Source organism: Natrinema sp. DC36, from assembly GCF_020405225.1.
GTDB lineage: Archaea > Halobacteriota > Halobacteria > Halobacteriales > Natrialbaceae > Natrinema.
Genome location: NZ_CP084472.1, coordinates 2,133,371 through 2,357,840, shown reverse-complemented (window position 1 = coordinate 2,357,840; position 224,470 = coordinate 2,133,371). Strand labels below are relative to the sequence as shown.

223 protein-coding genes, 1 tRNA gene and 2 pseudogenes (2 of these 226 cut by a window edge) are annotated in these 224,470 nt (G+C 64.6%); 103 read left to right on the top strand and 123 right to left on the bottom strand.

Annotated elements, in window-relative coordinates:
• The 5 genes from LDH74_RS12235 to LDH74_RS12215 all read right to left on the bottom strand — a co-directional run.
• Positions 1–49 carry the start of a PaaI family thioesterase gene (locus tag LDH74_RS12235; protein WP_226039008.1) on the bottom strand. It extends 392 nt beyond the left edge of the window, so only the first 49 of its 441 coding nucleotides appear in the window; the start codon lies at positions 47–49; the stop codon falls past the left edge of the window.
• 1 nt (position 50) lies between these two features.
• Positions 51–2,003 carry a 3-hydroxyacyl-CoA dehydrogenase NAD-binding domain-containing protein gene (locus LDH74_RS12230; RefSeq protein ID WP_226039007.1) on the bottom strand — a complete coding sequence of 651 codons (1,953 nt, stop codon included), beginning with the start codon at positions 2,001–2,003 and terminating at the stop codon, positions 51–53.
• A gap of 669 nt (positions 2,004–2,672) precedes the next feature.
• Entirely contained in the window at positions 2,673–3,734 is a 1,062-nt protein-coding gene (locus tag LDH74_RS12225; protein WP_226039006.1) for a phosphotransferase family protein, read from the bottom strand.
• A gap of 258 nt (positions 3,735–3,992) precedes the next feature.
• Positions 3,993–4,772 (bottom strand): HAD family hydrolase, encoded by a 780-nt coding sequence (locus LDH74_RS12220; protein WP_226039005.1) that lies wholly within the window; start codon positions 4,770–4,772, stop codon positions 3,993–3,995.
• Positions 4,769–5,971, bottom strand: coding sequence for a lactate 2-monooxygenase (locus tag LDH74_RS12215; protein WP_226039004.1), 1,203 nt, complete (start codon positions 5,969–5,971; stop codon positions 4,769–4,771). The genes LDH74_RS12220 and LDH74_RS12215 overlap by 4 nt, the downstream gene beginning before the upstream one ends.
• A gap of 179 nt (positions 5,972–6,150) precedes the next feature.
• On the opposite strand from LDH74_RS12215, the gene LDH74_RS12210 reads away from it, so the two are divergent.
• Positions 6,151–6,927, top strand: a complete 777-nt coding sequence (locus tag LDH74_RS12210) for a glucose 1-dehydrogenase (RefSeq protein ID WP_226039003.1) — start codon at positions 6,151–6,153, stop codon at positions 6,925–6,927.
• A gap of 337 nt (positions 6,928–7,264) precedes the next feature.
• Here LDH74_RS12210 and LDH74_RS12205 read toward each other — a convergent pair whose 3' ends face one another.
• On the bottom strand, positions 7,265–7,669 hold the full coding sequence (locus tag LDH74_RS12205) for a carboxymuconolactone decarboxylase family protein (protein WP_226039002.1): 405 nt from the start codon (positions 7,667–7,669) through the stop codon (positions 7,265–7,267).
• A gap of 243 nt (positions 7,670–7,912) precedes the next feature.
• A complete protein-coding gene (locus LDH74_RS12200) occupies positions 7,913–9,070 on the bottom strand; it encodes an MFS transporter (protein ID WP_226039001.1) in 1,158 nt (385 codons plus the stop codon).
• Between the two features lie 196 nt (positions 9,071–9,266).
• Between LDH74_RS12200 and LDH74_RS12195 the strand changes: the two genes are divergently transcribed.
• Complete coding sequence (locus tag LDH74_RS12195) at positions 9,267–10,268, top strand: TIGR04024 family LLM class F420-dependent oxidoreductase (RefSeq protein ID WP_226039000.1); 1,002 nt, start codon at positions 9,267–9,269, stop codon at positions 10,266–10,268.
• Positions 10,269–10,302: 34 nt separating this feature from the next.
• Here LDH74_RS12195 and LDH74_RS12190 read toward each other — a convergent pair whose 3' ends face one another.
• On the bottom strand, positions 10,303–11,112 hold the full coding sequence (locus tag LDH74_RS12190; protein ID WP_226038999.1) for an alpha/beta hydrolase: 810 nt from the start codon (positions 11,110–11,112) through the stop codon (positions 10,303–10,305).
• 204 nt (positions 11,113–11,316) lie between these two features.
• Here LDH74_RS12190 and LDH74_RS12185 point away from each other — a divergent pair, with 204 nt between their 5' ends.
• Entirely contained in the window at positions 11,317–12,003 is a 687-nt protein-coding gene (locus LDH74_RS12185; protein ID WP_226038998.1) for a helix-turn-helix domain-containing protein, read from the top strand.
• Positions 12,004–12,094: 91 nt separating this feature from the next.
• On the top strand, positions 12,095–13,096 hold the full coding sequence (locus LDH74_RS12180; protein WP_226038997.1) for an AIR synthase family protein: 1,002 nt from the start codon (positions 12,095–12,097) through the stop codon (positions 13,094–13,096).
• On the opposite strand, the gene LDH74_RS12175 is transcribed toward LDH74_RS12180, so the two are convergent.
• A complete protein-coding gene (locus LDH74_RS12175; protein WP_226038996.1) occupies positions 13,060–14,226 on the bottom strand; it encodes an ion channel in 1,167 nt (388 codons plus the stop codon). The two genes, LDH74_RS12180 and LDH74_RS12175, sit on opposite strands and share 37 nt — an antisense overlap.
• Before the next feature lie 124 nt (positions 14,227–14,350).
• On the opposite strand from LDH74_RS12175, the gene LDH74_RS12170 reads away from it, so the two are divergent.
• Positions 14,351–14,548 (top strand): hypothetical protein, encoded by a 198-nt coding sequence (locus LDH74_RS12170; protein ID WP_226038995.1) that lies wholly within the window; start codon positions 14,351–14,353, stop codon positions 14,546–14,548.
• Positions 14,549–14,627: 79 nt separating this feature from the next.
• Here the strand turns inward: LDH74_RS12170 and LDH74_RS12165 are convergent, their stop codons facing one another.
• Both LDH74_RS12165 and LDH74_RS12160 read right to left on the bottom strand, forming a co-directional pair.
• Positions 14,628–15,797, bottom strand: a complete 1,170-nt coding sequence (locus LDH74_RS12165) for a zinc-dependent alcohol dehydrogenase (RefSeq protein ID WP_226038994.1) — start codon at positions 15,795–15,797, stop codon at positions 14,628–14,630.
• 175 nt (positions 15,798–15,972) lie between these two features.
• Positions 15,973–16,815, bottom strand: a complete 843-nt coding sequence (locus tag LDH74_RS12160; protein ID WP_226038993.1) for a phosphatase PAP2 family protein — start codon at positions 16,813–16,815, stop codon at positions 15,973–15,975.
• 185 nt (positions 16,816–17,000) lie between these two features.
• Between LDH74_RS12160 and LDH74_RS12155 the strand changes: the two genes are divergently transcribed.
• Complete coding sequence (locus LDH74_RS12155; RefSeq protein ID WP_226038992.1) at positions 17,001–17,696, top strand: bacterio-opsin activator domain-containing protein; 696 nt, start codon at positions 17,001–17,003, stop codon at positions 17,694–17,696.
• 87 nt (positions 17,697–17,783) lie between these two features.
• Here LDH74_RS12155 and LDH74_RS12150 read toward each other — a convergent pair whose 3' ends face one another.
• Both LDH74_RS12150 and LDH74_RS12145 read right to left on the bottom strand, forming a co-directional pair.
• Positions 17,784–18,098 (bottom strand): HalOD1 output domain-containing protein, encoded by a 315-nt coding sequence (locus tag LDH74_RS12150; protein WP_226038991.1) that lies wholly within the window; start codon positions 18,096–18,098, stop codon positions 17,784–17,786.
• A gap of 226 nt (positions 18,099–18,324) precedes the next feature.
• Positions 18,325–21,072 (bottom strand): AAA domain-containing protein, encoded by a 2,748-nt coding sequence (locus LDH74_RS12145; protein WP_226038990.1) that lies wholly within the window; start codon positions 21,070–21,072, stop codon positions 18,325–18,327.
• A 228-nt stretch (positions 21,073–21,300) separates the two neighbouring features.
• Between LDH74_RS12145 and LDH74_RS12140 the strand changes: the two genes are divergently transcribed.
• Positions 21,301–21,879: a hypothetical protein gene (locus LDH74_RS12140; RefSeq protein WP_226038989.1), complete on the top strand. Its 579-nt coding sequence runs from the start codon at positions 21,301–21,303 to the stop codon at positions 21,877–21,879.
• On the opposite strand, the gene LDH74_RS12135 is transcribed toward LDH74_RS12140, so the two are convergent.
• The gene (locus LDH74_RS12135) at positions 21,876–22,136 is read right to left on the bottom strand and encodes a hypothetical protein (protein ID WP_226038988.1); all 261 of its coding nucleotides are present in this window, start codon (positions 22,134–22,136) and stop codon (positions 21,876–21,878) included. The two genes, LDH74_RS12140 and LDH74_RS12135, sit on opposite strands and share 4 nt — an antisense overlap.
• Positions 22,137–22,282: 146 nt before the next feature.
• Here LDH74_RS12135 and LDH74_RS12130 point away from each other — a divergent pair, with 146 nt between their 5' ends.
• The 3 genes from LDH74_RS12130 to LDH74_RS12120 all read left to right on the top strand — a co-directional run bounded on the left by LDH74_RS12130 (position 22,283) and on the right by LDH74_RS12120 (position 23,544).
• Positions 22,283–22,834: a hypothetical protein gene (locus LDH74_RS12130; RefSeq protein ID WP_226038987.1), complete on the top strand. Its 552-nt coding sequence runs from the start codon at positions 22,283–22,285 to the stop codon at positions 22,832–22,834.
• 90 nt (positions 22,835–22,924) lie between these two features.
• Positions 22,925–23,329 carry a nuclear transport factor 2 family protein gene (locus LDH74_RS12125; RefSeq protein ID WP_226038986.1) on the top strand — a complete coding sequence of 135 codons (405 nt, stop codon included), beginning with the start codon at positions 22,925–22,927 and terminating at the stop codon, positions 23,327–23,329.
• Positions 23,326–23,544: a hypothetical protein gene (locus LDH74_RS12120; protein WP_226038985.1), complete on the top strand. Its 219-nt coding sequence runs from the start codon at positions 23,326–23,328 to the stop codon at positions 23,542–23,544. Before LDH74_RS12125 ends, LDH74_RS12120 begins: the two co-directional genes overlap by 4 nt.
• Positions 23,545–23,798: 254 nt before the next feature.
• Here LDH74_RS12120 and LDH74_RS12115 read toward each other — a convergent pair whose 3' ends face one another.
• Positions 23,799–24,755 carry a zinc-dependent metalloprotease gene (locus LDH74_RS12115; protein WP_226038984.1) on the bottom strand — a complete coding sequence of 319 codons (957 nt, stop codon included), beginning with the start codon at positions 24,753–24,755 and terminating at the stop codon, positions 23,799–23,801.
• Between the two features lie 151 nt (positions 24,756–24,906).
• Positions 24,907–25,212, bottom strand: a complete 306-nt coding sequence (locus LDH74_RS12110) for a hypothetical protein (protein ID WP_226038983.1) — start codon at positions 25,210–25,212, stop codon at positions 24,907–24,909.
• A gap of 318 nt (positions 25,213–25,530) precedes the next feature.
• Here LDH74_RS12110 and LDH74_RS12105 point away from each other — a divergent pair, with 318 nt between their 5' ends.
• The 6 genes from LDH74_RS12105 (at position 25,531) to LDH74_RS12080 (ending at position 29,393) form a co-directional block, all read left to right on the top strand.
• Entirely contained in the window at positions 25,531–25,758 is a 228-nt protein-coding gene (locus tag LDH74_RS12105) for an LSM domain-containing protein (protein WP_226038982.1), read from the top strand.
• The gene (locus LDH74_RS12100; protein WP_006179941.1) at positions 25,755–25,931 is read left to right on the top strand and encodes a 50S ribosomal protein L37e; all 177 of its coding nucleotides are present in this window, start codon (positions 25,755–25,757) and stop codon (positions 25,929–25,931) included. Before LDH74_RS12105 ends, LDH74_RS12100 begins: the two co-directional genes overlap by 4 nt.
• A 184-nt stretch (positions 25,932–26,115) precedes the next feature.
• On the top strand, positions 26,116–27,306 hold the full coding sequence (locus LDH74_RS12095; RefSeq protein ID WP_226038981.1) for a threonine synthase: 1,191 nt from the start codon (positions 26,116–26,118) through the stop codon (positions 27,304–27,306).
• Between the two features lie 244 nt (positions 27,307–27,550).
• On the top strand, positions 27,551–27,724 hold the full coding sequence (locus LDH74_RS12090; protein ID WP_226038980.1) for a hypothetical protein: 174 nt from the start codon (positions 27,551–27,553) through the stop codon (positions 27,722–27,724).
• Between the two features lie 248 nt (positions 27,725–27,972).
• Entirely contained in the window at positions 27,973–28,674 is a 702-nt protein-coding gene (locus LDH74_RS12085) for a phosphoglycerol geranylgeranyltransferase (protein ID WP_226038979.1), read from the top strand.
• Between the two features lie 65 nt (positions 28,675–28,739).
• Positions 28,740–29,393 carry a helix-turn-helix domain-containing protein gene (locus LDH74_RS12080; protein ID WP_226038978.1) on the top strand — a complete coding sequence of 218 codons (654 nt, stop codon included), beginning with the start codon at positions 28,740–28,742 and terminating at the stop codon, positions 29,391–29,393.
• Between the two features lie 21 nt (positions 29,394–29,414).
• Here LDH74_RS12080 and LDH74_RS12075 read toward each other — a convergent pair whose 3' ends face one another.
• On the bottom strand, positions 29,415–30,188 hold the full coding sequence (locus LDH74_RS12075) for a Sir2 family NAD-dependent protein deacetylase (RefSeq protein ID WP_226038977.1): 774 nt from the start codon (positions 30,186–30,188) through the stop codon (positions 29,415–29,417).
• A gap of 168 nt (positions 30,189–30,356) precedes the next feature.
• Here LDH74_RS12075 and LDH74_RS12070 point away from each other — a divergent pair, with 168 nt between their 5' ends.
• Together LDH74_RS12070 and aspS are read left to right on the top strand one after the other, a co-directional pair.
• Positions 30,357–31,037 carry a methyltransferase domain-containing protein gene (locus LDH74_RS12070; protein ID WP_226038976.1) on the top strand — a complete coding sequence of 227 codons (681 nt, stop codon included), beginning with the start codon at positions 30,357–30,359 and terminating at the stop codon, positions 31,035–31,037.
• A 153-nt stretch (positions 31,038–31,190) separates the two neighbouring features.
• Positions 31,191–32,495, top strand: coding sequence for an aspartate--tRNA(Asn) ligase (gene aspS / locus LDH74_RS12065; RefSeq protein WP_226038975.1), 1,305 nt, complete (start codon positions 31,191–31,193; stop codon positions 32,493–32,495).
• Between the two features lie 54 nt (positions 32,496–32,549).
• Here the strand turns inward: aspS and LDH74_RS12060 are convergent, their stop codons facing one another.
• Both LDH74_RS12060 and LDH74_RS12055 read right to left on the bottom strand, forming a co-directional pair.
• Positions 32,550–33,671, bottom strand: a complete 1,122-nt coding sequence (locus LDH74_RS12060; protein WP_226038974.1) for an alpha/beta hydrolase — start codon at positions 33,669–33,671, stop codon at positions 32,550–32,552.
• Positions 33,672–34,139: 468 nt separating this feature from the next.
• Positions 34,140–35,024, bottom strand: a complete 885-nt coding sequence (locus tag LDH74_RS12055) for an alpha/beta fold hydrolase (RefSeq protein ID WP_226038973.1) — start codon at positions 35,022–35,024, stop codon at positions 34,140–34,142.
• A 334-nt stretch (positions 35,025–35,358) separates the two neighbouring features.
• Between LDH74_RS12055 and LDH74_RS12050 the strand changes: the two genes are divergently transcribed.
• The 3 genes from LDH74_RS12050 to LDH74_RS12040 all read left to right on the top strand — a co-directional run bounded on the left by LDH74_RS12050 (position 35,359) and on the right by LDH74_RS12040 (position 40,189).
• Positions 35,359–36,186 (top strand): pantoate kinase, encoded by an 828-nt coding sequence (locus LDH74_RS12050; protein ID WP_226038972.1) that lies wholly within the window; start codon positions 35,359–35,361, stop codon positions 36,184–36,186.
• Between the two features lie 277 nt (positions 36,187–36,463).
• Complete coding sequence (locus LDH74_RS12045) at positions 36,464–39,370, top strand: DUF1508 domain-containing protein (protein WP_226038971.1); 2,907 nt, start codon at positions 36,464–36,466, stop codon at positions 39,368–39,370.
• A 171-nt stretch (positions 39,371–39,541) separates the two neighbouring features.
• Positions 39,542–40,189, top strand: a complete 648-nt coding sequence (locus tag LDH74_RS12040) for a helix-turn-helix domain-containing protein (protein WP_226038970.1) — start codon at positions 39,542–39,544, stop codon at positions 40,187–40,189.
• A gap of 104 nt (positions 40,190–40,293) precedes the next feature.
• On the opposite strand, the gene LDH74_RS12035 is transcribed toward LDH74_RS12040, so the two are convergent.
• A complete protein-coding gene (locus LDH74_RS12035; protein ID WP_226038969.1) occupies positions 40,294–40,989 on the bottom strand; it encodes a methyltransferase domain-containing protein in 696 nt (231 codons plus the stop codon).
• Positions 40,990–41,210: 221 nt separating this feature from the next.
• On the opposite strand from LDH74_RS12035, the gene LDH74_RS12030 reads away from it, so the two are divergent.
• From LDH74_RS12030 to LDH74_RS12015, 4 genes are all read left to right on the top strand, one after another.
• Positions 41,211–41,990: a 4-phosphopantoate--beta-alanine ligase gene (locus LDH74_RS12030; RefSeq protein WP_226038968.1), complete on the top strand. Its 780-nt coding sequence runs from the start codon at positions 41,211–41,213 to the stop codon at positions 41,988–41,990.
• A 209-nt stretch (positions 41,991–42,199) separates the two neighbouring features.
• A complete protein-coding gene (locus LDH74_RS12025) occupies positions 42,200–42,487 on the top strand; it encodes a HalOD1 output domain-containing protein (RefSeq protein ID WP_226038967.1) in 288 nt (95 codons plus the stop codon).
• A gap of 126 nt (positions 42,488–42,613) precedes the next feature.
• Positions 42,614–43,594: a tyrosine--tRNA ligase gene (locus LDH74_RS12020; RefSeq protein ID WP_226038966.1), complete on the top strand. Its 981-nt coding sequence runs from the start codon at positions 42,614–42,616 to the stop codon at positions 43,592–43,594.
• A 103-nt stretch (positions 43,595–43,697) separates the two neighbouring features.
• The gene (locus LDH74_RS12015; RefSeq protein ID WP_226038965.1) at positions 43,698–44,636 is read left to right on the top strand and encodes a biotin--[acetyl-CoA-carboxylase] ligase; all 939 of its coding nucleotides are present in this window, start codon (positions 43,698–43,700) and stop codon (positions 44,634–44,636) included.
• A 122-nt stretch (positions 44,637–44,758) separates the two neighbouring features.
• Here LDH74_RS12015 and LDH74_RS12010 read toward each other — a convergent pair whose 3' ends face one another.
• The 5 genes from LDH74_RS12010 to LDH74_RS11990 all read right to left on the bottom strand — a co-directional run bounded on the left by LDH74_RS12010 (position 44,759) and on the right by LDH74_RS11990 (position 51,952).
• The gene (locus tag LDH74_RS12010; RefSeq protein ID WP_226038964.1) at positions 44,759–45,139 is read right to left on the bottom strand and encodes a hypothetical protein; all 381 of its coding nucleotides are present in this window, start codon (positions 45,137–45,139) and stop codon (positions 44,759–44,761) included.
• Positions 45,126–46,043, bottom strand: a complete 918-nt coding sequence (locus LDH74_RS12005; protein WP_226038963.1) for an ABC transporter permease — start codon at positions 46,041–46,043, stop codon at positions 45,126–45,128. The genes LDH74_RS12010 and LDH74_RS12005 overlap by 14 nt, the downstream gene beginning before the upstream one ends.
• Positions 46,040–47,053 (bottom strand): ABC transporter permease, encoded by a 1,014-nt coding sequence (locus LDH74_RS12000; RefSeq protein ID WP_226038962.1) that lies wholly within the window; start codon positions 47,051–47,053, stop codon positions 46,040–46,042. Before LDH74_RS12000 ends, LDH74_RS12005 begins: the two co-directional genes overlap by 4 nt.
• 50 nt (positions 47,054–47,103) lie before the next feature.
• Positions 47,104–48,744, bottom strand: coding sequence for an ABC transporter substrate-binding protein (locus tag LDH74_RS11995; protein ID WP_226038961.1), 1,641 nt, complete (start codon positions 48,742–48,744; stop codon positions 47,104–47,106).
• Between the two features lie 214 nt (positions 48,745–48,958).
• On the bottom strand, positions 48,959–51,952 hold the full coding sequence (locus LDH74_RS11990) for an ABC transporter ATP-binding protein (RefSeq protein WP_226038960.1): 2,994 nt from the start codon (positions 51,950–51,952) through the stop codon (positions 48,959–48,961).
• A gap of 81 nt (positions 51,953–52,033) precedes the next feature.
• Here LDH74_RS11990 and LDH74_RS11985 point away from each other — a divergent pair, with 81 nt between their 5' ends.
• A complete protein-coding gene (locus LDH74_RS11985) occupies positions 52,034–52,525 on the top strand; it encodes a hypothetical protein (RefSeq protein ID WP_226038959.1) in 492 nt (163 codons plus the stop codon).
• Between the two features lie 180 nt (positions 52,526–52,705).
• On the opposite strand, the gene LDH74_RS11980 is transcribed toward LDH74_RS11985, so the two are convergent.
• Positions 52,706–53,182, bottom strand: coding sequence for a universal stress protein (locus tag LDH74_RS11980; RefSeq protein ID WP_226038958.1), 477 nt, complete (start codon positions 53,180–53,182; stop codon positions 52,706–52,708).
• A gap of 170 nt (positions 53,183–53,352) precedes the next feature.
• Here LDH74_RS11980 and LDH74_RS11975 point away from each other — a divergent pair, with 170 nt between their 5' ends.
• Together LDH74_RS11975 and LDH74_RS11970 are read left to right on the top strand one after the other, a co-directional pair.
• The gene (locus LDH74_RS11975; protein WP_226038957.1) at positions 53,353–53,820 is read left to right on the top strand and encodes a DUF5799 family protein; all 468 of its coding nucleotides are present in this window, start codon (positions 53,353–53,355) and stop codon (positions 53,818–53,820) included.
• A 322-nt stretch (positions 53,821–54,142) separates the two neighbouring features.
• Positions 54,143–54,433, top strand: a complete 291-nt coding sequence (locus LDH74_RS11970) for a hypothetical protein (RefSeq protein ID WP_098725910.1) — start codon at positions 54,143–54,145, stop codon at positions 54,431–54,433.
• Between the two features lie 90 nt (positions 54,434–54,523).
• Here LDH74_RS11970 and LDH74_RS11965 read toward each other — a convergent pair whose 3' ends face one another.
• Positions 54,524–58,813 carry a hypothetical protein gene (locus LDH74_RS11965; RefSeq protein WP_226038956.1) on the bottom strand — a complete coding sequence of 1,430 codons (4,290 nt, stop codon included), beginning with the start codon at positions 58,811–58,813 and terminating at the stop codon, positions 54,524–54,526.
• 526 nt (positions 58,814–59,339) lie between these two features.
• Between LDH74_RS11965 and LDH74_RS11960 the strand changes: the two genes are divergently transcribed.
• From LDH74_RS11960 to LDH74_RS11940, 5 genes are all read left to right on the top strand, one after another.
• Positions 59,340–59,927, top strand: a complete 588-nt coding sequence (locus LDH74_RS11960) for a biotin transporter BioY (protein WP_226038955.1) — start codon at positions 59,340–59,342, stop codon at positions 59,925–59,927.
• Between the two features lie 10 nt (positions 59,928–59,937).
• On the top strand, positions 59,938–60,642 hold the full coding sequence (locus tag LDH74_RS11955) for an ABC transporter ATP-binding protein (RefSeq protein ID WP_226038954.1): 705 nt from the start codon (positions 59,938–59,940) through the stop codon (positions 60,640–60,642).
• 58 nt (positions 60,643–60,700) lie between these two features.
• Positions 60,701–61,405 carry an energy-coupling factor transporter transmembrane component T gene (locus LDH74_RS11950; RefSeq protein WP_226038953.1) on the top strand — a complete coding sequence of 235 codons (705 nt, stop codon included), beginning with the start codon at positions 60,701–60,703 and terminating at the stop codon, positions 61,403–61,405.
• A gap of 620 nt (positions 61,406–62,025) precedes the next feature.
• Entirely contained in the window at positions 62,026–62,388 is a 363-nt protein-coding gene (gene trxA / locus LDH74_RS11945) for a thioredoxin (RefSeq protein ID WP_226038952.1), read from the top strand.
• Positions 62,385–63,425: an FAD-dependent oxidoreductase gene (locus LDH74_RS11940; RefSeq protein WP_226038951.1), complete on the top strand. Its 1,041-nt coding sequence runs from the start codon at positions 62,385–62,387 to the stop codon at positions 63,423–63,425. The genes trxA and LDH74_RS11940 overlap by 4 nt, the downstream gene beginning before the upstream one ends.
• Before the next feature lie 598 nt (positions 63,426–64,023).
• Here LDH74_RS11940 and LDH74_RS11935 read toward each other — a convergent pair.
• From LDH74_RS11935 to LDH74_RS11925, 3 genes are all read right to left on the bottom strand, one after another.
• Positions 64,024–64,097 (bottom strand) — tRNA-Thr (locus tag LDH74_RS11935).
• A gap of 160 nt (positions 64,098–64,257) precedes the next feature.
• Positions 64,258–65,247 carry a class I SAM-dependent methyltransferase family protein gene (locus LDH74_RS11930; protein WP_226038950.1) on the bottom strand — a complete coding sequence of 330 codons (990 nt, stop codon included), beginning with the start codon at positions 65,245–65,247 and terminating at the stop codon, positions 64,258–64,260.
• 209 nt (positions 65,248–65,456) lie between these two features.
• Positions 65,457–66,086, bottom strand: coding sequence for a phosphoribosyltransferase family protein (locus tag LDH74_RS11925; protein ID WP_226038949.1), 630 nt, complete (start codon positions 66,084–66,086; stop codon positions 65,457–65,459).
• A 135-nt stretch (positions 66,087–66,221) separates the two neighbouring features.
• Here LDH74_RS11925 and LDH74_RS11920 point away from each other — a divergent pair.
• Positions 66,222–66,363 (top strand): annotated as a pseudogene (locus tag LDH74_RS11920) (NAD(P)H-hydrate dehydratase); the annotation flags it as partial.
• A 20-nt stretch (positions 66,364–66,383) separates the two neighbouring features.
• On the opposite strand, the gene LDH74_RS11915 reads toward LDH74_RS11920, so the two are convergent.
• From LDH74_RS11915 to LDH74_RS11875, 9 genes are all read right to left on the bottom strand, one after another.
• Positions 66,384–66,815: a universal stress protein gene (locus LDH74_RS11915; protein ID WP_226038948.1), complete on the bottom strand. Its 432-nt coding sequence runs from the start codon at positions 66,813–66,815 to the stop codon at positions 66,384–66,386.
• Between the two features lie 70 nt (positions 66,816–66,885).
• Positions 66,886–67,542 (bottom strand): class I SAM-dependent methyltransferase, encoded by a 657-nt coding sequence (locus LDH74_RS11910; RefSeq protein WP_226038947.1) that lies wholly within the window; start codon positions 67,540–67,542, stop codon positions 66,886–66,888.
• A 451-nt stretch (positions 67,543–67,993) separates the two neighbouring features.
• Positions 67,994–69,319 (bottom strand): glutamate dehydrogenase GdhB, encoded by a 1,326-nt coding sequence (gene gdhB, locus LDH74_RS11905; protein ID WP_226038946.1) that lies wholly within the window; start codon positions 69,317–69,319, stop codon positions 67,994–67,996.
• A 2-nt stretch (positions 69,320–69,321) separates the two neighbouring features.
• Positions 69,322–69,468 (bottom strand): rubrerythrin-like domain-containing protein, encoded by a 147-nt coding sequence (locus LDH74_RS11900; RefSeq protein WP_226038945.1) that lies wholly within the window; start codon positions 69,466–69,468, stop codon positions 69,322–69,324.
• A gap of 111 nt (positions 69,469–69,579) precedes the next feature.
• Entirely contained in the window at positions 69,580–72,633 is a 3,054-nt protein-coding gene (locus LDH74_RS11895) for a GAF domain-containing protein (protein WP_226038944.1), read from the bottom strand.
• A 190-nt stretch (positions 72,634–72,823) separates the two neighbouring features.
• On the bottom strand, positions 72,824–72,997 hold the full coding sequence (locus LDH74_RS11890) for a hypothetical protein (RefSeq protein ID WP_226038943.1): 174 nt from the start codon (positions 72,995–72,997) through the stop codon (positions 72,824–72,826).
• Positions 72,998–73,144: 147 nt separating this feature from the next.
• Positions 73,145–73,351 (bottom strand): DUF2196 domain-containing protein, encoded by a 207-nt coding sequence (locus tag LDH74_RS11885; RefSeq protein ID WP_226038942.1) that lies wholly within the window; start codon positions 73,349–73,351, stop codon positions 73,145–73,147.
• A gap of 114 nt (positions 73,352–73,465) precedes the next feature.
• Positions 73,466–73,867, bottom strand: coding sequence for a peptide-methionine (R)-S-oxide reductase MsrB (msrB, locus tag LDH74_RS11880; RefSeq protein ID WP_226038941.1), 402 nt, complete (start codon positions 73,865–73,867; stop codon positions 73,466–73,468).
• A 103-nt stretch (positions 73,868–73,970) separates the two neighbouring features.
• Positions 73,971–74,132: a hypothetical protein gene (locus LDH74_RS11875; protein WP_226038940.1), complete on the bottom strand. Its 162-nt coding sequence runs from the start codon at positions 74,130–74,132 to the stop codon at positions 73,971–73,973.
• Between the two features lie 783 nt (positions 74,133–74,915).
• Here LDH74_RS11875 and LDH74_RS11870 point away from each other — a divergent pair.
• Positions 74,916–75,866 (top strand): phytoene/squalene synthase family protein, encoded by a 951-nt coding sequence (locus tag LDH74_RS11870; protein WP_226038939.1) that lies wholly within the window; start codon positions 74,916–74,918, stop codon positions 75,864–75,866.
• Between the two features lie 92 nt (positions 75,867–75,958).
• On the opposite strand, the gene LDH74_RS11865 is transcribed toward LDH74_RS11870, so the two are convergent.
• From LDH74_RS11865 to LDH74_RS11845, 5 genes are all read right to left on the bottom strand, one after another.
• Entirely contained in the window at positions 75,959–76,120 is a 162-nt protein-coding gene (locus tag LDH74_RS11865; RefSeq protein WP_226038938.1) for a hypothetical protein, read from the bottom strand.
• 95 nt (positions 76,121–76,215) lie between these two features.
• A complete protein-coding gene (cruF, locus tag LDH74_RS11860) occupies positions 76,216–77,058 on the bottom strand; it encodes a bisanhydrobacterioruberin hydratase (protein ID WP_226042525.1) in 843 nt (280 codons plus the stop codon).
• A 145-nt stretch (positions 77,059–77,203) separates the two neighbouring features.
• Complete coding sequence (locus tag LDH74_RS11855; protein ID WP_226038937.1) at positions 77,204–78,076, bottom strand: prenyltransferase; 873 nt, start codon at positions 78,074–78,076, stop codon at positions 77,204–77,206.
• Positions 78,077–78,116: 40 nt separating this feature from the next.
• Positions 78,117–79,598 (bottom strand): phytoene desaturase family protein, encoded by a 1,482-nt coding sequence (crtI, locus tag LDH74_RS11850; RefSeq protein ID WP_226038936.1) that lies wholly within the window; start codon positions 79,596–79,598, stop codon positions 78,117–78,119.
• Between the two features lie 154 nt (positions 79,599–79,752).
• Positions 79,753–80,829 (bottom strand): sulfite exporter TauE/SafE family protein, encoded by a 1,077-nt coding sequence (locus tag LDH74_RS11845; RefSeq protein WP_226038935.1) that lies wholly within the window; start codon positions 80,827–80,829, stop codon positions 79,753–79,755.
• Between the two features lie 185 nt (positions 80,830–81,014).
• On the opposite strand from LDH74_RS11845, the gene LDH74_RS11840 reads away from it, so the two are divergent.
• The gene (locus LDH74_RS11840) at positions 81,015–81,206 is read left to right on the top strand and encodes a hypothetical protein (RefSeq protein WP_226038934.1); all 192 of its coding nucleotides are present in this window, start codon (positions 81,015–81,017) and stop codon (positions 81,204–81,206) included.
• Positions 81,207–81,418: 212 nt separating this feature from the next.
• Here LDH74_RS11840 and LDH74_RS11835 read toward each other — a convergent pair whose 3' ends face one another.
• From LDH74_RS11835 to LDH74_RS11770, 14 genes are all read right to left on the bottom strand, one after another.
• Positions 81,419–81,703 carry a translation initiation factor eIF-1A gene (locus LDH74_RS11835; protein WP_083902798.1) on the bottom strand — a complete coding sequence of 95 codons (285 nt, stop codon included), beginning with the start codon at positions 81,701–81,703 and terminating at the stop codon, positions 81,419–81,421.
• A 142-nt stretch (positions 81,704–81,845) separates the two neighbouring features.
• Positions 81,846–82,358, bottom strand: coding sequence for a YkgJ family cysteine cluster protein (locus LDH74_RS11830; protein WP_226038933.1), 513 nt, complete (start codon positions 82,356–82,358; stop codon positions 81,846–81,848).
• Between the two features lie 160 nt (positions 82,359–82,518).
• On the bottom strand, positions 82,519–83,262 hold the full coding sequence (locus LDH74_RS11825) for a fumarylacetoacetate hydrolase family protein (protein WP_226038932.1): 744 nt from the start codon (positions 83,260–83,262) through the stop codon (positions 82,519–82,521).
• 123 nt (positions 83,263–83,385) lie between these two features.
• Positions 83,386–83,622, bottom strand: a complete 237-nt coding sequence (locus tag LDH74_RS11820; protein ID WP_226038931.1) for a hypothetical protein — start codon at positions 83,620–83,622, stop codon at positions 83,386–83,388.
• Positions 83,623–83,767: 145 nt separating this feature from the next.
• Positions 83,768–84,259 (bottom strand): hypothetical protein, encoded by a 492-nt coding sequence (locus LDH74_RS11815; protein ID WP_226038930.1) that lies wholly within the window; start codon positions 84,257–84,259, stop codon positions 83,768–83,770.
• A 368-nt stretch (positions 84,260–84,627) separates the two neighbouring features.
• On the bottom strand, positions 84,628–85,431 hold the full coding sequence (locus LDH74_RS11810; RefSeq protein WP_226038929.1) for an adenosylcobinamide amidohydrolase: 804 nt from the start codon (positions 85,429–85,431) through the stop codon (positions 84,628–84,630).
• The gene (locus LDH74_RS11805; RefSeq protein ID WP_226038928.1) at positions 85,428–86,486 is read right to left on the bottom strand and encodes a threonine-phosphate decarboxylase; all 1,059 of its coding nucleotides are present in this window, start codon (positions 86,484–86,486) and stop codon (positions 85,428–85,430) included. The genes LDH74_RS11810 and LDH74_RS11805 overlap by 4 nt, the downstream gene beginning before the upstream one ends.
• Positions 86,476–87,531, bottom strand: coding sequence for a nicotinate mononucleotide-dependent phosphoribosyltransferase CobT (gene cobT, locus LDH74_RS11800; protein WP_226038927.1), 1,056 nt, complete (start codon positions 87,529–87,531; stop codon positions 86,476–86,478). Before cobT ends, LDH74_RS11805 begins: the two co-directional genes overlap by 11 nt.
• A gap of 2 nt (positions 87,532–87,533) precedes the next feature.
• On the bottom strand, positions 87,534–88,127 hold the full coding sequence (locus tag LDH74_RS11795; RefSeq protein WP_226038926.1) for an NTP transferase domain-containing protein: 594 nt from the start codon (positions 88,125–88,127) through the stop codon (positions 87,534–87,536).
• On the bottom strand, positions 88,127–88,906 hold the full coding sequence (cobS, locus tag LDH74_RS11790) for an adenosylcobinamide-GDP ribazoletransferase (RefSeq protein WP_226038925.1): 780 nt from the start codon (positions 88,904–88,906) through the stop codon (positions 88,127–88,129). The genes LDH74_RS11795 and cobS overlap by 1 nt, the downstream gene beginning before the upstream one ends.
• Positions 88,897–89,934 (bottom strand): adenosylcobinamide-phosphate synthase CbiB, encoded by a 1,038-nt coding sequence (gene cbiB / locus LDH74_RS11785; RefSeq protein WP_226038924.1) that lies wholly within the window; start codon positions 89,932–89,934, stop codon positions 88,897–88,899. Before cbiB ends, cobS begins: the two co-directional genes overlap by 10 nt.
• Before the next feature lie 39 nt (positions 89,935–89,973).
• Complete coding sequence (locus tag LDH74_RS11780; protein WP_226038923.1) at positions 89,974–90,615, bottom strand: HAD family hydrolase; 642 nt, start codon at positions 90,613–90,615, stop codon at positions 89,974–89,976.
• A gap of 108 nt (positions 90,616–90,723) precedes the next feature.
• Positions 90,724–91,335, bottom strand: coding sequence for a translation initiation factor IF-2 subunit beta (locus LDH74_RS11775; protein WP_226038922.1), 612 nt, complete (start codon positions 91,333–91,335; stop codon positions 90,724–90,726).
• A 213-nt stretch (positions 91,336–91,548) separates the two neighbouring features.
• Positions 91,549–91,905: a hypothetical protein gene (locus tag LDH74_RS11770; protein WP_226038921.1), complete on the bottom strand. Its 357-nt coding sequence runs from the start codon at positions 91,903–91,905 to the stop codon at positions 91,549–91,551.
• 233 nt (positions 91,906–92,138) lie between these two features.
• On the opposite strand from LDH74_RS11770, the gene LDH74_RS11765 reads away from it, so the two are divergent.
• Positions 92,139–92,333 carry a hypothetical protein gene (locus LDH74_RS11765; RefSeq protein WP_226038920.1) on the top strand — a complete coding sequence of 65 codons (195 nt, stop codon included), beginning with the start codon at positions 92,139–92,141 and terminating at the stop codon, positions 92,331–92,333.
• 105 nt (positions 92,334–92,438) lie between these two features.
• Here LDH74_RS11765 and LDH74_RS11760 read toward each other — a convergent pair whose 3' ends face one another.
• The gene (locus tag LDH74_RS11760) at positions 92,439–93,773 is read right to left on the bottom strand and encodes an aspartate aminotransferase family protein (protein WP_345778525.1); all 1,335 of its coding nucleotides are present in this window, start codon (positions 93,771–93,773) and stop codon (positions 92,439–92,441) included.
• A gap of 212 nt (positions 93,774–93,985) precedes the next feature.
• Here LDH74_RS11760 and LDH74_RS11755 point away from each other — a divergent pair, with 212 nt between their 5' ends.
• Entirely contained in the window at positions 93,986–94,477 is a 492-nt protein-coding gene (locus LDH74_RS11755) for an Lrp/AsnC family transcriptional regulator (protein ID WP_226038918.1), read from the top strand.
• Between the two features lie 12 nt (positions 94,478–94,489).
• Here the strand turns inward: LDH74_RS11755 and LDH74_RS11750 are convergent, their stop codons facing one another.
• Positions 94,490–95,887 carry an APC family permease gene (locus LDH74_RS11750; RefSeq protein WP_226038917.1) on the bottom strand — a complete coding sequence of 466 codons (1,398 nt, stop codon included), beginning with the start codon at positions 95,885–95,887 and terminating at the stop codon, positions 94,490–94,492.
• Between the two features lie 400 nt (positions 95,888–96,287).
• Here LDH74_RS11750 and LDH74_RS11745 point away from each other — a divergent pair, with 400 nt between their 5' ends.
• The 4 genes from LDH74_RS11745 (at position 96,288) to LDH74_RS11730 (ending at position 99,122) form a co-directional block, all read left to right on the top strand.
• Positions 96,288–97,250 carry a PGF-CTERM sorting domain-containing protein gene (locus tag LDH74_RS11745; protein ID WP_226038916.1) on the top strand — a complete coding sequence of 321 codons (963 nt, stop codon included), beginning with the start codon at positions 96,288–96,290 and terminating at the stop codon, positions 97,248–97,250.
• Between the two features lie 450 nt (positions 97,251–97,700).
• A complete protein-coding gene (locus tag LDH74_RS11740) occupies positions 97,701–97,925 on the top strand; it encodes a hypothetical protein (protein WP_226038915.1) in 225 nt (74 codons plus the stop codon).
• 255 nt (positions 97,926–98,180) lie between these two features.
• Entirely contained in the window at positions 98,181–98,609 is a 429-nt protein-coding gene (locus tag LDH74_RS11735) for a hypothetical protein (RefSeq protein ID WP_226038914.1), read from the top strand.
• 159 nt (positions 98,610–98,768) lie between these two features.
• Complete coding sequence (locus LDH74_RS11730; protein WP_226038913.1) at positions 98,769–99,122, top strand: hypothetical protein; 354 nt, start codon at positions 98,769–98,771, stop codon at positions 99,120–99,122.
• Between the two features lie 50 nt (positions 99,123–99,172).
• Here LDH74_RS11730 and LDH74_RS11725 read toward each other — a convergent pair whose 3' ends face one another.
• The 3 genes from LDH74_RS11725 to LDH74_RS11715 form a co-directional block, all read right to left on the bottom strand.
• Positions 99,173–101,767 (bottom strand): DEAD/DEAH box helicase, encoded by a 2,595-nt coding sequence (locus LDH74_RS11725; protein ID WP_226038912.1) that lies wholly within the window; start codon positions 101,765–101,767, stop codon positions 99,173–99,175.
• A gap of 2 nt (positions 101,768–101,769) precedes the next feature.
• On the bottom strand, positions 101,770–103,335 hold the full coding sequence (locus LDH74_RS11720) for a ribonuclease H-like domain-containing protein (RefSeq protein ID WP_226038911.1): 1,566 nt from the start codon (positions 103,333–103,335) through the stop codon (positions 101,770–101,772).
• A gap of 76 nt (positions 103,336–103,411) precedes the next feature.
• Entirely contained in the window at positions 103,412–103,762 is a 351-nt protein-coding gene (locus LDH74_RS11715; protein WP_226038910.1) for a thioredoxin family protein, read from the bottom strand.
• A gap of 208 nt (positions 103,763–103,970) precedes the next feature.
• Here LDH74_RS11715 and LDH74_RS11710 point away from each other — a divergent pair, with 208 nt between their 5' ends.
• Together LDH74_RS11710 and glnA are read left to right on the top strand one after the other, a co-directional pair.
• A complete protein-coding gene (locus tag LDH74_RS11710; protein ID WP_226038909.1) occupies positions 103,971–104,321 on the top strand; it encodes a hypothetical protein in 351 nt (116 codons plus the stop codon).
• A 283-nt stretch (positions 104,322–104,604) separates the two neighbouring features.
• On the top strand, positions 104,605–105,957 hold the full coding sequence (gene glnA / locus LDH74_RS11705) for a type I glutamate--ammonia ligase (RefSeq protein ID WP_226038908.1): 1,353 nt from the start codon (positions 104,605–104,607) through the stop codon (positions 105,955–105,957).
• Positions 105,958–106,082: 125 nt separating this feature from the next.
• Here glnA and LDH74_RS11700 read toward each other — a convergent pair whose 3' ends face one another.
• Complete coding sequence (locus LDH74_RS11700; protein ID WP_226042524.1) at positions 106,083–106,316, bottom strand: MarR family transcriptional regulator; 234 nt, start codon at positions 106,314–106,316, stop codon at positions 106,083–106,085.
• A gap of 168 nt (positions 106,317–106,484) precedes the next feature.
• Between LDH74_RS11700 and LDH74_RS11695 the strand changes: the two genes are divergently transcribed.
• Complete coding sequence (locus LDH74_RS11695) at positions 106,485–106,799, top strand: hypothetical protein (RefSeq protein WP_226038907.1); 315 nt, start codon at positions 106,485–106,487, stop codon at positions 106,797–106,799.
• Positions 106,800–106,846: 47 nt separating this feature from the next.
• Here LDH74_RS11695 and LDH74_RS11690 read toward each other — a convergent pair whose 3' ends face one another.
• From LDH74_RS11690 to LDH74_RS11675, 4 genes are all read right to left on the bottom strand, one after another.
• Positions 106,847–107,668 carry a hypothetical protein gene (locus tag LDH74_RS11690; RefSeq protein WP_226038906.1) on the bottom strand — a complete coding sequence of 274 codons (822 nt, stop codon included), beginning with the start codon at positions 107,666–107,668 and terminating at the stop codon, positions 106,847–106,849.
• A gap of 121 nt (positions 107,669–107,789) precedes the next feature.
• Positions 107,790–108,623, bottom strand: coding sequence for a metallophosphoesterase (locus LDH74_RS11685; protein WP_226038905.1), 834 nt, complete (start codon positions 108,621–108,623; stop codon positions 107,790–107,792).
• 9 nt (positions 108,624–108,632) lie between these two features.
• The gene (locus tag LDH74_RS11680; RefSeq protein WP_226038904.1) at positions 108,633–110,441 is read right to left on the bottom strand and encodes a hypothetical protein; all 1,809 of its coding nucleotides are present in this window, start codon (positions 110,439–110,441) and stop codon (positions 108,633–108,635) included.
• The gene (locus LDH74_RS11675; RefSeq protein WP_226038903.1) at positions 110,438–111,712 is read right to left on the bottom strand and encodes a Single-stranded DNA binding protein; all 1,275 of its coding nucleotides are present in this window, start codon (positions 111,710–111,712) and stop codon (positions 110,438–110,440) included. Before LDH74_RS11675 ends, LDH74_RS11680 begins: the two co-directional genes overlap by 4 nt.
• A 210-nt stretch (positions 111,713–111,922) precedes the next feature.
• On the opposite strand from LDH74_RS11675, the gene LDH74_RS11670 reads away from it, so the two are divergent.
• Positions 111,923–112,261, top strand: a complete 339-nt coding sequence (locus LDH74_RS11670; protein WP_226038902.1) for a hypothetical protein — start codon at positions 111,923–111,925, stop codon at positions 112,259–112,261.
• Positions 112,262–112,332: 71 nt separating this feature from the next.
• Here LDH74_RS11670 and LDH74_RS11665 read toward each other — a convergent pair whose 3' ends face one another.
• Together LDH74_RS11665 and LDH74_RS11660 are read right to left on the bottom strand one after the other, a co-directional pair.
• The gene (locus LDH74_RS11665) at positions 112,333–113,730 is read right to left on the bottom strand and encodes an arylsulfotransferase family protein (protein ID WP_226038901.1); all 1,398 of its coding nucleotides are present in this window, start codon (positions 113,728–113,730) and stop codon (positions 112,333–112,335) included.
• A 147-nt stretch (positions 113,731–113,877) separates the two neighbouring features.
• Positions 113,878–114,873, bottom strand: coding sequence for a phosphate uptake regulator PhoU (locus tag LDH74_RS11660; protein WP_226038900.1), 996 nt, complete (start codon positions 114,871–114,873; stop codon positions 113,878–113,880).
• Positions 114,874–115,150: 277 nt separating this feature from the next.
• Between LDH74_RS11660 and LDH74_RS11655 the strand changes: the two genes are divergently transcribed.
• Together LDH74_RS11655 and LDH74_RS11650 are read left to right on the top strand one after the other, a co-directional pair.
• Positions 115,151–115,513, top strand: a complete 363-nt coding sequence (locus tag LDH74_RS11655) for a hypothetical protein (RefSeq protein ID WP_226038899.1) — start codon at positions 115,151–115,153, stop codon at positions 115,511–115,513.
• Positions 115,514–115,653: 140 nt separating this feature from the next.
• Positions 115,654–116,721, top strand: a complete 1,068-nt coding sequence (locus tag LDH74_RS11650; RefSeq protein WP_226038898.1) for a hypothetical protein — start codon at positions 115,654–115,656, stop codon at positions 116,719–116,721.
• A 33-nt stretch (positions 116,722–116,754) separates the two neighbouring features.
• Here the strand turns inward: LDH74_RS11650 and LDH74_RS11645 are convergent, their stop codons facing one another.
• The 4 genes from LDH74_RS11645 to glpK all read right to left on the bottom strand — a co-directional run bounded on the left by LDH74_RS11645 (position 116,755) and on the right by glpK (position 121,764).
• Positions 116,755–117,438 carry an HAD-IIB family hydrolase gene (locus LDH74_RS11645; protein WP_226038897.1) on the bottom strand — a complete coding sequence of 228 codons (684 nt, stop codon included), beginning with the start codon at positions 117,436–117,438 and terminating at the stop codon, positions 116,755–116,757.
• Between the two features lie 94 nt (positions 117,439–117,532).
• Positions 117,533–118,759 (bottom strand): cyclase family protein, encoded by a 1,227-nt coding sequence (locus LDH74_RS11640; protein WP_226038896.1) that lies wholly within the window; start codon positions 118,757–118,759, stop codon positions 117,533–117,535.
• Positions 118,760–119,145: 386 nt separating this feature from the next.
• The gene (locus LDH74_RS11635; protein ID WP_226038895.1) at positions 119,146–120,219 is read right to left on the bottom strand and encodes a hypothetical protein; all 1,074 of its coding nucleotides are present in this window, start codon (positions 120,217–120,219) and stop codon (positions 119,146–119,148) included.
• Between the two features lie 3 nt (positions 120,220–120,222).
• Positions 120,223–121,764 (bottom strand): glycerol kinase GlpK, encoded by a 1,542-nt coding sequence (glpK, locus tag LDH74_RS11630; RefSeq protein WP_226038894.1) that lies wholly within the window; start codon positions 121,762–121,764, stop codon positions 120,223–120,225.
• Between the two features lie 305 nt (positions 121,765–122,069).
• Here glpK and glpA point away from each other — a divergent pair, with 305 nt between their 5' ends.
• From glpA to LDH74_RS11600, 6 genes are all read left to right on the top strand, one after another.
• Positions 122,070–123,788 (top strand): anaerobic glycerol-3-phosphate dehydrogenase subunit GlpA, encoded by a 1,719-nt coding sequence (glpA, locus tag LDH74_RS11625; protein WP_226042523.1) that lies wholly within the window; start codon positions 122,070–122,072, stop codon positions 123,786–123,788.
• A complete protein-coding gene (glpB, locus tag LDH74_RS11620; protein WP_226038893.1) occupies positions 123,789–125,102 on the top strand; it encodes a glycerol-3-phosphate dehydrogenase subunit GlpB in 1,314 nt (437 codons plus the stop codon).
• Complete coding sequence (locus LDH74_RS11615; protein ID WP_226038892.1) at positions 125,099–125,254, top strand: hypothetical protein; 156 nt, start codon at positions 125,099–125,101, stop codon at positions 125,252–125,254. The genes glpB and LDH74_RS11615 overlap by 4 nt, the downstream gene beginning before the upstream one ends.
• Positions 125,254–126,594 carry an anaerobic glycerol-3-phosphate dehydrogenase subunit C gene (locus tag LDH74_RS11610; protein WP_226038891.1) on the top strand — a complete coding sequence of 447 codons (1,341 nt, stop codon included), beginning with the start codon at positions 125,254–125,256 and terminating at the stop codon, positions 126,592–126,594. The genes LDH74_RS11615 and LDH74_RS11610 overlap by 1 nt, the downstream gene beginning before the upstream one ends.
• Entirely contained in the window at positions 126,594–127,760 is a 1,167-nt protein-coding gene (locus LDH74_RS11605) for an AAA family ATPase (protein WP_226038890.1), read from the top strand. The genes LDH74_RS11610 and LDH74_RS11605 overlap by 1 nt, the downstream gene beginning before the upstream one ends.
• Positions 127,761–127,823: 63 nt before the next feature.
• The gene (locus tag LDH74_RS11600; protein WP_226038889.1) at positions 127,824–129,899 is read left to right on the top strand and encodes a hypothetical protein; all 2,076 of its coding nucleotides are present in this window, start codon (positions 127,824–127,826) and stop codon (positions 129,897–129,899) included.
• Between the two features lie 629 nt (positions 129,900–130,528).
• Here LDH74_RS11600 and LDH74_RS11595 read toward each other — a convergent pair.
• The 9 genes from LDH74_RS11595 to LDH74_RS11555 all read right to left on the bottom strand — a co-directional run bounded on the left by LDH74_RS11595 (position 130,529) and on the right by LDH74_RS11555 (position 140,825).
• The gene (locus tag LDH74_RS11595; protein ID WP_226038888.1) at positions 130,529–133,456 is read right to left on the bottom strand and encodes an oligosaccharyl transferase, archaeosortase A system-associated; all 2,928 of its coding nucleotides are present in this window, start codon (positions 133,454–133,456) and stop codon (positions 130,529–130,531) included.
• 192 nt (positions 133,457–133,648) lie between these two features.
• Positions 133,649–135,088: an oligosaccharide flippase family protein gene (locus LDH74_RS11590; protein WP_226038887.1), complete on the bottom strand. Its 1,440-nt coding sequence runs from the start codon at positions 135,086–135,088 to the stop codon at positions 133,649–133,651.
• Positions 135,085–135,984: an alkaline phosphatase family protein gene (locus LDH74_RS11585; RefSeq protein ID WP_226038886.1), complete on the bottom strand. Its 900-nt coding sequence runs from the start codon at positions 135,982–135,984 to the stop codon at positions 135,085–135,087. Before LDH74_RS11585 ends, LDH74_RS11590 begins: the two co-directional genes overlap by 4 nt.
• Positions 135,985–135,986: 2 nt before the next feature.
• The gene (locus LDH74_RS11580) at positions 135,987–136,433 is read right to left on the bottom strand and encodes a hypothetical protein (RefSeq protein WP_226038885.1); all 447 of its coding nucleotides are present in this window, start codon (positions 136,431–136,433) and stop codon (positions 135,987–135,989) included.
• A 51-nt stretch (positions 136,434–136,484) separates the two neighbouring features.
• Entirely contained in the window at positions 136,485–137,531 is a 1,047-nt protein-coding gene (locus tag LDH74_RS11575; protein WP_345778524.1) for a glycosyltransferase family 4 protein, read from the bottom strand.
• A gap of 230 nt (positions 137,532–137,761) precedes the next feature.
• The gene (locus LDH74_RS11570) at positions 137,762–138,178 is read right to left on the bottom strand and encodes a hypothetical protein (protein ID WP_226038883.1); all 417 of its coding nucleotides are present in this window, start codon (positions 138,176–138,178) and stop codon (positions 137,762–137,764) included.
• Positions 138,179–138,337: 159 nt separating this feature from the next.
• A complete protein-coding gene (locus LDH74_RS11565) occupies positions 138,338–138,691 on the bottom strand; it encodes a hypothetical protein (protein WP_226038882.1) in 354 nt (117 codons plus the stop codon).
• Positions 138,692–138,807: 116 nt separating this feature from the next.
• Positions 138,808–140,121, bottom strand: a complete 1,314-nt coding sequence (locus tag LDH74_RS11560) for a sulfatase-like hydrolase/transferase (RefSeq protein ID WP_226038881.1) — start codon at positions 140,119–140,121, stop codon at positions 138,808–138,810.
• Positions 140,122–140,150: 29 nt separating this feature from the next.
• Positions 140,151–140,825, bottom strand: coding sequence for a hypothetical protein (locus LDH74_RS11555; RefSeq protein WP_226038880.1), 675 nt, complete (start codon positions 140,823–140,825; stop codon positions 140,151–140,153).
• 119 nt (positions 140,826–140,944) lie between these two features.
• Between LDH74_RS11555 and LDH74_RS11550 the strand changes: the two genes are divergently transcribed.
• Positions 140,945–142,003, top strand: coding sequence for a glycosyltransferase family 4 protein (locus LDH74_RS11550; RefSeq protein ID WP_226038879.1), 1,059 nt, complete (start codon positions 140,945–140,947; stop codon positions 142,001–142,003).
• Between the two features lie 27 nt (positions 142,004–142,030).
• On the opposite strand, the gene LDH74_RS11545 is transcribed toward LDH74_RS11550, so the two are convergent.
• Genes LDH74_RS11545 through LDH74_RS11530 form a run of 4 tightly spaced genes read right to left on the bottom strand, consistent with a single transcriptional unit; the run spans position 142,031 to position 145,927 of the window.
• On the bottom strand, positions 142,031–143,083 hold the full coding sequence (locus LDH74_RS11545; protein WP_226038878.1) for a glycosyltransferase family 4 protein: 1,053 nt from the start codon (positions 143,081–143,083) through the stop codon (positions 142,031–142,033).
• Positions 143,083–143,655 (bottom strand): glycosyltransferase, encoded by a 573-nt coding sequence (locus LDH74_RS11540; RefSeq protein WP_226038877.1) that lies wholly within the window; start codon positions 143,653–143,655, stop codon positions 143,083–143,085. Before LDH74_RS11540 ends, LDH74_RS11545 begins: the two co-directional genes overlap by 1 nt.
• Before the next feature lie 53 nt (positions 143,656–143,708).
• A complete protein-coding gene (locus LDH74_RS11535; RefSeq protein ID WP_226038876.1) occupies positions 143,709–144,788 on the bottom strand; it encodes a glycosyltransferase family 4 protein in 1,080 nt (359 codons plus the stop codon).
• Complete coding sequence (locus LDH74_RS11530; RefSeq protein WP_226038875.1) at positions 144,785–145,927, bottom strand: glycosyltransferase; 1,143 nt, start codon at positions 145,925–145,927, stop codon at positions 144,785–144,787. Before LDH74_RS11530 ends, LDH74_RS11535 begins: the two co-directional genes overlap by 4 nt.
• Positions 145,928–146,103: 176 nt before the next feature.
• Between LDH74_RS11530 and LDH74_RS26625 the strand changes: the two genes are divergently transcribed.
• Entirely contained in the window at positions 146,104–146,280 is a 177-nt protein-coding gene (locus LDH74_RS26625; protein WP_305082468.1) for an HVO_A0556 family zinc finger protein, read from the top strand.
• A 46-nt stretch (positions 146,281–146,326) separates the two neighbouring features.
• Here the strand turns inward: LDH74_RS26625 and LDH74_RS11525 are convergent, their stop codons facing one another.
• Both LDH74_RS11525 and LDH74_RS11520 read right to left on the bottom strand, forming a co-directional pair.
• Complete coding sequence (locus LDH74_RS11525) at positions 146,327–146,854, bottom strand: metal-dependent hydrolase (RefSeq protein WP_226038874.1); 528 nt, start codon at positions 146,852–146,854, stop codon at positions 146,327–146,329.
• Positions 146,838–147,401, bottom strand: coding sequence for a hypothetical protein (locus tag LDH74_RS11520; protein WP_226038873.1), 564 nt, complete (start codon positions 147,399–147,401; stop codon positions 146,838–146,840). The genes LDH74_RS11525 and LDH74_RS11520 overlap by 17 nt, the downstream gene beginning before the upstream one ends.
• Positions 147,402–147,586: 185 nt before the next feature.
• Between LDH74_RS11520 and aglM the strand changes: the two genes are divergently transcribed.
• Positions 147,587–148,876 (top strand): UDP-glucose 6-dehydrogenase AglM, encoded by a 1,290-nt coding sequence (gene aglM, locus LDH74_RS11515; RefSeq protein WP_226038872.1) that lies wholly within the window; start codon positions 147,587–147,589, stop codon positions 148,874–148,876.
• 95 nt (positions 148,877–148,971) lie between these two features.
• Positions 148,972–149,979: an S-layer glycoprotein N-glycosyltransferase AglJ gene (aglJ, locus tag LDH74_RS11510; RefSeq protein WP_226038871.1), complete on the top strand. Its 1,008-nt coding sequence runs from the start codon at positions 148,972–148,974 to the stop codon at positions 149,977–149,979.
• Positions 149,980–150,353: 374 nt separating this feature from the next.
• On the opposite strand, the gene LDH74_RS11505 is transcribed toward aglJ, so the two are convergent.
• Positions 150,354–150,683, bottom strand: a complete 330-nt coding sequence (locus LDH74_RS11505) for a hypothetical protein (protein ID WP_226038870.1) — start codon at positions 150,681–150,683, stop codon at positions 150,354–150,356.
• A gap of 295 nt (positions 150,684–150,978) precedes the next feature.
• On the opposite strand from LDH74_RS11505, the gene LDH74_RS11500 reads away from it, so the two are divergent.
• On the top strand, positions 150,979–151,188 hold the full coding sequence (locus LDH74_RS11500) for a ribbon-helix-helix domain-containing protein (RefSeq protein ID WP_226038869.1): 210 nt from the start codon (positions 150,979–150,981) through the stop codon (positions 151,186–151,188).
• An 81-nt stretch (positions 151,189–151,269) separates the two neighbouring features.
• On the opposite strand, the gene LDH74_RS11495 is transcribed toward LDH74_RS11500, so the two are convergent.
• Together LDH74_RS11495 and LDH74_RS11490 are read right to left on the bottom strand one after the other, a co-directional pair.
• Positions 151,270–151,692, bottom strand: a complete 423-nt coding sequence (locus tag LDH74_RS11495; RefSeq protein WP_226038868.1) for a hypothetical protein — start codon at positions 151,690–151,692, stop codon at positions 151,270–151,272.
• Between the two features lie 99 nt (positions 151,693–151,791).
• Complete coding sequence (locus tag LDH74_RS11490) at positions 151,792–152,475, bottom strand: hypothetical protein (RefSeq protein WP_226038867.1); 684 nt, start codon at positions 152,473–152,475, stop codon at positions 151,792–151,794.
• Between the two features lie 102 nt (positions 152,476–152,577).
• On the opposite strand from LDH74_RS11490, the gene LDH74_RS11485 reads away from it, so the two are divergent.
• Positions 152,578–153,264, top strand: a complete 687-nt coding sequence (locus LDH74_RS11485; RefSeq protein WP_226038866.1) for a VOC family protein — start codon at positions 152,578–152,580, stop codon at positions 153,262–153,264.
• A 223-nt stretch (positions 153,265–153,487) separates the two neighbouring features.
• Here the strand turns inward: LDH74_RS11485 and LDH74_RS11480 are convergent, their stop codons facing one another.
• Positions 153,488–153,778, bottom strand: a complete 291-nt coding sequence (locus LDH74_RS11480) for a DUF5779 family protein (RefSeq protein ID WP_226038865.1) — start codon at positions 153,776–153,778, stop codon at positions 153,488–153,490.
• Between the two features lie 205 nt (positions 153,779–153,983).
• Positions 153,984–154,439 carry a ferritin-like domain-containing protein gene (locus LDH74_RS11475; RefSeq protein ID WP_226038864.1) on the bottom strand — a complete coding sequence of 152 codons (456 nt, stop codon included), beginning with the start codon at positions 154,437–154,439 and terminating at the stop codon, positions 153,984–153,986.
• Between the two features lie 490 nt (positions 154,440–154,929).
• On the opposite strand from LDH74_RS11475, the gene LDH74_RS11470 reads away from it, so the two are divergent.
• The 12 genes from LDH74_RS11470 to LDH74_RS11415 all read left to right on the top strand — a co-directional run bounded on the left by LDH74_RS11470 (position 154,930) and on the right by LDH74_RS11415 (position 168,358).
• On the top strand, positions 154,930–156,168 hold the full coding sequence (locus tag LDH74_RS11470; RefSeq protein WP_345778558.1) for a 2-isopropylmalate synthase: 1,239 nt from the start codon (positions 154,930–154,932) through the stop codon (positions 156,166–156,168).
• A gap of 323 nt (positions 156,169–156,491) precedes the next feature.
• Positions 156,492–158,312 (top strand): biosynthetic-type acetolactate synthase large subunit, encoded by a 1,821-nt coding sequence (ilvB, locus tag LDH74_RS11465; RefSeq protein WP_226038863.1) that lies wholly within the window; start codon positions 156,492–156,494, stop codon positions 158,310–158,312.
• Between the two features lie 100 nt (positions 158,313–158,412).
• Entirely contained in the window at positions 158,413–159,078 is a 666-nt protein-coding gene (gene ilvN, locus LDH74_RS11460; protein ID WP_226038862.1) for an acetolactate synthase small subunit, read from the top strand.
• Positions 159,071–160,123 (top strand): ketol-acid reductoisomerase, encoded by a 1,053-nt coding sequence (gene ilvC, locus LDH74_RS11455; RefSeq protein ID WP_226038861.1) that lies wholly within the window; start codon positions 159,071–159,073, stop codon positions 160,121–160,123. Before ilvN ends, ilvC begins: the two co-directional genes overlap by 8 nt.
• 19 nt (positions 160,124–160,142) lie before the next feature.
• Positions 160,143–160,433, top strand: a complete 291-nt coding sequence (locus LDH74_RS11450) for a hypothetical protein (protein ID WP_226038860.1) — start codon at positions 160,143–160,145, stop codon at positions 160,431–160,433.
• Entirely contained in the window at positions 160,430–161,851 is a 1,422-nt protein-coding gene (gene leuC, locus LDH74_RS11445; RefSeq protein ID WP_226038859.1) for a 3-isopropylmalate dehydratase large subunit, read from the top strand. Before LDH74_RS11450 ends, leuC begins: the two co-directional genes overlap by 4 nt.
• A complete protein-coding gene (gene leuD / locus LDH74_RS11440) occupies positions 161,848–162,483 on the top strand; it encodes a 3-isopropylmalate dehydratase small subunit (protein ID WP_226038858.1) in 636 nt (211 codons plus the stop codon). Before leuC ends, leuD begins: the two co-directional genes overlap by 4 nt.
• A gap of 181 nt (positions 162,484–162,664) precedes the next feature.
• Complete coding sequence (locus LDH74_RS11435) at positions 162,665–163,579, top strand: EamA family transporter (RefSeq protein WP_226038857.1); 915 nt, start codon at positions 162,665–162,667, stop codon at positions 163,577–163,579.
• Between the two features lie 88 nt (positions 163,580–163,667).
• Positions 163,668–164,729, top strand: a complete 1,062-nt coding sequence (locus LDH74_RS11430; protein WP_226038856.1) for a carboxypeptidase regulatory-like domain-containing protein — start codon at positions 163,668–163,670, stop codon at positions 164,727–164,729.
• Between the two features lie 172 nt (positions 164,730–164,901).
• Entirely contained in the window at positions 164,902–165,882 is a 981-nt protein-coding gene (gene leuB, locus LDH74_RS11425) for a 3-isopropylmalate dehydrogenase (protein WP_226038855.1), read from the top strand.
• A gap of 47 nt (positions 165,883–165,929) precedes the next feature.
• Positions 165,930–167,189, top strand: coding sequence for an MFS transporter (locus tag LDH74_RS11420; RefSeq protein ID WP_226038854.1), 1,260 nt, complete (start codon positions 165,930–165,932; stop codon positions 167,187–167,189).
• 89 nt (positions 167,190–167,278) lie between these two features.
• Entirely contained in the window at positions 167,279–168,358 is a 1,080-nt protein-coding gene (locus tag LDH74_RS11415; RefSeq protein WP_226038853.1) for an alpha/beta hydrolase, read from the top strand.
• Between the two features lie 27 nt (positions 168,359–168,385).
• Here LDH74_RS11415 and LDH74_RS11410 read toward each other — a convergent pair whose 3' ends face one another.
• The 4 genes from LDH74_RS11410 to LDH74_RS11395 form a co-directional block, all read right to left on the bottom strand.
• Entirely contained in the window at positions 168,386–169,219 is an 834-nt protein-coding gene (locus tag LDH74_RS11410; protein ID WP_226038852.1) for a hypothetical protein, read from the bottom strand.
• A gap of 121 nt (positions 169,220–169,340) precedes the next feature.
• Positions 169,341–170,165: a diphthine synthase gene (gene dph5, locus LDH74_RS11405; RefSeq protein ID WP_226038851.1), complete on the bottom strand. Its 825-nt coding sequence runs from the start codon at positions 170,163–170,165 to the stop codon at positions 169,341–169,343.
• Between the two features lie 128 nt (positions 170,166–170,293).
• A complete protein-coding gene (locus LDH74_RS11400) occupies positions 170,294–170,683 on the bottom strand; it encodes a RidA family protein (RefSeq protein ID WP_226038850.1) in 390 nt (129 codons plus the stop codon).
• 81 nt (positions 170,684–170,764) lie between these two features.
• Positions 170,765–171,193: a Rieske 2Fe-2S domain-containing protein gene (locus LDH74_RS11395; protein ID WP_226038849.1), complete on the bottom strand. Its 429-nt coding sequence runs from the start codon at positions 171,191–171,193 to the stop codon at positions 170,765–170,767.
• A 102-nt stretch (positions 171,194–171,295) separates the two neighbouring features.
• On the opposite strand from LDH74_RS11395, the gene LDH74_RS11390 reads away from it, so the two are divergent.
• Together LDH74_RS11390 and LDH74_RS11385 are read left to right on the top strand one after the other, a co-directional pair.
• A complete protein-coding gene (locus tag LDH74_RS11390; protein ID WP_226038848.1) occupies positions 171,296–172,363 on the top strand; it encodes an alanine--glyoxylate aminotransferase family protein in 1,068 nt (355 codons plus the stop codon).
• 332 nt (positions 172,364–172,695) lie between these two features.
• Complete coding sequence (locus LDH74_RS11385) at positions 172,696–174,531, top strand: carbon starvation CstA family protein (protein WP_226038847.1); 1,836 nt, start codon at positions 172,696–172,698, stop codon at positions 174,529–174,531.
• Between the two features lie 72 nt (positions 174,532–174,603).
• On the opposite strand, the gene LDH74_RS11380 is transcribed toward LDH74_RS11385, so the two are convergent.
• Entirely contained in the window at positions 174,604–175,212 is a 609-nt protein-coding gene (locus LDH74_RS11380; protein ID WP_226038846.1) for a hypothetical protein, read from the bottom strand.
• A 215-nt stretch (positions 175,213–175,427) separates the two neighbouring features.
• Between LDH74_RS11380 and LDH74_RS11375 the strand changes: the two genes are divergently transcribed.
• Positions 175,428–175,661, top strand: coding sequence for a hypothetical protein (locus LDH74_RS11375; RefSeq protein ID WP_226038845.1), 234 nt, complete (start codon positions 175,428–175,430; stop codon positions 175,659–175,661).
• Between the two features lie 19 nt (positions 175,662–175,680).
• On the opposite strand, the gene LDH74_RS11370 is transcribed toward LDH74_RS11375, so the two are convergent.
• On the bottom strand, positions 175,681–175,905 hold the full coding sequence (locus LDH74_RS11370; RefSeq protein ID WP_226038844.1) for a hypothetical protein: 225 nt from the start codon (positions 175,903–175,905) through the stop codon (positions 175,681–175,683).
• A 216-nt stretch (positions 175,906–176,121) separates the two neighbouring features.
• Between LDH74_RS11370 and LDH74_RS11365 the strand changes: the two genes are divergently transcribed.
• Together LDH74_RS11365 and LDH74_RS11360 are read left to right on the top strand one after the other, a co-directional pair.
• Positions 176,122–176,442 (top strand): hypothetical protein, encoded by a 321-nt coding sequence (locus LDH74_RS11365; protein ID WP_226038843.1) that lies wholly within the window; start codon positions 176,122–176,124, stop codon positions 176,440–176,442.
• Between the two features lie 100 nt (positions 176,443–176,542).
• The gene (locus tag LDH74_RS11360) at positions 176,543–176,746 is read left to right on the top strand and encodes a hypothetical protein (protein WP_226038842.1); all 204 of its coding nucleotides are present in this window, start codon (positions 176,543–176,545) and stop codon (positions 176,744–176,746) included.
• On the opposite strand, the gene LDH74_RS11355 is transcribed toward LDH74_RS11360, so the two are convergent.
• Entirely contained in the window at positions 176,747–177,997 is a 1,251-nt protein-coding gene (locus LDH74_RS11355) for a GTP-binding protein (RefSeq protein ID WP_226038841.1), read from the bottom strand.
• Positions 177,998–178,071: 74 nt separating this feature from the next.
• Here LDH74_RS11355 and LDH74_RS11350 point away from each other — a divergent pair, with 74 nt between their 5' ends.
• From LDH74_RS11350 to LDH74_RS11335, 4 genes are all read left to right on the top strand, one after another.
• A complete protein-coding gene (locus LDH74_RS11350; protein WP_090611616.1) occupies positions 178,072–178,368 on the top strand; it encodes a hypothetical protein in 297 nt (98 codons plus the stop codon).
• Positions 178,368–179,342, top strand: coding sequence for a TRC40/GET3/ArsA family transport-energizing ATPase (locus LDH74_RS11345; RefSeq protein ID WP_226038840.1), 975 nt, complete (start codon positions 178,368–178,370; stop codon positions 179,340–179,342). Before LDH74_RS11350 ends, LDH74_RS11345 begins: the two co-directional genes overlap by 1 nt.
• Before the next feature lie 389 nt (positions 179,343–179,731).
• Positions 179,732–180,931 carry a redox-regulated ATPase YchF gene (locus tag LDH74_RS11340; RefSeq protein ID WP_226038839.1) on the top strand — a complete coding sequence of 400 codons (1,200 nt, stop codon included), beginning with the start codon at positions 179,732–179,734 and terminating at the stop codon, positions 180,929–180,931.
• Between the two features lie 162 nt (positions 180,932–181,093).
• On the top strand, positions 181,094–182,764 hold the full coding sequence (locus tag LDH74_RS11335; protein WP_226038838.1) for a fused MFS/spermidine synthase: 1,671 nt from the start codon (positions 181,094–181,096) through the stop codon (positions 182,762–182,764).
• A 36-nt stretch (positions 182,765–182,800) separates the two neighbouring features.
• Here the strand turns inward: LDH74_RS11335 and LDH74_RS11330 are convergent, their stop codons facing one another.
• On the bottom strand, positions 182,801–183,595 hold the full coding sequence (locus LDH74_RS11330) for an ArsR family transcriptional regulator (protein WP_226038837.1): 795 nt from the start codon (positions 183,593–183,595) through the stop codon (positions 182,801–182,803).
• A 238-nt stretch (positions 183,596–183,833) separates the two neighbouring features.
• On the opposite strand from LDH74_RS11330, the gene LDH74_RS11325 reads away from it, so the two are divergent.
• Positions 183,834–184,841, top strand: a complete 1,008-nt coding sequence (locus LDH74_RS11325) for a DMT family transporter (protein ID WP_226038836.1) — start codon at positions 183,834–183,836, stop codon at positions 184,839–184,841.
• Here LDH74_RS11325 and pth2 read toward each other — a convergent pair.
• Positions 184,838–185,176, bottom strand: a complete 339-nt coding sequence (pth2, locus tag LDH74_RS11320) for a peptidyl-tRNA hydrolase Pth2 (protein WP_226038835.1) — start codon at positions 185,174–185,176, stop codon at positions 184,838–184,840. The genes LDH74_RS11325 and pth2 overlap by 4 nt on opposite strands.
• Positions 185,177–185,345: 169 nt before the next feature.
• On the opposite strand from pth2, the gene LDH74_RS11315 reads away from it, so the two are divergent.
• Entirely contained in the window at positions 185,346–185,624 is a 279-nt protein-coding gene (locus LDH74_RS11315) for a hypothetical protein (RefSeq protein WP_226038834.1), read from the top strand.
• Positions 185,625–185,682: 58 nt separating this feature from the next.
• Here the strand turns inward: LDH74_RS11315 and LDH74_RS11310 are convergent, their stop codons facing one another.
• Positions 185,683–186,498 carry a hypothetical protein gene (locus LDH74_RS11310; RefSeq protein ID WP_226038833.1) on the bottom strand — a complete coding sequence of 272 codons (816 nt, stop codon included), beginning with the start codon at positions 186,496–186,498 and terminating at the stop codon, positions 185,683–185,685.
• Positions 186,499–186,656: 158 nt separating this feature from the next.
• Between LDH74_RS11310 and dcd the strand changes: the two genes are divergently transcribed.
• The 4 genes and pseudogenes from dcd to LDH74_RS11290 all read left to right on the top strand — a co-directional run bounded on the left by dcd (position 186,657) and on the right by LDH74_RS11290 (position 189,154).
• Positions 186,657–187,259, top strand: coding sequence for a dCTP deaminase (gene dcd / locus LDH74_RS11305; RefSeq protein ID WP_226038832.1), 603 nt, complete (start codon positions 186,657–186,659; stop codon positions 187,257–187,259).
• Positions 187,260–187,369: 110 nt separating this feature from the next.
• Positions 187,370–187,570 (top strand): annotated as a pseudogene (locus tag LDH74_RS11300) (single-stranded DNA-binding protein); the annotation flags it as partial.
• A gap of 126 nt (positions 187,571–187,696) precedes the next feature.
• Positions 187,697–188,251: a hypothetical protein gene (locus LDH74_RS11295; protein ID WP_226038831.1), complete on the top strand. Its 555-nt coding sequence runs from the start codon at positions 187,697–187,699 to the stop codon at positions 188,249–188,251.
• A gap of 105 nt (positions 188,252–188,356) precedes the next feature.
• Positions 188,357–189,154: an alpha/beta hydrolase gene (locus LDH74_RS11290; RefSeq protein WP_226038830.1), complete on the top strand. Its 798-nt coding sequence runs from the start codon at positions 188,357–188,359 to the stop codon at positions 189,152–189,154.
• A gap of 162 nt (positions 189,155–189,316) precedes the next feature.
• Here the strand turns inward: LDH74_RS11290 and LDH74_RS11285 are convergent, their stop codons facing one another.
• Positions 189,317–190,621, bottom strand: coding sequence for a YihY/virulence factor BrkB family protein (locus tag LDH74_RS11285; protein ID WP_226038829.1), 1,305 nt, complete (start codon positions 190,619–190,621; stop codon positions 189,317–189,319).
• 316 nt (positions 190,622–190,937) lie between these two features.
• Here LDH74_RS11285 and LDH74_RS11280 point away from each other — a divergent pair, with 316 nt between their 5' ends.
• Positions 190,938–191,138, top strand: coding sequence for a hypothetical protein (locus tag LDH74_RS11280; protein WP_226038828.1), 201 nt, complete (start codon positions 190,938–190,940; stop codon positions 191,136–191,138).
• Between the two features lie 5 nt (positions 191,139–191,143).
• On the opposite strand, the gene LDH74_RS11275 is transcribed toward LDH74_RS11280, so the two are convergent.
• Positions 191,144–192,265, bottom strand: a complete 1,122-nt coding sequence (locus tag LDH74_RS11275; RefSeq protein WP_226038827.1) for a tRNA (guanine(26)-N(2))-dimethyltransferase — start codon at positions 192,263–192,265, stop codon at positions 191,144–191,146.
• A gap of 140 nt (positions 192,266–192,405) precedes the next feature.
• Between LDH74_RS11275 and LDH74_RS11270 the strand changes: the two genes are divergently transcribed.
• Entirely contained in the window at positions 192,406–192,762 is a 357-nt protein-coding gene (locus LDH74_RS11270) for a hypothetical protein (RefSeq protein ID WP_098726071.1), read from the top strand.
• 73 nt (positions 192,763–192,835) lie between these two features.
• On the opposite strand, the gene LDH74_RS11265 is transcribed toward LDH74_RS11270, so the two are convergent.
• The 5 genes from LDH74_RS11265 to LDH74_RS11245 form a co-directional block, all read right to left on the bottom strand.
• Complete coding sequence (locus LDH74_RS11265; protein WP_226038826.1) at positions 192,836–194,035, bottom strand: orc1/cdc6 family replication initiation protein; 1,200 nt, start codon at positions 194,033–194,035, stop codon at positions 192,836–192,838.
• 965 nt (positions 194,036–195,000) lie between these two features.
• Positions 195,001–195,663, bottom strand: coding sequence for an imidazole glycerol phosphate synthase subunit HisH (gene hisH / locus LDH74_RS11260; RefSeq protein WP_226038825.1), 663 nt, complete (start codon positions 195,661–195,663; stop codon positions 195,001–195,003).
• Positions 195,664–195,755: 92 nt separating this feature from the next.
• Positions 195,756–196,352: a uracil-DNA glycosylase gene (locus tag LDH74_RS11255; RefSeq protein ID WP_226038824.1), complete on the bottom strand. Its 597-nt coding sequence runs from the start codon at positions 196,350–196,352 to the stop codon at positions 195,756–195,758.
• A 418-nt stretch (positions 196,353–196,770) separates the two neighbouring features.
• Positions 196,771–197,349: a DUF99 family protein gene (locus LDH74_RS11250; protein ID WP_226038823.1), complete on the bottom strand. Its 579-nt coding sequence runs from the start codon at positions 197,347–197,349 to the stop codon at positions 196,771–196,773.
• The gene (locus tag LDH74_RS11245) at positions 197,349–197,555 is read right to left on the bottom strand and encodes a DUF5786 family protein (protein ID WP_226038822.1); all 207 of its coding nucleotides are present in this window, start codon (positions 197,553–197,555) and stop codon (positions 197,349–197,351) included. Before LDH74_RS11245 ends, LDH74_RS11250 begins: the two co-directional genes overlap by 1 nt.
• Positions 197,556–197,787: 232 nt before the next feature.
• Between LDH74_RS11245 and LDH74_RS11240 the strand changes: the two genes are divergently transcribed.
• Positions 197,788–198,414, top strand: coding sequence for an MBL fold metallo-hydrolase (locus LDH74_RS11240; RefSeq protein WP_226038821.1), 627 nt, complete (start codon positions 197,788–197,790; stop codon positions 198,412–198,414).
• A 116-nt stretch (positions 198,415–198,530) separates the two neighbouring features.
• Here LDH74_RS11240 and LDH74_RS11235 read toward each other — a convergent pair whose 3' ends face one another.
• The gene (locus tag LDH74_RS11235; RefSeq protein WP_098727401.1) at positions 198,531–198,680 is read right to left on the bottom strand and encodes a 50S ribosomal protein L40e; all 150 of its coding nucleotides are present in this window, start codon (positions 198,678–198,680) and stop codon (positions 198,531–198,533) included.
• Between the two features lie 115 nt (positions 198,681–198,795).
• Here LDH74_RS11235 and LDH74_RS11230 point away from each other — a divergent pair, with 115 nt between their 5' ends.
• Positions 198,796–199,734 carry a hypothetical protein gene (locus LDH74_RS11230; protein ID WP_226038820.1) on the top strand — a complete coding sequence of 313 codons (939 nt, stop codon included), beginning with the start codon at positions 198,796–198,798 and terminating at the stop codon, positions 199,732–199,734.
• A gap of 21 nt (positions 199,735–199,755) precedes the next feature.
• Here LDH74_RS11230 and LDH74_RS11225 read toward each other — a convergent pair whose 3' ends face one another.
• Entirely contained in the window at positions 199,756–200,259 is a 504-nt protein-coding gene (locus LDH74_RS11225; protein ID WP_226038819.1) for a DUF367 family protein, read from the bottom strand.
• Positions 200,260–200,346: 87 nt separating this feature from the next.
• Between LDH74_RS11225 and LDH74_RS11220 the strand changes: the two genes are divergently transcribed.
• A complete protein-coding gene (locus LDH74_RS11220) occupies positions 200,347–200,706 on the top strand; it encodes a nuclear transport factor 2 family protein (RefSeq protein ID WP_226038818.1) in 360 nt (119 codons plus the stop codon).
• Between the two features lie 10 nt (positions 200,707–200,716).
• Here LDH74_RS11220 and LDH74_RS11215 read toward each other — a convergent pair whose 3' ends face one another.
• Positions 200,717–201,859 carry a rhodanese-like domain-containing protein gene (locus LDH74_RS11215; protein ID WP_226038817.1) on the bottom strand — a complete coding sequence of 381 codons (1,143 nt, stop codon included), beginning with the start codon at positions 201,857–201,859 and terminating at the stop codon, positions 200,717–200,719.
• 156 nt (positions 201,860–202,015) lie between these two features.
• Here LDH74_RS11215 and LDH74_RS11210 point away from each other — a divergent pair, with 156 nt between their 5' ends.
• Positions 202,016–203,542, top strand: coding sequence for a stage II sporulation protein M (locus LDH74_RS11210; RefSeq protein ID WP_226038816.1), 1,527 nt, complete (start codon positions 202,016–202,018; stop codon positions 203,540–203,542).
• A gap of 467 nt (positions 203,543–204,009) precedes the next feature.
• On the opposite strand, the gene LDH74_RS11205 is transcribed toward LDH74_RS11210, so the two are convergent.
• Positions 204,010–205,386 (bottom strand): MFS transporter, encoded by a 1,377-nt coding sequence (locus LDH74_RS11205; protein ID WP_226038815.1) that lies wholly within the window; start codon positions 205,384–205,386, stop codon positions 204,010–204,012.
• A gap of 151 nt (positions 205,387–205,537) precedes the next feature.
• Between LDH74_RS11205 and LDH74_RS11200 the strand changes: the two genes are divergently transcribed.
• Entirely contained in the window at positions 205,538–206,254 is a 717-nt protein-coding gene (locus tag LDH74_RS11200; protein WP_226038814.1) for a DUF502 domain-containing protein, read from the top strand.
• Positions 206,255–206,748: 494 nt separating this feature from the next.
• On the opposite strand, the gene LDH74_RS11195 is transcribed toward LDH74_RS11200, so the two are convergent.
• The 7 genes from LDH74_RS11195 to LDH74_RS11165 all read right to left on the bottom strand — a co-directional run bounded on the left by LDH74_RS11195 (position 206,749) and on the right by LDH74_RS11165 (position 212,538).
• A complete protein-coding gene (locus LDH74_RS11195; protein WP_226038813.1) occupies positions 206,749–207,684 on the bottom strand; it encodes a branched-chain amino acid transaminase in 936 nt (311 codons plus the stop codon).
• A 321-nt stretch (positions 207,685–208,005) separates the two neighbouring features.
• Positions 208,006–208,983, bottom strand: coding sequence for a hypothetical protein (locus LDH74_RS11190; RefSeq protein WP_226038812.1), 978 nt, complete (start codon positions 208,981–208,983; stop codon positions 208,006–208,008).
• 41 nt (positions 208,984–209,024) lie between these two features.
• Positions 209,025–209,459: a cupin domain-containing protein gene (locus LDH74_RS11185; protein ID WP_226038811.1), complete on the bottom strand. Its 435-nt coding sequence runs from the start codon at positions 209,457–209,459 to the stop codon at positions 209,025–209,027.
• A 9-nt stretch (positions 209,460–209,468) separates the two neighbouring features.
• Positions 209,469–209,780, bottom strand: coding sequence for a nickel-binding protein (locus LDH74_RS11180; RefSeq protein WP_226038810.1), 312 nt, complete (start codon positions 209,778–209,780; stop codon positions 209,469–209,471).
• 145 nt (positions 209,781–209,925) lie between these two features.
• Entirely contained in the window at positions 209,926–210,906 is a 981-nt protein-coding gene (locus tag LDH74_RS11175) for an ArsR family transcriptional regulator (protein WP_226038809.1), read from the bottom strand.
• A gap of 178 nt (positions 210,907–211,084) precedes the next feature.
• Complete coding sequence (gene ribB, locus LDH74_RS11170) at positions 211,085–211,834, bottom strand: 3,4-dihydroxy-2-butanone-4-phosphate synthase (protein WP_226038808.1); 750 nt, start codon at positions 211,832–211,834, stop codon at positions 211,085–211,087.
• Complete coding sequence (locus tag LDH74_RS11165; protein WP_226038807.1) at positions 211,831–212,538, bottom strand: CTP-dependent riboflavin kinase; 708 nt, start codon at positions 212,536–212,538, stop codon at positions 211,831–211,833. Before LDH74_RS11165 ends, ribB begins: the two co-directional genes overlap by 4 nt.
• A gap of 351 nt (positions 212,539–212,889) precedes the next feature.
• Between LDH74_RS11165 and LDH74_RS11160 the strand changes: the two genes are divergently transcribed.
• From LDH74_RS11160 to LDH74_RS11120, 9 genes are all read left to right on the top strand, one after another.
• Positions 212,890–214,053, top strand: coding sequence for a glycosyltransferase (locus LDH74_RS11160; RefSeq protein ID WP_226038806.1), 1,164 nt, complete (start codon positions 212,890–212,892; stop codon positions 214,051–214,053).
• Positions 214,050–215,306, top strand: coding sequence for a glycosyltransferase (locus tag LDH74_RS11155; RefSeq protein ID WP_226038805.1), 1,257 nt, complete (start codon positions 214,050–214,052; stop codon positions 215,304–215,306). Before LDH74_RS11160 ends, LDH74_RS11155 begins: the two co-directional genes overlap by 4 nt.
• Positions 215,303–216,424 carry a glycosyltransferase family 4 protein gene (locus LDH74_RS11150; RefSeq protein WP_226038804.1) on the top strand — a complete coding sequence of 374 codons (1,122 nt, stop codon included), beginning with the start codon at positions 215,303–215,305 and terminating at the stop codon, positions 216,422–216,424. The genes LDH74_RS11155 and LDH74_RS11150 overlap by 4 nt, the downstream gene beginning before the upstream one ends.
• The gene (locus LDH74_RS11145; RefSeq protein ID WP_226038803.1) at positions 216,421–217,884 is read left to right on the top strand and encodes a sulfatase-like hydrolase/transferase; all 1,464 of its coding nucleotides are present in this window, start codon (positions 216,421–216,423) and stop codon (positions 217,882–217,884) included. Before LDH74_RS11150 ends, LDH74_RS11145 begins: the two co-directional genes overlap by 4 nt.
• Positions 217,881–219,002, top strand: coding sequence for a sulfatase-like hydrolase/transferase (locus tag LDH74_RS11140; RefSeq protein ID WP_226038802.1), 1,122 nt, complete (start codon positions 217,881–217,883; stop codon positions 219,000–219,002). Before LDH74_RS11145 ends, LDH74_RS11140 begins: the two co-directional genes overlap by 4 nt.
• Complete coding sequence (locus LDH74_RS11135; RefSeq protein ID WP_226038801.1) at positions 218,999–219,916, top strand: alkaline phosphatase family protein; 918 nt, start codon at positions 218,999–219,001, stop codon at positions 219,914–219,916. Before LDH74_RS11140 ends, LDH74_RS11135 begins: the two co-directional genes overlap by 4 nt.
• 114 nt (positions 219,917–220,030) lie before the next feature.
• Positions 220,031–221,047, top strand: a complete 1,017-nt coding sequence (locus LDH74_RS11130; protein ID WP_226038800.1) for a polysaccharide pyruvyl transferase family protein — start codon at positions 220,031–220,033, stop codon at positions 221,045–221,047.
• Positions 221,048–221,200: 153 nt separating this feature from the next.
• Positions 221,201–222,613, top strand: coding sequence for a sulfatase-like hydrolase/transferase (locus LDH74_RS11125; protein ID WP_345778523.1), 1,413 nt, complete (start codon positions 221,201–221,203; stop codon positions 222,611–222,613).
• Between the two features lie 19 nt (positions 222,614–222,632).
• Positions 222,633–224,105, top strand: a complete 1,473-nt coding sequence (locus LDH74_RS11120; RefSeq protein WP_226038798.1) for an oligosaccharide flippase family protein — start codon at positions 222,633–222,635, stop codon at positions 224,103–224,105.
• A gap of 21 nt (positions 224,106–224,126) precedes the next feature.
• On the opposite strand, the gene twy1 is transcribed toward LDH74_RS11120, so the two are convergent.
• On the bottom strand, positions 224,127–224,470 hold the end of the coding sequence (twy1, locus tag LDH74_RS11115) for a 4-demethylwyosine synthase TYW1 (protein ID WP_226038797.1). The gene runs 703 nt beyond the window's last position; 344 of the gene's 1,047 nt are visible here — the last part of the coding sequence; its start codon lies beyond the right edge, outside the window — the gene reads right to left on this strand; the stop codon is at positions 224,127–224,129.

Below are 224,470 nucleotides of genomic sequence, written 5' to 3'. Positions count from 1 at the left end.
ACGTCGCCCACTCCGGCCAGCCCGACGCGTCCGACGGCCCGTCGGTCATCTCACTTGCCCTCGAACTCGGGCTCGCGGTCCTCGGCGAACGCCGCGGTGCCCTCGAGGACGTCCTCGGTGCTGGAAAGCAGGCCGAAGCCCTGGCTCTCCATGGCGATGGCGGCTTCCATGCTCGCGTCCTCGCCCTCGTTCATGACCTTCTTGGCGATCTTGAGGGCGATCGGCGGACCGCCGGCGAGGTCGGAGACGAACTCCTCGACGGTGTCGTCGAACTCGTCGCGCTCGACTGAACGGTTGATGAGCCCCCATTCTTCGGCGCGGTCGGCGTCGATGTGGTTGCCTTGGAAGACCAGTTCTTTCGCGCGGGTCTCGCCGAGAATGCGGGTGAGCCGCTGCGTGCCGCCGCCGCCGGGGATCAGGCCGAGGTTGATCTCCGGTGCACCGAAGGAAGAGCGGTCGGTCGCGACGCGCAGGTCACAGGCCAGCGCGAGCTCGAGGCCGCCGCCGAGACAGAAGCCGTCGATCTTCGCGAGGACGGGTCGTTCGAAGTCGTTGACCGTCTCGAAGGCGGGCGTCACGTCCATCAGGTCGGTCGGGTTCGCGTCGCTGAAGCCGGAGATGTCCGCGCCGGCACAGAACGCCTGATCGCCCGCGCCCTCGATCGTCGCACATCGGACCTCGTCGGTGTCGACCGAGGAGAACAGCTCGTCGATCTCGTTGAGCAGGTCCGTCGAGAGCGCGTTCATCCGTGACGGGCGGTCGAGTTCGACGGAGAGAACGCCGTCCTCGAGTTCGTAGTTCAGGTCGTGGAAGGGTCCGAGTTCGTCGTCGCCGTAGTCGTAGAAGCCGGCACCGGCTTCCTCGCCGGTCTTGCCGTCTTCGACGAGTTGCTCGAGGTAGGGATGGGGCTCGAAGCGGTCGGAGCCCGTCTCTTCGTGGAGGGTCTCGAGTTTCTCGAGGACCGTATCGAGGCCGAGCTTGTCGGCGCGGCGGCAGATGCCCTCGGGGAAGCCCAGCCCGAGCTGGACGCCGGTGTCGACCTCCTCGGGTTTGGCGACGCCGTCGCCGACCAGGGAGGCGGCGGCGTTGATCATGCGCGCTTCGACGCGCAGCCAGTCGAAGTCGCCCGCATCTTCGGGTTCGTAGTCCGCGCCGTCGCCGTCCTCGTAATCGTAGAACCCCTTCCCGGTCTTCTGGCCGAGTTCGTCGTTTTCGACTTTCTCCTCGATGATCGGCGGGACCGGCTGACCGGCTTCCTTGCGGACGTGGTAGCCGATGTCGATCCCGCTCAGGTCGGCCAGTTCGAACGGCCCCATCGGGTATCCCCGTTCGTGGACCATCGTCGCGTCGACCTCGCGGATCGTGGCCTCGCCCTCCGAGACCATCCAGGAGGACTCGTCGCCGAACGGCCCGACGATCGTGTTGACGACAAAGCCGCGGACGTCCTTGCGGACGTAGATCGGCGTCTTGCCGATGGACTCGACCCACTCGTAGCCCGCTTCGGCGGCCTCGTCGCTGGTGTCCTCGCCGTAGATGACCTCGACGAGGTCCATCTTCACCGGCGGGTTGAAGAAGTGCAGGCCGAGCACGCGCTCGGGCGTGTCGACGGCCTCCGCGATGTCCGAGATCGGCAGGCTCGAGGTGTTCGTCGCCAGCAGCGTGTCCTCGCTGGTGTACTCCTCTAAGTCGGTGAAGATGTCGTGTTTCAGGTCGAGGTCCTCGGGTGCGGCCTCGATCACGAGGTCGGCGTCGCTGACGGCCTCCTCGAGGTCCGTCGTGATGTCGATCCGCGAGAGGACCTCGTCGGCCGACTCGTCGATGAGTTCCTTCTCCTCGAGTTTCTCGAGGCTCCACTTGACCGACTCGTAGCCGTCCTCGACGAACTCGTCTTTGATGTCCCGCATCGTGACATCGTAGCCGGCCATGGCCGTTACTTCGGTGATTCCGTGCCCCATGTTCCCCGCGCCTAGCACTGCAACGCGGTCGATGCTGTCCAGTGACATGGTCGTGTGATTGCTCGGGATCGTCTTAATACCACCGAACCGACTTAGCAATGTTAAGCCCGTTGTCGGCCGTTGTACCGCGCAAACGCTGACTCGAGTTTGAAGTAAACGTCGGTAATCCAGACTCGAGTTTATTCCGACCGGACGGCCGACTAGCGGGCGACGGGGATGGGACGAGTTCGATTTCGCTATCGACTCGAGTCGTCCGACTCGAATGTTCCTCGTCAGTCTCTGAATGGGACGTACAGGGGAACGATCAATCACTGCAGTCTGATCAGTCGCCATACGGTGGCGCGCGCTGTGTCGTGGTGAGCCAATGGCGAACCACGACGCAACGCCGTGCGAGGGATGAACGAGGGAAGAATGACCGAGTGAATCGGTTGGGGAGGGCGTGGCGATTCCCTGTTGCCACGATAGCAGGACGCTTCGTCGCCCACACTCCCATCAGTAACCCACTGTTCCATTCCACTGTTCCACTTACCCACTACTGAACAGTTCGTTCGACGACCATCGGGTGAATCAGCCGCTTCAGAGCTGTTCTGCGCCGCTGCTCACTCTCGATACGCCAGCAGCAAAGAGTACGACACCCGTTCTGTTCGATTCATCGGTCATTTCGTTCGCCACTCGACCGGCACACGCTTGCGGGCGGAAAATCGCGGATCGATTCCGCTACAGCGGTTCGTCGCCCTCGATGATCCGCTTTGCGCGCGCGGCCAGCGCCGGCACGCGCTCTTCCATCAGCGGGTACATCGGATCGTCGCTGTTCCCCTCGAGGTAGCGCCGGAAGAACATCTCGCCGAGGCCGGCCAGCTTGTAGACGGCCAGCGTCCGGTAGAACCGCTCGTGCTCGAACTCGTAGCCGGTCAGCTCCTCCCAGCGCTCGACCAGTTCGGCTCGGCTCGAGTACCCCTCCCGCTCCATGAAGCGAGTCGTCAGTTCGGGAATCGACGGCTCGGGGTCTTTCGCGTCGCGCCAGTACGAGAGCATCCAGCCCAGATCGGCGCGCGGATCGCCGAGCGTGGCCATCTCCCAGTCGAAGACGCCGATCAGTTCCGGCGGCGTCCCGGGTCCGAACATGACGTTGTCGAGCTTGTAGTCGCCGTGGACGAGGGTGTGGGGGTGTTCTTCGGGAACGTTGTCGCGGAGCCAGTCGCCGACCTCGTGGAGGTCGGGCACTTTCCGCTCGTCCTCGGTGACCTCGAACGCCCACGAGAGCTGTTTACCCCAGCGGTCGACCTGTCGCTGGGTGTAGCCGGCTGGCCGGCCGAACTCGCCGAGACCGATTTCCTCGTAGTCCAGGTCGTGGATCGTCGCCAGCGTATCGACGAGCTCTTCGCCGATCCGCGCGCGCTGGTCCGGCTCGGCGAACCGTTCGGGCTCGTCCTCGCGGAGGACGTCCCCCTCGAGTTGCTCCATTACGTAGAAGTCGCTGCCGATGACGTCGTGGTCTTCGCAGGCGAGTACCGGAGTCGGCACGGGAACGTCGGTGTCGGCGACCGCGTTCGTCACGCGGTACTCGCGAAGGACGTCGTGTGCCGTGTCGGCGGTTTCGCCCGGCGGCGGCCGCCGGATAACGAGCTCGCGGTCGCCCCAGGTGACGAACAGTGTCTCGTTCGAGTGCCCCTCCTGGTGGCGCTCGATGTCGTAGTCGTCGACCTCGCCGAGGTGCTCTCCCAGATACGCGACCAGCGCGTCCTCATCGACGAGGCGCTCGTAGTAGTTCTCGCTCATGGGAGCGACTCGGCTGTGCTGTCGGCGCGGGCGGCCGATACGATGTCGTCCGTCGATTCGTGATTCGCTGTGGGCATTGTCGTATGCCAATACGTCTCCCCTTAACGAAAATAGTTACGCCGTGAACCATATTTTACAATGTTTGTGTGGTGGAAGTTACCTATGGGCGCGGATAGTGACTGGGAACCGACGGGAAGTAGCCGCTCGAGCGGAACCGTCGCGGACGTTCGTCGGGAACGCGATCGACCCGAGCTTTTTTCACTCGTCTCGCGTGTCCTCGCCGGACTGCGCCCGAGTTTCCGATGGGTGTGCGCCACCATCGACTATCTCGAGCACGTCCGTCGGCGTCTCGATCCGGTAGGAGACGGCCGGACCGTCGTCGGCACCGAACGCGACGCCGTGCATCCCTGCGTCGGCGGCCCCTTTCACGTCGTGATCGTATCGGTCGCCGATCATCAGCGACCGTTCCGGGTCGACGCCGGCCTTTTTGAGTGCGGTCTCGAACATAGCCGGATCGGGTTTGGTGCGCCCCACTTCCTCGGAGGTGGTGATCGAATCGAACTGCTCGCGGACGCCGAAGCGCTCGAGCATCTCTCGACCCTCCGCGTCGTCGACGTCGCTGATGACGCCGACGTGGAGGTCCCGCTCGGCGAGGCGTTCGATCGTTTCGACGGCCCCTGGAATCGGCTCGATCGACGTGCGGACGACCTCGTCGAATCGGGGCTGCCAGTCCGCTCGCGGGATCTCCTCCCCGACGATGGCCTCGACGCCGCGGTGGTAGCCGTCGCGAGCCGACCGGAACTCGGTACCGTCGCGCTCGCGGAAGTAGTCCCCGACGGTCGACCGCCAGGTGTCGATGGCCTCCTCGATCGTCCCGTCCACCTCGTGGCGCTCGAGCACGTCCGCGATGAACTCGGCGTGGGCGGCCTGGACGGAATCGAGCGCGAGGATGACGCCGCCGATGTCCCAGAAGACGGCCTCCCATTCGCCGTCTGCGGATGCAGTTGCGTCGCCGTCCTCCGTCGCGTCCTCGCTCATCGCTCGGCCCTCCGGATCGTCGACCGGTCGATTTCGTCGATACTCGCACACCCCGAGAGCCCGACCGTCAGATCGAGATCGGCGAGCAGGTTCTCGAGGACGGCGCTGACGCCGTCCTCGCCGCCGATTCCGAGCCCGAGCGCGTAGGGTCGACCCAGCAGGACCGCGTCGGCACCGAGCGCGATCGCCCGGATCACGTCGCTCCCGCGCCGGATGCCGCTGTCGAAGAGGACGGGAACCTCGCGGTCGGCGGCGGTCGCGTCCGCGACCGCGTCGACGACGTCCGGTAGCGCGTCCAGCGCCGGAATCGCGCCGTCGACCTGCCGGCCGCCGTGGTTCGAGACGACCATCCCGTCGACGCCGCGTTCGACCGCCTCGCGAGCGTCGTCGGGATGCAGGACACCCTTGACGACGATCGGCAAATCGGTCTGGGCCTGAAGCCACTCGAGGTCGTCCCAGGTCAGCGAGGCGTCGCCGAAGCAGGCCTGCCAGGACGCGATCGCGGCCTCCTCGTCGTCCCGCGGATCCACCTCGAGTCGCTCGCGGAAGGCCGGATCCTCGAAGTAGTTTTTCAGGCCCTGCGCCTCGAGGAAGGGCAGGTAGCCGAGTTCGATGTCGCGCTCCCGCCACCCCATTTTGGGCGTGTCGAGCGTGACGACGACGGCCTCGTAGCCCGCGTCCTCGGCGCGCTCGAGGAAACTGGCCGCCACGTCCCGATCGGAACTCCAGTAGAGCTGAAACCAGCCCGGGCTCTCGCCGAGTTCGTCGCTGACCTCCTCCATCGAGTACGAGGAAACGGAGCTACAGATCATCGGCACTCCGAACTCGCTCGCCGCGCGGGCGACGGCCAGTTCGGCCTCCTCGTGGAGGATCGACTGGACGCCGATGGGCGCGAGCATGACGGGCGCGGGGTACTCGCGGCCGAAGAGCTCGACCGAGAGGTCGCGTTCGGAGATGTCCCGCATGATTCGGGGGACGATCTGCCACGCGTCGAAGGCGCGGTCGTTCGCGGCGACCGTCGACTCCGAGCCCGCGCCGCCCGCGACGTAGGCGAACGCCTCCTCGCTGAGTTCCTCGCGGGCGCGTTCCTCGAGGTCCTCGTAGGAGACGGGAAACTCGGGGCGTTCGTCCTCGAGCATTCCGCTGAGATAGACCTCGGCCTGGCGATCCGGTCCGTAATCGGGGGTGTCTGATGTCATGGTCGTGTCCGTGACGGCGACCGTCCCGCCGCCGTCGCGTGAACGTCTATGTCAGTGCCTGCCACTCACTTAACGGTACGGTATCCATGCCCATCTTTATTAACAGTTGATGCGAATGGGCGAGTGGACCTAACAATGGTAACGAATCGAATTCGAGTCGCAGTCGCAGGTGACCGCACGTGAGTACGGACCAGTTCAGCGTCGACGGCGAGACCGCCATCATCACGGGCTCCTCGAGCGGAATCGGGAAGTCGATCGCGGAGCGCTTCGCCGCGGACGGCGTCGATGTCGTCGTCTGCTCGCGCGAGCAGGAGAACGTCGATCCGGTGGCCGAGGGAATCAACGAGAGCGACAGCCCCGGCCGGGCGCTGCCGGTCGAGTGCGACGTGACCGACCGCGAGGCCGTCGATGCGCTCGTCGAGGCCACCGTCGAGGAGTTCGGCGGGCTGGACGTGCTGGTCAACAACGCCGGCGCGTCCTTTATGGCCCAGTTCGACGAGATTTCGCCGAACGGCTGGAAGACGATCGTCGACATCAACATCAACGGGACCTATCACTGCACGCACGCCGCCGCGGAGCACCTCAAGGACGGCGGCGGCTCGGTGATCAACCTCGCGAGCGTCGCCGGCCAGCGCGGCTCGCCGCTGATGAGCCCCTACGGCGCGGCCAAGGCCGCCGTGATCAATCTGACGACGACGCTCTCCTACGAGTGGGCCGACGACGACGTCCGCGTCAACTGTATCGCGCCGGGCTTCGTCGCCACGCCGGGCGTCGAGAGCCAGATGGGCGTCTCCGCGGACAACATCGACCGCGAGGAGGTCGCGCGCCGAATCGGCACCGTCGAGGAGATCGCCGACCTCACCCAGTTTCTCGCCAGCCCCGCCTCGTCGTACATCGTCGGCGAGACGATCACCGCCCAGGGCGTCCCGCAGATCAGCGAAGACCGCGAGGTCTGAACTTCCCCGTTTCGCTCGAGTGACTCGGTTCACGACGCGGCCGCACCGCTCTTCGAGCGTCATCCGCTCGCCGTTCGGTGACGGAAATAGTCGTTCGGTGACGGAAATAGTCGTTCGGGGAAAGAAACCGTCGTTCGGTAATTAACATATCGTGACCGGCTGTCCGGCCGTTCAGACGGTCTGCTGTCACTGTGTCCCAGCACATCTGCGACTCGCCGTGCGGGCGCGCCGGAACTGACTGACAGTCGTCCGTCTCATACGGACTGTTGTCAGTCAGTTCCGGAGCAACCGCGAACCGACCTGCGGTTGCTCCGGTACATCGGTACACCGGACCGTCTCAGTCGTCACCCGCTGCCGCAGATTGCTGCTCCTCGACGTGCTCGGCGATTTCAGCGGTCTCGGTCGCAAACTCGTCGCGATCGACCTCCGCCCCGTGGAGCACCGTCGAGAAGTAGCGCACGCCGCTCGTGACGGCGATCGCTTCGGACATCTCCGCGTCCGTCACCCCCTCGAGTTCCGCTTCCGCTCTGTGGAACCGGATGCAGTACGGACACTGAATCGCCGCCGCTGCGCCGAGGGCGACGAGCGCCTTTTCTCGCTGCTCGAGCTCCGTCTCTCCGAGCTCGAGGTCTCGAACGATCCCCCAGCTGTGGTCCGCGGCCGGCTCCGGCAGCGCCTCGATCCAGCTCGGAACTTGTCCGAGGTACTCCGTTATCTCCGCCTGTGTTTCGGTTGATACCATTGTCCCCTCTCCGGATTTCGCGTTCGTCGTCCGGAACAGTACTGACCGCACCGGTGACGACCGGAAACCCACACTCTCTTTCTCCTCGAGGGGAGATGAAACTATCACACAGTCATTTGATAGCACGGCTCGTATATTTATCGGCAGTCTGGATAACTACTGGAGTGGTAGTGATCGCGGGAATCCGTGCGGACCCCGATATCGGCTTCCGTCAACGGCGGCTACGTCGCCGCAGTTGACGGTTCAACTCGGAAGTTTGTCTCGTCGCTCGAGGAGAACGAGAACGACGATCGAGCCGCCGAGGAGGAGGGCGGCACCGCTGAACACCGCGTCGTAGGTGTAGCCGCGCTCGAGGAAGAGGCCCACGGCGGATGAACCGAGCGCCTGCGTTAGCATCCAGATCGAACTGAACACGGCGTAGGCGCTCGCCCGCGTCGAATCCGGCAGCGTATCGAGGAGGTACGTATCCGTCGCCGGGAACAGCGTGTGAATGACGAAGCCGACGACCGCGGTGACCGCGATCAGCGCGAACAGGCTCTCGACCGCCGTCAGTACGAGGAGGCTCGCGGCGAACGCGCCGACGATTCCGAGCAGGTACGGAACCTGCGGAAACCGATCTGCCAGGTCGCCGCCGAAGAAAAACGCGGGAACGCCGGCGGCGAAGACGATCGTGAGCATCATCCCGGCCATTTGATCGGAGAGTCCCTTCGTCTGCATGTACAGTTCGTAGAAGTTGAACAGGCCCTGCCAGACGAAGACGGGTGCGCCGACGATCGCCAGCGCCGTGACGATGAGCCGCCACTCCGAGAGGGCACCGGCGACGAAGTCGCGATCGGCCCCTCCCGCACTCGGCATCTCGGTGTTCCTCGCGATGAGCCACGTGGCGGCCGTCACCACTGCTGCGCCGACGGCGATCGCCCACAGCGAGAGCCGCCAGTTGATGATGAGCGTGAGCGCGACGAACGGGGCGGCGATCACCGCGGCGATCTGGCTGGCGGCCCCGTGGATTCCCATGACATGACCGACGCGCGAGGGAAACAGTTCGCTCAACAGCGGATTCGCCGAGACGAAGTAGACCCCGGAGGCTATGCCCATGAGGAAGGCCCCGCCCATAAGCTGTGGGACCGTCGCCGCTGTCGCCGCGATCGCCGAGGACGCGGCGAGAATCATCCCGGACCCGACGACGATGTGGTGTCTCGGGACCTTCGTGAGGAGCCACCCGGTCGGCAGACGAAGCGAGGCGCTCCCGACCCACGCGAGCGTCACGATGAGTCCGGCGGTCGCCTCGCCGATCGCGAATTCGGTGATAAACACGTCCAGCAGCGGTGCGAAGATGACTCTGGCGAGGTTGAGCAAAAAGACGAGGCCACAGAGAGAGGCGAAGAGTCGCGTGCGGGTCACAGTCACTAGTTCCGACAACGGCTCTCAAACGTTCCGAAACCGGACGAGCCCGTGGCGGTTCGACGGCCGCTCCGGATCGGCCCGACGTGCGCGCAATACGAGTCTCAGGCTGCGTTCGAGTCCGAGCCGTAAACGATAGTCTTCGGGCCCCCGGTTCCCATACACCCAAAAGGCACCGTTCCGTCTGTGGTTGATGATGACAGACAGAGATGTCCACCTGCCGGTGGCCGCACAGCCGACGATCGACTCGATCGCCGACTACGCACAGACCGCCGAGGACGGCGGGTACGACTGCGCCTGGCTCCCGGAGACGTGGGGTCGCGACGGCGTCACCGTCCTGACGGCGATGGCCGAGCGCACCGACTCGATCGATATCGGCTCGAGCATCCTCAACACCTACTCGCGCTCGCCGGCACTGCTGGGACAGACGGCGGCGACGCTACAGGAGCTCTCCGACGGCCGGTTCCGCCTGGGGCTCGGCCCGAGCGGCCCCGTCGTGATCGAGAACTGGCACGGAGTGGAGTTCGGGAACCCCCTCAAACGGACGCGCGAAACCGTCGAAATCGTTCGAGAAGTGCTGTCGGGGGAGACGGTGAACTACGACGGCGACGACTTCCAACTCTCGGGGTTCCGCCTTCGATGTGATCCACCGGAAACGCAACCGCCGGTCGAGGTCACTGGAATGGGGCCCAAGGCAGTCGAACTGGCGGGTCGGTTCTCCGACGGTTGGCACGGGATCATGCTCACCCCCGAAGGGATGGCGGACCGCATCGATGACATCGAGCGCGGTGCCGAACTCGGCGACCGGGACCCAGACGACGTGCAGGTCACCGCCGGCGTCACCTGCTGTGCACTGGACGACCCCGACGAGGCCCGCGCGCTCGTCCGCCAACACATCGGCTTCTACGTCGGCGGGATGGGTACGTTCTACCGCGACGCTCTCGAGCGCCAGGGGTACGACGAGGCGACCGAGATTTACGATTCGTGGCAGGACGGCGACCGCGAGCGCGCTCTCGAGCTCGTCGACGAGCACATCCTCGACGACCTCTGCGCGGCCGGCGATCCGGAGACCGTTCGCGAGCAACTCGAGCGCTACGAGGACGTGGACGGCATCGACGCTATCGCGGTCAGCTTCCCGCGCGGCGCGAGCGAGGAGCAGGTTCGACAGACGATGGAAGCGGTCGCGCCCGACAACTGAGCGGATTCCGAAATCACTCCCGTAACTACGTTGGTTACGGGAACGCTATCGACTTCGAACGAAGGAAGGCGTCGACTTCTTCCGAGATCAGTTCCGGTGCTTCGGTTGGGCCGCCGTGGCTGACACCGTCGAATTCGACGAGGCGGCTGTGCGGAACCGCTTCGTGGGTGGCGCGGGCGCTTTCGCGAAGAAAATCGGGTCCGTCGGTACCGGTCAACACGAGTACGGGGGCGGGAACATCGAGAGAGTTCGGAAGTCGGTACTGCTCGACAGCGCGGTTCATCCGGACGACCGCTTCGGCGAGGTCCACACACTCCGGCCAGATCGGCCACTCCGCTAACCACGCATCGAGGTCATCAGTCCCGTCCGGGTGGAGGACGTGCTCGATGTATCGCTTCACCGCCTCGCGCCGCTCACCTGCCTCGATGAGCGTCTGCATTCGGTCTGCCAGATCGGCTTTCGCTCGGTAGTCGTCGGGAAGGATTGCCGGTTCGTACGCGACGACTGCCCCTACTGTTACTTCCGTTGCAGCTTCAACCGCAGTCAGTGCGCCGAAGGAGTGACCGAACAGAATCGGGTCGCCGTCGACGCCGTCGACGAGCGTTCGCACGTACTCGACTTCGCGATTCAGCACGTCGTCGGCGCTGGTCTCGGTCGGCTCGTCGAGGCAGGTTCCGAATCCCGGTCGTTGCGGGACGACCGCGGTATATCCGTCCAGATGTGGTACGACTGGACTCCAGTATTCCGCGGGAGCCATTCCGCCGTGAAGGAGGATCAGCGGCGGACCATCACCGCGGCGTTCGGACGTGACCTCGATGCCGGCTTCGGACTGGGTGGTCTTCATGCACCACCACGTCCGGGAGGAATCGGGCTAAGCCGTTCCCTCAGTGATGGGGGCGTTTAAATGAGTGCGGGGACGCGAATCGACCCGATTCGCGCCGGGCCGACGCTGAAGGCAGGTGGCGGCGATCCTCGCTCCGGACGGGACGGGCGCGGTTCAGCGAGCGTTTTCGACACGCCCATTAGCACATGTGAAAAACGAGACAGTATGGGACTCGTCGCGGAGTTCGATATCCGGTGTGAGGCCCTGCCACTCGTCGAGGTCGCGAGAGCGGTACCCGAGGCGACGATTCTCATCAAGCTACAGTTCAACCACGGTGACCGACCGCTGTTTCTAGCCACTGTGACGGGCGGTTCTCGGCCGGCGATCGAGGAGGCCCTGACGGACGCCGTCGATGTCCAAGCGTGGACGTTGATCGGAGAGGCCGGCTCGACGCGGCGATATCAGGCGGTACCGGCACTCAGTTTAGCGGAACAGCTCGGTGACCATCTCGAGGATCTCGCCGGACTCGAGGCGCTCGCCGCCGTCGAAGCCGCCATCGAACGGATCGAAGTGAACCCGGACGGATGGCGGCAGTCGGGCTGGTTCGCTGATCGAGCAGCGTTCGACGAATTTTCGTCGTTCTGGCGACGGAACGCCGGATTTCGGTTGCATCGCCTCACTCGCGATGGCGCGTCCGAATCGCCCGGTGACGGACTCTCCGACCCCCAACGAGAGGCGCTCAGAACGGCCTACGAGAGCGGCTATTTCGACATTCCACGACGGACGTCCCTGGCAGAAATCGCGGCGGAGTTAGACATCTCTGCGTCTTCGGTATCGGAGCGACTTCGTCGCGCTCACAGACAGCTCATCGAGGAAACGGTCGCGACGACGTGGCCACCCCTTCCCGACTAACGGACTGACTGACTGACTGACTCGAGTATTCCCGCCCTCGAGAAACGAATCCTTCGACAGCTACAAACGGTGCATCGTCCCAGTTCGTGGTATGCCCGGCAAGGTGAGCCCGGACGACCTGCTCGCGCACGTCTTCGAGCGGACGGGGGCGGCCGAGACGGACGAGACGATAGTACAGGGCCCCGCGAACGGCGAGGACGCCGCCGCGATCGACTGGCCCGACGGCGAGGGGACGCTCGTCGTCAGCTCCGATCCGATCTCCCTGGCCGCCGCCGAGGTGGGCACCCTCGGCGTCTCCGTCGCCACCAACGACGTCGCCGTCTCGGGAGCCGACCCGCGCTGGCTGACGGCCGTGGTGTTACTTCCCGCCGGGGCTAACGGCTCGCTCCTCGAGCAAATATCGCACGACCTCGACGCCGCCGCACGGGCGGTCGGCGCGTCGATCGTCGGCGGCCACTCCGAGTACGTCGACCAGCTCGAGCGGCCGCTGCTCTCCCTGACGGCGATGGGAACGACCGATCGGTTCGTCCCGACCGGCGGCGCGGAGCCCGGCGATGCCGTTCTCCTCACCAAAGCGGCGGGGATCGAGGGAACGGCAATCCTCGCGGCCGACTTCGGCGACGAACTCGGCGTGGATTCCGAAACCCGCGAGCGCGCCGAGGGGTTTCTCGGAGAGGTCAGCGTGGTTCCCGAGGCCCGGATCGTCCGCGAGTACGCGACGGCGATGCACGACCCCACCGAGGGCGGGGTCGCGGCCGGCCTGCTCGAGGTGGCCCGCGCCTCGGGCGTCCGACTCGAGGTCGATCGCGATGCGGTCCCGATCCGCGAGGAGACGGCGGCGCTGTGCAAGGCAGCCGGTGTCGACCCGCTGCGGATCTTCGGCTCCGGCGCGCTGCTCGCGACCGTCCCCGCGGACGCACTGGACGACTGTCTCGAGGATCTCGCGGATGCAGGAGTCGAGGCCGCCGAGATCGGGACCGTCACGGACCTCGAGGGCGGCGAGCCGGAACTCCGCCTCGACGATGAGTCGATCACCGAACCGATCGAGGACGATCTCTATCCGCTGTGGGAGGCCGCCGACGCGGACGACTGACCCGCGACCCCGTCGGTCCCGAGCAGCGCGTCGACGGTCGCTTCGATCAGCACGGTTTCGGGGTCGACCACGACGTCTGCCTCGATTCGTTCGGTGGACACGGGTTCCCCACCGCCCGTGAAGGCCACGATTCTGGCGTCCGTGTGCGACCGAGCAGAGTCGATCACCGCGTCCGCGTCTCGCAGCCCGGCGGTACAGACGAGTACCGCATCGCACGTTTCGATGCCGGCCCGCTCGAGCGTGCGGTCGACCGTCGGGTCACCGATGAGTACGTCGACGCCGTCCGAATGCCGTGAGCGCTCCTCGCCCGTCACGACCGCGACCGACGCGCGGGACGCGAGTGTGTCGACGATCGGTGCGATCGTCTCGTCGGACCCGAGAACGACGATTTCCGCGCTACGCTTCGCTTTGCCTCCGGCCACGGCAGCGTCGGAACCGAGATGCGCCGTTGCCTCGCGACCGGTTCGGGCGAGGTGGGTATCGAGCGCGGGGCCGAACAGGCTGCCGACCGTGGCGGCCAGGGTCGCCGGCCCGAGGACGACCAACGAGATAGCGAACAGACGCGCCGCTTCGGTGCTCGCGTGGACGTCGCCGTAGCCGACCGTGCTCGCGGTCACGGCGGTGAAGTAGACCGCGTCGACGACGGTCGTGACCCCGTCGAACCCGCTTCTGAGCGCGTACGCCCCGGCGGTTCCGTAACAGAGCACGCCGACGATAGACAGGAGGGCACCGATCTGCGTCGCGTCGAGGCTACTCGAGCGCGTGAACCGCCCGCTCGTGGCGACGAGGACGGCGAGTCCGCCGACCGAGAGGACGACGAGCGGGACGGACACCGCTCTGAACTGGACGATACCGTGGGCCCCGGACAGGGCGACGAGGAGGACGGCGGTGACGTACGCCAGCCGGTAGCCCCGACGCATTCCCCAGGCGGTGACGAGCAGGGCGAAGCCGACGATGGTCCCGCTGAACTCCGCGACGGCCTGGAGATCGCCGAGCGTGCCGCCGGTCTCGAGGGCCGGCCGAGTGAGAATCGAGCCGACGCCGGTCGCGATCGACGTGAGCGCGATTGCGGTGACGATCCAGACAGCGACGCGACCGCCGGGTCGACGCGGGTGAAGCGCCTCGAACATAGCGGTTCCACACCGACGGCGGCGGTAAACCCCCGGTCGGGTCCGCCGCCCGACGGGGCGCGCGAATTCCGGACTGTGAGAATTCTTGGCACGGACTTATTGGCGGGGATTTCTTCCGAGAGTCATGGCGAAGATCACATACGAGGCCCCCGACGGAACGGCCTCGGAGGAGGTAGACGCCGATCACATTACCGACTCGGGAAAGGTCCAGGGCGTTCGGGTCCGACTCGAGGACGAGAGCTTCATCCACGTGCCCTACACTCGCCTGTACTGGATCCGGATGAGCGAGGACGAGGGGAGAGTGGACTACTCGCCGGCGTAGACGGCTGTGGGTGTCCGCCGACCGGCCGGATCCGACGGCCGGCGTCGCGACGCGACGAGGTCGCACTCGCGATCCCGTTTCAGGGCGTCATCACCACCTTGATGCAGTCGTCGTCCTTGTTGTTGAACGTCTCGTACATCTCCGGCCCCTTCTCGAGGCCGACCTGATGACTGATGACGAACGAAGGATCGATCTCGCCGTCCTCGATCTTCTCGAGTAGCGGATTCAGATAGCGCTGAACGTGGGTCTGGCCGGTCTTGATCGTCAACGCCTTGTTCATCACCGAGCCGAAGGGGAGGTTGTCCGACCGGCCGAGGTAGACGCCGGGAACCGAGAGCGTGCCGCCCTTCCGGCAGCACTTGATCGCCTGCCGGAGGACGTGCGGGCGGTCGTCCTCGAGGTGCGCCTCCTGTTTGACCTGATCGGCGAGGCCCGTGACCCCCGTGCCGTGGGCCTCGGTGCCGACCGCGTCGATGCACCGGTCCGGGCCGCGATTGCCGGTCATCGACATCAGTCGATCGTAGACGTCGTCCTCCTCGAAGTGGATGATCTCCGCGTCGCCGTGGGACCGCGCCATCTCGAGTCGTTCCGGGATTCGGTCGATGGCGATCACGCGGTCGGCACCGAGCATCCACGCGCTCTGGATGGCGAACTGGCCGACGGGCCCGCAGCCCCAGACTGCGACCGTGTCGTTCTCCTCTATCTCGGCGTTTTCGGCCGCCATGAATCCCGTCGGGAAGATGTCGGAGAGGAAGAGCACCTGTTCGTCTGGCAGGTCGGAGTCGATTTTGATCGGGCCGACGTCGGCGTAGGGGACCCGCAGGTACTCCGCCTGTCCGCCGGCGTAGCCCCCCAGCATGTGCGAGAAGCCGAGCAGGCCGGCCGGCGAGTGGCCCATCACCTCGCTCGCCACCTCGGCGTTCGGGTTCGAGTTGTCACAGAGGGAGTAGAGGTCGTGGTCGCAGAACCAACACGAGCCGCAGCTGATCGTGAAGGGAACGACGACTCGGTCGCCCGCCTCGAGGGTCTCGACCTCGCTGCCGACCTCGACCACCTCGCCCATCGGCTCGTGGCCGAGCACGTCGCCCTCTCGCATCCCGGGCATGTACCCGTTGTAGAGGTGGAGGTCGGAGCCGCAGATGGCGGTCGCCGTGACCTCGATTATCGCGTCCCCCGGATTGACGATCTCCGGCTCGGGAACGTCGTCGATACGGACGTCCTGTTCGCCGTGCCAGGTGAGCGCCCTCATCGGTTCGCCCTCCGTTCCTCGAGTCGATTCGACTCGGTCGGCGCGCGCTTGTTACTCCCACTCATTATCAAATCCGGTCGTAATCCACATGCAAGGCGGCACTAAACGTGGGCCCTGCGTCTGCAACCGTCGCTGTGTCCGGTCGGCGGTCGAACGACCGGTCCCAGTAGCGCTCCTACGCCCGCCGCGACTCGAGCGCGCCGACCTCGAGTCGGCCGACGGCGGCCGGGGCGAGAACAATACCGGCGAAGAGAATCGCGTAGAGGACGACGAGCAGGGGTTCGACCGTCGCAACGACGGGTTCGACACTCGTGATGAGGGCCACGAATCCGCCGCCGAGACCGGTGAGGACGACGCCCTCGAGTCGAGATCGCAGCGCCGGCAGGACCTCGAGTCGCCGCGTGGCGAGCAGCCCGCCGATCGAGCCCCCGAGTCCGAGCAGCGCGTCCGTCGTTCCCGCGACCGCAGCGGCGGGAACGGCGAGGACGAGCGCGATGGCGAACCCGATCGTCGGATCGTCGCGCGTGATGCGATTCATGACCGCCACGAAGGCGATTCCGAGGACTGCACCGACGATCACGTCGCCGAGGTAGTGGACGCCGAGAGCGACCCGTGATAGTGAGACGGCGACGATCAGCACGCCGGCACCGGTGACCGCCTGCCAGTCTCCCAGTCGGTCGTACGCCGAGACGAGGCCGCCGTAGACGACGGCCGCCGCGAAGGCGTGCCCGCTCGGAAAGCCGTACCCCTCGCGCTCTCCCTCGAGCGGGAGCAACATGGCGTCCGCAGGCGGCCGCGGGAGCGCGAAGACGGCCTTGAGCGAGAGCAATAGCGCCAGGCCGGCGACCGCGTAACTGATCACGAGCGCGCTCCGGCGGCGATCCGCGCACCAAAACAGCACGGCGAGTAGGAACATGAGAAGCGTCGTCCCGCCGAGTTCCGTGATAAACACGACGACCTCCGCGTATTCGGTCGGTACGGCGTCACGGACGACGGTGCTTTGCTCCCTGAGTCGCATCTCGGTTCTCACGTGACCCGTCCGAAATGTAAACGTTCGTTTTGACGCCCCGCTCTCATCGATGCGTCAAGCGGATCGTTCGCTCACCATAATAGGACTTTATTGAGGGCAGATAGCGACGGTCTTTTCCAGAAGATGTTTGCCAAATAGAGCCATCATGAGAGACACTGCGGTTCTAATCCCCCATGACAGAGATTCAACGAGGCGAGCGTTCGGCTTCGGTGCGGGAGCTCGAGTTCACGATCGACGAGTCGTCGTATCCGTTCGTGTCTGCTTCGGAACAGGTCGGCTGTCGGATCGAACTCGCGGAGATGCTTCCGCGCGGCGACGGAGAGTACGCCGAGTTTTTCACGGTCACGGACGGTGATCCATCGGCGGTCGTCAAACTCGCTCGGACTCACGAAAGCGTTGAGAGTCGGCTTCTCAGCGGCGGTGAAAACGACGCACTCCTCGAATTTCTCGCCTCTGAGGGGTGTCCCGCGGTGATCCTCGCCGAACTCGGGGCGCTCCCGCAGGAGGTCCAAGGCGACGGCGGAACCGGCCGCATCGTCGCCGAAGTCCCGCGGCGATACGATGCGGTGTCGATCACCGACGCGTTCCTCGAGCGGGTGCCGGAGGCGGAATTCGCCGCGAAGCGCGAAACGACGGAACTCAGGACCCCGTTCAGTCGAACGGGGTTCCGTGGGGAACTGCGCTCGAGGCTCACGGAGCGACAGCGCGAAGTGCTCGAGGCCGCATTCGAGGCCGGATACTACGATTGGCCCCGCGAGTGCTCGGGCGAAGCGGTCGCGACCGAACTCGGCATCTCGTCGCCGACGTTCTCCGAACACATTCACGCCGCCGAGCGCAAACTCCTGACGATGGTGTTCGAGGGTTCGTAACCCGGAACCGAGACGGAGCGAGATCGAGCCCCGTCGGGTGATCTCGATGCTCGTTCCGGTCCGCTCGATGGTCGTGCCGGTTCCGTTTCACTCGCACGGAGCCACGATGACGCGGCCGTCCGCGTGGACGGTGACGGCACAGTTTTCGAAGCGAAACGAGAGTCGTATCGGTCGCGTTCGGGCTCCCGCTCGGGTGAGGAGCCGATTCATGGCCTCCGGATCGACGACCTCGTACAGCGGTCGCATCTCCGTCGGTTCCGTCCCCGTCACTGCCGCGACCGTCCGAACGATCGATATCGACGGGTCGTCGTTGGCAGTCCAGTCGTATCGCGCGGTAAACGATCCCCGTTCGGGATCTTCCACCGGCGAGTCCGCAGCCGAAGTTATGTCCTTCCCTGTCATAGAGTTCACCAACGCGACGTGTTTCCCTCGAGACACGCGACCGGTTTAGGTTGCATCCCTACAACTCGAGGTCTGCGTTTCGATCGACGGAGCGGCGACCACGCGGTCGGGTGACGATCTCGCTCGACGAGGTGATTGTGGTGATGGTCGAATAACGGCAGTGATGGTGGTCGAGTGACGGCAGTCGTATCGGCCGAACGCCGGCGATTCCGGGCGCGAGTCCGACTCAGCGCCGTGCCCACTCGAGCATCCGCTCGTAGACCGGGTCGGACGCCAGCGCGCTCGAGTCGCCGACCAGTACCAGCGCGCGCTTCGGCCGGGTCAGGGCGACGTTGATCCGCCGATAATCCTCGAAGATCGGCCCCTCGAGCGAGCCGGTCGCGGTAAAGGAGACGATGATGACCTCCTGGCTCGAGCCCTGGAAGCGGTCGACGGTGTCGACGGCCACGTCGTCGGGGACGTGCTTGGAGATCTCCGAGACCTGCGCCCTGAAGGGGGCTATGACGCCGATGTCGGTCCGCTCGAGGCCGGCCGCTTCGTAGGTCTCGATCAGGGCCGCGATCCGCTCGGCCTCCTCGCTGTCGGTGTACTGACTCCGATCGCCTTCGACGTCGACGAACGAGACCGGATCCCGCAGACTCTCGGGTAGCCCGTCGCGGGAGACGCCCTCGAGGTCGTCCAGATTCCGTCCCGCGACCTCGGGCGTGGCGGGTCGAAGCTGGCCGTCGTAGAACTCGTTCGAGGCGAAGACCTGAATGCGCTGGTTCATCCGGTACTGGTGGGTTAACATGACGCCGGCCTCGGGGTGGAGGTCGACCAGCCGCTCGAACAGCGACTCGGTGAGGTCGTTTTCGGCCCGAACGACGGGCGGGAGCTGCTCGTGGTCGCCGACCAGCACGAACCGTTCGGCCAGGTTGATCGCCGCGCAGGTTCCGGGTTCGGTGAGCTGTGCGGCCTCGTCGACCAGCGCCACGTCGAAGGCCTGCTCTTTCATGATCCGCGAGCCGCAGGTCGACGTCGTCGCCGCCACCACCTGCGCGTTCTGCAGTTTCGCGACGCGATCCTCGGGATTCCCCGAACGCTCGAGGCGGTAGGGCTCCATGTCGTCGCGGATCCCGCTCTCCGATCCGACCCGAACCACGCGATCCTCCTCGATCACGTCGTCCAACTGTTCGAGCAGGGCCTCGAGCGCGTTGTCCACCGCCCGATTCGTGAAGGCCGACAGCAGGACGCGCTCGCCGCGCTCGACCATCGCGCGGATGGCGCGGGCGATGGTGTAGGTCTTCCCGGTGCCCGGCGGCCCGTGGATCAGCGCGCAGTCATCCGCGCCGACCGCCTTCGCCACGGCCTCGTTCTGGCGTTCGTTGTTGTCGATGAACGTTTCATCGATGGTTTCGAATTCGGGATCAGTACGTCCGAACAGAATGTCCTTGCGCCGTTCGTTGCCTTTGAGGAGCGCGTCGTGCATCGCGACGAGCAGCCGGTCGGTCGTCAGTTCGGAGGGGTAGACGTCGAGTCTCGTCACCTCGACCGGCTCGTCGGCCGTGAGCACGATTTCGTCGTCTAACCGCTTGATCCACGCTAGCTCCGAATCGCCGCGAACCGGGTGGCCGTCGCTCGCGAGCACCAGATCGCCCTCGCGGAGCTTCGAGGTCGCGCCGCCGGTCCGTTCGGCGCGCAGTTCCCAGCGGCCTTCCTCGAGCGGCCGCTTCTCGACGAACTCGAGATTGATCAGCGCGCGGTCGTCGTCGGCTCGCTCCTCGGCCGTCTGCTCCCAGAGCTTTGCGTACTCGCGGTGGACCTCCCGGCGCTCCTCCTCGATCGCGTGGTAGAACCGGTCGAAGTACTCGAGTTCTTCCTCCGGCAGCGACTGGCCGATCTGGCCGGCCTTGGATTCCTGATCGAGCCGACCCGAGACGACCATGCAGGTGTCCTGTTCGAAACAGTACTCGCACTTCGCGTCGGCCTCGTAGCCGGTCGGAATATCGCCGGACACTTCCTTCGCCGCGATCTCGTTGCGGAGGCGCACGACGTACTTCAGGAGACCGTCGCCCATCGTGAACTCCTTCGCGGGCGTGAGATCGCCGGTCTCCTCGTTGCGATCCAGCGCCGAGTTCTTCGTGTAGAGCAGCGTTCCGATGTCGACGTCGCCGCCGTGTTCCTCGAGCAGGAGCGCGTAGCAGGCCGCCTGCACCTTGTCCTTGAACCGCGGCTCCTTCTTGAGGTTCTTCCCCGTCTTGAGTTCGACCGGGGCACCGCGGCGGACGGCGTCGGCTCGGCCACGGATGCCGAACGTCTCGCTGATGAGCAACTGTTCCGACCGCCAGCTGTCGTCGTCGGTCAGCCGGCCCTGCTCGAGCCAGCCCTCGATCGCTTTCGCGTTCTCTCGAATCTCCTCGGTGACGGCCTCGGGCGTTTCACCGAGCAGCCCCAGCTGGAGACCCCGTTCCTCGACGCGGGCGTCGATCGACTCCTCGAGGTCGCGCCCGCGGAGCAGATCGCCGAAGACCTCGTGGACGAGCGTCCCCTTCACGACGGGGTAGTTCAGCGGCACTCCGGAGAGCTTGTTCAGATAATACAGCCGGGGACACTGGACCCAGTTGCGGATCGACGTCACGCTGACGAGGAAGGACGGCTCGACGACGACGTAGGAGTCGCCGGTCGTCGCGTACTGCGTCTCGCCCTGATACTCCTCTTCTTTCGCGTTCGTGACGACGAGTTCCATCCCCGGCTCGAGCAGTTCGGCCGATTCGGTCCACTTGTTCCAGAGGGTCACCGTCGTGGTTTCGCGACCGTCCGCGACGGTCACCGTCCCGCCGTCGCCTCGAGGGGGTGGCGTCTCGTCGTCGATCGCGTCGCTGGTCGACGCGTCCTCGGCCGGCCGGAGCGGCACCTCCGCGAGTTCGCTCTCGCCGTAGCTCGTGGACACCGACCGCACGTCGACCTCGCCCGCGACGGTTCCGCGTACGTGCACACTGTTCCATCAGGGTCGAGCGATCAAAAACGCTATCGGTCGTCGGACCGCGCTCGACCACCCGCTCCCGATCCGACGAACCGTCGATCTCACGCGGCGGTAATTCGATGTTACCACCGTTCCCACTGGGACTCGAGTCCGTCTTCGATATCAATCGGATAGTGACGGGAAGGGAACGAGCGGAACGGACGGGCCGCTTTTGAGCGCGGGACGCGAAGGCTCGTTGCCATGACTGACCCCAACGGCGACGACCGTCGGACGGGCGGCGGGTCCGACACCGAGACCGACGCGGGGGCCGGAACCGGCGACGGGCCGACCAACCGTGCGGAAGAGGCGTCAGCCGACATCGACTCCGGTACCGGTGTCGGAGACGGTGAGCGCTCCGCCGGACGAGCCCCGTACGACGAGTCGACGCAGGTCGCGACCGAGGAACGGCGGCGAAAGACGTCGGTACTCAGCCTGCTCGTCGCCGTCCTCGGCGCGTGGGTCGCGCTGTCGGTGCTCGTCTTCGAGACCGCGGCGGCACCGCTGTGGAACGACGTGCTGGTCGGACTCGTGATCTCCATTGCTGCGGGGTACAATTACTACCGACTGACGAACGACATTCCGCTCAGCACCGCCATCGCGTCACTGATCGCGGTTCTCGGGATCTGGCTGATCGTCTCGGCCGCGCTGTTCGGGATGACCGGCGGCCTGTTCTGGAGTACCCTCGCCGCCGGACTGCTGATCGCCGGACTGGCGGGGTACAACGTATACGAGGCTCGCGAGGCGCGGTCGGTCACGACCGAGTCCGGGGCTGGGACCTAGAGTTTCGCCCGATCCGGGCCGTACTCGGCCTCGAGTCGGCGGATACGGTGTTCGGCGGCGTGGTGGCCCATCGCGACGACGGAGAAGCTGACCATGACGACGGCGAAGGTGATCGAAATGACCGGCGAGACGCCGTTGACGTAACTATTCCATAACTGGCCCAGCGCCAGCGCCAGCGGTGCGAGCGTCAACAACGCGCTCTTCGCTGGCGTCGCGCGAAACAGTTCGACGAACGAGAGTGAGTGGCGGCCGGACATAGGGAAAGCGTCGGTTACCACTCTCTTTGAGGGACCACTCGTATTCTTTTTGGTTCGGATCGGCCGTTAGCGGCCCTGATAGTCCCTCTGCGGCATCTTTCGGTGGAACCGATACGTTCATTCTGCCGGCGATTCTCTCGTCGAGTATGCGGATTCGCGAGTGGCAGGACGTACTCGAGGACGTCACCGAACGGAACGTCGATCCGGAGGACTGGCGCGCCGTCGCCGGTGACCGCGCCGGCGGCGTCGGCGAAGACATGTACCTCGCGCATCCACGGGCCGGCGTCTTCTTCCTGAAGACGTACGCGAAGAATCCCTTCGAGGTTCGCGGCGTCGGGACGCGGGTCGCCCGAAACCTCGACGACGAGATCGGATCGTTCCTCCCCGAGCGGGATTCGGGCGGCCGCTTCGCAGTGCAATCCCCGCCAGAAGACGAGGAGCAGGCCGAAACCGTCGGGAAGCGCCTCGAGACCGTCCTCGAGACGCACGCGGACGCGCCGACCCGGCCGCAGGACCTCTTCGACGACGTGATGGGGGCCATGGAGAGCCCCGCGTTCGGGCCGATGGCGTACGACCAGTACGACCGACCCGACGAACTCGAGGACCTCGCGGACCGGTTCGACGAGGCCGACGAGTTGCTGAACAGCGAACTCGAGGACCTGATCGAGACCGACGAGGTCGATCGGGGCTTCATGTGAGCGGGCGGAATCCGACATCCGCGGCCGTCATGGTCGCCGCCTGCGTCTGCGTCCGGTGACTCTTTGGGATCGGGCTTCGACGGTAGTGCCATGTCACCGAGCGTAAGCGCAGAGGCCGTCGTTCGCGAGTACTACGACGCACTCCGCGGCGGCGACCCTCTCGCCCCGTATTTCGTCGACGACGAGCGGACCGTCAAGTTCGGGATCGGCGAGTCCCTGTTCGGCGGGAGCGAGATCGCTGCGGCCCTCGAGGAACAGACCGAGACGACCGACGAGTGGACGGTCGAGAGCCACAATCTCGTCGTCACTGAACGGGACGGATTCGCGACGGTCGCCGATGAGGTGACGATGGCGTGGACGAAGACGATGACCGGCGAACGGTTCCGGTTCGACAGCCGCTGGAGCGCGACGCTGATCGAACGGGATTCGGACGACTCGAGCGCGATCGACTGGCGGTTCGTCTCGATGCACGTCAGCGCACCCCGCGAGCTGTGAGCCGCGGTCCTGGGCGGGGCTCGTCGCGCTCGAGCGACCTGACGAACGGGGGCGATCAGCTCAAAGCCGTCTTCGTCCTATTGGTCGGGCTCTCCGGCGGGCTGGTCGCCCTCCAGAGCAACGCCCCGTTACCGGTGATCGGCGCGGCGATACTCGGCGGTATCGTCGCCGGCGGTGCGTTGCTCTGGTACTTGATTTGGATTACAACTGACTGAACCACGATGCCGAATCCGCAGGCGGTGGCGCGCGCCGGATCACGGTGACCGTGGAGGGAACCGTGATCTGAAGCCGTGCGAGGGATGAGTGAGTGACCAACGGGAACGAACGAATCGGTTGGGGAGGGCGTGGCGATTCCCTGTTGCCACGATAGCAGGACGCTTGACTCCGGCAATGCTACGATCTCGTATCACCAGCAGAGTAGCGATTTCTCCCTCGAGCTGAGACACAACACCTCGAGAACCGATCGAACCTAGCGATCGACGCGCTGGATCCACGTCCCCGGCGCGTCGAGCTCGTCGTGGCTCGGGAGGTTCTCTGGACCCTCCCAGACGAGACTCGCCGTCTCGAGGTCGCGAACGGCGAGGACGTGCTCGAAGAAGTTCTTGCCGCGCTCGTACTGGCGCTCCTTGAGGCCGAGGCCGAGCAGACGACGGAAGAGCTTCTGCAGCGGCCCCCGCCCCTGTCGCCGCTCGTCCAGCTTGCGCCGCAGGTCCTCGTACTCCTCGTCGAACGCGTGATCCATCAGGAGTTCGGCGTAGCCCTCGACGACGGTCATCGCGGCGTCGAGATCACGGAACGCGTCCCGGTCGAACGATCCCTCCGAGAGCGTCGCGATCCCGTCTTCCATGCGGGCCTCGAGGTGGTCGGAGAGCCACGGTGCGGCCCCGAACTCCGCGGCGTGGGTCACCTCGTGGAAGGCGATCCAGCGGCGGAACCGGTCGGCGTCGACCTCGAGTTTCGCGGCGGCGTTGAGGATGTTCGGCCGGACGAAGTACAGCGCGTGGTCGTCCGTGGGGGCATCGGCGAGCAGGAGGGGGTCGTACTGCCCGAGGACGTTCCGTCCGAGGAAGGAGAGCAGGACGGTCATCGTCCCCGTGTTGATCGTCCGGGCGACGCCGGGGAACGCGCCGGTGTGGGTCTCGAGCGTCTGCATGACCCGCTCGAAGGTGGCGACGTTCGCGTCGATCCAGTGGTGGCGGTTCTGGATCTCGACGGTCTCGGGCACGTCGAACTCGACGCCGGAAACCGACCGCACGGCGGCCCGCGCGTCCCGGACGTCGCGAGCGTACGCCTCGCGCTCGCCGGGTTCGAGCTCGAGCGAGCCGGGATCGGTCGCCGCCTTGGCGGCGTCGGCGGCCGACCGCCAGTCGATCGCGTCGTCACCGGACGCCCCGGCGACGGCCCGGGCGCTACGATAGAGATTCACGACTCCGGCTATGACGAGGACGCGCAAAAGCGTTCGGCTCGGCTCGCGTCGGTGCGAAGACCCGACGCCGTCGGTCAGAAACGGCCAGGCCGACGATTTCGACTGCCGACCGATCACCGATCAGCCGATGGCCCGCTTCGGACGCCGACGGTCAGTTGACGATGACGTCGGGTTCCGCTTCGGGCTCGAGGTCCGATTCCTCGTCGCCGCCGCGGAACTTTTTCGCGGCGACGGCGATGCCGACCAGGACGACGAGCGCGACCAGCGCGCCGGCGGCGCTTTTGCCCTTGCCGCCGGATTCGTCGTCGGCGGCCTCCGTCTCGCTTTCGGTCTCGAAGTCTGTCTCCGATGCCGATTCGGTGCTTCCGATCGGCAACGCCTCGCCGATCGATCCGAGTCCGAACTGTGCTTCGCCGTCGAAGTGCAACTCTACGAGGGTGAATTTCTTGTCTCCCATACGCGGACGCTCAACGAGGGCGCACTTAGCAGTGGCGGTGAGGTCTCTAGATGCCGCTGAAACGATACCCTCACCAATAGCAACGATCGTCGATCGAGTGTACGGCGACGTTCAGTGGCTGCTATACGCTGTTTCGGTGTGTGAGATCTGGTCGTGGTATTCGTCTCCCCCACGCTCGCCCGCTGCGGCCTCGAAATCACCGGACTGAATAGGCGTGCTGTGTCGCCAGTTCTCGCGGCAGATGGTCGTGTCGATCATTCAGCCGGAATCGGGCTCCGGACCGGTACGATTAAGTGTCCATCACCTGCGGTGTTGCGTATGAGTGGACGACCGCTGGACGTCCTCGAGGCGTCGCTCGGCGAACGCGTGACGGTACGGCTCAAGAGTGGTGACGAGTATCTCGGCGAGCTCGCGGGCTACGATCAGCACATGAATCTGGTGCTCGAGGACGTGACGATCCCCATCGGCGGCGAGGTCGAAGAGGAGCCGCCGGTCGAAGACACAACCATTATACGCGGCGATAACGTCGTTTCGATCACTCCATGACTGGTGCAGGAACCCCGAGCCAAGGAAAGAAGAACAAGACGACCCACACGAAGTGTCGTCGCTGCGGAGAGAAATCGTATCATACCAAGAAGAAAGAGTGTTCGTCGTGTGGCTTCGGCAAATCCGCCAAACGCCGCGGATACGAGTGGCAGTCGAAATCCGGCGACAACTGATCTCTCACTTCTCCCCCTCGTTTTTCGCCGTTCGCGTTGCGTCCAACTGAGCGCTCGACAGGTTCGGGTCCGACAGTCTCGATTCCAGGAGTCTCGGTCTCGACCATCGGTCACAACGCTCCCGTACCGCTCGGCCCGCGCCGCCGATGAACAGCCCTTAGTTCGACGCCGCGAAGGATCGTCTATGAAGACGACAGCCGCCTTCGCCGGCCTCGAGTGCGTCGACTGCGGGGCCACCGTCGACGCTTCCGAGTCCCACCGCTGCCCGGACTGCGGCGGCGCGCTCGATCCGACCTACGACTACGACGCGATCGACCTCGATCGCGAGACGCTCGCCGACCGGCCGTTCGACTCCCAGTGGCGCTACGCGGAACTGCTTCCGTTCGCTCGCGAGTCGGCGGTGACGACCCAGGAGGGAGCGACGCCGCTGGTCGACTGTCCCGATCTGGCTGCCGAACTCGGCGTCGGGCGCGTGCTGATCAAAGATGACGGCCGGAATCCGACCGGCTCGAGCACGGATCGCGGCGCGTCGGTGGCCGTCACCGCGGCCGTCCATCACGGCGCGAGCGACGTTGCGCTCCCCTCGACGGGCAACGGCGGACAGGCCGTCGCGGCCTACGCGGGCCGAGCGGGGCTCGACTCGCACGCGTATCTCCCCTCCCGATCCGGCTTTACGAACAAGGCGATGGTCAACGTCCACGGCGGCGACATGAACGTCGTCGGCGGCCGGTTCGGCGACGCCGCCGGCGCGTTCGAGGAGGGGGTGGCCGAACACGACGACTGGTACTCCCTCCGATCGTTCGACACGCCCTACCGCCACGAGGGCGCGAAGACGCTGTTCTACGAGATTGCAGAACAGCTCGAGTGGGACGTTCCCGACGCGATCTGTTACCCCACGGGAGCCGGTACCGGGCTCGTCGGACTCGCCAAAGCCGCACGCGAGTTTCGGGAACTGGGTCTGATCGACGACCTGCCCGCCCTCTACGCCGCCCAGGCGTCGGGCTGTGCGCCGATCGTCGAGGCGTTCGACGACGACCGCGACGAGCACAACCCGGTCGAGCACCCCGACACGATCTGTGGCGAACTCGAGATTTCCGATCCCGCGGCGAGTCCGCGAATCCTCGAGGCGCTCCGCGAGACCGACGGCGGTGCAGTCGCGACCGAAGACCCGGACATCCTCGAGGCCGCCGTCCGGGTGGCCCAGACGACGGGACTCGAACTCATTCCGAGCGCGGCGGCGGCGGCGAGCGGCGCGTGGGAGCTCGCGGAACGCGGCGCGTTCGACGGCGACGAGACGGTCGTCATCGTCAACACGGGATCCGGAAACAAGGAGGCCGACGTGTTGCGCAGCCACTTGATGAGTCAGGGCGTCTAGCGTCGATCCGGGTTTGCATCGCGATCGGATCTCCAGTCAGTTACTGCGGTCGGTCACCGATCAGGCACGGCGCACGCCGCCGAGTTCCCGGTTGTAGTGATCGGTGCGTGACCCGTGCAGTACCCGGTGATACCGCCGAGTAGAGCCGATCGAACCGGTAGCAGGGGACCGGGCCGACGAAAAAAGCCGAACGGTTTCACCGACAACGTCTTGCCTGCGAGGGGAGTAGACGAACCGAGTACCAATGTGTGAACATTCACCAGAGTGTTCGAACGGGGACATGTGCCAGCTCGTCCTCGAGAATGGAGAGACCGGTCTCGAGACCGCCGAATACTACTGTAAGGCACACCTCGTACTGCGGATCTGGGAAGTCGAGAACGACAGCTCGATGCGAGCCGTCAGCGCCGAGCAACTGTGATGACGGCGTAATCGAGCCGAGTGCACCGAGCACTTGCAGCCGCCTCGAGATCGCCGACTCACCGCCGCGTCACGGTTCGGTCGGCCGCGATCGGAGACCGAGATCGAACGCGACCGGCCTCGTCGTGTGGCGCGCGAGCGGCCGACAGGTCGAATCCGATCTCGACCCCTTCTCGAGTTCGACTGTGAGGTTCTCGAGACGGGGGTCGTTTCGTAGCGCTTTTGCTGGTTGTCGGGAAACGACGCAGTATGACTACCCCCTGGGACGACTGGAACCATATTCTCAAGCTCGATCCGGACAAGGAGTTACCGGCGGGCGTGACCTACGGTGATCTCTGTGCGACCGGGACCGACGCGATCGAAGTCGGCGGCACCATGGGCATCACCGAGGAGAACATGAGCGCGGTCATCGAGGCCTGTGCCGAACACGACGTCGCGCTCTATCAGGAGCCATCGAACCCCGAGGTCGTCCTCGAGGATGACGCGCTGGACGGCTACCTCATTCCGACCGTCTTCAACGCCGGCTCGCCGTTCTGGATCACCGAAGCTCACAAGGAGTGGGTCCGACTCGAGGGGGACCTCGACTGGGACCGGACGACGACGGAGGCCTACGTCGTGATGAACCCCGAAGCCGACGTCGCGGAGCTGACGGAGGCCGACTGCGATCTCGGCGCCGACGACGTCGCCGCCTACGCGACGGTCGCGGAACACATGTTCGGCCAGGAGATCGTCTACGTCGAGTACTCCGGTATGCTCGGCGACGAAGGCGTCGTCGAGGCCGCCGCCGAAGCCATCGACGAGTCGACGCTGTTCTACGGCGGCGGCATTCACGACTACGACTCCGCGTACTCGATGGCCCAGTACGCCGACGTGATCGTCGTCGGCGACCTCGCACACGACGAGGGTATCGAGGCGGTTCGGGAAACCGTCGCAGCGGCGAACGACGCGTAGCTGCGACCGTTGGTCCCGTTAACGTGGCCTAAACTGTTTTGTCTCTCCGTGTCACACGACCCTGCATGAGCCTCCTCGCCGCGTTCGAGGCGTCGTCGCCGGCGCTTCTCCTCGGGCCGACGCTCGAGGCCCTCCCGTCGATCGACGTCGAACTCGAGCGCCAGTACGCCCTCGACCCCGAACGGCCGATCTCGTTCTGCTGGGTCCGCTACCGCGAACGTGAGCGACTGGAGCGCGCGCTCGCGGACGACGCCACGATCGCGTCGTTCGATCGAATCGGCGGGGTCGACGGGCGAGAACTGTACCGGCTCCACGGAAGCGAGACTGACGTCGTGGGGGCCTACCGGGAGTGGGTCGACGCCGGCGGCGAATTACTCGACTGTCAGGGAGCGGACGGGCGCTGGGAGATCGAGATGCGCTTTCCCGACCGCGACTCGTTCGGTCGCTATCACGAGTTCCTCGCGAACGAGGGCGTCTCCCTCGAGTTACAGCGGCTCGCCGACGACGACCGACAGCACCGGGGCCGCGACCGCGGATCCACGCTGACCGACGCCCAGCGGGAGGCGCTCGCGCTGGCCTACGAGTACGGGTTCTTCGAGGTTCCCCGCGAGACGGGGCTGTCCGAGATCGCCGCCCAGCTCGGCATCTCGAATCAGGCCGTTAGCGAACGGCTGCGGCGCGGCCAGGCGCAGTTGGTCGCGGACCGGGTCGTCGAGTGAGCCGCTGGATCCCGGAGAATCTCAGTCGACGAGTTCTCGGAGCCGGGGAATCGCGTCCGTCACGTCCTCGCGATGGACGACGTCCGCGATGTCGTCACAGGGCGTCGCCTCGAGGTTGACGATCCCAACCGTTGCACCGGTCGACGCGGCGAGTCGCGGGAGCGAGGCGGCGGGTTCGACGACCAGCGAGGAGCCGATCGCGAGGAAGACGTCGCTCTCGCGGGCGAGCGACCGCGCTCGCTGGATGACCGCACCCGGGAGCTGCTCGCCGAAGAGGACGACGTCGGGTTTGAACACGCCGCCGCAGTCACAGGTCGGCGGGAGTTCGCCGTTCGCGGCGCGCTCGAAGATCGGATCGCCGTCCCTGCGTTTCCCGCAGTCCGTACAGCGGACCCGCTGTGAGTTGCCGTGTAACTCGAGGACGGTCGGTTCGTCGTTTTCCCCGCCGTCGTCGATCGCCGCGGCCGCTTCGGCGTGGAGCCCGTCCGTGTTCTGGGTGAGGATCGCCTCGAGGTCGCCGTCCCGCCCCATCTCGGCCAGCGCCTCGTGGGCCGCGTTCGGCTCGTACGCCTCGTCGAACATCACTCGCTGGAGTTCGACGCGGTCCCGCCAGAACCCCTCGGGATCGCGCTGAAACCGGCCGTAGGTGAACTGTCCCTCGTCGAACCGGTCCCAGACGCCGTCGTCACCCCGGAACGTCGGCACGCCGGAGGGGGCCGAGATCCCCGCGCCAGTGAAGGCGACGACCGTGTCCGCGCTTCCGAGATCGGCTGCGAGTCGCTCGAGGTCGTCCATACCGGGTAATCGCGTTGGCCCGGCAAAACGGTTCGTCTGGAACCGTTGGATGCCGGTCTCAGACGAGTATTTGTATCGAATAGCTGCGTGCTACGGAGACGAACGTAACGACCCCCATGCTTTTATCGGATCTAGAGGAAGGTCGGTACAGATGGGGCAAAATCCTGCATGACACGACCGGATCGGAACGGGGATGCCGTCAAGGAACTCGTCCGACAGCACTGGAACGGGCGCGCGACGACGTTCGATGACGCGAGCCAACACGGCATCCACAGCGAGGAACAGCACGACCAGTGGCTGGCGGTTCTCCGCGAGTGGACCGGCGACGAGCCGCTGCAGGTGCTCGATATCGGGTGTGGGACGGGGGTTATTTCGCTGCTGCTGGCGGAACTGGGCCACGACGTTACGGGCGTCGACTTCGCGCCGGAGATGCTCGAGCGCGCCCGGAAGAAAGCCGAACAGGCGGGCCGGTCGGCCGATTTCTACCGCGGAGACGCGGAGGCCCTCGCGGTTCCCGACAACACCGTCGAACTGGTCACGGCTCGCCACCTCGTCTGGACGCTCCCGAACCCCGAGACGGCGATCGGGGAGTGGCAGCGGGTCGTCGAACCGGGCGGTCGAATTCTCGTGATCGAGGGCTACTGGAACCACGCCGAACCGTGGGACGAGTACGAACAGATCCACGACGACCTGCCGATGTACGACGGACGACCGCCCGAAGAACTGCGTGCGGTCCTCAAGCGGCGCGGTCTACGAGACATCGAGTACGAACCGCTCGTCGATCCGGTATTGTGGGGGCGGGAGCCACACCACGAGTATTACGTTCTGGCCGGCACGGTTTCCCAGTGAGCCGGGCGAGTCTGAGACCCGCCGATCGAACCGTCCCCGCGCTGCACCTACCGCTGTCGGTGCCGAACTCGGCATCGACTGCGGGTTTTGACGAACCCGCGACTCTCGGTGCGAACGACTGCGCTTAAGTTCCGCCTGCGTGAATCGGATGGTATGCAGGACAGAACCTACACTGCCGACGCCGAGCCGGGCGACGACGCGACGGTCGCCGGCTGGGTCCACGAGATCCGCGATCTCGGGGGCATCGCATTCCTGATCCTTCGAGATACGACGGGCAAGATCCAGATCAAGTTCGAGAAAGACGAGATGGACGAAGAGTTGGTCGAGACGGGACTGGGGGTCTCCCGCGAGAGCGTCATCGAAGTCTCCGGTGCGGTCGAAGAGGAACCGCGCGCGCCGACGGGCGTCGAGGTCACGCCCGAGTCCGTCGAGGTCGTCGCCCCCGCCGACCCCGAACTGCCGCTCGACCCCTCGGAGAAGGTCGACGCCGACCTCTCGACGCGACTGGACAACCGCACCCTCGACCTCCGCAAGGAGGAGGTCCAGACGGTCTTCGAGATCCGTTCGGACGTGTTGCGTTCGGTCCGTGACCAGTTCCGGGACTACGACTGTACGGAGATCAACACGCCAAAGATCGTCGCGACGGGGACCGAGGGCGGGACGGAACTGTTCCCGATCACCTACTTCGGCGAGGAGGCCTTCATGAACCAGTCGCCACAGCTGTTCAAACAGCTGGTCGCCGGCTCGAACGTCGAGCGGGTCTTCGAGATCGGCCCGATCTTCCGCGCGGAGGAACACAACACGCCGCGGCACTTGAACGAGGCCACCTCGATCGACTTCGAGGGCGCGTTCTGTGACCACACCGACGCCATGGACGTCGCCGAGGGCATCGTCAAAGCCGCCTACGAGTCCGTTCAGGAGAACTTCGGCGACCAGCTCGAGGAGCTCGACCTCGCCGAGGACTTCGCGGTCCCCGACGGCGATTTCCCGCGAATCAGCTACGAGGAGGCCCTCGAGCGCATCAACGCCACGGGCGAACTCGACGAACAGCTCGTCTGGGGCGACGACCTTCCGACGCCGGCCGAGGAGGCCCTCGGGCAGGACGTCGGCGGCCATTACTTCATCACCGACTGGCCCAGCGAGATCAAGCCGTTTTACATCAAGGATCACGACGACGATCCCCAGCTCTCGACCGGCTTCGACCTCATGCACCCGCGGATGGAACTGGTCTCGGGCGGCCAGCGCGAGCACCGCCACGAGAAGCTCATCGAGGGCTTCGAACAGCAGGGGCTCGATCCCGACCAGTTCGAGTACTATACCAAGATGTTCAAGTACGGCATGCCGCCCCACGCCGGCTTCGGGCTCGGCGGCGAGCGCCTGATCATGACGATCCTCGGGCTGGACAACATTCGGGAAGCTGTTCTCTTCCCGCGTGATCGTCAGCGTCTGAGTCCGTAGTGCGAATTCCTCGAAGAAAAATCGAAGGGCCGACCAGGCCCGGTCGGTCGTCGCTTATAGCTGGACGCGACGGGTCGAATCGTTGCCGGCGGCGTCGGTGACCCGGACCCTGACGTAGGTGCCGTCGTTGTAGTACGGCGGGTCGAGTTCGTGAGTCCCCGAGGCGCTCGAGCCGGAAACGCTCGTACGCGTACTGTCCAGCCGGTTGCTACTCGAGCCGAAGACGACGGACTGGACGGACGAGAGGTCACCGTTGGCGTCCGAGACGGACCACTCGACGGTGATGTCGTTGCCCCAGAAGCTCTGTTGGTCCACCGACAGCGAGTCGATGGTCGGCGCGGCGTCCTCGCCGCCATCACCGTTGTCACCGCCGTCGCCGTTCCGGTCGACGCCGGGCTGGAAGTTGCTGATGTACGCCTGCCCGAAGCCGGTACTCGACTTGTAGGTGGTGTGGCTGCCGACGGAGTCGCTGACGTCGACGTCAGCGTAGTTCGAGGGCAGCGAGCCGCCGCCGAAGCCACAGTCCGCTGGCCCGCTCCCGAGCCGCGCGATGGAGTCGTTCGTCGAGTAGTAGTTGCCGGCGAACGACGCGACCTGGTCGATGGCGTCGTGGAACTCCGTCCCCTCGCAGGGAACGTCGCTGACCTCGTAGGACCCGATGGAGTCGACGTTCGCGACCTGGAATCGGCCAGCCGCGGCAGCCATGAACTCGAAAGCGACGATCCCGCCCATCGAGTGGCCGAGGACCCGAATCGTCGTGCCGGGATTCTCCTGGATGTATCCCTCCATCCAGTCGGCGAAGTCCGCGCCCTGCTGGCGAGCGCTGGACTCGGCCGACCCTGGCAAGCCGCTGTCGTCCCAGGTGACCGCGGTTACCGTCTCGGTGTTGCCGAGCTGGCGGAGCGTGTCCTGAAGTGTCTGTGACTGACTGACGCTGGCGGACGACCCGCTGTAGCCGTGGACGTTGAAGATAACCTCGTCCTCGCCCTGCGGTGCCGCCGACACCGGCGGGATTCCGCCCCGCAGGTCTACCTCCATGATCTCGTCCGTGTCCGCGAGCGCCGATCCGGTCGTCGCGCCGACGCCCGCGGCCGCGACGGCGGCCGTTGCGGTGGTCTTAAGGAGCGTTCGTCGATCGATCGAATACGATTTGCCGGAGGTGTGCTTGTCTGACATACAACACATCCTTATTCCGGTACGAGCCGGTTGGTTTTTACTCCGCTATTCTGAGTGCATTCAAACCCCATCTGATCAAATATTACGGAGTAGTTGTTCTCGATCAACACTTCCAGCGACTAGTTGCCGGTCGAGGTCCAGCGCTGCTAGGCCCCGCCGTTCGAGGACCACTGGGCGCTCGCCGAGAGACGCTCGAGCAAATTCACTCCCGGACGACGAGCGTCGGAACCGGAACGCAGTCGGTGGCAACCGGATACCGGGCGCGAGAACCGGCCGACCCGTCGCCCGGATACTCGAGACGGGTACCGGTACGGTTTCGGACACGAGAGTGGATCCCGTACCGTCGTTCCGAAGGAATGCGTTGGCGAAGAAAAACGATTTGGACGACTCTCACTGATTTCGGATCGCTACTGGGGCGGGTGGATGGGATCGGCCGCGATTACTAGCCCCACCAGCTGCCGTCGTCGATTACCAACTCCACCAGCTGCCGTCGTCGTCGCCGTCGTCGCCACCGCCGCCGCTGGTACAGGAGCCGCTGTTGATCGCACCGGCGAGGTCTGCACCGACGGCATCGTCGCCCAGATACGCGAGGTGGCTGCCGACGCTGTAGGTCACGTCGACGTCGGTGTAGTTCGATCCGGGGTTGCAGCCCGCACCCTCGGTTCCGAGAGCGGTGTCGCCCCAGCCGCCGTAGGCACCGCCGACGGTCGAGTCGTTGTTGGAGTGATAGTTACGGACCTCGCAGGCGTTGCTGAGGCCGGGATTCCACGGGTCGCCACAGATTTCGGAGCCGTCGGCGGCCGCGCCGAGTCCCGCGACGGTCTCGATCTCGTAGCCGCTGCTGAGCTTGGTCGCGGTCCAGTAAACGCAGCGCCCACCGAGGGAGTGACCGACGAGGCGGATATTTCCGCCACCGGCATCGTAGAATTCCTCGACGAGACCGGCGACGACCTCGCCGACGTCCTCGGTGTCGGCCTCGGCACCGACGAAGTTGAGCGTGGTACCGGGCCACTCGATTGCAACGGTCTCGTCGGGCGTATAGCCGCCCGCCTCGAGGGAGTCTTGCACGTCGGTGGTCTGGCTCTCGACGGTGCTATCGCCGAACCAGCCGTGGATGAAGATGAGCACTTCGTCCGCGACGGGGATGCTGCCGTCGGCGCTCCAGCCGAGCCAACCGTCATCGACTTCGATCACAGTGGGGCCGCCAAGGAACTGTGCGGAGGCCGACCCGGACGCGGCGGCCAGTCCCGCGCCGCCGACGATGGTCGTTCCGGTCGCCTTTAGGAGTGTTCGTCGGTCGGTCGTCGATTCGTCGGTCGCCGGCTGTTCGCCAAGTTTGTCGTTGTCTGTCATGCGACGTGCAGTGGTATCACATGATAGACAATCCAACTTTCTCTTCTATATAGAGCGTATTTAATACAGTGGTGGGAGTTATCTATGGCAGTTGTGGTACGGCAGTAGTGCTGCCGTTCAGGCGAACGCGTCTCGGAACGACCCAACCTCGAACGGTCTCGGCGGACCGAGTCGCGTTTCCGGTGTGCGCGTTTGCTTCCCAATCGCGCGGTACGCGTAACCAGTTCTCGATCGGCCCGATAGGGAGTTGGATATCGAACCGGTTCGCGCCGCAAGTCTATCGCGATCGCGGAATCTTCAACGTTATATCGCTCCGGCCGAAAGCGGAGGCGTAATGCGCGAGGAGGTGACGGCGTTCGTCCCCGGTCACGTCACGGGCTTTTTCAGCACCCATCCGGACGACGATCCGACGAAAGCCGGCTCACGAGGCGCGGGACTGACGCTGACGGACGGTGTCGACGTAACGGTCGAGCCAGCGACGGAGACGACCGTCGTTCTCGACGGGACGGAAATCGATGTCGACCCGGTAGCGACCGTCCTCGAGACGCTCAACGCGACCGCTCGAGTCGAGGCGAACTCCGAACTCCCGCTCGGAGCGGGGTTCGGCGTGTCGGGAGCGATGGCACTCGGGACGGCGCTCGCGACCAATCGCGTCTTCGATCGCAAACTCTCGATGAACGAACTCGTCACGATCGCTCACGGTGCCGAGGTTCAGGCCGGGACGGGGCTCGGAGACGTGGTTGCCCAGGCCCACGGCGGCGTCCCGATCCGCCTCGAGCCCGGCGGCCCCCATCACAACGAACTCGATGCGATCCCCGCCCGCGCACGAGTGGAATACGTCTCGTTCGGCGAACGCTCGACGGCCGACGTGCTCTCGGGCGATACGGAAGCGCTGACCGCCGCCGGCCAGGAAGCGCTCGCGCGGGTCGTCGAGGAACCGACGTTGCTCTCCTTCCTGTACGCCTCGAGGCTGTTCGCGCACGATGCGGGGCTACTGACGGCACGGGTCTCGGAGGCGATCACCGACGTCTCGGCGGTCGACGGACAGGCGTCGATGGCCATGCTCGGCGAAACCGTCTTCGCGCTCGGGACGGGGCTATCCGATGCAGGCTACGAGCCCTCGGTCTGCGCCACACATCCGGCCGGTGCGATGCTCAAGTAGGGACCAGCTCCGCTCAGTGGCTACTATAGAGTCGTCGCAGCCCGTATTCTATCATCAAACAGCCAGCAATACGATCGAGTGTGCACTGCCGTTCGGCGCTCCCCTCGTCATCCGGTGACCGTTTTCGATCCCGGTTTCGTGATCGAACGTGACCGATACGAATCGGCACAGATCGCTTACCGGTGCGGCTCGAGGGACCGCACTTTTTATGACAGGTTTCGTACTGGTAGCCAGAACTTTATTATGATTCGTTCAAGTTATCCGGTCAAGTTTGACAATGGCTTCACGAACTGACTTTCACCAAAGCTTATTTCAGCTGTATGAACACTACGTCGGTGAACCCGACTCGAGCAAGGACGTCTACGGCTACTGGCTGTTCATCGTCGGCTACATCATCGGTGCCGCTGGCGTCGCGACGTTCGTGATCGGCTACGCGGGTGAGGGGAACCCCTACACGCTCATCCGCATCTCCGGAGTGACGGCGGCGACGGGGCTCGCGTTCTGCCTGCTCGGAATCGTCCTGATGTTGCCGGTTCGTCGACGGGGAATCCAGGCCAGTTTCGTCGGTCTGTTGATCTCGCTGGCGGGCGTCGGCTTTTTCGGGTGGGCGTATCCGTACAACTGGCGGCAACTCGGGACCGACTATAGCGTGGAGGTCATTTCGGTCTACACGCTCGGTATCGGGATCATCGCGGGCGTGACCGCGCTCGTTCCCGTGCTCACGGGACAGAAGGGGATGTTCGTCGCGGAGGAAGGGAAGACCGAAGATCCGCCGATTCTCACCGGAGACGCGATGGAAAGCGCACAGTTCGCCGTCTTCCGCGACGAGAACGGCGACTGGAAGTGGCACGTCCTCCACCTCGAGGCGCTGGCCCAGAGCAACGAGAGCGCCGTGACGCGGCCGGACGCCACGGAGGGTATCGAGCGCGTCAAGTCCCAGATCAGCTCCGCGGGGCTAATGGAGCTGACGACTTCGGCGTTCCGACTCTACGAGGACCGCGACGGCACGTGGCAGTGGACGCTCGCGCGGGACGACGGCTCCATCGTCGGCTCCTGTGCCGGCGAATTCGATCGGCGCGACGGCGCCGAGGAGTCGGTGAGCTTCCTGAAGGATCGGGGCCCCGACGCCGACGTGATCGAGATCGAGGGTGCTGCCTTCACCTACGAGGAGCGACGCGATCAGTGGTACTGGCAGCTGGTCGACGACGAACGCGCGCCGCTGGCCTCGAGCGAGACGGGACACTCGACGCAGGAACGGGCCGAAGACGCCGCCCAGACGTTCGCCGAACGGTTCGATCAGGCGCGGGTTCTCGACGTCGAGCACGTCGGCGTGGAACTCTGCGAGCGAGCCGACGGCTGGACCTGGCGGTTCGTCGACGCCGACGACGAGGTCGTCGCCAACAGCACGGACGAGTTCGACTCCCGGCGCGACGCCGAGAAGGCCGCCGAAGCGTTGCTCCCGGCGCTCGAGTCGGCGTCGGTCACCGTCGCCGGCGAACCGACCTACGAGCTCTACGAGTCCGGCGAGGAGTGGCGCTACCGGCTGGTCGACGAGACCGAGCACGTCGTCGCGCGCGGACCCGAGGGAACCCCCGAACACGACGGCTCGGCGGAGTGGGCCGACCAGTTCGGTGAGAACGCCCGCGAAGCGGACGTCGTCGAGATCGAGGACGCCGAGTACGAAGTGTATCCGGCGGCGGGGCCCAGCGCCGGTGGCAGTGCCGCATCCACGCCGGACGACGACCTCCCCGCGACGGTCGAAGAGCCCGAACCCGCGGCCGACGGCGGAACGACCGTCGATGCGCCCGACGCGGACGAGACCGGTCCGTGGCACTGGCGGCTCGTCACCGACGACCGGGACGTCGTCGCTGCGAGTACGGAGCCACACGCCGACGCCGAGACGGCGACGACGGCGATCGAGCGGGTTCGCCAGCAGGCCAGCGAGGCGGAGCTCATCGAGTTCGAGAACGCTGCCTTCCAGGTCTACGAAGCCGATTCCGGCGAGTGGCGCTGGCGACTCATCGACGAGGACGGAAACGTGCTCGCGGACAGCGGCGAGGAACACACCTCCCGCGGCGATGCTGCGGAAGCGATGATGACGCTGAAAGAGCAGGCACCCAACGCGGAACTCCTCGAGATCGAGACCGCGGCCTTCGAGCTGTTCGTCAACGAGGACGACGAGTGGGGCTGGCGGCTCATCGACGAGGCCGGCAAGCTCGTCGCGGAGGATCCGGCGACCCATCCCACCCGCGGAGCCGCGCGCCAGGCGATGAATCGGCTGCTCGAGTATCTCGACTCCGACGTGCGGACGATGGACCGGGCGATCTTCCAGACGTACGCGACGGAAGACTGGCACTGGCGGTTCGTCATGCCGTCCGGTGACACCGTCGCCGTCGACGGCGAGGACCATCCGACCCGCGACGAACTGGTCGACGGTCTCGACGACGTGCGCGACGCCGCCGCAACGGCTCGTCGCTCCACGATCGGCGACGTGTCCGTGCAGCTGTACGGCAACGGCGAGTGGCACTTCCGGCTGCTCGACCGCGACCGAGCGGAGATCGCCGACTCGACCGTCTCCTACTCCGATCGCGAGGCGGCGACCGACGGTGTCGACGCCCTCACGGCCCACGCGCCCGAGGCGCCGATCTTCGCGATCGAGGACGCCGTCATTCGCCTCGACGGCGACGACAGCTGGTCGTGGGAACTCGTCGACCGCGATCGCGAGGTGCTCGCCGAGGCGGTCGACTCCGCTGCGAGCAAGGACGAACTGCTGGACGCGATCGAAGCGGTCCGTCGGCTCGCGCCGATGGCCGGCCGCGTCGACTTCGACGTCGCCTCGTTCGAACTCGTCGCCGACGACGACGAACGCTGGCGCTGGCGGCTCATCGACGAGGACGGCCGCACCGTCGCGTCCGGCTCCGAAACGCACGAAACGGTCGACGCCGCGCGCGAGGCCCTCGAGAACGTCCGCGAACTGATCGAGTCGGCGAGCATCCTCGAGATCGACAGCGTTTCCTTCGAGCTGCACACCGCCGACGACGGCTGGGTCTGGCAGCTGATCGACGAGTACGGGACGACGATGGCGAAGAGCACGCAGACCTACGCGAACCGCACGGACGCCCGCGAGGCGATGAACGACGTGAAGGCGCAGGCACCCGACGGCTGGATCACCTTCACCGAGTAACTCCCGCACCGATTCGAACCGGTCGCGTACCGTTCTCTCTTTTTCATCGTTTCAATTCGAGAGACGTCATAGCCCGACCAGAACGGGATGGGCCGACTGCGTGTACGAGCAGCGTCAAGTCTGTCCCGTCGCTATCGAGCAGTTATGTGTCTCGAGGGACATGATCGAGCCATGAAATCGATGGGAATCCGACTCGAGTACGCTCCGGAGGCGATTCCACCGATTCACGAGGGAATCTGCGAGTCGCCCGACATCGACCGAGAAGTCATCGTGGGCGGTCAGTCGGCCGACGGCGTCGAGACGATCACGTCGTTCGTCTACGGCGACCCCACAGCCTACGAGTCGCTGTTGTGCGACCTCGAGGGTGTCCGCGAGTACGATATCACGCCGTCCGACGACGGCTTCTTTTGCTATCTCCGTCGAGACCTCGGTCCGGAGGGGCTGTCGTTGCTGAACGCGCTCGCACAGCGAACGGCCGTGATCGTGCCGCCGATCGAGGTCAGATCCGATCGGACGATTCGACTGACCGTCGTCGGGCATTCGTCCGCCCTCGCCGCCATGATGGAGGACGTTCCCGACGGACTGCAATTGACCGTCCGCTGGGTGAGCGACGCCGTAACGGTCAGCGGCGCGCCCGTTTCCGACCGCCAGATAGCCGCGCTTCGGGCGGCCCGGGATGTCGGATTCTACGAGATCCCGCGAGAGGCCGGTATCGCGGCGGTGGCCGCCGAACTCGAGTGTGCCGTCTCGACGGCCTCGGAACTCCTCCGCCGCGGCGAGGCGAACGCGGTCGAACGCGTCCTCGAGAGCGGACCGTAGTACGGGTCGATCAGCTATGGTAGCCACTGAAAGTCAATGTACACCTGATCGCACGGCAGCTTACGATCGGTGTGTGGATCGTTTCAGTGGCTACTATACCCGTCTCAGACCCGGTCGCGTTTCTCGCAAACGACGGTGTACATGGTGCCGGCCATATAGGTATCGACGATGTCGCATTCATCAAAGACGGCCTCGAGCGACGCCACAACGTCGCCGTCGGGATTCCAGTTCGCGTACCAGCGCAAGAAACGCCGGATGAGCGGGTTCAGGACTCGAGCGGGACCGTCGGAGATCGTCCCAATATCGAATACCGCAAACGTGGTGTCAGGGCGCAACGTTCGATACACGGTCTCGGTCGCGCGGCGGATGTCGGGCATAACGCTCAGGGAGAGCGTCGCCAGGGCCCCGTCGAACGGGTCGTCGAACTCGGCCGTCGTGGCGTCGGCGCAGCGAACCTCGACGTTCTCCCAGCCGCGTGTCTCGACCCGCTCGCGTGCTTTTTCGACCATTTCCGGGCTGTAGTCGATCGCGACGAGTTCGCCCGCCGGACCGATATCGCATCGAATCCGTTCGAAGTTGACGCCCGGTCCGCAGCCGATTTCCAGCACGCGGTCACCCGGGTGGAGGTCGAGCCGATCGATCGTCGCCTCGCGCATCGGTTCGAGATCGCGCTCGCTCATCTCGTACCAGTTACTCCACCGGTCCCAGACCGTCCGACTCCGCTCGAGGTGGGAACCGTAGTCATCGTCCGTCCTCGAGGCGCTGAGTGCCGAGTCGTCATCTCGTCGGTCTGTGGCCATACGTGGAGGTGGCTCCACTCGTGTGAGTAGATTCGCACGAAATGTATCGCGTCTTTATACGATCGACCGCGAAGGAGGCGAGTCGAGCCATGAGGCGAGGAGTGATCCGAAACCGGTCGGAATGGCGTCCGCCCGGGACCGAGCAGGCTGCGCCGTTCGACCTGACCGCGAGTACTCGTCGGATCGGTCTGTTTTTTATCGACCGAACCAAGTGATCGATCGTGACCGATTACGACAGCGTCTCCGCCGACGTCGAGCACGAGGAGGAGATCCCGGAGGACCACCCCAGATATCAGGACCTGCTCACTCGCCACCGAATCGAGCGGGGCGTCGAGAAAGGGATCACCCACCTCCAGGGGATGCACGCCGAAGGGCGGGGCAGCGCGTTCGACTACCTGCTGGGCGAGGAGACGATTCCGAGCGCCGACGACGCCGAACGGGCCGCCGCGGCACACCTCCTGCTCGCCGAGCGTCCCGTGCTCTCGATCAACGGCAACGTCGCCGCGCTGGTCCCCGGTGAGATGGCCGAACTGGCCGACGTCGTCGACGCCGACCTCGAGGTCAACCTGTTCAACCGAACGCCCGAGCGAATCGAAGCCATCGCCGACCACCTGCGCGAGCACGGCGCGGACGAGGTCAAGGGGCTCGAGGCCGACGCGCACATTCCGAACCTCGACCACGAGCGCTCGAAGGTCGATGCCGACGGCATCTACGAGGCCGACGTCGTGCTCGTGCCCCTCGAGGACGGCGACCGCGCCGAGGCGTTAGACGAGATGGGCAAGACCGAGATCGTGATCGACCTCAACCCGCTGTCGCGCTCGCCGCGGGTGGCCGACGTGCCGATCGTCGACAACATCATCCGCGCGGTGCCGAACATCACCGAGCACGCGCGGGAACTGGCGGCGGCCGACGAGGACGAACTCCGGGCGGTTATCGAGGGCTTCGACCGGGATCGGGCGCTCGAGGAGGCCGAGGAACGGATCCGGTCGGGTGATCTGTGAACCACCTCGAGGTCACGTCGTTCCAGAATCTTTGATTCTCGTAAATCGGCGGAGCTACGACGACCGTTCGGAACCGTATCCCACCGGCGTTTCGTGGGGCGATCCCGTCGCCTATCGAGCCCTGCCGCAAGTCACGCAGGCCGGGTAGCAGGGCAGGCAGTAGCCGGTACAATAGTTACCCGTCGGGAGCACTGACAGTCACGATATCGATGACTGAACTGACCGGCGCTACTGCTGACGGCGGCGCGATTCGACGACAGCTCGACACCGACCAGGAGGATCCGGCGGCTCGCCTCGTCGAAGTCATCGCTGATATCGATGATGTCGAACCGATGGAGCTCGCTCCGATATATTACCGTATCGATGGCCTCATCACTGGTCTCTTCTCGTCACCGTCACCCCTCGAGGCGAACGCGCACGTCACGTTTTCGTACGAGGGCTACCGTATCCGCGTCCACCAGGACGGGACGACGACGGTCCGCGAACTGTCAGCCTGACGCGTCTCGGGACCGCACGCGACTGCGTCGAGTCGGCTCCGAAGCCGTTCTGCTCCGCTCGCCCTCGATGGCCGCTCGAGTCGGGATTCAGGAGGTATAAATTCCTCCTCCGGTTTCCATCCACACATGGACGCCTACGAATTGCTGACGCGAAACGCCGAGGAGGTCGTCACCGACGAGGAGGTCCGCGACCTCGCGAAGGATCCCGAGGGCAAGCGGGCCTACGTCGGCTACGAGCCCTCCGGTGTGCTCCACCTCGGCCATCTCCTGACCGCGAACAAGCTCATCGACCTCCAGGATGCGGGGATGGAGGTCGTCGTTCTGCTGGCGGACGTCCACGCCTACCTCAACGAGAAGGGGAGCTTCGAGGAGATCCGGGCCACCGCCGAGCAGATGAAAGCCCAGTTCCTCGCCTACGGCCTCGACGAAGAGCAGACGGAGTTCGTCTACGGCTCCGCGTTCCAGCTCGAGGAGGAGTACACCCTCGACCTGCACCACCTCGAGCGCGAGACGACGATGAACCGCGCCCAGCGCGCGATGGCCGAGATTCAGGGCGACGAGACGGCGAAGGTGAGCCATCTGGTCTACCCGCTGATGCAGACCCTGGACATCGAATACCTCGATCTCGATCTCGCGGTCGGCGGGCTCGACCAGCGCAAGGTTCACATGCTCGCCCGCGAGAAGCTGCCCGAACTCGAGTACGACGTTCGGCCCGCGATCCATACCCCCATCGTCGCCGACCTCACGAGCGGCGAGGGGAAGATGTCCTCGAGCGAGGGGATCACCATCTCGATGGAGGACTCGACCGAGGACCTCGAGGAGAAGGTTAACTCGGCGTTCTGCCCGCCGACCCGGGACCCCGAAGGCGACCTCGAGAACCCCGTCCTCGAACTGTTCGAGTACCACGTCTTCCCGCGCTTCGACGAAGTCGTCGTCGAGCGACCCGAGAAGTACGGCGGCGATCTCACCTACGAGGCGTACGAGGAACTCGCGGCAGACCTCGAGTCGGGCGAACTCCACCCCGCCGACGCGAAGGGGACGCTCGCGGCCTCCCTCGACGAACTGATCGCACCCGGCCGCGAGAAACTGCGCGAACTGCGCTCCTGAGACCGACGCGTTTCTCGGTCGAAAGCCGCACGCTATTCTACCGCCTCTTGCCGCCGGGAGACGATCCAGCCGATTGAAGTGCCGGCGGCCCCCTTGCGAGGCTATGAACGAGACGAGACGAGCGGTTCTCGAGGCGCTCGCGGACGGGCCGGCATCGGGACCGGACCTGGCGGAATCGCTCGACATTTCGCGGGCGGCCGTCTGGAAGCACATCGAGGCGTTGCGCGAGGCGGAGTTCGCGATCGAGAGCGGGCCGAACGGCTACGAACTCGCGGCCATCGAGGCGTACAACGCCCCGGCGGTCGAGTTCGAACTCGAGGCACCGTTCTCGATCGACTACCACGATTCCGTGGGGAGTACGAACGATCGGGCGCGCGAACTGGCGGCCGACGGCGCGGCGGACGTGGCCGTCCTCGCGGACGAACAGACCGGCGGCCGCGGTCGCCTCGAGCGCGAGTGGGCCGCGCCGTCGGGCGGCGTCTGGGTGAGCGTCGTGACGCGCCCCGATATCACGCCCGCACAGGCCCCGTTGTACACGCTCGCGGCGTCGGTCGCCACGGCGACGGCGGCTCGAGAGGCGGGCGTCGACGCGCGGATCAAGTGGCCCAACGACGTGGTCGTCCCGGTCGGCGACGACGGCGACTATCGGAAGCTCGCGGGGATTCTCACGGAGATGGAGGGCCAGACGGATCGGGTCGACTGGCTCGTCGTCGGGATCGGGATCAACGCGAACCTCGACGCTGACGCGCTGCCCGAGGGGGCGACCACCGTCCGCGACGAGGCCGACGATGTCGATCGCCGACGATTCGTCCAGCGCCTGCTCGAGGAGTTCGAGCGGTATCGGACCGACCTCGAAGCCGTCGTTCCGGCGTGGCGGGACCTCGCGCTGACGCTCGGCCAGCGCGTGCGAGTCGATCGACCAGCGGGCGAGATCGTCGGCGACGCAGTCGACGTAACGGAATCGGGGTCGCTCGTGGTCGAGACCGACGACGACCGAGTGACGGTCGCTGCGGGAGACTGTGAACACCTACGCCCCGTCTGAGTGATGGCGAGTACGACGGACTCGAGGACTGATCACGAAACTCGCGGGTAACTCGCGGCAACGACAGTCACTCGAGGATCGGATAAAACGTTGTTTTCCGGAGGTTCGACGGCGCTGCGGTCTCAGACTGTCAGCAGGATCGAGCTCGCGGCCGCGGCGACGACCCACCCTGCGCCCGTCCACGACAGCACGAAAAACGCCTCTCGAGCGCTGGCTTCCGTCCACCCGGAACTCACGTCGAGGTGGTCTTGCATCCCCTCGATGGTTCGTCCGAGACCGACCGCCGTCGACCAGGCGGTGACGCCGAACCCGAGGACGAGCGCGCCGAGCGCGAACGCCGTGTCGGTCGCGGTTCGCGACGACCAGACCGTCAGCAACCCTAGCGAGACGACTGTCCCGAGCACGGCACCGACGGCCACCCAGCGAGCGGCGGCGACCACGAGTCGGCGGGCCCGCTCGAGGCGAGCCGGCGAGACGGGGACGCCGGAATCAGTCGACGGCATCTCGCATGCGGGGGTCGAGGGCGTCTCGCATCCCGTCGCCGAGGAGGTTGAACCCGAGCACGGTGAGCGCGAGGAACAGGCCGGGGAAGAACGACCACCACCACGCGCCCGAGAACAGGCCGTGCTCGACCCCCTCAGAAAGCATCATCCCCCACGACGGGTCGCCGCGGCTCGCGCCGAATCCGAGGAACGACAGCGCCGCGATGTCGATGATGGCCAGACCGTAGTTCAGCGTGGACTGGACGGTGATCGGCGCCAGGCAGTTCGGCAGGACGTGGCGAATCAACAGCCGCGGGTCGGTCGCACCGAGCGCGCGCGTCGCCTCGATGTACTCGTCCTCGAGGACTTTCAGCGCCGCCCCGCGCACGACGCGGGCGAACCGCGGCGTGTACACGAGCGTGAGCGCGATGACCGCGCGCCACAGCCCCATCGACTCGGGGAAGATGGTGACGAGCGCGAGCGCCAGCAGCAGCGACGGGAACGAGAGGAGCACGTCCATCGTCCGCATGATGACGTTGTCGGTGAGGTCGCCGTAGTACGCCGCGACGATGCCGGCGGTGATGCCGAGGACCGTAGACGCGAGGACGGTCGCGGTCCCGAACTTCAGCGCGTACCACGCGCCGTACAGCACGCGCGGGAAGATGTCGCGGGCCTGCCCGTCGGTCCCGAACCAGAACTCGGTGCTCGGTCCCGTCTTCGTCGGGTTCGTTTCGAAGGTCGTGGCGACGATGGCGTCGTGGTCGTAGGCGAATCGAGCGTAGATAGCGACGACGAACATCCCGACGATGAGGCCGAGGCCGATAAGGGCGATGCGATTCGATAGCAGTTCCGTGAGGAACGGATTCGTGCGGAGTCGCTCGACGGTGCTGCGTTCGACGTCCGCTGATTTGGTTTCCGTGCTCATTGGTCAATCCGTGGATCGAGGATGGAGTACGTAATGTCGACGAAGAGGTTCACTATCGTGTACATGAACGCGAAGACGAGGACGGTCGCTTGAACCACCGGGTAATCGCTCCTGTTGATCGCATCCACGAGCAGCGTCCCGATACCGTTGATCTCGAAGACGGTCTCGGTCAGCACGGAGCCGCCGAGCATCGAGCCGAACTGGATACCGATGATGGTAATAACGGGAATAAAGGCGTTCCGGAGCCCGTGTTTCATGATCGTCGTCTTCGCGCCCTGACCTTTCGCGCGGGCCGTCCGCATGTAGTCCTGTCTGACGACCTCGAGCATCGACGACCGCATCATCCGGGAGATGAACGCCATCGAGTAGATGCCGAGTACGAGGACGGGCATGACCAGGTGGCGAGCTGCGGACTGAAACGCCGCCATGTCTCCCGCCAGAAGGGTATCGACGAGGATGAACCCGGTCCTCGAGTCGATGAAGTGCGTCGACCCGATGCGACCGCTCGTCGGGAGGATGCCCAGAATCTGTGCGAACAGCAGGATCAGGAGCGGTCCGCTCCAGTAGATGGGGATACTGATGCCCGCGAGCGCACCGATTCGGGAGAAGTGATCGGTCAGCGTGTCCTTCTTGACGGCGCTCAGAATCCCGAGCGGGAGCCCGAACAGTAAGCCTGCGATCTGTCCGAGAATAGCGAGCTCGATGGTGATGGGAAGCCGATCGGCGAGGATTTCACTGACGTCGGTGCCGCGCCGGATCTGGTAGGACTGTCCGAAGTCGAGCGTCGCAGTGTCCTGCAGGAATCGGACGTACTGCTGCCATAGCGGATCGTTGAGTCCGAGATCCGTCCGGATCTGCTCGACGAACTCCTGGCTCGGGTTTTTGCCCGCGATGGCTACCGCAGGATCACCCGGTGAGAGATGGAGGATGGCGAAGACTACTGTCGCCACTCCGAACAGCACCGGACCGAGCAACAGCAGTCGTTTGGCAATGAACCGCTTTGATACCATTATTCGGAGGTAAGTTTGATACCTTAAAAATCTCCCGTCAGCCGGACGCCTTACTCGAGTTCAACCAGATGGAGGTGCGGGCCACCGATTGCCGATATCTCGTAATTGCTTACATTCTCCCGGACGCCGCGGATCTCGTCGGCGTAGTCGATGTAGACCCACGGTGCCTCGTCGTGAGCGATCTGGGCCGCCTCGTGGTAGAGTTCGGTACGTCCCTCCTGGTCTTCCGTCCGCTGGGCTTCCTCGACGAGGTCCATGAACTCTTGATTCGCCCACGCGCTCCGGTTGGACGTGTTGTAGCCCTCCGTCCCCCAGTCAACCCAGTCCTGCCCGTCGGGAGAGTCGACCTGCGGGTGAAGGAGGACGTAGTAGAAGTTGTCCGGGTCGGCGTTGTCCGTATACCAACCGGCCAGAGACGCGTCGTGCTTCCCTTCGGCAGTGTACGTGAGGTAGTTTGCGAACTGCCGCTCGTCGATCGTAACGTCGATGCCGATCTCGCCGAGATTCGTCCGGATGGTCTCCGCCGTCGAACCCGGCGCCGGATTGTAGCCGCGGGCGTTCTGGAAGGTCGTCAGCTCGAAAGCGAACCCGTCACCGTAGCCGGCCTCATCTAGCAGGGATTGTGCTTCGTCAGTGTCGTAGGCGTACGGACTGAGGTCGTCGTTGTGTCCGAAGAGGGCCGGCGGGCACGGCTGGTCGGCTTGTTCGGCGATGCCCGAATAGACTTCGTTGACGATGGATTCGGTGTCGATAGCGTAACTGATCGCCTGCCGGACCCGGGGATCACGGAACTCCTCCACGCGGGACTGGTTGAACGACATGTACCCGATATTGATGCCCTGCCCGGACTGGACTTCGACGCCGTCGGCGTCCTCGACGCTTCCGATGTTGTCGGGCCCGAGGTTGTCGATGATCTCCAGTTCCCCTTCGACGAGGGCCTGCGTGCGCGTGGAATTCTGTCCTTTCTCGATGAACAGGAGTTCGTCCACGTTCGGACCGTCTCCCCAGTAGTTGTCGTTGGGTGTGAGCAGGATGCGGCCGTTCGAGTTGTCGAGTTCCTCGAGCTGGAACGGGCCGGTACCGTTGGCATCCGCGTTGAAGTCAAAGCCGTCCTCGATGCCGTCCTTCGGGAGAACGACGGCAGCGAACATCGCGAGGTTGCGCAGGAACGGCGCGTACGACTGGGTGAGCGTGATGTTCAGCGTGTAGTCGCCGTCGGCCTCGACTGAGTCGATCCAGCTCCCGAGCGTGAACGGCCCGTACGCGGACGCTTCATCGGAGTGGTGCTCGTAGTCCTCGTCGACGAACCGTCGGTAGGTCGCGATGAAGTCGTCTGCGGTGAAGTCGGTGCCGTCGTCGAACTGCGCGTCCTCACGCAGTTCGAGCGTGACCTCCTCGCCGTCCATCGACCAGTCGGTTGCGAGGCTTTCCGTGATGGCCGCTTCGCCGGGTTCGAAATCGATGAGACCATCGTAAATCTGATTGGTGACTTTCGAAACCTCGCCGCTGGTTGTGGCCTGCGGGTCGAGGGTGCCCGAGTGCGAGCTGCGGCCGTACCGGAGCGTGCCGCTGCTATCACCACTACCGCCGAGACAACCGGAAATGGAGCTCGCCGCAGTTGCAACGACCGTCGCACTGCCGGCAGACTTCAAGAAACTACGCCTGGATACCTGACTGCCATTACCTGACATAAGACTATCCCTTGCGTCAACAAGGATAATACTTCCGGCTGAGATTGTTGACAGACTATACCTAATATAGTTCCATATTCTCCTATTGTTAATTTAATAGATAAAGCGGAGAACATCGCAGTCTGATCGATGTCGGCCTCTGATTCGCGCCGCCAACGCGTCCCATCGAATCAACGGCGAACGACCGTTCGGACAGTAACAGGTGCTCCATCAGTTACTCGTCGTCGGCGAAGAGATGGCAGGCAGCCGGGTGTTCGCTGTCGTCGAGGGCGGGGCTTTTGCGCTCACAGACGCTCTCGAACGCGTCCGCGAGGACGGCCTCCGCGGATGCCCAATCGCCATCGTCGAGGTGGCGGTAGGACGCTTCGACTGCCTCGCGAGCGCGTCCCGACAGCGGCCCGCTGAAGAACTGTGCATTGAGCGCGGCGGCGAAGTCGCTGCCGCCGTCCGCGACCGCACGGGCTGCTGGGGCCTCACTGACTGTCGCATCCCGGGCCGCCTCGAGGTCGATATCCCGAGACTCCACGCGCTGTCGATAGAACATGACCTCGCGGTACCGTTCCTGGTTGATGTCGAGGTCCTCGGGCGGGATGACCGACGGACACCGCGTCCGGAAGTGGCAGCCCGACGGTGGATCGATGGGGGACGGCACGTCCCCTTTCAGGATGGTTCGGTCGGCGGTGTCTGCCCGAGGATCGGGTTCGGGGATCGCCGACAGCAATGCGTTCGTGTACGGGTGTTTCGGGTCTGCGAACAGATCGTCGGTCGCCGCGATTTCGACGATCTCGCCGAGATACATCACTGCGATGCGATCCGAGATGTGGCGGACGACCGAGAGGTCGTGAGCGATAAACAGGTACGTCAATCCGAACTCCTCCTGTAAATCCTCCAGGAGATTGATTATCTGTGCCTGCACGGACACGTCCAGTGCCGACACCGGCTCGTCGGCGACGATGAAGTCCGGGTCCACCGCGAGGGCTCGAGCGATACCGACGCGCTGGCGTTGCCCGCCGGAGAGCTCGTGGGGGTAGCGGTCGTACTGGCTCTCGTCGAGTCCGACCTCCTCGAGGAGGGTGCGGACGCGGCGGCGGCGGCGCACGCGCTTCGAGTCGCTCGTGGAGACGTCCACGTGAATACTCGTGATGCGGCCGCCGTCTTCTCGTACGACATCCGTCGTTACGTCGAGCACGCCATTGGTGTCTACGGTGACGTCGCCGTCCGCCACGGTGACATCCACGGGGACGACGGTCTCCCCGTCGTTACTCCCGACTAACGCGTCCACGTCGTCCGCGACGTCGACGGACACCGCGTCCGCGGGGATTCCGGTCGTCGAGATGTCTGCGCGGGGCACAACGTCGGGATCGGACTCCGGAAGCCCGTGAATCTTCAGCGGCTCCATGATCGTCTGTCCGACGGTCATCCGCGGATCGAGACTCGACATCGGATCCTGGAACACCATCTGCATGTCCTTGCGCTTCTCCCGAAGCTCCGACTTCGAGAGATCTCCGAGGTCTTCACCCGCGTACACGACCGTGCCGTCGGTCGGCGGGGAGAGATGAAGGATGGCCCGACCCGCGGTCGACTTTCCACAGCCGGACTCGCCGACCAGTCCGAGCGTCTCGCCTTCGTACACGTCGAAACTCACGCCGTCGACGGCCTTCACGCTCTGTTGCTCGCCGACGAATCGATCGAGTAGCCCCTCCTTCTGCCCGTAGTACTTCCGCATCTCGCGGAGTTCGACGATCGGTTCTCCGATGTCATGCTCGGCCGCGGACTGGACGCCCGTTGACCCGTACTCGCTTTCGTCGAAGCTCTCGAGGATGCACTTCGACCGATGGTCGACGTCCTCCGGTCCGTGCTGGAGGAACGGTACCTCACCGGTGCGACACTCGGGTTGGGCCCACGGACAACGATCCGCAAAGTGGCAGCCGTCGGGCATGTCGATCAGGTCCGGAACGTTGCCCTCGATGGGCGTCAAGCGGTCTTTCTCCTCCGTTGGGAGAGACTCGAGGAGCGTGTACGTGTACGGATGGCTCGGGTTGTGGAAAATTTCCTCGACGGGACCCTCCTCGACTATTTCGCCGGCGTACATTACCGCGACGCGGTCGCAGGTCTCCGCGACCACGCCGAGGTCGTGGGTGATCATCAGCACCGACATCCCGAACTCGTCCTGAAGGTCGTCGATGAGGTCCAGGATCTGGGCCTGAATAGTCACGTCGAGGGCCGTCGTCGGCTCGTCGGCGATGAGGAGACTCGGCCGGCACGCGAGCGCGATCGCGATGAGGACGCGCTGGCGCATGCCGCCGGAGAACTCGTGTGGGTACTCCTCGAGGCGCGTGGTCGCCTCCGGGATGCCGACCTCCGTGAGGATCTCGACAACGTCCGCCATGACCTCCTCGTCGTGCTCGCGCCCGCCGATTTTCGGGAGTATTTCCCGAACGGCGTTCAGCCACGTGTCCCGTTTCCGTTCTCCGTACTGGTGAAGCCGCAGGGACTCCGCGACCTGCTCGCCGACGGTCACCGCGGGGTTCAGGGACGTCATCGGGTCCTGGAAGATCATCCCCATCTCGCTGCCGCGGACCTTCCGCATCGCCTCCTCGGGCGCGTCCATCAGGTCGACGACGCCGTCCTCGACCGCGATTGATTCTGCGTCCATTCCACTCTCGAATCGTTCGCGCGCCGCTGTATCGAGGTAGACGAACCCGTCGTCGGCGTCTTCGACGGCGTTCTCTAGCGCGTCCGCGACCACGGACTCGGTCACGCCGTTATCGAGTCGATCAGCAACGTCTCGGAGGGCTGGCGCGAGCCCCGCTGGGTCGTCGTGGCCGGCGAGGTCGGCGGCCATGCCGCGCAGCTCCGATTCGGCCGAGTCACCTCCGTCGCCGCCGCGAAGATCCGCAACGATCTCCCGGATCGCGTCCACGAGTTCGAAGGGGTACGGGACGACTGCACCGTCGAACTCGGCTGCGAGATCCGCGGCGAGTTCTGCGCGCCGCAAGGACACTCGTCCGTCCACAACGTCTCCCGGATCGTCCACGAGGTCCATTGCTGAGAGTGCGGTCACGCTCTTGCCGGATCCGGACTCGCCGACGAGGCCGACGGTCTCGCCCTCCTCGATAGTGAGATCGATACCATCGACCGCTTTCACCGCACCGCGTTTGGTATCGAACTGCGTGCGAAGTCCGGAAAGGGATAAAAGATCAGTCATGGCACCAGTTCTCGAGTCAGCGAAGAAATAGCTTATGGGACTTGGGCAACGTTTATCTCCGACGGTGCACGCGGTGGGGACATGGACGAGGACCCGGCAGGCGACGCCCCTAGCAACGTGCAGGCCCAGTCCGGCTGGCAAGCAGTCATCGACGACATGGCGGTAACCGCCGACGAGTACCGCGACCGCGGCTGGACGGCCCTCGAACTCCACCCCGGAGACTGCGTGCTCGTGGACTCCGAAATACGCACGGGGATCGACGTGGTCCTCCCGGGACCCGAGTACGAGGACCTCGAGTCGCTGATCGAGGACTGCACGTTCGCGGACGTGGACGTGTTCCGCGCGCCGGGCGACAGTATGATCTACCTGCTCATAGTCGAGAAGGACCTGGACAGCAAGACGGCCGTGCTCGCCCCCGCCTACTACGACGCCGGGTCCGGGCAGGCAAAATTCGAGGCCATTCGGTCGGACGGCGAACTCCGGCTGTTCTGCAGACGGCTGAACGATGAGTACGTCGAGTTCGTCCACGACGACGTGGAACCGTTCCTTCCCAGCCCGTTGCAGGACGAGTAGGCGATAGCGATCTGGTTTCCGTACTGCGATCGGGCCCCGAACTACGAGCGATCCCATCTCCGTATCCCGATCCGTCAATCCTCACTGCGGTGGCTTCCGACATTGATCGCGCAGAATATCGACTGCCCGATCTCTGCAACCGTCTTTGGATACCGTTCGTTCGTCGACCGGACGGATCCCTCACTCGACGGCGAGCCGCGGTTCCTCCGACCGGTCGTCGATCTCGTCGGGATCGACTTTGACCGTCAGCACCGGTACCGAGGCGCGCCGGACGACCCGTTCGGTGACGCTGCCGAGCAACAGCCGGTCGATTCCGCCGCGGCCGTGGGTTCCCATCACCACCAGATCGCACTCCGCGGGATCCGCCTCGTCGACGATGACCTGACTCGGTGCCCCCTCGCGAACCTCGGTCTCGACGGTGACGTCGTCCGGTGCGAGTGCTTCGGCCCGCTCGACCGCCGCCTGCCCCTCGCCGCGGAGCGCCTCGTTGACGCCGTCGAGGGCAGTTTCCATCGGAAACCCGCCATAACCGGCCGCGTTGACGACGTACAGTGTGCGGACCGCTGCGTCGTGCGCGCGAGCGATTTCGAACGCGTACTCGAGTGCGCGTTCGACCTCTCGAGAGCCGTCGGTCGGGACGAGAATGGAGTCGTACATAGTGGTATATGATAGCATACAACGGGAATCTACATTAACATTATCCTGACACGTGAGATGGTCAGGGTGGGTGACGTTTTTCGAGCGAGTTGCGGATCGCTCCGTGATGGCGACGGATCGGAAATCGGGGAGGGGAAACGCTGATACAGTCGCCGCTCAAATCGGGGGGCATGAGCGACAACCCGTGGACGGATCGGATCGTCGGCGAGCGTATGGCCGTCGATCAGGAGTTCTCCGAGCGGATCCAGCAGTCACGCTTTTCCAACCAGCAGTGGAGCCTGATCATGACCGCCACGGAGTTCGAGATCGAACATCCCGGCGACCCCGACCGAGCGCGGATCGTCGCCAATACGGACAAGCTCGACGGGGTCATCCCCGAACTCGACAACGTGCAGGCCGGGATGGGCGCGATGGGGGGTGCGGGAGCCGGGAACGCCGGTCAGAACTCCTCGAGCGGCGGGGTGTTCGACTCGATCATGGGCGCACTCGGGATGGGAGGCGGCGGTGGATCCTCGGAGAAAGAACAGCGGAAGGCAGCGGAACAGCTCACACAGGAGTACGCCGACGAACTCCAGTCACACCTCGAGTCGAAGGGGAAATGGGAGACGGCTCGTCACGCTGCCGCGGACGGCCAGTAGCGGCGAGCCGTCGATTTTCGACTGTCACCGTCGACGTTACAGACCACCGCCGGTGTCAGGTCACCGCAGGTCGCCGATCATCGCCGATCACCGAGCACCACTGGTCCGTCCCCGGCGTGAAACAGCGTGTACTCGCTCGCTCCGTAGAGACTGATAGTTCGGGACGAATTTGCCGTCGGACTCGTCGAATTCGACGGCTGGCAGACCTGAAACCCCGTCGTCGAGCGACAAAAACGCAAGCGGCGGTCTCGACGGGTCGACGTCGCGCACTGGTCCGGCGTGAGTCACAGCACCTTTAGGCACGCTTCCCGACCGTCAGTGTATGAGCGACGAAGTCCAGACGACGACCTTCTCGATCAGTTCCGAAGACGGCGCGACCGACGAAATCACGATTCCGTCCGGCCTCGTCGACCTGGTCGCCGAGGGCGACCAGACCGACGCCGAGACGATCGGCGACGTCATGCTGCTGTCTTTCGCCAGCCGCGCCCACCACATCGTCCACCACGGCGAGGACGCCGACGAGGAACTCGAGGCACAGGAAGCGGAAGTCATGGACCTGTTCGAGGAACGCTTCGGCGTCACGTTCGGCGAAGCGACCGGCCATCAGCACTGAGCGTCCGAGAGCCGAATCACAGCCGCGGTTTCTCCGCAGCTCGTCCCTCGAGTGAAATCGACTGGCGACCGATCGGGCGTCGAACAATGGCTATTCGGTTCCGTCAGTTTCGTTTTCGGTATCAGCAGTTCCGTCCTCGATGGCACCAGCCGCTCCGTCGTCGGTCGTTTCGGCCGTTCCTCCGTCGGTCGTCTCAGTTGCACCGCCATCGGTCGTCTCGGCGGGCCCCGCGTTCGTTTCCGGCTCCAGTGGTGATTCGCCTGCGGGTTCGTTCCCCGCAGTGGCCGGTTCGGAGTCGCCGTCTGGATCGGGTTCAGCCGGCTGTTCGGGTTCCGGTGATTCCGGCTCTTCCGGCTGTTCAGGCTCCGGCTCATCGGGTGGATCCGGCTCCTCGGGCGGTACCGGCTGTTCGGGTTCGGTCGGTGGTTCTGGCTCGGGTTCACCGTCTGGCCCCGTCTCACCGTCCCCGTCCGCTTGCGCGCTGGCCTCCGGGACAGATTCGACGGTCACCGTCGTCTCCGCGGTCTCGTTCGCGGTCGACACCGTGACCGGATACTCACCGGGCTCGAGACCGTCCGTTTCGGCCGTGAACGAAGCAGTCTCCGTCTCGCCGGGCTCGAGCGAGACCGATTCAGCGTCGACGGTGGTGTCGCCGATCGCGAGCGAGACGGTCTGCGTCCCGTTCTCGCCGCCGACGTTCTCGAGGTTGGCCTCGATCTCGAGCGGCTCTCCCCGTTCGACCGGGCTGTTCGTGCCCGCGATCGAGACGCCGAACGCTGCGGGGTCGGACGGCACGATATCACCGGCGGTCGGCGTCTCGGCGGTGATCGGCTCCTCGTAGCCGAAGTTCGAGAAGTCGGCCTCCCAGACGAGCCGTTCGTCGTCGCTCTCGGGCGTCCACTCGACGGTGAACGTCTGCTGGCCCGGTTCGAATCCGGACGGCGGCTGGTCGGTCGTATTGCCCTCGACGAACCGGCTGTTCGCGCCCATCGGGGCGTCGTTTGGGTTCTCGTAACTGAACGTCACGTCGATGCCGTCTTCGGTGGGGGTCGTCTCCTCAACCGCGATCGACGGTCGTTCGGGCCGCACTTCCTCGTTACACGCCTCGGACGGGTTCGGATAGTCGATACCGCCCACGGGTGCCGCTTCGGGCGAACTAATTCCCGAGATGTACGTGCCGAAGGTGCCGTAATCCGGCACCTCGACGATCACCTGCTCGCCGTCCGTCGTGACATTGCGCTCGGTACCGATCTCGAAGACGATCGTGCCGTTGTACGGCGCGGGGATCTCGTCGCCGGCGGTGACGAGGTCCTCCGCGATCGTGTCCCCGACGCCGCCGGACGTGTAGAACCACGTGCTCGCGGCGACCCGATCGCCCTCCTCGAGCGACGCGGTGACTTCCGCGCGCTGGCAGTTCACGAACTCGACGTCGAACCCTGCAAGCGCGCCGTCGACCGTGTACTCGACGTCCGCCGTCTCGACGGGCGTTCCGTCCTCGGCCGCGACGACCGCCACCTCGAGCGTCGAGTTCTCCGCGAGCGGCGGCTCGAGGTCGAACTCCTCGGGGCCGATCGTCTCGTTCGCGCCGAACGTCTCGCTCGTCGCGAGCCGGGTCCCGTTCCCGTCGGTGACGGTGATCGCGTACTCGACCGTTGCGTTCGCCTGCGTGACGGTGAGCGTCTCGCCGTCACCGGTCTGGTCGGCCACCGAGAGGTTCGCCGTCGGCTCGTCCGGATCCGGTTCTTCGACCGCGTACTCGATGGAATCGTTCGCCAGCACCGTGTCGTCGGCCGCGGCTCGAACGGAGACGTCGACCGTTGCGTTCGCCTCGAGCGGCGGCTCGAGGTCGAGGACCTCGTCCGAGACCGTGGCATTCGCCTCGATTTCGTCGCTCTCGACTCGCTGGCCGTCGTACTCGGCCGTGAGGACGTACGGCACGGACGCGCTCGCCGCGTCGACCGTGAGGGTCTCACCGTCGCCCGTCTGGTTGTCGACCGAGAGGGACGCCTCGGGTTCGTTGGTGCCGTTCTCACCGGTGTCGTTCGCCACCGTGTACTCGAGGGAGTCGTTCGCGAGCACCGTGCCGTCCTCGCCGACGACCGAGACGTCGACCGTCGCGTTCGCCTCGAGTGGCGGCTCGAGTCCGAGCGAGAGGTTCGTCACCCCTTCGCCGGCCGCGAACGTGTCGCTCTGGACCGTTCCGTTGCCGTACGACGCGGTGACGGCGTAGGGAACGGAGGCGTTCGCTTCATCGACGGTGAGCGTTTCGCCGTCACCCTGCTGATCGGCGACCGACAGCGTCGCGGTCGCCTCATCCGGTTCGTCCGGTTCGTCCGCGACCGTCACGAACGCGCCGTCGATCACCGGTGCGCCAGCACCGGTGACGTACGGGACATCTTCCTCGCCGTCGGACTCGGCGTACTGGAACGTTCCGTCGTCGTTCGTGTCGTGATGCGGAACCGCCACGATCGAGCCGCTCGAGGAGATCGGGTCGTCGAGTTCGATCGTGACGTTCTCGTGGTCGCCGGCCTCGAGGTAGTCCGAGACGCCGATGATGGCGTCCGGATCGGCGTCGACGGCGAGTCCCTCGTAGATCGCGACGAAGCCGCCCTCGGAGAGCGACACGTCTTCGATGGTGACCTGCTCCCCGTTAGACTCCTGATCCGGGACGTCGATCGACGCCGTCCCCTCGAGCCGGTCGATCGTCTCGATTCGCTGCGTGACCGTGATCTCGATGTGCTGCGTAATTTCGGTCACGTTGTCGGTCTCTTCTCGCACCGCGTAGGCGGTCGCCTCGGACGCGGCTTCCTGGGTCAGGCGCTGCAGTTGCGTGATGCTAATCCGCTGGGACTGGACGATGTGAGCCGTCTCCTGACAGGCGGATCGCGCCGCGATCTGGATCTGCGTGACCGTGGCCGACTGCGCCTGGACGAGGGCCCCGCTCGCACCCCCGTGTGCGAGTTGCTGGACCTGCGTGACCTCGACGAGTTGCGTCTGCGTCACCGCTCCCTCGCCGGCACCGAACGCGGCCGCCTGAATCTGCTCGATCGAGACGTCCTGGCGCTGGACCGCGGACGTGACCGCACCTTGAGCGGCACCGACCGCGGCGTACTGGATCTGCGTGATCGAGATCGACTGACGCTGAACGAGCACGCCGCCCGCGCTCCCGTCGGCGGCGGCCTGGATCTGTTCGACGGTCGCCGACTGGCTCTGGGAAATAGCGCCTTTCGCCGCGCCGAAGGTGGCCTCCTGGATCTGCGTCATCGAAAGCCGCTGGCGCTGCTCGAGGCGGACCGACTGAACCTGTTTCAACGAGCCCCGGCTGGCTCCGCGGGCGGCCGCCTGGGTCTGCTCGACCGACACCGACTGCGTCTGGACGAGTGCGCCCTTCGACGCGCCGGCCGCGGCCTTCTGAATCTGCTTGATCGTCACCCGCTGGCGCTGTTCGACGTCGACGCGCTGTTCCTGCCGCGCGTCGACTCGTTGCTCTCCCTCGAGCGCTGCGGGCGAACTCCCCGCGAGCGATCCGGCCGCACCGCCGGCGGCGGCGTGCTGGACGTGCTCGAGCGTCACCCGCTGGCGCTGTTCGGCCGTGATCGACTGATACTGCGTCAGGACGCCGTACGCCGAGCCCTGGGCGGCCTCCTGGATGTGCGGCGCCTTCCCGACGTTACTCGTGCCCGCTTCCTTCGTGGCACCCGCAGCCGCGCCCCTGGTCGCGACCTGAATCTGTTCGACGCTGACGTGCTGACTCTGTGCGAGAGCGCCGTGGGTCGCGCCCCAGGTCGCACTCTGTAGCTGGGTCGCGTTGGCCGACTGTGACTGAGAGAGCCCGCCGTCGGTCGCCCCGCTCACCGCGTACTGAATCTGAGTGGCGTTCACCGACTGGGACTGGATCAGGGAGCCGTGAACCGCCCCCGCCGTCGCCGCCTGTACCTGCTCGGTCTCGACGGATTGGTGCTGTGCGACCGACGACCGCGCCCCCTCGAGCGCCGCCGCTCGCTGTTCCTGTGTCACCTCGATGCCCTGCGATTGGACGAGTTCGATCCCTTCCTCGACACCGCTCTCGACAGCGGTTTCGGCATCTCCCTGGATCGCCGCCTGCGCGTTCGTCCCGCCACTGTTATCCGTCGCGTCGGCTTCCTCGAAGGCCTCGAACGTGACCAGTTCCGAACTGGCGTTCTGCGTCTGCGCGCCGCCCGCCTCGAGCGCGGCCCGTGACTCACCCGCGGCTGCCGGATCGGCTGCCGTCTCGGTGGTCATACCGCCGGCCGCGTCGAGCGGGTCCGAGCCACCGCTCAATACGGGCAGCGCCACGACGCTTCCGATCATCGCGGCCGCGACCAGCGCGACGACAACGGTCGTTCGATCACGCCTCATCGCGCGATCACTCCGCGAGCGGGACGGCCGGTTCTGTCTGCCGGTTTCGATTCCGCCTCCGACCATCCAGATTCGATACGCGACCACTCCGACTCGCCCCCGTCCTCACCCCGCTTCCATTCGTTCCCATCTGCTTTCCATTGAATCCCCGGATCGGCCGCGTGGGGATTCGCCGCGTGGTACCCTCGATTGCCAGCCGCAGCACAACCAATTCGCATTTCCCGACCACGGGCCAAATTACGGCATAAGACCGCCGGTCGTTTCGGTTAGCGCGACGAGACAATCGGCTATTACTCGGTTCTCTCGAGGAGAAACGACGGAACGACGCCCGAACACCGCGACCACCGACGAGCACGCAGGGACTACTACCGTCACCAGAATTGAGAGGAAGCGCGCTATTTCGACCCACCCTCGACCCACGCTCGAGCCGAGACCAGCGCGATAGCGACTCGAGACAAATGTCAATTAGACACCGTCTCCCCTCGGAAACCGAAGTTTTGATCCGGGTTTACGAGAGAGCGGCGGTATGGCAACGGAACGTAATTCGGTCGATCTCGTGGACGACACCGTCGTCCGGCAGTTCGCTCGAGCGGCGGTGCTCGCGGCGCTGATCGGGGCGTCGGTACTGGTATCAATTCCGATACCTCTCTCGCCGGCACCGATCACGCTGCAGGTACTGTTCGTCTACCTCGCTGGACTCGTCCTAGGTCCGGTCTGGGGAGCGTTTTCGCTCCTGCTCTACCTCACGGCGGGCGCCGTCGGCCTCCCGGTATTCGCTGGCATGAAGGGGGGTCTCGGCGTCTTGATCGGACACACGGGCGGCTATCTGTGGTCGTATCCGATCGCCGCGGCCCTGATCGGGATCGTCGTCCACCGCGGAACGGCGCTACGCGACCTCCGTACCGTCCCACTCTCGCTGGTGGTCGGCGCACTCGTCATGGCGACGATCGTCATCTACGGGCTCGGGACGGCGTACATGGCCTGGCTGCTCGAGTACACGGCCTGGGAAGCTATCTCAGCCGGTGTGCTCCCGTTCATTCCCGGCGAAATCCTCAAAATAGCCGCCGCGGTCGCCATCGTCAGATCCGGCCGGATAACGCCGGTTCGATCGTGACGAGGCAACGATGATCGAGTTCGAGTCGGTCTCTTACGCGTTCGAGGACGTTCCCGTTCTCGAGGCGGTCACGCTCTCGATCGACGACGGCGAATTCGTCCTCCTGGCGGGGGGCAACGGCAGCGGGAAGACGACGCTGTTGCGTCACTGCAACGGTCTCCTCGAGCCCGATTCCGGCGACGTTCTCGTCGACGGAACACCCGTCGCGGAGGATCTGATCGCCGCGCGCTCGAGCGTGGGCATGGTCTTCCAGCACCCTCGCGATCAGTTCGTCGCCGCGACCGTCGGCGCGGACGTCGCGTTCGGCCCGGAAAACCTCGGGCTCGAGCGGCGGGAGATCGACCGTCGCGTGACGGCCGCGCTCGAGGCGGTGAACATGGCCGGTCGGGAGGACGACCGAATCGACGCACTCTCGGGCGGCGAACAGTCCCGCGTGGCGATCGCGGGCGCGCTCGCGATGGAACCAACCCACCTCGTCCTCGACGAACCCTTCACCGGGCTCGACGAGCCCGCCCGCCGATCCGTGCTCGAGCGCCTCGAATCGCTGTCGGCTGACGGCACCGGAATCTTGCTCGCGACCCACGACCTCCGGGATGTCTGTGGACTCGCGGATCGCGTCATCGCCATGCGAGACGGCCGCGTCGCCGTCGACGGACCGCCCGCGAAGGCGCTGGCGGAACTCGAGGGCCTCGAGGTCCGGGTCCCAGGTCGGTGATCGCGATGGCCGATTCGAGAGCCCCGTCACTCCCCCCAATGGACGCCGGAGGAAAGCGATGTTGACCTACGAACCCGACGCGACGCTCGCACACCGACTCGATCCCCGGACCAAGTTGGCGGTCCAGATCGGGTTCGCGGCCACGGCACTGGCGCACACGACGCCGCGAGCGCTGGTCGTCCTCTCCGTCGTGACGGCACTCGTTCTGTTTGGCGCGCGCGTCTCGATTCGACGGACGCTCGTCGACTACCGATTCGCGCTACTCATCCTCGCGCTCGCCCCGCTGATCGCGGGCGTCACGCTGGGAGCACCCTGGTTCGACACCGCGGACGCCACCGCGTCGGGGCTGGCGAGCTACCGCGTCCTGCTCATCCTGCTCGTCAGTGCGGCCTACGTCCGGTCGACGCCAGTGCGGGACTCTCGAGCGGCGATCCAGCGGACGATCCCCGGGAAACCGGGGCAGCTCCTCGGAATCGGCGTCGCGCTCGTCTTTCGGTTTCTGCCCGTCTTGCAGGGCGATCTTCGGACGATCCGCGAGGCGATGGCCGCCCGACTCGGGACCGAACGGAGCGCGGTCGACCGAGCCAGCACGATCGGGATACTCGGTCTGACGCGGGCGTTCGACCGAGCGGACCGACTTTCGCTTGCACTGCAGGCGCGGTGTTTCGCGTGGAACCCAACGCTCCCGTCGCTCGCCCTTTCGCGTATCGACTACCCCGTTCTTACGCTCGCTGTCGCGCTCGCCGTTTCCGCCTTGTACTAGTGCGATCCGTATCGAACGGGCCATTCGAGAGCGATGGCGGATGCGGTGCGAAAGGCGGATGCAGCGCGGAAGGCGGACGCGGCGCGGAAGTTCAACGAGAAGGAGATATCTTCGCTCCCCCGAACCGAAAACGCGAGAGCGGTGCCGTCGTTCGGTCGTGATCGAAACTGCGGCGAACCGTCTCGGTACGCTCCGACAGAGTACACCCGGACTCGGGTGTGCTGGCGAACAATCGCTTCGAATGGGACGGCGATATAGTCGTGTGCAGTATACACACTGACGAGCGCATCAACGGCATTGATGTCGACGTCGATGTCGGCGTCGTCGGAGAATCGCTCTCGGACTCGCATATGGCCACGATCGAAACGTCCCAGCGATGCGCTGGCCGGCGGCGGTCTCCAGTTCGGAGATTGCATCGGAACGTAGTCGGCTATTTCGCTCAGTTTCGATCCCTTGTTTGACGTCGTCGGCCCGGCCGCATACTCGACACAATCCGTCGAGACGCCGACCGAGACTCGATTCGGTTTCGCTAATCCGAGTGAGCGAACGTCTCATTCACACTCCAATATTGTACAATACTCACAACACCTTTAACCGTCGTCGGACCGTACGGAGACGTGATGACAACTGATGGACACCGCGGATCTTCCGGACAATCGATCAACGAACCGGTCCCCATCGAGAGTCAGGGACACCTCAACAATGTCGTGAACGAGCACGAGGTCGTGCTCGTCGACTTCTACGCCGACTGGTGTGGCCCCTGTCAGATGCTCGAGCCCGTCCTCGTGGGGTTGGCTGGCGAGACCGCGGCCGTGATCGCGAAGGTGGATGTCGACGAACACCAGCAGCTCGCGGGAGCCTACGGCGTCCGAGGCGTACCGACGCTCGCGCTCTTCGCGGACGGCGAACAGGTCGAACAGCACACCGGTGCGCTGCCGGCGGACCGACTCCGTGATCTGATCGAGGGATACACGAACGAATGAACGAGAACAGCACTGACTCCGACCCGGTCCACGACGTGGTCATCGTCGGTACCGGCGTCGCTGGACTCTCGGCAGCGGTTTACGCCGCGCGAGCGGACCTCGAGCCACTGGTGCTCGAGGGGCCCGAACCGGGCGGTCAACTCACGTTGACGACCGACGTCGAGAACTACCTCGGCTTCCCCGAGGGAATCGGTGGGATGGAACTGATCCAGAACGGAAAAGAGCAGGCGACGCGCTTCGGCGCGGAGTTCACGCACGGTACTGTCGAACGTGCGTTGCTCGCGGAGCGTCCCTACGAACTCGAGCTCTCGACCGGTGACACCCTGCGAACGCGTGCACTGATCGTCGCGAGCGGTGCGAGCGCGCGCTGGGTCGGCGCCGAAAACGAGACCGAACTCATGGGCTACGGGCTCTCGACGTGTGCGACCTGCGACGGCGCGTTCCACCGCGGCGACGACGTCCTCGTGGTCGGCGGCGGCGACAGCGCGATGGAAGAGGCGCTCTTCCTCGCGAAGTTCGCCGACAGCGTGACGGTCGTCCACCGCCGCGAGGAACTGCGCGCGTCGGAGATCATGGCCGACCGGGCCCGCGACCACGACGCCATCGAGTTCCGCTGGAACACGGAACTCGAGGCGCTTTACGGCTCTCGTGACGAGGGGATAACCGGCGCGACGCTCGTCTCTCATTCGGACGGCCATCCCACGGCGAAGGCAGAAAGCGGCGTAGAGGTCGAACGGAAGACGGTCGACGTCGGCGGCGTCTTCTACGCGATCGGTCACACGCCGAACACCGAATTCCTCGCGGGAACCGACGTCGAACGCGACGAGGCTGGGTATCTCGTCACCCGATCGGACGGCGTCGGTCGTGTGACGACCGCAACGACGGTCGCGGGCGTGTTCGCCGCTGGAGACGTCGCAGACCCCCACTACCAGCAGGCGATCACCGCTGCCGGAACCGGTAGCATGGCAGCTCTCGACGCCGACGCACACCTCGAGACGCTCGAACGCGCGGCGGAGCCAACCGAGGTCTCGCCGTAATCGTCTTCTCGCAGTACTTTCCCCGCCGATAGTCGCTTCCGCACGGAACCACTCAATTTGATATCGCGATATACAATTTATAATAAGTACTCGCCGGTGACTGGACACTCGTTGGTTGGCGAATCGCGGCGTCAACCGCTGTGCTCGACTCGCTCACTGATGTCTCCCTTCGGCCGGGTCGCTTCGATCTGGCGTCCAGCGTCCTCGAGCGATCCGGCCCGCACGAACCGGTAATTCGGCGGAGAACAGCCGCTCGAGGATACCGTGCGTCGATCACAGTAACTCGCTTCTCGTTCAAATCCACTGGAGTTCGCTTCGCACCTCACGGTGTTCACCAAAGCGGCGAGCTACTTCGAGCCGTCACTCTCACCGGCCGTGATGATGTCGCAGAAAGAACCGGTGGAGGTTGTGAACCGCGGTCGGAGCGGGCTCCTCCCTGATTTGAATCTCCCACGGCTTGCTTCGCTCTTCACGTGATGTCCGTCGCAGAAGACAAGCCGGTGGAGGGATTGTGAACCACGGTCGCAGCAAAGCTGCTCCCTGATTCAAACCCCTCCAGAGCATATTCGTCGCTCACGAGTTTGTTCGCGACAGAATAAGCCGGTGGAGGGATTTGAACCCTCGACCTAATCCTTACGAAGGATTCGCTCTGCCAGTCTGAGCTACACCGGCACACTCACTTCGCTCGTGTCCCGCGCATCGGCGACGACCGTCGCCTCAACACCGATGCGAGTGCATTCATTCGTAGGACCGATACCAGCCATAAGGATTGCGAATCGGTGCGCTCGTGCGATGGGAGTTCATGGCAGATGGTGCGCGGTGACGTTCCCGATTACCGCTCGAGGCGGACGTCCAGACAGACGTTCAGCTCGTGGGGGGCGTAGGAACGGACGGTATGGCGGGTTTCGACGGTGACCGAATACTCGGGTTCGGCGGCCGCGCGAATCGCGCGTTCGCCCGGCCCGAACGGATCGTCCTCGTATTGGATGTCGTAGTAGTGGAGGGTACAGTCGTCGCCGGCCAGAGTGACGGCAGCCTCGAGGAACTCGTCGGCGCTGTGGGGGAGGTTCATCACGAGCCGGTCGGCCCAGTTCTCGTATTCGGCGGCCACCTCGCGCACATCGTCGTTAATAGCGGTCACGCGGTCCGCGACCCCGTTTCGGCGGGCGTTCTCGCGCAGGTAGTCGATCGCCTCGGCGTTGATGTCCACGCCGACGCACGTCGCGCCGCGTTTCGCGAACGGGATCACGAAGGGGCCGACGCCGGCGAACATATCGAACGCGCGCTCGGTCGCGTCTCCCTGCTCGGCCACGCGGTGGCGCTCGGTCGCGAGGCGCGGCGAGAAGTAGACCGTCGCGAGATCCAGCGCGAACTCGCAGCCGTACTCGCGGTGGACGACCTCCGTGTTCTCGCCGGCGAGCAGCTCCCAGTCGCGCACGCGCGTCTCGCCTTTGACTTTCGAGGCCTTGTTCAGGACGGTTGCGACGGGGAGATCCGACTCGAGGATGGCGTCCGCGATTTCTCGTGCCCGCTCGGGATCGTCCTCGTCGATGAGCGCGGCCTCGCCGAGTCGCTCGTAGGTGGGGTCGAACGCGAGGAGATCCGCGGGCGTCGTCTGCTGCTCGCGCTCGGTGACTGTCCGGGGAACGATCTCGCACTCCTCGAGCACCGTTGACGCGGCGTCGGAGTCGGTGATCGGAATGTAGAGCTGGCCGTCCGCGACGGTGATCTCGTAGGCGTCGTCGATCAGGTCCGCATCGGCGAGCGACGAGCGCGTCGCTTCCCCCGCTTCGCGCGCGACGCGGACGCACGGCACTTCCATACGCGAACTGGCCGGCGCGCCGCCGTAACGCTGACGTTTCGGTGTCGATCCGCGTTCGTTTGGATAAACCAAAAACCGCTATAGTAATTCTCTCGCTGCCGGACGCGGGAGCCGAGAAAATCGACTACGTAGGTGAAGGAAGACGCCCCGAACGTCGGTTAGTCAGTCGAAGCGATCCATAGCTTTTCGGTATCGATCGGCAGCCCATTTCACGATTCTCGAGCGAGGTACTCGAGCGCCTCCTCGTCGCTCACCTGATCAAAAGTTCGGTAGTACTGCCCGACGGCGCGGAAGTCCGCCGGCGTCTCCAGTGCGATCACCTCGTCGGCCTCCCGCTCGAGGTCGTTGACGGCTCGCGGGGAGGCGACGGGCACGGCCAGTGTGATCCAGTCCGCATCGGTCTCCTGCACTTGCCGGAGACAGGCGGTCGCGGTCGCGCCGGTCGCGACGCCGTCGTCGACGATCAGGACTCGCTTTCCCCGTAGGTCTGGTAAGCCCGCCGTTTCGCGGTAGCGGTCGGCCTTTTCGCGTGCGTTTTCGGCTTCCTCGGCCCGGATCTCCTCGAGGTACCCTTCGGAAACGTTGAGTCGATCGATCAGATCGTCGTTCTCCCAGACGCTGCCGTCGCTGGCGACCGCGCCCAGCGCTACTTCGGGGTTCTGCGGTGCGCCCATCTTGCGCGCGACGACGACGTCGAGGTCGGCCTCGAGCGCGTCGGCGACCGGTCGCGCGACGGGCAGGGCACCGCGGGGAATTCCGAGGACGACGTCGACCGCGAGGTCGCGGCGCTCGAGTGCCGCTGCGAGGCGTTCGCCGGCGTCGGTTCTGTCGTCGAACATGATCCTGTCGGGCAGTACGGTATCGACGTACTACGCGTTTGCGCCGCACGCGCCGGGACAGTGATCTGGAATGATGGAGATCGAACCGGAACACGCCTGCCGAACGTCGACACGGTGGCGTTCGGGGGAGGTCGTCTGAGACGCCTCCAGCAACCGCTCTCGAACGTCAGCGACGAGACGGAACAAGGACAGCAGTCGCGTCGCGATCGTCGGTGCGAGCGTCGCGTACCCGAGCCAGACCGCGCTCGTCGGGCGCGCAGCGCTGCGGACCGGCTCCGGTATCCGCTTTCGGACCGGCTACTGTTCGCGGACGACGATCACCGTCATCGGTGCGCGGCGGACCACCGCCTCGGAGACGCTTCCGAGCATGACGCGATCGACCCCGTGTCGTCCGTGACTGCCGACGACGATTTGCTCGAATCCGTTTTCGACCGCGTAGTCGACGATTTCCCGCGCCGGCTTCCCCTTCTCGACGGCCGTCTCGATCTCGCGGTCGGTGTCAGCGGCCGATTGCACGGCCGTCTCTACGACCTCTTCGCCGCGTTCTCGCGCGTTCTCGTATCCCGGGAGCGCCGCCTCGGAGGTCGCGAACGACGCCCAGTACCCCTCCGGCAGTCGAACGACGTGTATCGCCGTGATCGCGGACTCCGGGAACTCCTCGAGCGCGTACTCGAGCGCCGCCTCGGCTTGCGGGGAATCGTCGGTCGCGACCAGCGTTTTCCGGACCATGCGGGAGAGTACCACCTGCACCGATGTAAGACGATTTCACGATCCCGGGAAATTCGCACGTGCTGGCAGGCTATCGAATCGAACCCGTCGCAGCCCGCCGACGTCGAAGTCGCCCGCGTACGATCGGCGTCACCGGAAACACCCCGACGGTGACTCGCTCGATCTCGAGGACGTCGAACGCGTCGCATCTGACGAACCGCTCGACCGTCTCGCGGTTCAACTGGCAGCCGCCCGCAGCGCGTTCCCACAGCGGCGTGAGGGCGTCCTGCGCTCGAGCCCGCCAGCCGTCGTTGCGGACGTGCTCGAGGAAGCGCAGTTCGCCGCCCGGTCGCAGGACGCGTGCGACCTCCTCGAGCGCCGTTTCGGGGTCCGCGATGGTACAGAAGACCAGACTCGAGAGGACGACGTCGAAGCTGTTGTCGGCGTAGGACAGCGACTCGGCGCGGTCACCGCGGAGGTGAACCGCAAGGTCGGTTCCCCTCGCCTCGCGGGCGGCCCGGCGTCGCATGTGCGGATCCGGTTCGATCGCGTGGTACTCGAGGTCGCCGCCGGCGTCGGCTACGTACGGAATCATCACGCCGCTGCCCGCGCCGATATCGAGAACGCGACCGGAGAGGTCGGCCGCGAGGTACTCGCGGTGGGGGCCGAGCAGGAACCGATCCGGCACGAACCGATCGTACAGCGCGGCGAACGCGGGTGTGAGATCGTCCGATCGCGCGCGGCGCACCGTGGAGTACTGTCTGTCATCGTGCCACTCGGTCCAACGGACGGTGACCTGACTAAAACTCGTTTTCCCGTCAGTGCGCGAGCCCTTAGCACTTAGTTTGAGATGGATACCGATGTCGACCCAATCGGCAAACAGGGAAGTAGCTACGTATTAGTCCAGACCAGCTAACGACGGCGGTGGCGCGCGCTGTCGGCCGGCCGAACGCCAGTGAGGGTGGCCGGCGACGCTGCGCGAGGGATGAGCGAACGCCGCAGGCGTGAGCGTTAGCGCGGAACCTTCGGTTCCGCGAACCATGCGAACGGGCGCTGCGCGCCCGTGAGCAGAAATCGGCTGGGGTGGGCGTGGCGATTCCCTGTTGCCACGATAACAGGACACCTCTTCTCACTCTCATCCGGTTGGAGTACCGTGACAAGGGAACGGAAATCAATCGCGGTTCGACGCACCTGCTCACTCACGGCCAGAGGCCGCGCATCTCGTGGGCCTCGGCGACCCGATCGAGCGCGACGGCGTACGCGGCGTCGCGCCAGGAGACGTCCTGTCGTTCGACCTCGTCTTTGAGGGTGGTCCAGGCCGTCACCATCTCGGACTCGAGTTCCTCGTTGACCCGCTCGAGTGACCACGAGCGACGGTTGATGTCCTGAAGCCACTCGAAGTAGCTGACCGTGACGCCGCCGGCGTTCGCGAGGATGTCCGGGATCACGCGAATTCCGCGGTCCTCGAGGATGGCGTCGGCGGCGAACGTCGTCGGGCCGTTCGCGCCTTCGACGACGATGTCGGCCGCGATGTCGTCGGCGTTGTCGGCGGTGATGACGTTACCGACGGCGGCCGGGACGAGGACGTCGACGTCGAGTTCGAGCAGTTCGCCGTTCGAGATTCGGCGCACGCCCGCAGTGCTGTCGTCGATCTCGTTCGCGAAGCTGGTGACCGCTTCCGGCTCCACGTCGTGGGAGGGGATCGCGTCGACGTCGACCCCCTCGGGATCGTAGACCGCACCGTTGACGTCGCTGACGGCGACGATCGTCGCACCCCAGTCCTCGAGCAGGCGCGCGGCGTTCGCACCGACGCTGCCGAAGCCCTGGACGGCGACGGTCGTCTCGGCGAGCGGGTAGTCGTAGTACTCGCAGGTCTCTCGCGTGACGATGGCGACGCTCCGGCCGGGCGCTTTCTCGCGGCCGTAGGAGCCGCCGATGACCGGCGGTTTGCCGGTGACGACGCCGGGGATGGTCTCGCCCTCCTGCATGCTGTAGGCGTCCATCAGCCAGGCCATCGTCTGCGGATCGGTGCCCATGTCCGGCGCCGGAATGTCCGTGTTCGGCCCGATCACGTCGCGGATCTCCTGTGCGAAGCGACGCGTGAGCCGTTCCGTCTCGTCGTCGCTCAGTGATTTCGGATCGACGACGATGCCGCCTTTCGCGCCGCCGAAGGGGAGATTCATCACCGCGCATTTCCAGGTCATCCACATCGACAGCCCCACGCACTCGTCGCGGGTCACGTCGGGGTGGTAGCGCAGCCCGCCCTTGTAGGGGCCCCGGACGCTGTCGTGGTGGGCCCTGTAGCCGGTGAAGACCTCGAGCGAGGCGTCGTCGCGCTCGAGGGGGACCGTCACCTCGTGGACCGCCGTGGGGTGAGAGAGGCGCTCGATGACGGCGTCGTCGATATCCAGCTGTGCGGCGACGCGATCCAGCTGTCGGCGCGCGGTCTCGAGTGCGGTTTCGGCGTCGGTCGATTCAGCGGTCGCTTCTCGGGGCGGCGGCGAAGAACGATTCTGAGAGGCCATCCCTATTCGATCGGTGTCCCTCGATTGCGCATTTCGGCACCGCACTCGGGACAGGCGTCCGGTGCGGACGCGCGAACGACGGTTCCGCAGTCGAAGCACTCGTAGGTCGATTCCGCCCGCGGGTCGAATTCGGCGTCTTTGTGGTTCATGGGAGAGACGATTGACGGTGTGTCACGACACTCGTCGTATCCCCGAATACAAGGTATATTAGGATGAGTATATCCGTCAGATACCTAGCGTCGACAAGCGGGGAGGGTTCACTATTCACCCCCTCCCGATCGAGGTTCCGGCAGTCCGATCTCGTCGAACACGACTTCGAAGAGCGTCCGCTGGACGCGCCGGACGTGCCGGTAGAACGCCGCCGGCGAAATCTCGAGGGCGTCTGCGACGTCTTCGCCCGAATTCTCGCGCGGCGATTCGAAGTACCCGCCGTAGTAGGCGAGCGTGACGACCTCGAGCTGGCGCTCGGTAAGCCGATCGTGCAGCTCCGAGCGGAGGTCCCGCGGCGTCGTGCGTTCGACGGTCCGTTTCGATCGGAGCTCGACGTCCGAGAACGTCGTCGAGACGATGTCGGCGCTTTCCCTCGCGTCGGCTGATCGGGGGACGTCGATCACGACCCGGGCGACCGAAGGGGTCGCTTCGACGCCTCGCAACACCGCCCCGTGATCCGCGAGCCGGTCCGCGAGCACCGGTCGGGAGAGATGCAAGAGGACGCCACCGCCGACGCCATCGTCGGCGTCGATAGTCTCAGTGGTGGTGGTTTCGGTCTCGGTGGTTTCTCCGTCACTAGTATCAACATCGGTAGTCGGCTCGCCGCCGCCGTCTCCACTGCCGTATTCGTCCGTGCTAATGACCTGTGCGCGCTCGACGCCGACCAGCTCCGCGGCCGCAGTCGCGACGGCGGCCGGCGACGCGCCGTCGACGGTCGCGACCACCGACGCGCCCCGCTCGTGCTGGCGAACGCCACCGTCCGAGGAGAGCACGCAGTCGGCCACTCGAGCGAGTCGTGCGAAGACGAACGTCTCGTCGGCCACCTCGAACTCGAGTCGCGTGTTCTCGTCCGAGACCAGCGCGCGCTTGCGTTCGACCGCGGCGATCGCGGACGCGATCGTTTCGCCGAGTTCCGCGAGCACGGCGCGGATCATGTCGTCGAACGCGTCGGGGCGGTCGGCGTAGACCGTCAGGACGCCGTACGTGAACTTGTCGTACGACAACGGGACGCTCGCGGCCGACTGATACTCGCGGGCGAGCGCTTCGGAGCGCCACGGTTCGTCGCGGAGCCCGTCGGCGACGTTCGAGACGACGGTCGCCTCGCGATCGGCCGCCGTCCCGACCGCGGGTTCGTTCGCGTCCGCGAGCGAGAGCGAGACGGCGTCGAGATACTCGCGGCCGTTGCGTGCGCCACCGTGAGCACGCGGCTCGAGGCGATCGCCGTCGGCGTCGAGCTGACCGATCCAGGCGAACGAGAACCGGTCGGCGGCCGTGAGTCGATCGCAGACCGCCCGTTCGATCTCGGCGCGGGTCTCCGCCTCGACCAGCGCCTGATCGAGTTCCCTGATGATCTCGTTGATCCGGTTGAGGCGGGTGAGCTGCCGATTTCGGCGCTTGAGTTCGCGATCTCGCTCGCGCAGCGTTCGCTCCCGTTCGACCCGGTCGAGCGCCGCTTCCGCGGTCGCCGCCAGCAGGTCGGTCACCTCACTGGAGACGTCGTCGAACGCATCCGACGCCGTCGACCCCACGGTGAAGACGCCGTGGTCGCCGAGCGGGACGTACGCGGCGCTTCGCAGGTCGGTCTCCGGATTCGAGAGCGACGCGGCGTCGTGAACGTCCGCGAAGAACCGACTCTCACCGTCGATGAAGACGCGACCCGGGATGCTGTCGTCCGTCGCCCGGTGGTCGTGGATCGGCCCGTGTAACCGCTCCATGCCCGACGAGGACGCGGCCGGTCGTAACACGTTCTCGTCCGTATCGAACAGGTACGCGGCGCTCGCCTCGAGGTCGAGCACGTCCGTCGCGTCGTCGACGACGATGTCGGCGATCTCGCGGTCCGTTTCGGCGTACAGGAGTTCGCGAGCGGTCCGATGGAGCGCCGTCAGCGCCTCCTCGCGGCGCTTTCGCTTCGTGATGTCTCGGCAGCTGTAGAGGGTCGTCCCGCCCTGAATCGAGACCTCGCGGACGTTGACCAGCAAGGTGTGTTCGCGGCCCGCGCGGTCGGTCGCCGTACACTCGATGTTGGTCAACACGCTCGCCGACTCGAGTTCGTCGCGATCGAAGAGGTCCGGCTCGAGCAGCTCGTCGATCGTCCCCATCTCGCGAATCTCGTCGTCGGAGTAGCCGAAGATGAAGTGGACGTTCGGACAGACGTAGGTAAACTCACCGTCGTCGTCGGTGATGAGGACGGTATCGGTCATGTTGTTGAGCGTCACCCGGTGGAGTTCCTCCGACGCTCGCAACTCCCGCTCGAGTCGGGCCCGCTCGGTGACGTCGCTCGCCCGCGCGAGCAGCGAGACGACGTCACCGGACGCGTCGCGGACCGGCCGGACGGTCACCTCGAAGGTGTGAGCGTCGTTCGGATCAGCGGACTCGCTCGTGGCGGTACTCCCGTCCGGCTCGGCCGCACCGCTACCGTCGGTGCGGATCTGTGTCAGTTCCCGATGTGCGATCTCTCCGCTCCTCGCCTGGTCGATCGCCTCCCGGAGCACCGTCCTTCCGTCCGCGGTACACCGCCACCAGGGAAGCGCCGCGAACGGTCGGCCGCGGACGTCGCTCGCGGTCGCGCCGATCGCCTCGAGCGCGGGTTCGTTGGCCCGTCGGACGGTTCCGTCCGGTTCGAGCACCCACGAGTGCGTTTCCGCCCCCTCGAAGATCGCGTCGAACTGGCGCGCGCGCTCTCGTTGACGCCGTCTCTCGCGCCCCTCCGAGAGCGCCCGTTCGATCGCCGCTCGGCAGTCGTCGCTCGAGCCGTCGCCGGTCCGATCGCGCGGCACGTACGCCGTGACCCCCGCCGCGATCGCCTCGCTGGCCAGCGACTCGTCGCCCTCGGCCGGCGCGAGCACGACCGGAAGATCGAGGTCGCGCTCCCGAACCGTCTCGAGGAGGTCCAGCCCGGTCGTTTCCCCGTCCGAAAGGGACTGTGCGGTCAGGAGACAGTCGACGTGGTCCGTCTCGAGCCGCTCGAGCGCCGCGCTCGCGGTCGTCACCGCGACCACCTCGAGCGCGTCGTCCTCGAGGGCCGTCGAGAGGACACCGGCACTCGGTTCGGGCGGCTCTACGACGAGGAGTCGGGCCTCGTCGAGCGTCCGTGTAGAAGCCATTCGTCCCCCCTATGAGCCCCTGAAGATAGAACCTATCGCTCCGTTGGGTGATCGATACCGACCGATACTCGGTCACCGATCGAGGACGTACGACGAAAGGCGCGGCTTTTCACGACGACGGAATCGACCGCCGGGCGCGATTTGTGGCTCGAAAAGATCTACCGTTCGAAAGCGTTACAGCCGAAGCGGCCTACCGACTCTCGTCCAGGGAGACGGCTTCGTCCTCGGACACGGCGAGCCAGGCATCGTCTCGAGCGATATCGGCGATGACGAGATGCGATCGACCGTCGATCTCGTCGATGGCCGCCATCACATCGCTCGACCCGTCCACCTGCCGTCCGACCGGCGTCGCTTCGGGTGCCATGTTCGAATATCCCTTCACAGACGCCATGAATGTTTCGAAAGGTGTTCGATTGATAGTTGAATTTCGGATATACTGCGCCTATTTCTAATACATTCTATTCAAATCTGGAGCGCTGATCGAATACCGGAACTTGAACCGAGCGGGGCGTTACTCGTCGGGGGCGACCGACTGAACGTGACCGACAACGCCGCTTTTCAACTTCACGCGTGCGCCTTCGGGTTCGTCACCGTAGACCGTCCCGACCTCGCCGATGATCGGTTCCGTGTCCTCGGATTCTGGGTCCGCATCGTCCTGGACGATTTCGACGGTCATCCCCTGTCGAAGTTCCTCGGCGGTCGGCCGTTCGCTGGACATGGTCGGAGGTGAGTCGGGTATCTGAAAAAGGGTACTGCCTGCACTCGATAGCGGCGAGTCACGGTCTCGCGAAGGATGTCGAAAGCGGCCCAACGGCCGATCTGCGTCCGCCGATTACTCCTCGTCGAACTCGAGGGCGGCGGAGTTGATACAGTAGCGTTTGCCGGTCGGTTCGGGACCGTCGTCGAAGATATGGCCGAGGTGGCCGCCGCAGTCGGCACACAGGACCTCGGTGCGGCGCATGCCGTGGCTGGTATCGGTTCGGGTCTCGATCCGGTCGTCGTCGGCGTCGTAGAAGCTGGGCCAGCCACACCCCGACTCGAACTTCGTCTCGGAGTCGAACAGTTCGGCCCCGCAGCCGGCACAGGCGTACGTGCCGTCGTCCTTGTGGTCGACGTACTCACCGCTGAACGGCGATTCGGTGCCTGCCTCCCGGAGGACGCGATACTCCTCGTCGCTCAGTTCCTCCCGCCACTCGTCGTCGGTTTTCGGCCGGTGGTCTGCCTCGTTGCTCATGGCGCACTCTAGGGGAGAGACACTCAAGAGTCTGTCTGCGAACTCGGCCTCGGACCGCGACGGATCACCGCCGCACTGGACCCGCCGGCTCGAGGATCGGTCGTCACCGGCTGGTGATGACGTCCGTACTCTCGCAGTCGGGGCACTGCGTCATTCGGCCCAGTTTGGGGACGTCGATTCGCTGCCACTCGTCGTCCCCGCCGGGCGCTTCGAAGCCACAGTTGCGACATCGTGACCGTTCGTGTGTGACTACGTTACTGGCCATGTCTCGACCTATGCTAGTTACACCCATAGATGTTTGTTCGGTCAGCAGTGACTGTCGCACGCGCTGAAACGGGATACGCGTCGATTGCACGCCCGCCGAGCGAGACCGATGTCGACTCTATCGATCGTTCGGTGGAGAGCAACCACTGGAGGCGGAACGGTTCACTGCTCTCGCTTCGCGTAGCGACTCCATCGTCGGTGCGAACGGGTCGTCCGACCGACCGCCGGCAGACGGTCGGCCGCGCAGACGACCGCGAATGACAGGGGAGTGAGCGTGGACGGCGCTACTGGGTTGGGCCAGTTTCCGACGACGGCGTTCGTTGTCGGACCGACCCGTCCGTTCGCGTGGATCGAATCGGAGATCGCCTCGTCAGTTCGGCCACCGTCTCCGAGCGCCCGTACTCGAGCGACCGTCGTTGCCAACGTGCCCGCCCGTTTCCAGCGCTCCGTTCGTCGTGTGAGGGAGCTGTATCCCAGTGCGCCCGATCTCCGTGGAAGCCGTCCACGAACGACTACAAAAACGTTATCAAACATGTTGTACAAACATCACTATAGGGTGGACGATCGTCCGTCACCGATAGCCGGCTCACCTTCCGACTGAATCGGGACTCGATGGTTTCCCGGTACGAACCCTCGAAGTATAGACTATCCAACTGACCCGCGGTCAGCGGTCGGTAAGCATAGTGAGGGTATGATACTTTATATGCTACTGTCGTAGTACCGACATCAGATCGCCATCCAATCGCCATTCGATCGCAATTTGGTGGGATCAACGAGTCAGAGAATGAAACAGGAACATATCGATGCAGGGAAGGCGATACAGAAACGAACCGGGAAGACGTTCTATCTCGCGACGCGATTCCTCCCCGAGCGCGTGCGACACGCCACGCACGTCCTCTATGCGTTCTTCCGGATCGCCGACGAAGTCGTCGACGACGCTGACGGAGCCTCTCCGGAAACGCAACGCGCTCGGCTCGAGGAACTTCGCGCGCAGGCCCTCGGTGAGCGAGAGCCCGACGATCCCGTCCTCGAGGCCTTCCAGGAACTCCGAGCGGAGTACGACATCGCCGACGACGAGATCGATGCCTTTGTCGACGCGATGGCGACCGACATCGAGACGGAGCGCTACGAGACTTACGACGAACTCGAGTTCTACATGCGAGGGTCGGCCGCGGCGGTCGGCGTGATGATGACCGCGATCATGGAACCCGAGGACGAAGCGATCGCGCTCCCTCACGCGATCAAACTCGGCGAAGCCTTCCAGTTGACGAACTTCCTGCGCGACGTCCGCGAGGACGTCCTCGAGCGCGGTCGGATCTACGTTCCACAGGAGACGCTCCGGGAACACGGCGTCGACGCCGCCCAGATCGAGCGCCTCGAGTTCTCCGACTCGTTCGCGGCAGCGATGGCCGCCGAACTCCAGCGGGCGGAGGAACTCTACCGCGAGGGCGTCGTCGGCATTCGATATCTCCCCGAGGACTGTCAGCTTCCGGTGTTGCTGGCGGCGGTCCTCTACGCGGAACACCACGCCGTCATCCGAGCTCAGGGGTACGACGTGCTCTCGCGGGAGCCGTCGCTGTCCACGACTCGAAAGCTGTGGTGTCTCGCGAAGACGCGGTGGCACTGGCACTGGAACCGCGATCCCGAGGCGGTGTTCCAGCGCGTGTCGGCGGTGCCGTCAGGCGAACCGGACCACCGCGGCTCCGAACGCGGGGACACCGTTCCGACGCGCTGAGTGCTCTTTCAAAATTCTCTCTCGCGTTCGGCCGCCGACCGGCACCCGCCAGTCATCGACGCTGGCCGACGCACGGCCGAACGATCGCGGCGCTACTCGGCCGCGTCGCCGTTTGCCAGCACGGCCGTGTCGGCCACGATGAACTTGGCTAGCTTGCGCTTCGAGTGTTCCGCGAAGAGGTGATCCTCGAGTTGTTGGCCCGCGTCGGTCGGCTCGCGACAGATCGGACATTCGACCGGCTCCTTCGTCGCCATAGCAGTTGTACTCCTCCCGGGCGCAAAAGGTACCGGCCGGAATTTCCCGCTGACGGCGTCGATCCCCGCATCGCTCGCGACCGACACTAGTCGGGTTACCGTCGGTCTCGATTCCCCGGGAGCGCGGTCCGGACCATCTCGAGGTCGTAGCGATCGGTCCGGAGGAGGACGAAACAGAACAGGCCGGCGACGCCGACGGCCAGCCACTGGCCGTAGAGCGCGTTGATCGTCCCCCACAGCACGAGGAAGCTCACCAGATCGTCCAGCGCGAACTCGCAGGTCCGGACGCGCTCGAGCACGGCTTCCCGATCGAACGCGAGGTCGACGAGGACGACGGCGACGGTCCCCGAGAGGAGCCAGCCGCGGTAGTTCGAGGCCGGAACGCCGTAGTAGTCCCCCGGCGGGACGTACGCCCAGAACCCGATGGCGACGGCCGCGGGATCGAGCACCAGATCGATGGCGAGGACCGCTACGATCGCCGCGAGGATGCGCGGGACGACCCGCGCGGCTCGTTCGCCGAGCGCCAGGAGCGTGAGCAGGGTGGCGTTCAGCACCAGCGGGACGAAAAACAGCGGCAGCGCGAGCGGTACCTCGCCGCCAACCATCGGCCCGAGCCGAATCCCGTACTCGAAGGTCCCGTACGGCCAGCCCGTGCGCACGCCGACGAGTTCGATCGCGTACGTGTACGCCGTCAGAACGCCGAGGAGGGCGAGCGCCCGGCGGTCGATTTCGGGGAGCAGGGCCACGACCAGCGGCGAGCGCATGACGAGCGTTCCGAACAGGATTAGGAGGGGGTTGTAGGACAGGAGCGGCGGGAGGAGCCCCTCGGCGCTCGCGACGAGCGTCACCGCGCCGACGACCGGAAAGACGACCGCGATGGTGAACCGATTCTCGCGGATAAGGGCCTCGAGACGCCGCTGGACGGACGCTCGTGTCATCCCGTTGGTGTCGGCATCGTCTGGGGGACACGGCCTCGAGTCGGGATCGGCGCTCGTCTCCGGACCCGAACTCCGTTCCGGCCCCGAACCCCCTTCTGGTCCGGAACTCGCCTGTGAATTCGACGGCGAGCGGTTCGGGTCCTCGCTACCCATACAGCAGCCTCCAGAGGCCGCCCATCGTCAGGAGCGCGCCGACGACGGTGTTTATCGACGGGAACCACCAGTACGCGCGATCGACAGCGACGCTCGCGGTCGAAATCGCGACGACGAGCGCGGGATAGACGAGCATGAGCGCGCCCAGCCGCACGTCGAGCGCGCCGAAGGCGACCGCGCTCGCGACCCAGCACGCGCCGCAGTACGCGTAGGTGCGGCGCTCGCCGAGCACCGTCGCGGTCGTTCGGATTCCCGTCTTGCGGTCGGGCTCGATGTCGGGGATTGCCGAGAACGTGTGCATCCCCATCGCCCACAGCCAGCCGCCGGCGATCGCGAGAAGGGGCGGTTGCGCGCCGGCGACGGCAGCAAAGGCGGCGACCCCCGGTGTGACGTAGAGCCCGTTCGAGACCGAATCGAGCGGCGGGGTCGTCTTCAGCCTGGCCGGCGGGGCGCTGTAGGCCGCGCCGAGAGCGAGAAAGGCGATCAGCCACGGCAGCGCGGCCGTCCCGACCAGCGGTGCGAACAGCACGGGAAGAGCCGCACAGAGCCCGACGGCGAGGGGAACGTCTCCCTGTCCCCGATAGCGCGCCTCCCGCTCTTCCTTCTTCGGGTTGGCCGCGTCGATCTCCCGGTCGTAGACGTCGTTGATCCCGTAGAGGAAGACGTTCGCCGGCAGGAGGAAGTAGGCGAACAGCACGACCGCTGCGGGCGCGAACAGCTCGCCGACGGCGTCCGCGGCGTAGGCCACCCCCACGAGCACCGGGCCCGCCAGATACAGCCAGAACCGCGGCCGCGAGAGCGTCAACAGGTATGACAACCGGTCGCTCGCGTTCCGATCGTCCGCGGCCGTCGGTTCCGGACTCATCGGTAGCGTCTCGAGGGTTTGTCGCGCTCGGTCGACGCCGTCATCCGTGATCCTCGAGCACTTTCTCGGCGGTCAGTTCGCCGCTGATGAGACACATCGGGACGCCGATTCCGGGCGTGGTGTCGCCGCCCACGAAGTAGAGGCCGTCGACCTCTTTGGAGCGGTGTGGCGGCCGAAAGAGGGAGGTCTGGCGGAGCGTGTGGGCTAGTCCCAGCGCCGTCCCCTCGTAGCTGTTGTACCGGCTCGCGAAGTCGTCGATCGCGAACCGTTCCTCGAGGACGATCCGGTCGCGCAGGTCGGTTCCCGTGTTCGAAGCGATGTCGGCGAGGATCATGTCGCGATACCGATCCCGGATTTCGGGCGTGTCCTCGAGGCCGGGGGCGATCGGGACGAGGACGAACAGGGCGCTGTGGCCCTCGGGCGCGACGTCGTCGTCGGTCTCGGACGGAACGCAGCAGTAGTACGCGGGGTCGTCGGGCCACTGCGGATCGTCGAATATCTGCGCGAAGTGGTCATCCCAGTCGGTCGGGAGCACGAGCGTGTGATGGGCGAGTTCGTCGACGTCGCCCTCGACGCCGAGATAGAGCAGGAACGCGGACGGGGCGTACGTCCGTTCGTCCCAGTAGTCCGCGTCGTAGCCGCGGCGCTCGGGCGTGAGCAACTCCTGTTCGGTGTGGGCGTAGTCGGCGTTGCTCACGACCAGATCCGCCTGTACCGGCCCCGTTCGTGTCTCGACCTCGAACCCGCCCGTGCGGCCCTTGATCTCCGTCGCCGGCCGGTCGGTGTCGTACTCGACGCCGAGTTCGGCTCCCAGTTCCGCGACGCCGTCGATGACCGTGCCGATCCCGCCGTCGGGGTACCAGACGCCGAGGTTGAAATCGACGTGGCTCATCAGGTTGTACAGCGCCGGCGTGTTCGTCGGCGAACCACCCAGAAACACCAGCGTGTACTGCATGATCTGCTGGAGCTTCGGGTGATCGAAGTAGCGCTCGACGTGGCCCTGCATCGACCCCAGCAGCGAGAGGCCGCGGGCCTGCCGAGCCACGTCGGGATCGATGTAGTCCCGCAGCCGCGTCCGGTCCTCGTAGACGAAGTGCTCCATCCCGACCTCGTAGTTCTCCCGCGACTTCTCGAGGTAGCGCTCCAGGGCCTCGCCCGCGCCCGACTCGTACTCCTCGAAGACGGCCTTCGTTCGCTCGAGGTCCGGAGTGACGTCCACCCGATCGCCATCCTTGAAGAAGATTCGGTAGTGGGGGTCGAGATGCGAAAGCTCGTAGTAGTCACTCGGCGTGCGATCGAATTCCGCGAAAAAGCGCTCGAAAACGTCGGGCATCAGGTACCACGAGGGCCCCATGTCGAACCGGAAGCCGTCCTTCTCGAGGCGGCTCGCACGACCTCCCAACTGCTCGTTCTTCTCGACGACGCGGACGTCGGCACCCGCGTCGGCGAGGTAACAGGCCGTCGAGAGCCCACCGATACCGCCCCCGATCACGACGACCGACTCACCGGCCAGCGATTCCATATCCGGACGTGAGTATGGGACCGATGTTAAACGTATATCATACCTATGTAGGGAATCGGGACGGTTCGATCGAGGCGGAATCCCGGGTTACGGTGAAAACACGTCGCCGTCTCACTCGTAGAACGTCGGCTGACCGAATTACGACTCGAGCGGCCTAGAAGCCGCCGAACGCCATCAGGAACAGTGCCGTGGCGATAATCGCGAACAGAGCGCCGACACCTTTCTTGATCGTCCCCGTATCCAGCGCGGCCGAAACGTAGGGGGCGATTTGGCCGCCGGTCGCGGCGGCCGGACAGGTCCAGATGACCATGTTCCACGGCGTCGACGCCAGGTTCATCGTGTGGCCACCGGGGACCAGTCCGCCGCCGAAGACGTGGACGACGGAGGCGAGGATGGCCGTCGAGGCGACGACGATGTGGTTCGTACCGATGGCGATTCGAACGGGGACGTTCGTCCGGAGCATCGAGATAATTCCCAGCTCGCCGATGCCAAAGCCCGCGAGTCCCTGGAAGACGCCGCCGACGCTGTAGTTGGCGAATCGCTCGAGGTAACCACTCCGCGAGTACTCGTAGCCGTTGCCGTCGCGGTCGGCGCGGGTGACGGTACCGTTTTCGGCGGTCCGGACGCCGGCGACGCCGGGTTTGGCCGCGTCGTTCGGCATGCCGCCGTCCGCCGCCATCGTCGAGTCCTCCGACGCGTCCGGCTCCCCGTGGCTGAGGTCGGCTTTGAACAGCAGATACGCCGCCGCGAGGAGTGCGATTGCTAACAACGCGTGGAATACGGGTTCCGGAATGACGAAGGAGAGGAACGCGCCGGTGACGACGAACGGAATTCCCCCGAGAACGAGGCTGAGCGCAAGCCGACGGTCGACCAACCCGTGCTGGATGAACGCGAGCGACGAACTCGAGAGGCCGAACGACTCGCTGAGCAGCCCGATTTTCACCAGCGTCTCGGGCTCCAGGGGGTACGCGAACAGCGGGAAGACGAAGATGAGGAAGGGGACGAACAGTGCGGAGCCGCTGATCCCGACGGTGTTGACGATGGTCGCACCGATAACGAACGGGATACAGAGCCACCAGTACTCCAGCCAGTAGCCAGTCCCGCCGCTACCGGACGTTGGTGCGAAGAAGTACACCCCGAGGACGAACGCCAGCGGTGCGATGAAGACGAGGACGTGTTGATACTTGAGAAAGGTCTTCTGGATGCTGGGTGACGATGACGACGATGTCATTGAACCGTGAGCGCTGCGTTTGGAAGTGAAGAATAAGAGTATTCCCGTCTATCGCCACCCTGTGAACCGTTCATGTGGGTCAGGCGCGCAATGGTTGGTGACTGACGGGGTGATCCTCGCCCGTCGTCCGACCGGTCGAAACGTCCTCAATAGTTATCACGCCGGCCATGGTACATGCTAACATAATGGGTTACTCAGAGGGGTCCCACGAATCGGGTGTGCAGGCCGCGGGAGAGGACAGCGGCGACGCGACCGATCGCACCCCGACGGAAAGACTCGTCGCGACTGCACTCGAGTCACTCCGGATACACTGCCAGAGCTGGCCGGATCGCTACGTCGAGATGCGCGTCGACGCGCGGACCGACCGTCGAGAGTAGCGGTCGCTCGCAGAGCGTTCCGGTCGGCCCGATAGCGTCGCGTTTCCGGCGACGCTCGAGTATTCTCGAGGACAGCGCGGACGCGGGCGGGAGTGAATACTGTCAGGAGTCGGCGTCTCACGACTCCGGGGTTCTCGGTACGAGAGTGCAACCGCTACGGACGAACTGTCGGTGCGGAGAAATCTAGTTGAAAGCGGAACCGATACCGGGGTTCAATCGATGTGGCCTTCGCGACGCAGTTGATCTGCGTCCTGACCAGTGTAGCGCCACTCGATGGTGGCCTTTTCGTCCTGCCAGTCCCATGGCTCGGCGACGACGATGTCGTCTTGCTCGATCCAGGTACGGTATTTCATGCGCCCGGGAATGCGGCCGAGACGCTCCTCGCCGTCCTCACAGCGGAGGCGAACGTGATTGCCACCGAGGTGTTCGGTTACGACGGCGAATACTTCATCGCTGTTGGGCATACGGAGGTTCCGTCGCCCGGAGTCTTCTGACACAGGTTGACTACGTGCGGCAGACTTTTAAATACTTGGAGAGCCGTGATAGCGAACCCCGTGCGAACAGATAGCAATATATCCGTCCCCGAGCCAGAAGAATGGGCGAATTTACCCGCTCGAGCGGTTCCAGTCGGCTCCCCGGCTAGAGCTCGCGGTCCGAATCCGGATTCTCGAGGTCCCACAGTACTTCCGGGAGAAAGGCCTCGAGGTTGTCGATAACGTGCCGCTCGCTGACGTTTAGCCCCTCGCAGTGCTCGTGGGCCGATTCCCGAATGTCGACGTGGAGGTCGCCGCCCTCGAGCCAGACCCCGAGCGGAAAGACCGAACATCGGGTGGGTTTCCAGTCCTCCTCGAGGTGCAGCGAGCAGAGGCCGTCCTCCCGCAAAAAGGCGCAGGCGTGGCCGTCCTCGGCGACGTGGTCGTCGCGGTCTTTCGCCTCGCGCGTGACGAACTTCTCGCCGCGAAACTCCGTCGTGGTCTCGGCGAGGTTCGCCCGCTGGGCGAGCTCGAGGAGGTCTCGATCGTAGAGGAGCACGCCGTGGTGGCAACACCACGTGCAGTCGTCGACGCACTCGAAGGTGAGGTCGGGATCGAACTCGACGACGACCTCGCGGTCGGGATACACCTCGACGCGTCGCGTAGCGTCAGCGCTCACGTGTCGGTGGTAGGTGCTCGCCGTGAAGTGCCTTTCTACCGATCGCCTTCTGAGAGTGAGAACCGGAATTCACCGCGATGACGCTAAAACTTCCACCCGATAGCCGTTCGGTCGGGGTGTCGTCGCACGTCCACATTCGGTTCGATGCGCGAATCGTCGCCTACTCGAGCGGGAGCGTTTCCCGCTCGCTCGAGTCCACGACCGTGTTCCGGAGCGTGCCGACGCCGTCGTAGGTGATCTCGACGGTGTCGCCGGGTTCGACGAGGCCGGGATTCGCGGGGCTGCCGAACGAAATTACGTCACCGGGACGGAAGGTGAACCGCCGCGAGAGAAAGGCGATGATCTCGTACGGATCGAACAGCATCTGTTCCGTGTTGGCTTCCTGTCGCCGCTCCCCGGCCACGTCGGTGTGCATGTCGATGTCGGTCGGGTCGACGGCGGTTTCGATCCACGGGCCGAGCGGACCGGAGGCGTCGAACGCTTTCCGGGCCGATAGGTCCTCCTGGTCGAGCGCGTCCATATCGTTCAGGATCGTGTAGCCGCGGACGACCTCGGGGACCTCGTCCTCCGAGAGGTTCCGACAGGGTTCGTCGATGACGGCCGCGAGCTCGCCGGCGTAGGTCACTTCGTCGCTGAAACCGGGGGAGGGAATCGGATCCTCGTGGCCGACGAGCGACGCGGGCGGCTTGATGAAGAACGCGGGTTCGTCGGGCCGCTCGTACGCCATCTGATCGAGGGTCGCCGCGTAGTTGCGGCCGACGCAGTACAGCGCCGAGGGCTCGCAGGGCGGCAGGAAGGCCGCTTCCGTGTCGACCTCGTAGACGCCGTCGTCGGTGTGAACGACGCCGTCCTCGTACCGTCCGGCAACCGGTCCGTCGTCGGTCGCGATCCGCGCGTATTTCATGCCCGGCGCTCTCGGGCCCGAGAGATTAGTGCTACCGGTTCGACCTGAAAGGGCCGAGTCCGACGGATCGCTCGAGGTCGATACTGCCCGTCGACCGTCGTCGTCGTCTCGAGCGCCGGTCGCTCACTCCTCGAGTCGCAGGTACGTTCGGCTCCCACGGTGCTCGAGGGAGACATCGTCGGTCTCGACGTTCGTGCGGACGTACTCGTCGATTCCCGCGGCGTGCAGGTCGGTGACGTCGATCCGTTGGTGCTGTTGAGTCGCTCGGTTCGCGTGGTCGACGGTCGAGCGTCGGTCGCGCCGTTCGCTCCCCTCGTCGGAATCGATCTGTTCGTCGGCTCCTTCAATGATCAGTGACATACGTTTCAGTTGGAGTGATAGTACGTCAAACCGATCCGTCCGGAGTGAAAGTGAAAGTACGGGACGGAGTCCCGGTCGGTGAAACGGGACTGTGATGGGGGTCACAGCAGCAGCAGTCACCGCTGACCTGCCGGTCGAGCGCTCGCTATCCGAGCGTCTTGAGTTCGACGCGGTGTGAGCCGTCGTCGGTCTCGAGCGTGACCGTCCGGACGATTGCCTCGCGGGCCCGCTCCTGCCACGCCTCGACGGCCTCGGCGTGGCGCTCGCGAAGCCGGTCGGTCTCCTTCGAATCAGTGGCCTCGTCCGGGTCGGTGGGCTCCTTCTCCGAGTCGGTGGGATCCTCCTCCGGGTCGTCGCGCGCCGACTCGAGGTCGGGATACTCGGCGACGACATCGTCTTCGATGATCTCGGCGGGCGAGAGATGAACCGCGCCGGTCAGTTCGGTGTCGTCGACGCGGTAGACGTGGATGCGGGCCCGCATTCGGCCGTGAAACGGCGGCGTTACGCGAAGGACGGCCTCGCCCGGATTCTCCCGGCTGTAGGCGTAGGCGTCGACGGCGTCGTCCGGCGAGACCGCGACCGAGCGGATCGCCGACGGGTCGTCGGCTTCGACTGACGGATCGCCGTCCTCAACCATTGACAGCGGATAGCACGCGCGGCCGGTTAACTGCCGGGATTCGAACGTGTGCGATGTCCGTGAAGAGTGTAGTGGGTTACTGATGAAATTGTGGGAAACGAGGGGTCCTGCTATCGTGGCAACAGGGAATCGCCACGCCCTCCCCAGCCGATTCGTTCGCGCCCGACGGCGCTCACTCATCCCTCGCACGGCTTTGGACCGCGGTTCACCGGTGGTTCACCGCGGCCCAGCGCGCGCCACCGCACGTCGGTTGGTTGATCTGGAGTGAAACGTGGTTTCCCCTCTCGATCACTGGATCTCGAGCATCCGTGGTAACTCGTAGAACCCGTTCGATGGAAGCCGTCGGGTGAGTCGATTCGAGCCTCGAGTCACTCCCTCGAAACGCGATCGTCGTCGGCTTCTGGCTCGAGCGCCGGCTGAAAAACCTCGGCGCGATCGTCCGTCGAAACGCCGTACGCCGCGTCCGCGACTGATTCCGGGAGGGAGACGTCGCTGTCCGCGTAGTGAACGCGCAGCGACGCCCGAATCGCGTCGCGGACGCACGCGCGAGTCGCCGCGCCGACCTCGGTGCCGCTGCCCGAAAACGCCGCCGGCGACCCCGACGGATCGTGGCCGACGATGACCGCGTCCGTCGTCGTGCCCGGAAAGCCGGTTTCGGCGAGCAGCGTCGCGGCCTTGGCTTCCGCGGCGACCGCGATCAGGTTCGCCAGCGCGCCCGGCGCAAGGGCCCGCGTCGTCCCGACGATGACGTTGACGGTTCCCCGGCCCTGCTCGAGCACCGATTCGTCCGTCGCCGGCCCGTCGAGATCGTTCGTATCGACGCGATCGGGCTCCATCGGCAGTGCGGCGGGATTCGAAATTCCGGCGGTCGCGTAGGCCGTCACCGGACCCCGGCGAGCGCCGCGAGCGTCCGCGATGTCGACGCCGGTCAGCAGGGCCGGTCCGGCCGTGTCCGCGGCAGTCGGCTCGAATCCCGCGCGCTCGAGGCGCTCGTCGACGTACGCCTCGAGATCGGTCCGCTCCCAGCCCTCGGGGACCGAGACGTTGTACGCGCAGTCTGCCGTACAGCGGCCCCCGTTCCAGCCGGTCGAGAGCCACTCGGTCTCCGGTCGAGTGACCCGGAGGACGCCGTCCCGTCGGATCGCGTCGTAGTCCGCGTCCGTCGCAGTCATCGCTCGGTTTCGCGGCTGTCGTCTTCGTCATCGCGAACGCCGAGCGCCGCGAGCAGTCGGTCGTTCGCCGCGCGGTGCTTGACCGCGACCCGGATATGGGAGTCGAGCGCGCGGAAGGTCGTCGCGTCGCGGATCGTCACGCCGGCCGCTCGCGCGTCGTCGATCACGGCCGATGCGTCCCGATCCCCCACGTCACAGAGGAGGTACGGGGCGACCGATTCGTGGACCTCGAACCGCCGCTCGAGCGCCTCGCGCATCCGCTCGCGCTCGCCGGCGACGCGTTCGCGCGTGTCGCGAACGAACTCGTCCCGCCGCAGGCAGTGCGCCCCGACTCGAGCGGCCGGCGTCCCGAGCGACCACGTGCGACGGGCGGTCGCGAGCGCGTCCCGCTGTTCGCCGCTCGCGACGGCGAAGCCGGCGCGGAGTCCCGGGAGGCCGAACAGTTTGGTGAGCGAGCGGGCGACGACGACGTTCTCCCGCTCGAGTTCGGCGGCCGACGAGCGGTCGGTGAAGCCGAGGAAGGCCTCGTCGATCAGGAGCGTCGTGCCGGCGTCCGCACAGCGGGCTGCGAACGCCTCGAGCGCGTCCGAATCGATCGCGTCCCCGGTGGGATTGTTCGGGGTACAGATCACCGCGAGCGCAGACGCCTCGAGCACGGTCGGTCCGATCTCGCACAGCTCGTCGTAGCGAACGAACCGCGGTGTCGCTCCCTGTAGCTCGACTTCGCGGGCGTACTCGCCGAAGCTCGGATAGGGAACCAGCGCCTCGTCGCCCGGTTCGAGCGTGACTTCCATCGCCAGTCGGATCGCGGCGAGCCCGCCCGGAGTAGGAATTACCCGGTCCGGTTCGCAGCCGACGAACGCCGCCGCGGCGGCCCGGAACTCCGGATAGTCGTCGTCCGGATAGCGGCGGGACTCCTCGAGCGCGTCGGCGTACACGTCCGCGACGCCGTCGGGGGTACGCGGGTTGGTGTTGGCCGAGAAATCCAGCAGGTCGCGGTCGGATTCGCCGCCGTGAGGGACCCGCTTCCCGGTTCGGATCGAATCAGGGTCCACGGTTCCCCGCTGCAGGCTCGCTCCCGGCGTCGTCGTTTTCGGCACCCGATTCACCGCCGTCGCTCTCGATCCCCAACCGAGCACAGACCGCCTCGAGCCGGTCCCTGACCTCGCCCATCCGGCCCTCGGGGACGAGCGAGAGCGCGCCGCCCATTGCGACGCCCTCCTTGGCCTCGCCGGCGCAGTAGCGCGCCATCGCGACGTGATCGCGCTCGTCGAAGCCGGGATCGGTGACGGTGAGCTCGCAGTCGAAGCGCTCGCAGGCGTCCGCGAGTCGACTCCCCTGCTCGTCGGCCACGAAGGAAGTGGTCGCGATCGACAGCGGCGCGTCGATCCCGGCGTGGCGCAACAGGGCTGCAACGGCGACCATCTGGGTCCCGCCGGCCAGCGTCACGTCAGCGCCGGCCTCGAGCGCGCCGGCTGCGATCCCGGCCACCGTCGGTTGGACGGGATCCCCCACGGCTTCGATCGCCTCGAGCGGCGCACCGTCGCACTCGCCCGGCTCGAGGTTGCTCGCGGCCAGCGCCTCGTCGACCACGCGGCGCTTGCGTTCGATCGGGTTCTCGGGCAGCGAGGAGGAGACGCCGGCGGGTTCGCCGAGCGCGGTGAGAACCCCGAGCGCGGTCGTCGTCCCGCCGGGGACCGTCTCGCCGATCACGAGCCGGTCGTCCGGCAGGCTCGCGCCGTAGTCGTACGCGCGGTCGAAGACGGCCGTCGCGTCCGGCACGGCCACCGATTCGCGGATGTCGTCGCCGGGCCCCGCGTCGAGGTCGACCGTCGGCGCGGCCGTCGACTGGGTGAGTCCCGCGTCGATCACCGACACGTCGAAGTCGACGACCTCCCGAACCGCCCGGGTCACGGCGGCGGGTGTGGGACAGCCGTTCGGACTCACGGGCGTTACCGGCGACATGACCGGCTCCCCGTACTCGAGGATTTCGACGTCCGCCGAGGGCGTGTGTTCCATCAGCTCCGGGGCAGCCCCGGCGGCGCTGATGCCGTCGATCAGCGCCGTTTCGGTCGTTCCGGCAGGGAGGAGGAGCCGCATCGTTAGCGCCCCTCCGCGGATCGGCGCTGCAGCCGGTCGGCCGCGACGCGGGCGTCTTCGAGTCGGTTCACGTTCACCGCCAGTCGTGGATCGTAGCGTACGTCGGTCATAGTCGTAGTCGTGGATTCGTCCGTCGTGCCGACGACGTTGACCCCGGTCGGCGCGAGGTGGTCGTCGGGCTCGAGTCGCGCGTCGATACTGGCCCCGAGGCGCCGTTTGAGCGCCGCGGGAACGCAGACGGTCCGCGAGGCGTCGCTGTCGCCGTGCGCCGCAAGTATCCGGTCGACAACCGGCCCCTCGAGCAGCGGCAGGTCCGCGGCGACGGTCAGAACCGGTGGCGCGAGGTCGGGCCGCTCGAGGAGGGCCATCAGGTCGGCCACGTAGCCGTCGCCGGCCGTCTCGATCGTCGTCACGGCATCGTGTTCCTCGAGGTGGGCCCGCGTCTCCGGCGCGTTCGGCGAGACCGCGGCGTAGATCGTCTCGATTTCGCTCCCCCGGAGTCCGGCCAGCACGAGATCGACCATCGCCGTCCCCTCGATCGGGTACAGCGGCTTCTCGTGGGGACTCTCGAGGCGGGTACCCTTCCCGCCGCACATCACGACAGCGTCCACGCGATCACCCCCAGGTGGACGCCGGCGACGCGACCGATCTCGTTGGCCGCGCCGAAGATATCGCCGTTGATCCCCCCGAGATGGCGGTCGGCCCAGTACCACGGGACTCCGATCCCGGCGGAGGAACCGGTGAGCGCGACCGCGACGGGGAGGGGCCGACCCAGAGCGGTCCCGATACCGGCGGCCGCGGCGATGGCGACCGCTGCGGGCAGCAGGAACGACGCAGGCGTGGCCGCGTCGGTGAACCGCTTGCCCATCCCGTCGGACGCCGCGCGGCCGAAACAGGCCATCGCGACCATCCCGAGTTTCGTTCCGACTTCCGCGCCGATCGCGACGCCGACCGCCGCGCGGACGGGGAGACCAGCCAGACCGAGGCCGCCGAGCGCCAGCGCGGCGACGGTGATCGCGACCGCCAGTAGCGCGCCCACGCCTGTTGTCGTGTCCTTCAGCACCTCTCGCCGCCGTTCGAGGTCGCCGTGGACGACCAGTGCGTCGCCCAGGTCGGCGACGCCGTCGAGGTGGTGGATCCCCGTCACGGCGTACACCGACAGCAGGTATCCCAGCGCGACGGACGGGGCTGCGAGCGTTCCCGCAGCAAGTAGCGGGATCGCCGCTATCGAACCCGTCACGAGACCGACGATCGGAAACGCCGCCGGCGTCGCTCGGAACGCGTCCCAGTCGCCGTCACGGTAGCCGACCGGGAGCCGCGTCAGAAATCCGAGCGCACCGCGAACGGCACCGATCCAGCGACCGGTCACCGCCATTTCGCGCTCACCTCCGCGATCCGTCGCAAGACTGGGTCGCGATCCGGCCCGCCGATCACCGCAAGGACGAGCTCGCCGACAGATCCGCGGGCGGACTCGAGCCCGGGGAATTCCGAAACGAGCACGGCGAGTGCCACGGCGACGACGACCGCGACGACGGCCGCCCGCCCGACGACTGAGACGGCTCGCTCGCCGTCCGCCAGCGTCGGGAGGTCGGCATCGGGATTGAGCACGTAGACGTCCGGCTTCTCGAGCCGAACGGAGAGCGCGCAGGCGAGCGTCGCCATCGGCCAGCCGGAGTTCGGCGACGGCGGGACCCGCGCCCACTGCCGGGCGCGGGTGATCGCGACCGGATCGGCCGCGGCCACAGCGATCGCGCCGGCCGCGATCCGGGCGGGTAGGTACATGACGAGGTCATCCAGCCGCGCGCTTCCGGTGCCGACCGCTTTCGAGGGGTAGCCGAGCATCGAATCCAGCGTGTTGACGCCCTTGACCCACGCGGCGACCGCCGCGGCGGCCGGGAGCGACACCGGTGCGAGTACTGCGAAGGGAAGGAGGGTCGCGACGACCCCGTCTGCGAGGTTCTCGGCCGCGCTCTCGACGGCTGCACTGCGAAGCTCGCCGGCAGAGAGGGTCGACGCGTCCCGGCCGACGAGTCCCCTGACCCGCTCGCGAGCCGTCTCGAGGTCGCTCTCGGTGGCCGCGACGACGTCCGCGGTGAGCTCGAGCAACGAGCGCAGGCTGGTCGTCAGGAAGAGGAGGAGCGCGGCGGTGATCCCGCCAGCTAGCGGATGAACCGTCGTCGCCGCGAGGACGACACCGGCGGCGATGCCGGCGGGAACGAGGGGGGCGAGGACGGCGAGCGCGATGCCGGCCAGCCGTTGGCCGCGCTCGGTCTCGCTCCACTTCCGGTCGAGGGCATCGACGAGCCGGCCGAACCACGCCACCGGATGGGCGGCGGTCGGCGGCTCGCCGAGCAGGAGATCGAGGCTGAACGCCAGCCCGATGACCGAAAGCGTCGTCAGCACGTCGCGGTCCCCTCCGTGCTGCCAGCAGAATGTGACTGCTCAGTCATGACTGCTGCGTTCGGCGACCGTTGCCAGTCGCGCCGGCACGTCCGCGAGCGATCGCCCCTCGAGCACTAGCGCCGTTCCGCCGACGGCCTCGATCCCGCCGTCGGCCTCCGGATCGTCGCCGACGTGGATCAGATCCGCGGGGGCGACGCCGAGTTCGTCGGCCGTCAGTTCGAAGATTTCCGGGGCGGGCTTGCGCCAGCCGCAGCCGACGCTCGTCACGATCGCGTCGAAATCGTCGCGTTCGAAGTCGGATCTGACGAGCGTCCGCCCGACCAGCTCCGGGACGCTGCAGTTCGAACAGATCGCGACCGGTCCCCGCTCGCGGGCGGCGTCGACCGCCTCGAGCGCCCCCGATCTGGTTTCGACAACTGGATCGAACGCGGCGACGACCGCGCGTCTGGCCGCGTTGTGCTCGTACTCGACGCCGCGACTCGCGAGCGCGCGGGAGACGTGGGCCGGAAGCGGTACTTCAGCGCCGTCGGGCGCGTCGACGTGTGGCTCCGCGTAGGCGTCGCCCCAGTCGTCAGGTACCGCCACGTCCCGCTTGGCGAGTTCGGTCGCGACGGCTGCGGCCGGATCGTCCGGCCGGTCGGCGGTCACGAGCGTCCCGAAGAGGTCGAACGATACTTCCATAGAACTGTGACTAGAACAAGCTGACTTTAATTCCTCGATCCGACGGTGCAGGGCGGTACGTCGCGCAGTAGACCGCTCGAGCCGAACGAGCGCGGACTCGGATCCGTCTCAGTCGAGTCGGGCGAACGCGAGGTTGCCCGAGATGTTCTTGATATAGATCTCCACGACGTCGCCCTCTTCGGCACCGGGGACGAAGATCGTGTAGCTCCCCTTCTCCGCGACACCGTCGCCCTTGCGGCCCGTCCCGGTGATTTCGACCGTGTAGGTCTGGCCCTCCTCGACGGCGTCTTGCTGTTGTTGCTGCTGGCTGCTGGTCGAGCGCTTGGTGACCGGTCGGAACGCACCGCAGGCGTCACAGCGCAACATCGGCGTCCGGTCCTCGCGGACGAGGCGCGTGTCCGGCAGGCCACACTCCGAACAGAGGACGTACTCGTCGACGTAGGCGTCGATCGCCGCACTGAGGTCCGTCTGCGAGAAGGTGCCGTTGTACCGGCCGCGACCGTCCTCGAGTTTGCCGCTGGTCCCCAGTTCGCGCTGGATGAACCGGTGGAGATGTTCCGTGTCCCGCGAGAGCACGTCGGCGATCTCGTCGAGATTCGTGACGCGCGTAAACGCACCGTCCTTCTGGGGCTGCGGGTCGGGAATCTGTAGCCGCTCTTCGTCGCCCCCGATATCGGGGACGTCCTCCATCGCTCGGTCGAGACTCGCTTCGTAATCCATACGCGAGAACAGGTGTTGGGAACGTAAATCCGTTCTGCTATCACGATCCCCCCGGTGGCTCGGCAATATCGTAGCCACTGAAAGTCATTGCACACCCGATCGCACGTCGGCTCTGCGATCGGGGTATGAGTCGTTTCAGCGGCAACAGTAGTGGGACGGGATCGATGCGGTGGGACCTCGCTGACTCAGTACGTGCTGCCGGCTTTCGTCGAGCTACCCCTGTTTCTCCTCGTTCAGTTCGTCGAGGTCCCGTTCGGCGTTGGCCTCGTTGGGGTCCCCGGCTTCGCCGGTGAGTTCGCCGTAGGCAGCTTCGCGGACCGCCTCCGGAGAGTCGTACTGCTCGTCGGCCAGCCGGTCGAAGACGCTGCCCAGCGACTCGGTCTCGTTGGGCATGTCGATCGGCTGGTCGGCGTACTCCGAGGCGAGCTCCTCGCTGGTCACTGGATACTCCATCTCACCGAGATGGCGTTCGACGTCCTCGAGAATCGATTCCGTGTGGTCGGCCCGCTCGGATTTGCGTTGTTCGGCGCGGTCCTGCGCCCGGTCTCGGTTCGGTCCGTCGTCGCTCATAGGTGGTGGTTCCCCGACCCGTCGGAAAAGCGGCCGGCCGGCGCTCGCGGGGCCTAGGGCGGACGGCCGTCGATCGCAGTCGCTTCCGCCGTCGATTCGTTGCCGCGAACTCCGGGACGACCGCTCGGTCGAGCGTGCGATCGATGTTGTTTCGATTGAAGTAACGACCACGATGTCGCTCGAGTCTTCACGGCGGATACTTGTGTTCCGTTTCACGACGTGACAGTGACGATATGGCCGAACGCGACGACAATCGACGAACGATTGCCGCGTGCGAACAGTGCGGGTCGCTCTACGCGGCACTCGAGCTGTCCGAGGACAAGATTCGCCCGATCGGTCGCAGGGACGGGTGTCGGTGCGGCGGAACGGAGTTCACCGCCGTCGACGATTCGTTCTCGGATTTCTCGTTCGAGGAGAGCGACGAATAAGGTCCGCAACGGGACGAACTGGCAGGAAGCGGCGGTCACCAACGGTGCTTTCGAGACGATCGTAGCGGACTTCTCAGTCGACCACCTCCCGAAGCAACCATCTCCTCAGGCGGTCGTCTCGAGGGCCGTCCGAAGCTCGTCGACGGCGTACTCGAGCTGGTCGCGCGAGATCGAAAGCGGCGGCTGGAATCGCATGACGTTCTTGTAGTAGCCGCCGACGCCGATCACGACGTTTGACTCCTCGCGGAGGTGCTCGCTCACGGCCGATGCGAGATCGCTGTCCGGTCGCGGAGCGACGTTCTGCGGCCCTTCCGTTCCCGGTTCCACGAGCTCGATGCCGCGCATCAGTCCGAGGCCTCGCGCCTGCCCGACGGCTTCGTACTCGTCCTCGAGGGCCGCGAGTTCGGACTCGAGCCACTGTCCCTGCTCGCGAGCGTTGTCGACGATGCCGTCCTGCAGTTCGTCGATCGTCGCCAGCGCGGCGGCGCAGGCGACGGGGTTGCCGCCGAACGTCGAGAGGTGGTCGCCGGACTCGAAGGCGTCCGCGATTTCTTCGGAGGCGGTGAACGCGCCCAGTGGCAGTCCGTTCGCGATCCCCTTCGCCTGCGTCAGGATGTCGGGCTCGACGTCGAAGTGGCTACTCGCGAACAGCTCTCCGGTTCGACCGTAGCCGGTCTGGACCTCGTCGGCGATGAGCAGTGCGCCGTGGTCGTGGGTGATCTCCTGGACTCGCTCGAGCCACCCCGCCGGTGGAACGACGATCCCGGCCTCGCCCATGACGGGCTCGACGACGACCGCCGCGAGGTCCCCGCTGGTGTGCGAGCCGATGATCCGCTCGAGTTCCTCGGCACAACTGGCCTCGCACTGGTCGCCGTCACAGCGCGGACAGCGGTAGCCGTACGGCGGCGCGGTGTGGGCGACGTCGTTGAGCGTCGGGGCCATCCCCTGCTTGTAGGCCTTGTTCCCCGTCAGCGCCAGACTGCCGAGGGTGCGGCCGTGAAACCCCATCTCGAGGGCGATGACTTCCTTCGAGCCGGTGTACTTCCGCGCGAGTTTGACGGCCCCCTCGACGGCTTCAGTCCCGGAGTTACAGAAGAAGCTTTTCTGGAGGTCGCCCGGCGTCACGTCGGCGATCCGCTCGGCGAGGTCGGCGACCGGCTCGTTCGGGTGGACGTACGAGCAGCCGTGGACGAACTCCTCGAGTTGCTCCGTCGCAGCGTCGACGACGGCGTCGTTGCCGTGGCCGACGTTCGTCACCGAGATGCCGGAGAAGACGTCGAGGTACTCGTTGCCCTCGAAGTCCTCGAGCGTACAGCCGCTCGCTCGCTTTACCGGCACGTTCAGTGATTTCCAGATTGGCATCACGTGCTCGTCGTACGTCGATACGACGCTCGAATTTGACTGAGTCCCGTCCGGAGATTCGGATTGCTGTTCGGACATGGTGTCCTAATCCACACCACGTTCTAATAAAGTATACTTCTTTGGATAGAGAACAGTAGTAATGTGGTAGTTCGGACTCTGAACACGGGTAGTTCGATCGAGCAGTGTCGATCGTCGACGCGCCGACGAACTCTCGAACTGAATTCAACTCTCGGCCGATTTCGGGTCCCGTATTCGAATGGTGTTTATTGACGGGGTCCCTTCCGCGAGATATGGACGAGCGAAACATCCGCATTCTACAGGCCGTCGCGGATCTGGGGACCGGCAGTCCGGACGAAATCTCCGAGTACACCGATATTCCGAAGTCGACCGTCCACTATCGACTGACGAAGCTCAAAGAGGACGGGATCGTCACAGACGACCTGTTCGATGTCGATCTCGAGAAACTGGGCCTCGAGATCACGGTTATCTCGGAAGTCATCGCGGAATACGAGGAGCAGTATCACGAGGAAGTCGGGGAGAAACTCGCCGCCATCGAGGGGGTCAATCAGGTGTACTTCACGATGGGGGACACGGACTTCGTCGTCATCGCCCACCTCTCGGACCGCGAAATGGTCCAGCGACTCATCAGCGACTACGAGATGATCGACGAGGTCGTCCGAACGAGTTCGCAGTTCGTCGTCGAAACCGTCAAAGACGAGCCCCATCCACTGAACGACTTCGAGTTGGAGACGTTGGTAGAGGCCACAACGGACTCCGACTGACCGCTCGAGGGACTACTCGAGTTCCTCCGTCTCCAGGTCCGCTACGTCGATTTCCGAGTCGGTCGACGAGACGCTGTACAGGACGACACCCAGGAGCGCCCAGCAGAGAACGATCAGCCACTCGTAGGGCCACAGGAGCGCCGACGGGCCGCCGGGCAAGTACAGACCGATGAATCCGAGCGTCAAGACGAGTGCAGCAGCGCCGATCGCGTAGCCGAACGGGAGTTTGAGCGGTCGATCCAGTTCGGGTTCGTTGCGCCGAAGCACAAAGAAGGAAACGACGACGAAGAACCACGCGACGACGAGCCCGAGACCGCTCGCGTTGACGATCCAGACCAACATCTGCTCGCCGAACAGCGGAGCGAAGATGGAGAGTCCGCCGATGAGGACGACGGCCGTCGACGGCGTGTTGTACTCGGGGTGAATCGTGCTGATTCGCTTCGGAATCATCCCGGAGTCCGCGAGTGCGAAGACCGCGCGACTGGCACCGAGCAGGAACGAGTTCCAGCTCGTAAGGACGCCCGCAATTCCCGCCAGGGCCATAATGCGGCCGATAAATTGGCTGTCGAAGATCGTCTCCATCGCTGCGGCGGCGGGCAGCGGGCTCTCGACGAGTACGGAGCCGGGCATCGCCTGTCCGGACGCCCAGATGACGCCGATGTAAAATAGGGCGGCCAACGTGACGGAGAACGGGATGAGAAGGCCGATGAGACGGGGAGACACGTCCGCTTCCTCGGCGGATTGCGGAATGACGTCGAATCCCACGAACATGAACGGCGTCATGATCGCGACCGTGGCTACCCCCGTCGCACCGACGTCGGACAGCGGCGGGTTCGGCTGCGACTGGCCGTTCAGAACGGCCCCGACGGCGAGCATGATTCCGGCCAGTGCGATGACGAGCGTCAGTATCGTCTGGAACTGGGCTGCGGGTTTCACACCGCGATAGTTGAGCGCCGTCATCACGATCGCACCGATACCCCCGACCAGAATCCAGGACGCATACACCGGTTCGCCGGCCACCGACCAGAGCTCGAGTACGTTAAACCCCGGAACGATGTACGCCAGCGCGGACGGCAGTGCGATAACTTCGAACACGACGACGCCGACGTATCCGAGAACGAGCGACCACGTACACACGAACGATCCGACCGGGCCGAGCGCCCGAAGGCTGTACACGTGCTCTCCGCCGACGAACGGCAACGCGGAGGCGAGTTCGCCGTAAATCAGGCCGACGATGCAGACCATGATCGCCCCGACGACGAATCCGAGAACCGAGCCGGCCACGCCGGCTTCGTCGATCCAGAACCCCGTCTGGATGATCCACCCCCAGCCGATCATTGCACCGAATGCGAGCACGAAGAGGTCCTTCTTCGTCAGGATCCGCTCAAACTTTCTGGTATCTTCTGCCATACCACATGCTGCTATATAGTGGGTGTTAAATTTAACTAAGTCCCAATCTTCTGGACAGTGTACATTTCTCTTTGCTTCTACTGAACTGTGTCCGAGTATTGTCGTGGTCGATGATTCGGTACGACACGGCTGCGTCACTGCGATGATGCCGAGCGAGAACCGCTCCGAACGGGCGAACCCATAGCCGCCCAGTAGCAGGTGCCTTTATGCGCGGCACAGGGATCGAAACGACCGCCTACTAGAGGTAGCGACCAGCTACCTCGAGAGTACGCTGCTCATATATAGAACGGGGAACCCGGTACCCACGTTCGATGACCAGTACTTTCGGACGACAGTCATCGTCGCGGAATAGTCACACGAACGGTGTCTCGACAGCCCAACCCGGGTACGGGGAGTAACCATGGCCGGGCTACTAGGACCTCGAGGGCCGATCCCGGGCGGGCGACGCGGACTTCTCGCTCTCGGCCTCGGACTGGTCGTGATCGCCAGTCTCGTCGCGACGGGTGCAGTGGGCGCGGGCACCGTCGCCCAAGGTTCGAACGGGAACGTCTCGGAGGAAGCGCACGTCGAACCCGCGCCGGAGCCGGGCGATCCCTACTTCGAGGCGGCGGCGAGCGACGGGAGCTGGGTCAGTTACGAGAACCCGCGCGACGAGTACCGCAGTCCGTACCTCGGTGACGGCTCCGGGAAGGTCTGCGTTACGCTGGTCAATGAAAACGGCGATCCGGTGGTCGGCGAGTCGGTTCCGAACACGTCCGTGACGATTCCGACGAACGACGTGACGAGCTGGCACTCCCACGCCGACCCGATGACCGTCGACTTCCCCATGACGGACAACTACGAACGGCCGCTCGACGCCGACCAGTTCGGGACGAGCCCGGACATCGCGCAGGGCGACGGCTACATGGACTCCCACTGCATCGAACTGCACGGCCTCCCGGAGGACGCGACCGTCGAATACGGCGAGGCGCAGATCACCGGCGAACACGCCGACCGGATCGACGTGGCCGGCTACATCCAGCAGGTTCCCGAAGGGGACGGCTGGGACACGGACATCGACCCGGTCGCGGCCGCGGAACCGTACGCTGACGCCGGCGGCGGCTGGACCTACGAAACCGATGCCTCACACGGACAGGTCGTCGTCGTCCTGCAACTCGACGCACCGGCCGACGAACGGCTCGAGCCCGGCGGGTCGAACAGCACCGATCCGACGAAGAACGACCCGAAGGAGTCGAATGACTCCCAACAGGGAGCCGACACGCAGTCCAATGAGGACGAAGGAGACGACGAGATGCCCGGGTTCGGCGTACTCGCGGCCGTCGTCGCGCTGTCGGTCGCCGCTCTCGCTCGACACCGAGGGTGAGGTTGTATCGGAAACACATCCGAATCAATCGGATTCGCTCTCGACACGTTCACCGCGGAGAGTGACAGCGGATAGTCTCCCTCTCAGTTACAAAAACGATGGCGCAGAGAAAGACAGGGAACGGCTACGGATGTAGCCGGGAACCATGGAGTTCCTCGCACGTCGTGACGGGGTGACCAAATCGAGCGGGATGATCCGGTGACAGACTGTCGTACCCCCCGTCTATCAGATCGTTCGCCTCAATTGGTATAAGGCTGCTGGCCAACGACACCGGGAAGCGACGAAAACGAACCGATAGACCGGGTCAGTCGCGACATTTGTGTTGGTATACCATGCCAGAGAAAAACTCCTATCGACGAGCTGTCAACGGCGGAACGAGTCGATACACGACTGCGTCGGACGGGAAGCGAACCAATGAGGCTTTGACGATCGGCGCGAGACACACGACAAATGACGAACACAAGCGAGTCGGACGAAGAGACCCCGCGCGTCCCGGTCGTCTGTCCCGACTGCGACACGACATCCCGTGTCCCCCTGTCGAAGCTCGCCGACGCCATCGACCGACACAACGAGCAACTCCACGACGGCGACGACGTCGCCGCGGTCGATCCCGACATCGCCGATCAGATCGCGAATCTGGCCGCGACCGACCTCGGACTCCTCGAGGACGACTGACCACGGATCCCTCCGACTCGAGTGCGGTCGAGCGGGTAAGAGAGACCGTCATTCGACCACCTCGGTTATCTCGGAGTGGCCCCGCGTCTCATATCGGCAATCGCCGCGGAATCATCGACCAGAGAAACGGTATAACATCCCGATACGAACGCGCAAAATTCCGACGAAATCTGGCCTGTGTGGTTATATTTCGCAAGTTCCTACCGTTAGTTCAGTGAGAAGGTTTATACAGTCATACTCGACTCTGTCCACCATATGGAACGCGAAAACGCAACGGGAAATCGCGACGATGGTCGTGTCGCCGTGGAACCGACGGACCGTGGCAGTACACCGATCCAGACCGAGACGCCGGCGACGGCGACCATCGCGGCGACGAGATCGACGTCGAACACGACCGACGCAAACGGTGACCGGCCGAACGTGCTGACGATCATCGGACAGGGGACGCCCTCGAGTTTCGAACTCACCGTCGACGGCGCGATCGAGCTGGCCGACGAGGAACGGGGAGCGAACGTGACCGTCCTCTCGGGTACCACCGTCGAAGGGACGATCGAGAGCGGAACGGTGACGTTCCGATTTACCGGCGACCTGACCGACGTCACGTTCGTCGATCGCGGAATCACGGGGCACGAACCGGCGACGATCCCGAACGTTCACGTCGATTACGCCGTCCCGGAGGAGTAACGACCAGCGGCGAGCCCGGACAGCCACTTTCGTCCCTCTCACTCAACGGGGGGCCGAGTCGTTCGCGGACGTTCCGTCCCGGTGACGAAGCCGCCGATCGCGCGACGGACCTCGAGCGATGGGGAAACACATTCCCCCACGGAGGGAGTCTTCCCATCCATGGACGATTCGACGACGGACGATCCGGGGGAGTCATCGGCCGATGCCGACGACCGCGAGAACGAAACGAACGCAGACGCGGACGAAGAGACGGAAGCAGAAACGGACGCCGAGTGGATGGAACCCGCGGATAAGCCGATCCTCGAGTTCCTCCAGTCCGAAGACGCCTTCGAACCGAACCAGATCGACGACGAGGGGATCGCCCCGGCCAGATACGCGGCCTATCGGTGCCGCGAGATGACCAAGTACGGTCTCCTGACGAAACGCATGCCCGGCGTCTACGAGGTCTCAGAGCTGGGCGAACGGTATCTCGAGGGGGCGCTCGATCCGAGCGAACTCGAGTCCGAAACGTAGCGTCGGGGTCAGTCTCTCGGCACGCTCAGACGACAGATTTCTCACAGCGGCTACGAGATCGACGCGGGCGGTCGACGCTCTGTCCCTTCGTCGAGATCGGTTTTCAGTCTCGAGCACAGGGCGTCCGGGTCAGTATCGCCGAGCAGCGCGTCGATCACGTCCGTCGCCGCGGGCGCGTACAGCGGCCGGTTGTCGTTGCCACAGCGATCGTCCATGAGACAGGCGGGACAGCCCTCGTCGCGCCCGCACGGGCAGTCGGTCATCAGGTCGCGCGCCCGGCTGGCGACCGCCTCGTACTCCTCGTAGATGCGCCGGGAAAAGCCCAACCCGCCCTCGACGCCGTCGTAGATAAACCAGCCGCTCGCGCCGGTCCCGTCGGGGAGACGATTGGTCGCGAGCCCGCCGAGATCCGCGGCGTCGACGGTCAACTCGAGCGGCGCGACGGCGATCATCGCGTGCTCGATGGCGTGGATCCCACCGAGGTAGCCGTGGAGTCGCGGCGGCAGCTCCTCGCACTCGTCGTTGTGATACTCGCTGTGAGCGCCCGTCACCGCCCGTTCGATGTCGTCGGGAACTTCGGCCCAGCACAGTTGCGTTCGCATCTCCAGGGGCGGGACGCCGGTCTCGAGCCCCGTCGCGAGAACGTCGCCGGTCCCGATCTCCCGTTTTGTGAAGGTATCGTGGTGAACTGTGACCGTTCCGTACCCCCAGTTGAGCCGGAAGGGCCCGACGTCGCGCGACTCGCGGACCTCGGTGTCGTAGATCGTCGTCCGGCGCTGGGACTGGGTGTAGTAGTCCACGTCGACCGGCTCGAGCGTGACGGACGGCTGGGGGCGATCCTCCTGCAGTTCGACGACCTCGTACTGGTCGCCCCGATACAGCACCGTCGCGCCCTCGTGGTAGTCCCGATACGCGCGCGCTTTGCCGATCGGCTGATGGCCGATGGTCTCCTCGCCGGCCAGCCGGACCTCGAAGGCGTTCCCGCCGGAGGCGTACAGATTGATCTCACTCTGTGGCCGATCGCGGTGGGCGTAGGTAACCCCGCCCGCGAGCGAGCCCTCGAAATCCCCCGTCCGTCGGCCGTACTCGACTGCTCGTTCCAGTCGCTCGATCCCGCCGAAGCGGTCCGCGTCCTCGCGGCGTAGCGGGAACTCCTGGGCGGCACAGCGCAGGTGCTGGAGGTAGACCGGGTTGTTCGCGAGGTCGACGACCGCGCTCTCGGGCTCCTCCTCGAGGAGGTACTCCGGATGGCGCAGGATGTACTGGTCGAGCGTCGCGTGACTGGGGACGAACACAGAGAGCGCCTCGCGCTCGTCGCGCCCCGAACGGCCGAGGCGCTGCCAGAACGACTGCCGGGAGCCGGGATACCCCATGAGGATCGTGCCGTCGATCCCGCCGACGTCGATGCCGACCTCGAGCGCGCTGGTCGTCGCGACGCCGTCGAGATCCCCGTTTTTGAGCCGGTTCTCGGTACGTCGCCGGGACCGCTTTCCGTGACCCGCGTTGTACGCCGCGAGGTCGGCGCTGCCCCGATAGGGCAAGGTGGGATTCTCGAGGTACTCCCCCGCGCGTCCGACAGCCAGTTCGGTCTGTTTGCGGGAGTCACAGAACAACAGCGACGGAACGCCGTGATAGCAGCAGTGCGCCCAGACTTCGGGAGCCTCGACTGTGGCGGGGCGTTTGCTCGGCGACCACCCGTTATCACTATCACCGCTGTCACCGTTACCGTCGCTTTCCCCGTTACTGTCGCCGTCCTTCTCACCGTCACCGCCATCGTTCCCACCTTCGTACTCGCTTCCACCGCCGTCCGTCGGCGGATCCCAGAACGCGAGGTGGCGGCGACCGCTGGGCGAGCCGTCCTCGTCGATCACCGTCGCCGGCTCCCCGGTCAGCGCGCGGGCGTGTTCGGCCGGGTTGCCGATCGTCGCGGTCGTCAGCACGTACTGCGGGTCGCCGCCGTACCAGTCGATCAGCCGCCGGGCTCGCCGAAGGATCCAGGCGGCGTGCATCCCGCTGATTCCCGTCCACGAGTGTGCCTCGTCGATCACGATCAGTTCGCACTCCGCGTGGAACGCGGCCCAGCGGTGGTGCCCCTCGAGGTACTGGTTCAGTCCGGCGAAGTTCGTGATGACGACGTTCGCCTCCTCGCGGATGCGGGCCTTCTCCTCGCGTTTCGTGTCGCCGTCGTAGACGCCGACCGTGACGTCCAGCCCGAGCGAATCGAAGAGATCGTTGAGTTCCCGTTCCTGGTCGCGGCTGAGCGCCTTCGTCGGATAAACGAGTAACGCGCGCACGTCCGAATTTTCCCGGAAGCGTCGCGCGACGTGCAATCCGTAGACGTAGGTCTTCCCGGAAGACGTCGAGGTCGCGACGCAGACGTTCTCGCCGTCGGACAGCGCCTCGAGCGCTTCGGCCTGGTGGCTCCAGGGGTCGACCGCGAGCGTCGCCGCGAGGTCGGCGGGCAACACCTCGCGGGCCGGAACGTGACTGGCCGGTTCGGCCGGCAGCGTGAACCGTTCGTGAAGCTGTCCGTGGTAGCGACGCGACGGAAAGGTGTCGCGTAGCTCCGTTCCGGTCAGCGCGAGGCCGTCCGCTCCGGTGCTGTCCTCCCCGTCCGTCAGGTTTCCGGTGTCGTCAGTTGGCATAGTCAAAAGTCGGCGAGCCCGGTCTGCGTCGTCGAGTCGTCGGTCGATCGTTCTCGTTCCGTCTCATTCTCCGCTCCGTTCGTCTCCATCTCCGCTCCGTCGGTCTCCGCCGACGCTCTGCCGGTCTCGAGCGGGGCCGTCGCGATCGCCTCGGCAACCGCGGCCAGTTCCCTGACGTCCGCCTCGCAGTACTCCCGGGCGGCCGCCCAGTCGATAGCCGGTCCCGTCGCGGCCCGAGTCGCGGCCGCGCCGTCGTCGGATTCAGTACCCGATGGCTGCTCGCTCTCGAGCAGTCGCCGGATCCGCTCCGCGAGACTCTTCCCGTCGAGGGCCGCCGCGGCTCCCGACCGGTCACAGCCCAGCGCCTCGGCCACGTCCTCGAGCCGGTTCGTTCGACCCGGCAACACGGCGTGTTCGCGTCGCACCGCCCAGTCGTAGAGGTCGTACGTGAAGACGTTCTCCCGCCAGTAGTCGTGGAACTCGGGCACGTCGCGGGCGATGAAGCGCTCGAGGTGTTTGTAGTCGAACGCGTGGCCGTTCCACGCGACGAGCGACGGCGCGTCGTACTCGGCGGCCAGCCACGAGACAAACTCACGGGTCGCCGCGCCCGGCTCGTCGCGGGACGGATCGGTGTCGACGAAGTCGACGTAGGCGTCGCGTTCGGGATCGTAGACCCCGATCAGCCAGATGATCGTCGGCTGTAGCCCGTCGGTTTCGATGTCGACGAACAGCGGCGTCGCGGTCTCGGCCGCCGGCGGAACCGGCTCGTCAGTGCAGCGGACGACGCGTGACTCCGCGAGCGAACGCGCGCTGTGGCGAATCGCTCGAGCCGTCGACGCGCCGACGCCGTCGATCGCGCGGAGGTCCGCCTCGGTGGCCTCGGCGACGGCCGCGCGCGTCTCGTAGCCGTTCGTTCGGAGCCGCTGTGCGGTCGTCGGCCCGACGTTGGCAAGCGCTCGCAGCCCGAATCGGTCGGCCGGGGCCGACGAGACGGCCACCGAACCGCGTCGGTCGCAGGTGAGACAGGCGAGTTCGGCCGCGCCGGAGCGGCGCAACGGGGCGACCCCCCGAACCGGTATCCTGACTCCTTCTCCGTCGACGGTCGGCTCCCAGACGTGATCGTAACTCGCCTCGAGCGCGCCGGTCAGCACGGTTGCCGTCTCGCTCGCTCGCGACTGGTAGCGGGCGAGCGGTTCGCGGCCGGCGAGGGTCGCCTCCAGCACGACGGCGTCCGTCGTCGGCTCGATATCGTCGCAGACGACGTACTCCGCGGTCTGCGTCTCGTCGTCTTCAGAGCGGTCCTCGAGCAGCGACGCCGACCCCGCGAAGACGAACGTGATACCGGCGACCGTCTCCGTCCGAACGTTGGCGGGGCCGCCGGCGGAGACGACCGGCCCGTCGAACGCGCGACGGAGGCGGCTGACGACGCGGACGTCCGACGACTCGCGAACGACGTAGACGAGGTCCGGGCCGAAGTACTCGAGCGCGTCTCGCAGCGCCGTGTCGTCCAGATCGGCGACGGCGTCACAGCGCAGCGCCAGCAGGTCGGCACCGTCCTCGTCGGACATAGAAAGGGAATACGAGCGAGCGATGATAAGCGTTCGCGGACTCGAGCGACGCGCTGCAGTGACGAACCTGATTCTGTCAGTCGGCACCGACGGCGTTCGGAACGTGTTCGGCCAGGAACGCAGTGACGGCGTCGCCACCCTGGAACCCCTCCGCCAGCCGCGCGGTTTCCGCCCCGTCCTCGAATAGGATCAGCGTGGGCACCGACCGGATATCGAACCGGTCGACGAGTTCGATGTCGTCGCCGGGGTTGACCATCCCGATCGCGACGTCCGTGGCCCGAGAGACGTTTCCCAGGACGGGCTCCATGGCTTGGCACATCGCACAGCCGCTGGTGTAGAACTCCACGAGCGCCACGTCGTGGGCGTCTACGAAGTCGTCGAGTTCGTCGCCGGTCTCGAGTCGGCTCGGTTTACTGGTCGCGGCCATGGCGACGGATACGTGATCAGCGCGGAAATCCGTGACGCCGGGCGCGGCGAGTCGACGGTCGGGTCTCGTACCACTGGCCTGACTCTCGTGGACACACCGCATTTCTCGGATCGATTGACGGTGTCGCAGCGAAGATTCACCGGTCGCTTGTATTGTGTGAATCGAGTACGGGAGGTGATTTTATAGCTGGGGCCTGTACCCACGCCCGATGACCCAGCCAGCATCTACCCGCGGTGACGGCGCCCCGACGCAGCGGAAAGCGACGCTGTTTTGCTGGGAGTGCGACCACTCGAGCCCGGTCGACGGTGACTGGGTGTTGGAATCGAACGGCCGGCACGTCGCGTACGTCTGTCCGAACTGCGAGACGGCGCTGACGAAGCGGCCGCGACCGAACGGGCCGGCACGCGAACGAGCGCCGATCGTCCCGGTCGCGGCGTGGCAGCGAGCGATCCGCACCTCGACGACCGTCTGGCGGGCGACCGTCGAGATCGGCCTCTCGAGCCTGACGATACTGACCGGAGCCGGGCACGTCTCCGGCGTACGGGCCGCTTCGGCGTAGCGAACCGATTTTCGAAATCGACGAGTTCGACGCGATCGAGCCGTGACTCGAGACGAGACCTGGAACGCGACTCGAGGGGTCGATGCGCTTCCGACGAACCGACGCCTCGAGCGACCACTACACGATTATTCATTTCTGCCCGTACTTTTTCAGCCGATGTCAGCCACACACCGAGTATACCATATTATAAACTACGTTCGTCCATCTGAGAGAGAATTTGCGTATATTCGCCCACAACAGTAGAACTTTAATAGTAGAATTCGTTGGCTTAGGCGAGCAGAAGATGACGAACGGAAATCTAACCGCTTCGGAAGAGGAGGTACTGGACGAAATCGAGGAGGAAGACATCGACTTCCTTCGGCTGCAGTTCACCGACATTCTGGGGACTGTCAAGAACGTCTCCGTGCCCGCCCGGCAGGCCGAGAAGGCGTTCACCGAGGGGATCTACTTCGACGGCTCCTCGATCGAGGGGTTCGTGCGCATTCAGGAATCGGACATGCGGCTCAAGCCCGACCCCGACACGTTCGCGGTTCTCCCGTGGCAAAATCGTGAGGACGGCGCCTCGGCTCGAATGATCTGCGACGTCATCGACACCTCGACCGGTGAGCCCTTCGAGGGCGACCCGCGGCGCGTCCTCAAGAATGCCCTCGAGCGCGCCGACGACCTGGGATACACGGTCAACGCCGCGCCCGAACCGGAGTTCTTCCTCTTCGAGGAAGACGAGGAGGGACGCGCGACGACGAAGACGGGCGACCACGGCGGCTACTTCGATCTCGCGCCGAAAGACCTCGCGAGCGACGTTCGCCGCGACATCATCTACGGCCTCGAGGACATGGGCTTCGAAATCGAAGCGAGCCACCACGAGGTCGCCAAGGGCCAACACGAGATCAACTTCGAGTACGACGACGCGCTCTCGACGGCGGACAACGTCGGCACCTTCCGCACCGTCGTCCGCGCGATCGCCGCACAGCACGACCTCCACGCGACGTTCATGCCGAAACCGATCCCGCGCATCAACGGCTCGGGCATGCACACGCACCTCTCGCTGTTCGAGGACGGCGAGAACGCCTTCCACGACGAGGACGACGAGTTCGACCTCTCCGAAACGGCACACTCCTTCATCGCGGGGATCCTCGAGCACGCGCCGGCGATCACGGCCGTCTCGAACCCGACCGTGAACAGCTACAAGCGACTGGTGCCGGGCTACGAGGCACCCGTCTACGTCGCCTGGTCCGATCGCAACCGCTCGGCGCTGATCCGAAAACCGGCGGCCCGCGTCCCGGCGGCTTCCCGCATCGAGGCGCGCTTCCCCGACCCGTCCTGTAACCCGTACCTCGCGCTGGCCGCGCTCATCCACGCGGGTCTCGACGGCGTCGAAAAGGATCTCGACTGTCCGGACCCGGTTCGAGAGAACATCTACGAGTTCGACGAGGAGAAACGCGAGGAGTACGGCATCGACACGCTGCCGACGAATCTCGGCGAAGCCGTCGAGGCCCTCGAGGAGGACGAAGTCATCTACAGCGCCCTCGGCGAGCACGTCGGACCGAAGTTCGTCGAAGCCAAAGAACAGGAGTTCGAGGACTACCTCGTCGACGTCTCCGACTGGGAGCTCGACCGCTACCTCGAGACGTTCTAACCGGCTGACCCCGAAGACGACGTGTTTCGGTGCATCGAGCACCGATACGCTGCATTCCAGTTTCTGACGACACGCCGGCAGAACGAGCGCCGATCTCGTCGTCCCAGTCGTCGCGACTCGCCCGATCAGTTCGCGACGACGTACGTCGCGCCCGTCTGGGTGACGTAGCCGGCGCTCGAAAGCGAGTTCAGCACGCTCAGGATGTCGATCTTCTTCATCGCCAGTATCTCTCCCAGTTCGTCGACCGTCGCGCCGTCGGCCGCCTCGAGATAGATGTACACGAGTTTTGCCTGGGCCGACTCGAGGTCGTCGGGAACCGGATCGATTCGCGCCGTCGGTCGGTGTTTCTGTGATTCCATTGTCATCAGTACGGATCTCGTTCTGGTATATAAATCTACACGTGGTTGGCTACTAACGAATATTAGGACTCAATACGGTCTACGTCATCACACCGCAAATTCTGACGCGGAAGACGGTCTCGAACGGAACAACGACGTTTTACGGTCGACCGGCTCCCACCGCAAGACATGGCTGCCGACGAGCGACCGACCCCGCCGCCGGAGTTGGACCGCGTGGACCGTGAGGCGCTCGAGGAATTCACGAAACGAGACGCAGCGACGCTTCGCGAAGTGAGCGCCTATCTCGAGGAGGTGGCGGCGTGGAAGGAGCGACGTGAGGGAGCGGACGACGAATCGATATCGGACGAGGCCGATGCCGAACCGTACCCCGACGGCGTCCCGGAACGGGCGACCGTCTCGGTGACGGAGATCGCCGGAACCGAGTACGACTACTATCAGTGGCGCGAGGGCGACGAGATCCGATCGGAAACCGTCCGGCGGTAGACGGCAGCGGGAACTGCGACGCCCATCAGGTGACCGTTCGCGAACGGTCAGTTGCGGTCGTCCACCGGCGTGGACGTGAGTACCTGCGTGAGTGCGTCCGCGACCTGCCTCGGCCGTCTGACCGTTGCGGTGGCACATCGAATCGGAAACGGCCACGGGTATCCGCGTCGGATCGCGAGCCGGTCGTCCGTGAGGTCGACCGATCGTAACTGCTGGCGAGGAATGAACTGGTAACTGATCGTGCCCGGTCGGTGGATGCACAGCCCGCTTTCGAAAAGCACGTACTCACGATGTCGACCGGCAAGAAACGCCTGAGCCAGCAACATACCGCCAATGCCGGGAAATGGATTGACAATCGGATCGACGGCGAAGCCGAGGATCAAACACCCGCAACCCACACCGATACCGACCGCTCGAACGAGTCGACGGTATCGCGCGTCCGGCTCCGCGACCCAGTTGACCATCACCGAGTCTCGTTCGTAGCGGATCGCGACGTGACGATTTATCGAAACGAGATAGAAAATGAAACCGGCAATGGTGATCACGAGCAGTTCGGAGAGCCACGTCGTCAGCCAGCTCTCGTACTTCGGGAGATCAACTAAGAGGAGCAATGTCCCGCCGAAAATCAGGACGAACGGGACTCCGGCCAGCAGATGTGACAGGCGCGTTCGGACGAGTCTCGTCGCGAGGTCGGCGCGGGTATAACTGCCGGCAGTCGCGAGGAGGCCGACACACGCGCCGATTACCAGTGGCCACGGCGTGACGTATCCAACGCCCAGCGCGAGGCCCGTCACGCCGAGGCCGAACAGACCGACGTACCAGCCGGTAGCGACTGCGAAGAATAGCGCCGACGGACGGCGAAACGACATGGCCACGACTATCACTTCGGCGACTAAGTATTTTTTGAATGATATTTTCACGTCCGCTGCTCGAGTCTCTCCCGAGGCAAGATCGTTGCGGGTAGTCGCCCGCCGAACCCGCTCCGTTCCGTTACACCGACTCGTATGGACCGAGTCGCGTGCCGTCCAGCAGGTACGCCTCTCCCGCAGCCAGCCCCGCCGGAAGAAACGGCGAGAGGAACGACTGTCCGGCGACGTTGATCCACGTCCCGCCGACGAGGTCGTTGAACGCCGGTACGACGACCGCGCGCGGCGGGGTTTCGTCCGCATCCTCGAGCCACGTAACCCCCTCGTACGCCGGACGGTCGCGAAACGGGCCGGGATCGAGCCGGCCGCGCAGCCACGTACGCTCGACGCGGCTCCCGCCGACCTCGTCCTCGAGTCGAACGCAGGGGTGTTCGTGACCCAAACAGACCACCTCGCTCTCGAGGACCGCTCGAGAGGGCCAGGTGTGCCCGTGACAGACGCCGATATCGCCGAGCGCGACGCCATCGCCGGGGACGACGGTAATCGTCGCCCCGATGTCGTCGCTGTCCGCGAGCCAGGTTTCGATTCTGCCGTCGTGGTTGCCCTTGACGACGGTCACTGTGAGATCACTCGAAAAAGACTCGAACAGCACCTCGAGTTCGCCGCGTTCGGCCCCGCCCGGATCGCCGATCGAGTGCATGAGGTCGCCGAGGACGACCAGCCGATCGGGATCAGTGCGCTCGAGCAACGCCAGCAGTCGCTCTCGGCGGTCGGGCGCGCGGCTGGGAACGTCGACGCCGCGCTCGGAGCGCAAGCCGGCCTCGTAGCCGGCGTGATAGTCGGCGACGAGCAACGCGCTCTCGCCCCCGATCGCCGCGGTCGCGGCCGGTTCGCCGGGAACCGGTTCGACGCGAGCGAGCGGCGACGGGGTCCCGGTCGGGTTGGGATCGTCTCGCATCGCGGCCGCTCAGATGGCCTTCAGCGTCTCGTCGTCGGGCTCGTAACACTGGCCGCCCATCAGCGCGTCCTGGATGGCGTCCTCCACGTCGTCGGCGGGCGCCCCCGTGTCGGCGGCGACCGTCTCGATCAGCTCCGTCCGATCGGCACCGTCGCCGTCGTCGAGTTCGGTCATCGTCTCGACGACGGCGGCCTCGAGATCGACGTCCTCGGCCGGTTCGTCGTTCGAGACCGGCTCGTCGTCGGGTTCGGCGTCGTCGGTTTCGGATTCCTCGTCGGCTCCGGACTCCGACTCGGCGGCTTCGTCCGATTCCGCGTCCTCGAGTCCGGATTCCGGTGGTGCACCGATATCGTCGTCGGACTCGGCGGATTCCCCACCGGTGATCGCGTCGCCGTCGTCGGGTTCGTCGTCGCCCGACTCCGATTCTGCCTCGGGCTCATCGGCCGCGGCGTCTTCGGGCTCGGGAACGTCGATTTCCGCTTCTCCGGGCTCGTCGACCTCGGAGCCGGCGGTGAACTCCGTGCCGAACTCTTCCTCGAGCTGTTCGCGTTCCGACTCGTCCATTTCGTACATGCCGTCGTCGACATCGCCGGCGTCGAAGTCGCCGAGTTCGTCGTCGGTTTCGTCATCGCTGTCGTCCGTTTCGCCATCACTGTCGTCGGATTCCGACGCCGCGACGTCGGCAGTCTCGTCGTCGACCTCGCTCGCTGTCCCGTCACTGTCGGGCTCGGCCTCGGGAGAGTCGTCGGTACCGTCGAATTCATCGGTGTCGTCCGACTCGGAGACGGGTTCGGCTTCGGCTGTCTCGGCCTCGAGTTCCGCATCGATGTCGGTAGTCGCGGGATCGTCACTCGTCGCCGTTCCGGCCGCGGAGCCGGAATGCGTGTCCTCGGGGTCGACCGCAGCCGTGCCGCTCCCGTCGGTCGTCGCCGCGACCGCCTCCGTCGACTCGGGTTCGGATTCGGGTTTGGTTTCGGCTTCGGACTCGAGACTGGCCTCGATCGCGTCGGTATCGACGCCGTCGAGGTCGGCGAGCGATGCGAAGGACGCGTCGAATTCGGGGCTCGTCGCGTCGGGTGCGATAGCGAGTCCGCTCACCTGATCGCGCTCGCCCGCGACGACTTCGACCGCCTCGAGCGCACACGCTCGCAGCGCCGCGAGGTACGACGGCGTCGTTCCGTAGTGCTCCTGTGCGAGGGGAATCCCCGTCGCGAGGCCGGATTCGACGCCGGCCTCGAGGAGGGCGTTGGTCAGTGTGTCGCTATCCGCGTCTCGCGGCTTCGCCGCTCGACTGTCCGCGGAGCGTGGCTCCGCGCTTCCTTCGAGGTCGGCAGCGCCGGCGTAGGTACCGATGCGATCGAGGGTCTGCTCGGCCGCGCTGACGACCCAGCGGTCCCGGGTGTCGGCGTCGACCGTCGCGATGCTCTCCGGCCGGATCGAGGTGTAGACCTGATCCGAATCGTCGGGCTGGAAGGTCCGGGCCTTTCCCGTCACCGCGACGAACGCAGGGGGCTCGGCCTGCTCGAGGAAGGCCAGTTCGTCGGGCTGGTACTGGCCGGCGTAGACGACGAACGCGCCGGTCGGGTCGACGACGCGGGCCCGAACCATCTCGTCGTTGACCGACGTGACTTCGGTCAGCGTTCCGACGGCGAAGACGCGGTTGAGTCGCGCGCCGGTCGGCGTGATCACGTAGTTCGGCGCGCGTTCCTCGTCGCTCTCCGCGTAGGAGAACGAGGCGTCGTCGTACTCGGCAGCGAAGAGCCGGTAGGCGAGTTCTCGCCCCGGAATCTCGTCGTCACCGTCGCCGTTCGCGCTCATGCGTCCACCTCCTCGAGGAAGGCAGTCGCACGGGCGGCCGGATCGTCGTCGCTCGCTTCGAATAGCTCGGCGTCGAGATTCGCGCCGTACTCGTCGACCGAGAGGTGCCCCCGGACGCGGTACTCGCGGCCGACGATGCGCTCGCGGATCCGATCCGCGACGACCTCCTGGTCCATCGCCTCGCGGGCCTGCTCGAGGGCGTCGTCCAGGGTGCCGTCGTAGACCCGTTCGGTGAGTTCGTCGTCGAGGACGACGGTGACGGTCCCGGTGCCGTCGTCGAGGATCGCCTTGACGCGCAGGTCGTCGATCCCGTCGACGTCGCCGTGGGTTCGGCACTGCCCCTTCTGGATAACCCGGTAACACTCCGGACAGCGCTGAATGAGTCCGGAGCCGTCGCGGACCGCGAGCAGGTTCCCAATGACTTCGACGTCGTAGATGCCGCCGGTAGCGACGGCGTCGCCGACGTCCATCGTCGACGTGTTGGTTCCGACATCGATCTCGCGGTCGAGTGCGGAGACTCGCGAGAATTCCGAGACGTTGACCTCGGGTACCCCACGGAACTCCTGTACGTAGGCGTTTTCGATGCGGACCGTGCCGCCGTCTTCGATTTCGGGGGCCGGATCCCAGTTCGTGAAGGGGAGCCGCCCGCTCTCGTCGCCGAAGACGCCGCTCAGGATGTCCGTCTCGCCGTCGCGGCCGTCGATCGTCTTTCGCTCGCACTCGAGGACGCTGACCTCGATGGTGACCGCGCGGTCACCGGTCCGGAGCTCGGCCAGTTGCGCGTCGCCGCCGCTCTCGTAGGGTACCTCGAGGGACTCCTCGATGAAGGACAGTGAGGTGCTCTCGCCGAGGTTGAGTTCGGGTTCGCCGTCCCACTCGCGGACGCCCGCGTTGCCCGCGGTGATCGTGTCGCCCGGCGAGAGGCCGAAGTCCTCCCACGCGGTGTAGTCGATGACGCCGGTCTCGTCGGCCAGTCGGCCTTCGACGATGACGTGATCGGAGCCCTGATAGCGGATCGATCGTTCGCCCGCAGTCAGGACGACGCCCGTGACGGTGACGTTGCCGTCGTCGGTCGTGATTTCGGCGATATCCTTCGCCGACGGCGCGCCGCCACCGCCGCTGGACCCGCCGCCGTACTTCCGCCGGAGGCTCTGTTTCGCCTCGTCGATCGGGACGCTGTACTCCACCAGATTCTGCAGGTCGTCTTTGACCTCCTCTTTGTCAACACCGAGGTCGGAGGCGAGATCCTCGGCATGATCGTCGAGTTCCATCACTTGCCTTTCGAGTTGGGGCGTAAAAAGCGTTCCCGGAGGAGGGCGAAAGTGAACAGGTCGACCGACCGACGACGTCGACGAAGTCGCCGATATTCGTCGTCGGTGTCTCGGCAACGATCAGCACCCATAGTGTCGCGGTTGACTCGTCATAGTAGCTGTCGATTTGCAGGCCACAGCATAGAACGGTCCCGTCGGAGAGCAATACGAATGGCTACCGTCGAGACCGTCCTATCGTCGATTTTCAGTACCGTTCCCGAACTTCATTCGGGCCAACTCGGTCTCCTGTCTGGCGTTCTCATCGGAGTCATCTACTGGCACGGCTACCGCCAGTCGTCGCTCGCTCTTCTCACCGCGTTCTATCTGCTGGCGCTCGGCATCGTCCCCGCCTCCACGAGGGGACTCACAGTGATACAATCCAAGCCGTGGTACTTCTGCTCGTTCCTGATTCTCGCCTCGCTGGTCGCCGTCGGCGGACGCGCCGTACGGACGCGGCTCTCCCCCTCGAACCGCACTCGATCGCTGGAGGTCGGACAGAAGGACGTCTGACCGGTTCGCTCTCCCTCACCGACGAGACGGAGATGGTCCCACCCACGGAGCAGCGGAGGCCACCGACCGCGCTACTCCCGTTCGCGGGAGACGGGGAGGCGGAACCAGATACCGGCATCGCGGAGTGTCCATCTGATCTCGAGACCCGCCCAGGTCAGCCCCGTCAGGAGTCCGACGGCGATAGCGGCGGCTGCAGTTTTGCCGATCCAGACCGGCGCGACGAAGATCAACGCGTTATAGATCCGATGGGGGAGGATCGACTCGACGATGCCGCCGAGGAACGCGAACGGGTCGATCCCGAAGCCGCCGGTTCCGCCGTCGTCTTCGGTTACCGTTCGGGACTCGAGGCCGAGTTCCCGGGCGCTCCGGCCACTCTCGCTTTCGGCACCGGTCTCGAGGCGCTCGGCTTCGTAGGGGAGTGTCGACTCGACCTCCCAGACGATGTCGCCCGATTCGTTGACGGCCACAACGCGGTTGCCGTGGGTGTCGGTGATCAAGGTGTTCCCGTTCGGAAGTCGGTCCGCGTCGCGGGGCCATTGGATCCGATCGTCTTCCCACAGCCAGCTTCGGTTCCACTCGCCATCCTCGCGCTGGAACTCCTTGATCTGACCGTTCTCGGAGTCGGCGACGAGGACGGCCGGTCCGCCTCGACTCTCGGGGATGAAGTCGGGGTTGTGCTGTTCGTTCAGAACGTCGGCGTCGTTCTCGCCGCCGAGGGTCCACCCCTCGAGCAGGCCCTCTTCCCGGTCGAGGAAGACGACCCGATTCTGGTTTCGAACACTGACCATGATCCGGCCTTCCATCCGGCCGTCCTCGATGTATTCGACGTCGTTGATGTGCGTCCAGTCGTTCGGGAACGAGTGGCCGCTCTCCAGCGGGAACTCGCTCTGGGCGTCCCAGAGCCACTCGACGATCTCGGTCTCCGTGTCGACGATGAAGACCTGATCCGCGACGATGTCGGCGACGAGAACGTGGCGCTCGTCGATACGGTCCACGTCGTGCCACTCGGCGGCGGTCTCCTTGTGATCGTAGCGTTCGTAGACGACCTCGACCGCGCCGGTCTCGAGGTCGGCACGCTCGATGACGTTCCTGGCGCACGGCGGATCGCCGCAGTTGGCCCCTTCCGTGTGGATCGTATCGGTCGCAGTGTATTCGACGGTCAGCGGATCGCCCTCGACCGGATCGACGTCGAAGTACTTCGTTCGCGAGTTGTTGTAGTAGCGGATCTCGCCGCTGGGCGCGTAGGCGGTGATCGTCCCGGCGCGACCCGATTCGGTCACGACCGTGTGGTTCTCGGTCGGCGGTGCCTCCGGGACAGCCTCTTTCGACGCCGTCGAGAGGCCGCCCGACGCCGCAGCGGCGACGACGGCGGTCGAGAGCAGAACGACGATGCCGAAGCCGGCCCGAATCCGGGTGCGCGTGAGCGCTGGTCGGACTCGAGCGAGCGCCGACAGCGGGCGGTTCGTCACGGTACCCCCTCCGCGACCGTCGGCGGAGCCGCTCGGGAAGCCATCAGTATTCGATTTCAGGAGGAGATAGTAGTAGCTTTCCCGCCCGTCCGCGACGCTACTGCGGATCGGGCCGACGGGGACGCTGACTGGTGCGGATCGAACGTGTCAGGGCCGCGGTGCCGCCTTCTGTAGCGCCGTCTCGGCGATGTTGCCGCCGTAGTCGGCGCTCCTGGACAGCGAGTCGACGATCAACCCCAGCGACTGGGCCTGTACCGAGTCGAGATCCCGGAGCATATCGTCGATCTGGCGGGTGTGCTCGTCGATCTCGAGGACGGCCTCCCGGGCGTCGTGGCCGAGCCGGTTCGCGTCCTCCGTTTCCTCGGCGAACAGGGCGTCCATCGCCTTCTCGAGGACGGTTGAGGCGTCCGTATGCAGCTCCTCGAGCGCCTCGGCGACCGGCTCGGGGATCTCCTCGAGCTTGAGCGCGATGTTGCTGATCTTGGCGGCGTGGTCGGCGACGCGCTCGAGCTGGCGGGCGCTCGAGTGGAAGTCGAAACAGTCCTCGCGCGGGACGCCGAGTTCCTCGGCGGCGCGGGGCGACCGCAGGGTGGCGCGGAAGATCCGCGAGACGACGAGCCAGAGCCGGTCGACGTCGTCGTCGCGCTCGATCACGTCGCGAGCGATGTCGTCGTCGTTCTCGATCAGCGCGGTCACTGCGTCCTCGAGCATCGATTGGGCGATCAGGCGCATCCGCGTGACGGCGTTGACGATCGATAGCTCCGAGGAATCGAGGAGGTCCTGGATGACCACGCTGTCGGTGGTCTCCTCGAGGACTTCGACGCCGACCAGCCCCTGGGTCGCGCTGCGGATCGCCCGGCGCTGGTCGGTCGTAATGCGCCCCGCCTCGAGTCTGATGATGTCGAAACCGCTGACGTACATCGTCATGACAGCGCGGGTCAGGCGTTCGCCCTCGATGCTCGAGATATCGAGGGTGCCCTCCTGGCGCTCCGTTTCGCTCTGGGGCGTCAGCAACAGCGCGCTGTCTTCGGGGTAGAACTCGACGGTCGTGCCGGCGCTGACGTCGTTGTCGGTTGCCCACGTTTTCGGCAGCGAGACGGTGTACGTCGACCCGCCCGTCACCTGGACCTTTCGCGTCTCCATGTGGCCGGATGTAGCCCGCTCGAATATAAATATAGCCAAATCTATAGAGAACAGCGAGCGGCTCTGTAGTACCCGATCTAGACCGGTGGTATCGCGATTCTACCCGGGGAAAACGGGCCGAATAGAACGACGTGCAGCCAGTGAAGCCGAAGTCTATATAGATGTACTCGGGTCGGACTCTGCGGTTCACCATCGCCTCACCGATCGTTCCTGACGACGATCGCGACTTCCGTACGAAAGCCTCGCCCTCTTGCCCGTTCCAGTGCAATCCGTATCCATGATTGGCGCCTACACGATCGGCAAGAAAGCGGTCAAATTCGGCTACAAACGTTACGGGGTTCCGGGCGCGATCGCGACCGGCGGCGCGGCGCTCGCGGGCTACCTGATCGTCCGACGAGCGCTGAAATCGGCGACGAACGGCGGGAACGTCGATTCGGCGATCGACGCCGGGGAGATCCAGTCCGCGGTCGAGGAGAAGGGGCTGGGTGCGGTGACCGACACGGGGACCCTCGAGCGGGCGATCAACGAGGAGGAAGTCAGCTCCGCCGTCGATATGGACGACGTCCAGTCGTCGGCCGAAGAGGAGACCGACGAGTTCGCCGATAGCACGGGAGACGGTGACTCGAGCGCCGAGAGCTGAATCGGGAACTGGCTCGCCCTCACGAGACGGGTGTCACCCACCAGCAGCCAGCCACCACTGGCCAGATGCGTTCCATGCCGTCACCGCGTTCTCACTACTCGATAGACCGCCTGCGACGGATCGAAACAGCTAACTCGAACATGAGCAAGCGAGATCCCACCACCGAAACCGGCGACAGTCCCGCGACCGAATCCGAGCACAGCGAATCGAAACTCAGCCGCGAGGGCGTCTCGAGGGCGCTCCAGTCCGCCCGAGGGGGTATCGAATCGGGCCTCCCGGCGGGTATCGGCGGCGGAGTGAGTCTCCTCCGCGGCATCAGAGCGCTCCGACGGGGGAATCGCGAGCACGGCGTCGGCCAGCTCGCTCTGGGCGGCGTACTCCTCGCGGTCGCGATCGCCCAGCGGCGGGCGGACGGGAGGCGCGACGAGACTCGAGCCGACATCGATCAGACGGACGTCGTCAGCACCGGACCCGAGATCGACGACCTCGAGGACCGAGACGCCGGCGGCGGCCGGCACACCGGTGACGAGGCCCAGCGCGTCGCCGGGACCAGCATCGACATCGAGGACGTGGACTCGAGTCCCGACCTCGAGAACGATATCGACGCGACCGGGATCGATCAGTCGGACGTCGTCGAGACCGGCACCGACGAGGAGCGACTCGCGGACGTGGCGAACGAGTCCACTGAGCCTGACAGCGAGTCCGACGGTCTCGAGAGCGAGTCCACTACTACTGAGAGCGAATCGGAAAGTCCCGACAGTACCGGGAGCGTATCCGACAGTCCCGACAGCGCCGAAACCGAATCAACCGAATCGTACGAGCGACTGGGTGCGGCTTCGTTCGACGAACACAGCAGTGAAATACCGGTCCCCCAGCGCGCGTTCGATCAACACATTCTGTCGCTCAGATCCGAAGCGTTCTGGGGGATTCGCGAGGACGACGACGCCGTCTTCGTCTCACAGGAATTCGACCCGATTCAGGACGGTGGCGGAATCCGCTACGTCGCGAGCACCGAGATCGACGGCGAGCGAACCCTGACGATTCCCGACACCGTGTTGAACCACTGGGATTCCGTCGCGGGCGGCGGGATGGCCGTCGCCTCCGGCGACGAAATCGTGTTCGTCACCGCCGACTCGCTACAGGCCGACAGTCAGATACGAGTCGTCCCGGAGCAGTGGATCGACGACGTGCTCGAGGACGGCGAGTAGCGCGGAACGGAGGTCGCGGCGGAACGAGCCGATTTATTTCCTATCTCGGACGCGCTCGAGCACCGCGAGCGTCCCGTCCGCGTGCTCCTCGTCGAGTACCTCGGCGGCGGCCGCTTTCGCCATCTCGTCGGCGTTCGCGACGGCGAAGCTCCGGCCGACGGCCTCGAACGTCGAGACGTCGTTGATCGAGTCGCCGACGGCGACGCAGTCTGCGAGGTCGATCCCGACGTGTGCGGCGACCCGCTCGAGTCCCTCGCCCTTGTTCGGATCGGCGTCCTTGACGTGGTAGGCGTAGCCGGTGTCGATCACCTCGAGACCGTGTTTCGCGGCGATCTCGCGCAAGGGGTCGATCGGCTGCTCCAAGTTGACGGCAATCTCGGTTTCCCGCCAGCGGTTGACGGTATCCTCCGCGCCCCAGCCGAGCTCGTAGCCGGCGGCCCGGTACTCCTCGGTGACGGCTCGAGCGGCCTCGCGATCGGCGGTGAAGAAAACGTCGTCGCCGGTGTAGACGACGCCGCCGTTTTCGGCGACGACGAGTTCGGGGATGCCGACGAAGTGACAGAGTGCGACGGGATAGGGGAAGGCCTTCCCGGTCGCGATCACGACGGGCGCGTCCCACTCGCGGAGCGGATCGAAGACGCGGGGATCGATCCCCCAGCCTTGGGGGCGGGTCAGGGTGCCGTCGATATCGAGGGCGAGCGGCGGATCGGCGGTCATATCGGTGATGAGCGATCCGCCCCCTAAAACGGTCGGGTCAGTGGCCCGGTACTGCCGTCGACTTCGAGACGGTGACGGAACGTCGATCCAGCGGTCAGGATCGCTTCTCTTTCGGTTTCGTCGCCTTGAGCACGATGGGGTTGACCGGCCCGCCCGTCGCCCGCTCGACGTGCAGCGGTGCCGAGGTCAGGAGGAAGTCGTAGATCCCGTCGTCGGCACACTGCGCGGCGAGGTCATCGAGCCACAGGATCTCGTTGAGCGACACGCCCAGATCCCGCAGGAGCGCGCCGTGCAGCGGCAGGACGAACGTGTGGTCGCCGACGGTCTGGGTCACCTTCTCGACGGCGACGTTGTCCGCGCCGATCATCGGGACCCCCATGTCGTGGACCCAGCGGATCAGGTCCTCGCTGAAGACCAGTCCGGGCTCGTTCATCGGATCCCACTCCGCATCGGGGTCGGCGACGCGTTCGATCGATCCGGTCCGGAGCAGGATGATATCTCGCTCCCGGAGTTCAATTCCCTGTGCCTTCGCCGTCTCCTTCATGTCCTCAAGGGTCACTTCCGCGCCGAGCGGGAGCCGGTCGCAGTCGTCGCCGCGCGCGCGGCCGACATCAAGCAACACGCCGCGACCCGCGACGCCGGCGTCGGCTAGCGGGGAGATGTCAACGGCCGAGTGGCCGTGGGTCTCTTTCACCTCGCCGGCTTCCCCGTCCACGCAGCCGGGGACCGCGTGGTCGAACTCCTTCGGGGCCGCCGTGACCGACTCGTCGCGGCCGTTGTACACCTCGTCGCCGTACCAGCCGTGACCGAGAGCGTCCATGTGGGTCGTCCCGTGGAGGAAGAACTCCGTGACGAACCGGTCGTCGGAGAACTGCATGCCGCCCGGATACGGTTCGGCGGTCCGCGCGTCCGCAGCGTTGTCGCGACGGGCCGGCGTCCGGCCCGGGAACATCGGATCGCCGGTGTCCGTCGTCGGCGCGTCGCCCTCCCCCACGAGGGCGTCGATCGCCTCGCCGGTCATCGGCATCTGGAGAGTGAACCGTTCGATCCCCGTGGGACCGCGTTGCATCGCCGCTTCCATCCCGGCGAACGCCTCCTCGCTACCCAGCAGATTGAGCGCGCCGAGTTCGTCGTCCTCGCCCCACCGCCCCCAGTTGTTCGGCAAGTCCTCGAGGAGCGCGTCGAGATCCGCCGCCGTCGCCGCGACGGAGTCGACGCTCAGTCCGGCGACGGCCATCGCCGCGGCCGCTCCGCAACCCTGCACGAAGTTTCGTCGATCGACGCCCACATCCGAATCCTGATCGCGATCGTGTCCGGTCATTGTGACATCCCGTAATAATAGTCGGAGCAGTGAGGAATAAAGGCGAAGATCAGCTACACGACGTGAGTTAGTTCAGTGCATTTATCACGGAGATGATGATCGAGTCTGGCGACCGATATCCTACAAAAACTGCTTCTATACCGAACTATGCAGTCCTGAACGTAAGTTGTCGATCAGTGCGATCGATCACTGATCGTCGTCGATTTACGGCGAAGCAATCAGATACTATATATTCCATCACGGGGGAAGACTGTCATTTCGTACTAATTATCTCGGTTACGAATAGGTTCGAGGCCGATAGCGATCCGAGCCGGGAGCGTCGCCGACCGAAACGGAAGCCGATGGATCGACGCACCCGGTCGGTGGGTGGAAACGGAACCGGCGATTTAGAGGCCGAGATAGCCTGCGTTGGGAAGCAGGCCGGCCAGATAGAGGAGTCCGAGCACGAACATGAACGCCGCGATCGCCATCGCCGGCGGATCGACGTGGGTCCCGGAGTGCGAGTAGAACACTCGCTGGCTCAGTTCGCCGAGCAGCCCGCTAATCGCGCCGAACGCGCCAGCGACGAGCAGCACGATCGGGTCGCTTCCGACGGCCGACGCCGCGATCACCGCGCCCGTCGACCCCAACAGCGTGATGTGGTGGGTGACGGGGATCTTCTCGACGCCGAGGTTGAGAAACAGCAGGCTCATCGCGGAGATCGCGTAACCCAGGAAGATGCTCCCGGTCTCGAGCCAGATGAAGCCGCCGAGGATCCCGCCGACGATGCCGATGGCGGTGACGCCCGACCACTCGTACTGATGTGGCAGCCAGGGTTCAGTCGCGAGCCGATCGGTCTCGGTGCCGCCGTCGGCCGCCACGCGTTTCTCCTCGCGCTCGAAGGGGGACATGTCGAGAATGCTCGAGCCGCCGACCCTGCCGACGAGCGGGTAACCGAATGCGAGCCGAGCCAGGAACGCCGTCGCCACGACCGAGAGCGCGATGTTGTCCGTCGGGAAGCCGATTCCGGCCATCACCTGAGTGATGAGCATGCCGAGGGCGCCGAAGATCGCACCGACAGCGAGAATGTCGGGCTTGGTCCCGAACGCGTACAGAATGTCCTTCCCGAAGTGGTAGTCCCAGTCGTCGGGTTCCATCTCGGGGTACTTCCGGCCGGCGTACGCCGTCGCGGCCACACCGCCGGCGAAGGCGATGTGGGGACCGGTAACCGCGCCGAAGCCGATCGTCCCGGTGATCCCGGTCGCAATGTTACCGGCGCCGACGGCGTCGAGTCCGCCGAGTTCGCCCTCGAGGATGGCCAGCCCCTCGCCGAGGAAGACGACGAACCCCGTGAAGACGAACGCGGGCAGCGCGCCGAGCGCCGCACCGAACGCGCCGCCGGCGAGAGCGGCGATGAGCAAGACGATGAACGCCTCGAGTTCCATGCCGATGACGGGAACCTGTAGGAGTACCTGAAACATGGGTTACTCCTCCGCGTCCCGCGCCCAGTCGCGCGATCGGTCGACGGCGTCCGACCAGCGGTCGTAGCGCCGATCGGCGTCGTCCGGATCCATCTCGGGTTCGAACTCCGCGTCGACCTGCCAGTTGCTCCGCAGTTCGTCGGGATCGCTCCAGTAACCGACCGCGAGTCCGGCCGCGTACGCCGACCCAAGCGCCGTCGTTTCGTCGACGACCGGGCGAACGATCTCCGAGCCGATGATGTCCGACTGGAGCTGACAGAGGAAGTTGTTCTTGACCGCGCCGCCGTCGACCTTCAGCGAGGTCATTTCGATCCCCGAGTCGGCCTCCATCGCCGTCGCCACGTCCCGCGTCTGGTACGCGATCGACTCGAGGGTCGCACGAACGACGTGTTCCTTGCGGGTGCCCCGCGTCATCCCGACGATGGTACCGCGTGCGCGCTGGTCCCAGTGGGGAGCGCCCAGTCCCGTAAAGGCGGGGACGACGTAGACGCCGTCCGTCGAATCGACGCTGCGCGCGAGCGACGCCGTCTCGGCCGGATCGTCGATCAGTGTCATGTCCTCGAGCCACTCGATCGCCGCGCCGGTAACGAAAATCGACCCCTCGAGCGCGTACTGGACGTCCTCGCCGGCGCGCTGGAAGCCGATCGTGGTCAACAGACCGTGGTCGCTCTCGACGGCCTCGTTGCCGGTGTTCATCAGGAAGAAGGAACCGGTACCGTAGGTGTTCTTCGCGTCGCCAGCGTCGAAACAGGTTTGGCCGAACAGGGCCGCTTGCTGGTCGCCCAGCGCCCCCGCGACCGGAATTTCGGCCTCGAGGAAGCCCTCGGGGTCAGTCGACCCGTACGTTTCGTCGTCGCTCGAGGGCCGGACCTCGGGCAACATCGCCTCGGGGATCGAGAACTCCGCGAGGAGGTCGTCGTCCCACGCGAGGTCGTGGATGTTGTAGAGCATCGTCCGCGAGGCGTTCGTGACCTCGGTAATGTGCTCGCCCGTGAGGTTGTAAATCAACCACGAGTCGATGGTACCGAACAGGACCTCCCCCTCCGCCGCGCGGTCGCGGATGTCCTGCGGGCGGGAGCGCTCGAGTTTAATCGGATCGGCGTTGTCGAGCAGCCACTCGGCTTTCGTCGCCGAGAAGTAGGCGTCGGCCTCGAGGCCGGTCTTGTCGCGGATAGTCTCGACCATCCCGTCGTCCTCGAGTTGCTCGACGCGATCCGTCGTCCGTCGATCCTGCCAGACGATGGCGTTGTGGACCGGATTTCCGGAATCGGCGTCCCACAGCAGCGTCGTCTCCCGCTGGTTGGTTACCCCGATGGCCTCGAGCCGGTCGGGACCGATATCCGCCTGCCCGAGCGCCTGTCGGATGACATCTTTGGTGTTCTCCCAGATTTCCATCGGGTCGTGTTCGACCCAGCCTGGTTCCGGATAGAGCTGTTCGTGTTTCTGGTAGGCGTTCGCGACGACCTGCCCTTCGTGATCGAAGACGATGAAGCGGGTCCCGGTCGTCCCCTGGTCGACCGCACCGACGTACGTGGATTCTGTCACTCGTATTCACCCGGTTGTGTAGCCACGCGATTATTTACTGGTGATCGCGCGATATCGGTAAACAATTTTGACGATCATTATAAATGTTTCTGAACGTGTCACAGTATGACGTAGTAGAGACAGTACGGTGGAATCAATCGTTTAGAACGGCCCAAATGGTGGAATTTAACGGAGGCGGAGTCATCAAACCGGCCGCGTAACCTCGTCGTCCCACCACGGACGAGCGGATCCACACGGAAAGTTACGGTCGTTCCGCCGCCGCCGATAAAATGAAGGAAGGGGTCGTCGTAGAGACGGACGAAGGGATGGTAACCGATACGGAGGTCCTCGTTCTCGGCGGCGGCTCGACCGGCTGCGGTATCGCTCGCGATCTGGCGCGCCGCGGCCTCGAGGTGACGCTCGTCGAGCGAGGGACCCTCACAGACGGAACGACCGGCCGGATGCACGGCCTGCTGCACAGCGGCGGGCGGTACGCGGTGTCCGACCGGGCCAGCGCGCGGGAGTGTATCGAGGAGAACGAGGTGCTCCGCGAGATCGCGGGCCACTGCGTGGAGGAGACCGGCGGGCTGTTCGTCCAGCGCCCCGAGGATTCGGACGACTACTTCCGCGAGAAACTCGAGGGCTGTCGTGACTGTGGGATCCCCGCCCGCGTGCTCTCGGGTGCGGAAGCCCGCGAAGTCGAACCGCACCTCGCGGACGATATCGAGCGAGCGATCGAGGTCCCCGACGGCGCGGTCGACCCGTTCCGGCTCTGCGTCGCGAACGCGATCGACGCCGAGGCCCACGGCGCGCGGATCGAGACCCACGCAGAAGTGGTGAACCTCTTGCGCGATGGCGACGACATCTACGGCGTCGAGGTGCGCCACGAGGCGGGAACGGGGAAGCGCACGCACGCGACGCCCGGGACGACCGAGGAGATCACCGCCGACTACGTCGTCAACGCGACCGGCGCGTGGGCCGGCCAGATCGGCGCGATGGCGGATCTCGAGATCGAGGTCCGCCCCTCGAAGGGCGTCATGACGATCATGAACGTCCGGCAGGTCGACACGGTGATCAACCGTTGTCGGCCGAAGGGCGACGCCGACATCGTCGTGCCACACGAGACGACGGCCATCCTCGGGACGACCGACGAGGAGGTCTCGGATCCGGACGACTATCCGGAATCGGGATGGGAGGTCGACCGGATGATCGACACCCTCTCGGAACTCGTCCCGATCCTCGAGGAGGCACGGACCGTCCGCTCGTTCTGGGGCGTCCGACCGCTGTACGAGCCGCCGGGAACCGGTACCGAGGACCCGACCGACATCACGCGGGACTTCTTCTTGCTCGACCACGCAGACCGCGACGGCGTCTCGGGAATGTCGAGCATCGTCGGCGGCAAGTTCACCACTTACCGGGCGATGGCCGAGGAGATTTCCGACCACGTCTGCGAGAAGGTAGGGGTGAACGCCGCCTGTACGACCGCCGAGGAACCCCTGCCTGGCAGCGAGAACATCCAGACGCTCGAGGCCGGCATGGACGACTTCGGGCTGCGCTCTCCGGTGGCCCGCCGGAGCAAGCAACGGTTGGGAAGCCGGGCGCGCGACGTGCTCGAGACGGACGAGCCGAACCCGGTGATCTGCCAGTGCGAGGGGGTAACGCGCGCGGAAATCCAAGACGCGATCTCGCAGTCGGGCTCGGATCTGAACGCGGTTCGGATCCGGACGCGCGCTTCGATGGGGAACTGTCAGGGCGGCTTCTGCTGTCAGAACATGGCGAACGAACTCCACCCCGAACACGACGAGGAGACGGTCCGCGAGGCGCTGGACGAACTTTTTCAGGAGCGGTGGAAGGGAGAACGGCACGCGCTGTGGGGCGAACAGCTCTCGCAGGCCATGCTCAACTACGCGCTGCACGCGACGACGATGAACCGGGACCGCGATCCCGCGAGCGCGGACGCGGAAACGGCGGCGATCGATTTCGCGGCCTTCGACGGCGGTCGGACCGAGGGGGAGCGGGCCGACGGCTCACGGGGGGTCCGATAGATGGCGATCGAGGACGACGTCCTCGTCATCGGCGGCGGACTCGCCGGGACGACCGCTGCGCTCGCCGCGACAGAGCGCGACGAAGACGTGCAAGTTCGGCTGGTTTCGTCCAAGCAGAGCACGCTCCGGCACGCCAGCGGGTTGATCGACGTTCTCGGATACACGCCGACGGGCGACGGCCCGCTCGTGGACCCGTTCGACGCGCTTGAAGAACTCCCCGACGGACACCCCTACGAGCGCGTCGGAAGCGAGGCGGTTCGCGATGCGCTCGAGTTCTTCGACGATATCGCGGGCGACGCCTACAGCGGGGCCCACACCGACGCGAACGCGCTCGTCCCGACCCACGGTGGCACGGTCAAGCCGACCGCCAGGTATCCGGTTTCGACCGCCGCCGGCCTCGCGAGCGACGATCGCGACGCCCTGCTCGTGGGCTTCGAGACGCTGCCGGACTTCGAAGCGCCGCTGGCAGCGTCCCACCTCGAGGCGGCGGGCGTCCCCTTCGAGGCCCGCGGGGTCACGGTTCGGTTCCCCGGCATCGCTCGAGACGACGCGAAAATCACGCGGTACGCGCACCTGCTCGACCACGACGAGTCCGTGGCGACGACGGCCGGTGAGACGACCGCTCGCGAGGCGCTCGCCGAGACCGTTCGATCCCACCTCGAGGGCGAGTCCCGCGTCGGCTTCCCCGCGATCCTCGGCGACGAGCGGGCCGACGCGGTCAGAGCCGACCTCGCGGACCGCCTCGGCGTCGACGTCTTCGAGGTTCCGATGGGGCCGCCCAGCCTGCCCGGGATGCGACTCGAGGATCTCCTGTACGACGCGCTCGAGGAGCGGGGCGTCCGGGTGACGACGGGGGTCCCCGTGGTCGACTACGAGACCGACGGTGATGGGACGACCGCGACCGGTTCCGAGCGGATCGATCGTGTCATCGTCGACCGCCACGGAGCCGAGGTCCCCCACCGAGCCGATCAGTACGTGCTCGCGACGGGCGGACTCGTCGGCAAGGGCGTCGAGTCCGAGCGCGAACGGGTGTTCGAACCGATCTTCGACTGCCACGTCCCGCACGCGGCGGACCGCTACGACTGGTTCGTCGACGACGTCTTCGGCGACCAGCCCTACGCGCGGTTCGGGCTGCCGGTCGACCGCGACCTCCGCCCGCTCGACGCTGCCGACAAGCCCGAGTTTTCGAACCTCCGGGCGGCGGGTGCGGTGCTGGGCGGCTACGACTTCGCGGCGGAGAAATCGGGCGCCGGCGTCTCGCTCGCGACGGGCTACGTCGCGGGCCGACGCGCCGCCTCGGAGGGCGAACGGTGACGGACGACGTGTGCGCCTCGAGCGGCGGAATCGAACGACGGCACGCGCGCAATTTGATTCGCCCGATCGACGCGAGCGGTACGGTCGATACGAGCGCCACGGACGAGACGAACGGCACGAACGGCGGCAACCGACTGATTCAGGTGATTTGATGAGTGACGCAGAACGGCCGACCGACGATAGCGTACCGGGCGACGACGAGTTCGAGCCGATTCAGGTGTTCCCCGAGGCCGAGGAGATGGACCTCCGGCCGGGTGCGGACGACTGCTACAAGTGCTCGACCTGCGATACGAACTGTCCCGTCGCCGAGGTGGACGACGAGTTCCCCGGGCCGAAGTTCCAGGGCCCCGAGCAGTGGCGGCTCAAGCGCCAGGACGATCACGACATCGACGACTCGGTGATGAAGTGCTCGAACTGCATGCGCTGTGACAGCGCCTGCCCGTCGGACGTTCCCCTCTCGCAGATGCACAACACCGCTCGAGGGGAGTACGTCGAGGAACAGATGGACAAATTCTCGCGAGAGTACGTTCGGAATCGGGTCCTCGCGAACTACCGCCGACTCGCCCCGCTCGGGTCGATGTTCCCCCGGACGACGAATTTCGTGATGGGGCTCTCCGCGACGCAATGGCTCGGCGAGAAACTCCTCGGCATCACCGGCGAGCGAGAGTTGCCGGAGTTCGCGACGGAGACGTTTCGGGAGTGGTGGACAGCGAGGGGAGGTGCACAGGTTCAGAGCGACGAGAAGCGCATCGCTTACTTCCACGGCTGCTACGCGAACTACAACACGCCAGAGGTAGCCAAGGCCCTCGTGCGAGTCTACGAACACTTCGGCTACGAGATCATGGTTCCCGACCAGCACTGTTCGGGGACGCCGATGTTCGCCAACGGGATGCTCGAGGATGCGCGCCGGTCGGCCGAGACGAACGTCCGGGAGCTCGCCGCGGCGCTCGCGGACGGCGCGGATGTCGTCGCCTCCTGCAGTTCGTGTTCGATGTCGATCCGACAGGAGTACCCCGAACTGTTCGACTTCGAGGGGACCGAGGACGTCGCCGAAAACACCTGGGACGCCGTCGAGTACCTCCGGGTTCACGAGGACCTCGAGGGCGAACTGGAGGGGACGTCGATCGACGGGTCGCTCGCGGATTCGAACTTCGCCTACCACGCGCCGTGTCACGCGCGGAATCAGGGCCTCGACGGGCAGACGGTGGAGGTGCTGGCAGCGATCGACGGCGTCGACGCCCACGACGTCGGCGACTCCTGTTCGGGGATCTCCGGGACGTACGGCTGGAAGGCCGAGAATTACGAAACATCCATGAAAATCGGATCGGAAATGTTCGACCACATGGAAGACGCGGACGCGGAAACGGGACTCACGGAGTGTCCGACCTGCTCGATGCAGATGGAACACGGGACCGGCTACGAGATCACCCACACGCTCGAGGTGCTCGAGGCGGCGCTGGTCGGAACCGCGACGGAGGCAGACGCGCAGTAATGGACCTTCAGGAGCGAATCGCACGACGGCGGTCGGCGCGGCAGGGGCGACGCATCGTCGTCGATCGCGACCAGCTCAGCCCGGTCGTCCACCGACCGGAACCGGTCGGTCGGGGCCCCGTGCTGGAGCAACTGCTCGACGCGCTCGAGCCGGTCTTCGACGGGGAGCTGCCGCCGCCGGTCGCGATCGCCGGGCCGGCGGGATCGGGCACGTCAGCGATCGTGACCGCGATGTTCGACGCGTTGAACGAGCAGTTCGGCGGCTCGAGCCGCGCGATCGAGACGACGACGAGGGGCGGACACACCGAACCGGCGACGTGGTTCGTCACCGTCGACGGCCGTCAGGTCGAGAGTCCCTTCGCGTTCTACCGAGCGGTGCTGTCGGGGCTCTCGTCGGAACGGGTGCCCGAGAGCGGCGTAGGAACCGACGACCTCCGCGAGCGCCTCCGGGACAGGCTGTCCCGTCCGGATCGGCGCGCCGTCGTCGCGATCGACCACCACGACGAGCCCGAGACGCTCGGGGTCGATCGCGTCCGCGAGCTGCTGGCACCGGTCGGGGACTGCACTCCCGTCGCGGTCGGACGGACCGAACCCGACGATCACCGGGGCGAGACGGTCACCGTCCCGGCCTACCGCGATCACGAACTCGTCGACGTCGTCACCGACCGCGTCTCGACGGGACTCGCGGCGGGCGCACTCGATCACGACGCGGTCCGTGAACTGGCCGGCTGGGCCGACGGGAACGCCCACGACGCGCTCGCGACCCTGTTCGGCGCCGCCGTCCTCGCGAGCGAGGACGAGGCCGACCGGATCGAGCCCTCTCACCTCGAGACGGCGCGGACCGACGTGCCCGACGACGGCGTTCACGTCGCTCGAGCGCTCGCACTTTCGGCCACTCGACAACGGGTGTTGCTCGCGCTCGTCGATCTCGATCCGAGTGACCGCCCGATCCGCGAGCTAGCGAGCGCTATCGCCGCCCGATCGTCCCTAACCGCCGGCACGGTCACGCGATTTCTCTACGAGCTCGCGGATCGAGGCGTCATCGAACGGGTTCAGCTGTCGTCCCCCGGTCACAACAGCGGGCGGCAACCCAGCACGGTCGAACCGCGGTACCCCACGGTCGCGTTCCGATCGCTGACGGCGGTCTCGCTCGACGACGCTCCGTGATCGACGGCCGATACAATCATTTTTGACCGTGCGGCGGAATGAGTGAGATGACAACGGAGACATATGACTATCGAGATCGCGGAAACGGCTGACCCGTCCGGGCTCGAGGTATACGATTCCATCGAGCAACGCCGCCTCCAGATCGAAACGCCGGGGTCGGTGTCGTTCGACGCCATCGAGACGGGGCAGTTCTGTTTCCCGGTCGACGAGACGTGCCGGTTCGAGACCGACGCGCTCACGTTCAACCAGCTCTACTCCGTCACCGTTCACGACGAAACCGGCCGCACGGAGGCGAGTTTCGACGCCAGTGAAACGGTCCGACTCGAGGAACGCACCCAGTTCGTCGGGTTGAGCGGCCCGATCAAGCTGTACTGTCGCATCGACGCACCGGGCACGATCGACATCGGGCTGACGTCGGTCCGGATTTCGACCGATCGAGAGACGACGGTCGAACTCGGCGCGCGGTCACTTCACGACCGGCCGCGGGGGACGATCACCACACCGCCCGACGTCGAATCGATGATGGAGGCCGTTTCCGCGCTTCCGTCCGCTCTCAAAACGACCTCGCCGGAGCGGACGTGGCCGACGTTGCGCGGCCATCCGCCGTTGCTCGAACTCGGCGACCGACTCGAGATTCCCGACGCTATCGATCGACCGGACGGAGAGATCTCGCTGACCGTCCCGCGGGAGTACGCTTCGGTGTATCAGGCCGCTCCGCTCGCGTTCTTCCTCGGGGCGACGATCCGGCCCGGGACCGAACCGATGCTCGAGACGTCGCGCTTCGAGTACTCGCTCTCGACTTCCCGCTCGTTCGAAGACGAGATCGCCCGACTCCTGAAGCGATTTTTCTTTCTCGACGCGATCGTTCGCATGGACGGGATGTTTCAGTACGAACTGCTAGAGCGGTCCTCGATCGAGGACGATCTCCCGTTCGACCTCGCGGAAACGTACGAGTTGCCGCTTTCTCACCGGCTCGACCGATACCTCGAGATTCCCTTCGAGGTGATCGAACCTCACGTCCCGCGGTGGCCGCTGACCGCCCACGTGCCGTCGGCGCCCGAAAGCGCCTCGTTACTCCCGTTCGTCGTCAACGAACTCGGGATCGTTCGCGAGACGCGGGGGCGGACGCCCGAGTCGATCCCGACTCCGGAGACGACGAGTTCGCAACTCGTTCGGTCGGCGACACTGTCTCGCTCTCCCTCACAGCTCCGAGAGGAGTCTGAGTTCGTCGTTCCAGCCGTGACGGGCGAGTCCGTCGAACACGCCTGGTTCGGGGACGGTATTCCCCAGCAGGCCTCGAAGGCGACGCTCGAAGCGTACCGGAGTCAACTCGAGCACAGGAAACCGGTCGAGTCGATCGAACTCCTGCTCGTCTGTAACGACGTTCGGATGATGGACGAACACGACTCGCTCGACGGCAGCTACGGCAACCGGGAGGACCTCCCCTTCGAAATCGACTCGGAGTTCGGCGTCGGGTCCGAGCAACTGGCCGCGCTGCTAACCGACGGCGGCTACGACTTCTTTCACTACATCGGGCACGCGACCGAAGACGGACTCCGCTGTCCCGACGGGGATCTCGACATCCGAACCCTCGAGTCGGTCGACCTCGGCGTCTTCTTCCTGAACGCGTGTCGGTCATACGAACAGGGGCTCGCGCTCACCCGCCGCGGCGCGTTCGGCGGCGTCAGCACGTACGCCGACGTCATCAACGAAGACGCCGTCACGGCCGGCGAGACCATCGCCAGACTGCTCAACCGCGGGTTCCCGCTTCGGGGGGCGCTCGAAATCGCTCGAGACAACGACATGCTCGGAGAGCAGTATCTCATCGTCGGCGACGGGTCGACGGACATCGCCCAGTCGGACGGCGGTGCGCCGATGCTCGTCGCGATCGACTCTCGCGACGGGGACGGATACGATTTTTCCGCCAAATCGTACTCGACGAAGGAGTTCAAACTGGGAACTACGACGGCGTCGCCTATCGATTCGGTATCCGACTGTCATCTCACTCCGGGCCACACGCCGCAGTTGCCAGTCGAGACGATGGAGCTTCAGGAATACCTGACCTGGACGGAGTTGCCGGTCGTCGTCGACGACGAGTTACACTGGAACGACGGCGTCGGAACGTCGCTCCTGAATTGAAAACAAGGGTCTTTGCGACGGCGGATTCGATACGGTTCAGTTTTGTTCGCGACGGGACGCTTCGAAGCGGGTGTCTCCCGAGATCAGGGTCCCACTTGGGACATGCTTCCTGCTGCGACCGACCCTGCCTGACTGAGCAGGACGAACAGGGTAAACAGCGCGCCGATCATTCGAGGGTGCTTTGCCAGGTAGTCTTTCATGCCGTTTTTCGCGGACATTGCAATCCAATGGTTACTGCCAATGGAAATAAATCTATCTAATAGTTACATATATGAATTATTATGGTTCAACGAGGGAGCTCCTCGAAAAGGGAGACGGCGGTGGGATCCCGGTTTTCAGCGGCTATTCAGCGACAGTTCCGCACTCGAGGGCAGTAGCGTGTCGGTGCAATAATTCCACTGATTCGGGCCAGCGACAGCCGCGACGACCACAACCGCCGGCCGTTCCGACGGTCTATCCCGCTGGGTCATCGCCGGCCGCGATGTCGGCCAATTCCGTGGAGACTCCCTCGAGAGACGCCGAGGGAGCTGTTCGCATCGCTCGTGTCGTATTTCGGAGTCGGTTAAAAACGCTCTCGGTTTTCGCACCAGTTGAGAACCGGACCGCGACGCGAGGAACGGACAGCCGCGTTAGTGTGCTCGCTCTGCTGCAACCGGCTCGAACGCGTTTGCGGTCCCGTTGTCGGCGGTCCCCTCGTCAGACGAATTGGTGCCGTCCGCGTCCGTGCTTCCGTCGTCGGTCTCGTTACCGGTGGTTTCGTTACCCGACGTTTCGTTCCCGGTCGTTTCGTTGCCGGACGGATTCTCGACCTCCTCGAGGCCGCCGGCGCTGACGGTCTCGCCCTGAACCACTGCGGGCTCGGGAACGGTCGTCTCTCCGGTGAACTGCCGCAGTCCCTGTTCGCCGGACTCGAAGACGCTGATGGTGTAGTTACCGGTCGCCTCGACGCTGCTGTCGGTGTAGCCGTCCTCGACGCCCAGCTCGTCGTTGGTCGCGTACGGGACTGTCACTTCGAAGCTCCCGTCGTCCGCGAGCGACGCCTGCTGTCTGTACGTGAACGTCCGTCCGGTATCTGTCTCGAGATCGACCGCTACGACGGCCGTCGCGTTAGCAGGGTCGATGTCGTCGGCATCGTCGACGCTCCCGGTGATCGTCGCCCCCTCGACGCGCTCGTAGGTTTTCACCGATGAGACGACATGACCGTCCCACACCGGATTTCCGAGGCCCTGATAGACCTGATTATTGCTACGGGCCTGCGCTAGCTGCTGTTGGATCGCCCGCGTCTGGTTCGTCCATCCGGAGCCCCGAAGCTGCAGGGAGTAGCGGGGAATGGCCTGTCCCCTGATACCCATGCCGCCGACGATCGCGTACTTGTCGTTCTCGTGGACTAACCGGTAGTGCTCCATCCCGGCCGCATCCTGCAGGTACAAGGACGAGAGCGTCGTATTGTCGTAGTTCTCGTTGGCGGTCGGCAGCGCTTGCGTCTGGTTCCCACCGAACGCGAACTCCTCATTATTGATGTAGTGGCCGTAGTCGGGTCCGGACCACTGCGTGATCGGACTGAACTTCTGCCCGGCCATCTCGTTGTCGATCATCACGTATCGGACATCCTCGCCCGAATCACTGCCCGAAGTCGCCTGCCGGAGTTCCTCGGTGGAGCGATCGGCGACCGGTTCGCCCGCAGCGATCGCGTCGAGGATCAGTTCCGCCCGCTCCTCGGACTCGGCGGTCAGATATGCCGACGACGACCGCGCGTTCTGCTGGAACGGGTTCGAGTGCGGAATCCGTTCGGCCTGAGTCGTTATCAGGTGGCCGTAGTCCCACCACGACATGACGCCGTAGGCTCCCTCCGGATACTCGTAGTTACCGTCACCCGGAGTGTACGTCCCGTAGTAGTCGAGTTCGTCGGCGTTGTTCGCGCCGCCGTAGTTCCCCGGTGCGGGCGTGTTCTCTTTGAGCCAGTGGTTCGATTCTTCCCAGTTCATCGTGCTCCCGCTCACACCGGTCTGTTTGCCTTGATCCCACGCGGTCGCCTGCGCGAGCGGTGGCAGGAGCGGTGCGAAGAGGAGCAAGACGACGAGCAGGACGACGATCACCTGATAGGTCTCGACCTGTCTGACGGAGTCGAGACTGCTCTCGAGGTCGAGGTCGAAGAGGCGGGTGATTTCCGCGATGAACGCCGCGTTGACCACCGCGACCGCGAGCGTGAGGTAGTACATGAAGCGCACCTGCGTCGCGGCCATGCTGATCAGGAACACCGTCCAGACGATTACCAGCGTGTGCTCGGCGCGGAATTTGCGACCGAGGAGCGGCCGAATCGCGAGGAAGGCCAGCCCGGCGAGCATCGTGTAGAACGCGCTCCCGAACTCGGTGAAGACGCGGTTGAAGAAGTCCTCCGGCGGCTGGGCCTCGGCGATGGTGAGGTCCGTCGCCGTCCCGCCGAACGGTAGCATGCGACGCGTCGCGTTCCCGATGATCGAGTCGAACAGACTCGGGACGGCGAGCCACATCACGACGAACGTCGCGACGATGAGTCCGCCGATCGCGACGGGGTAGTATTGGCGCTCGAGGCCGCGATTATTCCATTCGCGTGCGAGCCAGGCCATGAAGACACAGCCGGCGGCCACGAGGACGGCGCTGAGCGGCTGGAGCAACCCGAAGTTGGTCGAGCCTGTGCTGCCGGGCTGTTCCATGAGTAATATCGTCAGGAGGGCGGTCACGCCGAGGCTCACCGCGCCCACGAAAGCGACGTGATCCGGTGAGACACCGCGGAGGTAATCGAGACAGAGCTGCACGGTAAAGAAGATGGCGAAGATACCGATCAGAAGGATCGCCGACGGCCAGACCCAGATGTAGAGCGTGAGCGCGAGTCCGGCGAGAGCACTGTAAATGGCGGGCCGTCGGAGTCCATCCCAGTCCCTGTCGACGACCAGTTCGTAGATCGGCTTCTCCCGTTCGGCAACGGTGAGCGCGACCATCATCGCGAGGACCGCGATCGCCATGAACAGGACCTCGCCGACGTGGTGGTCGAGTTGGCCCACCGTCGATCGAGAGAGGAACTGCCCCTTCGCAAGTGCGAGCACGAGCACGGAAACGATGCCACCGATCGTGCCGCCGAGCCGCCGACCCGCGTAAAAGACGGGGATCGCGACGAGCGCGGCCATGACCGGAATCGAGAGCAGCGAGACCGTATAGAGGGTTTGCTGCGACGGATCGCCGAGTCCGACGATCATGGCGACGGTGACGATGAGCTGGTCGAACAGCGTGCCGAACTGGCCGACGTAGGTGCCGGTCGGGAACCCCGTCCAGACCTCGTACGGCATCGTGTGCGGATAGTTTTCCGCCGTCCAGTTGATCGTCCGCCAGTGATACCACGAGTCGACCCCCGCCAGGGCGGGCGTTCCGTCCTCGGTGACGAACCGATCGTACGACTGGGTTCGCAACCAGACCATAAACAGCATCACGACCCCGATTACGGGGAGGTGATACCAGTCTCGGAACGACTCGAGGACGGACGTTTCGGTCCCGTCCTCGACGCGTTCGGTGTCGGTGCTCATTAGCAAGTACCAACCACAAGTCAAGAATAAGCCTTTTGACTTTCCTCCCCGCCGTGCGGACGAGAATTCTGTGACAATTGATGGAAAAGGCTTATCCTCACCTCACCGAATTCCACCGTCGATGAAGATTTACGAGTCATTTTTCTAAGCGACAGTTATGACTATCTGGTTGAACAATCTTGGTGAGGCAGCTTAATCCGACAACGCGTCCGAAAGAACACCCCTGACAGTGATTCGGAATGACTCACTAATCGCTATGAGACTCACAAAGTAGACGAGTCCACCGAGACCGATAAGAACCAGCAGTTCTCCCCACCATGAAACTCCAGTAATACCGTGCAGCCGGTCAACGAGAACGAACATTGTGGCACCAGCAAGCAGTTGGTGTCGTAACGGCTGGGTGAACAGGGAGATGTCCAGAAAATACTGTTTAATCGTGTATGAAAGCGCCGTGTACCTTACGACTTCAGAGATAACCGTCGCGGCAACGATACCCAGGATCCCGTATTTGAGCAGTAGAGTGTAGCCGAGACCAACGTTCAGGATGAGGACAATCAATCCAATTCGCGTATTGATATCTGGCCGATCTAGGCCAGCGATTGTCGATGCTAACTGCGACGATTGCATGTTCAGCACGCGGAAGAACGCTAATCCGATAAGAACGAGGCCAATACCGGAGTACTGTGGTCCGAACACTGTCACAAGGAGGTCATTCGGCATTGCAGCAGCGCCGAAGAAAATCGGGATGGCAAGGACACTCGCGTAGCCGAGTGAGTTAGTGACATCGTCAATTATCGCGTCAGGCTTGTCACGGCTCCAGTGGTCGCTCACTCGTGCCATCAGTCCCATCGATGCGACCCCACCGATGAACGTTCCTACCATCGTGAGCTGCATCGAGACTTGATACTCCCCGACTGTTGCCGAGGAGAGTAGTGCACCAAGGAGAAGAATGTCCACCCGTGATTGCGTAGTTCCGATGAATCCGTTTGGAATGCTGTATTTCGCGTACGACGTGATATTGGCCAATGACTCCCGAGACGGTCGTGCAGGTCGCACGCCGATACGATACAAGATGTAAGGGACAGTCAGAACCGTCGCAACTGCCAATCCGTATACCATTCCAGCGGTCCCGAAGCCCAGAAGGACGAATACTAACTGAAGTGGCGTCGTAAACAATGATCGAAGAGTATCGGCCCATTCAGCGGCCGAGAAGTTGGACCGTGCTGAGAGAATCCGATTCGTCACTGCAAAAAAACAGATGGCTATGAAGAGCACACTAAAGGGAGCAAGTAACCCTGATAGATCGTAGATTCCCGTGTACTGCTGGAACAAAAACATAAGAGGAATGAGGACTATTGAAAGTACTGCCGCGCCGAGGAGCCCAGAACCGAGTGCTTCTGCAGTCGGGAATCCTCTTTCGGAGATACGCTTCTTACACGCGACACCCCAGCCAGTTACGGGATTATCAAGAACGTTAACAAGGGTGATAACGACGTAGAACGTCCCATAGCCGCTTGGCCCGAGTGTGCGAGCGAAAATAATCGATCCAAGAAATCCGATGGCGGCCATGACGAACTTCGCGAGGACGCCTTTCGAAATCTCAACGCCGAAGTCCGCCTCTCCCGCACTCATATATAACCGAGATCACGGAGCCGCTCTTCGTTAATATCGAGGCGCTCAGAATTGTTTTGTACCTCTCCGGCATTCCTGTCAACCCACTTTGGGACATCAAAGACAGTTCGAGGGACAGAATCGCATGTAGAACTTGCGAACGCCCGCCATGAATGGCTACCTGAGCTCAGTCCGCGGTCGTCTTCGTCCCCGTACCACTCGACGACCATTCCGTGGTCACTCAGTACAAGTAAGTCATCGTCGTCGTTGAGCGCGTCACGAATCTCAGCAACGAATTCACCGGCTCGTTTGTACGTGTCGCGGAGCCGTGTTCGTTCATCACAGTACGCATGACCCGCTGCGTCCAGCAAATGAATATGAACACCGGCGACAGCAATGTCATGTTCAAGCATTTCGCGCGCCCAACCGAACTGTTCGGCCGCAAGCCCGCAAATATCGCGATCGAACTCAGCGTTCGTCTGCCCCTCCCGCCACATTATATTCCATGCACGTTTCAGTTCCTCGCCATTGTGGACTCCTGGCCAGTTATGGACGATTCGATCATCCCCCTCGAACATATGCGGTACGTCGACTTCCGCGATCGTATACTCTGCGCCAGTCACCCGCTCGACGAGATTTCCAAGATCCGACCGCATCGACATAGTGAGCTGGCCGGTAAAATTCGAGAGAAAATCGACTAGGGGGTTGTCCCACGAACTCGTTCCACCGCTTACACCGTGGTCACGGGGGTCGACTCCTGTCGCAATTGTCGCCCAGGCTTCCGGTGTATACGGCTGGTCGCGCATCTCGGCAACAGTCTCCATCTTTCCGTGATTCTGCAACTGCAGTGTATCTATATCGAATTGCTCGACGAGTGCCGCGTCGAGCGCGTCAAGACCAAGGATAACCAGTGTCATCGTTACTGTATATAACCCAAGTCGCGGAGGTGTTCTTCGGGCAGCTCCATGGACTCTCCCTCTCGTGCTACATCACCAAGACGGGACTCTACCCACTCACGGACATCTACGACATCCACTGGTACAGTATCGTCGGTAGACGCAACGTGGGGGCGCCACGAATGTTGTCCCGGCGTTTCGTCATCGAGGAATTTTGTTTCGATCTCTTGGTCTCCGAGAAGCAAAAGTTCGTCGTCCTCGCGCAGCAGGACCTGAATATCACTGACACGAGTATTGACCCAGTGGTAGAATTCGCTCAATTTCTCTTCATCCTTAGCGTACACGTGGCCAGCAGCATCAAGAATGTGTATATGGCATCCGACATCCATCTGTAATCGGAGTGCGTCTAAATCGAAGTGGTCGATCGATGCATGGTTGATCGCATCAATTGCGAGAACTACAACGGTCATTAACGTAGTGTTTTCCTTGGGTCGCTTAGTACACGCGGTTTCTAATACTTCCTAGTCGGCCAGTCTGCGATAGATCTCGAGATATTGTTTGCCTATCTTCTCGTAGTCGTGGTCCCGTTCGATCTTCTCGCGGGCGTTCCGTCCTATCTCCTCGGCCAGTTTATCGTCCGCGAGCAGTTCGAGCATTGAGTCCGCCAGCGCGTCCGCATCACCGGTCGGTACGATGTAGCCGTCAGTGCCGTGGCGCGTGAGGTCGCGTGCGCCCGAGACATCCGTTCCGATCACGGGACACCCGGCGGACATCGCTTCCAGTCTGACGTGGGAAAACCCTTCCGAGAGGGAAGAGTGTACGAACGCGCGAGCACGGTGCAGCAACCTGAGGAGTTTCTCGTCCTCGACGAACCCGTGGAACGTCACCGAGTCCTCGAGGCCAGCCGTCGCAACTCGTGCCTCGAGGTCCTCACGCAACGGTCCGGTACCGACGACGTGGAGTTCTGCGTCCGGGAACTCTTCCGTTACCGTCGTCATCGCGTCGAGCAGGAACCGGTGACCCTTCCGTTCAATGAGATTCCCGACGGTGACGAACGACTGGTTCCCGGGGGCAGCTCGGAACGGGAACTTCTCCATATCGACGCCGTACGGAATCACGTCTATCTTCTCGGCATCGGTGTACTGTTCGAAGCGTTCCTTCGCATTCGAGTGCACAGCGACGATTCGATCTGCTCGTTCGAGTGTCGCGCCGAACAACCGCTCACGTATCGGGTCGAGGCCGTTCCGCACGACGGGTTCTGCTGCACGTGGAGCGAATGCCTCGAGTATACTCGGAACGTCACGATCTATCTGCCGCGCCAGTACTCGCTTGAATTCGGCTGACGGGACAGCGTGCCCGCCCTCTGCGGGACCGATGAGGAACGGCGTGTCCATATCGGGCGGGAGCAGGACGGCGGGATTGAACTCTCGGAACCCGAGGTTGGCATGTTGGTAGACATCAACCTCTTCAGAGCGGACCTCCCTGTAGAGTTCTCTGTAGAGTGACGCGAAGTAGAAGAGTCGGTTCGGTTTGTCGTGGGACCGAACAGAGACGTTCGACGGAAACACGCTAGAGTCCGCACTGAGATGGTTCACATGTACATTCACGCTGATATCGTCTGCATCAACTTCTCGGAGCAACCGGTATGTTCGGGCATAACCCCCCGAATAGAGAACGACTTCGGTCGGTGCTGCAAGGACACGTATCATTGCTTTCCGCGTTGGTTTCGGATACGATCAGATAAGCCCATTGTAGTACTCAAACGGTTCGGCTCCGCAGAGCCGTCCGAGTGCGCCCGTTACGCCTTGTACCCGAGTGCCTGCAACCGGTCTTCCAGGTCAGATTCGTTCTCATATTCGTCCATGGCTTCAGGGGTTCTCGTTCCGTCGTCTTTCGCGTCAACTTTGACCCAGGGGACGCGCTTCAGACGTGGAATCGGTGCCCACCTCGGATGTTCATACAGCCCCCACTCCCCGAGGAGTTCGGCATGGTCGGCTGAGAGGTAGACGTTGTCCGCTGCGAGATTCTCCGCAAGTACCACCACCTCCTCTAGCCCTAGTTTTAGCGTCTCTTTGTACCCGCTTCGAAGTTCCTCGTCGGACAGCACCCCGACACGAGCGTACTCTGTCTCCGTCCAGTCGACTGTCACATCACCCATATCGGTGTTAAACTCGTACTCGATATTGATGCTCGGGTGCGGCGTGTGCGGTTGCATGTACCAGACAAGCATTCGGTCTGGATTATCCTCACGCCAGCGGCGAATCGCGTGATCCGTAACCACTTCGGGCGGGAGAATGCCGCGTTCTTCGTCCCAGTACGTCTCCAGGAGCGTCTCTACGGAGTGGAACTCTGATTCGTCAAGTTCCTGCTCGGTCTATCCGTTACCGGAGACGATTGCCAGTTCCTCCTTTTCGTCAGCCGGCAGCGTTTTGAGACACTTGTTCACCCACTCGATACTGGACGACGCCGGCGAATATCGGGTGTCTATCTCCTTAATCCAGTTGAAGTCCTCCTCCTGGTCCACTTGCCGAAGGTAGTCAGGTCGGCAGCTATCGAGGAGAATGAGCACATCCCAATCCGGCTCAAACTGTGACGTTCCGTAGTTGACGGATTGATCAAGTCGCTTTGCACCGCCGACCATCAATTTCGAGAAAGCCCCCCGGGCACCACTGATGCCAAATTCAGTGACCTCTGCCTTTGACTCGTGAACCCATTCATTCAACCCCATTTTAATTAACCTGTGTTAGAAGAGCTATGTTAAAAGCCTATCACATTTAAAACCGGCCTCATTCTGATGTTTTCCACATCAGAAGTTTCGAGAGTTCACCTTACTAATGGAACACATCATGCATAGCCATTTGCTTTAAGTCGTTCAAGTGCTGCTTGTGAGATATCCGGTCTATCCGACGTTTCAGAAGATTCTTCAAGCCGTTCTACAAGATCATCCAATTCATCCTTGAATTTATTTGACGTATGGGCGCCGCATAATTCCCAACCATCTATGGATTCGTACTCGTAGCCGTCAGTTGTGACGATACCTCGGAATACAGAATCGTATCTCTCAACATTGTGTCCCATTTTAGAAAGCTTCTGAACTCTGTCTTGGGGAAGTCCGTGACCTTCAGTCAGGTACGTCCGGCTCCCCCTTTTCTCCTCTAATAACGACTCCCCTCTTCGATTAGAGTGAATTCCGGCGAGTTTGAGCACAGTCGGATAAACATCAAGGAGACTGACCACCGAATCACGTTCCGTGTTTTCCAACCCCTCTCCTGATACTGCCAAGGGGACATGAGTCAGTTCAGGAAATAGACCGTATTCGTGACCGTAGTACGCATGCTCCCCAAGTAGCTCTCCGTGATCTCCAAGTGTGATCACAAAGTCCATCCGCCTGGTAAGATCTGCAAACAATTTCCTATAGGCGTCAGAGAGGTAAGAGACTGCTGCATTGTATGCCTCAGCCGTTTGAGATTCATCTAGCGGTTCAAAGTGGTGCTGGAGACCAAGTTCACTTGGTGCCGAGCCAGAGACATACTCCTGAGGAATCATATCATAGGGAGCATGTGCTTCCATTAGATTGAAAAAGACAAATTCGTCTTCATTGAGTCTTTGACTCTTGAGCCACTCAATCGCTTCGGTAATACCACTATCTTTATCTTGACGGTCTCTGGCTTCACGCAGCTTTATTTGGAGACCGACCTTGAGTGACCGAGCGGTGTCTACGTCCTTCTGGAAACATTTCAATAATGCTCTTCCAAATCGGCGGATTCCTTCGTCTCCGTACTCCTCGTGGAATGCTCTCCAGTCGAGGATCTTGTCGAACATCGGGAGATTGTCGAAAGAACCGTCAAACGTCTGGAATCCCCTATCGAAGTTGAATGCAGGAGTCACAAATGGATTTGCAGAGAATCCTCTGGTTGAGAATCCCTCCGAAACCAGTGTCTCGGACAGTGTTGAATCGCTACAGGTGAGCGGTTTCGAGTTTGCCAAACTTCCGTGTTCAGTCGGATATTTTCCAGTAAATAGTGAACCATGCACGGGAACTGTCCAATGACTTGGAGACCAAGCGTTCTCAAAACGATGGCCAGGAAGCCAGTCAAAGTGGTCGTCAAACGCATCCTTCCGCAAAGTATCTAGAACGACGAGAGCAATTCGGGTCATATGGTGCTAATGTTGTGTGCGAATTTATACTATCGCTTTTTGTTCAGGGAGGCAGTAAGGACGTAGATATCGTCCTTGGGTACTTCGGGTGAAACTTCTTCAATTTTATATCCACGTTGCTTTACTTTTTCCTTCACATCCTCAGTAGGCGAACCTAGTTCACCGTGTGTCTCAACAATTAACGTTGCCGGATTACACTCAATTCGGGGGAGAATCTTTTGCTCCGCTCCTTCACAATCGAGAATCAACAAATCACAGTCGGGGAGTTCCTCAGGAGGAATTGTTTCTACACCAGTAGAATTTCCCCACACATCGCGGTCTTCCCCGACAATTTTTGTTCGAACCTTAACTATATCTTGAACGTCGTTTAGAGCAAGAGTTCGTCGGATCTTGTCTGTATAATCTTTTCCACCCTCATAGACAATTACGTTTCCATTCGGCCCGACAACATGAGCAGACGCTACGGCAGACACACCTTTCCCACCCCCGACCTGTGTAATACTATCTCCCCTACTCCCGTATCTCCGAACCGCCTCAATAAGTGCTCCCTCATATTCTGGAAAGGTCACTTTTTGGTCAAAAAGCGGGGCCTCCTTCACTGGCACACCGTTGTACACTGCTATTTTAGTGGGGAGAAAAGGTCGTGCCACTCTATTGTAGGGAATTCTTAGAATTCGACGTATCAAGGACGATTTCCCGTGCATGTACCACCAATTATTCCCTTCCGGTATAATCTATTCCATTACTGGAGGCCTTATTTATATAATATGGTGGAATCTGTGGCTCCCGAATCATTTAAGAATAGCCAGCAACGATTCCTGCTATGTCTATTGCCGCTGTCTTCTCTCAAAACTCCAGTGGAGAAGAGGAAGTGCATCCAGTTCACCGAGAATGGATGAGTTCTGTTGCAGATTCGATCATACATCTCGAATACTCCTCACTACCTAGTCCCCTAAATAAAACATTTTGTAACGGTCTCTCGCAGCTCCGCGTAGGTACTCTCCCCGAATCAGATGTATACCTCCTAGAAAAACCAAAACATCTATATTTCTTGCCGAAACTCAAGCGTAAAGCCCCCAATTCCACAATAATCTATCTTCACGCTACCTGTCGATTTCTAGGGGCGAAGCAGTACCCTCGAATGGCATGGGGGAGAAAGTGGCCAATTGGTGTTGTTGAGAGGACAGCGGATGGAAAAATGCTACGAGAGCTATTACGACGCTACGTAGATGGAGTAATTACAGTTTCGAAACTCTTGGAGAATCAAATACTAGATTTTGCTGAGATTCCCACCCGAGTAGTCCATCCGTTTGTTCCAAAAGAGCGTGCAAATGAGTTTGCCCAGATTGAACACTCCAATCAAGGAAGATGGATAACCGTATTAGCTGAAAACCGACCTCGAAAAGGGGTCGAATTGGTTGTAGAGGCTTGGAAGGACATTGTCGCGGATTTCGAACAGTACGAACTGCATATCGCTGGGCGTGGGCAGAACTCTCGCTTTCAGGATTGCGAACGTGTTTTAGTTCATGGCTTCGTAGAATCGCTTCCAGATTTCTTTACATCCTCTGATTTACATATACACCCTGCACACTGTGATCCGTTCCCGGTTTCGACAATTGAAGCGATGATGGCCGGTGTTCCCACTATTGTTAGTAAGTATACTGGAACGCGAAAATTGACCTCAGATGTGTCGCGAGAACAAGTCGTTGATACGACGAAGGAATCGGTTCGATCGGCTATGAAAAGGAATCTTAAACGTCCTGAAAGTGATTTGCGTAGCATACGTGAAGAGAGTCGAAGAATTGCTATGGACTATCAAGAAGGAACGGAAGAGACAAACTTTGTCGGTCGATTTAACTCTCTCCTATCACAGGTCAATTAATGACTGGTATTTAACCAGCGATCTTCCCTATCTCCCATAAATTATCTTGTATTCTCTAGCAATTTTATACCAAGTAAAATTCTGAGATAAACTATATGAAGATCTCTTCAACCTATTCAACTCAATTTCTTGTATTAATCGTTTTACAACCGGCGCGGTTTCTGTGCCATTCGGAACTATGGTGACCCCCTCTGATTCTTGAACAGACTTGAACAATGCGAATCCACAGGCATTCGTGATAACCAGCAGGCAACCATTGGCGATCGCCTCTAACGCTGTCATCGAAAAGTTTTCATGAATGGCCGGTATTACTACAACATCCGCATTCTTATAGAGTTGTGTCAACTCCCCTCGAGAGACGAACCCGTGATGATGGTCGTGCCACTCTGCCATTGAGTCCCAGTACTCCCTATCACTAACACCACCGACAATATCGACCTGATAATCCCGGCTCTCTGGGTCGAGCCCTTTCAAGAACTCACGCTGGCCTTTCTTCGGCGTGATTCGACCAGGCAGGAGAATACATGGTGGGTCTGAAACTTCGGATGGCGGTGTCCGTGTTTCAGCATCGATGCCGAGCGGAATCACTGTATCGGGTGAAAATTTCCAATACCTCTCCATCTGGCGCTTGGTCTCCGGACTCGACGCGACGACTGTGTCTGTCCGAGCTGCTCCGATTCGATTCGCTACGTTCAGCAGAATATCGCCTGCGAAATAGCCGTATCCCCGGAAGTCGTCCCGGCAGAGTCGCCAGCGTTCGTAACTGTCTGACGTCCACTGCACCGTCCGGACGTCTGCTTCGAATGGGTACTCCTCGAGCGGGTGAACCAGGTCTGGATCGAGGTCACGAACCTGGTTCCGAACCCACTTGAAGTAGGAGAAGAAGCCAGGAACCGACTGCGGGGTCTTCTCGAAACGAGTGACGTGCACGTCAGAGTGAGGATGCTCGTCTCGGTCGCCGTGCGTAAACGCGTGTACCTCGAGTCCAGTATCTGCAAGCGCTCCCGACAACCCCTCTAAAACCCGCGATGGTCCGGTGTCGGACGTATTGAAGGTACCAGTTAGTGCGATGGTGTCCATTACTCGATCTCAAGTTCGTCGACCGTAGGACTAATCGATGGGGGCAGACTCTGCTCCTTACTTACCCCTGCTTCCAAACCGAGATTGTACGCAACGGTCGAACTCAGGATGTACGGCGCATATCGGACGTGCTTCCTGGAGAGATACGCCAGTCGCCATGCGCGGTCCCATGTCGTGATCGAGCGCTCGTGGTCCTTGTGACAGAACAGATCTCGTGGGACCGTCTTCACGGAGTATCCCGCATCGTGGGCTCGCAGCGAGAAATCCGTATCGCCGTTGTGGCTACGAAGACGCTCGTCGAAGCCACCAACGTCACGCCAGAGCGACTTATAGAAGATCATCACGCGTCCCGCGACCAGTCCGAACTCCCAATCCGCCACGCCGAGCAGCACGTCCTCGTCCACTGATTCGACGAGCGCGTCGAACAACTCTTCGGAGAACGCGATGTCGTCGTCGAGAATGGCGACGATGTCGGTGTCGGCGTTCCGAACCCCGCGGTTGCGCGCCTCGTTCAGCGATCCCTTGCGTTCGACGGTCACTGGAACGTCTTCGGGGACACTCTCCAGCGTCAACACGTTATCTTTAATAGAAGGAATGACGACAGACACGTTCGAATTCATAACAATCAGGAGGTATGAACGCAGTCCTTATCGCTGTTTCCCTTCTCATGATCTTGAAATTGAGCGGCGAGAGATGTGGCTATTTCCGACCACGTCTCGATGTCGCTATCCGGTGTCTGCGATAGTGCTTCGCGGAGTGCACTCGAGATTGTCTCCGGCGACGTAGAAGAAACACCCTTGACCGCAGATTCACTCGTCCAATCTTGTAGTGCACTAGCCTCCCGCACCACACACGGCGTCCCTGCTGCTAACGCCTCCGCAACAGTCATCCCATATGCCTCGAACGTTGAGAGCGTCACGTACACGTCCGCTCCGGCGTACAACCCCGGAAGTCGCTCGTTGTCTACGAAACCGAGAAAGTCGACGCGGTCAGCGACACCCTCCTCGTGAGCGATCTGTTCCAACTCTTCTCGATGGGGACCACTCCCCGCAACGGCTAGATCGTACTCGGGTAACTCCGAGAGTGCTCGAATTACATGCTGGATGCCCTTGTACTCCTCCAGGCGTCCAACACACAGCAGGTAGGGTCGTGCTCGATTTTCCGGTTCGGCCTCCGCGAATCGTTCCACATCGAGGCCGTTTGGAATTACTGTCGCGTTGACGCCGAAGTCCTCTTGCAGGCGGCTATGCTCCCACTCGCTCACTGCAACCACCTCATCTGCTTGCCGGATGGCCCACCGTCCGAGTGGTTTATAGAGGGATAATAACTTGTCTCGGATCCCGCTCGCGCTCGCACCGTGATAGTGCGTCGTCACGACGAATTGTTCGTCTGTCACCCCGAGCGCTGCAAAGAACAGTGAAAGTGCATGGTAGTTGTGCGCGTGTACGATGTCGGCATCTGCACATCGGATGGCAAGCGCCATTTGTGGCGCAGCGTAGAAGGCATTCCCAGGACTGAACGAACGAAATCGACGAATGCGAATACCGTCGTCAGTATTTTCCGACGACACATTTGGTCCAGAGTCAGCACTAAACACGGTTATGTCGTGCCCGCAGTTGGCAAGTCGCGTCGCCATCTCCTGGACATGCGTTTCGATACCGCCAGTGTGAGGTGGATATCTATGCGTAATAAACAAAATTCTCATTCAAACGCCTCCCGTAACTCGTCGTCGACATCCCACGTCCCATCCGAGTCCCCAACCAGCAACTCTAGGCTGGCGCGCAACAGCGACACCTGCGTATCGAAGATTGAATACAGCGCCTGCACTGGCCCCAGCAGGTCTCGTTGTCCGAGATACGTAAACAGGCCGACTCCAGCGGGCAACACTATGCCACCGACACCGAGCAGCGAAATGGCCCCACCGGTTCCGACTACGAGCGTCGCCGCTAGCAGCCACGGCGAGGCGATCATGAACCACCAGTTGAACGGCAATACAACGCGTCCGTACCGCCCGTATTTCCCGAGCGCGTCGCTGTGTTGGACCAGAAGTCGAATCAGCCCCATGCCGCGCCTATCCTTTTGCTTTCGCCGTTTTACGAACTCGGAGTGAGAGGCTTCCATGTACCGTACGGAGGGATCGAAAATAACGCGCTTACCCTGCCGACGAATCTTCAGCGCGAGTTCAGTATCATCAGCCAGCGAATTCGGATCGAGCGGGAGCAATGCGCCGTTCTCGAATGCGGAGAATGGCCCGTGAAAGATTAGCGTCGAATCGAGATGCGACTCGAGTTGCTGGATATGACTCTGGACGCCGCGATACCCTGATTCGACCTCGCTACCGCCGAGAACCTCGACGTTCTGGCCGGTAACAGCCGCAATTTCGTCGTCAGCAAGATTCGCAGCGGCTTCGCGAAGGGCGTCCGGCGCGAGCTTGGAGTCGCAGTCGGTCTTGACGACCATCTCATTTGACGCGGCATCGTAGGCGTCGTTGAGCGCCGGCGCGAGCCCGCGACGCTCGTCCTCCTCCAGCAGCACCAGCTCGGGCGCCTCGAGATCTGCAATGTACTCTCGGATGATCGTCCGAGTATCATCAGTCGAAGAATCAACAACGACGAGTTCGACTTTCTCCATCGGATAATCGAGTTCGAGCACGTCCTCGAGTTTCGTCTCGACGATCTGTTCTTCGTTATACGTCGGGAGGACGATACTGACGGTCGGTTCGGCAGACTCTTTGTCAGCAGGTGACCCCTCTGGTCGAATCCACGCGTAAAGAAGGAGGTAGCAAATGTAGGGCGCGGCCGTCACCGCAAGAAGCGAGGCAGCAGCCACGACAAGCAGATTCATGAACGAGGGTTGTGAGCGATGGATAATAAACTTCTTCGTCCTCGGATGCAGTCATACTACAACTATTATCAGTCCATACGTCGGTTGGTCGTCAATATCTAGTGCTACAGCTAATATGGCTGTCCAACCGTTAATAGCAAGAATCATTAAGTATACGGAACGCGCTCATCCGAACTATGGCAACCCTCAGAAATCAAACCGATCAGTCTATAAAACTCTTAGAGCTTCTTGAACAGACTGCGTGTTCCTTCTGTAACGGAGGTCATCTCGTTCGAGATCAATACAAGGGAAACGAGGCCGTTGTTTGTTCGTCTTGCGGAACACCTGGTGCACAAGTGTGGAACGGACAATAGTTCTTCCACATCCACTCCCCCAGTCTACATTTCTCAGTCCAGTATCTCACTCGAGCGACGCCGACTCTTCAGTTCGCCGCGTCCCAATCCGCCCCTTGACCGCCCAGACGAGTACCGCACACAGCCCGGCGACGAGCGCCGGCCAGCGGTCGGTGCTCAGGTAGAGCCCGCCCGCCGGCAGTCGGTACTCGGTTAGCGGCCAGAAGGCGGCGTAGGAGTACCCCGTCGAGGTCATGAGCCCCAGATCGAGGACGTGGTGTGACGCCGCACCGATCGCGACGAGTACGACGACATCCCGGCGGTACTCCGGTGCGAACAGGAGCGAGCCGAAGAGCGTCACGACGATCGTTCCGCCGAGAAGGTGGAGCGGCGCCCACGAGAAGGGGATGTCGAGCAGATAGCTGACGAACTCGTCCGGGAACAGGAGGTTGATCTTCGTGAAGTCCGGAGAGAGCGCGCCGATCATCACGAGCGTCACGTGCGCACGCCGCAGCCGCGCGTACCGAATCGACAGGAGCGTCCCGATGACGTAGCCGATGATGACGTGCGTGAGGACGTCAGTCACTGCGATCACCGCCGCTCGCGCCACCTCGAGTCCCGGGGATCACGTCCCGAAGGGAGAGCGGATCGTCCCGCGGGACGACCGCGAACCGACCGAAATCGAAGCGCCAGTCGCGGGCGAATCGACCGAACGCCCAGAGCCCGCCGAAAAACGAGACGACGAGCATGTAGGCCGTTCCGGAGACGTCGCCGATCGTCGTTCGGTCGACGACGAGGGTCGACTCGTCCTCGAGGGTCCCGAACGCGCTCACGCGATCACCCTGCTCGAGGGACGCGTCCGAGTTCTGGAGTCCGCTGTCCGCGTTGACGAGGGTGAACCTCCCGTAGCCGCTGGCGCGCGTTGCGATAACGACGGGGTCCGTGTCGACGACGCGACCGCCGAGGACGACCTGCTCGCCCACGTAGGCCTCGCGGTTCGGGGTGACATCGACTTCGTCCGGATAGCCGCCGCTCATCAGATCAGAGGGGACCGCGCCCGCCCACAGGACGAGCCCGGCCAGAATCGCGAGGAGGGCGACGCCCGCCACGAGACGGCCGCGTTGGCCGAAGGGTTCCTGCATGTGTCTCTAGAGAAGTCTCGAACCGCAAGAATAGCTTTCGTGTTGGTGACGGTCACCGATCGGGGCAAGTCGGTGTCCTCGAGAGGCGATCGGAACCGACCGGCGGGGACGAGTCGACGAACCGGGCCGAGCGCGGTCCGCTCGAACCCAAAAACGTCTAACGTCCACCCCTCATCCCGTCCCCTATGAACGTCTCTATCGTCGGCAGCGGCTACGTTGGCACCACGATCGCCGCCTGTCTCGCTGACCTCGGCCACGACGTCACGAACATCGAGATCGACGATGAAATCGTCGAGACGATAAACGCCGGGGAGGCACCGATTCACGAGTCGGGTCTCGAGGAGCGAATCGCCGATCACGCGGGCACGACCCTCCGTGCGACGACGGACTACGGCGCAGTCCGCGACACGGACGTCACGTTCCTCTGTCTGCCCACGCCCCAGTCCGAGGGTGGCAGTCTCGACCTCGCGATCATGCGAGCCGGTGCGGAGTCGCTCGGCCGCGCGCTCGCTGATACGGACGACGAGCACCTCGTGGTCGTCAAGAGTACGGTTTTGCCCGGCACGACCGAAGACGTCGTCGGGCCGATCCTCGAGGCAGAATCCGGAACGCGAATCGGCGACGGCCTCGAGCTCGCGATGAACCCCGAATTCCTCCGGATGGGCACCGCGGTCGAGGACTTTCTCGAGCCGGACAAGGTCGTCCTCGGCACTGCGAGCGACGAGGCCGCAGCGACCCTCCGAGAGCTGTACGCGCCCATTCTTGCGCGCGAGGAGACGGGCCTCGTCGAGACGGACATCCGCGAGGCGGAGCTCATCAAGTACGCGAACAACGCCTTCCTCGCGTCGAAGGTCTCGCTGGTCAACGAGCTCGGGAACATCGCCAGGGAGTACGACGCGGACGCCTACGAGGTGCTCGAGGCGGTCGGGCTCGACGACCGCATCTCGGAGCGATTCATGCGCTCGGGACTCGGCTGGGGCGGTTCCTGTTTCCCCAAGGATGTCAACGCCCTCCGCGCCGGCGCTCGCGAGCAGGGCTACGATCCCGAACTGCTCGATGCGACCGTCGCGGTCAACGACGAACAGCCGCGACGGCTCGTGGACCTCCTCGAGGAGCACGTCCCGCTCGAGGGGGCCCGCATCGCGGTCCTCGGCCTCTCGTTCAAGCCCGGGACCGACGACGTGCGCAAGTCTCGCGCGCTCGACGTGATCGAGCACCTCCGGGATCGCGGCGCGGCGATCGTCGCCTACGATCCGGTCGCGATCGAGAACGTTCGGCCCGACTATCCCGAGATCGAGTACGCGGAGTCGGCCGAGGACGCGCTCGAGGGGGCCGACGGGGCCGTCGTCGCGACCGACTGGCCGGAGTTCGATGACGTGTCGTTCGAGGGGATGGCACACTCTGTCGTGGTCGACGGCCGGCGGATCGAGATCGATGCGGAGTCCCTCGAGGTCTACGAGGGACTGACCTGGTGACGAGGCGTCGACCGCGTCGCCGCGCGTGGCCAACGTAAAACCCCGACACTACGCAATCAGTAGCCTTTTGCGGGTACGCGGGGGAATACCGTGCGATGGAAGATGATGCGGTTCGTGCGGGCTCGAGCATCCTCTCGGACGGCGCAGGGGAGGTCGCCGTGACCGAGGACGCCCGCGAGGTCTCGCCCGACGACGTCTGCGTTCTCATCCCGACGCTCGACGAGGCGGCCACGATCGCCGACGTGATCGAGGGCTTCCGCGAGCAGGGGTATACGAACGTCGTCATCGTCGACGGCAACTCGACCGACGGCACTCGCGAAATCGCTCGCGGGTGCGGTGCCGAGGTGCTGGTCCAGTCCGGTGACGGAAAGGGCCAGGCCGTCCGCGAGGCCCTCGAGTACATTACCGTCCCCTACGTGCTGATGGCCGACGGCGACGGCACCTACGATCCGGCCGACGCCGACAAAATGGTCGAACCGCTCTCGAGAGGGTACGAGCACGTGATCGGCAACCGCTTCGCCGAGATGGACGACGACGCGATGCGCGCGTTGAACGGCTTCGGTAATCGGATGATCAATCGCGCGTTCGGGTTCGTCCACGGCGCCAACTACGAGGACATCCTCTCGGGCTACCGAGCGTTCACCGTCGAGTCGTTCGAACGGCTCTCGCTCGACTCCGACGGGTTCACGATCGAGACCGAACTCGCCGTCGAGTGCGTCAAACACGGGGTCGAGACGACGGTCGTCCCGGTCAGTTACAGCGCTAGGCCCGACGAGTCCGAAACCAACCTCCACCCGGTCACAGACGGCGGAACGATCCTGCTCACGCTGTACTCGCTGGCCAAGACGAACAACCCCCTGTTCTACTTCGGCAGTCTCGGGGTCGCCGGTATTCTCTCGGGCAGTCTCATCGCTGTCTACGTCCTCTGGGAGTGGATTCAGTACACCCAGAGCCACGAAGTCATGGCCCTCGCCTCGGCGGCCGCCATCCTGCTGGGCGTCCAGCTCCTCATGTTCGGCGTCCTCTCGGACATGCTCGTGACCCTCCACCGCGAGCAGCGGCGGCGACTCGAGCGAATCGCTCGAGAGTCGAACGACGAGTGATGGCCGAAGACGGAAACGGGCGAAAGGGCGTCGCGGTCTACCAGCTAGCCCAGCAGATCCATGTATCGCTCTCAACCGATCAACCGCTATGCGGTGGCGCGCGCCGTACCGGGATGAGCGAAAGGCGAATCACGGTACGAAGCCGTGCGAGGTCGTCACGAGTGTAGCGAGTGACTGCTTGGAAGACGCAAAGCGTCTTCCAGTGGATGAGCGAGCGACGACAGGAGCGAGAGAATCGGCTGGGGAGGGCGTGGCGACTCCGTGTTGCCCAGGTAGCAGGACGCTCGTCATCGGCGTTTCCACTTTGCAAATATAGATCTTCTACTGACACCGCTATTGTCTGCTGTCAGAGATATTTCTTCGACAGTGAAAACTCAGAAGGGCAACAGCGAGCGGAACTGGGCGACGACCCCGTTCGAGTTGTTTCGGCGGTATTCCTCGAAGGGCTGGTGGAGCGCGTTCAACAGCTCCTGACGCGAGTCGAACTGGTCAGTTGGGACTTCGGCGAGCATCTCACTCAGGGGCACGTCGTTCCCGTGAACGTCGTAGGGAACGTTCTCGTGGCCGATCTCGGCTCTGACGTCGTCCTTCGTGGCCGGAAAGGAGAGGTCGGACTCGCTGAGATGAGCGTCGACGGCCGCGATGCCGAACTCGATACTGTCGGGTTCCTCGTCGTCTCCGCTCGATGGTGGCCGGACTCCCATACCTGTACCTCCCGCTACGGAGCCGGATATAAAAATGCCTGTGGAGACGGCAGCGGAGTGTCACCGAACAGTGACCGTTAGTCGAACGCTGCCGACACTGGCAACCGCCTACTGCCCACTGTCAACTGTCCACTGCCCTCGGCTACCAACAATTCCGGCCAACGGCAACCGCGGCCAACGGAAACCGCAGCCAACGGCAACCCTGGCCGACAACCGCGTGAGCCATCGGTCACCGGTTCGGCGGCGACCACCGACCTGTCGACACGCATTTGGGGCCCGCGACGGAGTATGGCGTATGACCGACTATACCACGGTGTCGATTCCGAAGGATCTCGCGGACCGCGTCGAGGAAACAATCGAGGGAACCAGCTTCCAGAGCACGAGCGACCTCGTCCGATTCCTGCTGCGCAGCATCGTCATCCAGCACCAGAGGGAGGGCGAACTCACCGAAGCCGAGTTCGAAGAGATCACCGAACAGCTCCGCGGGCTGGGCTATCTCGAGTGACCCGCCCTGAACTGCCCTGAGTCGCTGTGGGTCTCACCGCCTGACGAAGAGTGGACCGCGTACGCAACGGACGTGTTCTGGTCAGTCCGTCAATGACTGCCCCGGCGGCGAGGCGTCGATGATCTCGAGGGGCCGCCGATCGCCGCTCCGGCCGAACGCGGCGAACGACCGGTCGTCGGTTCCCCACGGCGGGACGGCGACGAAGACGACTTCTGCCAGGTGGTCCCGGCGCGTCACCTCGAGCTCGCCGACGGGGTGGGAGACGAACCGGCCTTGAGCCTGGCGCGCGGGCGTCGAGAGATCGACGCCGAAGACGGCGTTGACGGAGTTGTCGGGGTCGGGGAGAAAGAAGTCGGTGAAAACGGGTGTTTCGGGCGGAATCGCGTCCGCACCCTCGAGTTCGCTCGCCGGCGTGACCGAAACGCCGGTCGTCACGTCGTTGGGATCGGCGTCGCTCGCCAGGTCCAGCAGGACGTCGACGAGAGCGCGAGTTACGTAGACCATAGGGCCCTTTTGGGTGGCCGGGAGTTTAGCGGTAGCGGTCAGGGTGCCACGTCCCCGCTCTCACGGAGCGGCCGAAGGCGGCGAGTAGACCGGGGTAGTTCACACTGGAAGCAGCTCCCGGGCCGTGGTAGCGTACAACCGTGGCGCACCTTTTCTGGAGCTGGCGAGCGCGGTCTCGAGGACGCGCGCGGCGTCCGCCATCACGCCGGTGCCGTGGCCGACGAGCACGCGCTCGGGTGCGACGCCGCGGAGAGGCGTTCGCGGCGGAGTGAGTCGCAACATCGGATGGACGCCGAGTTCCTCGTCGCCGGCTCGGAAGAACGCCACCGTCCCGACCGTTTCGGGGACGACGAGCGTCCCGTCGGCCGGGTTGTAGAGGGCGACTTCCTGCCAGACGCGGTTGTCGACGACCGTGATGGCGCGGATCCCGGTATCGGAGAGTTCGTCGTCGAAGCGAGCGACCGCGGCGTCGATGTCCTCGGTGACGCCGTCGAAGAATTCGGGGAGGTAGACGGGGACGTCGTGGCGGTCCGCGACCGCCGCCGCGTCGCGTTTGTGCCGGTCGAGCGTGACGACGACGCCGGTCACGTCGCCGAACTCGGCGAACAGGTCGTCGATCCCCTCGGCGTCGACCGGGTCGATCACCCAGACCTCGCCGTCGACCGCGAGGGCGTGGCTCGCGCGTTGCATCCGTTCGTCGGGGTGGGCGATCCAGCCGACGCCGTTCTCGAAGCGGTCGATCTCGCGGTACTCGGTTTCGCGTTCGTCGACGCGGGAAGTCATACCGCCATCCTACGGGCCGTCGCTGCATAAACCTCGGCGGTCGGCCGCGCTCGAGCAAGGAGCAGCCAACATACTTTGCACTTCCCGCGCGTACGGTCACGTATGCTAACCGGGCTCGCCTGGCTCGCTCTCGAGGCCAAGTACCTCGAGGCAGCGGGGACGTTCTACGAGGAGACCCTGGGACTGACGGGGCGCGAGCGCGGGGCGAACGAACTCGTCTTCGCGGCGGGCGACACCGATCTCGTGCTCCGACGACCGGCGGCGCTCCCGCGGGGCGGGCTCCACACGCACTTCGCGTTCTCGATCCCCAAATCTGAGTACGACGACTGGTGGGACCGCCTCGACGACGACTACGACCTCGAGGAGGCGCGCTTCGGCCCCTCCCGGTCGCTCTACCTGTACGATCCCGACGGCAACTGCGTCGAACTCGGCCAGCAGGACGTCGCGGGGCCGGGAATCGACGGCATCTTCGAGGTCGTCCTCGAGGTCGCGGATCTCGAGCGCGCGCAGGCCTTCTACGAGGATCTCGGATTCGAAACTGTCGACGAAGGCGACGACCGCAAGCGCGTCAGACTCCACGGGCCGATGGCCCTCGAGCTCTGGGAACCTCACCTCGGAATCGCCGACGCCCGGGGGGGCGTCCACGTCGACCTCGGATTCGAGACAGACGACCCGGCAGCGGCGCTCGAGGCGGTGCGCGATCGAATCGGTTCGCTCGAGCGGGAGTCGGACGAGGAGGTCGTCGTCCGCGATCCGGACGGTCACTTCCTGACGTTTACCGCACCGTGAGCGCGTCTGCGCTTCGGACCGGGGAACCACCGTGCGGTGGCGCGTGCGGTGCGACGACGAGCCAGTGGCGAGTCGTCGCTCAAATACACGCGAGGGATGCAGTGAGCGCCGCGAGGCGCGAACGAATCGGCTGGGGAGGATGTGGCCCTTCCGTGTCGCCAGCGATAGCAGAATGCCCTCTCACGTCGACCGGTACTTCGTGAAAACCCAACTCGGTTCGGTTCTAAAGCCGTTCCGTACTCACGTCCACGCCCGGCGGCGTCACGAGCAGAAACCCCCGGAAGTGAACGAGATTCCCGCCGGACTCCTTGACGTCTCGAGCGAATCCCGCGGCCAGTTCGTTCACGTCTCCTTCGACGTTGAGCACGAGCACGTTCCCCTTCGAAATCGCCTCGAGCCACTCCTCGTCCGGCGTCTCTCCATCGAGGAAACCAAGGATGATACTGCCCTCGAGCTCGAGTTCGTCGTCGATGTGCTCCTCGACGGTCCGAAGGTCGAGGTCGAAATCGCTCATATGGCGAGCGTCGAACCCGGACGAGAAAAACGTTCGCCTCCAACCTTTTACTCTGTGTGCGGTCGCAAAGCGACCGCACTCGGCAAAAGGTTGATCAAAAGCACTCCTCCCTCCGTTTCGGCTCGCTACGCGAGCCTTCACATCGGTCGTCGGCCCGCTCGCTCACCCTTCGGATTCGCTCGCGGTTGCTATCGAAGGCGACGACTCAGTCCATCGGAAACTCCTTCTGGAAGCCGCGGAACTCGGTTCGGTGGGCCTCCTCGTCGGCGAGAATTGTCACCGCTACGTCCTCCGTGACCGGGTCGTTGGCCTCGGTCGCGGCCTCGATCAACGACCGGTAGGTCTCGATGGCGTCCTCCTCTGCCTCGAGAACGCCCTCGATGACCGACTGGACGTCAGTGGTGTCCTCGGGCGGCTGGAGGCTGTGCTGGTTGGCCTCGAACGACTCCGACCCCGGCGGCGACTCGTCGAGTTGCTTCAGTCGCTCGCCGAGCATCCGCGCGTGGTCGAGTTCCTCCTGGATGTCCTCCTCGAGGCTCGTCTTGACCTCCTCGGCGTGGATGCCGTCGAGGACGATCGCGTTGGTCTGGTAGTTCATCACGGTCTCGAATTCGTCGATATACGCCCCGGTTAGCAGGTCGGTGATCTCGTCGGTCGTCATGCGCGCGGTCCTACCACGACCGGGCATAAAACGCTCACACGCGCGACTGCTCCGTTCCGTCGATTCGAGTCCCCTCTCGGTGCGGGGTGCTATGCTCGCGAGGACCGCGGAAACTCCGCCCACTTGTCGGTCGATCAGTACCGTTATCGACGGATGCTGGATGAATATCTACTATCGTCGCCGAAAATCACAGCAAGTCATATTTTCCTCACTTAAGGATGGGTGCAGTGGTCGAACGTCCATAGGCGACCGCGCGCCAGCGCTCGAACGGGGCAAACGAGATCGAACGGCCGATAATTGGGGTCCGATACTCGATATTCGGGGCAGATTGCTGGAGAGCGCCTAAACAGTATTAGGAGATACCATCAGATAATAGGCCGTCGCCGTCGTGCGGTTTCGCACCGAGTCCGATCGGTACTGGCACGGCTCGCGACCGCTGTCCGCCGCTCACAGCGTTAGGTTTATATATCTCGTCGCACCTCGGGTTCAGATACAATGTCTTCACAAGACAGCCCATCCTCTGATACCAATCAGGGGGGTCGAGTTCTTCCAGGGCACGTTAGATTCCACTGACGAAATAGAGTCAGCACGTGTCTTCGATACGACCCTCCGGGACGGCGAGCAGTCGCCCGGCACATCGTTTTCCTACGACGACAAACGGCAGATCGCGTCCATCCTGGACGAGATGGGAACCCACGTCATCGAGGCCGGGTTCCCCGTCAACTCCGACGCGGAGTTCGAGGCCGTTCGTGATATCGCTTCGTCCACCAGTTCGACGACCTGCGGGTTAGCCCGCGTCGTCGACGGTGACATCGAAGCGGCGCTCGATTCCGGCGTCGAGATGGTACACACGTTCGTGTCCACCAGCGACGTCCAGATCGAGGATTCGATGCACGCCACCCGGGAGGAAGTCGTACAGCGCGCAGTCGACTCGGTCGAACGCATCACGGAGGCGGGCGCGACCTGCATGTTCTCGCCGATGGATGCGACTCGAACCGACGAGGAGTACCTGCTCGAGGTCATCGAAGCGGTCACCGAGGCTGGTACCGACTGGATCAACATTCCGGACACGTGCGGCGTCGCGACGCCGACCCGCTTTCGGGCCATGATCGAAAAGGTCTGTGCCCACACCGACGCGCGGGTCGACGTTCACACGCACGACGATTTCGGGCTGGCCACCGCCAACGCGCTGGCCGGTATCGAGGCCGGCGCGGCTCAGGCGCAGGTGTCGGTCAACTCCATCGGCGAACGGGCCGGCAACGCCGCCTACGAGGAGTACGTGATGGCCGTCGAGTCGCTCTACCAGTGCGATACGGGGATCGACACGACGCGCATCACCGAACTGTCGGAGATCGTCGAAGAGAAGAGCGGAATGGCGACGCCGGGCAACAAGCCCATCGTCGGCGACAACGCCTTCTCCCACGAAAGCGGCATCCACGCCGCCGGCGTCATCGAAAACTCCGACACCTTCGAACCCGGCGTCATGACCCCCGAGATGGTCGGTGCCGAGCGCAAGCTCGTCATGGGGAAACACACCGGCACCCACTCGGTCCGGGAGCGGCTCGTCGAGTGCGGCTTCGACCCCACCGACGAGCAGGTCAGGGCGGTCACCCGCCGCGTCAAGGACTACGGGGCCGAGAAGCGCCGCGTGACCGTCGACATCCTCGAGCGCTTCGCCGAAGAGGCTGGCGTCGAACGCCAGCAGGATCAGGAGGAGGTGCGCGCCTGAGGAATGTCTTCACCGTTTGCCACCGGCCGCGAGCCCCTGCTGTCGCGCTCGATCGGACGGACAGATGCGACTCGTAAGGATTATGACCCTCGAGGGAGCTACGTAGACAGTAATGACGGTCCGCGCTCCCCTGTCGGCTCGCGTTCGCACGGTCGGCACCAGCGCGCTCGCTCCGATTCGTATTGTAGGGGCGTTCTAGCCCCATTTTCAGTACCTCGTAGCTTCGGACCGGAATCCGCATCGTTCTCCGAGCGATCACTACCCCAGCAGATGACACACTACCGTACACCACCCGATCGCCGCACACCGGCGGGAGGCAATCGATGAGCGAACGCGCAGCAAAGGTCTCACCACCGGACGACGAACAGGACGACGACCAGATCACAGACAGCGCCGCACCCGACGCGGCCACCGAGGACGACGCGGCGGCCGGCGACGCTGACACGACGCTCGATCCCGTCACCTCGGGCGCAGAAGCCGTCGTTCGCGCGCTCGAGAACGCGGGCGTCGAGTACGCCTTCGGCGTTCAGGGCGGGGCGATCATGCCCGTCTACGACGCGCTCTACGACTCGGACATCCGTCACGTGACGATGGCCCACGAGCAGGGCGCGGCCCACGCGGCCGACGCCTACGGCATCGTCTCCGGCGAGCCGGGCGTCTGCCTCGCGACGTCGGGGCCGGGCGCGACAAACCTCGTCACCGGCATCGCGGACGCCGACATGGACTCGGATCCGCTGCTCGCGCTGACGGGGCAGGTCCCGACGGAGTTCGTCGGCAACGATGCATTCCAGGAGACCGACACCACGGGCGTCACGACGCCGATCACGAAGGACAACACCTTCGCGAGCGACTCGGATCGCGTCGGCAGCGACGTCAGCGAGGCGTTCGCGCTCGCCGGCGCGGGCCGGCCGGGACCGACCCTGGTCGACCTGCCCAAAGACATCACGAACGGCGAGACCGACCGCGAGCCCGACGATCCGAAGGTTCCTGACACCTATCAGGTGCAAGAACGTGCGGATCCGGAGATCGTCGCGGCCGCGGCCGAGCGGATCGAGAACGCCGACCGCCCTGCCATGTTGCTCGGCGGCGGCGTCATCAAGGGCGAGGCCAGCGAGGCCTGCCGCGAGTTCGCCATCGAACACGAGATCCCGGTCATCACCACGATGCCCGGCATCGGCGCGTTCCCCGAGGATCACGAACTCTCCCTCGAGATGGCGGGCATGCACGGCACCGGCTACGCCAACATGGCGATCACCCACTGCGACACGCTGATCGGGATCGGGACCCGATTCGACGACCGGCTGACCGGCGGGATCGAGACCTTCGCGCCCGACGCGGAGCTCATCCACGTCGACATCGACCCCGCGGAGATCTCGAAGAACATCCACGCGGACTACCCGTTGGTCGGCGACGCCGAAACGGTCGTCGAGCAGCTCTCCGAAGCCGTCGACGCCGCGCCAGAAGCAACGAAGTGGCGCGCCCAGTGCCAGCAGTGGAAATCCGACTACTCGATGGCCTACGACGCGCCCGAGGACGAGCCGGTCCAGCCGGAGTTCGTCGTCGAGGCGCTCGACGAGGCCACGAGCGACCGAGCGATCGTCACCACCGGCGTCGGCCAACATCAGATGTGGGCCTGTCAGTACTGGACCTACACCGAGCCCCGCACCTGGGTCTCGAGTCACGGGCTCGGGACGATGGGCTACGGGCTGCCCTCGGCGATCGGCGCGCGACTCGCGGCCGACGACGATCAGGAGGTCGTCTGCATCGACGGCGACGGCTCGTTCCTGATGACGCTGCAGGGGCTGTCGGTCGCCGTCCGCGAGAACCTCGACATCACGGTCGCCGTGCTCAACAACGAGTACATCGGCATGGTCCGACAGTGGCAGGACGCCTTCTTCGACGGCCGTCACTCCGCGTCGGACTACCACTGGATGCCCGAGTTCGACAAGCTCGCGGAGGCCTTCGGTGCGAGCGGTTACCGGATCGACGACTACGACGACGTCGCCGAAACGATCGACGCCGCGATCGCCTACGACGGCCCGTCGGTAATCGACGTTCATATCGATCCCGACGCCAACGTCTACCCGATGGTGCCAAGCGGCGGCGACAACGGTCAGTTCGCACTGACGGAGGACCAGCTATGACCGTCGGACAAACCGCGTCCGACTGCAACCGAAACACCGAGACGGCTCTGCCGTCTCGAGATGCGCTTCACTTCGTTCAGCGCATCACGGGGTGTTTCGCATGAAACGCGGTCTCGACGGGCCCGAACCCGAAACGCGCCCGACCCCCGCGGGACGGCGCAACAAACAGGGCATTCGCATCGATCCGGAGATCGAGGTGACCCACGAGCCCCGGCGCACCGTCATCTCGGCGCTGGTCGAACACGAACCGGGCGTCCTCTCGGACGTCTCGGGGCTGTTCTCGCGCCGGCAGTTCAACATCGAGAGCCTGACCGTCGGCCCGACCGAAGACGACGAACGCGCTCGAATCACGATCGTCGTCGAGGAACCCGATCCGGGAATCGATCAGGTCGAAAAGCAACTGCGCAAACTCGTGCCGGTCATCTCCGTGCGCGAACTCGAGCCCGACGCGATGCGTCGGGAACTGGCGCTGATCAAGGTCGACGCGGAGCGACCGGCCGAGGTCGCCGCCGTGGCGGACATGTACAACGCCAAGACGGTCGACTCGAGTCCGGAGACGGCGACGGTCGAAGTGACCGGCGCGCGTCAGAAGATCGAGGCCGCGATCGATACCTTCAGCCAGTTCGGGATTCGGGAGATTTCCCGGACCGGGACGACGGCGCTGGCTCGCGGCACCGATCGGACCGCCGGCTCCGATTCGACGGGACAGCCCGCCGACGAGGCGAACTACGACGGACAATACACAGAGACAGCTACCAATGACTGACGACTTCAACACCGACATCTACTACGACGACGACGCAGACGTATCGACGCTCGACGACGCGACCGTGGCCGTGCTGGGCTACGGCAGCCAGGGCCACGCACACGCACAGAACCTCGACGACAGCGGGGTCGACGTGATCGTCGGCCTGCGCGAGAACTCATCCTCGCGGTCGGCCGCCGAAGCGGACGGGTTGACCGTCGCGACGCCGGCCGAGGCCGCCGCCCGGGCGGAGGTCGTCTCCGTGCTGGTCCCCGACACCGTCCAGCCCGCCGTCTACGAACAGATCGAACCCGAACTCGAGGCGGGGAACACGCTGCAGTTCGCCCACGGGTTCAACATCCACTTCAACCAGATTCAGCCGCCCGAAAACGTCGACGTGACGATGATCGCGCCGAAGTCGCCGGGGCATCTCGTCCGGCGCAACTACGAGAACGGCGAGGGAACGCCGGGACTGCTCGCGGTCTATCAGGATTACACCGGGAACGCGACGGAGCGCGCACTGGCCTACGGGAAGGGCATCGGCTGTACGCGCGCCGGCGTCGTCGAGACGACGTTCCGCGAGGAGACCGAGACGGACATCTTCGGCGAGCAGGCCGTCCTCTGTGGCGGCATCGCCCAGCTGATCAAAACCGGCTACGAGACGCTGGTCGACGCCGGCTACAGTCCCGAGATGGCCTACTTCGAGTGCATGAACGAGATGAAGCTCATCGTCGACCTCATGTACGAGGGCGGGCTCGGCGCGATGTGGGACTCCGTTTCCGACACCGCCGAGTACGGCGGGCTCACCCGGGGCGACGACGTGATCGACGATCACGTCCGAGAGAATATGGAAGAAGTGCTCGATCAGGTCCAGAACGGCGAGTTCGCGACCGAGTGGATCTCCGAGAATCAGGCCAACCGGCCAGTCTACACGCAGCTCAACCAGGCCGAGAAGGACCACGAGATCGAGGAAGTCGGCGAGCGACTGCGCGAACTGTTCGCCTGGGCCGAGGAGGAGGAAACCGAGGACGAAGAGGAGTCCGCCAAGGTGCAGGCGGACGACTAACACCGCAACCCGAGCAACCATGAGCGAAAACGACAATACGACGGACACACTGGGCGAGATCAGCCATACGAATCCCTACACGGGGGAGACGGCTGGCCGGCTGTTCAGCCGCGGGCCGATCGTCGCCGCCGACGGCGGCACGTCGGAGACGACCGAGGCTGACGGAGCGGACGAAAGTACCGACACGAACGGAACGATGAGCGACGTCGACCACACGCCGCCGAAGCGGGCCGACGACGCAAACCGCGTCTTCGAGCGCGGGACCGAACACGGACGTCAGTCCGATAGCGACACGGTAGTAGAGGAATGAGCAAGGGCACACTGTACGACAAGGTCTGGGATCGACACAAGGTAACCCGCCTGCCGACCGGACAGGATCAGCTGTTCGTCGGGCTCCACCTCATCCACGAGGTCACGAGCCCGCAGGCGTTCGGGATGCTCCGCGAGCGCGACCTCGAGGTCGCCTTTCCGAAGCTGACCCACGCGACGGTTGACCACATCGTGCCGACGGCCGACCAGTCCCGTCCCTACAAGGAGGACGCGGCCGAGGAGATGATGGCCGAACTCGAGGAAAACGTCCGCGAGGCCGGCATCGAGTTCTCGGACCCGACGACGGGCGATCAGGGGATCGTCCACGTCATCGGACCGGAGCAAGGGATCACCCAGCCCGGCAAGACGATCGTCTGCGGGGACTCCCACACCTCGACACACGGCGCGTTCGGCGCGCTCGCCTTCGGCATCGGGACCTCCCAGATCCGCGACGTGCTCGCGACGGGCACCGTCGCCATGGAGAAACAGAAGGTCCGCAAGATCCAGATCGACGGCGAACTCGGCGACGGCGTCGAAGCGAAGGACGTTATCCTCGAGATCATCCGCCGGCTCGGAACGGAAGGCGGCGTCGGTTACGTCTACGAGTACGCCGGCGAGGCCATCGAGGACCTCGGGATGGAAGGGCGGATGTCTATCTGTAACATGTCGATCGAAGGCGGCGCTCGTGCGGGCTACGTCAACCCCGACGAGACCACCTACGAGTGGCTCGAGCAGACCGACTATTTCCAGGAGAACCCGGAGAAGTTCGACGAACTCAAACCCTACTGGGAATCCATTCGCAGCGACGAGGACGCCGAATACGACGACGTCGTCCACATCGACGCGAACGAACTCGAGCCGGTCGTCACCTGGGGGACCACGCCCGGGCAGGGAGTCGGCATCTCCGATCCGATTCCGGAACCGGAGTCGCTGCCGGAAGAGAAACAAGACACCGCCCGACGCGCCCAAGAACACATGCGCGTCGAGCCTGGCGACACGATGGAAGGGTACAATATCGATGTTGCTTTCCTCGGCTCCTGTACCAACGCTCGCCTGCCGGACCTGCGACGCGCCGCTCGAATCGTCGAGGGTCGACAGGTCGACGACGACGTCCGCGCGATGGTCGTCCCCGGCAGCCAGCGCGTGCAGCGGACCGCCGAGGAAGAGGGCCTCAAGGACACCTTCGAGGAAGCCGGTTTCGAGTGGCGAAACGCCGGCTGTTCGATGTGTCTCGGCATGAACGAAGACCAGCTCGAGGGAGACGAGGCCTGTGCCTCCTCCTCGAACCGGAACTTCGTCGGCCGGCAGGGCTCGAAGGACGGACGGACCGTCCTGATGAGCCCCCGAATGGTCGCGGCGGCGGCGATCAACGGGGAAGTCTCCGACGTGCGCGATCTGAAGGAGGTGAACCTCGCATGACGGACGAAGTGGAGATTCCCGAGGTCAACTACGTCTCCGGCTCCGGCGTTCCGATTCGGGGTAACGACATCGACACCGACCAGATCATCCCCGCGCGGTTCATGAAGGTCGTCACCTTCGACGGACTGGGCGAATTCGCGTTCTTCGATCTGCGATTCGACGACGACGACAATCAGAAAGAACATCCGTTCAACGAGGACCGCTACCAGGACTCCTCGGTGATGGTCGTCAACTCGAACTTCGGCTGTGGCTCCTCGAGAGAGCACGCGCCGCAGGCCCTGATGCGCTGGGGGATCGATGCGGTTATCGGCGAGAGCTTCGCCGAAATTTTCGCGGGCAACTGTCTGGCGCTCGGCATCCCGACCGTGACGGCCGACAGCGAGACGATCGAGGACCTCCAGGACTGGGTTACCGCGAACCCCGACGGCGAGATCGATATCGACATCGAGGCCGAAGAAGTGACCTACGGCGAGACCACGATCGACGTGACCGTCGACGACGCCCAGCGCAAGGCGCTCGTCGACGGCGTCTGGGACACGACGGCGCTGATGAAGTCCAACGCCGGCGCGGTCCGCGAGAAGGCTCGAGAACTGCCGTACGTCGACGACGCGGCGATTCCGGAAGCCGAGTAAGGAGAGCGCAATTTTCGCGACTCGTTTTCGACTGTTCATCACGTTCGACCGCCGCTCGCGTCACGACTCGAGTCGTCCATCTCGCCCTGAACAGCCGATTTGCGTCGTGGTGCCACACCGGAAGCGGCAGGAAGGCGCGGAAATCGCGAGATACTTCGGATACTGAGGCATATATCCCCCCATGTCTCGCGCTCTCGATGCGTCGCTTTTCGTGTTGCTGGCCGTTCTCTGGGGATTTTCCTTTCCCGCGATTTCGATCGGCCTCGAGTACCTTCCGCCGCTGCTGTTCGCAGCCGCTCGATACGACATCGCGGCGATCTTACTACTGACCGCGGCCGTCGTTCGGGTCGAGAAGTGGCGGCCGACCGCGCGGAACGATCTGGCCGCGGTCGCGGGCGGTGGCGTCTTCCTCATCGCGGGCAACGGGCTCCTCTTCCTCGGCCAGCAGACGGTTCCGAGCGGGGTCGCCGCAATCTTGCAGGGACTGGTTCCGATCGTCACCGCACTGTGGGCGATCCCGCTGCTGGGCGAACGGCTCTCGCCGCTCGGGGCCGTCGGCGCCGCCATCGGTTTTCTGGGCGTCGGCCTCGTCGTCCAGCCCGATCCGGGGAACCTGCTAGCGGGCGACACTGCCGCGCGACTGCTCATCGTCGGGCAGGTGTGTAGCGTCGCGCTCGGCGGCGTCCTGATCCAGCGAGCTGAGCCGACGCTCGAGCAACTGCCGCTGGTCGGCTGGTCGATGCTCGTCGGTGGAGTGGTCTTGCACGCCGTCAGTCTGGGCGCCGGCGAGTTTCCCAGTGCCGACGTGCTCGGACCCGTTTCCGTGGGCGCCCTGCTCTACCTCGGGGTGTTTGCGACCGCCATCGCGTTCATGATCTATTTCTCCATCCTCGAGGAACACGGCGCGTTCGAGGCGGCGCTGATCGGCTACCTGGTCCCGATCGTGGCGACGGTCGCGAGCGTCTTCCTGCTCGGTGAGGAGATCGGCGTCCTGACGGTCGGCGGCTTCGGGCTGGTCGCGGTCGGCTTCGTCCTGCTCAAGCGGCGCGCGCTCGCCGAGGCGGTCGGGTTCTCGACCGGTGTCGGCAGTCCCTGAGACGCGGCTGTTCGCGGTAGTCACGGAGCCATCCCGCGGCCGAGCCCGATAACTACGCTTAACCGCACCGGTCCGTTTGGTTCTCGTAATGTCAATCGGGGCCAGAGAGCGATCCCGATTCCGGGTGGGGATCGTGCTGATAGCACTCGCGCTCGTCGTCGCCAGCGCAGTCGTCTCGAGCGCCTCCGTGGCGGCTGTCTCGCAGCCAGGGGCTGCCGGCGGCGACGATCCCCGATCGGCGACACTGACGCCGACCCGCGACGAATCCGCGGGAAACGAGACGTCGATCGCGGGGACGGTAACGGACGCGGAGACCGGCGAGCCGATTTCGAACGCTTCGGTTACAGTCATCGGCGACAGCCAAACTGACGAGACGACGACGGATTCCGAGGGAGCGTTCGAACTCGCCGGTCTCCCGGGTGATCGGGACTACGCCGTGACCGTCGAGAAACGCGGGTACGAACCGACCACCGAAACGACGACCGTTCCTGCCGGCGAGACGGCCACAGTCGACGTCTCGCTCGCCGGCGTCGGATCGATCGCAGTCGCGGTCACGGACGCACACTTCGACGAGCCGATCGAATCGGCGACGGTCGAGGCGACCGGAGCCCGTGGCACGTACTCGGGCGTCCGCGTCAGCGATGGAACGTATCGGATCGAGAACGTTCCGTCTCGCGGCGACTACGAACTCCGCGTGCACGCCACAGGCTACGTCGAAGACCGGCGAACCGTCTCTCCGTCGACGGGTGAGGGACGCGTCGAATCGATCGCGCTACGGGGGGACGCCGTCCTCGAGGTCGTCGTCGAAACGGAGGACGGAGAGCTGATCGAGAACGCGACCGTTTCGATCACACGCGACGAGGCCGCGTTCGACGCTGCATCGACGACCGACGACGCCGGGACGCTCGCGGTGACCGTTCCCGGCACCGGCGAATCGTATACCGTCGCGGCGTCCGCTCCGGCGTTCGAAGCGTCGAGCGTCGCGACCGGTGCGGTCGAGAGCGAGGAGACGGCGACCGTGACCGTGGCGCTTCCGGCACCGCTACCGATATCGATATCGAAATTTGCGACGGCGACGATCGTGGCCGTGATGGCACTCACCGTGGTAGCCGGATCCCTCCTCGCGCGAACCTCTCGTTCCGAGTCGTGACGTTCGTATCCCATCGAATCCGTCGGTTACGGCCCGATCGAGGCGTGGGCCGAATCTCGTAGGCTGACTCCCGTTCCGGCTTCGATCCGGTGTCGTCGTTCTCGGGGAGTTTCGAACCGGCAGGCTCCGAGACATCGATACCCTCTTTTCAGCGTGCGGTAGAAGATAGGGCATGACTCACGAAATCGCCGTCATTCCGGGCGACGGGATCGGACAGGAAGTGACGCCCGCAGCGGTCGAGGTCCTCGAGGCCCTCGCGATCGACTTCGAGTTCGTCGAGGCCGACGCGGGCGACGCGGTCGAAGAAGAGACCGGTGAGGCCTTGCCACAGGAGACCTACGACCTCGCGGCGTCGGCGGACGCGACGCTGTTCGGCGCGGCCGGCGAGACGGCCGCGGACGTCATCCTGCCGCTCCGGACGGCGGTCGACTCGTTCGTCAACGTTCGGCCCGCGACGGCATATCCTGGGATCGACGCCGTCCGCCCCGAGACGGATCTGGTCTTCCTGCGGGAGAACACCGAGGGCGTCTACGCGGGTCACGAAGATCGACTGACGCAAGACGTCTCGACGCTAACTCGAGTCGTCACGGAGTCCGCCTCCGAACGCCTCGGGGAGTTCGCCTGCGACTTCGTCGCCGGCGACAAACACGACGGCTTCTCGATCGTCCATAAGGCCAACGTCATGCGCGAGACGGACGGCCTCTTCCGCGACACCGTCAAGTCGGTGGCCGACGAGCAGGGCGTCGAAACGGACGAAGTGCTCATGGACGCCTTCGCGACGCGAGTCTGTCTCGACCCCGAACAGTTCGACGTGGTCGTCTGCCCGAACCTCGCGGGCGACGTCCTCTCGGACCTCGCAGCGGGACTGGTCGGCGGCCTCGGCCTGCTCCCCTCGGCCAACATCGGCCCCGACCGTGCGCTGTTCGAGCCCGTCCACGGCACCGCACCGGACATCGCTGGACAGGGGGTCGCGAACCCCGCCGCGACGATCATCTCCGCCGCCATGCTGCTCGAGTACCTCGGCCACGACGAGGAGAGCGACGCCGTTCACGAGGCCGTCGAAGCGACGCTCGCCGACGGGCCGCGGACGCCCGATCTGGGCGGGGACGCCTCGACCGAGGACGTGACCGACGCGATCATCGACCGGCTGTAACGGCCCGTCCCGCGACTCACGGGAGCTCCCTCACAGTCAGCATTCGTATGGACCGAAACGACAGGGCGGTGACCGCGTTCGCCATGCTCGGCCACGCGACCTTCCACACCTACGAGCTCGTCATTCCGATTTTCGTCGTGATCTGGCTCGAGGAGTTTTCGACGACAGCGGCGCTTCTGGGCACCGTCGTCGGTGCGAGCTACGCGCTGGTCGGGATCGGTGCGCTGCCGAGCGGATTGCTCGCCGACCGAATCAGTTCCAAACGGCTCGTGCTCGCCTGCCTGCTCGGTATGGCCGGCTCGTTCGCGCTGGTCAGCGTCGCGCCGACGCTCGAGGTGCTAACGATCGGGTTGTTACTGTGGGGGACAGCGGCGAGTCTCTATCACCCGGCCGGGCTGGCGCTGCTCAGCCGCGGCGCGAAAGCACGAGGAACCGCGTTCGCGTACCACGGCGCTGCGGGCAACGTCGGCGTCGCGACCGGACCGTTGCTCGCAGCGGTCCTGCTGGCGTTCGTCGGCTGGCGGACCGTCGCGGCCCTGCTTCTGGTGCCGGTCCTCGTGGCGGCGGCCGTCGGCGCGCGCCTCGAGTTCGACGAGACCGCCGGGAGTGCGGCCCGAGACGCGGACGCCACTGCGACCGAGCGCGTGCAACCTCGCAGTCTCGCGGCGTTCATCGCCAGTTCCCGGCGGCTGTTTACCGTCGGCTTCGCCCTCGTGTTCGCGACGGGAATCCTCTATGGCGTCTACTACCGGGCGACGTTTACGTTCCTGCCGGACATCCTCGCGGACCTGCCGCTGTTCGATCCGGTGGCGCTGGTCGGCCGCTCGTTCGAGCCGAGTCAGTACGTCTACTCCGGACTGTTGCTAGTGGGGGGCGTCGGCCAGTACGTCGGTGGGAAACTCGTCGATCGCGGGCGCCTCGAGACCGTGCTGCTGGGCGGCTACGCCGCACTGGCCGCCGTCGCGATCGCGTTCGTTCCGTCGGCGAACGCGGGGCTCGCGCCGCTGCTTGTCGTCGCCGGCCTGCTTGGATTCCTCACGTTCATGATCGCGCCGATCAACCAGGAGGCGATTTCGGCGTACACGCCGGCCGACGCGAGGGGGCTCTCCTTCGGCTACTCCTACACGGCGATCTTCGGCGTCGGTGCTGTCGGCTCGTCGCTGGCCGGCCTTGTCCTGACGCGGTCGACGCCGGCGATGCTGTTCGCCGTCGTCGCCGCCTGTGCCGCGTTCGCTGCCCTCATCGGCGCGGTACTCCGCCGACGGTCGGGTCGGCGATCGCGGTCCGGCGTCACGGCCGATGACTGAACCGCGGTCGTCGCCGTCGCCGCCGTCGGCTCGATGAGGGACACGGATTCGGCCGGAGAGTTATCACGGGGGCCGTGGTACCGGCGGCCATGCCTCGAGACGACACCCTCGCCGGGGTCGACTCGCGAACCGCGGAAACGGACCGACTCGAGACCCACTACCTCGAATCGGGCGAATCAAATCGGGCCGCCGCCGAGGGAAAAACCGTCCTTTTTTGCCACGGAAACGTCTCATCCTCACGGTTCTTCGAGGACGTGATGGTCGACTTGCCGGATCGCCACCGCGCGATCGCGCCCGATCTCCGAGGGTACGGTGACTCGGAGAGGAAACCGGTCGACGCGACGAACGGGCTCGGCGACTTCGCGGAGGACCTCCGAGTGTTCGTCGACGAACTCGGCCTCGCGGAGCCGATCGTCCTCGTCGGCTGGTCGAACGGCGGCGGGGTCGCGATGCGGTACGCGATCGACCACCCCGAGGCGGTCGCCTCGCTCGTGCTGGTCAATCCGCTCTCTCCGTACGGGTTCGGCGGGACGAAGGATACGGAGGGAACGCCGTGTTTCGACGACTACGCCGGCTCCGGCGGCGGGATCGGCAACGACGCGTTCGTGGCGGGGCTGGCCGACCGCGACCGAAGCGAGGAGGGACGGACCTCCCCCCGAACGGTCCTGCGAACCTACTACGTCGACCCGACCCACGAGTTCGACGGCAAGCGCGAGGAATCGTACCTGACGGGGATGCTCGATACGGCGACCGGCGACGGGAACTATCCGGGGTCCTCAAAGCCGAGCGAGAACTGGCCCGGCATCGCGCCGGGCAAAACGGGCGTGAACAACGCCATCTCGCCGAAGTACTGCGATCTCGAGGCGATCACCGAGATCGATCCCGACGACAAACCGCCCGTGCTGTGGATCCGCGGCGATTCCGACCAGATCGTCTCGAACGCCTCCCTCTTCGATCTGGGCACGCTCGGCCGAATGGGCGAACTCCCGGAGTGGCCCGGCGAGGACGTTTTCCCGCCCCAGCCGATGGTCGACCAGACCCGCGCCGTCCTCGAGCGCTACGCCGACCGCGGCGGCGAGTTCGAGGAAGTCGTCTTCGGAAACGTCGGTCACACGCCCCACGTCGAGGTCCCCGGCGACTTCATGGATCGGCTCGAGTCCGTCCTGTAGGGCCGGAAGCCGTGGTGTCGATCCGGTTCAGCGCTCGGAGCTTCGCTCCGGGACTCCCTCCGCGGCCGCTTCTTCCTCCCGTTCGTCGGTAGCGCCCTCGCTGCGCATCGACCGCAGCGTCGACAGTCCGCGCTTCCGGGTGACGCCCTTCGAGATCCGGACGCCGTCGAACGTCCCCTCCCAGTGCTCGTCGTTCGCGCCGAGGTGGTCCATGTAGTACGCGAAGGCTCCGAGCCACAGCAGCGCGGCCGTGAGCGCGAGGAAGACGACCGCCGAGACGAGCGTCGACGGGCCGAGTGCGCCGACGCCGATTCCCGCGACCACGTAGACGAAGGCGGCGATCACCATGAGGACGGTGATCGTCGCGAACATGTCGTTGACGGCGGTCACCCGCGCGTTGTACTCGATCCACCGGCCGTAGCTTCGAAGCAGTCGCACCTCGAACCGATCTGCGTCCGCCGACTCGGCTCGTGCCGTCGCGAGTGCTGTCTCGACCGCGTCGCCGTCGATGCCGCCCCGGAGGTTGGAGGCCGTGTACGTCACCCCCGCGAGTCCCGTCGAGCCCAGCAGGAGCAATGCGCTGGCGATCGTAAAGGGGTTCACGAAGGCCGCGACGTCGATATCCGTCTGGACGACGATCGAGCCGCCGGTGACGACCAGCCCGATCAACAGGAGGTTCGCCTTCAAGATCTCGATCGCCTTCTCGTCGATCTCCTGGACGCGCTCGACCTGATACTCGAATGTCGTTCGAAGCTCCTCTCGGGCCAACTCGATCGTCTCCCGATCGAGGTCGTGCCCGTCGCCGGCTCCCGTCGACCCCTCGGGGCGGACCCCACCGTCCGTGACCTCCGGACCGCTCATGGCCCATGCTTTCCCGCACCGACCGTAAATCCCTCGGCGTCCGTTTCCGATCGAAACGCGGTCGTTCGGGAGGACGATACCGGCCGCTGAACCGGTCGTCGTCACCGAGCCTCAACCGCCGTCAGGCGATCTCGAGGGCGTCCCGATCCGCACCGGCCAGTTCGACTAACGCGTCGGCCTCGAGCAGGTGACACTCCCCGGGGATCACGAGCAGGTGTAGCGGGTCGCCGAACTCGCGGTCCGCCAGTTCGGTCATCGTTCCGGCCTCGACGAGTGGGTCGGGGCTGCCCGCGCGGGCGACGACGACGCCTACGAGGTCGGGGTACTCCGCTGCGAGCAGTTCGGCACCGACGTCGGCGGTCATGTACTCCCCGCGTTCGGCTTTGTCGTCAGAACTCGAAGAGTTCTGACTGCTGGTTGGATCGTATCCAACCTTGATATCGAGGTAGACGACGGTGTGCAGCCGGTCTGCACGGTTGTCGTCGATCGTCTCCGTGACGCTCGCCGGGAGTCCCTCGGCCCCGTGGGCGTACGGAAACGGAAGGGTGGTGGCCTTGCCGAAGCGGTAGTTCTGGAGTCCGGTCAGCGCGCTGGTGGCCGTTTGGGCGGTGACGCCGTGGATCACCCGCGTCTCGATTCCGCGGTCGTGAGCGCGCAGCCGGAGGTCGACGTGGGTCGTCGAAATCATCGTATCGCCCGCCGTCAGGAACGCGATGTCTTCGCCCTCGGCCGCTGCGAGCATGTCGTCGGGATGCTGTTCGACGCCGGCGCGATCCCGGACCTCGATCTCGAGGTCGTGGTGGGACTCGAGGTCGTCGATCGTCGTCCCGATCAGCTGACTGGTGTAGAACTCGGCGTAGACGCGGTCGGCCGCCCGCAGGGCGTCCCGGCCCTCGACGGTGATCGAGCGCTCGTCGTAGAGACCGAGGCCGATGAAGGTGAGCATGGGGAGCCATAGTGCCAGTACCCGGAATACGCTTTCGAGACGGGTGCCGTGCTTGCGGATCGAAATCGGCAGCCTCCCGTCGCGGATCCCGTTCGCAGACGAGAACCGGCAGAAACGGCGGTGGATTGTTATCCGTCGACGACCGCCACCGCTTCGATCTCGACCAGGTGCTCGGGATCGATCAACTGCTGGACCTCGACCATGCTACACGCCGGGCGAACGTCGGCGAAGACCTCCCCGTGTGCCTCGCCGATCGCCTCCCAGTTGTCGATATCGGTGACGTAGATGCGCGTTCGGACCACGTCCTCGAGCGTCGCGCCCGCCTCTTCGAGCGCGTCCGCGACGATCTCGAGCACCCGGACGGTCTGGGCGTACGGGTCGCCGGGGGCAACGACGCTTCCGTCCTCGCCGGTCGCCGTCGTCCCGGAGACGTGGACCTGTGATCCCGCCCGGACGGCCCGAGAGTAGCCGACCGTCGGTTCCCACTCGGTGCCGCTCGAGACGGTCCGTCTGTCCATACGATACCCGCGAGGTGAACCGTGAAAAGTCATGTCGAAGACCGATAGCGGTCCGCTTCCCGAAGCGTGTGAACTCCCCCGTCAGAACCCGATGTGGGAGGTCGACGCGGGGCTGTCGTCATCGTCCTCGTCGTCGCCCTCGTCGACCCCGCCCTCGTGGGCGAAGGTCACGTCGTCGTCAGTCAGATAGATGGTCCCGTCGTCCACGGTAACGTCGATCGACGAGAGCGTCGTGTCCGCCGCCTCGCCGTTGTCGCAATAGCCCGAGCAGGAGTCGAACATCGAGCCGTGTTTCGGACAGATGATCCGTCCGTCCCGCATCGCGGCCCCGCGGCCCGTATCGAATCGCTGGGCCTCGTGGGTGCAGCGATTGATCCACGCCTCGACGCCGTCGTCGCACGGCACGAGGATCGCTTCGTCCGGCTCGCCGTACTGATCTCGGATCGTGAACAGCCACGACCGGTTCTCGTGAACCGTCTCGACGGTCGTGAGCCGTCGGCGCTCGCTCATCTCGAGCGGGGATACGCGCGCCGAACGGAAAAGCGCTCTCGAGACGAGACTCCTCCACTCGACTCGAGTGGTTTTATGCTTGAACGCGCCGGTATCCACCGTATGACCGACGATCGACTGCGCATGACGCCCGGGCCGACCGAGGTGCCGGCGGCCGTCCGCGAGCGGATGAGCGAGCCGACGCCGAACCCGGACGTCGAGCCGGAATTCTTCGAGTTCTATCGCGGTCTGAGCGCGAAGCTCGAGGCGATCTACGGCGACGACGACATTGCGATCCTCGGCGGCGAGGGCATCCTCGGCCTCGAGGCCGCCGTCGCGTCGCTGGTCGAACCGGGCGACCGCGTGCTCTGTCTCGCGAACGGCCTCTACGGCGAGGGGTTCGCCGACTTCGTCGAGATGGCCGACGGCGAGGCGGTGGTCTGTGACGCGCCGTGGCACGAGCCGCTCGACCTCGAGCGAGTCGAGTCCCGCCTCGAGCGGGGCTCGTTCGACGTGGCGACGTTGGTCCACTGCGAGACGCCGACGGGCGTGCTCAACGATATCGAGCCGGTCCTCGCCCTGCTCGACGAACACGACGTCATCAGCGTCGTCGATGCGGTCTCCTCGCTCGGCGGGGTGCCGGTCCCGACGGAGCGAATCGATGTCTGTCTGGGTGCCTCCCAGAAGTGTTTCAGTGCACCGCCGGGGCTGACCGTCTGCTCGGTCAGCGACCGCGCCTGGGCGAAGATCGAGTCGTTCGAGACCGATAGCCTCTACACCGACCTCGAGCCGTGGCGCGACGCCGCCGACGAGGAGTGGTTTCCCTATACGCACCTCGTCACGAACCTGTACGGCCTCGAGACGGCGATCGATCTGTTGCTCGAGGAGGGCCTCGAGACCGTCTTCGAGCGCCACGAAGCGGCCGCGCGGCGGTGTCGCGAGCGAGCGGCCGACCTCGGACTCTCTCCGTTCCCCGACGAGGCGCGATCGTCGCCGACCGTGACGGCACTCGAGGTCGACGGACGCGCACGAGCGCTCCAAGAAACGCTGGCCGCCGAGCACGATATCGTCCTCGCGACCGGCCTCGGCGACCTCGAGGACGATATCCTCCGGATCGGTCACATGGGACACAACGCGCGTGTCGACCGCGTCGACCGGACGATGGACGCGCTCGAAGCGGTTCTGGAATAGTGTGTCTGCCCGTTGTACCGTTCCCGGCCGCATCTGGGAGTAAATCGATCCGTTTCGGACGGTCTCGTCCGAAACTGGCACTCGTTCCCTGAGAGGACTGTCGACTGTCCGATCTCTGAGAAGACAGTCCGTGTGATAGTATCGGTTGTTCAGCTACGCCATCAATCATAAAATATGCGTGAAATAATATTTCACTCCATTTTCACCTTCAGACGCACTGTTACTTCCAAAAATCCCTGTCCTCGGGTCTAATTAAAAATACGAATATATCCACCAAGGAATATAAATAACAATTAAGGTTATCGAACCCACTGGATTTGCGTAGACGTACCATGACTCAGATAATCTGGATCATCGCGGCAGTGTTAGTGACGTTTACCATGGGGTACGTGGGGTACTCGCGGTACCTCACGCAGTTCGTCGAACTCGAGGAAGAAGCGGAAACACCGGCTCACAAATACGAGGACGGACAGGAGTACGTTCCATCGAAGAAACCGGTCCTGTTGGGCCATCACTACTCGAGTATCGCGGGTGGTGCCCCGATCGTGGGACCGATCACGGCGGGCGCGGTGTGGGGCTGGGTGCCCGCGCTGCTGTGGATCGCTATCGGGAACCCGCTGATGGGTGCCGTTCACGACTTCGTGTCGCTGTCGGGCAGTCTCCGCCACGAGGGGAAGTCGATCGGCTACATGATCGGCGAGTACGTCGGGGAGAGCGGCAAGAACATGCTGTTGTGGTTCGCGTTCCTGACGATCATACTCGTCGTGGCGGTGTTCGCGCTGGTGGTCGGGATCGTCTTCAACGCGTACCCGCAGGTGGTAACGGCGTCGTTCATTTACATCCTGCTGGCGCTGGGGTTCGGCGTCTACCTGTACCAGTTCAACGGGCCGTTCATCCCGGGGACGGTGCTCTTCGTCGCGGGGGTCTTCGCCGCCGTCTGGGTGGGGCTTCAGTTCCCGTTCGCGCTGTTCGCCGGTGACTACCCGTCCGGGACGATCGTGCTGTTCAGCAGCGCCGGCGAGTGGATCCCCGGTGCAGGCGCACTCGGTGGGAACACCGCGGCGTGGATCCCCGTCGTGATGGTGTACGGCGCGATCGCGAGCGCGCTGCCGGTCTGGGTGTTGCTTCAGCCGCGCGACTACCTGTCGTCGTTCCTGCTGTACACCGGCGTCGGCGGAGCGATCGTCGCGATCATCGTCGGGACGTTCCTCGGGACGTCGTCCGAACCGCTCGTCATCGACAGCTCGATCAGCGCCTTCGAAGGGTTCTGGGGCGTCGATGCCGTGTTCCTCCCGCTGTTCCCGCTACTGTTCATCACGATCGCCTGCGGGACGATCAGCGGGTTTCACTCGCTGGTCTCCTCCGGGACGACTGCCAAACAGCTCAACAAGGAGACCGACGCCCGATTGATCGGCTACGGCGGCATGCTCGGCGAGGGACTGCTCGCCGCGGTCGCGCTCTCGACGCTCGCCGTGTGGGGCTTCGCGAACCCCGAAGGTGGGATCGGTACCGCACTGCCGAACTTCGCGTCCGGCGGCGGCATCATCTTCACGAGCCTCGGCATCCCCGAGACGGTCGGTGCCGTGTTCATGGCGCTGGTCCTCTGTAGCTTCCTGCTCACGTCGACCGACACGGCCGTCCGTCTCGGACGGTACATGATGGAAGAGATCGTCGGAACGCCTACCGGACGGACCGATACGGGCCTGAGCGCCGACCTGGGTTCGATCGTGCGCGGTCGGTACACGAACCCGATCATCCAGATCATTCCCGCGTACCTGCTCGTCGTCTCCGGCCAGTGGGTCACGCTGTGGGCGCTGTTCGGCGGTGCGAACCAGCTCCTCGCGGCGCTGGCGTTGCTCACCGCGACCGTCTGGCTCGCCAACTGGGACGACAGCAAACAGCTCGTCTCCACCGGCGTCCCGATGGCGGTCATGGTGACGATCACGGTACTCGGCCTGTCGTGGCTGGCGTTCTACGAGAACCTCTACCTCAACATACTGAACGGCGGCGCGGAGACGACCGAAGCGCTCGTCTCCTCGTTCGTCCAGATGGTACTGGCGCTCGTTCTCATCACGCTGGCGCTCATGCTCGTCAGGCTGGGGTACCAGAATATCCAGAGCGTCCGTCGCGGCCCCGAGACGCCTGCGGCCGAACCGGGCGACGACTGACGGCTCGCTGACGCCGTTTCCGTTTCCGTTTTCGCCGCCGAATCCGTTTTTCCAGTTATCTCGGAACCGTTGCTACTGCCAGAACCGTTTCGCGAACCGCGAGAGGATCCCCTCCTCGGCTGCGGTCACGTCCTCCCAGAGGGTAAACGCCTCCACGATGTCTGCGGCCTCGCTGGCGACGTGCGTTTCGGCTTCGGGGACGACGACGAGGAGATTTACTTCATAGTGTCCGTGATAACCGAACTTCAGTAACGTCCGGTCGCGGAAGTCGGCAACGAACTCGCGGACGTCGTCCGGCAGTTCGTCCGCGACGAGGACGAAGGTAAAGTCCGTCCCGAAGTGCTCCTCGTCGGCGACGACGCGCTCGTCAGCGAGCTCGTGACCGAGATCGACGAGCCGCTCGAGTTCCGCGATGGTCGGCCGCGATTCGCGCCGGGCGAAGAGGTACTCCTCGGCCTCGTGATCGGCGTAGCTCAGCGCCGGATGGAAGAACTGCTTTTGGCTGAGCACGCGCATCTCCCCGTAGAGGTCCCATCGCTCGCCGTCGACGGAGCGATTCTTCTCGAGGTCGTAGTTGTACATCAGCCGGTCGGACACCCGGTCGAGGTATTCGTCGTCCCAGTCGGGGACCGCCTCGCGGATTTCCGCCGGTAGTTCCTCCGGCGTCGCTTTTTCGCTCATCGTGTAGCGACGAGGTACGACTGCGATCGTCCACGACCCGACTCCCGTTCGAACTGACCCGGCTTCGTGCCCCTATTTCTCATACCACTGATTACCATCGTGGTATCAAATAATCGTCGGTGGACCCGGTCCGATATCCCGTCTTGTCATCGCAGCCCCTCGAGTCGGCAGTAGACTTTAGCCCTCGGAGGCGCACTATCGTGCAAGGGAGACACATGGGAGGAAAGAAGACCGAAGCCTGTGGCCGGTGTTCCATGTCGACGGTCGTCGATGTCGCCTCGTCCGGCGACGACGAGGATGCCGACGGCGAGTCGACGCGGGACGCGTTCGGAGAATCCGCTATCGAGGTCGACGACGAGATGCTCCGGCGCGTCTCGCCAGGCGCCTGGGCGGGGCGCGTCACCGACCGGCTCGACGACCTCGGTCGCCGGCTCATCTACGGCCGGTAGCGAGACGAGCGGGCGTCGCTTACGACATCGTCACGAGATACGTCATCGCGAACACCAGTATCGCGCCCGTAGCGACGTTGATGATCCCGAACTCGACGAATCCCAGAAACGACAGCCCCCAGACGATCGTCCACGCGAACAGCGTCGACAGGACGGCGTTCATCGCGAGGAGGACGCGTGGATCGCCTTGCGAGGACGACACGCCCGCCTCGAACCCATCCTGCTCGGAGTCCCCATCGCTCATACAGGGAGACGATGATACCACCACTTAACTGTTCACCGTAACGCCGGTCGCGAATTCACCACCGACGTCGACGAGTTCGATCCGATTGACGGCGCGCGGTATATAGTAGTCACTGAAAGTCAATACACACCTGATCGCATGACAGTGATGCGATCAGCGCGTAAATCGTTTCAGTGACTACTATAGCTCTTTGTCGCTCGAGGGAGAACGTCTCGTATGCGACTTCGCAACCGTCACGGATCGCACGTGGACCCGGTGCCCTTCGTCGTAGTCACCGGGCTCACCTTCATGATCCTGCTGTCATTCGGTCCGCTGTACGGACAGGCGCTGGGGCTGTCGCTCGAGACCGCTATCGCGCTCTCCGGCGCGCTGTTCGCCGTTGCCTCCGTCGTCGCCTTCCACCGTCAGGTGTGGACCGCTCGGCCGGAGACGATCGGCGCCGTCCCGTCGGCCGTCCGCGCCGAACGACTGTTTTACCTCATTCCGATCCTCACGGCGCTAATCGTCGCGCTCGCGGTCCCGTTAGTCGTCGGTTAGCAGACGCGACCGGTCGGTACGTCCGGCGCGAACCGCGCGATCGCGAAAGCGTGCTAATTTATCGCACAATAGTATCGGCGTTACAGACGAACGATCGACTATGGAACTCATCGAATCGGTGAAAGCGGCACTCGCATCAACCGCACCGAAGGACCGCCCCGCCAACGACTCCGAGGGGGCCTACTGGTGTGACGACTGCGCCGTTCGGATCAGGGACGCCGATCTCGAGGGGGAGCCGGTTTGTCCGGACTGCGGCGCGGAGATGCGCTTCGAGCGCTCGACCGGCCGCGACTGTGCGTGCTGACTACGGCTCTCGGATAACGGTCTCGTCGCCCTGTTCGGTGGGGAAGGGGCCGTCGAGATCCGTCTCCCGCTCTCCGTCGGTGACGAGCGCGTCCTCGAGCGCCGCCCGGAGCGTCGACTCGTCGTAGTCGGTGCCGATGAACACGAGTTCGGTCCGGCGGTCGCCGTGCTCGTCGTGCCACTCGAGGTTCGGTCGATTCGACCGGTACATGTTGCGTTCGACCTCGGGGAGGCTCGCGATCCAGGGGCCCTGCGCGGTGGCCCTGACGGACGGACCGGCCTGAGCGATCGACACCCGCATCTCGTTGTTTGCGAGCCAGACGGTCCCCTTGGAGCGGACGATCGATCGCGGAAGGTCCCGGAGGAAGTCAGCGAACCGTTCGGGATGGAACGGCCGGCGAGACCGGTAGACGAACGACGAGACGCCGTACACCTCGTCGGGGTGGTGATGACCGCGGTGATCCTCCTCGTCCCGTTGGCCGTCGTCGTGATCAGCGTGCTCGCTCTCGCCGTGGTCCTGATCGCCGTCGGCCGACTCGAGCGCTCGCTTCCAGCCCGGAAGGTCGTTCACGCGCCCGGGATCGAACAGGCCGGCACCGAGCAGCCGGTCGGGATCGACCACCGAGAACTCCGTCGGGATCGTCTCGGCCTCGGGCTGGAGTGCGCGGACGAGGTCCTCGGCCTCCGCGAGTTCCGCGTCGGAACACAGGTCCGCCTTGTTCAGGAGGACGAGATTCGAGACCTCGACCTGCTCGACGAGCAGATCCGAAAGCGGACGGTCGTCCTCGTTCCCCCGACGCTCCGGCCGTTCTTCGCCCGCGAAGGCCTCGAGGAAGGCGGGCGTGTCGAGGACCGTCACGAGCGTGTCGACGTCGTAGAGTGCGGCGACGCGGGACTCGGTCGTGAACAGCCGCGCGACGGGCGCGGGTTCGGAGATGCCCGACGACTCGACGACGAGGTGGTCGAAGGATCGGTCGCGAGCCAGCCTGACCACGGCGGTCTCAAGGTCGTCCTGAAGTTCACAGCAGATGCACCCGTTCGAGAGTTCCGCGACGCCGTCATCGAGCTCGAGTTCCGACCCCTCGGCGACGAGTTCGGCGTCGACGTTGACCTCGCCCATGTCGTTGACGAGAACCGCCAGCGTCCGGTCGCCGGCGTCCGACAGCAGGTGATTGAGCAGCGTCGTCTTGCCGGCACCCAGACTGCCGGAGAGGATCGTCACCGGGATTTCCTCGCCCGTGTCCGTTTTCATATCCTGTCACTGGGATCGCAGCGCCTTGAAACCGAGCCACGAGGGTTTTTAGCGTGCGGTACAGACGTACGGACATGGATCTGGCCGATCGGATCGAAGCCTTTCGCGAGACGCTCGACGAGTGGCTGCGGGGGCTCTACCACGGGATGATCTCGCACCCGGCCTACGAGAAGATCGAGAAGGAAGCTGAAGACGCCGAGGACGCGTTCATTCTGGCGTGTTTCCCGGACGCGTTCGGCATCCCATCACCGGTCTCGTACTACACCGCGGAACTACTCCCCTACCTCGAGGACGAGTTCGAATCGTGGGAGCGGCGGCTGTGGGACCGCGGAACGTACCTCGAACGCAAGGGACAGCAGTACCACTTCTGATGGAGCCGTTCGTCTTCTTCGGTGGAAAGGGCGGCGTCGGAAAAACGACCGTCTCCTGTGCGTATGCGCTTCGCTGTGCGCGCGACGGCCAGCGAACCCTCGTCGTCTCGACCGACCCGGCCCACTCCGTCACCGACGTGTTCGATCAACCGTTTGACGACTCCTCGCAATCGGTCGCGGGAATCGACGGGCTCGACGCAATGGAGATCGATCCCGAAGACGAGGTGACGCGCCACCTCGACGAGATCCGGCAGGACCTCTCGGAGCAGGTATCAGCGTCGATGGTCAACGAAATCAACCGCCAACTCGAGATGTCCCACGGGACGCCGGGGGCCTACGAATCGGCGCTGTTCGACCGGTTTGTCGACGTGATGCGGAACTCGGAGCCGTACGATCGCGTCGTCTTCGATACCTCGCCGACGGGGAGCACGCTCCGACTCCTCGGACTTCCCGACCTGCTGGAGGGCTGGATCGACCGGCTGATGCACAAGCGACGGACGAGTATCGACCTCTTCGAGAAGGCCGCGATCGGCAACAACGAGCCGCGCCGCGTGATGGAGGGCGACCCTGTCCTCGCGCGGCTCCAGCAACGCAAGGAGTTCTTCGACTTCGCCGGCTCGGCACTGCACGACGACGCCGCCTTTTTCCTCGTTGTGAACCCGGACGAACTGTCGCTAAACGAAACCGAGCGAGCGATCAGTGATCTCCGGGAGAAGGACCTCGCGGTCCGCGGTCTCGTCGCCAACAAACTCACGCCGTCGCCAGACCCCGACGAGAACGGCCGCGGCGCTCGCTACCTCCGCGAGCGCGTCGAGACGGAAACGGAACGCCTCGAGACGATCCGCTCGGAGTTCGAGCCGCCGCTGGTCGCCGAAATCGGCTGGCGGAGTTCGGAGGTCAAGGGCGACCTCCTGGCGGACGTCGCCGGCGAACTCGACATCGAGACGGCCGCCGAGCCGACGACGCACGTCTAGATCGAGTCCGATCCGGCGGTCCGTACTAACTCGTCCGTACTGATGTCTCACGAGAGCCGAGCCGATTTGGATGCTTCCGTGCCAGGGATACCCATACCATTCCGTCGTCGGACGGAAACCCGTGTCGGCGCTGCTCGCCCACTCCGGATACTGAGTACGAGTCACCGATCGGACTGGTCGGCAACCCCTCCGTCGACAAGTCCGCTTTCTTCAACGCCATTGTCAGAGCGTCGCTTTGACGGGCCGTAGAATCGCAGAGCGATTCTGCGACGGCGACGATGAACGACGGAGCCGGGGATGGACGGTCTGCCCTCACCGTGGCATGTTTTCGCATATCTCTCTGAGAGCGGAACAAAACCCGTTTAGCCGGGCCGCTCGAGGAACGGATAATGAGTACGAGTTACCGGATCGGACTGGTCGGCAAACCGTCCGTCGGCAAGTCCTCTTTCTTCAACGCGGCGACGATGAACGACGTGCCCGAGGGGGCCTACCCGTTCACGACCATCGATCCCAGCGTGGGCGAGGCCTACGTCCGCGTCGACTGCGCAGCGCCGGAGTTCGACGAGGAGTGCACCCCAAGCGTCGGCTACTGTACCGACGGGACTCGGTTCGTCCCGACGAAACTCGTCGACGTGGCCGGACTGATCCCCGGCGCACACGAGGGCAACGGCCTGGGCAACCAGTTCCTCTCCGACCTCAACGAGACCGACGTGCTCGTCCACGTCGTCGACTTCTCCGGCAAGACGGACGCCGAGGGCGAAGCCACCGAGGGCCACGATCCGCGTGAGGATATCGCCTTCCTCGAAGAGGAACTCGACCAGTGGTATCTGGGCGTCCTCGAGAAGGGGATCAACCGCTACGAGACGGGCTACACCACCGAGGACGACGCTATCGAGGAGGAACTCGCCGAGCAGATGAGCGCGTTCAAGACCAGCGAAGACGAGATCAAGCGGCTCATCCGGCGCGTCGGTGTCGGCTTCGACCCCGCGGAGTGGGACGCGGACGACCAACTCGAGTTGGCCCGCGAGATCCGGAAAGAGACCAAGCCGATGGTCATCGCGGCGAACAAGATGGACACCCCCGAGGCGCAGGCGAACTACGAGGAGATCACCGGCGATCCTGACTACGATCACCTGACGATCGTCCCCTGCAGCGCCCACGCCGAAAAGGCGCTGAAGTCGGCCGAACAGGCCGGCGTCATCGACTACCGACCCGGCGACGCGGACTTCGACATTCTGGGTGACGTCTCCGACGACCAGAAACAGGGCCTCGAGCAGATCCGCGACTTCCTCGAGGAGTTCGGCGCGACGGGCGTTCAGGCGGCCCTCGAGACGGCGCTGTTCGACGTCCTCGGCGTGACGCCGGTGTTCCCCGGCGGCGCGAACGGGCTGGGGAACGAACGCGGCGAGGTGCTACCCGACTGCTATCTGATCCCCCCGAACTCGACCGCGGAGGACTTCGCCTACAGCCTCCACTCCGACATCGGCGACGGCTTCCTGCACGCGATCGACTGCCGATCGAACCGACAGTTGGGCAAAGAGTACGAGGTCGAGTCGCGGGACGTGATCGAAGTCATCACGACGAACTAGCCGGGACGGGGTACTCGACCCGGCGAACACGATTCGCATCGAGCGGCAAGTTCGATGCTCGGATCGCGGCGTAGAAGCGCCGTAGCGACCTCGTCACTCGAGTTCCGGCGACTGTCGGGGTGAGGCGACAAGTTCTCATTACGGGACCGCTACTGTCCGATAATGAGTACGCGGCAGCTGTCCGGCTACCGACCGACGAAACCCGACGTTGCGGTGTTCGTCTCCGGCGTCACCAGTATGGGGCTGGAGATTCTCGCGGGCCGGATCATCGCCCCCCAGTTCGGCAGCAGTATCTACACCTGGGGGAGCATCATCACCGTCTTCCTCGCCGCGCTGAGCTTGGGTTACTGGCAGGGCGGGAAGCGAGCGGAAACGGCCTCGAACCGTCGAATGACCTGGATTTTGCTCGGGACGGCGGCCTACGTCGCCATCGTGGTCTACGGGAGCGGGCAACTGTTGCTCTCGGCGTCTGCGATGCCGCTCCCGGCCCGGTACGCCTCGCTCCCGGCCGTGCTCATCCTCTTCGGACCGCCGACCTATCTGCTGGGCTTTATCAGCCCGTACGCGGCCCAACTCTCCGAGAAGAAGGGGATCGGCGAAGCGTCGGGGCACGTCTACGCGCTCGGCACCATCGGCAGCATCGTCGGCGCGGGTGCGACGACGTATTTCCTCATTCCGACGCTCGGCATCGACATGATCGGGCTCCTGTTCGGGCTCGTCCTCGTCGGAACCGCGTTTGCGCTCACGCTCCCCGCCCTCTCCCCGCGGCCGGCGGCGGCGAGCGTCGCGATCGCGCTCTTGCTCGTCGTCGCGGCCGGTCTCGGGCCGGTAACGTTCGACCACCGCGGCGACGTCGTCTACCAGACTCAGACGGCCTATCAAGAACTCGAGGTCATCGACGACGGCGACGTCCGAAAGCTGTATCTGGACGACGCGCGCCACAGCGCGATGGATCTCGACGATCCCGACCGACACGTCTTCGAGTACACGCGATATTTCCACCTGCCGATGTTGATGGTCGACGATCCCGACGAGGTCGAGAACGTGTTGTTCATCGGCGGGGGCGGCTATACCGGACCGAAGGACTTCGAACGGAAATACGACGTCGACGTCGACGTGGCCGAACTCGATCCCGCGGTGACGCAGGCCGCGAAGGACTACTTCCGCCTCGAGGAGGGTGAGAACATGACCGCCCACACGGCGGACGGACGCCGGTTCCTCCGGGATACCGACGAGACCTACGACTTGATCATCCTCGACGCCTATCAGAAGGATCAGGTCCCGATCCACCTGACGCAGCTGGGGTTCATGGAACTGGCCGAGGACCGACTCACCGATGACGGCGTCTTCCTCGCGAACGTCATCGCCTCGCCCAGCGGGGCCGGCTCCGAGTTCTACCGGGCGCAGTACAAGACGATCGACGAGGCGTTCGCGTCGACCTACAGCTTCCGTACCTCGAACACGGGTTCGGTCCAGAACATCGAAGTGGTCGCGACGAAAGCTGACACCGACTTCACCGAAGCCGACCTCGCCGAGCGAAACGAGCGCCGCGACGTGGGACTCGACCTGAGCGGCGAGATCGACGCCTACATGGACGAACCCAGGACCGACGACGTGCCGGTGTTGACCGAGAACCACGCGCCCGTCGATAGTCTGCAGGCGTCGACGGTCGGCCAGAAGTACGTCGTCGAACAGACCGAGGAAGAGGAGGAGACGCGGCCGGAACCCGCATCGATCGTGACGGGATCGGACCCGCTCGCGCTCGCACGGCCAGCACCGGTGCTCGAGTCGGTGACAGCCGACCCAGCACAGACCAAGCCGGTTCCAGCGTAGCGTTCGGACCCGACCACCCGTCCCTCCAACTGATCCTCAGTCGGACAGCGTCTCGCCCTCGAGCGGCGTCGCCGTTCGCCAGTAGTGATCCAGCGAGTCCTCGGCCCACGACCGGACAGCAGCGTCGTCGGTGTCGACGGAGGCCCGGAGGATGCCGTTCTCGTCGCGCAAGAGCAGATAGACGAGTTCGTCGACGATCATTATCGCGATCGGGACGCCCTCCTCTCGGACCCTGATTTCGGCGTCCTCGGCCGCGAGCAGGGCCTCGAGCTGGTCTCGAAGCTCCGACTCGTCGGCCAGCGCGTCGATCGCGTTGCGGCCGAAGACCCCTCTGAACCGCTGGTCGCCGGCGGTCACGCGTTCCCGGACGACGTGCAGCGTTTGTCCGTTGAACGTGTGAGAAAACGTTCGGACGTCGTCACCGTCGCGGATGAAATCGAGTAACCGACTCAGCGGCGCGTTCGGCCGCGTCGCGCTGGGGACCGTGATCGTGGCGTCCGAGAGCCGCCGCAGATCGAAGTCCATCGCGTGCGTCGGCAGGTAGTCCACGATATCGCGGAGCTTGCCCTCCGTCTCGAGGATCTCCTGCAAGTCGGTAAACCCCTCCGCGACGAGCCGACCCGTGGCGGTCGCGACGTACTCGCTGCCGTCGTGTCTGATCCACGATCGATCCTCGAAGTCGCCGAGGATCCGTCCCAGCGTCGCCTGCGAGGCGCCGGTCGAAGCCGCCAGTTCGTTGCGCGTGTGTCGTCCCTCCGCCAGCAGTCCGAGCACCTCGACGCGGTTCGCCGAGAGCGCGAGGAACTCGATCTCCTCGAGCGCCGATTCCATACGGACACTCCGGGCCGCCGCGGGAAATCGTTTTCGCAGCGTGAAAGGTTTTCACGGTCTGGCGGTCTGTCGCGGGTCCCAGCTATTTCCCCGCCCGCCACTCTTTCTTCCCTCGAAATGATTTCTGAACGAAACTATATACCCGGCTCTCTTACGGTGTAGTACGATGATTCTCGTTATTCACGCGTCGGCCGATATCGGCTCGGCGCACACGGTCCGTTCGGAGGTGACGGCGTAGATGGTCTCTCGTCGCACCGCGGTCTTCTTCGCCCTCTCGAGTCTGTTCTTCGGCGGGACGTTCGTCGCCGCGAAGGCCGGACTCGCCTACTTCCCGCCGCTGTTGTTCGTCGCCCTTCGGTTCGACATCGCCGCCGTCGTCATGCTGGCGTACGTCGGTCTGACGTCGTCTCGGTCGGAACTGCTTCCGCGGACGCGCGGTGACGTCGGGGCCATCCTCGCGACCGGCGTGCTCGCGATCGGCCTGACGAACGCGCTGTTGTTCGTCGGCCAGCAGTACGTCACCAGCGCCGTCGCCTCGATCGTGTACAGCCTCAACCCGATCATGACGCCGGTGTTCGCCGCGTTCTTGCTCTCCGACGAGCGCCTCTCTCCGCGCGGCGCGGCCGGTATGGGACTCGGCCTGCTCGGCGTCGGCCTCGTCGTGAGCCCGGACCCCGCGAACCTGCTGGGGGGTGCCGTCGGAAAGGGGATCCTCTTCGCCGGTGCGATCGCCGCCGCGCTGGGGGCCGTCCTCATCCGCCGGGCCGACAGCGATCTCTCGAGCACGGTCCGCGTCGCCTGGGGACTGCCCTTCGCCGCGGCGCTGAGCCACCTGCTGGCCTGGGCGAGCGGCGAGTCGGCGGCCGCGATTACGTGGTCCACCGAAGCGGTTCTGGCGCTGGCCTACGTCAGCATCTTCGCCGGCGTCATCGCGTACATCGCCTACTTCGGCCTCATCGACACGGCCGGCGCGATCCGCGCGAACCTGATCTTCTACGTCGTCCCCGTCGTCTCGACGCTCGGCGGCTGGGCGCTGCTCGGCGAGACCATCGACGCGCTCGCGATCGCCGGCTTCCTGACGATCTTCGCCGGCTTCGCGGTCCTGGGAAGCGCCTCGATCGACGTCCGCTCGCTGCTCCCGAGCGCCCTCATTGACGGGATGCTTCCGGACGCCATCACCGACGCGTCGCTTCCCGACGACGAGTCGGCGGTCAGGGAGGAACCCCGCGGCTACCGATCGGACTAGAACAGCGAGAGTTCGCCGGTCACGCTATCGACGCGGCCGTCCGCCGCCGGGCCGACGGCCAGCGCGGTGACGGTCCCGGGCTCGAGTTGGGTGTGTCCGGCGTCCCGGATGATGGCGGTCGGAATCCCCTCGCTTTTGGCGATCTCGGAGAGTTCGTGCAGTTGGCGCTCGCTCTGGCCCTTCAAGACGACCTTCTTCTGGCCGCCCTGTTTCCACTGATCCTGTAGCTGGCTGTCCGCCTTCTCGTAGGCCGACAGCGATGCGTGAGCGACCTGTGCGGCGAGTTTGCCCTTTCCCATGCCGATGTCGGTGCGAGCGACGATTGCCTGTTTCATGGCCGAGACGAGGACGGGGGCGGTGTTAGCATTGACTATCTGCGGCCCCGCCCGACGGCGGGGCTGTGCTCGCCGACATGGCGTGAGACGAAGACCACGGCGGGAGACGAAGAAGGACAGTTGGCGGTCGACCGAAATGTACAGCACGGCTCGGTACCTCTCCGTCCGTATGTCACCGACTGTCGACGACCTCCGGAACGAGATCCGACGAGCCGTGGGGCGGTACGAACGCGTCGAATCGACCGCGTTCACCAAGGAAGCGCTCGCCGCGATCTGTGACGCCGTGGGCGCTGATATCGAGACGAACCGTCTGCCCCCGAAATCGGAGATGCGAGCGGCCGTTCGCCGACGGAGCGATCTCGAGGTGGGGGACGATCCGGACGCCGCCGAGCGCCCCTTCCGGAAAGCGGAGCTCGAGTCCATCGCGGCGTCGCTCCGGGATACGTAGCGATCCCGCCTTGCACAACGGGCGTACTGAGTCGCCGTTCGCTGGGAATTGCGACGAGTTAGCAAACGATTTCGCCGTCGAGACAGAGCTCTCGTTCCGTTCGTCTCGCTTCCGGCCCCGCTTCGATGAGTGTCGACTCGGTGACGGGATCCGAAAACCGATCCGGATCCGGCTCGACGCGCTCGAGCATCGTAGAAAAGACCGAGCCGCGCCGACCGCCGGCATAGACGATCCCGCCGTACTTGCGCTCCTCGAACGAGGTTTCGTCGGGATGGGGGAACGCCTCGCGGATGATCCGTGCCATTTCTCTGATATACTCCGCTGCCTGCCGCTGGGAGTACAGACTCTCCTCGTAGTACGTCTCGGCGTACTCGTCATCTAGCTCTTCCGTCGAGTGTTCCGGCGACTCGTAGCGAATCGATTTCGTCGTGGTGTACCCGCTGGCAAATCGGATGTTCACCGTGAAGCACTCGGGATAACGGAGTATGATGGGTGCAAACAGCATGTCCGTCACAGTGGTCCGCTGCTGGATTCGCCACAGCCCCTCGAAGTAGTATGCGGCGAGCGCTCCGATCAGGTCATCGCGCTCACCACGGTTGTACGCCATCGCGGCCTCGCGGTAGTCGTCACCGGCGATCCGACGGAGTCGCCGTTCGAAGCTCTCAGCGATTAGATCGATTTCCGCTTCGTGGGCGTTCAACAGTGGGACATCCGGATCGGCGAGCAGGTCCGCCTTTCGCTCCTGGGCGTCCGCGATGAGCATCATGTTCTCGTGAAAGACCCGCTCTGCCTCCGCGTCCGGAAGCGGTGTTCTGACTCCTCGCTGATGGAGAACCGCCGCGTTCCCATTGAATACCCCCTTCTGCCCCCTCATGTGCGTTCCTACGTTCGGAGAGGCTATTAAATTGATTGGCTGCGCAAACGCGGTGAATTCTGATGGGGGTATAGAACGAAGGGGTGACAGTCACACCGATCGCTCAGAGCCGAACTCGGACCGGGAAATTTAGGGCCCCGTACTCGCTCTGACACGGTATGATCCTCTCCGATGCGGACATCCTCGAGCGCCTCGAGGCCGGCGACCTCGTCGTCGACCCCCTCGACGATCCGAAACTGCAGATCCAGCCCGCGAGCGTCGACCTCCGACTCGGTCGGGAGTTCCTCGAGTTCCAGCGGACGAACATCCCCTGCATCCACCCCAACTCCGAGGACGAGGTCGACGACTACGTCACCGAAACGCTCGTCGAGGACGGCGACGATTTCATCCTGCACCCCGGAGATTTCGTGCTGGGGACGACCCACGAGCGCGTCGAGATTCCGGACGATCTGATCGCCCACGTCGAAGGCCGATCGTCGTTGGGACGGCTCGCTGTCGTCGTTCACGCAACTGCCGGCCTCTGCGATCCCGGTTATCGCGGTCAAATCACCCTCGAGCTATCGAATCTCGGCTCCGCACCGGTCGCGCTCACACCGGGAATGCGCATCTCGCAGCTCACCTTTACCGAACTCAAGACGCCCGCGGAGCGGCCCTACGGCAGCGAGCGCGGCTCGAAGTACCAGGATCAGGACGGGCCGCAGGCCTCCCGGATTCAGAGCGACGACGAGTTCGGCGGCGATCAACTCGAGCGCGAGGACTGAACCCGGTCGCGAGAGCCAGCCGAACGTCGACGGCTGAACGCGCCGACACGGGATTCACTTCCGAGTCACTCGTAGCCGGGATACCCACGCTACCGATGTCTCTCGCGAACGACGACGCCCTCGTGAACGACGCGGTCGAGACGCTGTTGCTCTCGACGGGGCTCGAGGGCCGCGACCTGCGGGAGTTCGGCGACCGACCGGCCGAGCAGGGCGGAGAGACCGTCGTCGTTCCGGACGACTTCCCTGACGGGAATCGATCGCGTGACGCGTTCGGCGGCATGGGCGCGCCGTTGTGTTTTCCGCTCGACTGACAGCCTCGAGGTGCGGTTTTCGATCGATTGGCGGCTCGAGTGCGGTCGGAGACCGGTATCTTCCCTCGGCGTCGACTGGCCGTTGCAGGCACCACCGGCTTGCCTCGAGTCGCGATAACAGATGGTATGTGTGCTACGTTTTCGGACGACGATGTCGGCAAGCCCATCGAGAACGACGCCGACGAGACGGTCGGAGTCGTCACCGCCGTCGAAGGCGACGTTGCCTACGTCAGGCCGGATCCGGCGGTCGTCGGCTCGATCAAATCGTCGCTCGGCTGGGAGAAGGGGGCCGAGACGACGGTCACGCTCGACCGAAAATCGGTTCGCGAGATCACCGCGGACGCCGTTCGGCTCGAGGGGTCGCTTCCGATACGGGACGATTCGACGACCGATGTGGAGACAGAACGTAGCGAGTCGTCGGACCGAACTCCGGAGACGGAGCCGGCCGGTGGACTGAGCGGGACCGATGAGACGGAAATCGCCGACGACGTGGTCGACGACGATCTGAGCGCGCCCGACGAAACGGATACGGTCGAGGATCGGGCCCGCGGTGCGGAGGTCGACCCGACCGAACTGGCGGGCCGCGGTTCCGGGCTCTCGGTCCAACCTGATGACGACGACCGGCGGACGGACGCCGCGGTCGATATCGGCGACGACGCCGACGACCGCGGGGACGAGTGACATCGTCCGGTTGCGACGGCGGAATCGCGCGCACCTGCGACTGGAGAACTCGGTGCCGTATTTCGCCGGGTTGCCTACTAAGCCCCTCCTACTGCTACGTGGGCTATGGCTTGGACAGGCGAAAGCGGCGGCTCCGAAGGTGTCGACGTCACCGGCCCGTCGGACGCACAGTCGATCGTGTTCGTACACGGCGCGATGTTCACGCGGAAAATGTGGCTTCCCCAAACGCGTGAACTCTCCGAAGAGTTTCACACCGTCGCCCCCGATTTACCGGGCCACGGCACTCGAGCCGGCAAACCGTTTCGGATGGAGCCGGCGATCGATGTCCTCGAGGACACCCTCGAGACGCACGTCGACGGATCGGCCGTCCTCGTTGGGCTTTCGTTGGGCGGCTACGCGGTCACGGAGTACGCGTATCGACATCCCGACGATGTCGACGCGCTGGTGCTGTCGGGAAGCAGCGTGAACCCGGTGAAAACGATGGAACTCGGCACGCGGCTAACCGGGGGGCTATCGCGGCTCCTGACGAAACCCGATGTCGGAAAGCGCGCCGTTGAGAAACTCGCGACGCGCTGGGTGCAAAACCGGGACCTCCCGCCGGATATCAAGCGGGAGATCATCGAGTCCGGCTTCTATCCGAAGCAGTTCGGCGACGCGGGGCCGGACATCGCGGGCGAGGACTTCCGGTCGAAACTCTCCACGTACCCCGGTTCGACGCTCATCCTCAACGGCGAGAACGACAAGCTGATGCGCCGCGGCGAGCGGGCCCACGCCGGGGCTGCGCGGGACGGCCGCGTGGAAGTCCTTGCGGACGCCGGCCACATCTGCAACCTCCACCGACCGGCGACGTACACGGATCGGGTTCGACGGTTCGTCCAGCAAACCGTCCCGACGAAGCAGTAGGGCAGGCGTTCGTCGCCGGATGCGTCCGTTCAAACACCGGAAAGACGTTTGCTCAAGGGCGTACGCGGCTGTGTCAGTAGTGGCGCGAACGTCCGGAAGAATCGCAGACTCACAGCGGCTTCGATCAGGTGGCCAACGGGCGGCCCGGAAGCGGCCGGCAGTTCAGGAACGTCGATCGCCGATCGCATCGCGTAGCCGGCCGGGGAGTCCGAGCAGGGAGATTCCGAACCCGAACAGCACCATTAGCACGTAGAGTCCGAGCGTCGAGGTCCAGACGACGAACATCGCGAGGATTGACCAGCCGCCCGCCAGGAAGTAAAACGCCGCGATCGACATCGCGGTCCCGTACAGCAAGACGAGGTACGGCCCCCAGTCGTGGGCGTGGCCGCGTCGCATTCGCCGTCGAACGTAGCGTTTGAGCTCTCCCTCGAGGGACTCTTTCCTGACGGTTCGGCTCTCGACGTCGTCCTCGAAGGAGTCGACGCGATCGCGCAGCCGTTCGATCTCTTCGCGCAGTACCTCGGGGTCGTCCGCGCGGTCGCGCGTCCGAGCGCTCGTTCGACTCGCCCTCGCGCTGGTGCGGTCACTGGCGCGATCCTCCGTGGCCCCCTCGTCGGCACCCGTGGCGTCGTCGGTCATCGCTTCTGTCGAAATCTGTCGATGTCCGGGACTTTGTAGCTGCCGATCCACTTCACGGTCGGCGAGGACTGCGTTGAGGACCGCACCGAAGACGAGGATGATCGAGCCGACGTAGAGCCAGACGAGGACGAGGAACACGGCACCGAGCGCGCCGTAGACCGCGTATCCGGTGGCCAGACCGGTGTACAGCGAGAACGTGCGACTCAGCGCGAACCAGCCGACCGCGGCGACGATCGTTCCCGGTGCGGCCTCGCGAAGGCCGACGTTCGCGTCCGGAAAGATGACGTACAGCGGCAGGAACGTCGCGACCAGCCCGAGGACGATGAACAGCTGTCCGACGACCGAGACGCCGAATTCGGCGACGAACAGGATCACCAGCTCGAGCGCGCCGACGACGACGAGGCCCAGAGTGATGCCGACGGAGACGACCGTCGCATCCCAGACGGTGTCGAGCAGCGATTTCTCCCCCGCAGTGCCGTACACCTGCGAGAAGGCCCGATCGAGACCGCGGAGGACCCGGCTCGAGCCCCAGAGCAGGCCGAGGATGCCGACGACGGTCGCTCCCTGGCGGCCGGTGTCGTCCACGATCGTCTCGGCGAGCAACTCCTGAGCGTCCGGCGTGAGTACGTCGCTCGCCGCCGCCGTGAGCCGCGCCGCGAGCGCCTCGCCGCCGATCGACGCCGCGATCCCCAGCGCGAGCAGCATGAGCGGGACGAGCGAGATGAAGCCGTAGAACGCGACGCCCGCTGCGAGCAGCGTCAACTGTTCGTCCCTGGCGAGCCGAACGGCTTCGCCCGTCACCTCGAGTCCCCGTCTGTGATCGAGCACACGCGATCCTTCGACGCGGGCCCCAATATGTAATCGCCCGGCACGGCGTTGCAACGGTCTGTTACGATGGTGCGATGGCGTCCGCTCTGCGAGTCAGGAGCGATGTTGACGCCCGGTTCTATCGGGCTGCCCTCGTACGGTCCCGCTAGCGGCTGTACGAAGCCGATTAGCCGTCGCTATTCGGACCGAGTTCGGCCGTCGGGACCCGGTTCGCGCCTGACGGCCGGCGGGGTCCGTCGGCGGTATCGGCTCGTGGTCGTGCCGTCGAGCGAATCGAACCCGCCTCGTTTTTCTGTCAGTGGGTGAACCCGATCGTATGGAGCAACGACGCTGTCCAGACTGCGGCGTGACGATGGAAGCGGTGAGCGTCCGCGATGGCGAGGGCATGAAGCCGTCCATCGCGACCGGGAAACGCGACGGACTGCTTGGGAAGATCGGCCTGCAAAACACGACGAAACTTCAGGGCGTCTGCTGTCCGGAGTGCGGGCTCGTCCGCCTGTACGCCGACGTAGCGTAGCGCGGTCAGTCGAGGTTCCCTTCGGTCGCCGCGCGGATCTCGCCCACGCTGGCGTCCGTCTTGAACGTCGTCCCGCCGTAGTGGGCCCTCGAGGCCGCATACCCCGCTTCGTTTAGGTCCGCCAGGAACTCGTCCATCGCGTTCGCGGGCAGTCCCCAGTTCCGACAGAGCTTGTGTTGATCGTAGTGTGTCGGCTCGTCCAGTTCGGCCGAGAGTGCGTCGCAGAGCTCTCGAGCCTCGGGTGCGGTATCGAACGTGTACGGGATTTCGTCGCGGACCGCGGCGACGAACGCGGGATTCCGGATGGGGCCGAGCCAGACGGGGCCGGCGGTGAGCATTCGATTCCCGCCGCAGTGGGGGCACGTCTCGAGCGGATCGGCGATCAGCCCGGAATCGGCCTCCCGGTAGAGACAGTCTTCGCAGTGGTAGACGTGGCCTAACTCGTCGATCGCGGCGTCGGCCGCGGTGGGCTTGTGCTCGAGCTCGAGATACGTCCGGACGTAGTGACTGGTCGCATGGGTCAGGAGCGGCTCGACGCCGACGTCGACGCGCGCGGCGCTGCGTGCGAGCGCCGAGATGAGGATGCGAACGCCCATCTCGGCGTGGTAGTCCGTGTTCCGGGGGATCGCGGAATAGGAGCGCACGCCGCTGTTGAAGTGGGCCCCACACAGCGGCGCGGTGTCCGTCGCGGTGACGCAGACGAGATCCCGACAGTTCGCGAACGCGGCGTCGGCGAACGGCATCGGCGTCCCGTAGGGGTCGAGATCGATCACGTCGAACGGCTCCTCGTGCATGAGGGCGGAGACGTTGCGGTGTTCGACCCGCGCGTGTTCGTCGAAGTCGTTTCGCTCGAGGTTCTCCCTCGCGAGGGCGACCGCCTCCTCGTCGACGTCACAGCAGGTGACCTCCCAGCCGTCGGCGGCGGCCCGAACGCCGCGGACGCCGCTCGCGGTCATCGCGTCCAGATACGAGGTGGCGCGCTCCTCGCGCTCGCGGTAGGCTCGCAGCGTCGCGATGGTCAGATCCCGGTTCAGTTCCTGTCGCGGATTGTAGAAGACCGCCTCCTCGATGCCCTCGGTCTGCTCGCCGGGGACCTCGAGTTCGACCCCGCCCTCGGTGACGCGCATACCACGTCTCGTCGGTAGCGGGCGAAAAGCGGTGTGGTCTCGTGCGGCTCGAGCACCCGGACGTCGAGGCGGATCCGATCGGTCCGTCGTCGCGGCACAACAACCAAACCGATTTTACAGTTGGGGACACAGTTCCGGTCGTGTCGGAGGCCAACCCCGTCGAACGATGGCAGGCCGCCCTCGAGGAAGCCGGCGAACTCACGCCCGCGATCGTCGGCGACATCTCGCAGGTCCACGGCGACCGTGGGGTTCGCGCCATCGAGGCGGTCGGCGAAAACCGGGTGAAGGCCTACCGCGATTTCACGATCGTCGTCGGCTACGACGACGAGTACATCGTCGAGGACGGCGGCTGTACCTGCAAGGACAGCGAGTACAACCTCGACGCGGACGACCCGACCGAGAAGTGCTGGCACTCGCTGGCCGTCGCGATCGCTCGTCGAGTCGGCCACGTCGACTACCACGATATGTGGTACTCGGAGGTCCGCGAACTGCTGTAGCCGGTTGCCGCTGTGCGTAACTGTTATTGCCGTCGTTTCGGGTTCGAATTACCGGTTGGTCGATCGATTTTTGTCAGTCAGATTCGTTGCAGGCGGCGATGATGACTTTCGGATCGTCAATCAGCCGATTCTCCATGTAGTTCCCTTTCCCTCTGCCGGCCCACTTGCGCTCCTGATCGATGATCGAGAGGAACTCGAGTTCCGAAAGGATGTCTCGGACGCGCCGGAGCTTCAGATGCTCAGACCGATCGCGATCACACAATCGCCTGTAGAGGTCGTACGCTTCGTTCGTCGTTATCGGTGCGTTGTCCCCCTCTTTTTGCTGGGTGAGCAGCGCCATCGCCTCGAGAACCAGTTTCGCGTGACTCGGGCTCTTGGAAATCAGTTCGGCGAGGCGACTGGTTTCTTCGCGCTCGTGAGCGTGATCGACGCAGTCCTCCGTGACGGCGTCGCGGTCGTTCTCCTCGGCGATCTCGCCGGCGAATCGGAGGATATCGATCGCCTTCCGCGCGTCACCGTGTTCGCGGGCTGCGAGCGCGGCGACGCGAGGGACGACGCCGTCCTCGAGCACGCTCTCGTGGAACGCGTCGGAGCGCGACCGGAGAATCTCTCGGATCTGTGTCGCGTCGTACGGAGAGAAGACGTACTCCCGTTCGCAGAGGCTCGATTTGATCCGTTCGTCCAGCGAGTCCTTGTACCGGACTTTGTTCGAGATTCCGATGACGCCGATCGTGCTCTCGGTGAGTTTTCCCGATTCGACCGCTCGCGAGAGCTGCATCAGGATTTCGTCGTCTTCGATCTTGTCCACTTCGTCCAGGATGATCAGCGCAACGTCGTACCGAGTGTCGACGATGCGCCAGAGGCGACGGTAATACTCGGCCGTACTCAACCCCGAATGGGGGATCGAGATCTCCGTTTCCGTCTGCTCGTTGAGTTGATGACCGGCCGATTGCACGGCCTGTGTCTCCGTCGATTCCTGGAGACAATCGACGTAGGCGACGCCGATCGACACGTCGTTGTCCTTCGCACGCTCGACGGCGTGATTCGTGATGAACTTCGAACAGAGGGACTTCCCGGTACCCGTCTTTCCGTAGACGAGAACGTTGTTCGGCGTGTTCCCGCGCGTAGCCGGTTTAATCGCGTTCGCGAGGTTCGTCAGTTCGTCCTCGCGGCCGATAATCCGGTCACCGTCCGGGAGGTGTGAGACCTGCAGGAGTTCCTTGTTCCGGAAGATCTCATTTTCGCTGCCGAAGTAATCCATCGAGTCGGACATTCAGTTGGTCGAACGGTTCGTTGGGGACCACTTAATCCATTCGAACCGTGGTGCCGCTGTATATTGTCTAAATATGCTTTAGAGGATGTAGAGATAGGAGTTTCGACCCCTCACTGCCGCTGTATAGTCGGAATACAACTCCGCATTTCCGCTGTATTGTCCGTCCGTGACCGTACGATCTCGATGTATCGTACTCGGATCCCTCCTCTCGAGAGCCGATTCGCCGGGTTCACCTGCAGTTGCGTACCGGATTTCTGCTGTATATCGTCGGAGCAGTTTATAGATGGGCTGATACCACTGTTCCTCACCCCTCGGTGCCGCTGTATTCGGAGTCACACACCCTACGGTGCCGCTGTAACGATGCGGCGGTGGGGGAGTACCAGAAACGAGGGTTCGAGCGCGCAAATCGAGCGAAAGACGGGTACAGGAGAGTAATTAGGTGGACGGCGGTAGTGGGCTGAATCGACTCGAGTGACGATTCTGCGTTCGAAACCGATTGAACGTACTTGCGTTCGAAACCGATTGAACGTACTTGCGTTCGAAACCGATTGAACGTACTTGCGTTCAAAACACTCAGTGAACTGTGACACACCAGTACTATTTAACAGTACCGTCTCCCGTTTCAGATGCCGTGATAGTTGAACTCGAGACTTGTCCAGATCGAGCGAAATATCGCAGTTCGGCCATTATACGGAGGACTTACAGCGGCACTCTGGGGTGTGTCCCTTCGTCACTTGGCTCGATCCAACCCTCCCCATCTGGTGGGAGCAGTCACGTCTCCCGATCAACTCCAGTAACCGTACTCTGCTGCGCAGCTCCCGACGAAGTTCCGCAGATCCGTACTCCCGTCGCACTCTCCCACTCACTCACTCACCTTTTCCCGTCCGGCTCGGTTTCGCCGACCACCCACGGCAAAAACCTGGACCAAAAAGGCCGCTCACTCCCGGTGGTCGTTCGCGGTCAAATCACTTTTCGGCGCAGATTTCAACGAAGTTTCGCAAGATCTGCAGCCCCGTCTCGCCGCTCTTCTCGGGGTGGAACTGCGTGCCGAAGACGTTCCCCGCCTCGTTTGCGACGATCGAGGGGAACTCGAGTTCGTAGTCCGTCGTCGCCACCGTCGCGTGCTCGTCGTCCGGGGCCGCGTAGTAGGAGTGAACGAAGTACGCGTAGTTTCCGTCCACGCCCTCCACGAGGGGGTGATCCCGCTGGACGTCGAGTTCGTTCCAGCCCATGTGCGGAACCTTCTGGCCCTCCGCGAATCGGACGTTGGTTCCGGGGATCAGATCCAGCCCCTGGACGGCCGACTCGCCGTCGGTTTCGCCCTCCTCGCTCGTCGTGAGCAGCATCTGCATGCCGAGACAGATGCCGAAGAGAGGGGTGCCGCTGTCAGCCACCTCGAGGAGGTCCTCGCGGAGCGGGTCGGCGTTCTCGACGCCTTCGCGGAATGCGCCGACGCCCGGCAGAACGACGCCATCGGCCGCCGCGAACGCCGCCGGATCGTCGGTGATCTCGACATCGGCACCCGCGCGCTCGAGGCCGCGAGTGACGCTGCGGAGGTTCCCCAGTCCGTAGTCGACGATGACGACGGAGGCGAGGGACTGCTCCTGTGGAGACGAGACGGTGCTCATACCGGTAATCGGTGCGGCGTGGTAAAGTGTATTCCCCTTCCAGTCAATTTTCACCGGACGCGTTCGCCGTCTCCGGTGAGCGACACCTGCGCTCAGAAACCGTCGAGTCGCGACTGTCCGCCCTCGCTGTCGGCAACGCCCGCGAGTTCGGCCGCCCGCTCGAGGGCGTTCTCGAACGTTTCCTCCTGGCTGCGGTCGTACAGCGTCGCCGCCGGGTGCACGCAGATCAGGAGTCGCCGCGGCGTGCCGTCGATCCGTATCTCCTCGAGATCGCCCGCCTCCTTGGTCACTGCGACCGACCGCTCGAGCAGGTGTTCGCTCGGTACCTTCCCGAGCGTGACGATCACCTCGGGATCGAGGCGATCGATCTCCCGCTCGAGGTAGCCCCGACAGTTCGCGAGTTCGTCTTTCTTCGGATCGCGGTTCTCCGGCGGGCGACAGCGCACGCAGTTGGTGATCCGGATATCGCCTCGCTCGAGGCCGACGTCTCGGAGCCCGTCGTCCAGGACGGTGCCGCTACGGCCGACGAACGGTTCGCCCTGCTCGTCCTCCTTCGCGCCGGGGCCCTCACCCACGAACAGCAGGTCGGCATCCTCGGGTCCGGCACCGTTGACGATCCGGCTTCGAGAGTCGACGAGCGCCGGACAGCGCATGCACTCCGTGACGCAGAGATCCTCCATCTCTCCCATAGTGGGCTCTCGGCTGGCCGCCTCCTACGTCTTTCGGACGCGGGTAACGAGTGTGACAACGGGCGACGAATCCAGTGCGAACGATCCACCGGATCGATCGGCACAGGCGAACGACGTATCGCTCCAGACCAGCCAACCGGCGTGCGGTGGCGCGCGCTGTCGGCCATCCGAGCGCTAGCGAGGGTGGCAGACGATATTGCGCGAGGGATGAGCGAACGAGCCTGCGAGCGAGCGAATCGGCTGGGGAGGGCGTGGCCATTCCGTGTTGCCACGGTAGCAGAGCACTTCGTTCATCGAACTCACTCCTGAACACCCTGTTCAGCAAACGTTCGGACCGACCGGCTGGGTAGCCGAATCGCGACGCATTCGTCCGATAGTGGTGTCCCAGGACCCGTTCGCTGAGACGTCCACGACGCGCTTACTCGAGCGATCGAACGTAGGACGCTCCCGCTCGAGCCGCCTGCCTCGCGACCCGAATCGGCTCCGGACGGCCGCCCGCGGGTGTGAATGCTCGGACAACCTCGTCGGCATCGGCGGGCTCGAGCCCCACGCACCTCACGTAGACGGTCTCTTCGTTGACCGACAGTTCGCGTCGTTCCGGCAGCGCCCGGTAGGTCTCGAGTCGCTCCTCGAGTTCGGGTCCCGAAAACGCGTCCCGGAGACCGGCCTCGAGGCCGCCGCTCGCTTCGAACGTCACGGCGAGTACCGGTTGGTCGACTGCGCGGTGTATCGTCGAAAGATCGAGAACGTTGTACCAGGCGGGGGCGACGGCGCCGAGCAGGATGTACCTCGCGTCCGGCCGATCGAGTTCGTCGATCAGGTCGATCACGGCGGCGGTTCCGTCGGTACCGCCGACGCGACAGGAGCCGTACGCGAGCCCATCGAACGCTCGATCGGCGCGAACGACGGCGCCGGCGAGCGTACTTCGGGTTCGACCACGGGTCCGATCGGCGCGGTACGATTCGGCGATACCCAGCGCCCGCACCCCGGACTTCATCAGCCGTCGGTACCGTCGTCGCCGTCGTCGCCGTCGTCGTCGTCTTTGATCGCTTTGAGTCGGTCGAGCAACTCGTCGCTGGACGCGCCGTTCTCGAATTCGATCGTTCCGTCGTGGCTGTTCTCTTCCGATGTCACTGCGTCCTCGTCGTCAAAATCAGCGTCGACGTCCTGTTGTTCGGATTCGTCGTAGCTCCCGAATCCCATACGGTGTTACCTATGAGAGTCCGATTGAAAAAGTCAATGGTTCCAGTTTAGTAGGTGTTTCCAAGTAGATGAGACGCCCCGGAGACCGGCCAATACCACTGTAAGGAACGTTGCATATAAGAATAGTATCAAATATGCGGGAGGGTGAGTGAGAGAGTACTGCTACTGCTGGCTGATTGCAGAGCGGGTATCGAGGGCACCGTTTTTGCCGTCGGCCCGCAACTGTCCCCGTATGGAGGTTCACCACGTCACCGAGGACGCGGAGACGTTCACGTGCAACGCCTATCTGGTCGTCGGCGATCGGACGACGCTGGTCGACGCCGGTGCGATGGACGGCGTCGTCGACGAGATCCGCGAGCACACCGACGACCTCGAGGCCGTCGTCATGACCCACCAGCACGGCGATCACGTCGCCCAGCTCGAGGCGGTCTGTGATGCGTTCGATCCCGAGGTGTACGCCTACGACGATCACCCGACGCGGACGCACGAAATCGACGACGGCGATACGGTCCGGATCGGCGACGAGGAGTTCGACGTCGTCTACACGCCGGGGCACGCCGACGACCACGTCTCGTTCGTCTCCGACTCGTCGCTGTTCTCCGGCGACGTGGTCGTCCACGACGACGGCGCGTTCGAGTACGGGAGCTTCGGCCGCACCGACATGGCCGGTCAGTCCCGCGAGCGACTCATCGAGAGCATTCAGGACTTACTCGAGCGCATGCCCGACGGCAGTCAGTCTGCCGGCGTCGAGCACATGTACGCGGGCCACGGTGGCGTCTTCCACGGCGACGTGCGCGACGTGGTGACGACGGCGCTCGAGCGAGCCGAAAAGCGGGAGCCGAAGTATCCGGACGAGTAGCGGCCGTTCCGAGCGTCCGCTGCTCGGACGATGTTGTAACTGCGAGTGAGACGGTAGACCGGAAGAAAGCGGATCGAAACGACCGATCCGCCGTGGTCGCGATCCGCCGCGGTCGATTATGCGGCGCGGGCTTCCTTCGCCTTGGGGCGAAGCTTCTTGTATCCGCACTTCCGGCATCGGTTGGCTCGCTTGGAGTTGCGAGCGTTACAGCGCATGCAGATCATCTTCTCGAGCGTCCGTTTCTCAGCGGCGTCGAAACTGGCCATACTCGGCCTTCGCCCGTGGTGCATTTAATCGCTGTGATCCGACGGGCCAGGTCGCAACTCGAAAAACTGGTTACAGAGTAAACACTTAGGGGCGGACCGGCCGTAGGGGCCGACGATGGAGACGGAATCGGTGCGGTGGACGTTCGGGCCGCGTGAGAGTTGGCTGTTGCAGGTTGCGACCTACGCCCCCTACGGCCTCTTCGGCGGCTTCGGCCTCCTGCTCGCGATCAGCGGCGTCACGCTCGTCGTGGTCGGCGCGTTCGATGCGTCGGCGCTTGCAGTGGCGCTAATACTCGCCCTCATTGGCGGACCGATGTCGCTGCTATACCTCCTGATCCTCGTACGATACGGACCGAACGGATCGAAGTGGTTCGACCAGTACACGGGACCGGCTCGACTCACGAACCGCGGCATCGCCATCTCGACGGTCGTCGGTGCGACCCTCATCGTGGTCTCGGTCGCCGTCGCGGCCGAACTACTGGCCATCCTGTTCGCCGGCCTGCTGGCGTCGCTCGTCGTCGTTAGTCCGCTCGCAACGGACGTCGAACTCGAGATCGCCGAACGGCGGTTGACGCTCGGTGACGACGACCGGTTCGGCGGTGCGGTCGTCGTCGAGTTCGAGAACGTCCGCAGCGCCTGGCGGCTCCCGCTGGGTCCGCTCTCGCCCTGGCGGGTCGTCGTACTCCGTCGGGTTCAGGGCCCGCCGCTGTTCGTCCCGGTTCCGGACCGCCACGTCGAGCCGTTCGATCACGCGCTCGAGAGCGGACGAAGATCGCCCCCGACCGCGGAGCCGAAGACGGCCGGAACGACTCGTCCGATGCGAATCGTCTTGGCGGCGATCGGGCTCGGGTTCGTCGTGACCGCGCTCGGCTTCACCGCGCTCGTCCTCCGATCGGGGGAGACGGGCGGCGGACGCGCGTTCTACCCCGTCGTCCTCCTCGTGCTGTTCGGCGCCATTTCGCTCGGCTACGCCGGCTACGAATCGTGGCTCGCACGCCGCGGTGGCAGTCGGCGGACGGGTGACGACGGTGTGCCGTCCGAGGGGAGCCGATAGGAGCCGGTCGCCGCCGTGTCGTCACTCCTCGTCGGCCAGATAGTCCTCCTGTACCGCGACGACCTCGCTCGAGTCCGTACACTCGCTGTAGCGGCGGAGGGGCTCCTCGTTGAGCGTCAGAAAGGTCTCGCCCCAGCGGAACGGCTCGAGCAGGTCCTCGGCGCGCTCCCACTCGTCGAAGATGCAGCACGCGCCGGCGAGCGCTTCGACGGTGGTCAGCCGGAACGGCCGCCCGTAGTTGATCGGGTTCGCGGCGACGAGGAAGGGGAGCGCCCGGTGGACGCCGCGCATTTCGAACGACGCCGCTTCGGCGGACTCCCACGAGCAATCGAGGGCGACCAGCGTCCCCAGCCCCTCCTCGAGGTCGTCCGGCGAGAGCGCCCGCTCGGCGTGGGGGTTGAGGACGACCCCGTAGGGCACCTGCCCCATCGACCGGTAGAGGGTCGCTTTATCGAACTTCTCGAGGCGACGCGCGGTACACTTCTCGGGGTCGTCGTCGCCCTCGTAGTAGACGTGACACTCCACGGACGGAGGGAGGAGGAGCCGAGAGAAAAGCATACGGTTCGAGGACCGGAGTCGTACGTTTTTGCCGGTGGCGACGAATGTGGTGGTATGGATACGGAGTCGGATGCGAGAGACGACTCGAGCGGTGACGCGCGCGCCCTCGTCCGGCGATACTACGACGCACTCGACGACCACGACTACGACGCGCTCGAGGAGACCCTCTCACCGGCGTTCGTCCAGCACCGGCCGGATCGGACGTTCGAGAGTCGTGACGAGTTCATCGAATTCATGCGCGAGAAGCGGCCGAACCCGGACACCAGTCACGATCTCGAGTCGGTGATCGCCGGGGACGGTCGGATCGCGGTGCGCGGCCGCGTCATCGAAGAGGGGACGACGCTCTTCGAATTCGCCGACTTCTTCGAAACCGACGGCGGACGGCTGGCCCGACTCGAGACGTACTCGCGCTGACTCGGCTAACTCAGGCGGAACAGTTGTTCGGCCCCAACTCGAGTTCGACCCGTTCCTCGGGCGGAATCTCCGCTACGCCGCGGTTGTACTCGATGATCTCCTCGTAGTTCGACGGCTTCTCGCCGGCGTCGGCCATCCGCTCGACGAACTCCTCTTCCTCGAGTCCGAGCAGGTCGATCCCCGTCCGCGCAGCGCGGATCGTCGTCCGAATCGGCTCGCCCGGCGCGCCGCGTTCGAACTCGCCGTCGGCGGTGACCGTCACGTGCCCCGGCAGGACGACGACGCTTTCGGGTTCGGCCAGAATCGTGCGATGAAGCGTCTCGTAGAGCATTCGAGCGCCTCGTTCCCCCTCGCCCTCGCCAAACTCGAGTTCCGTCCGCCCCGTCGAGTCGACGTGCAGCGTGTCGGCGGTCACCAGCGCTGCGTCGTCCACCAGCAGGTTGATCATCTCGCTCGTGTGGCCCGGCGCGGACACCGCTTTGATCTCGCGCTCGCCGATGGGACGGACCTCGTTGCGCTCGAGCGGCGTGTACTCCCGTTCGACGTCGCGCTCGCTCGCGCGCTCGCCGAGATAGTACGGTACCGCGAGGTCGTCCGCCAGATCTCGACCGCCGGAAATGTGGTCGGCGTGCACGTGCGTGTCGATCACGCCGGTAACGGTCAGGCCGGCTTCCTCGGCCGCGGCCGCGTACTCGTCGGTGTCCGCGGTCGGATCGACGACGAGGGCCTCGCCCGTCTCCGTACAGCCGACGACGTAGCCCAGACAGCCCGTCGCGCGCCGCTGGATCTGGACGATCGTCAGCCCGTCGTCCACGTCCATCTCGACTCGGTCGTAGACCCTACTCCAGCCCTTCATGCCGCCGTCGACGGCCGCCACCTCGTACTCGTCGGTCGCCGACTCGAGGCGCGTCGCGAGATTGCCCGAGGAGCGCCCCTTCGCGCAGACGGTGATGACGCGGTCGGCGTCACCGACGACGTCTCTGAGTTCCTCGAGTCGGCCGTCAAGTTCCTCCTCGGGACCGAACGGGAAGTGGAGCGCGCCCGCGATGTGCCAGGACTCGTAGCTGTCTTCGGGACGGGTATCGACGAGCGCGAAATCGGCGTGCTCGTCTTGCAACTCGGCGAGCCGTTCGGGCGAGATTGTGGTGACCATACACGACCGTACGACGCGAGGGACGTAAATAGTGAGGCGTCAGTCTCCGGGGTCGCTCTCGATATCGCGCCATCGCATCATCCGCTGTCTCGACCGGTCGCATTCCCCGGCCGCTGAGAGGGTTCATTTAACTGATACGCCGTCTAACGGTCGAGTATGTCCCTCTCCGATTTCGTCGCCGCCGTCGTCGCCGTCCTCCGTCGTCGCCCGGGGGATCTCCTGCCCCTGTACCTGCTCGGCGTCGCGATCCCCGCGATCGTCCGCGTCGTTCCGTTTCTCGCGATCGGCATCGCGTATCTCCACCTCTCGAGGTCCGGACGCCTCGAGTCGATTCGAACACACCTCGTCGAACTCGACTCGCCGCCGAGTCCCGAGGCCGATCCCGAGGCGTTCGACGCGTGGGCCACCGGCCTCGAGCCGATCTTCGAGCAACTGGTGACGCCATCGCTGGTCGTCCTCGCCCTCGTGGCGATCGCCGTGAGCGTCGTCCTGTTCGCGGTGCTGTCCGCCATTGTCGCCGCCGGCCAGCTCGCGGCCTGTTACGGTCGGCTTCGGGACGAGCGCGGCCTCGTCGCCGGGATCGACGGCGTCCGCCGCTACTGGCTTCGGTTTCTCGGCCTGTTCGTCCTCGAGTTGCTGTGCTGGGTGGCGGTACTCGGTGCCATCGGCATCGGAGCGGCGCTGTTCGGCGGCATCGTCTCGCTCGCGACGGGGTCCGCAGCCCTCGCTCTCCCCGTCATCTTGCTCGGTGCGCTCGTCGCGTTCGTCGTCCTCCTCGTCGTTCGTGCGCTGTTCGCCTTTGCGCCGGTCGCGATCGTCGTCGACGATGCGGGCGTATTCGGATCGCTGCGGAGCGCCGCGGGGTTCATTCGCGCACGGCCGGTGGACGCGGGCTTTTACTACGTGATCGCGATCGGGATGCTGATCGGACTGTCGACGCTCACCGGACTGTTCTCGCTCGTCGACGTCGTCACCGTCGGCTCGCTGGTCTCTGTGCTGGTCGCGATGCCGACCCTCGATCTGCTGAAGTCCGCCGTCTACTGCGGCTATCGGGACCGATTGACTCCGCCGGAGCCACCGACGCGATCGCTTCGGGACGGGGTCCGGGCCGGACTCCGCCGCGGCTGGCGCGAGATGGTGTCGTTCGTCCGGGCGCGGCCCGGGACGCACGCGTTCGTCCTCGGCCTCGGTCTCCTCGGATTCTGGATGGGCTGGGCCGCTGCCGGCCCCTACGTCGGGACGTTCGATGCGTCAATCACGGCTCGACTCGAGGGGATCTTCCCGCCGACGATGGCGGCCAATCTGTTCGGCAACAACTGGTTCGTCGCGCTCACGACGGCCTACGCCGGGGTCGCGCTCGCGGTCCCCGCGATCGTATCGCTGCTGTTCAACGGCGTCTTCCTCGGGATCATGGCCCGCCTCGAGGTCGATCCGCTGGAACTCGCCGCATTCGTCGTTCCCCACGGCGTTCTCGAGATCCCGGCCATCCTGATCGCGGGCGCGCTGGGGGTGTCCGTCGGCGCGACCGCGTGGCGGACGTGGCGGGGTCGCGCGAGTCGAACGGCTCTCGCGGACGCGCTCGAGCGCGCGTTCTGGGTGCTGATCGGGATCGGGATCCTGCTGGCGATCGCCGCGGTTATCGAGGGGTTCGTCAGTCCGTTCTACTATCGGCTCTTTCTCTAGCGAACTGCCGTTCTCTTCAGATAAGAAAGGTGAGTGCCTTAGGGTCGTCCGAGAATCGAAGATTCTCGGGATGACGAGACGCCGGAGGCGTCTCGAACCACTTGACCTCGAGGCGGTTCACGAAGACCGTTCGATACGTCTTTCGTGTGAATGTAGCAGTCGGCTTTGATTGGGTTGCGGGAAACGAAGCGTCCTGCTTTCGTGGCAACAGGGAATCGCCACGCTCTCCCCAACCGATTCGCTCGCTCGCAGGCTCGCTCACTCATCCCTCGCGCAGTGTCATCGACCGGCCTCACTCTCGTTCGGCCGGTCGACAGCGCGCGCCACAGCATGCCGGTTGACCAGTCCGAACTGATACATAGATTGCCTCTATCGAACGAGTCGGCCCCTCGAGCAGAGCCCGGCAACGGATGGGATGACGAATGGCCCCGGTAGCGAAATGGAAGCGACTCTTCGACGCTGCGTCGCTACTGGTAGGCTTCGAATTCCTTCCCGAACACCAGGAAGTAGGCGGTGCCGACCAGTCCGATTCCCGTTGCAATAGTGAACGCGACGATGGGATCGCCGCCGAACACCTGCGTCCCCGTCAGCGGGTTCGAGAACCCGCCCCACAGCAGTCCGCCCAGCGCCGCGCTCGGGATGACGATCAGGTTCCGAAGGAGGTAGTACGCGCCGGTCACTCGGCCGCCGGCACCCCGTTCGGCGGGGCCGACGATCAGCGCCTTGTGGGCGGGCAGCCCCGCGAACCGAAGCCCGGAGAACGCGAAGAGGGCCGCGAGGACGGCCGCGTCTTCGGGCGCGTTGATCAGCAAAATCGGGAAGATCGCGTAGACCGCGAATCCGAGCGCGACGACCGGTTTGAGGCCGACGCGTTCGGCGGCCTTCGCGACCGGAATCATCGTCACCAGGGCGACCACCATCTCGATTCCGAGCAGGATCCCGAAGTACGACTGCGGCGAGAGGTCGACCGCGCCGACGGCCGGCAGGGAAACGGAGAGACCGACCTCGAGAAACCGCGTGACGACGAGCACGAAGAAGACGTAGACCATCCCGTTCGCGAACCGGACGAGGGTATCGCCCACGAGCAGGGGTCGGAGTTCTTCGGGCATCGCCCGGAGGTCGGCAATGAGCTGTGACGCTCCCTCGAACTCTTTGCCAAAATCGTCGTCCGCGGACCGATAGAGAACGTGCTGGACGACGGTCCCGAAGACGCCGAAGACGACGGCGACGAGCAGGATGAATTGGAACGCGGTGACGATCTCGCCGTCGCTCGAGCCGAACGGAGAGAAGAGTGCGGCGGCAAACAGCGGGCCGACGAGGAAGGCGGTGCGGCGGAACGTCTCGGTGCTCGCGAAGCCGGCAGCCAGTTTCGAGGGCGAAACCGATTGCTTGACGATGGCGAACGTCGCCCCGAGCCCGAACGACTTCCAGGCCTGCGAGAGCCCTAATCCGACGAAGATCGCGACGATGGCCAGAGAGGTGGAGCCGATCGAGACGCCGGCGAGTGCGGGCGCACCGAGCCAGATACCGAAGCCGAGCGTCGAGCACAGACCGAAGGCGGTCAGGGCGTATCGCGAGCCGATTCGATCGGAGATCGCCCCGCCCGGATAGGGATAGACGGCGCTGATAACGTTCCCGAACGTCCCGAACAGCCCGACGACGAACACGGACGCGCCCAGCGCCGACATGTACTCGGCCATGTATCGGCTCGTCATCTGGAAGCCGAGACTGAACGCGAACATCGCCACCGAGAGGACGAGTACGTCCCGCTCGAGCGCGAAGAACTGCCGAAACGGATCCAGCGGATCGGCCTCCTGGTCCGTGGACTCCTGCTCGAGGCTCATGCGCGTCGCTTCGCAGGCCGACAGCTTGAAATTTGATCCGTCGGCTGACGCTGCCGCCGCTGCTGCCACCGACGCTGCTGCCACCGACGCTGATAGCGCGTGGATACGACAAAGGGAAGGGCTCATTAGCCAGTAGTGTGAGATCCAGCACATGGCTTCGTGGAAGCGGGATTTCGCGAGCGGGCTCGTCGTCCTTGGCCCCATCCTCGTCACGCTCTACGCGATCTACTGGCTCTACGGACTCGTTGCCGGGCTGACACCCGGCCTCATTCTCGACGCCGAGGCGCTCAGACCGCTCATCGCGGGTTCGAGCCCGCAGGCCGAGCAGACGCGCGAGCAACTCGCGCAGCTCCTCCGCGTAATCGTCGCGCTGACCGTCTTCGTCATTCTCACGTTTTCTGTCGGTTATCTCATGCGGACGACCGTCGGCGGGCTGGTCGAACGGCTGGTCGACAACATCGCGAACCGCGTGCCCGTGATCCGCCTTGTCTACAACGCCTCGAAGATGGCCGCCGAGACGGCCTTCGGCGAGCAGGATTCGCTCCAGAAACCGGTCAAGATCGAGACCTGGGAGGGGCTGCGGATGACGGCGTTCAAGACCGGCAAGGTGACTGACGACGGCCGCGAGGTGCTCTTCTTACCTACCTCGCCGAACATCACGACGGGGTACGTCGTCGAAGTCGAATCCGACGAGATCACCGAACTCGACGAGGACGTCGAGGATGCGCTCACTCGCGTCCTGAGCGCCGGCTTCGGCGACGCCAACCACCGGGGCATGGACGCTGGCATCTCCATCGACGTCATCGACGACGCGAAAGCGAACGAATCCGACCGCGCCGGAACCGACCGCGCCGACGGTGACGACTAACACCGAAATTTTGCTCTGCGGTCTGTCGCGCTGAGCGGCGAAGCCGCCAGCGCGACGTCCCTCGGCAAAATTTCGATCAAAAGCAACGGAAGACGTTCCTGCTCACTTCGTTCGCAGGCTGCGACTTCCGAGCCTTCGTTCGCTCCGCTCACGAAGACACTCCTCCCTCCCCTGGCTCGTGGCCTTTGGCCGCTCGCCTTGCCGCGGCGCTTCGCGCCGCGCTCTCCGGGTCGGTCGTCGGCCCGCTCGCTCACTGGCCCACGGCTACGCCGTTCGCCTTCCCGCGGCGCTGCGCGCCGCGCATTCGTTCGCTCGCGGTGACTGTCGGTCGACCGCCTGCCCTTCCCCGAGTCGCGCACCTCTCGCAGTGCTCGAGGCGCGCTCCCGGCCACAGCGGTCACTCTCGAAGAGTCGAACACACCATCACAGACTCGAGCGTTCGGCCCCGGTCTCGAGACGGTTCGACGCGTTCTATGCCGCAAAAATGGCGCTTCTCACACGTCGACGTACTCGAACCACTCGTCGTACTCTTCGGAGCCTTCTTCGACGATATCGAAGAACTTCTGCTGGATCTCCTCGGTAACGGGGCCGCGAGAGCCGTTTCCGATGACGACGTTGTCGACTTTCCGGATAGGCGTCACTTCGGCCGCGGATCCGGTGAAAAACAGCTCGTCGGCCGTGTTGAGCTCGCCGCGCGAGATGGAGACGTTGTCGTGGACGGTGTAGCCCAGATCCTCCGCGATCCGAATGACGGAGTCTCGAGTGATGCCGTCGAGGATCGACTCCGAGAGGCCGGGCGTGTAGAGTTCGCCGTCGCGCACGAGGAAGATATTCTCGCCGGGGCCTTCCGCGACGTTGCCCTCCTTGTTGAGGACGATGGCTTCCGCGTAACCGTTCCGGCGCGCTTCCTCGCCGGCGAGCATGCTGTTGACGTAGAGACCGGTCGTCTTGGCGTTCGTCGGAATCTGGCTCGAGGCGTGTTTCCGCCACGAGGAGATCATCACGTCGATGCCGTTCTCGAGGGCCTCCTCGCCGAGGTAGGCGCCCCACGGCCACGCGGCGACGGCCGTGCGGGTCGGGCAGTCCTTGGGACTGACGCCCAGGGAATTGTAGCCGTAGAAGGCGATCGGCCGGAGATAACAGGAGGGGAGTTCCTGGCGCTTGATGAGCTCTTTCGTCGCCTCGGTGAGCTCGTCCTTCGTGAAGTCGATCTCCATCTCGTAGGGCTTTGCGGACTGGAACAGGCGCTCGAGGTGTTCCTCCCAGCGAAAGAGCGCCGGTCCGTTGTCGGTGTCGTAACAGCGCGCGCCCTCGAAGACGCCGCTACCGTAGTGGAGCCCGTGTGTAAGCACGTGGATCTGCGCGTCGTCCCAGTCGACAAACTCGCCATCCAGCCAGATCGTGTCGACGTCCATCTCGTCGAATCCCATGATCGGGAGTGTTGCAAGCCACCGTACTAAGTGTTCGCGGTTTTCGGAAGCGAACCGTCGGGGATCGAGGGAGAGGCCCGCCGAACGCCGCTCAGTCGAGTGCCGGCGATCACAGCTCCTCACCAGCGACTGTGCCGGCGATCATCGCGATCCGGACGCGTTCTCGTGCACGCCGTCGACCAGTCGTGGAAAGCGTTCGAACAGCCGGTCCGGGACCGTCGGCGAAATCTCCGAGAGACGAACCGGGACCCTCGAGTCGATGAGTTCGAAATTTGCGCAAAATATGGTCGGCGACACTGCGTAGCCCGGCGGCCGTCCGGGCTACTGGTCCGGTCCGGAGAACTCCTCGAACTCGCGGAGAGAGACGTACGCGCCGCCGTCGCCGTCCGGCATCAACGCGTACGCCGTCGGGTAGTCGTCCGTCTCGAAGTACACACCCGGCGTCGCGATGTCCACTGCCGTCTCTTCCTCGAGGTCGTTGCGAAGGAAGTCGGTCGTAACCATCGGCTCGACGAAGTGAACCCTCCCTTTACCGTCCCCTTCGTAGACCGGGAGCTCGACGCGTTCTCTCTCTAGCTCTATCACCTCGGTGTCGACGGGCTGCTCCGGATCGATACTCGGATCGTACGCGCCGTAGACGTTCGTATGAGTGAACGCTTCACCGTGGAACTCCGGAGCCGTCTCGTCGAGCAGGTGTTCCCCCATCCCCTCGACGATGAGCCGATGCTGCTCGAACATGTACCCCTGCGGGAACTGGTTCGCGGGAACGTCGTAGTCGGCCAGACCGACGAAGGGCAGCGGCGTGGACTCGAGCGGTCCCCCACTGATCCCCTCGACGCCGTCTTCGCCCATCATGTAGAAATGGAAGTCGAAGTGGGGAACGTCGTAGATGTCCGGCGGTGGATGACCTTGGGGGTTGTAGTGGAACCCCATGTGGGTAAACTGATGGCGGTCGATCTCGGCCCCGTCGTCCGTTTCGTCCGGGAAGTGGAGGTGTGCTGCGCGCTCCTCCTCGTCGAAAGCCATCAGGGCGTCGCCGCCGACGTGGACGCCCAGCGACGAGAGTCGCCCGTCCCGGTCGGTGGTCGCGTACGTCCGGACGCCTCCATCCGCATCCGATTCACCCCAGTGGACGTCGTGGTTCGCCGGCTTCGGGAGTTCCGGCGGGGCTGAGTCGCGCTGCGATCCGCTGGCCGCTCCGGTCACGAGCGTTCCACCCGCCAGTACAGCCGTCGTCTTCAGGAACAGTCGTCGATCGATACCGTCGATGTGCCCTCTCGTTTTTTGTCTCGATGTCATTGTTTCAGTTCTCGGTTCGGTTGGGATCGGTCGAAACGACGCTACGCCTTGACGGTCCGTTCCTCGAACGGTTCGAGGTCCGCTTCGAACTCGGAGACGGTGGTACTATCCGAGAAGACGCCGAGGAACCGGGCCGTCACGGAACCGGTATTACGGAACCCGTGGGGAGCCATCGGCGGAATCACCGCCAGGTCGCCGGCACTGATCACTCCCGTTGTGCCCCCGGCCCAAGCCTCGACTTCGTCGCCGTCGAGACAGATGATGAGTTCCTCGGGGCTGTCCGTGTGGGTCCCGAGTTCCTTCCCGGGTTCGATCTCGAAGTAGACGACGTTGTGGCCGCCCTCGAGTTCTATCCCGGTTGTCGCCGGGAACGCCGGTGAGAACGGGAAGTTCACGCTCACGTCCATCTCCGATTCCGATTGCGTCACTCCGACGAGCTCGAGCTCGTCGAGGCTTATTGTTTTTAGTTCTGACATTATTGGTGGCTATTCGAGGTCGTTTCGATCGAACTGGTCGTCGAGGCGCGTGAGTTCAGTCACCGGGAGACCCGCGCGCTCGGAGTGCTCCGCGATGGCTTCCTCGCTCGGGGCGCGGTAATGACAGTACGCGCAGTCGGTGTCGTCGTCCGTGTCCGCCAGCACGTCGGTACGGACCCACTCCACCTCGACGTCTTCCTCGCTGAGTTCCGCGATCGCCCGCTGAGACGCCGCGAGCGCCTCCTGTTTTGCTTCCTCGGTGGTGAGGTCTTCGTCCATCTCGCGCCAGATACCGAAGTCGATCAGGTCTTGTTCTGACATGACCGGCTAGGGCTACGACGGGATCGCACTTATACATAAGGAGAATTACATTTCTCTAGCCGATTCTAGTGAAATTCCGTTCACGGACCCGACCGGTGGGCTCGTATTCCCTCCAACCGGGTCGGAAACCGGCGGGGTCCCGATATCAGACCGACGGCTGTTCGTCGAGACCGACGACGTTCATGCTGTCGTCCACCGAAACGGTGAGCGTCGTCGCCTCGCCTTCGATCGTCACGGTTATGCGGAACGGATCCTCCGTGACGGCCGTCTCGAAGCGGGTCCGAAGCAAGTCGATGACTTCGTCGAAGGAGGGAGCGAGCACGTCGAATCCCTGGTCGTCGAGGAATGCGATCACGGGGGTGAGACTCATGACGAACGGTTCGACGGGCAAGTTCTTGGCGAACCCGCAGGTATCACACCGCTGTTCCGCCCAAACGGGGAATCGTGTCCCACAGTGCGAACACGGTTTCCCCTCCCGAACCCGGTGTGTCTCACAGACCGAAACCGACGCCGAGATGGAGCCCGCACACTCCCGACAGACGTCGCGCATCATGGAGGCGATATCCAACATACACCGGTAGAATCCGGTTGCGAGTGCCTCGTCGGGGGTCCGATCCGTCAGCCCTGCAGCCGGGTAGTTCGAAAAGAAGACCGAGTCCCGTGGCGCTTTGTCGCCGAACATCCCGTCACACTCGGTACAACTGATCCGAAGCCACTGGTCCTCGTAGGTCGCCGTCATGGGCGCGTCACACAGCGGACAGTCCTGCTCGAGATCGGCGGAGAAGTCGAGTTCTTCCGCTCCCGAGACGGCGATCACGGTTCTGGCAATCTGCTTGCCGGCACTGCTCAATCGGTACCCGTCATCGGTTTGCCGAACGAAGTGGGGAGCCAGTTGCGAGAGGTGATAGTTGAATTTCCCGTTGTCGTCGACGTCGACCCGACGACGCAGCTCCGAGAACGATATCGTCTCGGCGGTATCGGAGACGTCGTCGTATTTGTGGGCGGCATCGGTGTGCCAGAGCACGCGGATGATGTCTAACCGAATCTCGTTGCCAAGGATGGTGAAGGCCTCGTCCGGGGAAATACCGTCCAGATCGATCGCTGGTGTCAACCGGGGTTCAGCCATGCTAGCAAGGACCACATAGGGCTCAATAAACGTGTCCTACTGTTTTCAAATCGGACCGAATCGGTTGCAAGATACGAACGTTAATGCGATAGATACCGGTTTTTAGCCGGGAGCCGGGAGTTCGCACGTCTGCATCGCGTCTGCTTCGGTACTAGTACGCGTTCTACGACTCCGGTCGCTACTCCATTCGCTCGAGGACCTCGCGACCCTCGAGGTAGGCGAAGCCGTGTCGGTCCGCGTAAGCGCGGGCGTCGGCGGGCGAGAGGGCCTCGCCAGTTTCGTCGTCGAGCATCTCGCAGACGACGACGGCGGGCGAGAGATCGGCGGCCTCGGCCAGGGCGACCCCGAGTTCCGTGTGGCCCTCGCGCTGGGCGAGCAGGTCCGGCGCGGCCTTGAGCAGGTGAACGTGACCGGGGACCCGGAACTCCGCGGCGAAGTCGGTTTCGTCGGGTGCGGCGGCGGCGTCGCCGAGCGCTCGGATGGTCGTCGAGCGATCGTCGTCGGTGATTCCGGTGTAGGTGTCCCGATGGTTGACAGTCAGCGAGAACGACGATCGATCGTCGTAGCCGAGTTCGTGGTCGGCCGTCGCGGGATGGTCGACCACGTCCGAGTAGAAGGGCAGGTCGAACGCCTCCGCGATATCGTGGCCGAGCGCGACGCAGACCAGCCCGCCGGCGTCGTTTCGCAGTCGGGCGACGGCCTCGGGCGTCACGCTATCGGCGTGGTAGATCAGGTCCGTCTCGCCCTCGCGGTCGGCCGCGTCGTGGACGAGAATCGGCTCGCCCGCCCGGAGCGACTCGAGGGCGTGCTCGAACGAGTTCGCGGACGGGTCGACGCTCGAGTTCGCCCCGGTATCGGCGTTCGTCCCGCCGTCGGCGTTCGCCCCGGCATCGGCGTTCGACTGCGGTCCGGCGTGGTGGCCCGTCATTCGCGATCCCCCACGGAGACGGTGACGTGATCGCCGTCCTCGAGGGAGAGTTCCTCCCGGAGTTTCTCGGGCGCGATGACCTCGAGCTGGTCGTCGTCGTGGTGGGTGCGTTCGGGGGCGATGGTGTAGGCGTTCTCGTAGGTCTCGCCGTCGGCGGTCTCGATCGTCGCGGGGTAGCAGACGGCGGGTCCGTAGGTCCGCTCGTCGGACTCCCAGCCGTCGATGGGGACGGGCTCGAGCGAGGCCATGGCGCTGCGCCGCCGGACGCTATCCTCGCGGAGGTCGACGTTCAGCGTGCCGGGGAACGGCTCGTAGCCGAGTCGCTCCTCGAACTGGCGTTGGTAGCCCGACAGCGAGATGTAGTGGCGACCCTCGCCCATGCCGCTGGTGACGGTCCCCTCGAGGCCGATCTGGGAGTCCGTCTCGAAGATGCGACGGTAATCCTCGTATTCGGCGTGGAGCGCTCGCTCACCGGTCTCCGTGATCGCGACCCACTGGCCGTCGCTGACGGTGTCGCGCTCGAGCAGGTCGGCGCTCTCGAGGCGCTGGAGTCGCCGCGAGGCGGTCTGGTTCGACGCGTCGAGGCGTTCCGCGAGGTGAGAACAGGATATCTTGACGTCGCCCTCGAGCCCGCCCTCGAGCGCGAGGAGTTTGAGCACGGCGAGTTCGTCGTGCCCGACGGCGGACTCAGCTAGCACTGACATACACGCATCTATACCGTAGCCCCGTAAAAGTATATCGAATGTGGCATGCGTAACGGAACTGTGATGGTGTTCACGACCGTTTATCGCGTACTCGGAAATGACCGACCGGGTGGAAAAAGCCACCGGTCCGCTGAACGCCGCTCGAGCGCATTCGATCGATCGGTACGTCTCGTCTCCGCCGTACGGCCGATTTCTCCGCAGCAATCGCTTGTACGGTCTAGTGAATTACAGCTCGAGATGACCTTCTCTCTACCGTGACATACACAAATAGAATAAATTAATAAAACCTTTCTTGTATAATGCAAGGATACCGGTTTTACCGTAGAATATAGAGCGTATAGGTGCATTCGCATGAAACGTCTCCTCGAGGCCCTGTTCGGACTGATCGCACTGACGGGCCTCCCGTATCTGATCTACCTCGGCGTGTACTACGTCCGACGGCCGACGGGGACACCGGCCGACGCGTGGCCCCGGGAGCCGTCGGTGAGTATCGTCCTCCCGACGTACAACGAGGCCGCGATCGTCGAGTCGAAACTCGAGGAACTGGTCGAACTCGACTACCCCATGGAGAAGGTCGAACTCGTCGTCGTCGACTCGAGCGACGACGGGACGGCGGAGCTGGTGGAGACGTTCTTCGCCGGCCGTCAGGAGCCGAAGCTGACGCTCATCCGGGAGGACGAGCGGCGGGGACTGGCGACCGCGCTGAACGAGGCCTACGCCGCCGCGGCGAACGAGGTCGTCGTCAAGACCGACTGCGACTCGCGGATCGCACCCGACGCGGTTCGAACGGCGGTCGCGAACCTCGCCGATCCCGACGTGGGAGCGGTGACCGGCCGCAACGCCGAGGTTCTCGGCGACAGCGAGGTCGAACAGGGGTATCGCGACATCCAGACGATGATCCAGGTCCTCGAGTCCCACATCGACTCGACGCTGATCTTCCACGGGCCGTTCTCGGCGTTCGAGCGCGATGCGATCGTCCCGATCGACGACGACTCGATCGCCGACGACACCGAACTCGCGCTCAAGATCCGGCGCAACGGGGACCGGGTCGTCTTCGATCCCGACATCCACTACAGGGAGGCCGCTCACTCCGAATTCAGTAAGCGACGGGAGCAGAAGGACCGGCGCGCGATGGGGCTCCTCCGATTACTGTGGCGACAGCGCGACGCGCTCGGCCGCCACGGGGCCTACGGCCGCGTCGTCCTGCCCTTCAACTGGTGGTTCATGGTCGTCTCCCCGTGGCTCGTCGCGACGGGGATCGCCGTGGCCACGATCGGGTCGCTGGCGATCGCCGGGCCGTTCGGGCTGGCGACCCCGGCCGGCGTTCTCGTCTTTACGGCACTGGGCTCGCGCGACGCGCTCGGCCCGCTCCAGCCGTTGTACTCCCTGTTCGACACCCAGATCTCGCTCCTTCGGGCGAACGTCTCGCTCATCCGTGCTCGAGTCGACGGGGACGAAGCGAGCCACGACGGCACCTGGTCGCCCGACGAGGAACTCCGGGAGGTGTTGCAGTGACGGACGTCGCGATCCTCCACGATCGCTTCCCCGGCATCGGCGGCGGCGAGGAGTTCGCCATCGAGGCCGCCCGGGTGCTCGACGCGCCGATCTACACCGCCTACGTCGCCGAGGGGACCGACATCCCGGACGACGTCGACGTGATCCCGTTCCGGCAGGCCAAGTACTCCTCGCTACCGTGGCGGCCCTTCCTCGAGTGGAAGAACGAGGGGATGAACCCCCTCGAGACGCTCAACGTCGCGCTCGATATGACCGACGCCCACCCGGATCTCGCGGCGTACGACGTGATCCTCGAGAGCGCGCCGCTGTCGAAGTACTACGTCCCCGATGTCGGTCAGCGGATCGTCCACTACCCACACAGCCCGCCGCGGTGGCTGTACGACCTCTATCGCGATCGGCTCTCGTCGTTCGAGTACCCGTTCATCGAGACCGGGCTCAAGGCCTACGCGAAGGGGTGGCGAGCGCTGGACAAGGAGGCCAACGACTACGTCGACCGCTTCGTCGCGAACAGCGAACTCGTCCGCGATCGGATTCGGCGGTTCTACGACCGCGACGCGACCGTCGTCTACCCGCCGGTGACCGGCGAGTGGCGAAACGACGGCGACGAGGGCTACTTCGTCACCTGGTCCCGACTCGCCCCCGAGAAGCGGATTAACCTGATCGCGAGGGCCTTCGCCGGACTCGACGAGCGGCTCGTGATCGCCGGCGACGGGGAGCAGCGCGAGGCGCTCGAGGCGTTCGCGGCCGACTACGACAACATCGAGGTGCGGGGCTACGTCGAGGACATCGAGTCGCTGGTCGCGCGGGCGACCGCGGTCGTCTACGCGCCCAAACAGGAGGACTTCGGCCTCGTCGGGGCGGAGGCCATGATGGCCGGCAAACCGCTGCTCGGCGTAAACGAGGGATTCACGCAGTATCAGGTGCAGGGCGGTCGGACGGGACTGCTCTTCGAGCCGACCGTCGAGTCGATCCGCGAGACGGTTCGGCGGTTCGATCCCGACGACTTCGATTCGACGGAGATTCGGGCGGCGGCGAGGCGATACGAGTACGACCGGTTCGCCGAGGGGCTTCGCGACGTCGTCGAGCAAACGGCTGCCGCCGGCATCGAAACGCCGAAACGCGAAGCGGATCGGCAACCGGAGCGCCCGACCGAAACGAGACGAACCGCAGGCCAGCAGCGCGCCGAGGAGACGTCACAGCCGGTCGACGACGCCGACGACCCCCGCGATCTCGAGGAGGCGACGGATCGATGACGGCGAGCACGACTGCTGGCGGTCGAGGCGGCGACTCGAGCGGTGATAGTCGAGACGGTGATTCGGTGGGACGGACGGGGACCGAGACGTCGCGTGCGCAACGCTCGACGACGAGCGACCGGTGTCTGCTCTATCAGAACAGCGACGCACACCCCGCACACCGGGTGTTCGCCGACGCCGTGCGCGCCGAGCGTCGTCACTTCGAGACCGGCGCTCGAGCGCCGGAACCGGACGGCAACACCGACCGGACCCTTGATCGGCTCCGTACTGGAGGGACGCTGCCGGCGTACGATACCGTCATCGCCGAAGGGAGTGCCCCGCTCCAGACCGGGCTCGCGTACAAACTGCGGCGGCCGGGAACGACCCTCGTCTATCTCGCCGCCGACGAGACGTTTTACACCCTCTCCGAGCGGCCGACGCGATACCTCTGGCGCGCGCTCGAACCCTTGTCGAATCGGCTGCTGGACGGCGTGATCGCGGTCGGTCGCGACGTCTACCGCTGGGCGCGACCGTACATCGGCGACGTCCCGGTCGCGTACGTCCGGCCGCCGATCGCCGACGAGAAGTACGAGCGACTCGCGTCGCTCTCCCCGCGCTCGCCTCCGGATCCGTTTACGATCCTCTCGGCGGGCGAAGCCAAACCCGCGAACGGCTACGATCGATTGAGTCGAGCGGTCAGACGATTCGCCGGGACCGTCGACGCCGACGTTCGACTGGTCGTCCTCGGCGAGGGCCACGAGGCGGAAGCGTACGCGGACAGATCGCACGTGATCACGCCCGGATTCGTCGATCTGGACACCTTCGCCGACTGGTTCGATCGGGCCAGCGTCTACGTCCAGTCGTCGCGGGGCGACGCGTTTCCCGTCGCGGCGCTCGAGGGAATTCTCTCGGGGACGCCGACGATGGTCACCGAGGCGACCGGCGTTCGGGAGCTACTGCCGTCTCGACAGGTCGTTCCGCCGACCGAGGCGGGCCTGCTCGAGGGGCTGTCGGACGTCTTCGAGCGGGCTCCGGCGGAGCGCCGATCCGTCGGTCGCGAGCAGCGAAGCCTCGTGACCGACCTGACCGAATCGAATCAGGGCGACCGATTCAGCACCGCACTCGCGCAATTCACATGACCGAGGCCGACCGACCGGACCGACCGGACCGACCGAACATCGTCGTCGTCTGTCTCGACACCGTCAGAAAGGACGTCTACGACCGATACGCGACCCGGTTACGGGAACTGGCGTCCGTCCGATTCGAGGGGATGCGGGCGCTCGGCGGCTGGAGCGTCCCGAGCCACGCCGGGATGCTGACCGGCTCGGTCCCCTCGGAAACGGGCGTCCACGCTCACCAGCGCCGGTTCGACCCGATCGACCGCGAGGACACCTGGATCGCGCCCCTCGAGCGGCAGGGATACGAGTCGGTTTGCGTTACGTCGAACATCTACGCGAGTCCAGTCTTCGGGTTCGACCGATTCTTCGACCGGACGGTCCCCGTTTCTCCGAGTCGCCGGCTTCCCGCGGGGATGGACGTCCAGCAACACATTTCCGATCGATCGACCGAGGGTGTGGCTGCCTACGCCGATTTCGTCCGCCAGGCCATCGACCACGACCATCCGCTTCGATCGCTGGCCAACGGCGTCCTCCTCAAATTGGACGACGTGAGTCGGAAGCTTCCGATCGAGAAGCCGACCGACTTCGGCGGTCGGTCGATCGCTCGAGCCCTCGAGCGCGAGGTCACCGAACCCGACGGGCCGGTGCTCGCCTTCGCCAACCTCATGGACGCCCACGGCCCCCACACCCCGTTTCGCGGGTTGGACGACTCGATTCACGGCGTTTCCGCGGACTTCCACTCGAGTTCGTTTCGGGATTCGGACGTGAACGCCGCAGACGGTCTCGGCGAGTGCGAATCGGATGTCGAGCGCGTCCGCCGACTCTACGCCGCGACCGTCGACTACCTCGACCGGCTCGTCGCCGACCTCGTTGCCGCACTGGAGACCGGCGACGACCGCGAATCGATCCTGATCGTGACGGCCGACCACGGCGAGAACCTCGGCTACGAGTCCGACGGCTTCCTCATGAACCACATGAGCAGCCTCTCGGAGGGGCTGTTGCACGTTCCGTTCGACATCGTTCCCACGAGCGACCGCGCCCTCGAGGTCGCGGAAGAGACTCCCGTCGACGTGAACGGGCTCAGTTCCCACGCCGATCTCGACGGCGTGATTCGAGCGCTCGCGAGCGAGGAGCCGTTCGATCCGTTCGCGTTCGAACGCGAGCGCGCTCGAGCCGAGATCGTCGGCTCCGGCTCCGGCATCCCGGAGGGCGGGGACGAATCGTACTGGGACCGGGGACAGCGGGTGATCTATCGGGGCGACCGGAAGTACTACCGCGATCAGCTCGGCACCGAGGCGGTGTACGACGTCTCCGGTCCGCCGTCGAAACAGGTCGAACTGCCCGACGAGACGGTGCCGGACGGGCTCTTCGAGTCCGCCTTCGGCGAGTGGGTGACCGGCGACGAGAACGATGCAGAGGCGTTTGCCGAGGAGGTGGACGCGGCGAGCCGCGCGCGACTCGAGGACCTGGGATACCTATGACCGAACAAACCACGGATACAACCCTGCTAGTCACGGTTGACTCGCTTCGAACCGATCACCTGCAGTACATGCCCCGTACGCAGGAGTTTCTGGACGACACCCACGACGCCACCTTCGCAACGAGCACCGCGACGCCCGGCAGCTTCCCGGCGATTATCGGCGGGGAGTATCCGGCCGGCAGCGGGCTCGAACCGAGCGCGAGCGTCGCCCACGAGTTCGATGCTTACCGCGTCGGGATCACGACGAATCACCTGCTGTCCGCGGAGTACGACTACGCGACCGGATTCGACTCGTTCACGTCGCCGAAAGGCGGCGGCGAGTCGCTGAAGGACAAGGGTGCGATCCTGCTCGAGCGCGGCTCGCTCCCCTACAAGGTCGCCAGCTGGGGATACAACCGGTATCAGCAGCTCCGGAGTTACGTCGACGAGACCGAGAAGTCGTTCCGGCCGGCGGACGACGTCGTCGACCAGTTTCGATCCGAAATCGACGGCCGCGAGGAGTGGTTCGGCTGGCTGCACTTCATGGAGCCCCACCATCCCTACGATCCCGACGGCGCGGATATCGACCGAGCGGAGGCGCAGCGGATCACTCGCCGCGTGCTCTCGGATCGCGGCTCCGATGAGGACGAGGCCCTCGTCCGGGAACTCTACCGGCAGGAGGTCGCCGAACTCGACGCGGCCCTCGAGTCCCTCTGGACCACAGTTCCGGACGACGCTCGCGTCGTCTTCTGCGGCGATCACGGCGAACTGCTCGGCGAGGACGGCCTGTGGGGCCACCCCGGCGAGATGCGCCCCGAGCTCCTGAACGTCCCGTTCGGCACGCGGAACGCGCCCGACCTCGGCGAGGTCGTCTCGCTGGTCGACGTTCCGACTATCCTTCGGGGGACAGAACACGGCGTCGGCACGCTCGAGCGCGAAATTGCCTTCGCCGCCTATGGAGACCGAAAGGCCGCGATGACCGTCGACCGCATCGCGACGGAGGCGGGAACGTATCGACTCGCGGACGGCGAACCGGTGGAGGATCCCGCGCTCGAGGCAGAACTCGAGCGGTTCGATCCCGCCTACGTCGTCAAGGAGGACGCGCTGCAGGAAGATCTGGAGGATCTGGGATACGCATGACTGTCGTCGTCCTCGCGCTCGACGCGCTCGACGCCGGACTGGTCGAGCACTTCGACCTCGACGCCGTCCGCCTCGAGTCGGGCGGCGAGATCGAGACGTTCGCGAACACGCAGTCGGTTCCGTACACGCCGGAGGTCTGGGCGACCGTCGCGACCGGGCTCGAGCCGGCCGAACACGGGATCACCGGCGGCGGCACGAGCCAGTGGGAGAACCCCGCGCTCGACCTCGCGTCGTCGTTCACCGGTCGCCTCGACGAGTCCACGAGGGGAACGCTCGGCAAACTCGTTCGGTCGCGGACCGGGACGCGCGAGCGCATCGGCGAGACGGACCGCGAGTCGATGTTCGACGCCGACGACGCGGTCGTCCACAACTGGCCGGGCGTCCACGACGGACGGCCGCTCCAGCGGGCCTGGGACCTGATGAACGCCGTCGCGGAGGGGATGCCCCGACACGAGTTCGAGCGCGAACTGTTCGGGCTCTGCGCCCAGCAGTTCGGCTGGGCCCGCGAGATGCTCGCACACCCCGTCTCGATCGCCGGGGTCCACGTCCACACGCTCGATGCGGCGGGCCACGCCTACGCCGACGACGAAGCCGCGCTGGGTCGCGCCTACGATCGCGTCGGCGAGTACGTCGAGGAGATCGTCGCCGCCCTCGGCGAGGACGACGACCTCCTCGTCGTCAGCGATCACGGGATGCGCGCCGATTTCTATCCGCCCGACGCGGGGGAGAAGCCGGCCAGTCACTCCTGGCGCGCGTACGCGAGTTCCACGGCGGACACCTGTCCGGAGTCGGTCTACGACGTGCGGCGATGGGTAGAGGAACGCGCGGCGGAGTCCGGAGCGAGCGCGTCCGGCGGCGACGAGGGGATCGACATGCCGACCGATCGCCTGCGCGAACTCGGCTACCTCGACTGACGGTTCGGCGATGCGGTGATGCGGCGGTCGGAACGAGCAGTCAGCATCGAAATGGACCGTTCACGCGACGTAGTAGCTGCATAATTATCACCGGTTCCGGTGGAGGGAACCCCAATGCGAATCCTGCTTCTTCGGACGTGGACGACGAACATCGGGAACGGCTTCATCGACTACGGGGCGAGAGCGATGCTCGAGCGGGCGTTTCCCGACGCGGAGATCGTCGAAACGGGCGGCTATCCCAATCACGCGGCGGACACCGCGGCGCTGTGGGGCGGCACCCGGAAGCTCGCGCGGATGACGGGGTACGATCGAGGCAGCTACGAGTCGCCGACCCACCCGATTCGGCAGAATACGGTGAACGTCAGCGAACTGATCGACGCCGACCTGGCCGTCTTGCCGGGCTGCGTGCTCTCGAGACCGACCTTTCGGAAGTACTACGACACGCTCCGGCAACTCAGGGAGCGAGATATTCCGATCGTCGTCATCGGCGGGGGCGGCGAGGAGTACGACGAGGACGAGCGGAAATACGTCGAAGCCGTCTTTGACGCGCTCGATATCGATGTCCTGCTTACGCGGGATCGAACCGCCTACGAGGAGTACGGCGACCTCGTCGAGTACCTGTACGACGGTATCGACTGTTCGCTGTTCCTGGGCGACAGTCACCGGCCGCCCGAGGCGAACCGGGCGTTCGACGTCCACACGTTCGATAAACTCGAGGAACCTGATATCGACGAGGCGTCGCCGTCGACGATCATTCGGCCCGATCACGCTCCCTTCGACGAACCGTATCACTTCCCCGTCGGCGAGCGGGCGAGGAAACTGGTCGGCCTCGAGACGCCGCTGTTCGAGGTGGAGAACGTCTTCGTCTCCGATCTGGTGACCGACTACCTCTTCCTCTACGCCAACGCGGACGTGGTGCGGTCGGACCGGATCCACGCCTGCCTTCCTGCGCTAACGTACGGTAACAGGGCCCAGTTCTACTTCGACACCCCGCGAGCGAACCTGTTCGATCGGGTTCCGATCGACGGCGACGTCACGGCCGAGCCGGTTCGGTTCGATATGGACGAACTCGAGCGCGAGAAGGACGCGCAGGTCGACGCGCTCGAGGAGGGGATCGCGACGGTCCTGTGAGCGTGACCGTCCCTGCGACCGGAATTGAGGGCTGCCCGCTGGTGGGAAACGGGTCCGGAGCCAGCGACTGGCGACCCCGCGTTCGACGGCGACGCTCGGTGCCGCATTCGGTTCGAATTCCGGGGACAGGTTCTTTGTGGGGGGTCTGGTAGGATGAGCGGACACGCGACCATGGGAGACGAGCCATCCATCGCCCTCGTCGTGCTCGATACGCTTCGAGCCGACTCGTTCGACGAGCACTTCGAGTGGCTGCCGGGCGTGCAGTTCACGAACGCGTGGAGCACGACCCACTGGACGGCCCCGGCCCACGCCTCGCTGTTTACCGGTCGCTACGCGGTCGAGGCCGGCGTGACGATCAAGTCACAGGACTTCGATCGAGAAACCGTTCGTCTTCCCGAACTGCTACAGGACGAGGGGTATCGAACGCGGGCGTTCAGCTGTAACGTCAACATCTCGGCGCAACTGGGCTGGCACCACGGGTTCGACGAGTTCGACGGCGGCTGGCGACTCCGCGGCCTCGGCGAGGACGTCTTCGACTGGGACGAGTTCATCGCCGAACACCAGTCCGACGGCCCCGAACGCTACCTCCGCGCGCTCTGGCGCTGCGTCGACGACGACTGCGACACGACTCAGTCGCTGAAACAGGGGGCGCTGATGAAGCTCCGGGATATGGGACTCAAGGGCCGTCACCCCGACGACGGTGCGGCCGAGTTCCTCGAGTACGTCCGCGATAGCTCGTGGAACCGCGACTCCGAGTTCCTCTTCGCGAACCTCATGGAGGCACACCTGCCGTACGATCCGCCCGACGAGTACCGCACCTATCCGGACGAGGAGTCGCCCCACTTCGACAGCGTGAAGGCCACGCTCCGGGAGCCGTCGGCCGATCCGGACCGGATCAGGACCGCGTACGACGACGCCGTGCGATATCTCTCGGACATCTACCGCGACATCTACGCCGAACTCGCGGCGGAGTTCGACTACGTCGTGACGCTCGCCGACCACGGCGAAGCGCTCGGAGAGTACGGCGCGTGGCAACACGGCGGCGGGCTCCACCCGCCCGTGACGAAGATTCCGCTTGTCGTCTCCGCGCCCGGACCGAACCCCGACGATCGAACCCCGAACGCGGACGGCGCGGGGCGAGCGACGCGGGACGCCCTCGTGAACCTGCTGGACGTCTACGCGACGGTACTCGACCTCGCTGGAATCGAGTCCGACCACCGCCGCGGTGAGTCGTTCCGGCCGCTGCTCTCGAGCGCCCCGATCGCGACGGACCCCCGGGCGAACGCGCTGCTCGAGTACCACGGCATCTCGAAGCGACGAGCGCTCGCGCTCGAGGAGGACGGCTACGACACCGCCCCCGTCGACCGCGAGCGCCACGGCATCGCGACGGCCGACTGCTACTACTTCGAGGGCCCGTTCGGGACCGAACTGCTCGGCGACTGCGACCCGGCGGCCCTCGAGTCGGACCTCGAGGAACTGATCACCGACCTCGAGACGCGGGACGGCCTCGGCGAGGCGGACCTCTCCGGGCTCGAATCACAGCTCGAGGATCTGGGGTATCTGTGACTGCCGCCTCAGTACAGCCATGAGCGACGCGACGTCGGTCAGCCTCGGGGGCGAGACGATCAAGGCGACGGCCGCGAAGTTCACGATGGCCGCGATCGGGTTCCTCGGAACGATCGTCTTCGCTCGAGCGCTCGGGCCGACCGGGTTCGGCGGCTACTACCTCCTCTTTTCGCTGGTGAAGATCGCCGATCGAGCGGTCAACGGCTGGGGAACGGCGGTCAAAAAGCGGTATTCGGAGGCCGACGCCCCGTCGGGGGAGCTGATCGGCAGTCAGGGGCTGTTCACGCTGGTGTGGATGGCGCTGGCCATCGCAGCCGCCGCCGTCGCCTCGAGCTGGCTCGCCTCCTACACGGGCCTCCCCGACGCGCCGGTGTTGTTCGTCGTCTTGCTGTTCGCGGTCACGCTCTTCGAACCGCTCGATCTGATCGTGCAGGCGCGCGGCCGAGTCGGGGCCTCGATGTGGACCGATACGCTTCGATCGGTGCTCACCTTCCCGATCCAGCTCAGCCTGATCGTGCTCGGATTCGGCGCTGCGGGCATGGCCTACGGCCTGGCCGCGGCGACGTTCCTGACGGTTCCGGTCCTCTGGTACTACGTCCGGACGCGGCCGGTCGCGCCGAGCCGGGCGACCGTTTCGAACCTCTGGTCGTACGCCAGATACAGCATTCCCAACTCGTTTCTCGGACAGGCCTACGACCGCTTCGACATCATCCTGCTGGGCTACCTGCTAGCCCCCGCCGCCGCCGGGCGGTACGAGGTCGCGCTCAAACTTACGGTGCCGGCGACGTTCGTGACGATGGCCGCCTCGAGCGGGCTGATGGCTCGCGTGAGCCACCGCCACAGCGAGGGCGAGGAGCTCGGGACGGACGTCTCGAACACGCTCTCCTTTACGAGCATTTTCGCGATCCCGATGTTCTTCGGTGCCGTCGCGATGTCCGAACAGCTCGTGGTGACGTTCTTCGGTCCCGACTACGCCGCGGCCGCGGGGCTCCTCGTCGGACTCGCGGCGTACCAGATCGCGAAGACCCAGGCCGGCGTGCTCACGAGCGTGCTCTACGGGATCGATCGTCCGGACGTCAACACGCGGATATCGGCCCTGACGCTGGCGATCAACGTGGCTCTCGGCGTCGCGCTGACGCTCGCCTACGGTGCGATCGGCGTCGTGGTCGCAACGGCCGTCGCCGAGACGCTTCGATACGCCCTTTCGGCTGTCGTCGTCAAACGGGAACTCTCGACGGTCGTCCTGTTTCCCCGAACGCTCGGCGAGCAGTTCGCGGCCGGCGCGGTGATGTTCGTCGTCGTCGTCGCCGCCGAGCGCGCCGTCCCGATCGATCACTGGTATCAGCTCCTCGCGATCGTCGCACTGGGTGCGGTCGTCTACGGGACGGTGCTCCTGGCGATCAGCGAAAAACTCCGCGTCACGATCGTCGGCATCCTCCGGGGATCGCGACTCGAGCGGTGGCTTCCGGGATCGTGGTCGGAGCACGTATGAACCGACCGCGGACCGGGGCCGTCAGTCGCCGGTGACCGGATCTCGCTCCCAGAACTCGCTGTCCTTCTGCAGCTTCGGGACCCACGTATCCGAGGTCTGTGAGAGCAGTGCGACGCGGGAGGCCGGGACTCCCATGACCTCGTCGAATCCGGGCATGTACTCCCGTACGTCCTCGGCGAACTCGACGACTTCCTCGTGCTCGGGCATCGCCGACCGGTCGAGTCGGCCCCGCGAGTGGCCGACGTGCATGTACGCCTTCAGCTCGATGAAGTCGGGGTCGGCCTGCTGGTAGAAGCCGGCGTACCAGTCCGGATTCCGCATGTTCTCGCCCTTGACGAGCGTCGTCCGGAGCACCGTCCGGGTCT

Excerpts from the sequence above, each read along its gene's own strand:
- LDH74_RS12230 (WP_226039007.1), bottom strand. The coding sequence starts at position 2,003 with ATGTCACTGGACAGCATCGACCGCGTTGCAGTGCTAGGCGCGGGGAAC.
- LDH74_RS12225 (WP_226039006.1), bottom strand. The coding sequence starts at position 3,734 with ATGAGCGAGAACTACTACGAGCGCCTCGTCGATGAGGACGCGCTGGTC.
- LDH74_RS12220 (WP_226039005.1), bottom strand. The coding sequence starts at position 4,772 with ATGAGCGAGGACGCGACGGAGGACGGCGACGCAACTGCATCCGCAGAC.
- LDH74_RS12215 (WP_226039004.1), bottom strand. The coding sequence starts at position 5,971 with ATGACATCAGACACCCCCGATTACGGACCGGATCGCCAGGCCGAGGTC.
- LDH74_RS12205 (WP_226039002.1), bottom strand. The coding sequence starts at position 7,669 with ATGGTATCAACCGAAACACAGGCGGAGATAACGGAGTACCTCGGACAA.
- LDH74_RS12195 (WP_226039000.1), top strand. The coding sequence starts at position 9,267 with ATGACAGACAGAGATGTCCACCTGCCGGTGGCCGCACAGCCGACGATC.
- LDH74_RS12190 (WP_226038999.1), bottom strand. The coding sequence starts at position 11,112 with ATGAAGACCACCCAGTCCGAAGCCGGCATCGAGGTCACGTCCGAACGC.
- LDH74_RS12185 (WP_226038998.1), top strand. The coding sequence starts at position 11,317 with ATGGGACTCGTCGCGGAGTTCGATATCCGGTGTGAGGCCCTGCCACTC.
- LDH74_RS12180 (WP_226038997.1), top strand. The coding sequence starts at position 12,095 with ATGCCCGGCAAGGTGAGCCCGGACGACCTGCTCGCGCACGTCTTCGAG.
- LDH74_RS12175 (WP_226038996.1), bottom strand. The coding sequence starts at position 14,226 with ATGTTCGAGGCGCTTCACCCGCGTCGACCCGGCGGTCGCGTCGCTGTC.
- LDH74_RS12170 (WP_226038995.1), top strand. The coding sequence starts at position 14,351 with ATGGCGAAGATCACATACGAGGCCCCCGACGGAACGGCCTCGGAGGAG.
- LDH74_RS12165 (WP_226038994.1), bottom strand. The coding sequence starts at position 15,797 with ATGAGGGCGCTCACCTGGCACGGCGAACAGGACGTCCGTATCGACGAC.
- LDH74_RS12160 (WP_226038993.1), bottom strand. The coding sequence starts at position 16,815 with ATGCGACTCAGGGAGCAAAGCACCGTCGTCCGTGACGCCGTACCGACC.
- LDH74_RS12155 (WP_226038992.1), top strand. The coding sequence starts at position 17,001 with ATGACAGAGATTCAACGAGGCGAGCGTTCGGCTTCGGTGCGGGAGCTC.
- LDH74_RS12150 (WP_226038991.1), bottom strand. The coding sequence starts at position 18,098 with ATGACAGGGAAGGACATAACTTCGGCTGCGGACTCGCCGGTGGAAGAT.
- LDH74_RS12140 (WP_226038989.1), top strand. The coding sequence starts at position 21,301 with ATGACTGACCCCAACGGCGACGACCGTCGGACGGGCGGCGGGTCCGAC.
- LDH74_RS12135 (WP_226038988.1), bottom strand. The coding sequence starts at position 22,136 with ATGTCCGGCCGCCACTCACTCTCGTTCGTCGAACTGTTTCGCGCGACG.
- LDH74_RS12130 (WP_226038987.1), top strand. The coding sequence starts at position 22,283 with ATGCGGATTCGCGAGTGGCAGGACGTACTCGAGGACGTCACCGAACGG.
- LDH74_RS12125 (WP_226038986.1), top strand. The coding sequence starts at position 22,925 with ATGTCACCGAGCGTAAGCGCAGAGGCCGTCGTTCGCGAGTACTACGAC.
- LDH74_RS12110 (WP_226038983.1), bottom strand. The coding sequence starts at position 25,212 with ATGGGAGACAAGAAATTCACCCTCGTAGAGTTGCACTTCGACGGCGAA.
- LDH74_RS12105 (WP_226038982.1), top strand. The coding sequence starts at position 25,531 with ATGAGTGGACGACCGCTGGACGTCCTCGAGGCGTCGCTCGGCGAACGC.
- LDH74_RS12100 (WP_006179941.1), top strand. The coding sequence starts at position 25,755 with ATGACTGGTGCAGGAACCCCGAGCCAAGGAAAGAAGAACAAGACGACC.
- LDH74_RS12095 (WP_226038981.1), top strand. The coding sequence starts at position 26,116 with ATGAAGACGACAGCCGCCTTCGCCGGCCTCGAGTGCGTCGACTGCGGG.
- LDH74_RS12090 (WP_226038980.1), top strand. The coding sequence starts at position 27,551 with ATGTGTGAACATTCACCAGAGTGTTCGAACGGGGACATGTGCCAGCTC.
- LDH74_RS12085 (WP_226038979.1), top strand. The coding sequence starts at position 27,973 with ATGACTACCCCCTGGGACGACTGGAACCATATTCTCAAGCTCGATCCG.
- LDH74_RS12080 (WP_226038978.1), top strand. The coding sequence starts at position 28,740 with ATGAGCCTCCTCGCCGCGTTCGAGGCGTCGTCGCCGGCGCTTCTCCTC.
- LDH74_RS12075 (WP_226038977.1), bottom strand. The coding sequence starts at position 30,188 with ATGGACGACCTCGAGCGACTCGCAGCCGATCTCGGAAGCGCGGACACG.
- LDH74_RS12070 (WP_226038976.1), top strand. The coding sequence starts at position 30,357 with ATGACACGACCGGATCGGAACGGGGATGCCGTCAAGGAACTCGTCCGA.
- aspS (WP_226038975.1), top strand. The coding sequence starts at position 31,191 with ATGCAGGACAGAACCTACACTGCCGACGCCGAGCCGGGCGACGACGCG.
- LDH74_RS12060 (WP_226038974.1), bottom strand. The coding sequence starts at position 33,671 with ATGTCAGACAAGCACACCTCCGGCAAATCGTATTCGATCGATCGACGA.
- LDH74_RS12055 (WP_226038973.1), bottom strand. The coding sequence starts at position 35,024 with ATGACAGACAACGACAAACTTGGCGAACAGCCGGCGACCGACGAATCG.
- LDH74_RS12050 (WP_226038972.1), top strand. The coding sequence starts at position 35,359 with ATGCGCGAGGAGGTGACGGCGTTCGTCCCCGGTCACGTCACGGGCTTT.
- LDH74_RS12045 (WP_226038971.1), top strand. The coding sequence starts at position 36,464 with ATGGCTTCACGAACTGACTTTCACCAAAGCTTATTTCAGCTGTATGAA.
- LDH74_RS12040 (WP_226038970.1), top strand. The coding sequence starts at position 39,542 with ATGAAATCGATGGGAATCCGACTCGAGTACGCTCCGGAGGCGATTCCA.
- LDH74_RS12035 (WP_226038969.1), bottom strand. The coding sequence starts at position 40,989 with ATGGCCACAGACCGACGAGATGACGACTCGGCACTCAGCGCCTCGAGG.
- LDH74_RS12025 (WP_226038967.1), top strand. The coding sequence starts at position 42,200 with ATGACTGAACTGACCGGCGCTACTGCTGACGGCGGCGCGATTCGACGA.
- LDH74_RS12020 (WP_226038966.1), top strand. The coding sequence starts at position 42,614 with ATGGACGCCTACGAATTGCTGACGCGAAACGCCGAGGAGGTCGTCACC.
- LDH74_RS12015 (WP_226038965.1), top strand. The coding sequence starts at position 43,698 with ATGAACGAGACGAGACGAGCGGTTCTCGAGGCGCTCGCGGACGGGCCG.
- LDH74_RS12010 (WP_226038964.1), bottom strand. The coding sequence starts at position 45,139 with ATGCCGTCGACTGATTCCGGCGTCCCCGTCTCGCCGGCTCGCCTCGAG.
- LDH74_RS12005 (WP_226038963.1), bottom strand. The coding sequence starts at position 46,043 with ATGAGCACGGAAACCAAATCAGCGGACGTCGAACGCAGCACCGTCGAG.
- LDH74_RS12000 (WP_226038962.1), bottom strand. The coding sequence starts at position 47,053 with ATGGTATCAAAGCGGTTCATTGCCAAACGACTGCTGTTGCTCGGTCCG.
- LDH74_RS11995 (WP_226038961.1), bottom strand. The coding sequence starts at position 48,744 with ATGTCAGGTAATGGCAGTCAGGTATCCAGGCGTAGTTTCTTGAAGTCT.
- LDH74_RS11990 (WP_226038960.1), bottom strand. The coding sequence starts at position 51,952 with ATGACTGATCTTTTATCCCTTTCCGGACTTCGCACGCAGTTCGATACC.
- LDH74_RS11985 (WP_226038959.1), top strand. The coding sequence starts at position 52,034 with ATGGACGAGGACCCGGCAGGCGACGCCCCTAGCAACGTGCAGGCCCAG.
- LDH74_RS11980 (WP_226038958.1), bottom strand. The coding sequence starts at position 53,182 with ATGTACGACTCCATTCTCGTCCCGACCGACGGCTCTCGAGAGGTCGAA.
- LDH74_RS11975 (WP_226038957.1), top strand. The coding sequence starts at position 53,353 with ATGAGCGACAACCCGTGGACGGATCGGATCGTCGGCGAGCGTATGGCC.
- LDH74_RS11970 (WP_098725910.1), top strand. The coding sequence starts at position 54,143 with ATGAGCGACGAAGTCCAGACGACGACCTTCTCGATCAGTTCCGAAGAC.
- LDH74_RS11965 (WP_226038956.1), bottom strand. The coding sequence starts at position 58,813 with ATGAGGCGTGATCGAACGACCGTTGTCGTCGCGCTGGTCGCGGCCGCG.
- LDH74_RS11960 (WP_226038955.1), top strand. The coding sequence starts at position 59,340 with ATGGCAACGGAACGTAATTCGGTCGATCTCGTGGACGACACCGTCGTC.
- LDH74_RS11955 (WP_226038954.1), top strand. The coding sequence starts at position 59,938 with ATGATCGAGTTCGAGTCGGTCTCTTACGCGTTCGAGGACGTTCCCGTT.
- LDH74_RS11950 (WP_226038953.1), top strand. The coding sequence starts at position 60,701 with ATGTTGACCTACGAACCCGACGCGACGCTCGCACACCGACTCGATCCC.
- trxA (WP_226038952.1), top strand. The coding sequence starts at position 62,026 with ATGACAACTGATGGACACCGCGGATCTTCCGGACAATCGATCAACGAA.
- LDH74_RS11940 (WP_226038951.1), top strand. The coding sequence starts at position 62,385 with ATGAACGAGAACAGCACTGACTCCGACCCGGTCCACGACGTGGTCATC.
- LDH74_RS11930 (WP_226038950.1), bottom strand. The coding sequence starts at position 65,247 with ATGGAAGTGCCGTGCGTCCGCGTCGCGCGCGAAGCGGGGGAAGCGACG.
- LDH74_RS11925 (WP_226038949.1), bottom strand. The coding sequence starts at position 66,086 with ATGTTCGACGACAGAACCGACGCCGGCGAACGCCTCGCAGCGGCACTC.
- LDH74_RS11915 (WP_226038948.1), bottom strand. The coding sequence starts at position 66,815 with ATGGTCCGGAAAACGCTGGTCGCGACCGACGATTCCCCGCAAGCCGAG.
- gdhB (WP_226038946.1), bottom strand. The coding sequence starts at position 69,319 with ATGGCCTCTCAGAATCGTTCTTCGCCGCCGCCCCGAGAAGCGACCGCT.
- LDH74_RS11900 (WP_226038945.1), bottom strand. The coding sequence starts at position 69,468 with ATGAACCACAAAGACGCCGAATTCGACCCGCGGGCGGAATCGACCTAC.
- LDH74_RS11895 (WP_226038944.1), bottom strand. The coding sequence starts at position 72,633 with ATGGCTTCTACACGGACGCTCGACGAGGCCCGACTCCTCGTCGTAGAG.
- LDH74_RS11890 (WP_226038943.1), bottom strand. The coding sequence starts at position 72,997 with ATGGCACCCGAAGCGACGCCGGTCGGACGGCAGGTGGACGGGTCGAGC.
- LDH74_RS11885 (WP_226038942.1), bottom strand. The coding sequence starts at position 73,351 with ATGTCCAGCGAACGGCCGACCGCCGAGGAACTTCGACAGGGGATGACC.
- msrB (WP_226038941.1), bottom strand. The coding sequence starts at position 73,867 with ATGAGCAACGAGGCAGACCACCGGCCGAAAACCGACGACGAGTGGCGG.
- LDH74_RS11875 (WP_226038940.1), bottom strand. The coding sequence starts at position 74,132 with ATGGCCAGTAACGTAGTCACACACGAACGGTCACGATGTCGCAACTGT.
- LDH74_RS11870 (WP_226038939.1), top strand. The coding sequence starts at position 74,916 with ATGAAACAGGAACATATCGATGCAGGGAAGGCGATACAGAAACGAACC.
- LDH74_RS11865 (WP_226038938.1), bottom strand. The coding sequence starts at position 76,120 with ATGGCGACGAAGGAGCCGGTCGAATGTCCGATCTGTCGCGAGCCGACC.
- cruF (WP_226042525.1), bottom strand. The coding sequence starts at position 77,058 with ATGACACGAGCGTCCGTCCAGCGGCGTCTCGAGGCCCTTATCCGCGAG.
- LDH74_RS11855 (WP_226038937.1), bottom strand. The coding sequence starts at position 78,076 with ATGAGTCCGGAACCGACGGCCGCGGACGATCGGAACGCGAGCGACCGG.
- crtI (WP_226038936.1), bottom strand. The coding sequence starts at position 79,598 with ATGGAATCGCTGGCCGGTGAGTCGGTCGTCGTGATCGGGGGCGGTATC.
- LDH74_RS11845 (WP_226038935.1), bottom strand. The coding sequence starts at position 80,829 with ATGACATCGTCGTCATCGTCACCCAGCATCCAGAAGACCTTTCTCAAG.
- LDH74_RS11840 (WP_226038934.1), top strand. The coding sequence starts at position 81,015 with ATGGGTTACTCAGAGGGGTCCCACGAATCGGGTGTGCAGGCCGCGGGA.
- LDH74_RS11825 (WP_226038932.1), bottom strand. The coding sequence starts at position 83,262 with ATGAAATACGCGCGGATCGCGACCGACGACGGACCGGTTGCCGGACGG.
- LDH74_RS11820 (WP_226038931.1), bottom strand. The coding sequence starts at position 83,622 with ATGTCACTGATCATTGAAGGAGCCGACGAACAGATCGATTCCGACGAG.
- LDH74_RS11815 (WP_226038930.1), bottom strand. The coding sequence starts at position 84,259 with ATGGTTGAGGACGGCGATCCGTCAGTCGAAGCCGACGACCCGTCGGCG.
- LDH74_RS11810 (WP_226038929.1), bottom strand. The coding sequence starts at position 85,431 with ATGACTGCGACGGACGCGGACTACGACGCGATCCGACGGGACGGCGTC.
- cobT (WP_226038927.1), bottom strand. The coding sequence starts at position 87,531 with ATGCGGCTCCTCCTCCCTGCCGGAACGACCGAAACGGCGCTGATCGAC.
- LDH74_RS11795 (WP_226038926.1), bottom strand. The coding sequence starts at position 88,127 with ATGTGCGGCGGGAAGGGTACCCGCCTCGAGAGTCCCCACGAGAAGCCG.
- cobS (WP_226038925.1), bottom strand. The coding sequence starts at position 88,906 with ATGGCGGTGACCGGTCGCTGGATCGGTGCCGTTCGCGGTGCGCTCGGA.
- LDH74_RS11780 (WP_226038923.1), bottom strand. The coding sequence starts at position 90,615 with ATGGAAGTATCGTTCGACCTCTTCGGGACGCTCGTGACCGCCGACCGG.
- LDH74_RS11775 (WP_226038922.1), bottom strand. The coding sequence starts at position 91,335 with ATGGATTACGAAGCGAGTCTCGACCGAGCGATGGAGGACGTCCCCGAT.
- LDH74_RS11770 (WP_226038921.1), bottom strand. The coding sequence starts at position 91,905 with ATGAGCGACGACGGACCGAACCGAGACCGGGCGCAGGACCGCGCCGAA.
- LDH74_RS11765 (WP_226038920.1), top strand. The coding sequence starts at position 92,139 with ATGGCCGAACGCGACGACAATCGACGAACGATTGCCGCGTGCGAACAG.
- LDH74_RS11760 (WP_345778525.1), bottom strand. The coding sequence starts at position 93,773 with ATGTCCGAACAGCAATCCGAATCTCCGGACGGGACTCAGTCAAATTCG.
- LDH74_RS11755 (WP_226038918.1), top strand. The coding sequence starts at position 93,986 with ATGGACGAGCGAAACATCCGCATTCTACAGGCCGTCGCGGATCTGGGG.
- LDH74_RS11750 (WP_226038917.1), bottom strand. The coding sequence starts at position 95,887 with ATGGCAGAAGATACCAGAAAGTTTGAGCGGATCCTGACGAAGAAGGAC.
- LDH74_RS11745 (WP_226038916.1), top strand. The coding sequence starts at position 96,288 with ATGGCCGGGCTACTAGGACCTCGAGGGCCGATCCCGGGCGGGCGACGC.
- LDH74_RS11740 (WP_226038915.1), top strand. The coding sequence starts at position 97,701 with ATGACGAACACAAGCGAGTCGGACGAAGAGACCCCGCGCGTCCCGGTC.
- LDH74_RS11735 (WP_226038914.1), top strand. The coding sequence starts at position 98,181 with ATGGAACGCGAAAACGCAACGGGAAATCGCGACGATGGTCGTGTCGCC.
- LDH74_RS11730 (WP_226038913.1), top strand. The coding sequence starts at position 98,769 with ATGGACGATTCGACGACGGACGATCCGGGGGAGTCATCGGCCGATGCC.
- LDH74_RS11725 (WP_226038912.1), bottom strand. The coding sequence starts at position 101,767 with ATGCCAACTGACGACACCGGAAACCTGACGGACGGGGAGGACAGCACC.
- LDH74_RS11720 (WP_226038911.1), bottom strand. The coding sequence starts at position 103,335 with ATGTCCGACGAGGACGGTGCCGACCTGCTGGCGCTGCGCTGTGACGCC.
- LDH74_RS11715 (WP_226038910.1), bottom strand. The coding sequence starts at position 103,762 with ATGGCCGCGACCAGTAAACCGAGCCGACTCGAGACCGGCGACGAACTC.
- LDH74_RS11710 (WP_226038909.1), top strand. The coding sequence starts at position 103,971 with ATGACCCAGCCAGCATCTACCCGCGGTGACGGCGCCCCGACGCAGCGG.
- glnA (WP_226038908.1), top strand. The coding sequence starts at position 104,605 with ATGACGAACGGAAATCTAACCGCTTCGGAAGAGGAGGTACTGGACGAA.
- LDH74_RS11700 (WP_226042524.1), bottom strand. The coding sequence starts at position 106,316 with ATGGAATCACAGAAACACCGACCGACGGCGCGAATCGATCCGGTTCCC.
- LDH74_RS11695 (WP_226038907.1), top strand. The coding sequence starts at position 106,485 with ATGGCTGCCGACGAGCGACCGACCCCGCCGCCGGAGTTGGACCGCGTG.
- LDH74_RS11690 (WP_226038906.1), bottom strand. The coding sequence starts at position 107,668 with ATGTCGTTTCGCCGTCCGTCGGCGCTATTCTTCGCAGTCGCTACCGGC.
- LDH74_RS11685 (WP_226038905.1), bottom strand. The coding sequence starts at position 108,623 with ATGCGAGACGATCCCAACCCGACCGGGACCCCGTCGCCGCTCGCTCGC.
- LDH74_RS11680 (WP_226038904.1), bottom strand. The coding sequence starts at position 110,441 with ATGAGCGCGAACGGCGACGGTGACGACGAGATTCCGGGGCGAGAACTC.
- LDH74_RS11675 (WP_226038903.1), bottom strand. The coding sequence starts at position 111,712 with ATGGAACTCGACGATCATGCCGAGGATCTCGCCTCCGACCTCGGTGTT.
- LDH74_RS11670 (WP_226038902.1), top strand. The coding sequence starts at position 111,923 with ATGGCTACCGTCGAGACCGTCCTATCGTCGATTTTCAGTACCGTTCCC.
- LDH74_RS11660 (WP_226038900.1), bottom strand. The coding sequence starts at position 114,873 with ATGGAGACGCGAAAGGTCCAGGTGACGGGCGGGTCGACGTACACCGTC.
- LDH74_RS11655 (WP_226038899.1), top strand. The coding sequence starts at position 115,151 with ATGATTGGCGCCTACACGATCGGCAAGAAAGCGGTCAAATTCGGCTAC.
- LDH74_RS11650 (WP_226038898.1), top strand. The coding sequence starts at position 115,654 with ATGAGCAAGCGAGATCCCACCACCGAAACCGGCGACAGTCCCGCGACC.
- LDH74_RS11645 (WP_226038897.1), bottom strand. The coding sequence starts at position 117,438 with ATGACCGCCGATCCGCCGCTCGCCCTCGATATCGACGGCACCCTGACC.
- LDH74_RS11640 (WP_226038896.1), bottom strand. The coding sequence starts at position 118,759 with ATGACCGGACACGATCGCGATCAGGATTCGGATGTGGGCGTCGATCGA.
- LDH74_RS11635 (WP_226038895.1), bottom strand. The coding sequence starts at position 120,219 with ATGTTTCAGGTACTCCTACAGGTTCCCGTCATCGGCATGGAACTCGAG.
- glpA (WP_226042523.1), top strand. The coding sequence starts at position 122,070 with ATGGTAACCGATACGGAGGTCCTCGTTCTCGGCGGCGGCTCGACCGGC.
- glpB (WP_226038893.1), top strand. The coding sequence starts at position 123,789 with ATGGCGATCGAGGACGACGTCCTCGTCATCGGCGGCGGACTCGCCGGG.
- LDH74_RS11610 (WP_226038891.1), top strand. The coding sequence starts at position 125,254 with ATGAGTGACGCAGAACGGCCGACCGACGATAGCGTACCGGGCGACGAC.
- LDH74_RS11605 (WP_226038890.1), top strand. The coding sequence starts at position 126,594 with ATGGACCTTCAGGAGCGAATCGCACGACGGCGGTCGGCGCGGCAGGGG.
- LDH74_RS11600 (WP_226038889.1), top strand. The coding sequence starts at position 127,824 with ATGACTATCGAGATCGCGGAAACGGCTGACCCGTCCGGGCTCGAGGTA.
- LDH74_RS11595 (WP_226038888.1), bottom strand. The coding sequence starts at position 133,456 with ATGAGCACCGACACCGAACGCGTCGAGGACGGGACCGAAACGTCCGTC.
- LDH74_RS11590 (WP_226038887.1), bottom strand. The coding sequence starts at position 135,088 with ATGAGTGCGGGAGAGGCGGACTTCGGCGTTGAGATTTCGAAAGGCGTC.
- LDH74_RS11585 (WP_226038886.1), bottom strand. The coding sequence starts at position 135,984 with ATGACACTGGTTATCCTTGGTCTTGACGCGCTCGACGCGGCACTCGTC.
- LDH74_RS11580 (WP_226038885.1), bottom strand. The coding sequence starts at position 136,433 with ATGACCGTTGTAGTTCTCGCAATTGATGCGATCAACCATGCATCGATC.
- LDH74_RS11570 (WP_226038883.1), bottom strand. The coding sequence starts at position 138,178 with ATGCAACCGCACACGCCGCACCCGAGCATCAATATCGAGTACGAGTTT.
- LDH74_RS11565 (WP_226038882.1), bottom strand. The coding sequence starts at position 138,691 with ATGGGGTTGAATGAATGGGTTCACGAGTCAAAGGCAGAGGTCACTGAA.
- LDH74_RS11560 (WP_226038881.1), bottom strand. The coding sequence starts at position 140,121 with ATGACCCGAATTGCTCTCGTCGTTCTAGATACTTTGCGGAAGGATGCG.
- LDH74_RS11555 (WP_226038880.1), bottom strand. The coding sequence starts at position 140,825 with ATGCACGGGAAATCGTCCTTGATACGTCGAATTCTAAGAATTCCCTAC.
- LDH74_RS11550 (WP_226038879.1), top strand. The coding sequence starts at position 140,945 with ATGTCTATTGCCGCTGTCTTCTCTCAAAACTCCAGTGGAGAAGAGGAA.
- LDH74_RS11545 (WP_226038878.1), bottom strand. The coding sequence starts at position 143,083 with ATGGACACCATCGCACTAACTGGTACCTTCAATACGTCCGACACCGGA.
- LDH74_RS11535 (WP_226038876.1), bottom strand. The coding sequence starts at position 144,788 with ATGAGAATTTTGTTTATTACGCATAGATATCCACCTCACACTGGCGGT.
- LDH74_RS11530 (WP_226038875.1), bottom strand. The coding sequence starts at position 145,927 with ATGAATCTGCTTGTCGTGGCTGCTGCCTCGCTTCTTGCGGTGACGGCC.
- LDH74_RS26625 (WP_305082468.1), top strand. The coding sequence starts at position 146,104 with ATGGCAACCCTCAGAAATCAAACCGATCAGTCTATAAAACTCTTAGAG.
- LDH74_RS11520 (WP_226038873.1), bottom strand. The coding sequence starts at position 147,401 with ATGCAGGAACCCTTCGGCCAACGCGGCCGTCTCGTGGCGGGCGTCGCC.
- aglM (WP_226038872.1), top strand. The coding sequence starts at position 147,587 with ATGAACGTCTCTATCGTCGGCAGCGGCTACGTTGGCACCACGATCGCC.
- aglJ (WP_226038871.1), top strand. The coding sequence starts at position 148,972 with ATGGAAGATGATGCGGTTCGTGCGGGCTCGAGCATCCTCTCGGACGGC.
- LDH74_RS11505 (WP_226038870.1), bottom strand. The coding sequence starts at position 150,683 with ATGGGAGTCCGGCCACCATCGAGCGGAGACGACGAGGAACCCGACAGT.
- LDH74_RS11500 (WP_226038869.1), top strand. The coding sequence starts at position 150,979 with ATGACCGACTATACCACGGTGTCGATTCCGAAGGATCTCGCGGACCGC.
- LDH74_RS11495 (WP_226038868.1), bottom strand. The coding sequence starts at position 151,692 with ATGGTCTACGTAACTCGCGCTCTCGTCGACGTCCTGCTGGACCTGGCG.
- LDH74_RS11490 (WP_226038867.1), bottom strand. The coding sequence starts at position 152,475 with ATGACTTCCCGCGTCGACGAACGCGAAACCGAGTACCGCGAGATCGAC.
- LDH74_RS11485 (WP_226038866.1), top strand. The coding sequence starts at position 152,578 with ATGCTAACCGGGCTCGCCTGGCTCGCTCTCGAGGCCAAGTACCTCGAG.
- LDH74_RS11480 (WP_226038865.1), bottom strand. The coding sequence starts at position 153,778 with ATGAGCGATTTCGACCTCGACCTTCGGACCGTCGAGGAGCACATCGAC.
- LDH74_RS11475 (WP_226038864.1), bottom strand. The coding sequence starts at position 154,439 with ATGACGACCGACGAGATCACCGACCTGCTAACCGGGGCGTATATCGAC.
- ilvB (WP_226038863.1), top strand. The coding sequence starts at position 156,492 with ATGAGCGAACGCGCAGCAAAGGTCTCACCACCGGACGACGAACAGGAC.
- ilvN (WP_226038862.1), top strand. The coding sequence starts at position 158,413 with ATGAAACGCGGTCTCGACGGGCCCGAACCCGAAACGCGCCCGACCCCC.
- ilvC (WP_226038861.1), top strand. The coding sequence starts at position 159,071 with ATGACTGACGACTTCAACACCGACATCTACTACGACGACGACGCAGAC.
- LDH74_RS11450 (WP_226038860.1), top strand. The coding sequence starts at position 160,143 with ATGAGCGAAAACGACAATACGACGGACACACTGGGCGAGATCAGCCAT.
- leuC (WP_226038859.1), top strand. The coding sequence starts at position 160,430 with ATGAGCAAGGGCACACTGTACGACAAGGTCTGGGATCGACACAAGGTA.
- leuD (WP_226038858.1), top strand. The coding sequence starts at position 161,848 with ATGACGGACGAAGTGGAGATTCCCGAGGTCAACTACGTCTCCGGCTCC.
- LDH74_RS11435 (WP_226038857.1), top strand. The coding sequence starts at position 162,665 with ATGTCTCGCGCTCTCGATGCGTCGCTTTTCGTGTTGCTGGCCGTTCTC.
- LDH74_RS11430 (WP_226038856.1), top strand. The coding sequence starts at position 163,668 with ATGTCAATCGGGGCCAGAGAGCGATCCCGATTCCGGGTGGGGATCGTG.
- leuB (WP_226038855.1), top strand. The coding sequence starts at position 164,902 with ATGACTCACGAAATCGCCGTCATTCCGGGCGACGGGATCGGACAGGAA.
- LDH74_RS11420 (WP_226038854.1), top strand. The coding sequence starts at position 165,930 with ATGGACCGAAACGACAGGGCGGTGACCGCGTTCGCCATGCTCGGCCAC.
- LDH74_RS11415 (WP_226038853.1), top strand. The coding sequence starts at position 167,279 with ATGCCTCGAGACGACACCCTCGCCGGGGTCGACTCGCGAACCGCGGAA.
- LDH74_RS11410 (WP_226038852.1), bottom strand. The coding sequence starts at position 169,219 with ATGAGCGGTCCGGAGGTCACGGACGGTGGGGTCCGCCCCGAGGGGTCG.
- dph5 (WP_226038851.1), bottom strand. The coding sequence starts at position 170,165 with ATGCTCACCTTCATCGGCCTCGGTCTCTACGACGAGCGCTCGATCACC.
- LDH74_RS11400 (WP_226038850.1), bottom strand. The coding sequence starts at position 170,683 with ATGGACAGACGGACCGTCTCGAGCGGCACCGAGTGGGAACCGACGGTC.
- LDH74_RS11395 (WP_226038849.1), bottom strand. The coding sequence starts at position 171,193 with ATGAGCGAGCGCCGACGGCTCACGACCGTCGAGACGGTTCACGAGAAC.
- LDH74_RS11390 (WP_226038848.1), top strand. The coding sequence starts at position 171,296 with ATGACCGACGATCGACTGCGCATGACGCCCGGGCCGACCGAGGTGCCG.
- LDH74_RS11385 (WP_226038847.1), top strand. The coding sequence starts at position 172,696 with ATGACTCAGATAATCTGGATCATCGCGGCAGTGTTAGTGACGTTTACC.
- LDH74_RS11380 (WP_226038846.1), bottom strand. The coding sequence starts at position 175,212 with ATGAGCGAAAAAGCGACGCCGGAGGAACTACCGGCGGAAATCCGCGAG.
- LDH74_RS11375 (WP_226038845.1), top strand. The coding sequence starts at position 175,428 with ATGGGAGGAAAGAAGACCGAAGCCTGTGGCCGGTGTTCCATGTCGACG.
- LDH74_RS11370 (WP_226038844.1), bottom strand. The coding sequence starts at position 175,905 with ATGAGCGATGGGGACTCCGAGCAGGATGGGTTCGAGGCGGGCGTGTCG.
- LDH74_RS11365 (WP_226038843.1), top strand. The coding sequence starts at position 176,122 with ATGCGACTTCGCAACCGTCACGGATCGCACGTGGACCCGGTGCCCTTC.
- LDH74_RS11360 (WP_226038842.1), top strand. The coding sequence starts at position 176,543 with ATGGAACTCATCGAATCGGTGAAAGCGGCACTCGCATCAACCGCACCG.
- LDH74_RS11355 (WP_226038841.1), bottom strand. The coding sequence starts at position 177,997 with ATGAAAACGGACACGGGCGAGGAAATCCCGGTGACGATCCTCTCCGGC.
- LDH74_RS11350 (WP_090611616.1), top strand. The coding sequence starts at position 178,072 with ATGGATCTGGCCGATCGGATCGAAGCCTTTCGCGAGACGCTCGACGAG.
- LDH74_RS11345 (WP_226038840.1), top strand. The coding sequence starts at position 178,368 with ATGGAGCCGTTCGTCTTCTTCGGTGGAAAGGGCGGCGTCGGAAAAACG.
- LDH74_RS11340 (WP_226038839.1), top strand. The coding sequence starts at position 179,732 with ATGAGTACGAGTTACCGGATCGGACTGGTCGGCAAACCGTCCGTCGGC.
- LDH74_RS11335 (WP_226038838.1), top strand. The coding sequence starts at position 181,094 with ATGAGTACGCGGCAGCTGTCCGGCTACCGACCGACGAAACCCGACGTT.
- LDH74_RS11330 (WP_226038837.1), bottom strand. The coding sequence starts at position 183,595 with ATGGAATCGGCGCTCGAGGAGATCGAGTTCCTCGCGCTCTCGGCGAAC.
- LDH74_RS11325 (WP_226038836.1), top strand. The coding sequence starts at position 183,834 with ATGGTCTCTCGTCGCACCGCGGTCTTCTTCGCCCTCTCGAGTCTGTTC.
- pth2 (WP_226038835.1), bottom strand. The coding sequence starts at position 185,176 with ATGAAACAGGCAATCGTCGCTCGCACCGACATCGGCATGGGAAAGGGC.
- LDH74_RS11315 (WP_226038834.1), top strand. The coding sequence starts at position 185,346 with ATGTCACCGACTGTCGACGACCTCCGGAACGAGATCCGACGAGCCGTG.
- LDH74_RS11310 (WP_226038833.1), bottom strand. The coding sequence starts at position 186,498 with ATGAGGGGGCAGAAGGGGGTATTCAATGGGAACGCGGCGGTTCTCCAT.
- dcd (WP_226038832.1), top strand. The coding sequence starts at position 186,657 with ATGATCCTCTCCGATGCGGACATCCTCGAGCGCCTCGAGGCCGGCGAC.
- LDH74_RS11295 (WP_226038831.1), top strand. The coding sequence starts at position 187,697 with ATGTGTGCTACGTTTTCGGACGACGATGTCGGCAAGCCCATCGAGAAC.
- LDH74_RS11290 (WP_226038830.1), top strand. The coding sequence starts at position 188,357 with ATGGCTTGGACAGGCGAAAGCGGCGGCTCCGAAGGTGTCGACGTCACC.
- LDH74_RS11280 (WP_226038828.1), top strand. The coding sequence starts at position 190,938 with ATGGAGCAACGACGCTGTCCAGACTGCGGCGTGACGATGGAAGCGGTG.
- LDH74_RS11275 (WP_226038827.1), bottom strand. The coding sequence starts at position 192,265 with ATGCGCGTCACCGAGGGCGGGGTCGAACTCGAGGTCCCCGGCGAGCAG.
- LDH74_RS11265 (WP_226038826.1), bottom strand. The coding sequence starts at position 194,035 with ATGTCCGACTCGATGGATTACTTCGGCAGCGAAAATGAGATCTTCCGG.
- hisH (WP_226038825.1), bottom strand. The coding sequence starts at position 195,663 with ATGAGCACCGTCTCGTCTCCACAGGAGCAGTCCCTCGCCTCCGTCGTC.
- LDH74_RS11255 (WP_226038824.1), bottom strand. The coding sequence starts at position 196,352 with ATGGGAGAGATGGAGGATCTCTGCGTCACGGAGTGCATGCGCTGTCCG.
- LDH74_RS11250 (WP_226038823.1), bottom strand. The coding sequence starts at position 197,349 with ATGAAGTCCGGGGTGCGGGCGCTGGGTATCGCCGAATCGTACCGCGCC.
- LDH74_RS11245 (WP_226038822.1), bottom strand. The coding sequence starts at position 197,555 with ATGGGATTCGGGAGCTACGACGAATCCGAACAACAGGACGTCGACGCT.
- LDH74_RS11240 (WP_226038821.1), top strand. The coding sequence starts at position 197,788 with ATGGAGGTTCACCACGTCACCGAGGACGCGGAGACGTTCACGTGCAAC.
- LDH74_RS11235 (WP_098727401.1), bottom strand. The coding sequence starts at position 198,680 with ATGGCCAGTTTCGACGCCGCTGAGAAACGGACGCTCGAGAAGATGATC.
- LDH74_RS11230 (WP_226038820.1), top strand. The coding sequence starts at position 198,796 with ATGGAGACGGAATCGGTGCGGTGGACGTTCGGGCCGCGTGAGAGTTGG.
- LDH74_RS11220 (WP_226038818.1), top strand. The coding sequence starts at position 200,347 with ATGGATACGGAGTCGGATGCGAGAGACGACTCGAGCGGTGACGCGCGC.
- LDH74_RS11215 (WP_226038817.1), bottom strand. The coding sequence starts at position 201,859 with ATGGTCACCACAATCTCGCCCGAACGGCTCGCCGAGTTGCAAGACGAG.
- LDH74_RS11210 (WP_226038816.1), top strand. The coding sequence starts at position 202,016 with ATGTCCCTCTCCGATTTCGTCGCCGCCGTCGTCGCCGTCCTCCGTCGT.
- LDH74_RS11205 (WP_226038815.1), bottom strand. The coding sequence starts at position 205,386 with ATGAGCCTCGAGCAGGAGTCCACGGACCAGGAGGCCGATCCGCTGGAT.
- LDH74_RS11200 (WP_226038814.1), top strand. The coding sequence starts at position 205,538 with ATGGCTTCGTGGAAGCGGGATTTCGCGAGCGGGCTCGTCGTCCTTGGC.
- LDH74_RS11195 (WP_226038813.1), bottom strand. The coding sequence starts at position 207,684 with ATGGGATTCGACGAGATGGACGTCGACACGATCTGGCTGGATGGCGAG.
- LDH74_RS11190 (WP_226038812.1), bottom strand. The coding sequence starts at position 208,983 with ATGACATCGAGACAAAAAACGAGAGGGCACATCGACGGTATCGATCGA.
- LDH74_RS11185 (WP_226038811.1), bottom strand. The coding sequence starts at position 209,459 with ATGTCAGAACTAAAAACAATAAGCCTCGACGAGCTCGAGCTCGTCGGA.
- LDH74_RS11180 (WP_226038810.1), bottom strand. The coding sequence starts at position 209,780 with ATGTCAGAACAAGACCTGATCGACTTCGGTATCTGGCGCGAGATGGAC.
- LDH74_RS11175 (WP_226038809.1), bottom strand. The coding sequence starts at position 210,906 with ATGGCTGAACCCCGGTTGACACCAGCGATCGATCTGGACGGTATTTCC.
- ribB (WP_226038808.1), bottom strand. The coding sequence starts at position 211,834 with ATGACGGGCCACCACGCCGGACCGCAGTCGAACGCCGATGCCGGGGCG.
- LDH74_RS11165 (WP_226038807.1), bottom strand. The coding sequence starts at position 212,538 with ATGTCAGTGCTAGCTGAGTCCGCCGTCGGGCACGACGAACTCGCCGTG.
- LDH74_RS11160 (WP_226038806.1), top strand. The coding sequence starts at position 212,890 with ATGAAACGTCTCCTCGAGGCCCTGTTCGGACTGATCGCACTGACGGGC.
- LDH74_RS11150 (WP_226038804.1), top strand. The coding sequence starts at position 215,303 with ATGACGGCGAGCACGACTGCTGGCGGTCGAGGCGGCGACTCGAGCGGT.
- LDH74_RS11145 (WP_226038803.1), top strand. The coding sequence starts at position 216,421 with ATGACCGAGGCCGACCGACCGGACCGACCGGACCGACCGAACATCGTC.
- LDH74_RS11140 (WP_226038802.1), top strand. The coding sequence starts at position 217,881 with ATGACCGAACAAACCACGGATACAACCCTGCTAGTCACGGTTGACTCG.
- LDH74_RS11135 (WP_226038801.1), top strand. The coding sequence starts at position 218,999 with ATGACTGTCGTCGTCCTCGCGCTCGACGCGCTCGACGCCGGACTGGTC.
- LDH74_RS11130 (WP_226038800.1), top strand. The coding sequence starts at position 220,031 with ATGCGAATCCTGCTTCTTCGGACGTGGACGACGAACATCGGGAACGGC.
- LDH74_RS11125 (WP_345778523.1), top strand. The coding sequence starts at position 221,201 with ATGAGCGGACACGCGACCATGGGAGACGAGCCATCCATCGCCCTCGTC.
- LDH74_RS11120 (WP_226038798.1), top strand. The coding sequence starts at position 222,633 with ATGAGCGACGCGACGTCGGTCAGCCTCGGGGGCGAGACGATCAAGGCG.